The sequence below is a fragment of the Pseudomonas sp. TYF_14 genome (genome assembly GCF_043105275.1).
GTDB lineage: Bacteria > Pseudomonadota > Gammaproteobacteria > Pseudomonadales > Pseudomonadaceae > Aquipseudomonas > Aquipseudomonas alloputida.
The window spans coordinates 57,129-282,501 of sequence record NZ_JBICLK010000061.1; the positions used below are offsets into that span (position 1 = coordinate 57,129).

At 59.2% G+C, this 225,373-nt stretch carries 211 protein-coding genes, 8 pseudogenes and 1 riboswitch (2 of these 220 only partly in view); of the genes and pseudogenes, 97 read left to right on the plus strand and 122 right to left on the minus strand.

The window, feature by feature from the left end:
- Window positions 1-438, plus strand: partial view of an AAA family ATPase gene (locus tag ACF8O8_RS16440; protein ID WP_049587821.1) — the 3' end only. The gene continues 1,473 nt to the left of window position 1, outside the view; 438 of the gene's 1,911 nt are visible here — the last part of the coding sequence; its start codon lies beyond the left edge, outside the window; its stop codon occupies window positions 436-438.
- A gap of 37 nt (window positions 439-475) precedes the next feature.
- Here the strand turns inward: ACF8O8_RS16440 and ACF8O8_RS16445 are convergent, their stop codons facing one another.
- A complete protein-coding gene (locus ACF8O8_RS16445; protein WP_392509998.1) occupies window positions 476-1,861 on the minus strand; it encodes an aldehyde dehydrogenase family protein in 1,386 nt (461 codons plus the stop codon).
- Window positions 1,862-1,968: 107 nt separating this feature from the next.
- Between ACF8O8_RS16445 and ACF8O8_RS16450 the strand changes: the two genes are divergently transcribed.
- The 3 genes from ACF8O8_RS16450 (at window position 1,969) to ACF8O8_RS16460 (ending at window position 4,180) form a co-directional block, all read left to right on the plus strand.
- Window positions 1,969-2,835: a LysR family transcriptional regulator gene (locus ACF8O8_RS16450; protein ID WP_004374302.1), complete on the plus strand. Its 867-nt coding sequence runs from the start codon at window positions 1,969-1,971 to the stop codon at window positions 2,833-2,835.
- Between the two features lie 126 nt (window positions 2,836-2,961).
- Entirely contained in the window at window positions 2,962-3,405 is a 444-nt protein-coding gene (locus ACF8O8_RS16455) for a hypothetical protein (protein WP_010954041.1), read from the plus strand.
- A 253-nt stretch (window positions 3,406-3,658) separates the two neighbouring features.
- Window positions 3,659-4,180, plus strand: a complete 522-nt coding sequence (locus ACF8O8_RS16460) for an acyloxyacyl hydrolase (RefSeq protein WP_020193020.1) — start codon at window positions 3,659-3,661, stop codon at window positions 4,178-4,180.
- A 31-nt stretch (window positions 4,181-4,211) separates the two neighbouring features.
- On the opposite strand, the gene ACF8O8_RS16465 is transcribed toward ACF8O8_RS16460, so the two are convergent.
- Together ACF8O8_RS16465 and ACF8O8_RS16470 are read right to left on the minus strand one after the other, a co-directional pair.
- The gene (locus ACF8O8_RS16465) at window positions 4,212-6,341 is read right to left on the minus strand and encodes a TonB-dependent siderophore receptor (protein ID WP_392509999.1); all 2,130 of its coding nucleotides are present in this window, start codon (window positions 6,339-6,341) and stop codon (window positions 4,212-4,214) included.
- A 254-nt stretch (window positions 6,342-6,595) separates the two neighbouring features.
- A complete protein-coding gene (locus ACF8O8_RS16470) occupies window positions 6,596-7,486 on the minus strand; it encodes a universal stress protein (RefSeq protein WP_010954044.1) in 891 nt (296 codons plus the stop codon).
- A gap of 125 nt (window positions 7,487-7,611) precedes the next feature.
- Here ACF8O8_RS16470 and hisN point away from each other — a divergent pair, with 125 nt between their 5' ends.
- From hisN to ACF8O8_RS16545, 15 genes are all read left to right on the plus strand, one after another.
- Window positions 7,612-8,403 (plus strand): histidinol-phosphatase, encoded by a 792-nt coding sequence (hisN, locus tag ACF8O8_RS16475; protein WP_392510000.1) that lies wholly within the window; start codon window positions 7,612-7,614, stop codon window positions 8,401-8,403.
- A 185-nt stretch (window positions 8,404-8,588) separates the two neighbouring features.
- Window positions 8,589-9,320, plus strand: coding sequence for a hypothetical protein (locus ACF8O8_RS16480; protein WP_019751653.1), 732 nt, complete (start codon window positions 8,589-8,591; stop codon window positions 9,318-9,320).
- 300 nt (window positions 9,321-9,620) lie between these two features.
- Entirely contained in the window at window positions 9,621-10,577 is a 957-nt protein-coding gene (gene benR, locus ACF8O8_RS16485; RefSeq protein WP_392510001.1) for a benABC operon transcriptional activator BenR, read from the plus strand.
- A gap of 94 nt (window positions 10,578-10,671) precedes the next feature.
- Complete coding sequence (locus tag ACF8O8_RS16490) at window positions 10,672-11,601, plus strand: RHS repeat-associated core domain-containing protein (RefSeq protein WP_110771845.1); 930 nt, start codon at window positions 10,672-10,674, stop codon at window positions 11,599-11,601.
- Window positions 11,602-11,684: 83 nt separating this feature from the next.
- The gene (gene benA / locus ACF8O8_RS16495) at window positions 11,685-13,043 is read left to right on the plus strand and encodes a benzoate 1,2-dioxygenase large subunit (protein WP_004374325.1); all 1,359 of its coding nucleotides are present in this window, start codon (window positions 11,685-11,687) and stop codon (window positions 13,041-13,043) included.
- Window positions 13,040-13,525, plus strand: coding sequence for a benzoate 1,2-dioxygenase small subunit (benB, locus tag ACF8O8_RS16500; RefSeq protein ID WP_010954049.1), 486 nt, complete (start codon window positions 13,040-13,042; stop codon window positions 13,523-13,525). The genes benA and benB overlap by 4 nt, the downstream gene beginning before the upstream one ends.
- A 72-nt stretch (window positions 13,526-13,597) precedes the next feature.
- Entirely contained in the window at window positions 13,598-14,608 is a 1,011-nt protein-coding gene (gene benC, locus ACF8O8_RS16505; protein ID WP_392510002.1) for a benzoate 1,2-dioxygenase electron transfer component BenC, read from the plus strand.
- A 134-nt stretch (window positions 14,609-14,742) separates the two neighbouring features.
- Entirely contained in the window at window positions 14,743-15,504 is a 762-nt protein-coding gene (locus ACF8O8_RS16510; protein ID WP_010954051.1) for a 1,6-dihydroxycyclohexa-2,4-diene-1-carboxylate dehydrogenase, read from the plus strand.
- 57 nt (window positions 15,505-15,561) lie between these two features.
- On the plus strand, window positions 15,562-16,890 hold the full coding sequence (locus ACF8O8_RS16515; protein WP_064491966.1) for an aromatic acid/H+ symport family MFS transporter: 1,329 nt from the start codon (window positions 15,562-15,564) through the stop codon (window positions 16,888-16,890).
- Window positions 16,891-16,924: 34 nt separating this feature from the next.
- A complete protein-coding gene (gene catA, locus ACF8O8_RS16520) occupies window positions 16,925-17,839 on the plus strand; it encodes a catechol 1,2-dioxygenase (protein ID WP_010954053.1) in 915 nt (304 codons plus the stop codon).
- A gap of 146 nt (window positions 17,840-17,985) precedes the next feature.
- The gene (locus ACF8O8_RS16525; RefSeq protein WP_392510003.1) at window positions 17,986-19,185 is read left to right on the plus strand and encodes a benzoate/H(+) symporter BenE family transporter; all 1,200 of its coding nucleotides are present in this window, start codon (window positions 17,986-17,988) and stop codon (window positions 19,183-19,185) included.
- A 54-nt stretch (window positions 19,186-19,239) separates the two neighbouring features.
- Window positions 19,240-20,490 (plus strand): OprD family porin, encoded by a 1,251-nt coding sequence (locus tag ACF8O8_RS16530; RefSeq protein WP_010954055.1) that lies wholly within the window; start codon window positions 19,240-19,242, stop codon window positions 20,488-20,490.
- A 74-nt stretch (window positions 20,491-20,564) separates the two neighbouring features.
- Window positions 20,565-21,644: a metal-dependent hydrolase gene (locus ACF8O8_RS16535; RefSeq protein ID WP_392510004.1), complete on the plus strand. Its 1,080-nt coding sequence runs from the start codon at window positions 20,565-20,567 to the stop codon at window positions 21,642-21,644.
- Window positions 21,645-21,712: 68 nt separating this feature from the next.
- Window positions 21,713-22,624, plus strand: coding sequence for a LysR family transcriptional regulator (locus ACF8O8_RS16540; protein WP_010954057.1), 912 nt, complete (start codon window positions 21,713-21,715; stop codon window positions 22,622-22,624).
- Between the two features lie 100 nt (window positions 22,625-22,724).
- Window positions 22,725-23,705 carry an LLM class flavin-dependent oxidoreductase gene (locus ACF8O8_RS16545; RefSeq protein WP_392510005.1) on the plus strand — a complete coding sequence of 327 codons (981 nt, stop codon included), beginning with the start codon at window positions 22,725-22,727 and terminating at the stop codon, window positions 23,703-23,705.
- Window positions 23,706-23,747: 42 nt separating this feature from the next.
- Here the strand turns inward: ACF8O8_RS16545 and ACF8O8_RS16550 are convergent, their stop codons facing one another.
- The 4 genes from ACF8O8_RS16550 to ACF8O8_RS16565 form a co-directional block, all read right to left on the minus strand.
- Window positions 23,748-24,845, minus strand: a complete 1,098-nt coding sequence (locus tag ACF8O8_RS16550) for an alkene reductase (protein WP_392510006.1) — start codon at window positions 24,843-24,845, stop codon at window positions 23,748-23,750.
- Window positions 24,846-24,940: 95 nt separating this feature from the next.
- Window positions 24,941-25,951: an aldo/keto reductase gene (locus tag ACF8O8_RS16555; RefSeq protein ID WP_350297851.1), complete on the minus strand. Its 1,011-nt coding sequence runs from the start codon at window positions 25,949-25,951 to the stop codon at window positions 24,941-24,943.
- A 72-nt stretch (window positions 25,952-26,023) separates the two neighbouring features.
- Entirely contained in the window at window positions 26,024-27,544 is a 1,521-nt protein-coding gene (locus ACF8O8_RS16560) for an FAD-dependent oxidoreductase (protein WP_392510007.1), read from the minus strand.
- A 165-nt stretch (window positions 27,545-27,709) separates the two neighbouring features.
- Window positions 27,710-29,038 (minus strand): MFS transporter, encoded by a 1,329-nt coding sequence (locus ACF8O8_RS16565; RefSeq protein ID WP_350297853.1) that lies wholly within the window; start codon window positions 29,036-29,038, stop codon window positions 27,710-27,712.
- 163 nt (window positions 29,039-29,201) lie between these two features.
- Here ACF8O8_RS16565 and ACF8O8_RS16570 point away from each other — a divergent pair, with 163 nt between their 5' ends.
- Both ACF8O8_RS16570 and ACF8O8_RS16575 read left to right on the plus strand, forming a co-directional pair.
- Window positions 29,202-30,299, plus strand: coding sequence for a sugar diacid recognition domain-containing protein (locus ACF8O8_RS16570; RefSeq protein WP_019438637.1), 1,098 nt, complete (start codon window positions 29,202-29,204; stop codon window positions 30,297-30,299).
- 141 nt (window positions 30,300-30,440) lie between these two features.
- Window positions 30,441-31,580 carry a glycerate kinase gene (locus ACF8O8_RS16575; protein WP_392510008.1) on the plus strand — a complete coding sequence of 380 codons (1,140 nt, stop codon included), beginning with the start codon at window positions 30,441-30,443 and terminating at the stop codon, window positions 31,578-31,580.
- 19 nt (window positions 31,581-31,599) lie between these two features.
- On the opposite strand, the gene ACF8O8_RS16580 is transcribed toward ACF8O8_RS16575, so the two are convergent.
- Window positions 31,600-32,499 carry a LysR substrate-binding domain-containing protein gene (locus tag ACF8O8_RS16580; protein WP_392510009.1) on the minus strand — a complete coding sequence of 300 codons (900 nt, stop codon included), beginning with the start codon at window positions 32,497-32,499 and terminating at the stop codon, window positions 31,600-31,602.
- A gap of 127 nt (window positions 32,500-32,626) precedes the next feature.
- Between ACF8O8_RS16580 and ACF8O8_RS16585 the strand changes: the two genes are divergently transcribed.
- Complete coding sequence (locus ACF8O8_RS16585) at window positions 32,627-33,667, plus strand: SMP-30/gluconolactonase/LRE family protein (protein ID WP_392510010.1); 1,041 nt, start codon at window positions 32,627-32,629, stop codon at window positions 33,665-33,667.
- Here the strand turns inward: ACF8O8_RS16585 and ACF8O8_RS16590 are convergent.
- From ACF8O8_RS16590 to ACF8O8_RS16605, 4 genes are all read right to left on the minus strand, one after another.
- A complete protein-coding gene (locus ACF8O8_RS16590; protein WP_079732525.1) occupies window positions 33,657-34,637 on the minus strand; it encodes a site-specific integrase in 981 nt (326 codons plus the stop codon). The two genes, ACF8O8_RS16585 and ACF8O8_RS16590, sit on opposite strands and share 11 nt — an antisense overlap.
- 60 nt (window positions 34,638-34,697) lie before the next feature.
- Window positions 34,698-37,013 (minus strand): putative bifunctional diguanylate cyclase/phosphodiesterase, encoded by a 2,316-nt coding sequence (locus ACF8O8_RS16595; protein ID WP_392510011.1) that lies wholly within the window; start codon window positions 37,011-37,013, stop codon window positions 34,698-34,700.
- Window positions 37,014-37,094: 81 nt separating this feature from the next.
- Window positions 37,095-38,078: an SCO family protein gene (locus tag ACF8O8_RS16600; protein WP_392510012.1), complete on the minus strand. Its 984-nt coding sequence runs from the start codon at window positions 38,076-38,078 to the stop codon at window positions 37,095-37,097.
- Between the two features lie 55 nt (window positions 38,079-38,133).
- Window positions 38,134-41,529 carry an Ig-like domain-containing protein gene (locus ACF8O8_RS16605; RefSeq protein WP_392510013.1) on the minus strand — a complete coding sequence of 1,132 codons (3,396 nt, stop codon included), beginning with the start codon at window positions 41,527-41,529 and terminating at the stop codon, window positions 38,134-38,136.
- Between the two features lie 251 nt (window positions 41,530-41,780).
- Window positions 41,781-41,895, plus strand: a riboswitch (TPP riboswitch).
- 78 nt (window positions 41,896-41,973) lie between these two features.
- On the opposite strand from ACF8O8_RS16605, the gene ACF8O8_RS16610 reads away from it, so the two are divergent.
- The 5 genes from ACF8O8_RS16610 to codA all read left to right on the plus strand — a co-directional run bounded on the left by ACF8O8_RS16610 (window position 41,974) and on the right by codA (window position 47,237).
- Window positions 41,974-42,621, plus strand: a complete 648-nt coding sequence (locus ACF8O8_RS16610; RefSeq protein ID WP_010954070.1) for a TenA family protein — start codon at window positions 41,974-41,976, stop codon at window positions 42,619-42,621.
- Entirely contained in the window at window positions 42,618-43,283 is a 666-nt protein-coding gene (gene tenA, locus ACF8O8_RS16615; RefSeq protein WP_049587920.1) for a thiaminase II, read from the plus strand. The genes ACF8O8_RS16610 and tenA overlap by 4 nt, the downstream gene beginning before the upstream one ends.
- Window positions 43,284-43,511: 228 nt before the next feature.
- The gene (gene codB, locus ACF8O8_RS16620) at window positions 43,512-44,777 is read left to right on the plus strand and encodes a cytosine permease (protein WP_392510014.1); all 1,266 of its coding nucleotides are present in this window, start codon (window positions 43,512-43,514) and stop codon (window positions 44,775-44,777) included.
- Window positions 44,774-45,991, plus strand: a complete 1,218-nt coding sequence (locus tag ACF8O8_RS16625; protein WP_392510015.1) for a PucR family transcriptional regulator — start codon at window positions 44,774-44,776, stop codon at window positions 45,989-45,991. The genes codB and ACF8O8_RS16625 overlap by 4 nt, the downstream gene beginning before the upstream one ends.
- Window positions 45,992-45,995: 4 nt before the next feature.
- Window positions 45,996-47,237 (plus strand): cytosine deaminase, encoded by a 1,242-nt coding sequence (gene codA, locus ACF8O8_RS16630; RefSeq protein WP_392510016.1) that lies wholly within the window; start codon window positions 45,996-45,998, stop codon window positions 47,235-47,237.
- A gap of 13 nt (window positions 47,238-47,250) precedes the next feature.
- On the opposite strand, the gene ACF8O8_RS16635 is transcribed toward codA, so the two are convergent.
- The 9 genes from ACF8O8_RS16635 to ACF8O8_RS16675 all read right to left on the minus strand — a co-directional run bounded on the left by ACF8O8_RS16635 (window position 47,251) and on the right by ACF8O8_RS16675 (window position 56,304).
- Window positions 47,251-48,198: an ornithine cyclodeaminase family protein gene (locus ACF8O8_RS16635; protein WP_392510017.1), complete on the minus strand. Its 948-nt coding sequence runs from the start codon at window positions 48,196-48,198 to the stop codon at window positions 47,251-47,253.
- On the minus strand, window positions 48,195-49,184 hold the full coding sequence (locus ACF8O8_RS16640; RefSeq protein ID WP_121783515.1) for a threonine/serine dehydratase: 990 nt from the start codon (window positions 49,182-49,184) through the stop codon (window positions 48,195-48,197). The genes ACF8O8_RS16635 and ACF8O8_RS16640 overlap by 4 nt, the downstream gene beginning before the upstream one ends.
- A 93-nt stretch (window positions 49,185-49,277) precedes the next feature.
- Complete coding sequence (locus tag ACF8O8_RS16645; protein WP_104887618.1) at window positions 49,278-49,883, minus strand: transcriptional regulator; 606 nt, start codon at window positions 49,881-49,883, stop codon at window positions 49,278-49,280.
- Between the two features lie 190 nt (window positions 49,884-50,073).
- On the minus strand, window positions 50,074-51,018 hold the full coding sequence (locus ACF8O8_RS16650) for a PDR/VanB family oxidoreductase (protein ID WP_392510018.1): 945 nt from the start codon (window positions 51,016-51,018) through the stop codon (window positions 50,074-50,076).
- On the minus strand, window positions 51,015-52,445 hold the full coding sequence (locus tag ACF8O8_RS16655; protein ID WP_392510019.1) for an amidohydrolase family protein: 1,431 nt from the start codon (window positions 52,443-52,445) through the stop codon (window positions 51,015-51,017). Before ACF8O8_RS16655 ends, ACF8O8_RS16650 begins: the two co-directional genes overlap by 4 nt.
- A gap of 38 nt (window positions 52,446-52,483) precedes the next feature.
- The gene (locus ACF8O8_RS16660; protein ID WP_014862030.1) at window positions 52,484-53,212 is read right to left on the minus strand and encodes an ABC transporter permease; all 729 of its coding nucleotides are present in this window, start codon (window positions 53,210-53,212) and stop codon (window positions 52,484-52,486) included.
- Window positions 53,213-53,297: 85 nt separating this feature from the next.
- Window positions 53,298-54,146: an ABC transporter ATP-binding protein gene (locus ACF8O8_RS16665; RefSeq protein ID WP_020192293.1), complete on the minus strand. Its 849-nt coding sequence runs from the start codon at window positions 54,144-54,146 to the stop codon at window positions 53,298-53,300.
- 65 nt (window positions 54,147-54,211) lie between these two features.
- Window positions 54,212-55,237: an aromatic ring-hydroxylating dioxygenase subunit alpha gene (locus ACF8O8_RS16670; protein ID WP_010954097.1), complete on the minus strand. Its 1,026-nt coding sequence runs from the start codon at window positions 55,235-55,237 to the stop codon at window positions 54,212-54,214.
- Window positions 55,238-55,275: 38 nt separating this feature from the next.
- Complete coding sequence (locus ACF8O8_RS16675; protein ID WP_392510020.1) at window positions 55,276-56,304, minus strand: ABC transporter substrate-binding protein; 1,029 nt, start codon at window positions 56,302-56,304, stop codon at window positions 55,276-55,278.
- 653 nt (window positions 56,305-56,957) lie between these two features.
- Here ACF8O8_RS16675 and ACF8O8_RS16680 point away from each other — a divergent pair.
- On the plus strand, window positions 56,958-57,764 hold the full coding sequence (locus ACF8O8_RS16680) for a membrane protein (RefSeq protein ID WP_010954099.1): 807 nt from the start codon (window positions 56,958-56,960) through the stop codon (window positions 57,762-57,764).
- 192 nt (window positions 57,765-57,956) lie between these two features.
- Here ACF8O8_RS16680 and ACF8O8_RS16685 read toward each other — a convergent pair whose 3' ends face one another.
- On the minus strand, window positions 57,957-59,540 hold the full coding sequence (locus tag ACF8O8_RS16685) for a rhodanese-related sulfurtransferase (protein ID WP_060489562.1): 1,584 nt from the start codon (window positions 59,538-59,540) through the stop codon (window positions 57,957-57,959).
- Window positions 59,537-60,145 carry a cysteine dioxygenase gene (locus tag ACF8O8_RS16690; protein WP_392510021.1) on the minus strand — a complete coding sequence of 203 codons (609 nt, stop codon included), beginning with the start codon at window positions 60,143-60,145 and terminating at the stop codon, window positions 59,537-59,539. Before ACF8O8_RS16690 ends, ACF8O8_RS16685 begins: the two co-directional genes overlap by 4 nt.
- Before the next feature lie 296 nt (window positions 60,146-60,441).
- On the opposite strand from ACF8O8_RS16690, the gene ACF8O8_RS16695 reads away from it, so the two are divergent.
- Together ACF8O8_RS16695 and ACF8O8_RS16700 are read left to right on the plus strand one after the other, a co-directional pair.
- Window positions 60,442-61,380, plus strand: coding sequence for an ABC transporter substrate-binding protein (locus ACF8O8_RS16695; RefSeq protein WP_010954101.1), 939 nt, complete (start codon window positions 60,442-60,444; stop codon window positions 61,378-61,380).
- 57 nt (window positions 61,381-61,437) lie between these two features.
- A complete protein-coding gene (locus tag ACF8O8_RS16700; protein ID WP_392510022.1) occupies window positions 61,438-62,757 on the plus strand; it encodes an LLM class flavin-dependent oxidoreductase in 1,320 nt (439 codons plus the stop codon).
- A 97-nt stretch (window positions 62,758-62,854) separates the two neighbouring features.
- Here the strand turns inward: ACF8O8_RS16700 and ACF8O8_RS16705 are convergent, their stop codons facing one another.
- From ACF8O8_RS16705 to ACF8O8_RS16745, 9 genes are all read right to left on the minus strand, one after another.
- Window positions 62,855-63,955 carry an LLM class flavin-dependent oxidoreductase gene (locus tag ACF8O8_RS16705; protein ID WP_010954103.1) on the minus strand — a complete coding sequence of 367 codons (1,101 nt, stop codon included), beginning with the start codon at window positions 63,953-63,955 and terminating at the stop codon, window positions 62,855-62,857.
- Window positions 63,956-64,095: 140 nt separating this feature from the next.
- A complete protein-coding gene (locus tag ACF8O8_RS16710; RefSeq protein WP_392510023.1) occupies window positions 64,096-65,715 on the minus strand; it encodes a dipeptide ABC transporter ATP-binding protein in 1,620 nt (539 codons plus the stop codon).
- A complete protein-coding gene (locus tag ACF8O8_RS16715; protein WP_010954105.1) occupies window positions 65,712-66,620 on the minus strand; it encodes an ABC transporter permease in 909 nt (302 codons plus the stop codon). The genes ACF8O8_RS16710 and ACF8O8_RS16715 overlap by 4 nt, the downstream gene beginning before the upstream one ends.
- 1 nt (window position 66,621) lies before the next feature.
- On the minus strand, window positions 66,622-67,572 hold the full coding sequence (locus ACF8O8_RS16720; protein WP_010954106.1) for an ABC transporter permease: 951 nt from the start codon (window positions 67,570-67,572) through the stop codon (window positions 66,622-66,624).
- Window positions 67,569-69,188 carry an ABC transporter substrate-binding protein gene (locus tag ACF8O8_RS16725; protein WP_350297870.1) on the minus strand — a complete coding sequence of 540 codons (1,620 nt, stop codon included), beginning with the start codon at window positions 69,186-69,188 and terminating at the stop codon, window positions 67,569-67,571. The genes ACF8O8_RS16720 and ACF8O8_RS16725 overlap by 4 nt, the downstream gene beginning before the upstream one ends.
- A gap of 74 nt (window positions 69,189-69,262) precedes the next feature.
- Window positions 69,263-70,057 (minus strand): class II aldolase/adducin family protein, encoded by a 795-nt coding sequence (locus ACF8O8_RS16730; protein WP_392510024.1) that lies wholly within the window; start codon window positions 70,055-70,057, stop codon window positions 69,263-69,265.
- Between the two features lie 15 nt (window positions 70,058-70,072).
- Window positions 70,073-71,017, minus strand: a complete 945-nt coding sequence (locus ACF8O8_RS16735) for a D-isomer specific 2-hydroxyacid dehydrogenase family protein (RefSeq protein WP_010954109.1) — start codon at window positions 71,015-71,017, stop codon at window positions 70,073-70,075.
- Complete coding sequence (locus ACF8O8_RS16740) at window positions 71,014-72,147, minus strand: acyl-CoA dehydrogenase family protein (RefSeq protein ID WP_350297872.1); 1,134 nt, start codon at window positions 72,145-72,147, stop codon at window positions 71,014-71,016. Before ACF8O8_RS16740 ends, ACF8O8_RS16735 begins: the two co-directional genes overlap by 4 nt.
- Window positions 72,148-72,341: 194 nt before the next feature.
- The gene (locus ACF8O8_RS16745; protein ID WP_010954111.1) at window positions 72,342-73,232 is read right to left on the minus strand and encodes a LysR family transcriptional regulator; all 891 of its coding nucleotides are present in this window, start codon (window positions 73,230-73,232) and stop codon (window positions 72,342-72,344) included.
- A 201-nt stretch (window positions 73,233-73,433) separates the two neighbouring features.
- Between ACF8O8_RS16745 and ACF8O8_RS16750 the strand changes: the two genes are divergently transcribed.
- The 3 genes from ACF8O8_RS16750 to ACF8O8_RS16760 all read left to right on the plus strand — a co-directional run bounded on the left by ACF8O8_RS16750 (window position 73,434) and on the right by ACF8O8_RS16760 (window position 76,379).
- A complete protein-coding gene (locus tag ACF8O8_RS16750; RefSeq protein ID WP_010954112.1) occupies window positions 73,434-74,399 on the plus strand; it encodes an ABC transporter substrate-binding protein in 966 nt (321 codons plus the stop codon).
- 16 nt (window positions 74,400-74,415) lie between these two features.
- Window positions 74,416-75,372 carry an aliphatic sulfonate ABC transporter substrate-binding protein gene (locus ACF8O8_RS16755; protein WP_010954113.1) on the plus strand — a complete coding sequence of 319 codons (957 nt, stop codon included), beginning with the start codon at window positions 74,416-74,418 and terminating at the stop codon, window positions 75,370-75,372.
- Window positions 75,373-75,686: 314 nt separating this feature from the next.
- Complete coding sequence (locus ACF8O8_RS16760) at window positions 75,687-76,379, plus strand: phosphoribosyltransferase (RefSeq protein ID WP_392510025.1); 693 nt, start codon at window positions 75,687-75,689, stop codon at window positions 76,377-76,379.
- Window positions 76,380-76,640: 261 nt separating this feature from the next.
- Here ACF8O8_RS16760 and ACF8O8_RS16765 read toward each other — a convergent pair whose 3' ends face one another.
- Both ACF8O8_RS16765 and ACF8O8_RS16770 read right to left on the minus strand, forming a co-directional pair.
- Entirely contained in the window at window positions 76,641-78,008 is a 1,368-nt protein-coding gene (locus ACF8O8_RS16765) for an erythromycin esterase family protein (protein WP_392510026.1), read from the minus strand.
- Between the two features lie 61 nt (window positions 78,009-78,069).
- Window positions 78,070-78,639: a GNAT family N-acetyltransferase gene (locus tag ACF8O8_RS16770; protein ID WP_010954116.1), complete on the minus strand. Its 570-nt coding sequence runs from the start codon at window positions 78,637-78,639 to the stop codon at window positions 78,070-78,072.
- A gap of 391 nt (window positions 78,640-79,030) precedes the next feature.
- Here ACF8O8_RS16770 and fnrB point away from each other — a divergent pair, with 391 nt between their 5' ends.
- Entirely contained in the window at window positions 79,031-79,762 is a 732-nt protein-coding gene (gene fnrB, locus ACF8O8_RS16775; protein ID WP_010954117.1) for a Crp/Fnr family transcriptional regulator FnrB, read from the plus strand.
- Here the strand turns inward: fnrB and ACF8O8_RS16780 are convergent.
- Window positions 79,731-80,456: a hypothetical protein gene (locus ACF8O8_RS16780; protein WP_060494848.1), complete on the minus strand. Its 726-nt coding sequence runs from the start codon at window positions 80,454-80,456 to the stop codon at window positions 79,731-79,733. The two genes, fnrB and ACF8O8_RS16780, sit on opposite strands and share 32 nt — an antisense overlap.
- A 198-nt stretch (window positions 80,457-80,654) precedes the next feature.
- Here ACF8O8_RS16780 and ACF8O8_RS16785 point away from each other — a divergent pair, with 198 nt between their 5' ends.
- Window positions 80,655-81,215 carry an Hsp20/alpha crystallin family protein gene (locus ACF8O8_RS16785; RefSeq protein WP_049587895.1) on the plus strand — a complete coding sequence of 187 codons (561 nt, stop codon included), beginning with the start codon at window positions 80,655-80,657 and terminating at the stop codon, window positions 81,213-81,215.
- Window positions 81,216-81,273: 58 nt separating this feature from the next.
- A pseudogene (locus ACF8O8_RS16790) lies at window positions 81,274-81,441 on the plus strand (CBS domain-containing protein); the annotation flags it as partial.
- 141 nt (window positions 81,442-81,582) lie between these two features.
- Here the strand turns inward: ACF8O8_RS16790 and ACF8O8_RS16795 are convergent.
- Window positions 81,583-81,681: pseudogene (locus ACF8O8_RS16795) on the minus strand (hypothetical protein); the annotation flags it as partial.
- On the opposite strand from ACF8O8_RS16795, the gene ACF8O8_RS16800 reads away from it, so the two are divergent.
- From ACF8O8_RS16800 to ACF8O8_RS16810, 3 genes are all read left to right on the plus strand, one after another.
- Window positions 81,673-81,795, plus strand: coding sequence for a hypothetical protein (locus ACF8O8_RS16800; protein WP_079732527.1), 123 nt, complete (start codon window positions 81,673-81,675; stop codon window positions 81,793-81,795). The pseudogene ACF8O8_RS16795 and the gene ACF8O8_RS16800 overlap by 9 nt on opposite strands.
- Before the next feature lie 69 nt (window positions 81,796-81,864).
- Window positions 81,865-82,116 (plus strand): hypothetical protein, encoded by a 252-nt coding sequence (locus tag ACF8O8_RS16805; protein ID WP_010954120.1) that lies wholly within the window; start codon window positions 81,865-81,867, stop codon window positions 82,114-82,116.
- A gap of 160 nt (window positions 82,117-82,276) precedes the next feature.
- The gene (locus ACF8O8_RS16810) at window positions 82,277-83,167 is read left to right on the plus strand and encodes a universal stress protein (protein WP_010954121.1); all 891 of its coding nucleotides are present in this window, start codon (window positions 82,277-82,279) and stop codon (window positions 83,165-83,167) included.
- 139 nt (window positions 83,168-83,306) lie between these two features.
- Here the strand turns inward: ACF8O8_RS16810 and ACF8O8_RS16815 are convergent, their stop codons facing one another.
- The gene (locus ACF8O8_RS16815) at window positions 83,307-83,879 is read right to left on the minus strand and encodes a bifunctional pyr operon transcriptional regulator/uracil phosphoribosyltransferase (RefSeq protein WP_010954122.1); all 573 of its coding nucleotides are present in this window, start codon (window positions 83,877-83,879) and stop codon (window positions 83,307-83,309) included.
- A 231-nt stretch (window positions 83,880-84,110) separates the two neighbouring features.
- Between ACF8O8_RS16815 and ACF8O8_RS16820 the strand changes: the two genes are divergently transcribed.
- Entirely contained in the window at window positions 84,111-85,097 is a 987-nt protein-coding gene (locus ACF8O8_RS16820) for a DNA-binding protein (RefSeq protein WP_010954123.1), read from the plus strand.
- Between the two features lie 55 nt (window positions 85,098-85,152).
- A complete protein-coding gene (locus tag ACF8O8_RS16825; RefSeq protein WP_010954124.1) occupies window positions 85,153-85,317 on the plus strand; it encodes a DUF6021 family protein in 165 nt (54 codons plus the stop codon).
- A 91-nt stretch (window positions 85,318-85,408) separates the two neighbouring features.
- On the opposite strand, the gene ACF8O8_RS16830 is transcribed toward ACF8O8_RS16825, so the two are convergent.
- Window positions 85,409-85,660 carry a hypothetical protein gene (locus ACF8O8_RS16830; RefSeq protein ID WP_049587893.1) on the minus strand — a complete coding sequence of 84 codons (252 nt, stop codon included), beginning with the start codon at window positions 85,658-85,660 and terminating at the stop codon, window positions 85,409-85,411.
- An 8-nt stretch (window positions 85,661-85,668) separates the two neighbouring features.
- Window positions 85,669-86,169 carry a DUF4142 domain-containing protein gene (locus ACF8O8_RS16835; protein WP_010954125.1) on the minus strand — a complete coding sequence of 167 codons (501 nt, stop codon included), beginning with the start codon at window positions 86,167-86,169 and terminating at the stop codon, window positions 85,669-85,671.
- 152 nt (window positions 86,170-86,321) lie between these two features.
- Between ACF8O8_RS16835 and ACF8O8_RS16840 the strand changes: the two genes are divergently transcribed.
- Window positions 86,322-87,890 (plus strand): sensor domain-containing diguanylate cyclase, encoded by a 1,569-nt coding sequence (locus ACF8O8_RS16840; RefSeq protein ID WP_350297875.1) that lies wholly within the window; start codon window positions 86,322-86,324, stop codon window positions 87,888-87,890.
- 42 nt (window positions 87,891-87,932) lie between these two features.
- Here the strand turns inward: ACF8O8_RS16840 and ACF8O8_RS16845 are convergent, their stop codons facing one another.
- Both ACF8O8_RS16845 and ACF8O8_RS16850 read right to left on the minus strand, forming a co-directional pair.
- Entirely contained in the window at window positions 87,933-88,442 is a 510-nt protein-coding gene (locus ACF8O8_RS16845) for a GNAT family N-acetyltransferase (RefSeq protein WP_010954127.1), read from the minus strand.
- A gap of 17 nt (window positions 88,443-88,459) precedes the next feature.
- A complete protein-coding gene (locus tag ACF8O8_RS16850) occupies window positions 88,460-89,173 on the minus strand; it encodes an MgtC/SapB family protein (protein ID WP_004374444.1) in 714 nt (237 codons plus the stop codon).
- A gap of 397 nt (window positions 89,174-89,570) precedes the next feature.
- Between ACF8O8_RS16850 and ACF8O8_RS16855 the strand changes: the two genes are divergently transcribed.
- On the plus strand, window positions 89,571-90,038 hold the full coding sequence (locus tag ACF8O8_RS16855; protein ID WP_004374446.1) for a sterol desaturase family protein: 468 nt from the start codon (window positions 89,571-89,573) through the stop codon (window positions 90,036-90,038).
- A 43-nt stretch (window positions 90,039-90,081) separates the two neighbouring features.
- Here ACF8O8_RS16855 and ACF8O8_RS16860 read toward each other — a convergent pair whose 3' ends face one another.
- Complete coding sequence (locus ACF8O8_RS16860) at window positions 90,082-90,975, minus strand: bile acid:sodium symporter family protein (RefSeq protein WP_012052327.1); 894 nt, start codon at window positions 90,973-90,975, stop codon at window positions 90,082-90,084.
- A gap of 184 nt (window positions 90,976-91,159) precedes the next feature.
- On the opposite strand from ACF8O8_RS16860, the gene ACF8O8_RS16865 reads away from it, so the two are divergent.
- From ACF8O8_RS16865 to ACF8O8_RS16910, 10 genes and pseudogenes are all read left to right on the plus strand, one after another.
- Complete coding sequence (locus ACF8O8_RS16865; protein ID WP_010954130.1) at window positions 91,160-92,023, plus strand: Dyp-type peroxidase; 864 nt, start codon at window positions 91,160-91,162, stop codon at window positions 92,021-92,023.
- Between the two features lie 89 nt (window positions 92,024-92,112).
- Complete coding sequence (locus tag ACF8O8_RS16870; RefSeq protein ID WP_392510027.1) at window positions 92,113-93,024, plus strand: aldo/keto reductase; 912 nt, start codon at window positions 92,113-92,115, stop codon at window positions 93,022-93,024.
- A 4-nt stretch (window positions 93,025-93,028) separates the two neighbouring features.
- Window positions 93,029-94,312, plus strand: coding sequence for an NTP/NDP exchange transporter (locus ACF8O8_RS16875; RefSeq protein WP_392510176.1), 1,284 nt, complete (start codon window positions 93,029-93,031; stop codon window positions 94,310-94,312).
- A gap of 204 nt (window positions 94,313-94,516) precedes the next feature.
- Window positions 94,517-94,642 (plus strand): annotated as a pseudogene (locus tag ACF8O8_RS16880) (general stress protein); the annotation flags it as partial.
- 58 nt (window positions 94,643-94,700) lie between these two features.
- Complete coding sequence (locus tag ACF8O8_RS16885) at window positions 94,701-94,898, plus strand: hypothetical protein (protein ID WP_049587889.1); 198 nt, start codon at window positions 94,701-94,703, stop codon at window positions 94,896-94,898.
- Between the two features lie 18 nt (window positions 94,899-94,916).
- Window positions 94,917-96,248 (plus strand): iron-containing redox enzyme family protein, encoded by a 1,332-nt coding sequence (locus tag ACF8O8_RS16890; RefSeq protein WP_010954133.1) that lies wholly within the window; start codon window positions 94,917-94,919, stop codon window positions 96,246-96,248.
- A complete protein-coding gene (locus ACF8O8_RS16895) occupies window positions 96,248-97,201 on the plus strand; it encodes a methyltransferase (RefSeq protein WP_392510028.1) in 954 nt (317 codons plus the stop codon). Before ACF8O8_RS16890 ends, ACF8O8_RS16895 begins: the two co-directional genes overlap by 1 nt.
- 6 nt (window positions 97,202-97,207) lie before the next feature.
- A complete protein-coding gene (locus tag ACF8O8_RS16900; RefSeq protein ID WP_392510029.1) occupies window positions 97,208-98,314 on the plus strand; it encodes a carboxylate-amine ligase in 1,107 nt (368 codons plus the stop codon).
- Between the two features lie 56 nt (window positions 98,315-98,370).
- Window positions 98,371-98,958, plus strand: coding sequence for a nucleosidase (locus tag ACF8O8_RS16905; RefSeq protein ID WP_012052320.1), 588 nt, complete (start codon window positions 98,371-98,373; stop codon window positions 98,956-98,958).
- An 85-nt stretch (window positions 98,959-99,043) separates the two neighbouring features.
- The gene (locus tag ACF8O8_RS16910; protein WP_392510030.1) at window positions 99,044-99,865 is read left to right on the plus strand and encodes a Ku protein; all 822 of its coding nucleotides are present in this window, start codon (window positions 99,044-99,046) and stop codon (window positions 99,863-99,865) included.
- A 21-nt stretch (window positions 99,866-99,886) separates the two neighbouring features.
- On the opposite strand, the gene ACF8O8_RS16915 is transcribed toward ACF8O8_RS16910, so the two are convergent.
- From ACF8O8_RS16915 to ligD, 5 genes are read right to left on the minus strand one after another with little or no spacing between them, the layout of a single operon-like run.
- A complete protein-coding gene (locus tag ACF8O8_RS16915; RefSeq protein WP_010954138.1) occupies window positions 99,887-100,546 on the minus strand; it encodes a glycosyltransferase family 2 protein in 660 nt (219 codons plus the stop codon).
- Complete coding sequence (locus ACF8O8_RS16920; protein ID WP_392510031.1) at window positions 100,543-101,142, minus strand: class I SAM-dependent methyltransferase; 600 nt, start codon at window positions 101,140-101,142, stop codon at window positions 100,543-100,545. Before ACF8O8_RS16920 ends, ACF8O8_RS16915 begins: the two co-directional genes overlap by 4 nt.
- Window positions 101,143-101,153: 11 nt before the next feature.
- Window positions 101,154-101,909 carry a PIG-L deacetylase family protein gene (locus ACF8O8_RS16925; RefSeq protein WP_010954140.1) on the minus strand — a complete coding sequence of 252 codons (756 nt, stop codon included), beginning with the start codon at window positions 101,907-101,909 and terminating at the stop codon, window positions 101,154-101,156.
- Window positions 101,906-102,949: an acyl-CoA dehydrogenase gene (locus ACF8O8_RS16930; RefSeq protein WP_392510032.1), complete on the minus strand. Its 1,044-nt coding sequence runs from the start codon at window positions 102,947-102,949 to the stop codon at window positions 101,906-101,908. The genes ACF8O8_RS16925 and ACF8O8_RS16930 overlap by 4 nt, the downstream gene beginning before the upstream one ends.
- Window positions 102,950-102,989: 40 nt before the next feature.
- Entirely contained in the window at window positions 102,990-105,491 is a 2,502-nt protein-coding gene (gene ligD / locus ACF8O8_RS16935; RefSeq protein ID WP_392510033.1) for a DNA ligase D, read from the minus strand.
- Window positions 105,492-105,618: 127 nt separating this feature from the next.
- Here ligD and ACF8O8_RS16940 point away from each other — a divergent pair, with 127 nt between their 5' ends.
- Both ACF8O8_RS16940 and ACF8O8_RS16945 read left to right on the plus strand, forming a co-directional pair.
- The gene (locus ACF8O8_RS16940; protein ID WP_049587885.1) at window positions 105,619-106,083 is read left to right on the plus strand and encodes a hypothetical protein; all 465 of its coding nucleotides are present in this window, start codon (window positions 105,619-105,621) and stop codon (window positions 106,081-106,083) included.
- Window positions 106,080-106,304 (plus strand): metallothionein, encoded by a 225-nt coding sequence (locus ACF8O8_RS16945; RefSeq protein WP_004576227.1) that lies wholly within the window; start codon window positions 106,080-106,082, stop codon window positions 106,302-106,304. The genes ACF8O8_RS16940 and ACF8O8_RS16945 overlap by 4 nt, the downstream gene beginning before the upstream one ends.
- 91 nt (window positions 106,305-106,395) lie before the next feature.
- Here the strand turns inward: ACF8O8_RS16945 and ACF8O8_RS16950 are convergent, their stop codons facing one another.
- From ACF8O8_RS16950 to ACF8O8_RS16970, 5 genes and pseudogenes are all read right to left on the minus strand, one after another.
- Complete coding sequence (locus tag ACF8O8_RS16950) at window positions 106,396-106,812, minus strand: hypothetical protein (RefSeq protein ID WP_049587883.1); 417 nt, start codon at window positions 106,810-106,812, stop codon at window positions 106,396-106,398.
- A gap of 28 nt (window positions 106,813-106,840) precedes the next feature.
- Window positions 106,841-107,794, minus strand: a complete 954-nt coding sequence (locus ACF8O8_RS16955) for a lysylphosphatidylglycerol synthase domain-containing protein (protein WP_392510034.1) — start codon at window positions 107,792-107,794, stop codon at window positions 106,841-106,843.
- A complete protein-coding gene (gene clsB, locus ACF8O8_RS16960; protein WP_010954145.1) occupies window positions 107,794-108,996 on the minus strand; it encodes a cardiolipin synthase ClsB in 1,203 nt (400 codons plus the stop codon). The genes ACF8O8_RS16955 and clsB overlap by 1 nt, the downstream gene beginning before the upstream one ends.
- Window positions 108,993-109,766 (minus strand): endonuclease/exonuclease/phosphatase family protein, encoded by a 774-nt coding sequence (locus tag ACF8O8_RS16965; protein ID WP_350297883.1) that lies wholly within the window; start codon window positions 109,764-109,766, stop codon window positions 108,993-108,995. The genes clsB and ACF8O8_RS16965 overlap by 4 nt, the downstream gene beginning before the upstream one ends.
- Window positions 109,763-110,814, minus strand: a pseudogene (locus ACF8O8_RS16970) (DUF72 domain-containing protein). The gene ACF8O8_RS16965 and the pseudogene ACF8O8_RS16970 overlap by 4 nt, the downstream one beginning before the upstream one ends.
- A 124-nt stretch (window positions 110,815-110,938) precedes the next feature.
- On the opposite strand from ACF8O8_RS16970, the gene ACF8O8_RS16975 reads away from it, so the two are divergent.
- Window positions 110,939-111,490 (plus strand): ATP-dependent Clp protease proteolytic subunit, encoded by a 552-nt coding sequence (locus ACF8O8_RS16975; protein ID WP_049587879.1) that lies wholly within the window; start codon window positions 110,939-110,941, stop codon window positions 111,488-111,490.
- 1 nt (window position 111,491) lies between these two features.
- On the opposite strand, the gene ACF8O8_RS16980 is transcribed toward ACF8O8_RS16975, so the two are convergent.
- Window positions 111,492-111,890: an NUDIX hydrolase gene (locus ACF8O8_RS16980; RefSeq protein WP_010954149.1), complete on the minus strand. Its 399-nt coding sequence runs from the start codon at window positions 111,888-111,890 to the stop codon at window positions 111,492-111,494.
- A gap of 262 nt (window positions 111,891-112,152) precedes the next feature.
- Here ACF8O8_RS16980 and ACF8O8_RS16985 point away from each other — a divergent pair, with 262 nt between their 5' ends.
- Both ACF8O8_RS16985 and ACF8O8_RS16990 read left to right on the plus strand, forming a co-directional pair.
- Entirely contained in the window at window positions 112,153-112,362 is a 210-nt protein-coding gene (locus tag ACF8O8_RS16985) for a general stress protein (RefSeq protein WP_392510035.1), read from the plus strand.
- A 167-nt stretch (window positions 112,363-112,529) separates the two neighbouring features.
- Window positions 112,530-112,799, plus strand: coding sequence for a DUF6555 family protein (locus ACF8O8_RS16990; protein WP_004374494.1), 270 nt, complete (start codon window positions 112,530-112,532; stop codon window positions 112,797-112,799).
- 78 nt (window positions 112,800-112,877) lie between these two features.
- Here ACF8O8_RS16990 and ACF8O8_RS16995 read toward each other — a convergent pair whose 3' ends face one another.
- The 16 genes and pseudogenes from ACF8O8_RS16995 to paaF all read right to left on the minus strand — a co-directional run bounded on the left by ACF8O8_RS16995 (window position 112,878) and on the right by paaF (window position 128,764).
- The gene (locus tag ACF8O8_RS16995) at window positions 112,878-113,048 is read right to left on the minus strand and encodes a hypothetical protein (protein ID WP_061405658.1); all 171 of its coding nucleotides are present in this window, start codon (window positions 113,046-113,048) and stop codon (window positions 112,878-112,880) included.
- 251 nt (window positions 113,049-113,299) lie between these two features.
- On the minus strand, window positions 113,300-115,354 hold the full coding sequence (gene paaZ, locus ACF8O8_RS17000; RefSeq protein ID WP_010954151.1) for a phenylacetic acid degradation bifunctional protein PaaZ: 2,055 nt from the start codon (window positions 115,352-115,354) through the stop codon (window positions 113,300-113,302).
- 37 nt (window positions 115,355-115,391) lie between these two features.
- Window positions 115,392-116,624 carry an OprD family porin gene (locus tag ACF8O8_RS17005; protein ID WP_392510036.1) on the minus strand — a complete coding sequence of 411 codons (1,233 nt, stop codon included), beginning with the start codon at window positions 116,622-116,624 and terminating at the stop codon, window positions 115,392-115,394.
- Window positions 116,625-116,663: 39 nt separating this feature from the next.
- Window positions 116,664-118,232 (minus strand): annotated as a pseudogene (locus ACF8O8_RS17010) (cation acetate symporter); the annotation flags it as partial.
- A complete protein-coding gene (locus ACF8O8_RS17015) occupies window positions 118,223-118,531 on the minus strand; it encodes a DUF485 domain-containing protein (RefSeq protein WP_004374508.1) in 309 nt (102 codons plus the stop codon). The pseudogene ACF8O8_RS17010 and the gene ACF8O8_RS17015, both read right to left, overlap by 10 nt.
- A gap of 152 nt (window positions 118,532-118,683) precedes the next feature.
- Window positions 118,684-119,760, minus strand: a complete 1,077-nt coding sequence (gene paaE / locus ACF8O8_RS17020) for a 1,2-phenylacetyl-CoA epoxidase subunit PaaE (protein WP_010954154.1) — start codon at window positions 119,758-119,760, stop codon at window positions 118,684-118,686.
- Window positions 119,761-119,775: 15 nt separating this feature from the next.
- The gene (gene paaD, locus ACF8O8_RS17025; RefSeq protein ID WP_350297886.1) at window positions 119,776-120,309 is read right to left on the minus strand and encodes a 1,2-phenylacetyl-CoA epoxidase subunit PaaD; all 534 of its coding nucleotides are present in this window, start codon (window positions 120,307-120,309) and stop codon (window positions 119,776-119,778) included.
- Window positions 120,296-121,054, minus strand: coding sequence for a 1,2-phenylacetyl-CoA epoxidase subunit PaaC (paaC, locus tag ACF8O8_RS17030; RefSeq protein ID WP_010954156.1), 759 nt, complete (start codon window positions 121,052-121,054; stop codon window positions 120,296-120,298). The genes paaD and paaC overlap by 14 nt, the downstream gene beginning before the upstream one ends.
- An 8-nt stretch (window positions 121,055-121,062) precedes the next feature.
- Window positions 121,063-121,344, minus strand: coding sequence for a 1,2-phenylacetyl-CoA epoxidase subunit PaaB (gene paaB, locus ACF8O8_RS17035; RefSeq protein ID WP_004374528.1), 282 nt, complete (start codon window positions 121,342-121,344; stop codon window positions 121,063-121,065).
- A gap of 25 nt (window positions 121,345-121,369) precedes the next feature.
- A complete protein-coding gene (gene paaA, locus ACF8O8_RS17040) occupies window positions 121,370-122,359 on the minus strand; it encodes a 1,2-phenylacetyl-CoA epoxidase subunit PaaA (RefSeq protein WP_010954157.1) in 990 nt (329 codons plus the stop codon).
- A gap of 198 nt (window positions 122,360-122,557) precedes the next feature.
- On the minus strand, window positions 122,558-123,877 hold the full coding sequence (gene paaK, locus ACF8O8_RS17045) for a phenylacetate--CoA ligase PaaK (RefSeq protein ID WP_010954158.1): 1,320 nt from the start codon (window positions 123,875-123,877) through the stop codon (window positions 122,558-122,560).
- Window positions 123,878-123,998: 121 nt separating this feature from the next.
- Window positions 123,999-125,219 (minus strand): 3-oxoadipyl-CoA thiolase, encoded by a 1,221-nt coding sequence (gene pcaF, locus ACF8O8_RS17050; protein WP_392510037.1) that lies wholly within the window; start codon window positions 125,217-125,219, stop codon window positions 123,999-124,001.
- Entirely contained in the window at window positions 125,212-125,652 is a 441-nt protein-coding gene (paaI, locus tag ACF8O8_RS17055) for a hydroxyphenylacetyl-CoA thioesterase PaaI (RefSeq protein WP_010954160.1), read from the minus strand. The genes pcaF and paaI overlap by 8 nt, the downstream gene beginning before the upstream one ends.
- Complete coding sequence (gene paaH, locus ACF8O8_RS17060; protein ID WP_392510038.1) at window positions 125,645-127,162, minus strand: 3-hydroxyacyl-CoA dehydrogenase PaaH; 1,518 nt, start codon at window positions 127,160-127,162, stop codon at window positions 125,645-125,647. The genes paaI and paaH overlap by 8 nt, the downstream gene beginning before the upstream one ends.
- Window positions 127,163-127,164: 2 nt before the next feature.
- Complete coding sequence (paaG, locus tag ACF8O8_RS17065) at window positions 127,165-127,956, minus strand: 2-(1,2-epoxy-1,2-dihydrophenyl)acetyl-CoA isomerase PaaG (protein ID WP_392510039.1); 792 nt, start codon at window positions 127,954-127,956, stop codon at window positions 127,165-127,167.
- 34 nt (window positions 127,957-127,990) lie between these two features.
- Entirely contained in the window at window positions 127,991-128,764 is a 774-nt protein-coding gene (gene paaF, locus ACF8O8_RS17070) for a 2,3-dehydroadipyl-CoA hydratase PaaF (RefSeq protein WP_010954163.1), read from the minus strand.
- Between the two features lie 346 nt (window positions 128,765-129,110).
- Here paaF and paaY point away from each other — a divergent pair, with 346 nt between their 5' ends.
- Together paaY and paaX are read left to right on the plus strand one after the other, a co-directional pair.
- Window positions 129,111-129,710, plus strand: coding sequence for a phenylacetic acid degradation protein PaaY (paaY, locus tag ACF8O8_RS17075; RefSeq protein ID WP_274146211.1), 600 nt, complete (start codon window positions 129,111-129,113; stop codon window positions 129,708-129,710).
- 77 nt (window positions 129,711-129,787) lie between these two features.
- A complete protein-coding gene (paaX, locus tag ACF8O8_RS17080; protein WP_177410047.1) occupies window positions 129,788-130,711 on the plus strand; it encodes a phenylacetic acid degradation operon negative regulatory protein PaaX in 924 nt (307 codons plus the stop codon).
- A 58-nt stretch (window positions 130,712-130,769) separates the two neighbouring features.
- Here paaX and fnrC read toward each other — a convergent pair whose 3' ends face one another.
- Together fnrC and ACF8O8_RS17090 are read right to left on the minus strand one after the other, a co-directional pair.
- Window positions 130,770-131,567: a Crp/Fnr family transcriptional regulator FnrC gene (fnrC, locus tag ACF8O8_RS17085; protein WP_010954166.1), complete on the minus strand. Its 798-nt coding sequence runs from the start codon at window positions 131,565-131,567 to the stop codon at window positions 130,770-130,772.
- A gap of 2 nt (window positions 131,568-131,569) precedes the next feature.
- Entirely contained in the window at window positions 131,570-131,803 is a 234-nt protein-coding gene (locus tag ACF8O8_RS17090; protein ID WP_266021695.1) for a hypothetical protein, read from the minus strand.
- A gap of 289 nt (window positions 131,804-132,092) precedes the next feature.
- On the opposite strand from ACF8O8_RS17090, the gene ACF8O8_RS17095 reads away from it, so the two are divergent.
- Entirely contained in the window at window positions 132,093-133,019 is a 927-nt protein-coding gene (locus ACF8O8_RS17095; RefSeq protein WP_350297891.1) for a universal stress protein, read from the plus strand.
- 29 nt (window positions 133,020-133,048) lie between these two features.
- On the opposite strand, the gene ACF8O8_RS17100 is transcribed toward ACF8O8_RS17095, so the two are convergent.
- Entirely contained in the window at window positions 133,049-133,597 is a 549-nt protein-coding gene (locus ACF8O8_RS17100; protein ID WP_010954168.1) for a GNAT family N-acetyltransferase, read from the minus strand.
- Between the two features lie 182 nt (window positions 133,598-133,779).
- Between ACF8O8_RS17100 and ACF8O8_RS17105 the strand changes: the two genes are divergently transcribed.
- The 3 genes from ACF8O8_RS17105 (at window position 133,780) to ACF8O8_RS17115 (ending at window position 136,781) form a co-directional block, all read left to right on the plus strand.
- Window positions 133,780-134,706: a universal stress protein gene (locus tag ACF8O8_RS17105; protein WP_392510040.1), complete on the plus strand. Its 927-nt coding sequence runs from the start codon at window positions 133,780-133,782 to the stop codon at window positions 134,704-134,706.
- Window positions 134,697-136,064, plus strand: a complete 1,368-nt coding sequence (locus ACF8O8_RS17110) for an MBL fold metallo-hydrolase RNA specificity domain-containing protein (protein WP_010954170.1) — start codon at window positions 134,697-134,699, stop codon at window positions 136,062-136,064. The genes ACF8O8_RS17105 and ACF8O8_RS17110 overlap by 10 nt, the downstream gene beginning before the upstream one ends.
- A 72-nt stretch (window positions 136,065-136,136) precedes the next feature.
- Complete coding sequence (locus ACF8O8_RS17115) at window positions 136,137-136,781, plus strand: hypothetical protein (protein WP_350297893.1); 645 nt, start codon at window positions 136,137-136,139, stop codon at window positions 136,779-136,781.
- A gap of 59 nt (window positions 136,782-136,840) precedes the next feature.
- On the opposite strand, the gene ACF8O8_RS17120 is transcribed toward ACF8O8_RS17115, so the two are convergent.
- Window positions 136,841-137,266 (minus strand): potassium channel family protein, encoded by a 426-nt coding sequence (locus ACF8O8_RS17120; protein ID WP_010954172.1) that lies wholly within the window; start codon window positions 137,264-137,266, stop codon window positions 136,841-136,843.
- A 212-nt stretch (window positions 137,267-137,478) separates the two neighbouring features.
- On the opposite strand from ACF8O8_RS17120, the gene ACF8O8_RS17125 reads away from it, so the two are divergent.
- From ACF8O8_RS17125 to ACF8O8_RS17145, 5 genes are all read left to right on the plus strand, one after another.
- On the plus strand, window positions 137,479-138,369 hold the full coding sequence (locus ACF8O8_RS17125) for a universal stress protein (protein WP_010954173.1): 891 nt from the start codon (window positions 137,479-137,481) through the stop codon (window positions 138,367-138,369).
- A 52-nt stretch (window positions 138,370-138,421) separates the two neighbouring features.
- Window positions 138,422-138,859, plus strand: coding sequence for a YeeE/YedE family protein (locus ACF8O8_RS17130; RefSeq protein WP_350297894.1), 438 nt, complete (start codon window positions 138,422-138,424; stop codon window positions 138,857-138,859).
- Between the two features lies 1 nt (window position 138,860).
- Window positions 138,861-139,295: a DUF6691 family protein gene (locus tag ACF8O8_RS17135; protein ID WP_064492068.1), complete on the plus strand. Its 435-nt coding sequence runs from the start codon at window positions 138,861-138,863 to the stop codon at window positions 139,293-139,295.
- 205 nt (window positions 139,296-139,500) lie between these two features.
- Window positions 139,501-140,031 carry a hypothetical protein gene (locus ACF8O8_RS17140; protein ID WP_392510041.1) on the plus strand — a complete coding sequence of 177 codons (531 nt, stop codon included), beginning with the start codon at window positions 139,501-139,503 and terminating at the stop codon, window positions 140,029-140,031.
- A 316-nt stretch (window positions 140,032-140,347) separates the two neighbouring features.
- The gene (locus ACF8O8_RS17145; RefSeq protein ID WP_392510042.1) at window positions 140,348-141,406 is read left to right on the plus strand and encodes a hypothetical protein; all 1,059 of its coding nucleotides are present in this window, start codon (window positions 140,348-140,350) and stop codon (window positions 141,404-141,406) included.
- A gap of 110 nt (window positions 141,407-141,516) precedes the next feature.
- On the opposite strand, the gene ACF8O8_RS17150 is transcribed toward ACF8O8_RS17145, so the two are convergent.
- Complete coding sequence (locus ACF8O8_RS17150) at window positions 141,517-142,608, minus strand: hypothetical protein (RefSeq protein ID WP_213883151.1); 1,092 nt, start codon at window positions 142,606-142,608, stop codon at window positions 141,517-141,519.
- Window positions 142,609-142,888: 280 nt separating this feature from the next.
- Between ACF8O8_RS17150 and ACF8O8_RS17155 the strand changes: the two genes are divergently transcribed.
- Window positions 142,889-143,134 carry a hypothetical protein gene (locus tag ACF8O8_RS17155; RefSeq protein WP_213883150.1) on the plus strand — a complete coding sequence of 82 codons (246 nt, stop codon included), beginning with the start codon at window positions 142,889-142,891 and terminating at the stop codon, window positions 143,132-143,134.
- Window positions 143,135-143,608: 474 nt separating this feature from the next.
- Entirely contained in the window at window positions 143,609-144,217 is a 609-nt protein-coding gene (locus ACF8O8_RS17160) for a DUF262 domain-containing protein (protein ID WP_213883149.1), read from the plus strand.
- A 61-nt stretch (window positions 144,218-144,278) separates the two neighbouring features.
- Here ACF8O8_RS17160 and ACF8O8_RS17165 read toward each other — a convergent pair whose 3' ends face one another.
- Both ACF8O8_RS17165 and ACF8O8_RS17170 read right to left on the minus strand, forming a co-directional pair.
- Entirely contained in the window at window positions 144,279-145,346 is a 1,068-nt protein-coding gene (locus tag ACF8O8_RS17165) for a UvrD-helicase domain-containing protein (protein ID WP_213883148.1), read from the minus strand.
- Window positions 145,339-146,943, minus strand: a complete 1,605-nt coding sequence (locus ACF8O8_RS17170; RefSeq protein WP_392510043.1) for an ATP-dependent endonuclease — start codon at window positions 146,941-146,943, stop codon at window positions 145,339-145,341. Before ACF8O8_RS17170 ends, ACF8O8_RS17165 begins: the two co-directional genes overlap by 8 nt.
- A 146-nt stretch (window positions 146,944-147,089) precedes the next feature.
- Here ACF8O8_RS17170 and ACF8O8_RS17175 point away from each other — a divergent pair, with 146 nt between their 5' ends.
- Window positions 147,090-147,884 carry an HNH endonuclease gene (locus ACF8O8_RS17175; RefSeq protein WP_138217800.1) on the plus strand — a complete coding sequence of 265 codons (795 nt, stop codon included), beginning with the start codon at window positions 147,090-147,092 and terminating at the stop codon, window positions 147,882-147,884.
- A 674-nt stretch (window positions 147,885-148,558) separates the two neighbouring features.
- Here ACF8O8_RS17175 and ACF8O8_RS17180 read toward each other — a convergent pair.
- Window positions 148,559-148,768 (minus strand): hypothetical protein, encoded by a 210-nt coding sequence (locus tag ACF8O8_RS17180; protein ID WP_138217798.1) that lies wholly within the window; start codon window positions 148,766-148,768, stop codon window positions 148,559-148,561.
- A gap of 144 nt (window positions 148,769-148,912) precedes the next feature.
- On the opposite strand from ACF8O8_RS17180, the gene ACF8O8_RS17185 reads away from it, so the two are divergent.
- On the plus strand, window positions 148,913-149,323 hold the full coding sequence (locus ACF8O8_RS17185; protein WP_213883146.1) for a helix-turn-helix domain-containing protein: 411 nt from the start codon (window positions 148,913-148,915) through the stop codon (window positions 149,321-149,323).
- A gap of 86 nt (window positions 149,324-149,409) precedes the next feature.
- Window positions 149,410-150,156 carry a hypothetical protein gene (locus tag ACF8O8_RS17190; protein ID WP_213883145.1) on the plus strand — a complete coding sequence of 249 codons (747 nt, stop codon included), beginning with the start codon at window positions 149,410-149,412 and terminating at the stop codon, window positions 150,154-150,156.
- A gap of 382 nt (window positions 150,157-150,538) precedes the next feature.
- On the opposite strand, the gene ACF8O8_RS17195 is transcribed toward ACF8O8_RS17190, so the two are convergent.
- The 3 genes from ACF8O8_RS17195 to ACF8O8_RS17205 form a co-directional block, all read right to left on the minus strand.
- Complete coding sequence (locus ACF8O8_RS17195; protein ID WP_213883144.1) at window positions 150,539-151,675, minus strand: hypothetical protein; 1,137 nt, start codon at window positions 151,673-151,675, stop codon at window positions 150,539-150,541.
- A 231-nt stretch (window positions 151,676-151,906) separates the two neighbouring features.
- Entirely contained in the window at window positions 151,907-152,221 is a 315-nt protein-coding gene (locus ACF8O8_RS17200) for a hypothetical protein (protein WP_308280948.1), read from the minus strand.
- Window positions 152,222-152,325: 104 nt separating this feature from the next.
- Complete coding sequence (locus tag ACF8O8_RS17205) at window positions 152,326-153,252, minus strand: LysR family transcriptional regulator (protein ID WP_213883172.1); 927 nt, start codon at window positions 153,250-153,252, stop codon at window positions 152,326-152,328.
- Window positions 153,253-153,480: 228 nt separating this feature from the next.
- Between ACF8O8_RS17205 and ACF8O8_RS17210 the strand changes: the two genes are divergently transcribed.
- From ACF8O8_RS17210 to ACF8O8_RS17225, 4 genes are all read left to right on the plus strand, one after another.
- The gene (locus ACF8O8_RS17210; RefSeq protein ID WP_213883143.1) at window positions 153,481-154,917 is read left to right on the plus strand and encodes an NAD-dependent succinate-semialdehyde dehydrogenase; all 1,437 of its coding nucleotides are present in this window, start codon (window positions 153,481-153,483) and stop codon (window positions 154,915-154,917) included.
- A 12-nt stretch (window positions 154,918-154,929) separates the two neighbouring features.
- Entirely contained in the window at window positions 154,930-155,268 is a 339-nt protein-coding gene (locus tag ACF8O8_RS17215; RefSeq protein WP_213883142.1) for a carboxymuconolactone decarboxylase family protein, read from the plus strand.
- On the plus strand, window positions 155,265-156,260 hold the full coding sequence (locus tag ACF8O8_RS17220; protein WP_213883141.1) for an NAD(P)H-quinone oxidoreductase: 996 nt from the start codon (window positions 155,265-155,267) through the stop codon (window positions 156,258-156,260). The genes ACF8O8_RS17215 and ACF8O8_RS17220 overlap by 4 nt, the downstream gene beginning before the upstream one ends.
- 603 nt (window positions 156,261-156,863) lie before the next feature.
- Entirely contained in the window at window positions 156,864-157,481 is a 618-nt protein-coding gene (locus ACF8O8_RS17225; protein ID WP_213883140.1) for a histidine phosphatase family protein, read from the plus strand.
- A 5-nt stretch (window positions 157,482-157,486) separates the two neighbouring features.
- Here ACF8O8_RS17225 and ACF8O8_RS17230 read toward each other — a convergent pair whose 3' ends face one another.
- Window positions 157,487-157,672, minus strand: coding sequence for a hypothetical protein (locus ACF8O8_RS17230; RefSeq protein ID WP_213883139.1), 186 nt, complete (start codon window positions 157,670-157,672; stop codon window positions 157,487-157,489).
- 334 nt (window positions 157,673-158,006) lie between these two features.
- On the opposite strand from ACF8O8_RS17230, the gene ACF8O8_RS17235 reads away from it, so the two are divergent.
- The 3 genes from ACF8O8_RS17235 to ACF8O8_RS17245 all read left to right on the plus strand — a co-directional run bounded on the left by ACF8O8_RS17235 (window position 158,007) and on the right by ACF8O8_RS17245 (window position 160,921).
- Window positions 158,007-159,008 carry a metallophosphoesterase gene (locus ACF8O8_RS17235; protein ID WP_213883138.1) on the plus strand — a complete coding sequence of 334 codons (1,002 nt, stop codon included), beginning with the start codon at window positions 158,007-158,009 and terminating at the stop codon, window positions 159,006-159,008.
- Between the two features lie 22 nt (window positions 159,009-159,030).
- The gene (locus tag ACF8O8_RS17240; protein WP_162911999.1) at window positions 159,031-159,150 is read left to right on the plus strand and encodes a type II toxin-antitoxin system Phd/YefM family antitoxin; all 120 of its coding nucleotides are present in this window, start codon (window positions 159,031-159,033) and stop codon (window positions 159,148-159,150) included.
- 1,021 nt (window positions 159,151-160,171) lie between these two features.
- The gene (locus ACF8O8_RS17245) at window positions 160,172-160,921 is read left to right on the plus strand and encodes an NAD-dependent deacylase (RefSeq protein WP_213883171.1); all 750 of its coding nucleotides are present in this window, start codon (window positions 160,172-160,174) and stop codon (window positions 160,919-160,921) included.
- A gap of 201 nt (window positions 160,922-161,122) precedes the next feature.
- Here ACF8O8_RS17245 and ACF8O8_RS17250 read toward each other — a convergent pair whose 3' ends face one another.
- Window positions 161,123-161,437, minus strand: coding sequence for a nucleotidyltransferase family protein (locus ACF8O8_RS17250; RefSeq protein ID WP_213883137.1), 315 nt, complete (start codon window positions 161,435-161,437; stop codon window positions 161,123-161,125).
- 110 nt (window positions 161,438-161,547) lie between these two features.
- Complete coding sequence (locus ACF8O8_RS17255; RefSeq protein WP_213883136.1) at window positions 161,548-161,967, minus strand: hypothetical protein; 420 nt, start codon at window positions 161,965-161,967, stop codon at window positions 161,548-161,550.
- Window positions 161,968-162,236: 269 nt separating this feature from the next.
- On the opposite strand from ACF8O8_RS17255, the gene ACF8O8_RS17260 reads away from it, so the two are divergent.
- Entirely contained in the window at window positions 162,237-165,203 is a 2,967-nt protein-coding gene (locus tag ACF8O8_RS17260) for a TrlF family AAA-like ATPase (protein WP_213883170.1), read from the plus strand.
- 301 nt (window positions 165,204-165,504) lie between these two features.
- On the opposite strand, the gene ACF8O8_RS17265 is transcribed toward ACF8O8_RS17260, so the two are convergent.
- The 4 genes from ACF8O8_RS17265 to ACF8O8_RS17280 are packed head-to-tail and all read right to left on the minus strand — an operon-like array spanning window position 165,505 to window position 171,960.
- Complete coding sequence (locus ACF8O8_RS17265) at window positions 165,505-166,353, minus strand: hypothetical protein (RefSeq protein ID WP_213883135.1); 849 nt, start codon at window positions 166,351-166,353, stop codon at window positions 165,505-165,507.
- Window positions 166,350-167,591, minus strand: coding sequence for a hypothetical protein (locus ACF8O8_RS17270; RefSeq protein ID WP_213883134.1), 1,242 nt, complete (start codon window positions 167,589-167,591; stop codon window positions 166,350-166,352). Before ACF8O8_RS17270 ends, ACF8O8_RS17265 begins: the two co-directional genes overlap by 4 nt.
- Window positions 167,588-168,235 (minus strand): hypothetical protein, encoded by a 648-nt coding sequence (locus ACF8O8_RS17275; protein ID WP_174141220.1) that lies wholly within the window; start codon window positions 168,233-168,235, stop codon window positions 167,588-167,590. Before ACF8O8_RS17275 ends, ACF8O8_RS17270 begins: the two co-directional genes overlap by 4 nt.
- The gene (locus ACF8O8_RS17280; protein WP_213883133.1) at window positions 168,232-171,960 is read right to left on the minus strand and encodes an ATP-binding protein; all 3,729 of its coding nucleotides are present in this window, start codon (window positions 171,958-171,960) and stop codon (window positions 168,232-168,234) included. The genes ACF8O8_RS17275 and ACF8O8_RS17280 overlap by 4 nt, the downstream gene beginning before the upstream one ends.
- An 87-nt stretch (window positions 171,961-172,047) precedes the next feature.
- Between ACF8O8_RS17280 and ACF8O8_RS17285 the strand changes: the two genes are divergently transcribed.
- Window positions 172,048-172,989: a YafY family protein gene (locus ACF8O8_RS17285; RefSeq protein WP_250159262.1), complete on the plus strand. Its 942-nt coding sequence runs from the start codon at window positions 172,048-172,050 to the stop codon at window positions 172,987-172,989.
- A gap of 231 nt (window positions 172,990-173,220) precedes the next feature.
- Here the strand turns inward: ACF8O8_RS17285 and ACF8O8_RS17290 are convergent, their stop codons facing one another.
- Entirely contained in the window at window positions 173,221-174,213 is a 993-nt protein-coding gene (locus ACF8O8_RS17290; RefSeq protein ID WP_349738902.1) for a DNA-binding protein, read from the minus strand.
- Between the two features lie 205 nt (window positions 174,214-174,418).
- Between ACF8O8_RS17290 and ACF8O8_RS17295 the strand changes: the two genes are divergently transcribed.
- From ACF8O8_RS17295 to ACF8O8_RS17305, 3 genes are all read left to right on the plus strand, one after another.
- Window positions 174,419-175,360 carry a tyrosine-type recombinase/integrase gene (locus ACF8O8_RS17295; protein ID WP_349738903.1) on the plus strand — a complete coding sequence of 314 codons (942 nt, stop codon included), beginning with the start codon at window positions 174,419-174,421 and terminating at the stop codon, window positions 175,358-175,360.
- A 265-nt stretch (window positions 175,361-175,625) separates the two neighbouring features.
- Complete coding sequence (locus ACF8O8_RS17300; RefSeq protein ID WP_392510044.1) at window positions 175,626-177,950, plus strand: AAA family ATPase; 2,325 nt, start codon at window positions 175,626-175,628, stop codon at window positions 177,948-177,950.
- A gap of 2 nt (window positions 177,951-177,952) precedes the next feature.
- Window positions 177,953-178,750 (plus strand): hypothetical protein, encoded by a 798-nt coding sequence (locus ACF8O8_RS17305; RefSeq protein ID WP_349738905.1) that lies wholly within the window; start codon window positions 177,953-177,955, stop codon window positions 178,748-178,750.
- Between the two features lie 119 nt (window positions 178,751-178,869).
- On the opposite strand, the gene ACF8O8_RS17310 is transcribed toward ACF8O8_RS17305, so the two are convergent.
- From ACF8O8_RS17310 to ACF8O8_RS17325, 4 genes are all read right to left on the minus strand, one after another.
- Window positions 178,870-179,241 carry a histone-like nucleoid-structuring protein, MvaT/MvaU family gene (locus tag ACF8O8_RS17310; protein WP_349738906.1) on the minus strand — a complete coding sequence of 124 codons (372 nt, stop codon included), beginning with the start codon at window positions 179,239-179,241 and terminating at the stop codon, window positions 178,870-178,872.
- Between the two features lie 189 nt (window positions 179,242-179,430).
- A complete protein-coding gene (locus tag ACF8O8_RS17315; protein WP_349738908.1) occupies window positions 179,431-180,435 on the minus strand; it encodes a hypothetical protein in 1,005 nt (334 codons plus the stop codon).
- A complete protein-coding gene (locus ACF8O8_RS17320) occupies window positions 180,428-181,105 on the minus strand; it encodes a TauD/TfdA family dioxygenase (RefSeq protein WP_349738909.1) in 678 nt (225 codons plus the stop codon). The genes ACF8O8_RS17315 and ACF8O8_RS17320 overlap by 8 nt, the downstream gene beginning before the upstream one ends.
- Before the next feature lie 269 nt (window positions 181,106-181,374).
- Window positions 181,375-182,046 (minus strand): GntR family transcriptional regulator, encoded by a 672-nt coding sequence (locus ACF8O8_RS17325; RefSeq protein WP_349738910.1) that lies wholly within the window; start codon window positions 182,044-182,046, stop codon window positions 181,375-181,377.
- Window positions 182,047-182,253: 207 nt separating this feature from the next.
- Here ACF8O8_RS17325 and ACF8O8_RS17330 point away from each other — a divergent pair, with 207 nt between their 5' ends.
- The 4 genes and pseudogenes from ACF8O8_RS17330 to ACF8O8_RS17345 all read left to right on the plus strand — a co-directional run bounded on the left by ACF8O8_RS17330 (window position 182,254) and on the right by ACF8O8_RS17345 (window position 185,635).
- A complete protein-coding gene (locus tag ACF8O8_RS17330; RefSeq protein WP_349738933.1) occupies window positions 182,254-183,315 on the plus strand; it encodes an aromatic ring-hydroxylating dioxygenase subunit alpha in 1,062 nt (353 codons plus the stop codon).
- Window positions 183,312-183,743: pseudogene (locus ACF8O8_RS17335) on the plus strand (ferredoxin reductase); the annotation flags it as partial. The gene ACF8O8_RS17330 and the pseudogene ACF8O8_RS17335, both read left to right, overlap by 4 nt.
- A 288-nt stretch (window positions 183,744-184,031) precedes the next feature.
- Window positions 184,032-184,700: an alpha/beta hydrolase gene (locus tag ACF8O8_RS17340; protein ID WP_392510045.1), complete on the plus strand. Its 669-nt coding sequence runs from the start codon at window positions 184,032-184,034 to the stop codon at window positions 184,698-184,700.
- A 137-nt stretch (window positions 184,701-184,837) separates the two neighbouring features.
- Window positions 184,838-185,635, plus strand: coding sequence for a hypothetical protein (locus ACF8O8_RS17345; protein ID WP_349738912.1), 798 nt, complete (start codon window positions 184,838-184,840; stop codon window positions 185,633-185,635).
- Between the two features lie 321 nt (window positions 185,636-185,956).
- On the opposite strand, the gene ACF8O8_RS17350 is transcribed toward ACF8O8_RS17345, so the two are convergent.
- The 6 genes from ACF8O8_RS17350 to ACF8O8_RS17375 form a co-directional block, all read right to left on the minus strand.
- Complete coding sequence (locus ACF8O8_RS17350; RefSeq protein ID WP_349738913.1) at window positions 185,957-188,788, minus strand: DEAD/DEAH box helicase; 2,832 nt, start codon at window positions 188,786-188,788, stop codon at window positions 185,957-185,959.
- A 105-nt stretch (window positions 188,789-188,893) separates the two neighbouring features.
- Window positions 188,894-190,060: a hypothetical protein gene (locus tag ACF8O8_RS17355; RefSeq protein ID WP_349738914.1), complete on the minus strand. Its 1,167-nt coding sequence runs from the start codon at window positions 190,058-190,060 to the stop codon at window positions 188,894-188,896.
- Between the two features lie 1,349 nt (window positions 190,061-191,409).
- Entirely contained in the window at window positions 191,410-192,384 is a 975-nt protein-coding gene (locus tag ACF8O8_RS17360) for a hypothetical protein (protein ID WP_349738915.1), read from the minus strand.
- Window positions 192,385-192,664: 280 nt separating this feature from the next.
- The gene (locus tag ACF8O8_RS17365; RefSeq protein ID WP_392510046.1) at window positions 192,665-193,345 is read right to left on the minus strand and encodes a hypothetical protein; all 681 of its coding nucleotides are present in this window, start codon (window positions 193,343-193,345) and stop codon (window positions 192,665-192,667) included.
- The gene (locus ACF8O8_RS17370; RefSeq protein WP_349738917.1) at window positions 193,332-194,291 is read right to left on the minus strand and encodes a hypothetical protein; all 960 of its coding nucleotides are present in this window, start codon (window positions 194,289-194,291) and stop codon (window positions 193,332-193,334) included. The genes ACF8O8_RS17365 and ACF8O8_RS17370 overlap by 14 nt, the downstream gene beginning before the upstream one ends.
- A 14-nt stretch (window positions 194,292-194,305) precedes the next feature.
- The gene (locus ACF8O8_RS17375) at window positions 194,306-194,701 is read right to left on the minus strand and encodes a hypothetical protein (RefSeq protein WP_349738918.1); all 396 of its coding nucleotides are present in this window, start codon (window positions 194,699-194,701) and stop codon (window positions 194,306-194,308) included.
- Between the two features lie 299 nt (window positions 194,702-195,000).
- On the opposite strand from ACF8O8_RS17375, the gene ACF8O8_RS17380 reads away from it, so the two are divergent.
- On the plus strand, window positions 195,001-195,696 hold the full coding sequence (locus ACF8O8_RS17380; RefSeq protein ID WP_349738919.1) for a DUF4145 domain-containing protein: 696 nt from the start codon (window positions 195,001-195,003) through the stop codon (window positions 195,694-195,696).
- Window positions 195,697-195,745: 49 nt separating this feature from the next.
- On the opposite strand, the gene ACF8O8_RS17385 is transcribed toward ACF8O8_RS17380, so the two are convergent.
- Window positions 195,746-197,581, minus strand: coding sequence for a DUF4209 domain-containing protein (locus ACF8O8_RS17385; RefSeq protein WP_349738920.1), 1,836 nt, complete (start codon window positions 197,579-197,581; stop codon window positions 195,746-195,748).
- 499 nt (window positions 197,582-198,080) lie between these two features.
- Here ACF8O8_RS17385 and dapA point away from each other — a divergent pair, with 499 nt between their 5' ends.
- The gene (gene dapA, locus ACF8O8_RS17390) at window positions 198,081-198,956 is read left to right on the plus strand and encodes a 4-hydroxy-tetrahydrodipicolinate synthase (protein ID WP_349738921.1); all 876 of its coding nucleotides are present in this window, start codon (window positions 198,081-198,083) and stop codon (window positions 198,954-198,956) included.
- A 572-nt stretch (window positions 198,957-199,528) separates the two neighbouring features.
- Window positions 199,529-199,771 carry a hypothetical protein gene (locus tag ACF8O8_RS17395; RefSeq protein WP_392510047.1) on the plus strand — a complete coding sequence of 81 codons (243 nt, stop codon included), beginning with the start codon at window positions 199,529-199,531 and terminating at the stop codon, window positions 199,769-199,771.
- Window positions 199,772-199,980: 209 nt separating this feature from the next.
- Here the strand turns inward: ACF8O8_RS17395 and ACF8O8_RS17400 are convergent, their stop codons facing one another.
- The 4 genes from ACF8O8_RS17400 to ACF8O8_RS17415 form a co-directional block, all read right to left on the minus strand.
- Window positions 199,981-200,535, minus strand: a complete 555-nt coding sequence (locus tag ACF8O8_RS17400; RefSeq protein WP_349738923.1) for a hypothetical protein — start codon at window positions 200,533-200,535, stop codon at window positions 199,981-199,983.
- A 566-nt stretch (window positions 200,536-201,101) separates the two neighbouring features.
- Window positions 201,102-201,458, minus strand: a complete 357-nt coding sequence (locus tag ACF8O8_RS17405; protein ID WP_349738925.1) for a hypothetical protein — start codon at window positions 201,456-201,458, stop codon at window positions 201,102-201,104.
- A 72-nt stretch (window positions 201,459-201,530) separates the two neighbouring features.
- Window positions 201,531-201,941 (minus strand): DUF6957 family protein, encoded by a 411-nt coding sequence (locus ACF8O8_RS17410; RefSeq protein WP_349738926.1) that lies wholly within the window; start codon window positions 201,939-201,941, stop codon window positions 201,531-201,533.
- Window positions 201,938-202,390: a hypothetical protein gene (locus ACF8O8_RS17415; RefSeq protein WP_349738927.1), complete on the minus strand. Its 453-nt coding sequence runs from the start codon at window positions 202,388-202,390 to the stop codon at window positions 201,938-201,940. The genes ACF8O8_RS17410 and ACF8O8_RS17415 overlap by 4 nt, the downstream gene beginning before the upstream one ends.
- Before the next feature lie 359 nt (window positions 202,391-202,749).
- On the opposite strand from ACF8O8_RS17415, the gene ACF8O8_RS17420 reads away from it, so the two are divergent.
- Window positions 202,750-203,226, plus strand: a complete 477-nt coding sequence (locus tag ACF8O8_RS17420; RefSeq protein WP_349738928.1) for a helix-turn-helix transcriptional regulator — start codon at window positions 202,750-202,752, stop codon at window positions 203,224-203,226.
- Between the two features lie 57 nt (window positions 203,227-203,283).
- Here the strand turns inward: ACF8O8_RS17420 and ACF8O8_RS17425 are convergent, their stop codons facing one another.
- The 16 genes and pseudogenes from ACF8O8_RS17425 to ACF8O8_RS17500 all read right to left on the minus strand — a co-directional run bounded on the left by ACF8O8_RS17425 (window position 203,284) and on the right by ACF8O8_RS17500 (window position 219,350).
- Entirely contained in the window at window positions 203,284-203,523 is a 240-nt protein-coding gene (locus tag ACF8O8_RS17425; protein WP_235199860.1) for a hypothetical protein, read from the minus strand.
- 18 nt (window positions 203,524-203,541) lie between these two features.
- The gene (locus ACF8O8_RS17430; protein WP_235199861.1) at window positions 203,542-203,913 is read right to left on the minus strand and encodes a hypothetical protein; all 372 of its coding nucleotides are present in this window, start codon (window positions 203,911-203,913) and stop codon (window positions 203,542-203,544) included.
- Window positions 203,914-204,410: 497 nt separating this feature from the next.
- Window positions 204,411-206,213 (minus strand): TniQ family protein, encoded by a 1,803-nt coding sequence (locus ACF8O8_RS17435; RefSeq protein ID WP_349738930.1) that lies wholly within the window; start codon window positions 206,211-206,213, stop codon window positions 204,411-204,413.
- Between the two features lie 26 nt (window positions 206,214-206,239).
- Window positions 206,240-207,181: a TniB family NTP-binding protein gene (locus ACF8O8_RS17440; protein ID WP_349738931.1), complete on the minus strand. Its 942-nt coding sequence runs from the start codon at window positions 207,179-207,181 to the stop codon at window positions 206,240-206,242.
- Entirely contained in the window at window positions 207,178-209,070 is a 1,893-nt protein-coding gene (locus ACF8O8_RS17445) for a hypothetical protein (protein WP_392510048.1), read from the minus strand. Before ACF8O8_RS17445 ends, ACF8O8_RS17440 begins: the two co-directional genes overlap by 4 nt.
- Window positions 209,071-209,854: 784 nt before the next feature.
- Window positions 209,855-210,328: pseudogene (locus ACF8O8_RS17450) on the minus strand (LysR family transcriptional regulator); the annotation flags it as partial.
- A gap of 144 nt (window positions 210,329-210,472) precedes the next feature.
- Complete coding sequence (locus ACF8O8_RS17455; protein WP_392510049.1) at window positions 210,473-210,826, minus strand: hypothetical protein; 354 nt, start codon at window positions 210,824-210,826, stop codon at window positions 210,473-210,475.
- A 59-nt stretch (window positions 210,827-210,885) separates the two neighbouring features.
- Window positions 210,886-211,215, minus strand: coding sequence for a DUF202 domain-containing protein (locus tag ACF8O8_RS17460; RefSeq protein WP_392510050.1), 330 nt, complete (start codon window positions 211,213-211,215; stop codon window positions 210,886-210,888).
- Between the two features lie 2 nt (window positions 211,216-211,217).
- Window positions 211,218-211,592: a YidH family protein gene (locus ACF8O8_RS17465; RefSeq protein ID WP_392510051.1), complete on the minus strand. Its 375-nt coding sequence runs from the start codon at window positions 211,590-211,592 to the stop codon at window positions 211,218-211,220.
- Between the two features lie 142 nt (window positions 211,593-211,734).
- Window positions 211,735-212,234, minus strand: a pseudogene (locus tag ACF8O8_RS17470) (shikimate dehydrogenase); the annotation flags it as partial.
- Between the two features lie 107 nt (window positions 212,235-212,341).
- A complete protein-coding gene (locus ACF8O8_RS17475; protein WP_392510052.1) occupies window positions 212,342-213,649 on the minus strand; it encodes an OprD family porin in 1,308 nt (435 codons plus the stop codon).
- A gap of 104 nt (window positions 213,650-213,753) precedes the next feature.
- Complete coding sequence (locus ACF8O8_RS17480; RefSeq protein ID WP_392510053.1) at window positions 213,754-215,031, minus strand: nitrate/nitrite transporter; 1,278 nt, start codon at window positions 215,029-215,031, stop codon at window positions 213,754-213,756.
- Window positions 215,032-215,087: 56 nt separating this feature from the next.
- Complete coding sequence (locus ACF8O8_RS17485; protein ID WP_392510054.1) at window positions 215,088-216,602, minus strand: sulfatase; 1,515 nt, start codon at window positions 216,600-216,602, stop codon at window positions 215,088-215,090.
- A 157-nt stretch (window positions 216,603-216,759) separates the two neighbouring features.
- A complete protein-coding gene (locus tag ACF8O8_RS17490) occupies window positions 216,760-217,668 on the minus strand; it encodes a LysR family transcriptional regulator (RefSeq protein WP_392510177.1) in 909 nt (302 codons plus the stop codon).
- 251 nt (window positions 217,669-217,919) lie between these two features.
- Window positions 217,920-218,753 carry an oxidoreductase gene (locus tag ACF8O8_RS17495; RefSeq protein ID WP_392510055.1) on the minus strand — a complete coding sequence of 278 codons (834 nt, stop codon included), beginning with the start codon at window positions 218,751-218,753 and terminating at the stop codon, window positions 217,920-217,922.
- Window positions 218,754-218,792: 39 nt separating this feature from the next.
- Window positions 218,793-219,350 carry a nuclear transport factor 2 family protein gene (locus tag ACF8O8_RS17500; RefSeq protein ID WP_392510056.1) on the minus strand — a complete coding sequence of 186 codons (558 nt, stop codon included), beginning with the start codon at window positions 219,348-219,350 and terminating at the stop codon, window positions 218,793-218,795.
- Between the two features lie 225 nt (window positions 219,351-219,575).
- Between ACF8O8_RS17500 and ACF8O8_RS17505 the strand changes: the two genes are divergently transcribed.
- Both ACF8O8_RS17505 and ACF8O8_RS17510 read left to right on the plus strand, forming a co-directional pair.
- Window positions 219,576-220,508, plus strand: a complete 933-nt coding sequence (locus tag ACF8O8_RS17505) for an NADP-dependent oxidoreductase (RefSeq protein WP_392510057.1) — start codon at window positions 219,576-219,578, stop codon at window positions 220,506-220,508.
- Window positions 220,509-220,555: 47 nt separating this feature from the next.
- Complete coding sequence (locus tag ACF8O8_RS17510) at window positions 220,556-221,524, plus strand: SDR family NAD(P)-dependent oxidoreductase (protein ID WP_392510058.1); 969 nt, start codon at window positions 220,556-220,558, stop codon at window positions 221,522-221,524.
- A 97-nt stretch (window positions 221,525-221,621) separates the two neighbouring features.
- Here the strand turns inward: ACF8O8_RS17510 and ACF8O8_RS17515 are convergent, their stop codons facing one another.
- The gene (locus ACF8O8_RS17515; RefSeq protein ID WP_392510059.1) at window positions 221,622-222,761 is read right to left on the minus strand and encodes a hypothetical protein; all 1,140 of its coding nucleotides are present in this window, start codon (window positions 222,759-222,761) and stop codon (window positions 221,622-221,624) included.
- Window positions 222,762-222,933: 172 nt separating this feature from the next.
- Here ACF8O8_RS17515 and ACF8O8_RS17520 point away from each other — a divergent pair, with 172 nt between their 5' ends.
- On the plus strand, window positions 222,934-223,629 hold the full coding sequence (locus tag ACF8O8_RS17520; RefSeq protein ID WP_392510060.1) for a TetR/AcrR family transcriptional regulator: 696 nt from the start codon (window positions 222,934-222,936) through the stop codon (window positions 223,627-223,629).
- A gap of 37 nt (window positions 223,630-223,666) precedes the next feature.
- Here the strand turns inward: ACF8O8_RS17520 and ACF8O8_RS17525 are convergent, their stop codons facing one another.
- Both ACF8O8_RS17525 and ACF8O8_RS17530 read right to left on the minus strand, forming a co-directional pair.
- A complete protein-coding gene (locus ACF8O8_RS17525; RefSeq protein ID WP_392510061.1) occupies window positions 223,667-224,746 on the minus strand; it encodes an aldo/keto reductase in 1,080 nt (359 codons plus the stop codon).
- A gap of 18 nt (window positions 224,747-224,764) precedes the next feature.
- Window positions 224,765-225,373 carry the final stretch of an acyl-CoA reductase gene (locus tag ACF8O8_RS17530; RefSeq protein ID WP_392510062.1) on the minus strand. The gene runs 798 nt beyond the window's last position, so only the last 609 of its 1,407 coding nucleotides appear in the window; its start codon lies beyond the right edge, outside the window; it ends in the stop codon at window positions 224,765-224,767.

A 225,373-nucleotide genomic window follows, 5' to 3' on the forward strand; every position in this document is an offset into this window, starting at 1 on the left:
CGCAAGGACTTTGAACTGTTCGTCGAGGACTGCATCGAGCTGTACCGCTACGGCACCCGGCCGCGCCACCCGATGCTGTTCCGCTATGCCAGCTGGCAGGCGCTGGAACAGGACAAGGGCGATGACAAAGCGTTCGTCGCCGTGGCCAACATGCTGCGCAAAGGCTACACGCCGGAGCACTTTGCCAAAGCCAAGAGCCGTTACCGCTGGGACAAGGCGCCGAAGCTGTTCCTGGGGCGAGTACGGGATGTGAAGAACATGGAGTTTGCCCGGGTGATGGTGTCGCCGGAGCTGATGGTGGCGCCACAGGTGGCGGGTAACCGCAATGAACGGGCGCGTATGCTGGCGGGGTTGTATACCGCCTGTTCGCGGGCGCGGCATGAATTGATCGTGCCGGGGGGGATGCTGGACTGGGTCAAGGACCAGGTTCGGGATTGAAGCAGCTGGGGCCGCAAAGCAGCCCCAGGGTCATGAATCAGTTACGGTCCAGCCACACGGTCTGGGCATTGGTGAACTCGCGCACACCAAAGTGCGACAGCTCACGGCCGAAACCGCTCTTCTTCACGCCACCAAACGCCACGCGGGGGTCCGAAGCGCAGTAGCCGTTGATGAACACGCCACCGGTATCCAGTGCGGCGGTCATGCGTTCGGCCAGCGCATAGTCGGCTGTGTAGATGGTCGAGGCCAGGCCAAACTCGCTGTCGTTGGCCAGTTCCACGGCATGGTCGGCATCGCGTGCAGTGATGATCGCCGCTACCGGGCCGAACAGCTCCTGCTTGAACGCGGTCATGTCCGGGGTGACATTGGCGAACACGGTCGGCGCGTAGAAGTTGGCCACGCCTTCGACCTTGTTGCCGCCCAGCAGCAACGTGGCGCCTTCGGCCAACGTCGCCTGAACCTGGCCATCCAACTCGTCGCGCAGGTCATAGCGGGCCATCGGGCCGATATAGGTGTCGTCCTCCAGCGGGTTGCCGACTTTCAACTGGCGAGTGGCTTCAACGAACTTGCGGGTGAACGCGTCGACGATGCTGGCTTCCACGATCAGGCGCTTGGCGGCGGCGCACACCTGGCCGGTGTTCTGGTAGCGGCCTATCACCGCGGCCTGGACGGCGGCATCCAGGTCGGCATCGGCCAGCACGATGAAGGGATCGGAGCCTCCCAGCTCCAACACGCACTTCTTCAGCGCGGCGCCGGCCTGTGCACCAATCGCCATGCCGGCACGCACGCTGCCGGTCAGGGTCACGGCGGCGATGCGCGGATCGTTGATGGCGCGGGTGACGCCATCCGGGGTCACGTTCAGCACTTCGAACACGCCTTCCGGCAGGCCGGCATCCTTGAACAGCTCAGCCATCAGGTAGGCGCTGCCCATCACGTTCGGTGCGTGCTTGAGCACGTAGGTGTTACCCGCCAGAATCGCCGGCACGGCGCCGCGCAGCACCTGCCAGACCGGGAAGTTCCACGGCATCACGGCCAGGATCGGGCCCAGCGGGCGGTATTCGATACGGGCTTTTTCGACCTGGGTCGGCTCGGCGGCGAGCATGGCCGGGCCGTGCTCGGCGTACCAGCGGCAAAGGCCTACACACTTGCTGACTTCACCGCGAGCCTGGGCGATCGGCTTGCCAATTTCGCGGCTGATCATGTGCGCGAAAGCTTCAGCCTTGGCTTCGAGGGTGTCGGCCAGGGCCAGCAGGTACTCGCTGCGCTGACCCAGCGACACCTGGCGCCACTGGCGGTAGCCAACCTTGGCGCGTTGCAGCGCCGCTTCCAGTGCGGCGTCGGTGTCGAACGGGTAGGCGCCGATCTGCTCGCCGCTGTACGGGTCGAGGGAGATGGCGTGGGTCAGGCTGCTGATCGCGCTCATGGCGGGACACTCTCGATGTTGTTAATCAGTGAGGCCAGACTAGTGGGCTATGGCTTTAATGAAAACTGAATAATAATGAGCGAAACATTCACGTTTGGAGAATGGCTGTGGACCTGGTGCAACTGGAGATCTTCAAGGCTGTGGCAGAGCAGGGCAGCATCAGCGCCGCCGCGCAGCACATCCATCGGGTGCCGTCGAACCTGACCACGCGCATCAAGCAACTGGAGGAGGACCTGGGTGTAGAGCTGTTCATTCGCGAGAAGAGCCGCCTGCGCCTGTCGCCTGCGGGTTGGAACTTCCTCGAATACACCCGGCGCATCCTCGACCTGGTCCATGAGGCGCGGCTGACCGTGGCGGGTGAAGACCCGCAGGGCACCTTTGCCCTCGGATCGCTGGAAAGCACGGCGGCGGTGCGCATCCCGGCGCTGCTGGCCGCCTACAACCAGCGCTACCCCAAGGTTGACCTTGACCTGTCCACCGGGCCCTCCGGGACCATGCTCGAAGGCGTGTTGTCTGGCCGCCTGGTGGCCGCGTTCGTCGACGGCCCGGTGCTGCACCCGACGCTGGAGGGCATACCGGTGTTCGAGGAAGAGATGATGGTCATTGCGCCGCTCAACCATACACCGGTGACCCGCGCGCAGGACGTGAACGGTGAAAGCATCTACGCCTTCCGCGCCAACTGTTCATACCGCCATCACTTCGAAAACTGGTTCGTGCAGGACCAGGCGGTACCGGGCAAGATTCACGAAATGGAGTCGTACCACGGCATGTTGGCCTGCGTCAGTGCGGGTGCCGGCCTGGCCATGCTGCCGCGCAGCATGCTCGACAATATGCCCGGGTGCAGCACCGTTAGCGCCTGGCCAATGTCGGAGGACTTCCGCTATCTGAAAACCTGGCTGGTCTGGCGACGAGGTACGGTCTCACGCAGTTTGAGCATGTTCGTGAAGTTGCTTGAAGAAGGCCGCGCAAGCTGATGTTTTCACTCGATAACCTGATTATCTGAAGTGCATTTCACCGACATGACCAGGCATCAGCACGAACACCCTTTCGCTGGGAGGATCAGATAATAGGTAAGCCATCCTCGAAAGGAGGGTCGTACCATGCGTAACCATCACTATGCGCTCGGCGCTGCCTTGCTGATCACCCTGGCCCTGCCATGGACCCTGGCCGCCGCTGCCGACCTCAATGCCCCCATCGACATGCAGGCCGTGCAGTTGCAACCGCAGGAGCAGAATGGCGTGCGCTACCTGCAGGGCGGTATCGGCCAGGACGAGGCCAATGCCCTGCGCAAGACCACGGGTTATGACCTGCACGTAGAGCTTTCGACCGGCCCGGAAGGCAAGTTCCAGAGCGGGGCCACCGTCGATATCCAGAATGCCCAGGGCCAGCCCGTACTCAGTGTCAGCGATGCCGGGCCGCTGCTGTATGTGCAATTGCCTCCCGGCAAATACAAGGTCATTGGCAATGCCCAAGGCCAGGCGGTGCAGCAGTGGGCGACCGTCACGGGCAAGGCGCCCACGACCGTTAACCTTAACTGGCGTTGATGAAAAGTCGGGCAGGAGTACGCCTGTACTCCTGCCTGGGGTCAGGTCACGCCTCGCGAATTCCTGTGCCCGGCAGGCACATCTTTACCAAGTGATTTAGCCAATAGTGGCAATACACTTCCAACTTTCTGATTATCTGGACAATAATCAGAAAAGTATTACTTCGTATGACCGGTCTGGATGCACCGGTCAGCGCAAAACATCGAGGGGCCCAAGCCCCCGCTTGCCGTGTAGACCATCAGGAGAGTCGTTGATGAAAACCCGTCTAGCAGCTTCGCTGGCCGTAGCAGTGCTGGCCTTTGCCGGGGCCGATCTGGTCCAGGCTGCGCAGATATCAGGTGCCGTGGGTGCCACCGGCCAAGGTGACATGACTTACCGTATCGGCATGTCGTTCGACTGGGACAAGAAATGGCTGGAAAGCAGCACCGGCCATGTGAGCGGTTACTGGGATGCGGCCTACACCTATTGGGAAGGTGGCGATGCCAGTGGTGCGCATTCGCTGTCGTTCAGCCCGGTGTTCACGTATGAGTTCAGCGGCTTTACCTACACGCCTTACATCGAGGCAGGTATTGGCCTGGCAGCGTTTTCAAAGACCGACGTGGGCGACCAGCGACTGGGGTCGGCGGTCAACTTTGAAGACCGTATCGGCTTTGGCCTGAAGTTGCCGGGAGAACAGAAGGTAGGCATCCGTGCCATGCACTACTCCAACGCCGGGATAAAGCAGCCAAACGACGGCATAGAGTCGTACTCGCTGTTCTACAGCACAGCGTTCTGACATTACGGGGCCACTGCGCGGCCCCGGCAATTCAGAAGGTATAGGAAACGCCGGCCTGCACCGTGCGCGGTGCGCCGGGGTATACGTAGCTGTTGAACGCGCCCTCGTCATACCCCTTGTTGAACACGTTCTTCACGTCCAGGTTCAACCGCACGTGTTCGTTGACCTTGTAGAAGCTCAACAGGTCGACCACGCTGTAGCGTTCCATCGTGTAGGTGGCTGCCGATGTCTGCCCTGCACGGTCGTCTACATACTTCACGCCTACGCCCAGGCCAAGGCCTTTGGCCAGGCCATCCTGGAACTCGTAGGTGTTCAGCAGGCTGAAGGTGTTGCGCGGGATATTGGCCAGGTGCGTTCCCTTGGGCAGGGTGGTGTCCTTGGTGACTTCGGCGTCGACGTAGGCATAGCCACCGATCATGCGCCATTCGGGGGTGAGGTTGCCGGCGACGTTGATGTCCAGGCCACGGCTGCGCACTTCGCCGGCGGCAATGCTGTAGGTATTGGTCGAGTCGTTCGGGTCGCGAGTCAGGACGTTTTCCTTGGTGATCTGATAGATCGCCGCGTCGACGCTCAACTGCCGGTCCAACGCTTCCCATTTCACACCCAGCTCGTACGACTTGCCCTTTTCCGGGTCGAAGCCACCGCCGCTGGCAGGCGTGCCTGTGTTGGGCTTGAACGAGCGCGCAGTATTGGCATAGACCGCCACGGTGTCAGTCAGGTCGTAGATCAGGCCAAAGCGTGGCGTGACGCCGTTTTCGCCCTTGCTGAAGTCCCGATTGGCAGGTCGCTTATCGTCGTAATCGTGCTCGAAGCGCTCGAAGCGTACACCAGCCAACGCCTTCAGACGCTCGGTCAGCGCCACCTGATCCTGGATGAAGAAGGCCCAGGTCTGCAGGTTCTCACTGTCCCAGGTCGTTGGGACCGCAGCCAGCGCCGGTCTCGGTTGGCCGAGTACCGGGTCGTAGATGTCGATCGGGTAGGACGCGCTGGAACGTCGGATGATGGAGCTGTAGTGATAGTTCTCGTACTCGATGCCTGTCAGCAGGGTGTGGCTGAGCGTACCGGTATCGAAATGCCCGGTCAGGTTCAATTGCCAGTCACGGTCGGTCCATTCCAGCTTGCGGTAGTTGAAGTTCCGCTGCAGGGTGCGGCCGTCTGCCAGTAAATTGCTCCCCTCGACCGCATTACCCTTGAGCGAGCCATCGAGGTACTGGAATCCACCGCCCAGCGTCCAGTTGTCGTTGAGCAGGTGCTCGAAGCGCACCTGGGCCATGTTGTTGTCGTTGTGCAGCAGGTTGTCGCTGCCTTTCTCCCAGATGTAGGTATCGCGCGAGGCGCTGCCAGTCTGGGTGGGGTAGCGGGTCAGGCCGCGATCGAGGGGGTGGTTGTTGCGCATGAAGTCGCCTTCGAAGGTGATCTTCGTGGCGTCGTTGACCTGCCAGCTGATAACAGGGGCGACATCGTAGCGTTCGCTTTCGACATCGTCGCGGAAGCTGTCGCCGCCTTCACCCAGTACGTTCAGGCGGTAGGCCAGCGAGCCGTCCTGGCTCAGCGGCCCGGTGGCATCGAGGGTGGCACGGTGCATGCCCTGGTCGTCGAACTGGCTGCCAAGGGTGACCTTGGACTCCGGCAACGGCTGCTTGCTGACCACGTTGAACGTACCGCCGGGGTCGCCACGGCCGTACAGGCTGCTGGCCGGGCCACGGATGACCTCCAGTCGTTCGACGGTGTTGGCATCCGGGGCGTTGGGGTAGCCGCGGTTGATCGGAAAGCCGTTGCGATAGAACTCGCCGGTCGTGAAGCCACGCACAGTGAAGGTTGTCAGGCCCTGGCCACCGAAGTTGTTGGCGCGGCCGACACCACCGGCGTAGTCCAGGCCTTCCTGCAGGCGCGTGGCGCCCGTGTCTACCAGCACATCGTTGGGCACCACGCTGACCGATTGCGGGGTTTCGTGCAGCGCCGTGTCGGTGCGGGTGGCACTGGCCGAGCGGGTGGCCTTGTAGCCTTCGACCGGGCCGTCGGCGCGTTCGCTGTCGGCAGTACTGGTGATGCTCAGGGCCTGGAGTTCGATCTGGTTAGGGTCGCTGAGCGTTTCAGGCTCGGCAAAGGCCAGCGGGGAGACAGCATGAAGCACACAAAGCGAAACGAACGTGCGGCGCATCGACGGTACGGTCCTTGAATAGGGCGCTAAGGGCTGGGTCGGGAAATGCCGCGAACATACTACGAATCATTATCAAATGCATTAATTTTGAGTGGCACTGGTGTACCAGAAACCAAGAAAGATGAAGCGTCAGTGACAACAGTGCCTGCAGGCACTGCGAAGGGGCCGACAGGTTAGAAACTGCTCTGTGGCTGGAAGTGCCTCTTCGCAGTACAAGGTTATTCCTGCCTGGCCCCTGGGCAGCCTGCTGAAGCTCAGCGAACAGCCTTGATCGCCAACACATTGCACAGCGGGTGTTCCAGCACATGCGCCGTTGTCCCGCCGAGGAATGTCTGCATGGCGTCATGCCGGTGGCTGCCCATGACGATCACGTCCACCCGGTTGTGGCCGACGAACTGGGCAATGGCCCTGATCGCGGCCCCTTCGAGGAAGTGCCGGCGCTCCAGCGGGATCTGGTGATGGTCGCCCAGGCGGTTGAACGCAGCCCGCTGCGCGGTTCGCACACTGCTGTCGAAGCCGGGCATGGTGACCGTACCGGCGCCGAAGTCGGCGATGTGGGTCTTGGCCGCGTCGCACACATGCAGCAGGTGCAGTTCGGCGTTGCACTGCAGGGCCAGGTCATGGGCGCAGTGGATGACCTGCTCGTCCAGGTGCTCGCCAGCGCCATGGCTGTTCAGGTCCACCGTGGCGGCGATCTGCCGTGGCAGGGGCAGGCGAATGTCGCTGACCAGATGCACGGCGACCGGGCTGTCCTTGAGCAACTGCCAGTCCAGCGGCGTGACCAGCAGGCGTTTGAGTACGGGCTCGTGCTGTACGTCCTTGACCAACAGATCGCAGCCCAGCCGTTCGACCCGTTCCAGTACGCTGCCCAGCGGGTCGCGGGTCAACAACAGCTCGGTGGATACGTCCACACCGGCATCGCTCAGCTGTTCGGCCTCATCCGCCAGCCATTGGCGGTTGTCGCTGAGCAGCCGTTCACGCTCACGACCATCGCTCATCAAGCCAAAGGTGTCGACGTCGTCGACGAACACATTGATATCCAGCAGGGCACCGCTGGACTCTGCCAACGCCGCCGCGCGTTGCAGCGCAGGCGTATGACGCATTTGCGGGCCGAGCATGACGAACAGACGTTTGAACTGGCTCATCGCACACCTCCACGTGTGGCAGCCCCCCGGTGACCTGATCATGTTCAGTCTAGACTGCCGCAGCGTACAGCGGGGCGATGTGTCGGGTATGATGCGTGCCCCATCATTGTCACGAGGCCCGTCCCATGTCCCTGAGTGCTGAACAGATCGTTGAGTATCGCGCCTTTGCCGAGCAATTGGCCGATGCTGCCGCTGCAGCGATCGCGCCGTACTTCCGCGCCAGCCTGGATGTCGAGGACAAGGGCGGGCGTCTGTACGACCCGGTGACCGTGGCCGACAAGGCCGCTGAAGACGCCATGCGTGAGTTGATCCAGGCGCGTTACCCCGAACACGGCATTCTTGGCGAAGAGGCCGGCGTTGCGGTGGGCAGCAGCCCGTTGACCTGGGTGCTGGACCCGATCGATGGCACCCGCGCCTTCATTACCGGCTTGCCGCTGTGGGGCACCTTGATTGCCCTGAATGACGGCACCCGCCCCGTGCTGGGGGTGATGAACCAGCCGTTCACCGGCGAACGTTTCGTGGGTACCCCGGCAGGCGCCTGGCGCAGTGGCACGCCCCTGAAGACGCGTGCCTGCGCCGACCTGTCTGCCGCCACGCTGATGTGCACCACACCGGACATGTTCGACACCGCCGAGCGCAAGGCGGCATTCGAAGCGGTCGCCGGCAAGGCGCGGTTGATGCGTTATGGCGGTGATTGCTATGCCTACTGCATGCTGGCCTCGGGCTTTGTCGACGTGATCGTCGAAGCGAGCCTTCAGCCGTATGACGTACAGGCGCTGATGCCAATTATCGAAGGGGCGGGTGGCGTGATCACCGCGTGGGATGGCAGTTCGGCGCAGGATGGCGGGTGTGTGGTGGCCTGTGGTGACCCTGTGCTGCATGCGCAGGTGCTGGAGATGTTGCGCCACGCCATGTGATCCGGGTTCTTCGCTCCTGGCCTCTTCGCGGGCGAGTCCCTTCTTGTGGGAGCGGGTTACCCGCGAAGAGGCCGCCACAGGTTTGCATTCTCTCCAGCCACCGCACTTTTTCCCATTTTCGGGCTCTATGCTTGGCCAGGCCGCGCTGACTCCCGGCGCAGCCGCCGAATATCGACCCGGTGCCGATGGTTGCAAGCTACGCGAATTTCCTCCCCCGCCTGCTACTGACAGGTGCCCTGGCATGCCTGTGCGCCTGTACGCAGCAGCAGGGCCGTGACATGGTCAACCAGCTCGGCAACGGCAAACCCAGCGAGCTGTTCCAGACCAGCGTCGACCGCCTGGCCACGCTGTCGATGCGCGACAACCTGCAAAGCCTGTACCTGCTGATGAACAAGCTGTACCTGCGCAACCCCAGCCAGTGGAAGATGTCTGGCTACCTTGACGCCGCCACTGCCGAGCGACAGATCCGCATCGCCATCGAACAGCGCCGGCCGCTGCCGCAACTGGGCAACCGCCGTGACCTGGCGGCATTGAGCTACGCCCTTAGCCCGGAGTTTCGCGGGGATCGGGTCGGCGCCTTCATCTACGCCATCGGCAGCATGCTGATCACCGCGCATGGCGGGCGTACCGAGTTCTACATGACCGATACCATCGACCCCCTGTTCGTCAACAACGCCGCGCGCAATATCGAGAAGGCAACATGGATGCTCAGCCAGCGGCAAGATGCCAATGGGGTGTTGCTGCTGTTCTCTAACGAAATCTCGGAGGAGGGCAGCAACCTGAGTTTTGCCGTTGAGTTCGGCAAGATCGTCGCGCGGCTGGACTTGTTGGCCGAGTTGCTGGATGAGCGTTATCGGCGCATTGGCTTGAATTACGCGCAAAGCCTGTTGCTGATGAACTTCCTACCGGTGCAGTGAATGACGGTCGTTGCGGGAGCGCCTGGTCCGCCGTCACGTGCAGGCCCCGCAAGTACCGGAAGATACTGTTCGATAAACGAACACACATGACTCCGCAGCTGTCCGCTATCCGCCCAGCCAATCCCATCGTTGCATTGCCCAACCCCCGCCTTTTTGCTGTAGTGTCCCCTATCCGCCGGCTGTCGCCTGCCCCTGCGACGCGCTGCCAGCCCGATAGAATGACCGTGATGACCGCAACCACCGCTCACAAGGCGGTAGGGCGCGGCGACCAGAACAATAACGAGACCGAGTGCCTTGCCTATGGAAAGCCGCCTGCTGAGCGAGCGCAGTAGCGTGTTTCACCACGCCGACCCTTACGCTGTGTCCGATTATGTGAACCAGCATGTAGGCCAGCATTGCATCGGTCTGTCCCGCACCACCCACCCCCAGGCCAGCCTCAGCCATCGCAAGTTCGCCGAGCTCGACCTGTGCCGTATCAGCTATGGCGGCAGTGTTCGCGTGACGTCGCCCGCGCTGGAAACCATCTACCACCTGCAAGTCTTGCTTAATGGCAACTGCCTGTGGCGCGGGCACAAGCGCGAGCAGCACCTGGTGCCGGGCGAGCTGCTGCTGATCAACCCGGACGACCCGGTTGACCTGACTTACTCGGAAGACTGCGAGAAGTTCATCCTCAAGGTGCCGACCCGGCTGCTGGACTCGATCTGCGATGAACAGCGCTGGCAGCGGCCTGATGGGGGCGTGCGGTTCTTGCGCAATCATTACCGGCTGGATGAGCTGGATGGCTTCGTGAACCTGCTGGCCATGGTTTGTCATGAGGCGGAAGTGAGCGATTCGCTGCCCAGGGTGCAGGGCCATTACAGCCAGATTGTCGCCAGCAAGCTGCTGACTCTGATGAGCACCAATATCCGCCGCGAGAGCCTCAGTGCCCCGGAGGCCGGGCTAGAGCGCATTCTTGATTACATCGAACGCAACCTGAAACTGGAATTGTCGGCTGAAGTGCTGGCGGAGCAGGCTTGCATGAGTTTGCGTTCGCTGTATGCGTTGTTCGACCAGCACTTGGGCATCACGCCCAAGCATTACGTGCGCCAGCGGAAACTGGAACGGGTGCATGCCTGCCTGAGCGACCCTACTTGTGGCGTGCGCAGTGTGACGGAATTGGCCCTGGATTACGGTTTCCTTCATCTGGGGCGGTTTTCCGAGATTTATCGGCAGCAGTTTGGCGAGTTGCCTTCACAGACATTCAAGCGGCGCGCGTGACGGCGTTTGGCTTGTAGACCTGGCATTTATGCCAGTTGCGAGCGCTTTGCTGTTAAACCACCATTAGTTCTATGCCGGACGAATGGTCACAGCCATGCAGCAGTCGCAGAAACAAATTTATTTCTACGCTCCCGAAGGACTTTCGCTGGTCAAATATGTTGGCGCAGAAGCTTCGGCTTTGGTGCGCGCAGCAGGCCGGACGCTGGCGCAGCGTGATGATGTCCAGGCAGCGCTTTACGCAGCGGATCTACAAGGCTCGGTTCAGGGATGCATTGGGCGAAATGCAACGAACCTGATGCACTACACGGCGTATGGCTGGGACAGCCAAAATACTGATGCATCAGCGTTGTTGCGATTCACCGGCCAGCGGAAAGACACTCTCACGGGGCACTATTTGCTGGGCGATGGATATCGCGCATTCAGCCCGGTGCTGATGCGGTTCAATGCGCCAGACAGCTTGAGCCCGTTCGGTGATGGGGGGGCCAATGCGTATTGTTATTGCAAGGGTGATCCAGTGAACAAAGTGGATCCGAGTGGTCACGTTCCAACTGGTCACGTTGACTATCCGCCCAGCAGCTTCATTGCGGGCGGTTTATTTACCAAGCGATGGGGACTCCGCTCGGCGGCATCATATCAGTGGGGTCAAAAAGCTCCGGCCTTGAAAACCCTCGGTGTGCAGAAGGCAGTGGATGAATTCGACAGTACCCTCCCAGCCAGGATAAAACACGCCAAAAGAAACCAATCGTGGCACCCAAATGACGTACAGCGACTAAAGCGAGCTGCTGGCTGGTTCCAAAGCAGAGCGAATCGTTTTAACCTGGCTGTAAAGCACTTTGAGAAGGAACGTCTCCCGGTGGATGCCCAAGCAGCCCGGGAGACATTGCAGGAGGTGTTAAGTATCAAACAATGGGTTGATCGACACCTGGTAGCTGCAAAAGGATTTTTAGAAAAGCGTGAGTTGTTCGAAGCATTGCCATTTTCTGAAGTTACCGAAAAAGTACCGAACATCCGTAAATCTGGATAACGTTCTGCACAATCCGGATAGCCCCCCGCCAGCCGTCTCCCTAACCTGACCAGGTCTAAACAATAACAAGGGAGACCCTGGCCATGTCCCTGGGATTCGACTACCTCAATGCCATGCTCGAGGACGACCGTGAAAAGGGCATCTACCGCTGCAAGCGGGAGATGTTCACCGACCCACGGCTGTTCGACCTGGAGATGAAACACATCTTCGAGGGCAACTGGATCTACCTGGCCCACGAAAGCCAGATCCCCGAGAAGAATGACTTCCTCACCCTGACCATGGGGCGCCAGCCGATTTTCATCGCGCGCAACAAGGACGGTGAGCTCAATGCCTTCCTCAACGCCTGCAGCCACCGCGGTGCCATGCTGTGCCGGCACAAGCGCGGCAACCGTTCCAGCTATACCTGCCCGTTCCACGGCTGGACGTTCAACAACAGCGGCAAACTGCTGAAAGTGAAAGACCCCAGCAACGCCGGCTACCCCGACAGCTTCAACTGCGACGGCTCCCACGACCTGACCAAGGTGGCACGCTTCGAGTCGTACCGGGGCTTCTTGTTCGGCAGCCTGAACGCCGATGTGAAGCCGCTGGTCGAGCACCTGGGCGAGTCGGCGAAGATCATCGACATGATCGTCGATCAGTCGCCTGAAGGCCTGGAAGTGCTGCGCGGTGCCAGCTCGTACATCTACGAAGGCAACTGGAAGCTCACCGCCGAAAACGGCGCTGACGGCTACCACGTAAGCTCCGTGCACTGGAACTACGCCGCCACCCAGAACCAGCGCAAGCAGCGCGAGGCGGGTGACGAGATCAAGACCATGAGTGCTGGCGCCTGGGCCAAGCAGGGCGGCGGTTTCTATTCCTTCGACCACGGCCACCTGCTGCTGTGGACCCGTTGGGCCAACCCGGAAGACCGCCCGGCCTATGAGCGCCGCGACCAACTGGCCGCCGATTTCGGCCAGGCACGTGCCGACTGGATGATCGAAAACTCGCGCAACCTGTGCCTGTACCCCAACGTGTACCTGATGGACCAGTTCAGCTCGCAGATCCGCGTTGCCCGGCCGATTTCGGTGAACAAGACCGAAATCACCATCTACTGCATCGCGCCGAAAGGCGAGAGCGCCGATGCTCGTGCCAAGCGTATTCGCCAGTACGAAGACTTCTTCAACGTCAGCGGCATGGCCACCCCGGACGACCTGGAAGAATTCCGCTCGTGCCAGACCGGCTATGGCGGCGGCACTGGCTGGAACGACATGTCCCGTGGCGCGAAACACTGGGTCGAAGGCGCCGATGAGGCGGCCAAGGAGATTGAACTCGAACCCCTGCTGTCGGGCGTGCGCACCGAGGACGAAGGCCTGTTCGTGCTGCAGCACAAGTACTGGCAGGACACCATGATCCAGGCCCTCAAGGACGAACAGCAGCTGATCCCCGTGGAGGCCGTGCAATGAGCCTGTATGACACCGTGCGCGACTTCCTGTACCGCGAAGCGCGCTACCTGGACGATGCCCAGTGGGACCAGTGGCTGGAACTGTACGCCAGCGATGCCAGCTTCTGGATGCCGAGCTGGGACGATGACGACACCCTCACCGAAGACCCACAAAGCGAAATCTCGCTGATCTGGTACGGCAACCGTGGCGGCCTGGAAGACCGTGTGTTCCGCATCAAGACCGAGCGCTCCAGTGCGACCGTGCCCGACACCCGCACCTCGCACAACATCAGCAACATCGAGATCGTCGAGCAGGGCGAGGACAACTGCCAGGTGCGCTTCAACTGGCACACCCTGAGCTTCCGCTACAAGACCACCGACAGTTACTTCGGCACCAGCTTCTACACCCTCGACCTGCGCGGCGAGCAGCCGCTGATCAAGGCCAAGAAGGTGGTGCTGAAGAACGACTACGTCCGCCAGGTCATCGACATCTACCACATCTGATATAGGGTTTTTCGAGCATTGCCCGGTGCGTCTTGTGACGCGCCGTGGCCTGGCTCGCCCGCGAGGTGCAACATGAGCTACCAGATCGCACTGAATTTCGAAGACGGGGTTACCCGTTTCATTGAGGCCACCGGTCAGGAAACCGTGGCCGACGCCGCTTACCGCCAAGGCATGAACATTCCGCTGGACTGCCGCGACGGCGCTTGCGGGACCTGCAAGTGCAAGGCTGAGTCCGGTCGTTATGACCTTGGCGACAACTTCATCGAAGACGCCTTGAGCGAAGACGAAATCGCCGAAGGTTACGTGCTGACGTGCCAGATGCGCGCCGAAAGCGACTGCGTCATCCGCATCCCGGCTTCGTCGCAGCTGTGCAAGACCGAGCAGGCCACTTTCGAGGCCGCCATCAGCGATGTGCGCCAACTGTCGGTCAGCACCATTGCCCTGTCGATCAAGGGTGAGGCCCTGAACCGTCTGGCCTTCCTCCCGGGGCAGTACGTCAACCTGAAGGTTCCGGGTAGCGAGCAGAGCCGGGCCTACTCGTTCAGCTCGCTGCAGAAGGACGGCGAAGTCAGCTTCCTGATCCGCAACGTACCGGGTGGGCTGATGAGCAGCTTCCTGACCAACCTTGCCAAAGCTGGCGACAGCCTGAGCCTGGCCGGGCCGTTGGGCAGCTTCTACCTGCGGCCGATCCAGCGCCCGCTGTTGCTGCTGGCCGGTGGTACCGGGCTGGCACCGTTCACCGCGATGCTGGAGAAGATCGCCGAGCAGGGCAGCGAGCACCCGCTGCACCTGATCTACGGCGTGACCAACGACTTTGACCTGGTCGAACTCGACCGCCTGCAAGCGCTGGCGGCACGCATCCCCAACTTCACCTACAGCGCCTGCGTCGCCAACCCGGACAGCCAGTACCCGCAGAAGGGCTATGTCACCCAGCACATCGAGCCACGCCACCTCAATGACGGCGATGTGGATGTGTACCTGTGCGGCCCGCCACCCATGGTGGAAGCGGTCAGCCAGTACGTGCGTGAGCAGGGCATTACCCCGGCCAACTTCTACTACGAGAAGTTTGCGGCTGCGGCCTGACGCTCCCTGATTCAAAGCAATACGCCGACCCTGTGGGAGCGGGCGAGCCCGCTCCCACAGTGATCGCGCAGCCTTTCAGGCTTTGAGCAAGAGAGTTGCTGCCACAGGGTCTCTCGCGAACTGGAGATTTACATATGAACAACAGATTCCAAGGCAAGGTTGCCCTGGTCACCGGTGCCGCCCAAGGCATCGGCCGGGGCGTGTGCTGGCGGCTGAAGGCTGAAGGCGCGCAAGTGGTGGCGGTAGACCGTTCCGAGCTGGTCCACGAACTGGCTGGCGAGGGCATGCTCACCCTCACCGCCGACCTGGAACAACACGCCGATTGCGCCCGGGTCATGGCCAGCGCGGTGGAAACCCATGGCCGCCTGGACATCCTGGTCAACAACGTGGGCGGCACCATCTGGGCCAAGCCCTTCGAGCACTACGAAGTCGAGCAGATCGAGGCCGAGGTGCGCCGCTCGCTGTTCCCCACCCTGTGGTGCTGCCACGCCGCGCTGCCGTACATGCTCGAACGTGGCAGTGGCGCCATCGTCAATGTCTCGTCCATCGCTACCCGCGGCGTCAACCGTGTGCCTTACGGCGCAGCCAAGGGTGGCGTCAACGCGCTCACTGCCTGCCTGGCCTTCGAAACCGCCGGCCGGGGCATCCGCGTCAACGCCACTGCGCCCGGCGGCACCGAAGCACCGCCCCGGCGCGTACCGCGCAACAGTGCAGAGCAAACCGAGCAGGAAAAGCGCTGGTACCAGCAGATCGTCGACCAGACCCTCGACAGCAGCCTGATGCACCGCTACGGCAGCATCGACGAGCAGGTGGGGGCCATTCTGTTCCTCGCGTCCGACGAAGCCTCGTACATCACCGGCGTGACCCTGCCGGTAGGGGGCGGCGACCTGGGCTGAACCGCAACCTCAAGGCAAAAGTTTTCTTCCACAACAAAAACAAGAGCGACAGATGCCATGCGAACCCTTGATGTACACCCGATCATCGACAATGCGCGCTTTACCCCGTTTCACTGGATGGTCATGGCCTGGTGCGGCCTGCTGCTGATTTTCGACGGCTATGACCTGTTCATCTACGGTGTGGTACTGCCGGTCATCATGAAAGAGTGGGGCCTGACCCCGTTGCAGGCTGGTGCACTGGGCAGCTATGCGCTGTTCGGCATGATGTTCGGCGCCCTGGCCTTCGGCAGCCTGGCCGACCGCATCGGGCGCAAGAAGGGCATTGCCATCTGTTTCGCCTTGTTCTCTGGGGCGACCATCCTCAATGGCTTTGCCAGCAGCCCGAGCGAGTTTGGCATCTACCGCTTCATCGCCGGCCTGGGCTGTGGCGGCCTGATGCCCAACGCCGTGGCACTGATGAACGAATACGCGCCCAAGCGCCTGCGCAGCACGCTGGTGGCGATCATGTTCAGTGGCTATTCGCTGGGCGGCATGCTGTCGGCAGGTGTCGGCATCTTCATGCTGCCGCGTTTTGGCTGGGAGTCGATGTTCTTCGCCGCAGCGGTGCCACTGCTGCTGTTACCGGTGATTCTCTACTACCTGCCTGAATCCATCGGCTTCCTGGTACGCCAAGGCCGTATCGAGGAAGCACGCACATTGCTCAAACGGCTGGACCCGGACTGCGATGTCCAGGCCGATGATGTGCTTCAGGCGGCCGACCGCAAAGGCAGCGGCGCTTCGGTGCTGGAACTGTTCCGCAATGGCCTGGCGATTCGCACCCTGGCGCTGTGGGTTGCGTTCTTCTGCTGCCTGCTGATGGTCTACGCCCTGAGCTCCTGGCTGCCAAAGCTGATGGCCAACGCCGGCTACAGCCTGGGCTCAAGCCTGTCATTCCTGCTGGCACTGAACTTTGGCGGCATGGCCGGGGCGATCCTCGGCGGCTGGCTGGGTGACCGCTACAACCTGGTCAAGGTGAAGGTGGCGTTCTTCATTGCCGCCGCACTGTCGATCAGCCTGCTGGGGGTAAACAGCCCGATGCCGGTGCTGTACCTGCTGATCTTCATTGCCGGCGCCACCACCATTGGTACACAGATTCTGCTGTACGCCGGCGCTGCACAGATGTACGGCCTGTCGGTGCGCTCTACCGGCCTGGGCTGGGCCTCGGGCATCGGCCGTAATGGCGCCATCGTCGGCCCGCTGCTGGGCGGTGCGCTGATGGGCATCAACCTGCCACTGCAACTCAATTTCATCGCCTTTGCCATCCCTGGCGCCATCGCTGCGCTGGCCATGGCCGTGCACCTGGCCAGTGGTCGGCGCCACGCCCAGACCCTGGCGGCGCAGGCCTGAACCGAACAGAACAGAACAAGACGAGGTAACCCCCATGACCGTGAACATTTCCCATACTGCCGAGGTACAGCAGTTCTTCGAGCAGGCCGCAGGCTTTTGTAATGCGGCCGGCAACCCACGCCTCAAACGCATCGTGCAGCGCCTGCTGCAGGATACCGCGCGGCTGATCGAAGACCTGGACATCAGCGAAGACGAGTTCTGGCACGCCGTCGATTACCTCAACCGCCTGGGCGGTCGCGGCGAAGCCGGGTTGCTGGTGGCGGGGCTGGGCATCGAACACTTCCTCGACCTGCTGCAGGATGCCAAGGACCAGGAGGCAGGGCGCGTTGGCGGCACCCCACGCACCATCGAAGGCCCGTTGTACGTGGCTGGCGCACCGATTGCCCAAGGTGAAGTGCGCATGGACGACGGCAGCGAGGAGGGCGTGGCCACGGTGATGTTCCTGGAAGGCCAGGTGCTGGACCCGCACGGACGCCCGCTGCCGGGTGCCACGGTCGACCTGTGGCATGCCAATACCCGTGGTACCTACTCGTTCTTCGACCAAAGCCAGTCGGCGTACAACCTGCGTCGGCGCATCGTTACCGATGCCCAGGGGCGCTACCGCGCGCGCTCCATCGTGCCATCGGGCTATGGCTGCGACCCGCAGGGGCCAACCCAGGAATGCCTGGACCTGCTGGGCCGTCATGGCCAGCGCCCGGCGCACGTGCACTTCTTTATCTCGGCCCCAGGGTACCGGCACCTGACCACGCAGATAAACCTGTCGGGGGACAAGTACCTGTGGGATGACTTTGCCTATGCCACACGGGATGGGCTGGTCGGGGAGGTGGTGTTCGTCGAAGGGCCGGATGGTCGGCATGCCGAGCTGAAGTTCGACTTCCAGTTGCAGCAGGCCCAGGGCGGTGCCGATGAGCAGCGCAGCGGGCGGCCGCGAGCTTTGCAGGAGGCCTGATCCACCGAGTGGGCTGTTTCGCGGGCATGCCCGCTCCCACAGGTGAAGCCTGTGCAGTCGTTGTTGGAGCGGGCATGCCCGCGAAGCAGCCAACACCCAAACAAGAGCCCGCCACAAAGGCCGGCCGCTGCCTTGCGAGAAGCTTCATGAAAACGCTGATCAAGGACTGCTCTGTGTCGGCCATCGTCGCCGGCAGCATTGCCACGACGATCTCCTACGCCGGCCCGTTGGTGATCATTTTCCACGCCGCCGAAGCGGCCGGCCTGTCGCACCAGCAGTTGTCATCCTGGGTCTGGGCCGTGTCCATGGGCAGTGCGTTGCTCGGTGCGCTGCTCAGCCTGCGCTACCGCGTGCCGGTAGTAATCGCCTGGTCCATCCCAGGGTCGGCCCTGTTGGTCACCGCCTTGCCGCAACTGGGCCTGGAGCAGGCCGTGGGCGCCTACCTGGTGGCCAACCTGGTCCTGCTGCTGATCGGCATCAGCGGGGCTTTCGACCGCATCATCGCGCGACTGCCGGGGTCTATCGCTGCCGGTATGCAGGCCGGGATCCTGTTCAGCTTTGGCATCGAGGTGTTCCGCGCCTTGCCGGTGCAACCGCTGCTGGTACTGGCGATGTTCGTCACCTACGTGCTGATGCGTCGGGTGCAGCCGCGCTATGCAGTGGCTGCGGTACTGGGCGTGGGCATGCTGGTGACCGTGGCCAGCGGTACGTTGCGCAGCGAGGCACTGGTGCTGGAACTGGCCTCACCCCAGTGGATCACCCCCCAGTTCAGCCTGTCGGCGGTATTCAGCCTGGCGCTGCCGATGGTGCTGGTGGCGCTGACCGGGCAATTCATGCCGGGTATGGCGGTACTGCGCAACGCTGGCTACCCCACGCCGGCCTGCCCGCTGATCAGCGCCAGTGCCCTGATCGGAGCGCTACTGGCGCCGTTCGGTTGCCACGGGCTGAACCTGGCGGCGGTTACCGCCAGCCTGTGCACCGGCCATGAAGCCCATGAAAACCCGCAACGGCGTTATGTGGCGGCGGTGGCTGGCAGTGTGTTGTACCTGCTACTGGGCATTGCCGGGGCCACCTTGATGTCGCTGTTCGCCGCCTTTCCCGCCGTACTGATCGCTGCCCTGGCCGGCTTGGCCCTGTATGGCGCCATCAGCGAAGCCCTGGTCCGCAGCCTGGCAGAACCGGCCGAGCGCGACGCCGGGCTGTTCACCTTCCTGGTCACCGCTTCGGGGGTGGCTTTCCTGGGCCTGTCGGCAGCGTTCTGGGGGTTGCTGTTCGGCCTGCTGGCGCACGCGCTGCTGAGGCTGCGCCAGCCACGTGCCCGGGAGGTGCTGCGCCGTACCCCATGAACTGCCGTGTTCCCAACGCTTTACCCATAAAAACAAGATCAAGAGAGCTTCGGAATGAACCACACCCCTTGCGTTGCCCTGGGCCTGACACTGCTCAGCCAGCCACTGCTGGCTGCCGAAGGCGGCTTCTTCGAGGACTCGAAGGCCACCCTGAGTGCCCGTAACTACTACTTCAGCCGCGATTTTTCCGACATTGTCGGGGCCAACAAACAGTCCAAGGCCGAGGAGTGGGCCCAGGGTTTCATCCTCGACTTCAAAAGTGGCTACACCCCAGGCCCGGTCGGCTTTGGCGTGGACGCCCTGGGCTTGCTGGGGATCAAGCTGGACAGCAGTCCAGACCGCACCAACACCGGCCTGTTGCCGGTGCATGGCGACGGCCGTGCTGCCGATGAGTACAGCCGCCTGGCGCCGACCTTCAAGGCTCGGTTATCAAAAACCGAACTGCGTGCAGGTGAACTGCAACCGAACCTGCCGGTGCTGACCTTCAGTGATATTCGCCTGTTGCCACCCACCTATCAGGGCGTGAGTTTGAGCTCGTCGGAAATCGACGGGCTGACTATGCAGGCCGGGCACTTGAAAAGCACCCACCTGCGTAACGAAGGTGGCGATGGCAAGATGAACGCGATGCTCGGCCATGTGCCGATGCGACAGGCCGAAAGCGACGCGTTCAACTATGTGGGTGGGGACTATGCGTTCAATGCCAACCAAAGCAGCGTCAGCCTTTGGTACGGTCAGCTGGAGGACATCTACCAACAAGGCTTTGTTGGCCTGAAGCACAGCAAACCCGTCGGCGACTGGGTACTCAGTGCCAACCTGGGTTATTTCACCGCGCGTGAGCAAGGCGATGCCCTGCTGGGCAACATCGACAACCAGGCGTTCTTCTCGCTGTTCACTGCCCGGCATGGCGGGCACAGCTTCCATGCCGGCTACCAGGGCATTTATGGCGATAGCCCGTTCCCACGGGTATTTGCCAACATCTCGCCGTTGGGCAACGAGGTGCCGACCTATGAGTTTGCCTACACCGACGAACGCTCGTACCAGGTACGTTACGACTACAACTTCGCCGCCATGGGCGTGCCGGGCCTGACAGCGACCGTGCGCTACATAACCGGTAACAATGTCGATACCGGGCTGGGTTACGAGGGGCGTGATCGAGAGCGTGATCTGGATATCGGCTATGCGGTGCAGAGCGGGGCACTGAAAGGGTTGGGGATACGGGTGAGGAACGCCATGGCGCGCTCCAACTACCGCAGTGATATCGACGAGAACCGCCTGACGCTGGTGTACACCTGGCAGCTGTTCTGAGCCATCCAGGAGAATTGCGCATCGGGGGTGTATGGGGGTAGCGTGCGGAAACGACTCTTTCAGGAATCCCCACCTTGGACTCCATCACCCAAGCCGTACTTGGCGCGGCGCTGCAAGGGACCGTGCTCGGGCGCATCCAGGGCCGACGCTCGCTGCTGTATGGTGCAGCACTGGGCACGCTGCCGGACCTGGATGTGATCATTCGCTATGCCGACCCGGTGTCGCAGATGACTTATCATCGCGGCTTCTCCCACTCGTTGTTCGTGCTCACCGGCCTGGCCTTGCTGTTGGCCTGGCTGGTCAACAGGCGCTGGCCCGGCAAGGGGTATACCTTGCCCAGGCTTTTTTTGGCGTTCTGGCTGGTATTGGTAACCCATCCGGTGCTCGACGCCTTCACGGTTTACGGCACGCAGTTGTTCTGGCCTTTGCACACCACCCCGGAAAGCTGGGCGGCGGTGTTCATTATCGACCCGGTCTACACCGTGCCGCTGCTGGCTGCGGTGGTCTTCACCCTCATGAAGGGCGTGACCCGCAGGGCTACCCGCCTGCTGACCATGGCCCTGGTGTTCAGTACCTGCTACCTGGGTTTCGGCCTGGCGGGGCGCATGGCTGCCGAACAGCGCTTCCAGTCGGCACTGGACCAGCAAGGTGTCGTCGTGAGCGAGGTACGTGCCGTGCCGATGGCATTCAACAGCCTGGTCTGGCGGGTGCTGGCCAAGACCCCGGATGGCGATTACTACGAAGGCATCAGCAGCGTGCTCGACCAGCAACCACCCGAAATGCAACGCTTGTCGCGCAACCTGGAACTGGCGCAAGCACTGAACGATGACCCGTTGCACCAGCGCTTGCGCTGGTTCACCGATGACTGGCTGCGTTATGACCAGATTGGCGACGCACTGGTGGTCACCGACCTGCGCATGGGGATCCCGGGGAATTACACCTTTCGCTTCAACATGGCTCAGCGCGATCATCAAGGGCAGTGGATCGTCGGTGTGCCTTCGGCGTGGCGAGGCAGCGGGCCTGGCTCGCTGTTCAACGCTCAAGAGCTGATGCTTATCTGGCGACGCATTGTCGACCAGCAGCCGCCATTGCCGCTGGCGAACTGGACAGATCGCTACCTTGGGCAAACGGAAGCTGCAAGGCAGCCCCACTAGATCAGGAACCTTGCATTGCCTGAAATTGCACCCATCTATGGCGGTTCGATCAGCGTCAGGAAAACACCATGGAACCCAACCGCTTCGGCGACATCGCCGCCTTCGTCAGCGCCGCGAAGGCCGGCAGCTTCACCGCTGCTGCTGCCAGCCTGGGCCTGACGCGTTCGGCGGTGGGCAAGAGCATCGCCCGCCTGGAAGCCCGCATGGCGGTGCGTCTGCTCAACCGCACTACGCGCAAGCTGAGCCTGACGGATGAAGGCCTGGTGGCGTTCGAGCGCTGGCGGCAGATTCTGGATGACCTGGACGAGGTCGAAAGCACCATGGCCCTGCGCCGGGGCAAGCCCACTGGCACCCTGCGCCTGACCGCGCCGTTGTCGCTCGGGCAGCGCCATGTCCTGCCGGTCCTCGACCAGTACCTCAAGCAATGGCCCGAACTGCGGGCGGATATCCGCTTCACCGACCGTTTCGTTGATCTGGTCGAAGAGGGCGTGGACGTCGCCGTGCGCATCGGTGCCCCCAAGGAAGATTCGCAATTGCTGACGCGCACCGTCGCCTGGCAGCAGTTCGTGACCTGTGCATCGCCTGCGTACCTGGAAAAGCGTGGTGTACCGCAGATTCCCGGCGACCTCTATGGCCACGACAAGATCACCTTCCTGGCGGGCGAGAAGGCCATGCCCTGGCGCTTTCACACAGAAGCGGGGCTGCACCTGTGCGAAGATCCCGGGCGGCTGAACATCGACAGTTCCGAGGCCATGCTTGACGGCGCCCGGGCCGGTTTCGGCCTGATTCACCTGCCTACCTATATCACCGGTGACGACCTGCGCGCTGGCAATCTGGTGGAAGTACTGCACGCCTACCGCCCCCCGGCAGACCCCATTCGCATCGTCTACCCAAGCAAGCGCCACCTGTCCCCTCGGGTACGCGGCTTCATCGACTTGTTGGTGGCCACCTGGGAGCCAGGCGTGCCTTGGGAATACTGATTGGGGAATGCCAGGCCCCTATGCCGGGCCTGAAATTGGGTTTATCGCTGGCGGCGCAGCATGGAAACTGGCAGCCACTGATAATCCCTCTGGAGACCCCATGACTGCACTGTCCGTACTGGATCTGGTCATGATCGGCGAAGGCAAGACCTTCGCCGACGCGATCGAAGAATCCCGCCAGCTGGCGCGGCATGTCGAGCAACAGCACTACGGCCGCTACTGGATCGCCGAGCACCATGACATGCCGGGCATTGGCTCGGCTGCCACTTCGCTGGTGATCAACGAAATCGCCAACGCCACCCGACACATTCGTGTTGGGGCTGGCGGCATCATGCTGCCCAACCATGCGCCGTTGGTGGTGGCCGAACAGTTTGGCACCCTCGATACATTGCACCCAGGTCGTATCGACCTGGGCCTGGGCCGTGCGCCAGGCACGTCCGGGCCGACCGTTCGGGCATTGCGCGGCGCCGCGCCAGAGCGGGATTTCGGCCAGGACATCGCCGAGCTGCGTGATTACCTGGCCGACAACGGCAAACGCCGGGTGCGCGGCGTACCGGGTGCGCACGATGTGCCGGTGTGGATCCTCGGTTCCAGCCTGTTCGGTGCTGACCTGGCGGCGAAGCTGGGCCTGCCTTATGCCTTCGCCTCGCACTTTGCCCCGCGTTACCTGCTGCAGGCCATTGCCCATTACCGCGCCAACTTCCAGCCTTCCGCGCAACTGGCCAAACCCTATGTGATGGTTGGCATGAACCTGTTCGCCGCTGCCAGCGATGCTGAGGCGGACTACCTGGCCAGCTCCCACCGCAAGTGGATGCTGGACCTGCATGTCGGGCGCTTTGGCTTGCTGCCCAAGCCGCAAGAGGGTTACCTCGAACGCTTGCCGGACCACGAGCGCGCCGTGCTCGATCAGGTGATGGCCTGCACCGTAGCCGGAGGGCCCGAACGGGTGAGGGAAGGGCTGCGCTCGCTGATCAAGCAGACCGGGGCGGACGAGCTGATGATCGACTGCCGCATCCATGACCCGCTGGCGCGGCAGCGGTCACATGCCTATGCCGCGCAGGCGCTGGCTGAACTGGGCTGACACGACAAAAAACGGGCGCCTGCAAGAGCGCCCGTTTTTGCATCAAGCCTGCTTCAGGAACGGATAATCCGTATACCCTTCAGGCCCATTGGCGTAATCGAACTTCGCCCGGTGCTCATTCAGCGGCGCTTGCAGCCGCAGACGCTCCACCAGGTCAGGGTTGGCAATGTAGGCGCGCCCGAACGCCACGGCATCGATCAAACCCCGCCCGATGAGGTCTTCGCCTTTCTCGGCGGTATAGGCACCGGCCGCGATGATCACCCCGGGGTAGGCGGCGCGAATGGCCTGGCGGAACTCGTCACGCAGTGGCTTGCCACCGGCCCAGTCCGGCTCGGACAGGTGCAGGTAGGCGAGGTTGCGCTTGGCCAGTTCGCGGATCAGGTACAGGCCGGCGGCCTCCTGGTCTTCGCCATTGTCCACACCATTGAAACCACCCAACGGGAACACGCGAATACCGACCCGGTCGGCGCTCCAGTTGGCAATGGCCGCATCCACCGCCTCCAGCACAATGCGCGCACGGTTTTCAACGCTGCCGCCGTAGCGGTCTTCGCGCTGGTTGGCACTGGGGGTGAGGAACTGGTGCAGCAGGTAACCGTGGGCGGCGTGCAACTCGATGAAGTCGAAGCCGGCTTCACAGGCATTGATCGCGGCCTGGCCAAAGTCGGCGACGATGCCAGCGATCTCCGCTTCGCTGAGCGCCCGGGGGGCGGAGGTTTCCACGCGTGTCAGGTTGCCTTGCGCGTCACGCAGGGTGGTGCGTGCATCTGCCGGCAGTGCCGAAGGGGCCACGGGTGCCTTGCCGCCAGGTTGCAGGGAGGTATGCGACACACGCCCGGTGTGCCACACCTGCACGGCGCTGTGGCCGCCCTCGGCATGGATGCCTTCGTTGATGTGCTTCCAGGCAGCGATCTGTTCGGCGCTGTGAATGCCGGGCGAGCCCGAATAGCCCTTGGCCTGGAAGGAGATTTGTGTGGCTTCAGTGATGATCAGGCCAGCACTGGCACGCTGACGGTAGTACTCGGCCATCAGCGCGGTGGGTACATCACCCGGCTCCAGGCTGCGCAGGCGGGTGAGGGGGGCCATGAATACGCGGTTGGACAGGGTGAGTGGGCCGATTTGCAGCGGTTGCAAGAGTTTCATTGCAGCTCCAGAGGTGGAAAACCAATGGTGCGCACGATACCGGGGTGATTGGGGAAAGGGGGGACCGGGAGCCCGGCTCAGGGCTCCCCAATGCGTCAGCTGCGTGCCAGCCGCCCACTCACATAATGCGCGACGTCATTGAAGCCCGGCGTGGACGCATGCCCTGGCGTTACCAACGAATCGATGAATGCCTCATCCTCCGCGGTAATCTTCACCGCCAATGCGCCGCCATAGGTATCCCACTGCTCCTCGGTCCGCGGCCCGACAATCGCGGAACTGACCCATTGGTTATTCAACACCCAGGCAATGGCGAATTCGACAATGCCCACCCCCTTGGCCTCTGCATACGTCTGAATCTGCCGGGCAATGGTCAGCGACTCCTGGCGCCACTCCACTTCCATGATGCGTTTGTCCTGCCGCCCTGCTCGGCTACCGGCTTCCGGCACCGCGCCCGGCGCATACTTGCCACTGAGCACGCCCCGGGCCAGCGGGCTGAAGGGTACGACGCCCAGACCATGGGCGGCGGCGGCCGTGAGCTGTTCGGGCTCGGCCTGGCGGTTGACGATGTTGTACAGCGGCTGGCTGACTATCGGCCTGGGCACACCGAGGCGCTCGGCAACATGGCAGACCTCGGCAATGCGCCAACCACGGAAATTGGACACCCCCCAGTAGCGGATCTTGCCCTGGCGCAACAAGTCGCCAATGGCCTGCACGGTCTCTTCCAGCGGTACCTTGTGGTCTTCGCGGTGCAGGTAGTAGATGTCCAGGTAGTCCATGCCCATGCGGGTCAGCGTGGCATCCACGGCATTGAAGATGTGCTTGCGCGACAACCCGCTGCGGTTAGGCAGGCCGTCGGCCGGGCCGAAGCCGACCTTGCTGGCGACGATCCAGTCATGGCGATGGCGCGCCACGGCTTCACCGACGATTTCTTCCGAGCGCCCGGCGTTGTACACGTCGGCGGTGTCGATGAAGTTGATGCCTTGGTCCCAGGCCTTGTCGATGATGCGCAGGGCATCCTCGGTACTGGTCTGCTCGCCGAACATCATGCTGCCCAGGGTAAGGGCGGAAACCTGCAGGCCACTGTGGCCGAGGGGGCGGTAGATCATGCGCGTGGGTCCTTATGCAGTCGGCTGACCTACCTGTTTTACACACAACCGGGAAGCATTGAAAGGCACCCCTCAGCCAATGAGCGCCAAAGCCTCCTGCAGGCTCAAGGGGCGCTTCAGGCGTTGCGACAGCGTCGCCATGGCATCGGAGTAACCCTTGGCGATAACGGCCTCGACGCGTTCATCCACACACTGCAGGGCAACGAAATCGCCTTTTTCCGGCTCACCGACGAATTCGATGCGGTTCCAGTCCCTGGCATGGCCTAGTACTTCATAGGTACGGCCATGCTGGTAGGTCCAGAAAAACGGTACATCGGCATAACGGCGTTGTTCGCCAAGCATGTTGGCGGCGGCGATCACCCCGTGTTGCTGGGCCAGGCGCCAGTGCTCGATGCGCACCGGGCGCCCCGTGAGCGGGAACGTGGCGATATCGCCGGCGGCCCACAAACCGTCAGCTGCGCGCATTTCTGCGTCGACCCTCACCGATTTGTCTTCGCCAAGCGGCACGCCTTGAAGGAACGCGGTGGCGGGCCTTACCCCGGTGCCGAGCAGGACCAAGGGGGTCTGCAGCCGTTCACCATTGGTCAGTTGCACCGCTTCGACCTTGTCCAGGCCTTCGATCCGCTCGACCTCGGTGGGGCCGTGGAAGGTGATGCCTTTTCGTTCATGCAGCGCGCGAATGCAGCGCCCGATCCGCTCGCCCAACTGTCGGGCCAGAGGGACTTCATGGCGCGAGACCACATGCACCTGCACGCCATACTTGCGCAATGCCGAGGCTGCCTCCAGGCCGATGAAACCGTCGCCGACGATGACCACTGGTTGGCCAGGCTCGGCTGCGTCGAGCAACCGTGCAGCATCTTCCAGTGAGCGGAGGGTGAACACCCCGGGCAGGTCGGCACCGGGAATGTCAGGGCGCAGTGCTTTACCACCGGTTGCCAGCAGGCAGGCGTCGTAATCGATCTGCTGACCGTCGGCGAGGGTGACCTGGCGCTTCTGGCTGTTCAGGGTGCGTACCTTGCCGTACTTGCGCTCCAGCTGGCCCTTGCGCAGGGCGTCGGCTTCGAGCAGCGCGGGGACCTCATCGGGCGGCATCTGCCCGGCAATCACGAATTTGCTCAGAGCTGTGCGATCGTAGGCCGGCTGGCGCTCCTGATCGATCCATACCAGCCGCCCAGCGAAGCCATGAGCCAGCAGGGTGGCGACGGCGGCGCTGCCGGCGGCACCGGCGCCGACCACTACGAAGCAGCGGGCATCGCTGTGCCTGGGCGGTTCGGTTGCCGGCAGGGGCTGGTCATCGACCCAGACTTCATCGCCCTTGATCCACGCCTTGTAGCGGCGCAGGTCGGCGAGTGCAGGCGGCTCACAAACCACACCGTCGTCAACGGCGAACGCAGCTTTGTGCCAAGGGCAAACCAGCAAACCGCCGCAGACTACACCTTCGTCGAGTGGGGCCCCGGCATGGGGGCAGTTGCCTTGATAAGCGTGTACCTGCTCCCCTTGGCGGACGAGGATGAGTTCTTCGCTACCGGCCTGCACGCGCAGGGGGCGGTGTTCGTCGAGCTGGGCCAAGCGGGCCACGGCGTACTGGGTCATGGGGCTTCTCCAAAGGGGCCTTTGGAACCATTTGACGCCTGGGGCGGGAAGGGGATGCGTTGAGCTGACGATCGGTGGAGGGTGTGGATTGGGTGGGCTTCATTGCAGGCTTGCCCGCGCCCATAGGCTTGAAAACCTGTGGGAGTGGGCAATCCGGCGAATGCCTCAACTCGCCCGGGCAGTACTCAGCGAACCCGCTCGTGTTACACGCAAGGCCACCAGGCTACCCAATACGATCAACGCCGCGAGCGAATACAGTGCGGCATCGGTTGAGCCGGTCTGGTCCTTGATGAACCCGACCAGGTACGGGCTGAGAAAACCCGCCATCTGGCCTACCGAGTTGATGATCGCCAGACCTGCCACGGCGGCTCCGGCACTGAGCAGCGCAGTCGGCATTGGCCAGAACATCGGCAAACCGGTAAGCGCGCCCATGGTGGCGATCGACAAGCCAAGAATGGCAATGGTCGGGTTGCCGGCGAAGTTCACCGCAATCAGCAGGCCGACGGCGCCCATCAGCATTGGCACCACCAGGTGCCAGCGGCGCTCGTTGCGCAGGTCGGCCGAGCGCCCGCAAAGGATCATGAATACACCCGCCAGCAGGTACGGGATGGCGCTGAGCCAGCCGATCAGCAGCGGGTTGTCGAAGCCCATGCTCTTGATGATCGAGGGTAGCCAGAAGTTGATCGCGTACACGCCGCTCTGGATGCAGAAGTAGACGAAGCCGAAGGTCCAGATCAGCGGGTTGGTCAACACCGCCAGCACGCTGTCGCTGGTGGTGCTCGGTTTGCTTGCAGCATCGGCCTGCAGGTCGGCAGCGATCAGCTGACGTTCAGCCGGGCTCAGCCAGGCGGCTTTCTGGTAGCCGTCACTGAGCAGGAACACCGCCAGTACGCCCAAGGCCACGGTCGGCAGGCCCTGGATCAGGAACATCCACTGCCAGCCGGCCAGGCCGTGCTGGCCGGCGGCGAAATGTTCGAGGATCCAGCCGGAGAACGGCCCGCCAAGCAGGCCCGATACCGGGATCGCCGACATGAAAAGGGCCATGATGCGGCCGCGCCGGGCCGCCGGGAACCAGCGCGAGAGGTACAGCACCACACCCGGGAAGAAGCCGGCTTCGGCAGCGCCGGTGAGCAGGCGCAGGGTGTAGAACTCGGTAGGGGTGGTGACGAACAGCAGGCAGGTGGACAGGCTGCCCCAGGCGATCATCATCAGCGCGATCCAGCGCCGTGGGCCGAAGCGATTGAGGGCCAGGTTGCTTGGCAGGCCACACAGTACATAGCCGATGAAGAAGATGCCGGCGCCAAGGCCGTACACCGTTTCGCTGAATTTAAGGGCGTCGAGCATCTGCAGCTTGGCAAAGCCGACGTTGACGCGGTCCAGGTAGTTGAACAGGTAGCAGATGAAAATGAACGGAATCAGCCGCAAGGTGATGCGCCGGTACAGCGCGTTGCGGGTGGTGTCCGTGCCTTGGTCAGGGGCGGGGCTGTGTGCCATGATCGGGTTCTCTGTTGTTATGGTTTTCGCCGCGTCGCCTGTTCCGGCGCTCGCCCTGACGAGTCTCGGGGACTGCGGCTAGCCTGTCTTTGTGCTTTTGCACAGCGCTTGGCCCAGGCTGCTGTGCCCGAGCCCAAAAGCCAAACACCTAAAGGACCACGCAATGTTCGAACTCGACCATGACCTGGCGCAGGATATCGTTGACCGGGCAATGGCCATCTTGCCTTGCAACGTCAATGTCATGGACAGCCAGGGGTTGATCCTGGGCAGCGGTGAGCCGGAGCGTATCAACACCCGTCACGAGGGCGCGCAGCTGGTCTTGGCCAATGGCCGGATCGTCGAACTGGATACCGACGCGGCCAAGTGCCTGAAGGGCGTGCAGCCCGGCGTGAACCTGCCATTGATGCTCGATGGGCGGCTGATGGGCGTGTTGGGCCTGACTGGCGACCCGCAGCAGGTGCGCACCTATGGCGAGCTGGTGCGCATGACCGCCGAAATGCTGCTGGCCCAACGCAATTTACAGGCTGACCAGCAATGGCGAAGGCAGCGCTGTGACGACCTGCTGGCGCTACTGCTCGGCGGCAGCGGTAACTCGCCGCGCTTGCTGGACGAAGCCCGTCAGTTGGGCCTGAAACCTCAGCTACCGCGGATACCGTGCCTGTTCGAGATTACTTCCGGGCCACCTGCCGAGGCGCTGGCCGCATGGTTGATGAGCCGTTATCCGGATAGCTGGTGCGTCAGCCCGGCTCGCCAGTCGTTGCTGTGGTGCCGCCCGGCAGGCGTGGCACTGGATGAACTGCGCCTGCTGGAACGCCTGCAACGCCACGGCTGGGACATTGAGCGACTGGCCCTTGGTAGTGCAGCGCAGAGCCTGGAGCAGTTACGCCGTGGTTACCGCCGGGTGCGTGACTTGCTGGCCTACGGCCGTGAGGTATTGCCCAGCGAACGATTGCTCAGCCTGCAGCGCTACCGGCTGCCGGCGCTGCTGTGGCGCCACCGTAACGACGACGCGCTGGACGAGCTGCTGGAGCCGTTGCAGCGCATCCGCGCCAAGGACAGCAGTGGCCAGTTACTCGCCACCCTGCGCGCCTGGTGTGCCCATGACGGCCAGAGCCAGTCCTGTGCCGATGCCCTGGGCATCCACCGCAACAGCCTGCGCTATCGACTGGAGCGCATAGCCGAGCTGGGTGAGGTCGACCCGCTACGCCTGGAGGGGATGCTCAGTTTGTATCTGGGGTTGCAGCTGTTGCCAGCTGACTGAAGTGTTCACTTGCCGACGATTGGGCCAGACCAGGCAAAAAGGCATCTGCCCAAACAACCCGGCCGGCGTTTTGTGCATTTGACCGAGGTCACCTTGGCTGCCACCTGTCAGCATGCCGCTCATCAGGACAGGAGAAACCCCATGAAGATCGTCATTGCCCCCGACTCGTTCAAGGACAGCCTCGACGCTGCCGGTGTCGCCCGCGCCATCGCTGCGGGCCTGAGCGAAGCGTGGCCGGAGGCTGAACTGGTCGAGTGCCCAATGGCCGACGGTGGCGAAGGCACCATGGAGGTGATCCTGGCCGCCAGCCGCGGTGAATTGCGCCGCCAGACCGTGCGCGGGCCACTGGGGCAGTACGTCGAGGCTGGCTGGGGCTGGTTGCCGCAAAGTCGCACCGCAATCATCGAAATGGCCCAGGCCAGTGGCCTGCAACAGGTGCCAACAGGCCAACGCGATGCTTGCCGCAGCAGCACCTGGGGTACCGGTGAACTGATTGCCGCAGCTCTCGACGCCGGCGCCCGGCGTGTGGTGCTGGCCATCGGCGGCAGCGCCACCAACGATGCCGGCAGTGGCATGTTGCGAGCACTTGGCCTGCGCCTGCTGGATGCTGACGGGCAAGCGCTGGAAGAGGGCGGCCTGGCCTTGGCCAAGCTGGCCCATATCGACGCCAGCGGCCTCGACCCGCGCCTGGCCGGGGTGCAGTTTGAAGTCGCGGCGGATGTCGACAACCCCTTGTGTGGCGCCAACGGCGCATCGGCGATCTTCGGCCCGCAGAAAGGTGCCAACCCGCAGCAAGTGGAGGCGCTGGACCACGCGCTGAATCATTTTGCCGACCATTGTGCGCTGCTGTTGGGCGAGGATGTGCGCGATTACCCTGGTTGTGGCGCGGCCGGTGGCATGGGCTTCGCTGCCCGGGCATTCATGGACGCGCAGTTTCGCCCTGGGGTGGAAGTCGTGGCTGAGCTGGCTGGCCTTGACGCCCTGGCACAAGGGGCAGATCTGGTGGTGACGGGCGAGGGGCGTTTCGATGCCCAGACACTGCGCGGCAAGACGCCGATGGGGGTGGCGCGGGTTGCCAAGCGCCATGGCGTGCCGGTGGTGGTACTGGCCGGGACCTTGGGGGAGGGGTATCAGCAGTTGTATGCCCATGGGGTCGACGCTGTATTTGCACTGGCCAGCGGACCGATGAGCCTGGAGCAGGCGTGTGCAAATGCTGCCGCGCTGTTGCAGGCCAGGGCCTGTGATATCGGTCGGCTGTGGCGCTGCGCGAAGCGAGGCTGAACACCCTGTAGAAATGGCCTTATTGCTGAGTCTCGAACATGGCAATGAAGTTGGCCAGCGCTGGCGAAGCATTCTGGGCGCTCCATTTCATGTACAGCCCAAGCCCTGGGGCGGGCTGGCCATCGATAGGGCGTATTGGGCAAAACCGCACGCGTTCGCGCGGGGTCGAGCGGACGAACGACTCCGGCACCAGGGCCACGCCAAAGCCGCAAGCCACCAGACCCAGCAGGGTGTGGATCTGCGCCGCCTCCTGCACGACCTTGGGGTAGAACCCGGCCGACTCGCACAGCGCAACCAACTGTGCGTGGTAGCCCCCGCCCAGCGCTTGCGGGGTGAACACGAAGTCCTCATCGGCAAACTCGCGCAAGTCGACGGCCTCGAAACGCGCCATGGGATGGCTGGCGGGCAGCGCCATGACGATCTGCTCGTCAAGCAGCAAGCGAGCCTCCAGGGTGCCGACCGGCAGCGGTAGCCTGCGCATGAAGCCGATGTCCGCCTCGCCGGCCAGCAAGGCCTTGGCCTGAGAGGCAGATGGCATCTCGCGGATGGTCAGCTGTACGTTTGGATAAGTCTCCCGAAAGCGGCGCAAGCGGATGAGCAGCGAATCGTAATAAGCGATGGAAATGGCCGTGATGGTCAGTTTGCCGCTGACCCCCGCAGACACGTTGCGCGCGTACTCGATCCCTTGTTCCAGTTCAGCAAGCGTGCGGTAGGCGGTGTCGAGAAACGCTGCACCCGCTGCGGTCAGGCGCACCCCGCGCTTGTTGCGCAGAAGAAGGCCGAAACCGAGCTTTTCCTCGAGCCGGTTGATCGCCTGGCTCAGCGGCGGTTGCGCCATGTGCAGGCGCTGTGCGGCCTTGTGAAAGTGCAGCTCTTCGGCCACGGCGATGAACTGCCTGAGCAAGCGTGTTTCGATCATCCAGCATTCCTGCAGCGTGGCGACTCGGCGGTGATATCCATGGGATATCAAAGTTGCATGCTTTTAATATTAAGTCATTGATTTTTTTGTTGATATCGTAAGAAAGGAGAATTGAAGGTAGCCAGAAATGCCCGTTACTCACCTGGCCGGTGCGCTGTGCCATCCCACTGATTGCACCTTGCGCGCCAGCAATAGCCAGCACATCGCCACCCGCTTCAACGAACACAGCAGTGTCAGCCACACTCGGGACCTTGACCGTGTGCAGGTGGCCGAGCGCTGGAGCCGCATCAAGGAATGCAGTTACGTGCCGGTCAAAGTGGCCAACACGCGCGCGGACCTTGGTGAAAGCCTGGTCTGGGATGAACGCAGCGGCGTGCTGTACTTTGTCGATATCTCTGGCGGGCGCATCAACGGCCTGACACCCGATGGCGAAGTCGAGTGCCTTTACGAGTCTGCCGCGCGCATTGGCGCCCTGGCGCTGACCGACCGGGGCAACCTGATTTTCACCGAGGATGCCAGCGTAGCCCTCTTCGATGTGCCAACACGCAAGGTGAGCCAGCATTCGGCATCGGTCCATCCGCGCTCGACTTACCGCTTCAACGATGGCGCCTGCGACCCACAGGGACGCTTCGTCACCGGCCTGATGGACGAGGCCCTCAGTGACAATACCGGGGCGCTTTTTCGCTTTGACTGGCAGTTGAGCGACCAGGTGATTCACGATGACATGGGCTTGCCCACCGGCCTTGCCTGGTCGCAGGACGGCCATACGGTGTACTTCGTCGATTCGGCGGCGCGTGCGATCTACCGCGCCGAGTACCTCATCGAAGGCCGGCTGGGCGCTGTCAAGCTGTTTGCCGAAACCCCCGCCGAACTGGGGCGGCCGGATGGTCTGGCGCTGGACCGCGAAGGCGGGCTGTGGGTGTGCCAGTACCATGGCAGCTGCCTGCTGCGCTACGACCGCCACGGGTACCTGACCGACCAGGTGTTGATGCCAGTACCGTGCCCCACCAGCTGCTGCTTTGGCGGGCCCGGGATGAACACCTTGTACATCAGCACCGCGCGTTACGACATGACGCCAGAAGACCTGCACCATTATCCGGACGCTGGCGACCTGTATGCCATCCGCCCGGAAACGGGCGGCGTCGCCAGGCACAGCTTCAAGGAATAAGCGGTTGCACCTGACTGGCCGGTAGCACGGCCAGATCGCCAAAACGCTGCGCCGAGTCGATGTAGCGCAGCGCCGACTTGGCGTCTTTCCAGCCCACATAGCTCATCAGCGACTTCAGTTCCCAACCATTGGCCGTGGCCCAGGTGGCGAAGCCACGCCGTAGCGAGTGGCCGGTATACAGCGCCGCCGGCACCCCGGCGCGTTCCAGCATGCGCCGCAGCAGGCCCACCAGGCTGTTGCTGTTGAGCGCGTTGTCGCCAAGGTTGCCCCAGCGGTCGAGTTTGCGGAACACCGGCCCATGGGCAATACCGGCGACTTCAAGCCATTGCAGGTAGGCAGTGACAGGGCACAAGGCCTTGAGCGCAGGGGTGCGGTGCTGGACGCCCAAGGCTTCGCGGTCGCCCTTGCTGCGTGGCAGGAAAAGCGTAATGCCGACACCGGCTTGTGCCTGGATGTGTTCGATGCGCAGGCGTGCCAACTCATCGCCGCGAAAACCACGCCAGAAACCCAGCAACAGCAAGGCGCTGTCACGGCGAGCCCGGCGCAGGGCTGCCAAATCATGGTGCTCGCGGGCTTGTCGGGCTTCTTCTTCGAAACACGTCACAGCGGTTTGCAGGTGTTGCAGCAACAGCGGGGCGGCCTGTTTGGGTGGCGTCGGGTGCAGGGTGCGGATGCCGCGTAGCACCTGACGCACCAATGGCGCCTTGGTCGGATCGGGGAAGCCTTGGGCGACGTGCCATTGGCTGAGCGCGGCCAGGCGTTGGCGCAGGGTACTGACTGCATGCTGGTCGGCGTGATCGGCCAGGTAGCGGGCGATACTCTCGGCGGTGGCCGGGAGAAAGCCGCCCCAATGGCTCTCGAAGTGCTCGATGGCGGCCTGGTAGCTGCGCCGGGTGTTGTCACGGGTGGCGGCGCGAAGGTAGCGCTCGATATCGGTCATGGTGCGGGTGTCGGTGTGTGATCGGTACACGATAAACCGAAATGCGTTGCCTGTCCTTGCCCAACGCCCTCGGCAAGCCTGCCGTTGCGCTCAGTACACGCATGCCTTGTCCTCGATACCGTTGAAGGGCGGGTAAGCCCACAGCTGCGGCAGCGACAGTGGCCGGCTGAAGTGGTAGCCCTGGGCGATATCGCAGCCGGCAAGCTTCAGGTACACCACCTGTTCACGGGTTTCCACCCCCTCGGCCACCACTTCCAGGCCCAGGCGCTTGGCCAGGATGATGGTGGAGGACACGATTGGGCTGTCGTCATGGCTGTTGGACAGCGCCGCGATCAGCGATCGATCGATCTTCAGCTTGCTCAGGGGCAGTGAATGCAGGTGGGCAAAGCCGGCGTAGCCACGGCCAAAATCGTCCAGACTGATACCCAGACCTGCGCCGCGCAACGTATGCAGGTGCGCCACCGCCGTGCCTTCGGGGTCGAGGATGGTGGTTTCGGTAATTTCCAGCTCCAGCTGCTGAGGCGCGATGCCATGATGCTGCAACTTGCTCAGCAGCCGGTCAGCGAAGTCGGCTTGACGCAGTTGCAGGGCGGAGACATTGACGGCCAGCCGTGTCTTGCGGCCTTGGGCATCCCAGCTCGACAAGGCTTCACAGGCCAGCTGCAGTACTTCCCAACCCAGCTCGACTATAAAGCCACTGCGCTCGGCCAGGTCGATGAAGCGGTCCGGGTACAGCAGGCCGAACTCGGGGTGGTCCCAGCGCACCAGCGCCTCGTAACCCTGCACCTGGTGGGTGTCGAGGCGCATCTGCGGCTGGTAGTGCAGCACGAACTGGCGTTCGGCCAAGGCACTGCTGAAGGCCTGTTCAAGGGTGAACGCCTGGATATCGGCCAGGTTCAGCGAGGGGTCGAAAAAGCGATACTGCGCGCGCCCTGCCTGCTTGGCCGAGTACATTGCCGCATCGGCACTGCGTATCAGGCTGTCGATGTCCTGGCCATCACGCGGGCAGATGCTCACCCCTACACTGGGGCTGGTGTTGACCTCTTGGCCATCCAGGGCGTAGGTGGCCGACAGTTTCTGCACCAGTTCGTGGACCCAGGCGTTGATCTGCTCCTCGCTGCGCTCACCGGCCAGCAACACCACGAATTCGTCGCCGCCAAACCGCGAAGCCTCGTCGCCGGGCTCCAGCAGGCGCTGGATACGCCCGGCCACAGCCTGTAGCAGCAGGTCACCAATCTTGTGGCCGAGCGAGTCGTTGATCGACTTGAAACGGTCCATGTCGATGAACAGGATCGCCATCAGTCGGCGCTTGCCACGCTGCCGAGTCAGCACCTGGCTGGCCACTTCGACGAACTGGCGGCGGTTGTGCAGGCCACTGAGGTGGTCGGTGGCGGCGGCGTGGCTGCTGCGCCGATGTTCGTCCTCCAGGCGCACGATCAGCTGCTGATTGACCTGCTGGGCATGTTCCAGCGCGTCGAACGCCTCCTGGCGCTTGCGCAGCAGGCGCAAGGTCCATAGCAGGCTGGCCAGGATCATCAGGGTCATGCTCAGGTTCAACCAGAACTGCCGGGAATAGGCCAGCGTCGAGGGTGCGAGGATTTCTGCCTGGCGCTGGCTGACCACCACGCTGAAGCCTTGCTCGGGTACACGGCGGTACACGCTTTGGTAGGCATCACCCGCTACGTACTGGGTCAGCATGCCCGCTTCGGTGTTTAGCGCCGGCAGCGGGGGCTGCAATAGGTCGCCGGCAGTCACCACGCCGCTGTTGTCGATGCGCAGCCGCTCCAGGCCGTCATCCTGCAGCAGACGCACCAGGCCACTGTTGCCCAGGTCGATAGACTGGAACAGCACCGCCAGGTAGCCGACGTCCAGATGCACCAGCAAAATGTTGTCGATTTCCCGGCCGGTCGAATTGGTCAACGGCAGCAGGAAGGGCAGGCGCCAAGTGGGCAGGGCAGCGGTTTGGCTGACAGGTTTAATGCTTGGCAGGAAAGGTTTGAAACCGTAGCGATCAATGTGCCGCTGCAGTTGGCGCAACCAGTCTGCCGGCAACTCGGCGGCCTCATCGGTATGGCTGGCCGCTAGCAGCCGGCCTTGTCGGTCGTACAGGCTCAAGCGCTTGAACACAGGGTCTGCTGCCAGGCTGAGGTTGCCTTGGCGCCGCGCTTTCATGTCGTCCTGGGTAACACGACCCATCGCCTGGGCGCGGTCGACAAGCTGTCGGAGGTTTTCGCCCACGATGCTGGCCAGGTTCAGGTGCTCGATGGCCTTGGCCGACAGTGCATTCTGTCGGGCGGCGGCTTTCTGGGTGACGTGCAGCCCCCAGAGAAAGGCCAGGGTCGCTGCACAGAGCATCAGGATAAGCAGTCGCAGAAGGCTGGTGGAGGAAAGCGAACGGCGAATCACTGCTGATAGTTCCCGACCCTGGGTGATGCTCGGAAAATACGACAATAAGATGACAGCCTGATGACTGGTGGCCAATAGCCTTTAGGGGATTCCCCTATTTTTCACGGGCGTCTGCAGGCGAGCCGTTTCCTCCTCGAGGTAGCTTATCAATGCGCTGACTTCGGCATCGCCCAAGCGCATGTTGGGCATGGCCAGGCGGTTGTATTGTTCGAACAGCAGCATGGCCAAGGGGTCTTTTTCGGCCAGCATCTGGTCGGGCACCTTCAGCCAGCGGACCAGCCAGTTGGCGTCACGCTGACGGGTCACGCCCAGCAGGTCGGGGCCGATGCCTGGCTGGCCTGGCTCGGTGTTGCCCACGGTATGGCAGGACGAGCAACGGGTACGGAATATCTGCTCGCCGCTGCTGGGTGAGCGGATTTGCGGAGCCTGAGCGTAGTCATTGCTCTTGGCGCTGGCCTGCTTCCAGTTGTGCAGGCTGTTGCCCAGGCGGTCGGCGAGGATGTACGGGCTTTCGAAAGGCGAGGCTTTCATCCAGCGGCCGGTGGCCTGGTTGCCGATGATGAGGCTCAGGTTGTGGTCTTTGGAGCGGCCGTTTTCCAGGCCATCGATCCACAGCCCCAGGCTGCGGCGTAGTTGCTCGATGTCGTCGGGTTCGCCGGTCAGCAAGGTCCAGCCTGGGCCGATGCCGAACTTTTCGGCATAGCGTTTGAGGGTGGCGGGGGTGTCGTTATAGGGATCGATGCTGATGGAGTAGAGGAAGATGTCTTTGCCGACCCGGTCACCGAGGATTTTCTGTACCTGGCGCAGGCGCGCGGTTTCCACTGGGCAGGAATCGGAGCAGCCGGTAAAGATGAAGTTGATGGCGACCACCTTGTCCTTGATCAGGTCGTCGAAGAAATGCACTTTTTCGCCATCCTGGGTGAGCAGGGGGATGTTGGGGAAATAGCTGGCCCCCCAGGGAGAAGCCGCTGCTTCGGCCACCGTTCGTTGGGGTTGCAACGGCCAGAACGGAATGCTGGTGGCGAACAACGCCAGTACCAGCAGGAATCGCCATGAGCCGGGCATGATGCGGTCCTCGTGGGTTGGCTGATGGGGGCCGCATGGCGGCCCCGCTTTGCACTCACTTGTATGTGACTGGCGCTGTCACCGTCTGGCCCAGCGTTGATTTCACCGTGACCGTCGCTGGCGTGGCCGGGCCAAAGCCGGTGGTGGTCACCGATACTCGCCAACGGGCCCCCGTAGCCGTGGCAGTCAGCGTCGCGTTCCCCAGGCTTACCGGACCACCGGTGGTTGCTGCAGTCACGCTGATGCTGTTGCCCGTGGCCACCGTGGTTGTCCCCTGCACATCCCAGGTGAACCGGTTCCCGCTACGCAGTTGCACTGTGGCACTGGTGACCTTGAGCTCGTCGGCCGCCACTGCTGGGGTGACGGCGATGCTGACCGTGGCCGGGGTCACCGAGTCGGCCCCCTTGGTATCACGCGCCGTGTAATTGAAGCTGGCCGTGAACGGCGTGGCGACCGTAGCGGGTGGGGTGTACGTCACTGTGCTGCCGTCCGTGCTCACGGTACCCTGGCCGGAGTCCGGCTGGCTGAGGCCGGTGACCGTGAGCGGTACGTTGCCGTCCGGGTCGCTGTCGTTGGCCAGCACGTTCAGGGTGATCGGCTTGCCTGCAGTCGTTGCGGCACTGTCGTTGGCCACGACAGGTGGTTTGTTGGCCGGGTCGTCATCGTCGTCATCGGTTTTGGTGCGGAACGTTGGCAGGCCTACCGAGGCCATGTAACGCACGCCATCCCATCCTGGCAGCGGGGTGGGCATTACCTGGAACTGCCCCGGGTGTTCAAGGTCCCAGCGCAGCAGCATCGAAGAGTCCTCGTGCTGGGTGTTGTGGCAGTGCTCCATGTAGGTGCCTGCGAACTCGCGGAAGCGGATGGCCATTTCCACCTCTTCGGACGAATCAGGTTCCGACCCGATACGGTACACATCCTTGCGCGCCCATTTTTCCCATTCTGGCGGGGCCTTGCCGTCGCGGCTAAGAATCACGCCTTCCTCGAAGTGCACGTGTACCGGGTGGCTCCAGCCATTGCCGCCGTTGACGATTTTCCACACTTCCAGGGTGCCGTCGCCGCTGAAACCACCGTCGGTGGACTGGTTGGCCAGTTGCGGTGCGGCACTGATACGGCGTGGGTCCATGCTGTAGCCAAAGCCGCCGTCGGTCTTGATGGTCCACGGGGTGGTGTCCGTGCCGTCAGAGCGGCCAAAGATGAACTCGCGGTGGCGGGCATCCTTGAGTTTGGCCTGGTCGGCTGCGGCGTCGCGGTCAATGGGCAGGGGCAGCATTTTCAGGCCAGCAGCCTTGCCTGGCTTGGCCGGCTCATAGGCTACCGGGTCCATGCTCAGGTCCTGGCCGGTGTACGGCTGCACCCACAGTTGCAGAAACTTGCCGACAGCCGGGTCGCCGTTGTCCCACTGCGGGCCTTTGCTGGTCTGCTTGATTACCGCCTTGTATTTTTCCGACAGCACGTCGGCCAACGGGATAGCTTGCTTCGGACCTTTGCCGGAGTCGTGCTCCATCAGGTTGACGAAGTACAGCTTGTCGCCTGCCTTGATGCCGTTCTTGGCGAAGTTGATGATGATGTCGTAGCGCTCGGCAATGGCCTGCAACGGCAAGACGCCGTTGTTGTCCTGCAGGTTGCCGTCACCATTGAGGTCCATCGTGCCGTCGAATGGCACCGCGTGTTCCATGATATTGCCGTCGTTGGCGATCATGTGGAACGGCACCCGCGCATACGACAGGTTGGAGCCGGACGGGCCTTTGAACTCACCGCTGTTACCGGCAATCTCCCGCACCACGGCGAACTTGAAGTAGCGCGACACCGAGCCGTTGAGGAGACGGAAACGGTAACTGCGCGCACGCACCTTGAGCCTGGGCTTGTACTGCCAGTTGACCAGAATCTGGTCAGCGAGGAAGCCGTCCGTGTTGAACGGGTTGAACCACAGCTGGCCATTGGCATCCCAGGCTTTGTCGGCAATCACCAGGTTGACGTCATAGTCACGGTTACCCCAAGGCATGGCTGAACCGCTTGGGAAGCGCAGGTTGACGCCGTCCTGCAGGGCCTCGTTGCCGCGGTCCAGGGCGCTGTAGTAGTTCATCATCACGGCGTTGCCTTTGTAGACGTTCTGCGCCGTGAAATCCATCATGTGGTCGTGGAACCAGTGGGTACTCATGGTTTCGCGCCAGTCGCCACGAATCTTGATGCTGCCGTTCTCGCAGGTTTTCAGGCCCGGTGAACCATCGTTGACGAACAAGGTTTCACCCGGCGAGCAGGGGAAAGCGGCACGCGGGTCCTGGGCACGGGTGTTGATGGTGTCGTAGCCGGCCAGCTGCACCGGCCAGCGGTAGTCGTAGTACTGGCCGGGGAAGAAGTACGCGTTGGCAAAGCCGTCGCTTTCGGCCGGGGAGTGGCCGTTGTGCTCGTGGGTCGAAATGGTATGCAGGCCAAAGCCACCGTTGGCCGAGGGGTCAATTGGCAGGGCGTTGTAATGGCGCATCAGGATCGGCTGGCCGTAGCGCACCATCAGCAGTTTGGGCGGGAAGGTGCCGTCGAAGGTCCACAGCGATTTGTGGTTTTGCAGCGGCATGTTCGGATGGAAGCGTGTGTCGATGCCCTTGGTGGTGCCCAGCGTGGTCGGAATGTCGGAGGTCTGGTAGTACAGGCCTCCCGGGGCGAATTCACCGACGGCATAGTTGTGCAGTTGCTTGCGGTCGCGCAGGCCGAGGTTGATGCGCGCACCGGCCTGGGCGGTCTTGAACGCTGCCTGCGGGTAGAACTCGTTCCAGCGCTGGTGCGACCAGCCTTTTCCTGGTGGCCGGCCTTCAGCGGGCGAGCCGACCGGCTGGCGGTTGAGGAACATCTCGATCTGCGCCTTCCATGGGTTGCGGTCCAGCACGTTGGCGTACTGGGTCGGGAACGGGTACAGGCCGGGTTGCTTGAGGAACGCTTCCAAAGCGCTGCCACTGGGTCCGCTGCGTGCCACCACGTTGGGGTCTTGCGCGGGGGCCGCGCCGAGGGTCGGTACCGGGAAGGTCAGATCGGGCACCGGCGTGGTCGGGTCGAGCTTCTCTGACCCGAATTCTTCGAACAGTAACAGTTGCTGGGTGAATGGTTGCGCACCGAACAACGGGCTGGGTTTGCCGTTGGTAGGATACTTGTCCGACGTTTGCAGGGCAGGTGGCAGCACGTTGTCGGTGCGGACTGTGTTGCGGTCGCCATACACGCCATCGGTCAACTCCAGCGAGCCTTCGTTGGCCTCTGGCATGGTGTTCAGCTCAAGCAAGGCAGACGTCGGGTCGTCCGGCTGGTCGGTGTAGGCCGACGGGTCGGTTGGCGGGGGCATGCTGTTGTCGTCGAGGGGAGAGGCCATGGCCGTGATCAACCCGAGGCTGATCATCAGTGCAGTGACAGAGGTCAGTTGGAACGCGCGTCTGGACGCGTGGCTCACAGCAGGTGTTTTCATTGGCTTAAGCCTCTTTTTGCGGCCTGAGGGCCTTAGGCCATCAATGGCGTTTTGCCCGTTAAATGGCCATCAGCAACAGCTATGCCAACAGATATTTCAGTAATCCTTTGACATACAAAACCTTGCGGCGTCTGGCGTGCACTCAAAGATGGCGCGTCAAGAATGGGGACAGATACCCATTAGCGGGTCACCATTGCCCACAGTTTGGGGAGTTGGACTAGTGACAGGCGCGGCGCCCTCGGGTATACCTGAGCGCCACCAAGGGGAGCCCGGCAATGGGCTGAGAAACCGCTGAACGCTACAGCGCGGTGACCCTTCGAACCTGATCCGGATCATGCCGGCGAAGGGATGGGGCTTGTAACCTGCCTTTTTGCCGGCCTCACTGCGAGGCCAGTCCATGTCAATTGCCAAGGTCTCGCTGTCACCCTCATCAAGGACAGCAACATGACCGAACGTTTCAGCCAGTCCCTGCGCCGCCAGAGCGAGCCGACCTGGTCGGCGGCCGTTGGCCACCGTTTCGTGACCCGATTGTGCGACGGCAGCCTGCCTGACCCGATCATGGTCGACTACCTGGTCCAGGACCACCGTTTCCTCGACAGCTTCCTGACCCTGCTGGGCGCGGCCATCGCCACCGCTGACACGTTTGAAGCCCGCCTGCGCTTCGGCCGCTTTGCCGGGATGATCTCCAGTGACGAGAACACCTATTTCCTGCGTGCCTTCGAGGCCTTGGGTGTCCGCCCGGCGCAACGCAGTGAACCGGCCGATACCGCGCCTACCGCAGGTTTCAAGGCGATCATGCGCGAAGCGGCAGCCACCCGTTCCTACGCAGCGGCACTGGCGGTGCTGAACGTTGCCGAAGGCCTGTACCTGGACTGGGCGCTCAAGGCGCCGAAACCGATGCCGGACAACTTCGTCCATGCCGAGTGGATTACCCTGCATGACAACCCGGCATTCCAGGCATTCGTCGCTTTCCTGCAGGCCGAACTCGACCGCGTCGGCCCGCAGGAGGCCGCATTGGCAAGTGACTTCTACCAGCGCACCGTGGCGCTGGAGCTGGCTTTCTTCGATGCTGTGTACCCGGAGGGCAAATGAGCATGGATATCTTCGAGCGCCTCAAGGCCGCTGCCACGCCACAATGGAACCGCTACGTAGACCATGACTTCGTGCGGCAGATGGGCGCAGGCACGCTGAGCGAGGAAGCGTTCCGTACCTACCTTGTGCAGGATTACCTGTTCCTGATCCAGTTCGCCCGCGCCTGGGCGTTGGCCGCCTACAAAAGCCGCCGCCCGGCCGACATTCGTGCGGCGCAGGCCGGGCTGTCGGCGATCCTGGATGAAACCGAGCTGCACTTGCGACTGTGCGCGCGCTGGGGCTTGACCCAGGCAGACATCGAGGCCGCGCCAGAGCATCAGGCCACGGTGGCATACACCCGTTATGTGCTGGACTGCGGCGCAGCGGGCGATCTGCTGGAGCTGCATGTGGCACTGGCACCTTGCGTGATCGGCTATGCCGAAATCGGCCGGACCCTGGCCGAGCGCATTGGCGACTTGAGCAATCACCCCTACCGCGAGTGGATTGGCGAGTATGCCGGGGAGGGCTACCAAGGGGTGGCCGCAGCAGCGCGCAAGCACCTGGATGAACTGGCCGCGCGCAGCATGACCGAGCAGCGGTTCGCCGAACTGGCAGGGATTTTTGGCCAGGCCTCCAGCCTGGAGGCGGATTTCTGGCAAATGGGGTTGGACGGGACCGTGTAAACCGCCGTGGGCTGGGTGATTACTACCCAGCCCAGGACCGCTTTGGTGCATGGGCGCCTCAAAATAAGTCGTCCCGCACACTCCAGATCGTCAGATCGCAGCTTTAATGTGCACAGTGCATATGGATTTCTGGGCGAACAGCCCGATTTCTTCCGGGTGGCGGCGCAGGAAAAAGCGGCCCGCATATTGCTCTTTCTGCTCCCAACTACAAACCCGGAGCCCCGTGCAATGAGCTCACCCAGCGAATTTCCCCTCAGCGAAGCCCCCCAGTCCGCCCGCAAGGGCCTGCTGCCGATCGCGATGGTCTTGTTCAGCTTCACCTTCTTTACCGGCACGATGTTCGCCGGCGGCAAGCTGGGCATGGCATTCAGTTTTGTCGACATGCTGTGGGTGGCTACCCTCGGCAACAGCCTGCTGGCCTTGTATGCCGCAGCGTTGGCCTTCATTGCCTCGCGCAGCGGGCTGAATACCGTGTTGATGGGGCGCTTCTGTTTCGGTGAAGCGGGGAGCCGGCTCTCGGACTTTCTGCTGGGTTTTGCCGAACTGGGCTGGTATGCCTGGGGTGCGGCCACGGTGGCGATCGTGCTGGTCAAGCTGCTGGGGCTGGCGGATGGCTTCGGTATGCCGTTGATGGTGCTTTTCGGGCTGGGTTTCAGCATTACGGCCATTATCGGTTTCAAGGGGCTGGACCTGCTGTCGCGGGTGTCGGTGCCATTGATGTTCGTGCTGCTGTTGGTGTCCATGTACATCGCCACCCGCGATGCCGGTGGCTTTGCCGGCCTGGCTGCAGTCGTCCCGCATGAAACCATGACCTTTTCGGCGGCAGTGACCATGGTCTTCGGCACCTTCGCCAGTGGCGCCACCCAGGCCACCAACTGGACACGGCTGGCACGCAGTGGCCGGGTAGCGGTGATCGCCAGCGGGGTGGCATTCCTCCTTGGCAACGGCCTGATGGTGGTGGCCGGGGCGTGGTGCGCGATGGTTTACCAGCAGGCCGATATCGTCGACGTGATGATGCTGCAGGGCCTGTCGTTCGCGGCCGTGGTGATGCTGTGCCTAAACCTGTGGACCATTCAGGGGCCGACCATCTACAACGTGTCGGCCGCCGCCTGCCACTTGTTGCGCAGCGAGCGCCGGCGCACGGCAACGCTGGTGGCGGCCGGGGTTGGCATTGTGCTGGCGATGGGTGGCATGTACGAAATGCTGATCCCGTTCCTGGTGCTGCTGGGGTCGATCATTCCGCCGGTGGGTGGGGTGATCATGGCTGACTTCTGGTATCGCCACCGCGGCAAATACCCGCCACTGTGTACGGCAAACCTGCCTCGCTACAACCTCACCGGGCTGTTTGCCTATGCCGTGGGCGCTGTACTGGCCTATGCCTCACCGTGGGTCGCGCCGCTGGTGGGCATCGCCGCCTCGGCAGTGTGCTACATCGTCATTCTGGAGCTGGGCGCACGCCGCCGCGCGCCGGGCCAGGCGGGCGTCGAGCCGTGAGCCTGGCGCTGGACGAGATACTGCATTTGCCCGGTCTGCACGAAATGCAGGTGCGGGCCGGAGCGCGCAACCTGCAGCGGCGGGTACGCTGGCCTTACGTGGCGGAGAACGAGGGTATCGCCGAATGGGTGATGGGCGGTGAACTGGTATTCGTCACCGGCATCAACCACCCGCGCGGCGAAGCCAACCTGCTGAGCCTGGTGGAGGATGGCGACGCCGTGGGCATTGCCGGCATGGTGATTCTCACCGGCGGCAGTTTCATCCAGAGCATCCCGGCGCCCGTTGTCGCGCGCGCCGAGCAGTTGGGCTTGCCACTGATCGAACAGCCCTACGCGCTGAAGATGGTGGTGGTCACCCACCTGATCGGCACTGCACTTGTGCAGATGAGCCAGGTACGCCGCTCGCGCAACGACATCCTTGGCCAACTGCTCACAGGCGACTACCCGAGCCTGGCAATTGCCCGGCAACGGGCAGCACACCTGCAACTGGCGCTGGATAAACCGCGGCGCCTGCTGGCGTTGCGCCTGACGGGCGTGAACGGCTTGTTCGAGCGCCACGGCCTGGCGTACGGCGAGCGTACCTGGCAAGCCACCCGCCAGGCCCTGGAAGACCAGCTCGAAGCCTGGTGCCGCCAGCGCCCCGGCAGTGTGACGGCGCAGTTGCCGGGCGACCTGTTCGTGGTGCTGCTGGCCGATACACAGGACTTACCCGAGACGTTGGGCGCGCTGTACCGGCAGCTGCAAGCCGCGACAGGTGAACTGGGCCTCTACATGGGCCTGTCGAGCCTCGCTGACGATTGCGCGCTCTATCGCCAGGCCCTCAACGAGGCACGCCAGGCGCTGGATGTGGCGCAGCATCTGCGCCCGGCCAACGGCTATTGCAACTTCAGCGAGCTCGGCGTATTGCGCCTGCTGCAAGGTATTGTCGACCGTTCGCTGGTCGACGATTTCGTCAGCCGCACCCTCGGCCCGCTGATCGCCCCTGGGCGCAAACACGCCCATGCTTTGGTGCATACCCTCGACGCCTTGCTCATGGAAAATGGCAACGGGCTCAAGGCCGCACAGCGTCTGGGGCTGCACCGCAACACGATCAATCAGCGCATCCAGCGCATCGAACAACTGAGCGGGCAGTCGCTGGACGACCCGCTTTTTCGCATGAATGCTTCGGTCGCCATGCTGGTATGGCGCATGAGCGAAGCCCACGGCAAGGAGTAACTGCATGAACATCATCAACGCACGCCTGCGCGGCAAGCCTGGCCTGTTCCGCGTCGAACTGAACGGCGAGCGCATTGCCGCCATCGTGCCCCAGACCGACGTCGTGGCGCCTGTTACGGCCAATGACCTGGACGCCGGGCAAAACCTGGTGGTCGCGCCCTTTGTCGAGCCGCACATTCATCTTGATGCCACGCTGACCGCGGGTGAGCCGAAGTGGAACATGAGCGGCACGTTGTTCGAAGGCATTGAACGCTGGTCGGAGCGCAAGGAAATCACCACTCACGACGACATCAAGACCCGTGCGAAAAAAACCATCGGCATGCTGGTGGACCACGGTATCCAGCATGTGCGCACCCATGTCGATGTGACCGACCCGAAACTCACCGCGCTCAAGGCCATGGTCGAGGTGCGTGACGAGGTGCGTGAGCTGATCGACCTGCAGATTGTCGCCTTTCCGCAGGAGGGCATCGAGTCGTACGCCAACGGCCGGGCGCTGATGACTGAAGCCGTGGCGATTGGCGCCGATGTCGTCGGCGGCATTCCGCATTTCGAAAATACCCGCGACCAGGGGGTATCGTCGGTGAAGTTCCTGATGGACCTGGCCGAGCGCACCGGCTGCCTGGTGGATGTGCACTGCGACGAGACCGACGACCCGCAATCACGCTTCCTCGAAGTGTTGGCCGAAGAAGCACGGGTACGCGGCATGGGGCCCCGGGTTACGGCCAGCCACACCGTGGCCATGGGCTCGTATGACAATGCGTATTGCTACAAGCTGTTCCGCCTGCTCAAGCTGTCGGGCATCAACTTCGTGTCATGCCCGACCGAGAGCATTCACCTGCAAGGGCGCTTTGACAACTACCCGAAACGTCGTGGCGTGACCCGCGTGGCCGAGATCGACCGCGCCGGCATGAACGTGTGCTTCGGCCAGGACTCCATCGTCGACCCGTGGTACCCACTGGGCAATGGCAATATCCTGCGCATTCTCGAAGCCGGCCTGCACATCTGCCAAATGCTTGGGTATGAAGACCTGCAGCGCTGCCTGGACCTGATTACCGACAACAGCGCCCGCACCCTGAACCTGGGCGAGCGCTATGGCATCGAGGTGGGGCGGCCGGCGAACCTGTTGCTGCTGTCGGCGCCGGATGATTACGAGATGGTGCGCAGCCAGGGACACGCGTTGGTGTCGGTACGCAATGGCAAGGTGCTGATGCAGCGCACGCCAGCACAGGTGCAACGTTTGCGCTGACGCTGTTGTAGCCTCAGGTGCACAGGGCTGCCAGGGCGTGGCTTGCGACTTGTGCATCCTGCACTGCAACACCGGTCAGGTCCGCCAAGGTAATCTGGCTGTCGTGCTCACGCCCCTTGGCACGGCCAGCCAGCAGCGTACCCAGCTCGATCAGCTGGTTAGCGTCGATGCGGCCACTGCCGAGGGCATGGGCCACTTCGCCGTACTGGCTGCACTGGGCGATGGCGTCGACGATGATGCGGTCCGCCCTTGCCACCAGTGCCGGGTCCAGTTCCTGCTTGCCGGGCGCATCGGCACCGACGGCGGTGATATGCGTACCCGGCTGGACCCAATCGCTGTGCAACAGCGCCTGGCGAGAAGGCGTGGTGCAGACGATCAGGTTTGCCGCGCCCGCAACCTCGGCAGCATCCTGCGTGCTGTGCACTGCGAAGCCCAGCTCGCGGGCAAATGCCGTATAGGCCGCAAGCCCGCGTTCATGCCGACCCCAGACAATCACCTGGCGACAATCAGTAACAGCGCGAAGCTGCTCAAGCTGCATCTGCGCCTGCATGCCGGTGCCGAGGATGCCAATGGCCTTGACCTGGGATGGCGCCAGCAGCCGGGCGGCGATACGCCCGGCCAATGCGGTGCGCATGGCAGTCAGCCAGCCTTGGTCCTGCAGCAGTGCCAACGGCTGACCGGTGTGTGCAGACAACACAAGCATCAAGCCATCATTGCTCGGCAGACCCTTGGACGGGTTGTCGTAGAAGCCTGTCGAAAGCTTGACGGTGAAGGTCGGGCTGCCTTCGATGTAGGCCGACTTCACGCAACAGTCACCGTTCGCGCCCTTGAATGCGAAGCCCTGTACGGGCGGTACCTGCACCTTGCCTTCGGAGTAGGCGATAAAGCCTTCCTCCAATTGGCTGACCGCGAGCTCCGGGTTGAAGCGGGCGATGATCTGCGCCTTGCTGAAGACCTTCATTGAACGGCCTCGAGGAACTTCTCCAGCAGGATGTTACGGCCACACAGGATCACCGCGACACGCTTGCCCTGATAGCGTTCGGCGAGCTTCTGCATGCCGGCGACCGCAACCGCTGCAGCGCCTTCGATGATCCAGCGCTCACTGCTGGCGATGTCGCGCATGGCGCAGCGGATTTCATCCTCGCTGACCAGCACGGTATCGGTGAGCAGCGCCTGGCAAAGCGGGAAGGTGATGGAGCCTGGCTCGACGCCGCCAGCTGTGCCATCCGACAGCGTTTCGCAGGCATCCAATTCGATGATTTCACCGGCCTTGAGTGATTGCTGCAGGGTTGGGTCATTTGCCGGCCAGCAGCCGATGATCTCAGTGCCCGGCTTGAGTACCCGCAGGGCGGCGCCGATGCCGGAAATCATCCCGCCACCGCCCACGGCGACGAACACCGCGTCCAGGTCTGGCGCCTGCTCGAACAACTCCACGCCTATGGTGCCCTGGCCGGCAATGACTTGCAGGTCGTTGTAAGGTGACACGAAAGGAACGCCCTGGGCCTTGGCTTGCCTGGCTGCTTCCAGCTCTGCACTCAGCGGGTCGGTGGGCAGGCAGACCACTTCGGCGCCCAGCGCGCGCATTGCCTCTGTTTTGTATGCCGATGCGCCCGTGGTGGTGTAGACCTTCACTGGCACGCCAGCCATCTTGCCGGCCAGAGCCAGGGCCTGCCCATGGTTACCGGATGAGGCGGCTATCACCCCCTGCTTGCGTGCCTCGGCCGGCAACAGGCGCATCTTGTTGCTGGCACCGCGAAACTTGAACGAACCGGTGTGCTGCAGGTGTTCGCATTTGAGCAGCACTTCACAGCCGGTCAGTGCCGACAAACGAGGGCTGTGCAAGAGCGGGGTAATGCTGACGGCAGGGCGGAGCGCCGCATGGGCGTCCTGAATGTTTTGGTGCAATGTATCAAGGAACTGGGCATCAACGGACGGGGTGGCTGGCATGACGGGTCCTTGCAGGTATGTGGATAATTTGTCCACAATAGAATTATATTCCACCAATAGCAAGAGCGTGTGCCTACAGCCAGGCAATACCGCCTAGGCCCTGACTTCCTTCAGGTATTTGTACACGGTGGCCCGCCCCATGCTGAGGACGTTGGCAACGTAATCGGCGCCGCTGCGCCCCTCGAATGCCCCCTCGGCATGCAAGGCCAGTACGAGGTTGCGCTTGTCTTTCATCTTCAAGGTCTGCAGCGACAGGTTATGCGCTTGCAGCCACGCTTGCAGGAAGGTGTTGATGCGCTCCTGCCAATCGTTGCGGAACAACGCATCCGGTTGCGGCTCCAGCCGACTCATCTGGAAGAACGCATCCAATGCCACACGCGCCTGTTCCAGCACCGACACGTTCAGATTGATGCACATCAGATACTCGGCTTCGCCTTGCGGATTGTGCAGCACAGTGCTGATCGAGCGGACCTTCTGACCGTTCCAGTTGAGCTTCTCGTAGGGACCAAGGTTGGTACCCTTCAAAAGGTCACCCAGTTCTGAACCGAGTGCCGAATCATCGCCGAGCTTGCGATGTGAGAAATTATTGGCGATATGAACGATTGTCTGGCCGCGTATCTCATGAATGACGACTTCCGCGTGGGGGTACAGCAGCAGGGCAATGCTTTCAGCGATTGCCTGGTAATTTTCCAGTGTCATGCATTAGCCAATGGTCTGTTGAAGAATGCCTATGGTGGCCCTGGAGAATACTGGGCACAAGACGGATCTTTTTACCGGGTCGGGATCAAGGCCTGTCTGCGAGCCGCTCGCCTTGGCCATTGACTGCGTCAGCGGTTTTGCGTGCGCAGCTGCCGTCAGCCGTTGGCCGTCGGGCAGCTGCGGGCGATGGTCAAACGTCCAGCACCAACCGGGCGCTGCGGCAGCCCGATACGCAGGGCGTTATCCATTCTCCGCTGTTGCGCTGGGCATCGCTGAGGTACTCGTCGCGGTGATCAGGCGCCCCCTCGATGACCCGGCTGACACAGGCGCCGCAGATTCCCATTCCACATGACACGGGTAGCTCCACGCCCGCCCGCGATGCCGCCTGTACCAAACTTTCGCCCGGTTGCACCTCGACCTGAAGACGACTGCGCTGTAGCACCAGCGTGCAGTGACGCTCGACGTGCAAGGTGGGCTCTGCGGCCTGGAAATGTTCGCGATGAAGCGCCGTGGTTGGCCAGCCGCTTGCCAGCGCGACGTGCTCAACACAATCCATGAAACCTGCAGGGCCACAGCAATAGAGGCTTGCGCTGCCGTCCCAGGCCGGCAGGTGTTCCTCCAGGTACCCGGCGATCATCGGGGCGCGCAAGCCTCCATGAACCTCGGTATCCGCATCGAGGTACTGGACAAAGGGCACCTGTTTGGCATCGCGGGTGAAAAACAGCAAGCGCACCGACCGACCTTGCGCTTGGCATTGCCGGTACATGGCGAGCAGTGGCGTGATTCCTATGCCTGCGGCCACCAAGACGACCTGTCCTGTGCCAGGTTGCAGGCTAAAGAGGTTGCGCGGCAGGCCCACTTCCACCCGGGCACCCAGCCGCAGGTGCTCGTGCAGCCATTGCGAGCCGCCGCGGGAGGCTTTTTCGCGCTTGATGCCCAGGTAGACATGACCGTCCTCGGGCAGGCTGACCACTGAGTATTGGCGTACCACGCCATTGCCCAGGCGCAGGTCCACATGAGCGCCGGGTGCCCAGTCGAAGGGCAGGGGAGCAGGCCCCGGCGGGGCCAGTTCCACACCCAGCACGTCGTCGGCTTCGAGGCGCAGGGCCCGCACCTGCAGAGGCGTCCAGCTCATGCGCGTACCCCCGCGGCCTGTTGCAGACGAAGTACAGCTTGGCGTGCCTGGCTGCCCAGTTCGGCGAGGTCCAAGCCAGGAAGCGCATCGTTTTCCACGCTCAGGCGGCCGCCCACCAGCAATGCCCGCAGTGTCGGACGGCCACCGCCTACCACTGGCGCGATGCCCAGATCATGCAGACCGAAGTAGCGGGGTTGATCGAGGCGATAGATCGCCAAGTCCGCCGCCATGCCGACCTGCAGCGTGCCGATGGCGTCCAGGCCCAGCACCTGGGCGCCACCTGCCGTGCCCCAGCGCACAACGTCCTCCACGCTGGCGACATGGGCACCGCCCTCCAGATCGCCGCCAGCATGGCGGGCCATGGCGCGTTCGCCAGCCTTGGCCCTTTGCATTAGCCAGGCGGCGTGGGTTTCGCTGATCATGTCGCAGGCTTCGTTGGAGGCAGCGCCATCCACGCCGATCGAGACCGACATGCCTGCGGCCTCCATGGCAACGATATCTGCGATACCACTGCCAAGCCGGCCATTGCTTTGTGGGCAGTGGGCGATGCCGGTGCCGGTGGCGCCCAGCAGCTGGATTTCTTCGGCGCTCAGCTTGACCAGGTGCGCGAACCACACGTCCGGCCCGAGCCATTCCTGCTCCGCGCAGAACACCACGGGCGAGAGGCCGTGGCGATCATGGACTTCGTTCTGGTACTCCACGGTTTCGCTCAAATGGCTGTGCAGGCGGATGCCCAGCCGGCGCGCGGCGCGGGCGGTCTCGCGCAGGTGCTCGGGCGGCATGGAGTAGGGCGGACTGGTCGGCGCCATTACCACACGGCGCCAGGCATCGTCGGCGGGATCATGGTAGACCTGTACCAAGCGCTGAACATCGTCCAGGTACTGCGTGAGGGTCTCAGGTCCGGCTGTCGCGGGGCCTTCCGCCTGACGTACCTGGGTTGCGCCGCCCCGGCAAAGGATGAAGCGCAGCCCCAGGCGCTCGGCTTCTTCGAAGAGGATCTGTGCGCTGTCGAAGGCCATGCCTGGCAAGTACAGGTAATGATGGTCGGCCACCGTGCTGCAGCCGGAGCGGGCCAGCTCCACCAGCCCGACCCGGGCGGCCAAGCGGAAACTGTGCTCATCGAACAGCCCGCGATAGCGATAGGGCACGGCCCCCAACCAGGCACCGAGGCTCTGGTCGATGCCAGCGGGAATGCCCTTGAGCAAGGACTGGAACAGATGGTGATGGGTGTTCACCCAGCCTGGATACACCACGCAATCGGTGGCATCGAGCACTTGCTCACCTGGTAACGGTTGCAGCGAGCCCAGGGCGGCGATACGCCCCTGGGTGATACGGATGTCCGGCCCGACATGGCGCGCGGCGCCGCCGCGTAGGCCAGTGAGGATGGCGCTGGCGTTACGGATCAGCCAGCTGTTGGTGTGATTCATGTTCGTCTCCATAGCCAGTACGGCGTTTCGCATGGAAGTCAGCCCAGTTCGCTTTCGTGCCAGTGGCGCAGGCTCAACCGAGCCAGCAAAGCCATCAGGCTGAACAGCGCCACGCCAGTCAGGGCGATCAACACCAGGGCGGCGAATAGGCGGGGAATGTTGAGCTGGAATCCCGCTTGCAGGATCTGATACGCCAGGCCCGCACCCGTGCCGCCCGTACCGGCGACGAACTCGGCCACCACCGCGCCGATCAATGCCAAGCCGCTGGCGATGCGCAGGCCAGCGAAAAAGCACGGTAAGGCGCTGGGAATGCGCAGGCGCAACAGCACTTGCCAGCGGCTGGCGCGGTTCAGGTGGAACAGGTTGAGCAGGCCAGGGTTGACGCTGCGCAGGCCCAGGACGGTGTTGGCGATGATCGGGAAGATCGCCACCAGCGTGGCGCAGATCACCAACGCCAAGGTCGTGTCGCTGCACCAGATGATGATCAGCGGCGCGATGGCCACCACCGGCGTGACCTGCAGCAGGATCGCGTAGGGAAACAGACTGGCCTCCACGACGCGGCTCTGCACGAACACGAACGCCGCCAGCGTGCCGATGACCACGGCGAGGGCGAATGACAGGAAGGTGATCTTCAGGGTCATCCACAGTGCCCCCAGCAGCATCGGGCCATCGGCGACCAGGGTGCGGCCGATATCGGCTGGTGACGGTACCAGGTACACCGGGACTTTCCAGGCGATGCATGCCAGTTGCCAGACGCCGAGCAGCAAGGCGCCAACCAGTAGTGGTGAAACGATGCGTAGTACAGAAGGATTGCGTAGCCAGGGAGTAGAGGGTCGGCTCATGATGATGCTCTCAGGAAGGGTCGCCATTGGCCTGGGCCAGGAGTCGGGACAGGTGCGCGCATTGCTCGATGAACGCCGGTGAAGTGCGGTACGCCTCGTCGCGTTCCAGTGGGCCGTCGATGATTACATCGGCGATCACTCGACCGGGACGCGCGCCCATCACGATCACCCGCGAAGACAGGTAAACCGCCTCGAAGATGCTGTGGGTCACGAATACCACCGTCAGGTCGCGCTTGAGCCAGAGCTGGCGCAGGTCGCTATCGAGCTTGTTGCGGGTGAACTCGTCCAGGGCGCCGAAGGGTTCGTCCATCAGCAGCAGATTGGGTTCGGTGGCTAATGCCCGGGCAATGGAGGCGCGCATCTGCATACCGCCGGAGAGCTCCCGCGGGTAAACGTCGCCGAACTTGCCCAGCCCCACCAGTTCCAGGGCGGCTTGCACCTTGGGCTGGCTCTGGGCCTTGGGGGCGCCGGCCAAGTCCAGGGGCAAGCGCACGTTGTCGTGCACTTTGGCCCATGGCATCAGGGTGGCTTCCTGGAACACCATGGCCAGGCTGCGCCCCGGTGTGCCTGCGTGGTGGTCCGTACCCGGGGCATCCTTGCCCCACCAGCGCACATGGCCGGCGGAGGGCTGTTCGAGCCCGGCGAACATTTTCAGCAGGGTGCTTTTGCCACACCCCGACGGGCCCAAGAGCGAGACGAACTCGCCGCGTTCGATCGCCAGTTTCACGCGGCTCAAGGCATGGGTGCCATTGCTGTAGGTTTTTTCCACCTGATTGGCGAACAAAGGGGTGTCCACACCGATGGTGTTCGGCAGGGCCTGCGGCTGGACGTCGGCCTTGGATAGGGTCTGCATCAACATAGCGCTCTCCCCGTGGGTCATGAGCGGTGGTGTATGCCCCGGCGCACCGGGGCGTTGGGCAAGTGTCAGTGGCTGAGGAACACTTCGCTCTCGCCATGGGCTTCAAGCAGACCCAGTAGTTGCCGACGGATAACCAACCCGGGCTTGTCCGATGGCATGTGCAGTTCCACCCTGCGGCGGGTGTCGACACAGGCGTCAGGATCGGTAGCCTCGAGGATGTCGCGGTCTTCGGCTGTGATCGCTGCGTCCCAGTCGATCAGTTCCTGGGTCGAGCATTGCTCTTCGCTGTCGTTGCGATACAACCACTGCACGAGCATCAGTCGGTTGTCGTCGATGGGCGTGGCGCAGTTGTAGATGATGTGATGGATGCCGCTGTCCGGATACATGCAGCCAAAGCGCCGGGAGAAGGGCAGGTAGTAGCGGTTGAGCAGGTGCCGCTGGGTAATCGGCTCGGTCGTACCGGTGATACGGAAGCTTGCCTCGGGGTTGCGGATCGGCACGCGGGTCTCGGCTTCGAAGCCATAATCGGTTTCGCGAAACTCGTAACTGGCCGGTTGCGGCTGGTCGAACAAGCCGAAATTGGCCTTGTGCACGAAGGAAAAGTGCGAGTTGTCGAAGGAGTTCTCCATGACCCGCAGCGGGCTGGTCTTCCACTCTTCGTAAAACTGGAAGATGCGTCGGTAACCGGGGGCGCCGTCTTCCGGGAACTCAGGGATCGGTTGTAGCGGGTCGTCCAGGCTGACCCAGGCATAGCCGTACTTTTCCTGGCAGTGATAAGCCTTCACCGCGGCCCCCGGAGGAATAGCGCCGGTGGGACTCTGCGGGATCTTCACGCACGTGCCGGTGCAGTCGTATTCCCAGCCGTGATACCCGCAGGCGATATTGCCCTCAGCACTGACGAAGCCTTTGGACAGTTTGGCGGTGCGGTGGCAGCAGCGGTCCCGCATTGCCACCGGGGTACCATCGGGACGCTTCCACAACACCAGCGCTTCACCCAGCAGGGTGAATGGCTTGGGGCCGTCTTCGAGGGCTGTCATAGGGAGCAGGGCATACCAGAAACGGCGCAATACAGGTTGTTTGGTAACCAACATAATCAGGATTCCTCACAGCGTTGAGCTTGTTATGGTGTTCAGCGGCTGCCGACCTGCTCGGCCTCAGGGAGTACCTTCAGGTCTTGCACAAAGCGCGTGGTGTAGGCGTTGCGCCAAGGTGCGTCGGGACCGAGCAGACCCGCCTCGACCATGAAGTCGCGGGTTGCTTGCCAGCGGCTGTCAGTCATGGTGCCGATCCCCTGGGTTGCAGCCTCTCCACCGGTGACCAGGCGGTACTGCTTGAGGGTCGAGACGCCCCAGGCCAGCAGTTCATCGGTCATGTTGGGGTTGTCGCGCTTGATCAGTGCATTGCCGGCGCTGGGGTCATCCAGATAGCGCTTCCAACCCTCCATGGATGCGCGCACGAAACCTGCTACCCGCTCTGGGTGCTCAGCGATGATGTCTTGACGGGTGACCACGGTGGATCCGTAGGGTGGATAACCGGCATCTGCGAAGAGGAAAAAGTTAGGGGTCACGCCTGCCTTTATCGCCTGGAACAGTTCCGAGCTGGCATACGCCTGTTGTGTGGTTTGCGGGTCGGCTAGAAAGGGTTGCAGGTTGAAGGTGTAAGGCCGCGCCTGGTTGTCAGCCAATTGATATTTACCCTTCAGCCAGGGCCACCAGGTTTGCTGGCCCGAAGTGGACACCAGCACAGGCTTGCTGCCGAGAGCATCAAGTCCGCTGACGTCCGCGTGGGTCATCAACCCTTGCGGGTCTCCTTGGAAGGGCGCAGCCACTGCGACCACTGGCAGGCCTTGCTCGACACTTTTTAGAATCTGCAGGTCATAGTTGACGATGAAATCAGCTTGCTTGCTGACCAGCAGTTGCATGCCATTGACCTGTGGTCCCCCCATGCGGATGGACACATCCAGGCCTTCCTTTTCGTACAACCCATCGGCCAGTGCCTGGTAGAAGCCGCCCTGTTCGGCCTGAGCATACCAGGAGGTCAGCAACACGACTTTGTCGCCAGCGATCGCCAGCGGAGCGATCGTCAGCGTGGTGGGGAGCAACGCTGCTGCCAACAGCGAGCGTAACGGGCGAGCCAAGGCAAAACGCGTTTTCTTCATGTGTTCTTCACCCCGATTCAAAAAACCACCGTGCGCCGGATAGCGCGACAGCGAAGGAGCCGGGCGGAGAGAACGTGGGAAGAGAATGGCGTCGCGAAGCAAAAGGGCGTGAACTGGAAACTGACATTGCTCTCTTGCCCGGGGCTGCCATAGCCTCGTTCAAACATCCGCTCGGATGTACGCCCCGAAGGACGCAAGAGCAATGCCCCATGCCATGCCTGGCACTGACCGCTTCTACTCGCTGATACAAGAAGCCAGAAGCATGCCAATTTCATGAAGCCGCTGACTTTGCGGTGTAGCGACCCGCACCCGAGGGGGACGGCACTGACGCGTGAGTTGAGAAGGTGCAGAACGTACCGATTGAGCACTAATAGAGTGCGCAATGTTCTGAGTGGATGGTGTTCATTGATGATTAGGATTGCTCACAATAAGCAATTTACGTGTATCCGATTAGTTGGCACGCGCCCTGCTTTGCGCTAACTCGAGTAGAAGCGGTCAGTGCCCAAAGATGGCATGGGACATTGCTCTGGCGGCCTTGCGCCGCTCCCCCGGCAAGGGTGGCGCCTCGGCATGAGCCGGGGCCAGAGGAGAGGTCGTCCGCTGCTGCATACCCTTGCTGGCGAAAACCAACAATCACGACCCAAGGGATGCAAATGAAACCGAACGCTCTTTCCTGGCTGCTTCACAGCGTCGTCCCACTCTGCGCGTTGGCCACCGGCAGTGCCCAGGCGAATCCGCTGATGTGGAGCAACAACAGCCTCAGCTACCTCTACGGGCATGGTTATAAAGTCGATGGCACCGGCAACGATATCCAGCAAACCATCACCTTCGAGCACGCCAGTGGCTGGACGTGGGGCGACATGTTCCTGTTCGTCGATAACAAGTGGTCCAACGGCTTGTCCGGCAACGATGGCTACACCTATTACGGCGAGTTTTCACCGCGACTGTCGCTCGGCAAGATCAGTGGCCACCGTCTCAGCTATGGCATCGTCAAGGATGTGTTGATCGCTGCCACCTATGAGCGTGGAGAAGGGCGCAATCGAAAGTACCTGCTTGGGCCCGCTGTTGACCTGAACCTGCCTGGATTTGATCGTTTTTCACTGAACACTTACTACCGCAAGCCCGATGGGATCACCGGTAAAGCGTCTGGACAGTGGCAGATCAACCCGACCTGGGCCATGACGATACCGCTCGGGCGCTCCGACATTTTGCTCGACGGTTATCTGGAGTGGTACGTCAATGATGTGGGGACGAAGGGTACCTCGAACTATGTAGCCAAGAGTTTCCACTTCAACCCCCAGATCAAGTACGACGTCGGTAAGGCGATGGGGCAAGCGCCGGCGCGTTTCTATGCCGGGATCGAGTGGGACTATTGGTCCGACAAATATGGCATCGAAGACAGCCACGGCTTTCCGACCGATCAGAACGCGTTGAGTGCATTGATCAAGGTGCATTTCTAATGTGATGTTTCAGACGTACCACTGAGTATCTGGTACAGGCTCCGTTGATCATCACTCATCAAGCGTTGTGTATCGACGAGAGCCGACCCGCAACGGTTATTACCCTTGTAACGCGTCTGGTTCGAAAGCTTTCGGCCGTCCAGGCCCGCTTTCGATCCAGCGCGTCGTTTCAAATACCACCGTGGATACGGTTCAAAGCACCCTGAAACCATGAGTGCCATCGCGCTCAAGCTGCGCAATCAGGCCAAATTCCCAGTCCAGGTAGCCCTGCATCGCCTCGTGTGGGTTGTCTGTGCCTTCATAGGGACGCCGGTAGCGATCGCTGCGTGGTACGGCAAGGCGGGCCTCACCGCCTTCCAATGGAAGACCGGCGGCGATCCAGCGTGCGGTGCCTCCTGCGAGCACGTAAACCGGCGTGCGGGTCAGCGTCTGCAGGTCGCGCGCGGCAAAACGCGCCAGCAGGCTGCTGCCACAGGTCAACACATAACGGCGGGCCTCGGGCGGCCGTTCCAGGGCGTCGGCCAGCTGGGTACGGATCGCCCAGTACGCGCCCGGGATATGGCGCTTGACGTAATTGGCACTGGCGGTGAAGTCCAGCACTACTGTGCCGTCTTCCTGCAGCCAGCTGGCCAGTTGCTCGACGGTTATTTCGCTGGCATCCGGCAATTCGGGCAGCGGCGGTTGCCATTCGCCCCGGTCGCTGAAGTCCGCTGCAGTCAGCCCGTCGACCACAGCGACCTGCCAGCCCATCTGTGCCAGCCACGAGGCGCTCATGTTGGCGCGCACGCCATCGTCGTCCACCAGCGCGATGCGCGCCCCGCGCACACTGGCGACGTGGTCGGTCTCTTGAACCAGTTGCCCGCCGGGCACCGGGCGGCTGCCCGGCAGATGACCGGCGCTGTATTCCTCGGTCGTACGCACATCGAACAGGTAGAGGGTGCGCTGCGTGTCGGCCTGCCACTGGCCCAGCCCGGCGCGGTCCAGGCGCAGCACGCCGGCGCGGTCTGCTACCGCCCGGGCCTGGCCGGCGGCGTTGGCGCGGGTAACCGCGGTGACCTCGGCAAAGCGGCGGTCCTGACCATGAGCCAGTTGCTGCCCCGCCAGGGTCCAGCCGATGGTGCCATTGCGCAGGGCCGCCACCGGATTGGGAATGCCGGCATTGATCAGCGACTGGGTGCCGATGATGCTACGGGTGCGCCCGGCACAGTTGACGATCACCTGGGTCGCCGGGTCAGGCGCCAGTTCGGCCACGCGCAGCACCAGTTCGGCGCCGGGCACGCTGATGCCGCCGGGGATGCTCATGGTCTGGTATTCGTCGAAACGGCGGGCATCGAGGACCACCACATTGGCCTGTCCATCAAGCAGCGCCTTGACCTGTTCGGCAGCCAGCGAAGGCGTGTGGCGCACGCTCTCCACCAGTTCGCCGAAAGCTTTGCTTGGCACGTTGACATCACGAAACAACTCGCCGCCCGCAGCGCGCCAGCCGGCAAGGCCGCCATCAAGCAAGGCAACATTGACGTAGCCCAAGGCCAGTAAACGCTGCGCGGCGACTGCGGCGAGCCCCTCACCGTCATCGTAGACGGTGAGTGCGGTGTCCCGCCGGGGAACGCGGGCGAAGATTTCCAGCTCCAGTTTCGACAGGGGTATGTTGGCCGCGAACAGCGGATGGGCCTGGGCGAAAGGGTCTTCTTCGCGTACGTCGATCAGGGCCAGCTCCTCCTTGGCCAGTAAAGCACGGCGGATGTCGTGGTAACGGCGGGTGGTGACGGTGCTCATGGGGCAGGGTTCTCTTTGGACAGGTCCCAGATGTTTGGCAGGCGGGTATTGGAATAGCCGGAGACAAACGGTTTTTCGCTGCCATCCAAGGCGTACACCGCGCGCTTGACACCGCCGATGTTGCCGCCATAGACGTGAATGCTGATCGATACCTGGTCGGCGAACGCATTGCTCACCTGATGAATGTCGCCGATGCGCGGCGACACCGCTTCCACCTGGCCGGGCACCAGACGGATGGGGGCCCCCTCTTGCAACAAAGCGCCTCTGGCGTCACGCACGAATCCCTGAGCGTGCTCGGCACCGCGCAGCATGCCGATCAGCCCCCAGACCCGGTGGTCGTGGATCGGTGTTTGCTGCCCCGGGCCCCAGACGAAGCTCACCACCGAGAAACGTTGGCGCGAGTCGCAGTGCAGCAGGTATTGCTGATAGCGCTGCGGGTCGGGCTGGGCGAGGTCGTTCGGCAGCCAGTCGTCATGGGCGACCAGATCGGCCAGCAGGCCTTGGCCTGCGTCGAGAAGGGTGGCTTCGTCAGGCTGTCGGTCAAGCAGCGTGGCGAGGTGGTCGATGAAGTGGCGCAAGCGCTGCGGGTGCAGGGGTTCGGTCATGGTTCAGGCTCTGCTCTCAGGTTTCAGTTAACCCTAGCAAACCTTTTTTCTATTCTCAAAATGCAAAATAAACATAAGCTAATATGCAAAATATGCATTTACAGGATGGACCGTTTGTTTTGAAATTGCCGCAGTGAAAAGCATGAGGATATACCCAACGTGCATTTCACAGGATGAGTAACACTGATTAGATTATAAAGAATACTCCGTTAATACCTCGGAGCTATAAACAATAACAGACGAGACCGCACGCGCGGATCGCCTCGCATGCCCCAAGCGGGTATCTGGAGACGAACGTGCGTTACTTCAAACAGCTGGCCGCCACCGTGTTGGCCACCACTTTCAGCCTTGCCGCCGCCGCCCAGACCCTGGTGGTCGGTGACCAGAGTTACAACGCTCGTGCCGTGATGGAAGCCGCCGGCGTGCTAGAACAACTGCCTTACACCCTGGAGTGGAAGCAGTTCACCGCAGGCTCCCCGGTGGCCGAAGCGCTCAACGTCGGCAGTCTCGATATTGGCCTGCTGGGCGACGCGCCGCCCCTGTTCCTCGGTGCCTTGGGGGCGCCGATCAAGGTGATTGCGGTCAGCCGGCAGAACCTCGAAGGCGTGGCCATCCTGGCGCGCAAGGATTCTCCGATCCACAGCCTGCAGGACCTGCGCGGCAAACGCGCGGCCATCTGGAAAGGCTCGTGGAGCCAGCAATTGCTGTTCAGTGCCCTGGACAAGGCCGGGGTGCCGCGTGATGCCGTGGAGCTGCGTTACCTCAGTGCGCTGGATGCATCCCACGCCTTGGACGGTGGTTCGGTGGATGTGATCGCCACCTGGGAGCCTTACGTCACTCAGCAGGAGCGGCAAGGCGCCCGGGTGCTGGCCACCGCCGATGGGGTGATCCCGGCGCAGAGCTTCGTGGTCGCCAACAGCAAGGCGGTGGAACTCAAGCGAGCGCAGATCGCCGATTTCCTCCAGCGCCTGAAAAAGGCCCGTGACTGGACCTTGAGCGCCCCCGCCAATACCGAGGCCTACGCCGACGCGTGGGCCAAGCTCACCCGTGCTGATCGCGACATCGCCCGTGCCTGGTTCGCCCGTGCACGCACCGACCTCGCGCCGCTGGACCCGCAGGTGATCGCCGATGCGCAGAAAACCGTGGATTTCTTCTCCGGGCTCGGGCTGATCAAGGCATACCCGGCGCAAAGCCTGTTCGATACCTCGTTCAACGCAGCATTCGGCAATAACTAGGCCGCTGCGCAAGGACCGCGGCGGCATTCAGATATGGACCATCCAACAGGAACTCCCATGAGCAAACGACAGATCAAACTTGGCGCCCTGACCATGGGCAGTGGCGGCCCGGGCCGGCACAACCTGTGGCTCGACCCCGAACTGCCCGCCGACGCCAGCGTGAACATCGACTGGTACATCGCCATCGCCCGGCAGGCGGAAGCCGCGTTGTTCGACCTGATGTTCATCGTCGACAGCCAGTTCATCACCCCCGGCTCGCCTTCGCACTATCTCAATCGGCTGGAGCCGTTGACCCTGCTCTCGGCTCTGGCGGTCAGCACCCGCCATATCGGCCTGGTGGGTACCCTTACCACTTCTTACAACGCGCCCTTCAACGTCGCCCGCCGCCTGGCTTCGCTGGACCTGATCAGCAAGGGCCGTGCAGGGTGGAACGTGGTCACCAGCGGCGATGCCGGCACTGCCGGTAACTACGGGCTCGACGAGCATTATGACTACGACACCCGTTACGCCCGTGCCGAGGAGCATGTGCAAGTCGTGCAGGGGCTGTGGCAGTCGTATGAAGACGATGCTTTCCCCCGTGATCGGGCCAGTGGCCGGTTCCTCGACCCGACCAAGCTGCATGCGCTCAACCACAAGGGTAAGCATTTCTCGGTCGTCGGCCCGCTCAACATCCAGCGCTCGCCCCAGGGGCAGCCGGTGATCTTCCAGGCGGGCGATTCCGAACAAGGCCGAGCGCTCGGGGCCGCTACGGCTGATGTGGTGTTCACCCACGCCGCCAGCATCGAGCAGGGCCAGGCCTTCTACCGCGACATCAAGCGCCGCGCCGCGCGCCTGGGTCGCGACCCGGAGCAGTTGCTGGTATTGCCCGGCGCGGAGATCTACGTGGGTGACAACGACGCCCACGCCCGTGAGATCGAGCGCCATTACCATCAGGCCGACCACAGTTTCGAACTGGCGTTGAAGGAATTCGGGCGCAACTTCGGCTGGCATGATTTCAGCCAGTACGACCTGGATGCCCCGTTCCCGCAAGAGAGCCTGGAGTTTGCACGGAGCAGCTTTTTCACGAATGCCAAGCGTATTGCCGACCAGGCGCGGGACAAGGCCTTCAGTCTGCGTCAGGCTGTTGAGTTTGGCCGTCAGTTACGGCCAGGGGCCTTCGTTGGTTCGGCCGAAACCGTGGCGGCGAAGATGGCCGAGTGGTTCGAAGCGCGGGCGCTGGATGGGTTCAATATCTACATTGGTCATCCTGGCCAGTTCCGGCGGTTTACCGAAGAAGTGGTACCGTTGCTGCAGGCACGTGGGGTGTATCGCACGGCGTATGAGGGCACGACCCTTCGGGAAAGCTTGGGATTGGCGTTACCGCGGTCTGGCCGCTAGATCGCCTGGGCCGGCCTCTTCGCGGCTAACAACCGTTCCTACAGGAATCTTCAATCACCTGTAGGAACGTCCTTCGTCGCGAAGAGGCCGGTGCAGATCAGGCGCTGCGGGTGCTGCGACCGGCTTCCTGGTCTGCTACCAGCGCCCGAATCCGCGGAATCAACGCCTGCCCATACTCCACGGCATCACGCAACTGATCGAAGCCACGGAACAGGAACGTGCTCACGCCCAGGTCGTAGTACGCCAGCGTCGCTTCGGCGACCTGTTCGGCGGTACCGACCAGCGAGGTGGAATTACCGGCCCCGCCACCCAGTGCGGCAATCTCTGTCCACAGCCGAGTGTCGTGGACCTTGCGCTGACTGGCCAGTTGCACCAGGCGTTCGGACCCCACGTTGCTCTTGCCGAAATTCTTCTCGCGGCGGTTGCCCTGGCGGATGCCAATACGCTGCTGTGCATCGGCCAGGATGCGTTCAGCGCGGGCCCAGGCTTCCTCCTCGGTGGCCCCCAGGATCGGCCGCAGCGACAGGCTGAAGCGAATGTGCTGCTCACGCCCATGGCGAGCGGCGGCCTTGCGCACCTGGGCGATGCGTTCGCGCACCTGCTCCAGCGGCTCGCCCCACATCATGTAGACGTCGGCATGCTTGGCCGCGACTTCTACCGCCGCGTCCGAGGCGCCGGAGAAGTACACCGGCAGCTTGCCCACGGGTTTGACCAAGGTCAGGTTGTCCTCTACCCGGTAGTGGTCGCCGTGGTGGTCGAAGGGCGACGTCTGGGTCCAGGTGTTACGCAGCACATCGAGGTATTCGTCGGTACGTGCGTAGCGGGCATCTTTGTCGAGAAAGTCGCCGTCGCGCTGCAGGTCGCCGCTGTCGCCACCGGTTATCACGTTGATCGAAGCACGGCCGCGGCTGAGCTGGTCGAGGGTGGCGAATTGGCGGGCAGCGAAGGTCGGTGCCTGGAAGCCGGGGCGGTGTGCCACCAGCAGGCCGATGCGCTCGGTGAGCGCGGCCACGTAGCTGGCGAGAATCATCGAGTCTGGCGCGCTGGTATTCACCGCCAGCAGGGCCTTGTCGAAGCCGGCGTACTCCTGGGCCTGGGCGAAGGCCTTGATGAAGCCCAGGTCAACCTGCGGTCCGCGCGGCGCCTGTGATTCGCTGCTTTCATGGGGGCCGATCAGGCCAATGAATTCGAGGCTCATGCAATGGAACTCCTTTTGTGGCCGACGCCGTGGTTCATGGCGCCGAGATGGAACTGCCGTTTACTCATGGTCAATACCTCTTTTCAGATGTGCACCAAGGGTCGATCCGTGCGACACGTCAGTGCCGCACGGCACAACCGTTAAATCGCCACGGGCAACACGCTGCGTGAATGCCCTGGTATCGCGTCGATCAGCGCCCGTGTGTAGGCGCTGGCCGACTTGCTGAGCACCTGCAGCGCCGGCCCTTGCTCGACCACCTGCCCGCGCCGTAGCACCAGCACCTGGTCTGCCATGCTCGCCACCACCGCCAGGTCATGGGAGACCAGCACATAGGCCATGCCGAGCTCGCGCTGCAATTCGTCCAGCAGGGCGAGGATCTGCGCCTGCACAGACACGTCCAGTGCACTGACTGGCTCATCGAGCAGCAGCACCTCTGGCTCCAGTGCCAACGCCCGTGCAATCGCCACGCGTTGGCGCTGGCCACCTGACAATTCCCTGGGCAGGCGATCGAGGAACTGCACTGGCAATTGCACCCGTGTGATCAGCTCGCGGGCCTTGCGCTCTAGTGCCTCGCCCCGGAGCAGGCCGAAAGAGACCAGCGGCTCGACGACGCTGTCGAACACGGTGAAGCGCGGGTCGAGCGCGGCGAACGGGTTTTGCTGCACCAGCTGGATACGCCGGCGCAAGGGGCGGAACTGGCTCCAGGTGTAACCGGTGACGTCCTCGCCGGCGAACACCACCTGCCCTTGACTGGGCTTCTCCAGGCCCAGGGCGATGCGCAGGGCGGTGCTCTTGCCCGAGCCGGATTCGCCGACAATCGCCAGGGTCTGCCCGGCATGCAGTTCAAGGCTCAGGTCGTGCAGGGCAGTGTAATGCTCGTTTTTGCCGGGCAGCTCGAACCGTTTGCCGACATGGCTCAGGCGCAGCAGTGGCGTCTGGCCCCGCGGTGCGGCTGGCCTGCGCCGTGGCACGAAGGCCGGCGCGGCATCGAGCAGGGCGCGGGTGTAGGGTTGCCGGGCGCCCCAGAGGATCTGCCGGGGCGAGCCGTGTTCGACCTGCTCACCCTGCTTCATCACCAGCAGGCGGTCGGCGCGGTCACAGGCCATGCCCAGATCATGGGTGATGATCAGCAGCGAGATGCCGCGCTCGGCGACCAGCAGTTGCAGGTGATCGAGAATACGCCGCTGCACAGTCACGTCCAGCGCACTGGTGGGCTCGTCGGCGATGATCAACCGTGGCTCGCCGGCCAGGGCGATGGCAATCAGCACCCGCTGGCGCATGCCGCCGGACAGCTCATGGGGGTACTGCCGCGCACGCAGCGCCGGCTCGTCGAGGCCGGCCTGGTCCAGCAGCGCCAGCACCTTGGCCTCTTGGCCTGGATAGCGTCGTCCACGCGCCAGCTGCAGCGCCTCGGCGATTTGCTGGCCGATCCGTTGGGTGGGGTTGAGGCTGACCATTGGGTCTTGCGGCACCAGGCCGATGGTGCGCCCGCGCAACTGGCGCCTGGCGCGTTCGCTGGCTTGCGCCATATCGACACCATCGACCCATAACTGGCCTTGGTCGATGCGTGCATTGCCCGGCAACAGACCAAGCAGGGCGTTGGCCAGGGTCGATTTGCCCGAGCCTGACTCGCCCACCACCGCCAGGGTCTCGCCCTGGACCAGGCTGAACGACAGCTGGCGCAGGGCCTGGCTGCGTTGCCCGGCGAAGCTGTAGCTGACGCTTAGGTCGCGGACCTCGATCAGGGGTGACTGGCTCATCGGGCATGCTCCTCGGCGCTGCGCGCCAGGTGGTTGAGGCTGAACACCACGGCCACCACGAACAGCCCCGGTAGCAGGGATAGCCAAGGGGCGGTGATGAGGAAGTGACGGCCGTTGGCGATCAGCGTGCCCCATTCCGCGGCGGGTGGCGCCGCGCCAAAGCCGAGGAAACTCAGCCCGGCCGTGGCCAGGATGGCAGCGCCGAAGTCCAGGGTGGCGAGCACCGCTACCGGGCTCCAGGCATTGGGCAGTACATGGCGCAGCAGGGTGCGTGCCCAGCTGGCACCGCACAGGCGTGCGGCTTCCACAAAGGGCAGGGTCTTGATGCGCAGCACTTCGGCTCGGGTGGTGCGGGCAAAACCGGGCAGGATGCCGACGCCCACGGCGACGGCCACCGGCACGGTGCCGAAGCCAATGGCGGTGACGATGGCCAGGGCCAACAGCAGGCCGGGCAGGGCCAGCAATACGTCGATCAGGCGCATCAGCGCGGCGTCGACGTGCCCGCCGGCAAAACCGGCCAGCACGCCCAGGCCCAAGCCGCCCAGCAAGGCGATGGCCACCGCCAGCAGGGCGGCGAGCACCGACAGGCGCGCGCCATACACCACCCGGGTGTAGAGGTCGCGGCCCAGTTCGTCGGTGCCGAACCAGTGCGCCAGGCTGGGTGGACTGAGCTTGTCGGCGGGTGCGGTGGCGTAGGGATCGAAGCTGCTGAGCCAGTGCGGGGCCAGCGCGCAAAGCAGGGCGAACAGTACGATCAGCAGCGCCAGGCTGAAACCGGGTCGGCGCAGCAGCGGGGCCAACATCTGGTATGCGCGCTGCCAACGTGTGCGACGCCTCCAGGTGGCGGCAGGGCGGGGCTCGGAGGGCGCGGTGTCGAGGGGTGACAGGGGTATGTCGAGGGTCATCTCAGTTCACCTTCGCGGTGTGGGTGATACGCGGGTCGAGGTAGGGATAGAACAGATCGACGAGCAGGTTCACCACCACGAAGGCCGCAGCCGACGCCCCGACGATCGCCAGCACCACGGGTATGTCCTGGCGCAGCACGGCCTCCTGGGCCAGACGGCCGACGCCGTTGCGCGAGAAGATGGTTTCCACCAATACAGCCCCGGACACGGTATTGCCGACTTGCAGGCCGACCAGCGTCAATAGCGGCAGCGCCGCGTTGCGCAGGCCATGGCGTGCCTGAACCTGGGCCCGGCTAAGGCCCTTGGCGAAGGCGGTGGTGATGTACGGCTCCTGCCACACGCCCTGAAAGCCGCGTTGCAGCACCTGGGCGTACACCGCAGCGCTGGGGATCGCCAGGGTGATGGCCGGCAGCACCAGGCTGGCCAGGCCTTGGCTGCCCGTGGCCGGAAACCAGCCCAACGCGAAGGCGAACACCTGGATCAGCAGCAGGCCCATCCAGAACACCGGCACCGAGAAGCCCAGCGAGGGCAGGCGCGCCAGTGCAGTCTTCAGTGGACGCCATTGCAGGTAGGCGGTCAGACAGGCAAGGCCGACACCCGCCAACAGCGACAGGGCAATGGCGGCACCGGCCAGGGCCAGGGTCTGCGGCAGGCGCTCGGCCAACAGTGCCGTGACCGGTCGGCCCAGCGACAGCGATTGGCCAAGGTCGCCGTGCAGGGCCCGCCACAGCAGGTCGAAATACTGTTCGAACAAGCCTTTGTCCAGCCCATAGTAAGTGCGTGCTTTGGCCAGGTCCTCGGGCGACAGGCCGTCGGCTTCCATGCCGGAGGCGCTCAGCATGATCGCCAAGGTGTCGCCGGGCAGCAGGTAGAGGATGAAGTAGGTGATGGTATAAGCCCCCCACAACACCAGCAGGGCCTGGCCGACGCGGCCGATCAGGTAGCGTCTCATGGCTGGCCGACCTGGATGTCACTGAGCAGGGCGAAGCCTTCGGCGGTCCAGTGGAAGTGCTTGACCCGCGGCGCGGTGGCGGCCTGCCAGACGCGCTCGTACAGCGGGAACGCCGACGCTTCGTCGACCAGCAGGTCCTGCAGTTGGCCGTAGGCCTGGGCCCGTTGCGTGTCGGCAGTGGCGGTGATACCGCTGTCGAACAGCGCCTGAGCTTTGGCCAGGGTGTCGGGCTCGTAGGTGTTGGTGGCGAGCGTGGCGCTGTTGGCGGCGCGCGGGTCGAGGATGGTCTGCAGGATGATCGGGTCGGCGCGGGTCATGTAGGTGGAGGTGAGGTCGTAGGCGCCTGTCGAATTGCCGGTCACCCATTCGGCGCGGGTCAGTACGTTCAGTTTGAGGTCGATGCCCACTTTGCGCAGTTGGTCCTGTACCAGCACGTCACCGGCGCTTTCGGCGGGTGTGAGGTTGTAGCGCAGCGTCAGGCGCTGGCCGTTCTTGTGCCGGTAGCCGTCGTCGCCTTTGTGCCAGCCAGCGGCGTCGAGCAGTTGCTCGGCACCTTTGGGGTCGTAGGCGAGCTTGTCGGTTTGGGCTTTGAAGAACGGTGTGGTGACGTCGTATACGCCACTCACCACCGGGAACGCAGTGTTGTAGACGGTGTGCGCGTAGCTGGTGCGGTCGATGGCCTTCTGCAGCGCCAGGCGCACTTGGCGGTCACCGAGCAGGCGGTCGTTGCGGGTATTGGGGTAGAGGTTCAGCGCCGGGCCTGGCAGCGAACGGCTCTGGATGGTCGCGCCCTTGGACTGAAACAGCTGCAGGTCAACTTCCGAGAACGGGTTGCGTGGCCACAGGATGTCGACCTTGCCTTGCAGGAACAGGCCGTTGCGCACACTCTCTTCGGGGATGTAGCTGATGTCCACGGCATCCAGGTACGCCGCGCCCTGGTTGCGCACGTTGGCCGAGGGCCAGGCGTAATCGGCACGCTTGAGCAGGCGTGCGCCGACCTCCGGGGTGTAGTGATCGAGGGTGAATGGCCCGGTACCGATGATCTTGCCCAGCGAGCGTTGCTGCGCGCTCAACCGGTACGAGGCCGGGGCGAGAATGGCCAGGTTGGTGGTGGACGTGGCCTGAAGGAAACCCGCGTTGGGTTTTGCCAGGACCAGGCGCACGGTGAAGTCGTCGATCACCTCGGCGTGGTCGTAGCCGGCCAGGTAGGTGGCACCGAAGGTGGCCGGCAACTGGCTGGCGAACGCTTTGTTGCTGTCGAAGGCAGTTTTCACGGCGTGAGCATCGAAGCGTTCGCCGTTGCTGAAGGTGACGTCCTCGCGCAGGTGGAAGGTATAGCTCAGGGCATCGGCACCGACCTCCCAGGTTTTCGCCAGCCACGGGATGATGCGACCGGTCTGCGGGTCTTGGTCAGTGAGCGACTCGACGACGTTGCGCAGCAGCACGCGGTGTTCGAGCCAGTAGACCTGAAAGGGGTCGACGCTGACCAGCGTGGTGTTGTCACCCCAGAAGGCGATGTTGAGGGTCTTGCTGGTTGAGGTGTTGTCGGCCGGCGAGCAAGCGGTGAGGCCCAGGGCCAGGGTGCCGATCGCGAGCAGTTGGTGCAGTGGGGGCATGGGATTGATCCTTCAATGAATGGGGCTCTCCTGTTCCGGCCAGTTCGCCGGAACAGGCAAAAGGTGCCTTGGAGTCAGTCCTGGTAATCGAGGCCCTCGCGATCCAACTGCCGAATCAGCGCATCCCAATGCCGTTGGATACCTTCCCCCTGGCCATCGGAAAACCGCTTGGACTGCTCATGCACCTTGGCAATCGCCGCCTTTGAGGCATGTAACAGTTGGTCGTTGCCCCCGGCCTGGGCGGCGATCTGGATGTTGCAGGCCCGCTCCAGCCCGTGCAGCTCACGGAACGCGTGTTCCACGCTGACACCTCCGGTCAGCAGCCCGTGGTTGCGCAAAATAAGAATGTTGCTGTCGCCCAGATTGGCCACCAGCCGTGCTTGCTCGTCCAGGTCCAGGGCGACGCCTTCGTAGTCGTGGTAAACCACGCGGCTGTAGTAGGCCAAGGCGTGCTGCGAGATCGGCAGCAACCCGTCGCGCTGGGCGGACACCGCGGCGCCGTCGCGAGTATGGGTGTGCAGCACAGCCTTGAGATCAGGCCGTGTGCGGTGGATGGCGCTGTGAATGACGTACCCGGCCTGGTTGATGCCCAGCCCCAGCGGGTCGTCGATGATCGCGCCGTCGACGTCGACCTTGACCAGGTTGGAGGCGGTAATTTCGTCGAACAGCAGCCCGAAGGCGTTTATCAGAAAATGCTCATGCGGCCCCGGCACGCGGACCGAGAAGTGCGTGTAGATGTGGTCTGTCCAGCGCAGCAGCGCAGCCAGACGGTAAGCGGCGGCCAGCTTGACCCGCACCTCCCACTCTTCGGCGCTGACCCGGTCGCGTACGTTGCAGGTGCTGGTGGTGAAGGCAGACAGTGAACTCATGGGACTCTCCGGTAATCAATAGCCGCGCGCCGTGTCGACCAGGTTGGCCAGGGGCGCCTGCTCGCGGTAGCGGTGGAAGTTGGCGATGAAGGCATCGAGAAAGGCCGGGTAACCGTCCTCGGAAATGGCCGAGGTGTGCGGTGACAGGAACACCCGTGGGTGGTGGTACAACGGGTGGCCTGCCGGCAGTGGCTCGGGTTCGGTGACATCCAGGCTGGCCCGGCCGATCAAGCCGCTGTCCAGGGCGTCGAGCAGGGCCTGTTGGTCGAGCAAGCCGCCGCGGGCAATGTTGATCAGGTGCAGGCCGGGGCGGGCATAGGCCAGGACCTGGCGGTCGATCAGGCCACGGGTGGCCGCAGTGAGCGGGGCGGCCAGCACCAGATGGTCGCTGCCGGCGAACAGCTGTCGCAGGTCGGCCACAGGTTCTACGCCAGGGATGTCTGCGATGCCCTGGCCGGGGCGGCTCAGGGCCAGAACCCGAAGCCCCAGGGCCACGGCCTTGCGCGCCAGGCTCTGGCCGATACTGCCGAAGCCGAGGATGCCCAGGGTGCGACCACGCAACGGGGCCAGCGGGGTCAGGCGCCAGTCGGCGTCCTTGACCCATAGACCGGGCAGTTGCTTGGCAGCGGCGAACACCAAAGCCAGGGCAAACTCGGCCACTTGTTCGGCGTTGGCGCCTTTGCCGCTGGTTACCGTCGCCCCCTGGAACACCCAGTCGGGGTAGAAGTCGATGCCCGAAGACACCAGTTGCACCCACTTCAGGCCCCAGGGCCACCCGGGTGGCGGGGTGCCTACGCGTCGCCCACGCACATTGATCGGGCGCAGGATTAACACATCGGCGGGGGCTTCGACAGCCAGCTGGTCGGGTGCGATATCAATGACTTCATGGCCTGGCAAGTGTTCGCGCAGGTGCTGGTTGGCCTGGTCGTCGAGCTGGCTGGCGATGATCGAGTGGTTCATGCCTGTACCTCCGTCAGCGCGGCACGGCCGACCTGGCCGAACACCACATCGTCCTGTGGGGTGTGGATCCGGCTGCAAAGTACATCGCGGTAGTGGCGCTCCAGCGGGTTGCGCCGCGACAGCCCGGGATTGCCGGCGGCCTCGATGGCCAGTTCCACGGCCTGGATGGCGTTGGCGCTGACCAGATGCTTGAGCTGCCCGGCATGCTGGGGTGAGATGTGCCCGGCGGCGGCACCGTCGAGCAGGCTCTGGTTGGCGAACAGCAGGGTGTCGATGCGGCCGAGTACATGCTGGAAGCGTGGCAGGCTGGCCAGCGGCGCTCCCAGGTTGGAAGGTGTGCGCTGCTTGAGAAAGCCCGCCAGCCAGTCGCGCGCGGCGCGGGCCACGCCGTCGTATACGGCCGGCAGTAACACCGCCATCCACAGTAGGCTCTCGCCGTCGAGTTCGGCCTTCGGGGCACTGGCGGGGCTGACGCTGACGGCGTGGTCGAGGGGAATCAGCACATCGTCGAAGCGCACTTCGTGGCTGCAAGTGGCGCGCATGCCCAAGTGGTCCCAGTCATCGATGATCGTGATGCCAGGCGTGTCGCAGTGCACAAGGAAGCCGCCGACCAACGGGTCGTTGTCGTCGCTGCGGCCCCACACCAGGTACCAGGTCAGGCCGTGGCTGCCGGTGGAGTAGATCTTTCGCCCGCTCAAGCGCCAGCCTTCGGCCGTGCGTCGCGCCACGGTGGCGGGCAGGCCACCACGGGCCGGAGTACCCAGTTCAGGTTCGACGCGCAGTGCGTTGATCAGCGCGCCGTGCCGCACGGCATCGTAAGCCACGCGCTGGCGCAGGGGCTCGGGCCAGCGCGCTTCGTCCTGCAGGCGAAAATGCTGCAGGTATTGCATCACCAGGATCAGCGCGGTGGCCGGGTCACCTTTGCCGACCGCGCCGATCACCCGGCGGGCGCTGGCAAGGTCCGCGCCGCCTCCGCCGAAGGCACGGGGTACAGTGAGGGCGAGCAGCCCGTGGCGGTGCAGCAAGTGGAAGTTGTCCTGGGGGAACTGGGCGCTGCGGTCGTAGCGCTCGGCGTTTGCCGCGAGGGCCAGCGTCAGCTCGGCGAGAGCGCTGTCGGACGGTTGACTCATGAGGCTCATCCCTGAATGACGGTGCGTTGCCTAAGACCGTATTCGCATGGATGAAGGCTGTAAAAGGCTTTTTAGCTATATGCTAATTATGAGTTTTAATGATTTAGAGTTTTGCTTGTTATGCGTAATTTGCATTTATAGCTTGGGCTGCGTTGCAGCCCTTTCGCCACGCAAGGCGCCACAGGCCAGTGAGCTCAACCCAACAACCGATGTCCCGCGACCTCACCAAAAAGCTCCACCGGCTCCTGTAAATTACCCAGGTAGCGCGGATGGAACAGCCACAGATCCACCTGCGGCTTGAAATCGCTGATATTCAGTACATCCAGCGCACTGCGGTGGCGGCTGGTCTGTAACAGCGGCTCGGGAACCAGTCCCAGGCCCTGGCCGTTGGCGACCAGCCCCAGTTGCAACTCGGTGCCGAAGGTTTCGAGGTTGATCGACAGGCTCAGCCCTTGCTCACTCAGTGCCCGTTGCAGCCCAGCGCGGAAGCCACAGCCATCCGGGTTCAGCACCCAGCCGCGGGTGTAGCAGTCCTTGAGCTTGTAGCTGCGCTTGCCGGCGCTGCCCTTGGCCGTGACCACCCTCAGCGGCATGCGCGCGATCGACTGGCTGGCGATCCCTTCGGGGAAAATCTTGCCAGGCGGGAACAGGGCCGCGGCAGCGTCCAGCTCACCGTTTTCCATGCGCGCTATCAGGCTGCTGCCCCAGCCGCTGGTGACCTGGGTGCGCAGTTGGGGGTAGGCCTCACGGATCTGTGCCAGGGCGTCGAGCAGCACAACGTCGCCCAATGTCTGCGGCACACCCAGGCGCAAGGTGCCCGACGGCGCGCCGTCGTTGGCTACCAGTTCACGCAGCGAGTCTATCTCGCGCAGGATCGCCTTGCACTGCTCATAGACCCGCAAGCCCATGGGGGTGGGCTTGAGCGGCTTGGTGTTGCGGTCGAGGAGGGTGGCGCCGAGGTCTTCCTCGAAATTCTGCACCCGGCGGGTAATGGCCGGCTGCGTCAGTTGCAGGGCCTCGGCGGCAAGGTTGGTGGACTGGCAACGAATGACGGCGACGAAGGCGTCCATATCATCGATTTTCATAATCGGCGCTCTCTGGGTCGAACGGGAAAAAATCAGGCATCAGCATCATCGCACTGGAGGGTAGTGCCATCGGGACGATTCTAGAAGATAAAAACGCATATTAGGTTATTCCTAAAATCAATTTAATTTATTTAAAAGATCTCGCTAGAGTCGCTTGAGCCGGGCCGCACGATGCTGCCCGCCAAGACACCGAGGAACATCATGTCCATCCGAACGAAGCTGCTGACCGTTGCCGTTGCCCTGCTGCTGGCCGGTCATGCCAGCGCCAGCGAGCGCCTGACCCTGCGCATCGGCGACCAGAAGGGTAACATGCGCGCCCAGCTGGAGGCCGCCGACGCCCTGCGCGACCTGCCCTACGACATCCGCTGGGCCGAGTTCCCTGCCGCCGCGCCGCTGGCCGAGGCGCTCAACGCTGGGGCGATCGATGCCGGCATCATCGGCGATGCGCCACTGCTGTTCGTGCTGGCCTCCGGAGCACCGGTCAAGGCCATCGCAGTGGACAAGTCCGACCCTTACGGCACGGCGTTGCTGGTGCGGCCGGAGGCGCCGCTGCGCAGTGCGGCCGAACTCAAGGGCAAGCGCATCGCGACCGGGCGAGGGTCGATCGGGCACCATCTGGCGCTCAAGGCGCTGGCCCAGGCAGGGCTGACCGAGAAGGATGTGGAGTTCCGTTTCCTTGGGCCGGTGGACGCCAAGATCGCCCTGGCCAACGGCTCGGTGGATGCCTGGTCGACCTGGGAGCCTTACACAGCGCTGGCCGAGTTGAGTGGGCAAGGCCGTGTGTTGGTCAACGGTCGTGGCCTGTCCACCGGCAACAGTTTCCTTGCCGCCACCGACAAGGCGTTGGAGGAGCCTGGGCGTCGTGCAGCGCTGCAGGACTATCTCAACCGCCTGGCCGCAGCGCAGGTGTGGGCCAACCAACACCTGGATACCTACTCGAAAACCTTGGCCGCGATCATTGGCTTCCCGGTAGAGGCGGCCCGCCTGCAATTCGAGCGTCGGCAGCTGCGCTGGCAGGTGATCGACACGCAAACCGTGACCGAGCAGCAGGACACCGCCGACTTCTACCACACCCACGGCCTGATGACCGAGCGCCTTGATGTGGCCCCGACCTTTGCCACCGGCTTCACCCTTCCTGCCGCCGCCAAGCTTGCAGCGCAACCCTGACCTCGGAGACGTATTCATGACCTTTAAACCCCTGCGCCAGCTGGGCCTGGCGCTGCTCGCCAGCGCCTTGCTGCCAAGCCTTGCCAGCGCCGAGCAGACCCTGCGCATCGGCTACCAGAAATCCTCGACCCTGCTGACCCTGCTGAAGGCCAGGGGCACTCTCGAACAGCGCCTGCAGGCCGAGGGCATTCGCGTGACCTGGCACGAGTTCCCCAGCGGCCTGCCGCTGCTGGAGGCCCTGAACCTTGGCAATGTCGACCTCTCGGCGGACGTTGCCGACACCGTGCCGGTGTTCACTCAGGCGGCAGGCGCCAAGTTGACCTATTTCGCCCGGGAAGCACCTTCGCCGACCGCCCAGGCGATCCTGGTGCCGGCGGACTCACCGCTCAAGACCCTGGCCGACCTCAAAGGCAAGCGTGTGGCGGTGACCAAAGCCGCTGGCAGCCACTATCTGTTGATCCAGGCCCTGGCCAAGGCTGGGCTGACCTTCAAGGACATCACGCCGGCTTACCTGATCCCCGCCGACGGCCGCGCTGCCTTCGAGAACCACAAGGTCGATGCCTGGGTGACCTGGGACCCTTACGTGGCCAGCGCCCAGCGTCAGCAGAACGCACGGATCCTGGTCGACGGCAGCGAACTGGCCAGTTACCAGCGCTATTACCTCGCCGGCAGCGATTATGCCAAGGCGCATCCTGAGGTATTGCAGCAGGTGTACCTGGCATTGCGTGAAGCCGGTGCCTGGACCAAGGCCAACCCCGAGGCCGCTGCCCGCATCCTTGGCCCGCTGTGGGGTAATCTGGACAGCGCCACGGTGCAGCAGGCCAACGCCCGGCGCAGTTACGATGTGCAGCCGGTGAAGCTGGACAACCTGGCCGAGCAGCAACGGATTGCCGACGCGTTCTATCGCGAGGGGTTGCTACCCAAGGCGGTGGATACCAGCGCGGTGGACGTGTATCAGCCGCCTAGCAACTAATATCTGGGTGCTCACATGCGATAAGCGGTTTTCTGATCTGCATCAAATGCCGATGCGGGTGTGCGCGGATTATCGACCGCATCGCACCCCAGCGGCCTTTCTGAAGCGCAATGGGGTGTTCCGCCTGGCCCTGTTCGAAACGCCCATGCAGGAAGTGAGCGGCCTGAGGGCGCTGCCCCCTGCAGATGAGCAGCGTTGCCTCGCGCAGTTCGACCTGTTGCCCGAGGAGGGGCGTGCAGTCACGGCTTGAAGCAACCAACGGCCCCCATCGGAAACCGCAGTGACAGGCGCCCGTAGCGGCGCGGGAGATGTTCATGTCCCATGACCTTGCGTTGCCAACCTTGTTTGCCGACCGTACCCAGGCAGGACGATGCCTGATCGAGCCACTGGCCCGCTACGCTGGCAGGCCCGACGTGATCGTGCTCGCACTGCCGCGTGGTGGCGTTCCTGTGGCCTACGAAGTCGCGACCGCCCTCAACGTCCGCCTGGACCTGCTGGTGGTGCGTAAGCTCGGCATGCCGTTTCACCCCGAGTTCGCCATGGGGGCGATAGCCAGCGGCGGAGTCACTTTCCTCAATGACGACACGCTACGGGCCTATCCGGTAGAACCCGCGTTGTTCGACGCCGTGGTTGCCAGGGAAACCGAGGAGCTGGCCCGGCGCGAACGGGGCTACCGGGGAGGGCGGCCACCCCTGCAACTCAAGGATCAGGTGGTGATTCTCATCGATGACGGCCTGGCGACCGGCGCCACGATGCGGGCGGCTATCCAGGCCGTGCGAGCCCAATCACCGGCGCGGATCGTGGTCGCCGTCCCGGTCGCACCGCCAGAAACGCTCGAAGCGCTGTACGGTGAAGTGGATGAGCTGGTGTGCCCGCTGGTGCCTGAGCGGATGGTTTCGGTTGGCTATTGGTATCAGGACTTCCCGCAGACATCAGACGAGAAAGTGATGACGCTCATGGGGCAGGCCGATCAGCAAGCGCTTTGCCGGAGGGCGCCCCATGACTGAGCACAGGGTTGAAGTTCGCACACAGACGATGAAGCTGGCAGGCGTCGAACTCGTGGCGGGCGTCTGATCGCCCGCAATCAATACGTAGCAGACGCTCTCGCGGCACGTGGCCTAAGGTCACTACTCTTCGACCTGCTGAGCTCAATCGTCAGGTGGACCGCTCGAAGAGCCTGGCACCTTGGCGAAGGCCGCGGCGCTCGCCGGTGACTGGTTCGTGAAGTACCTGCAGCGCATATCCGTCTGATGGGGCTTGGCCGAGGCTCATACACCAAATGGATAGGTTTCGTCCTCTGGCTCAAGATGCTGTTGTTTCGGCAAGGGCAGGGCAGTCACCGGCCGGGTCTGCTCGAACCAGAGCAGCGCATCGAACTGCTCGGCCAGCACCGCCTCGAAGTAATGGCTCAGCCGTTCACTCTCTGGGCGATAGATGACGCCGATGGCGCGTTCGAGTAGCACCGTGGACAACACATGGCGCAGCTCCTTGCGCTGTGGGTCGCGCCAGTCGCTCAGGCAGGCTGGCACGCCTGCGAGGCGGAACTGATGCTCCCAGCTGTCGCTGCGCGAAGGTCGGATTTCCTTGATCTGCATGTCGCCGTCCCAGTCATCGGCGGCGGCCACCTGGCCGCGGTCGGTGGCCATGCCGATCAACACCGCGTCGTGCCCGAAAGCGCTGCGGCAAAGCTGGCCGATGTTGAACTGGCCTTTCCAGCCCATTTCCGTGGCTGCGGCATTGCCGATATGGGAGTTGTGAGCCCAGACCACCGCCTTGGCGTGGGGGCCACGGTGTTCCAGCAGCGCGAGCAAGGTATCGAACATGTGCCGGTCGCGCAGGTTCCAGGACGCCGTCGAACCTCGGTAAATGGCGCGGTAGTACTGCTCTGCGGCGATGATTACACGGGCATTCTGCGTGGCGTTGAAAAAAGCTTCATCATTGCGGACAAGCCCTGACAATTGCTCGGCGAGCATGGCATTCAGTTGCTGGATCACCGGTTGCTCGCATGGCATGACGCCACTGTGCTCGACAAAGTGCCCGTACAGCGCGGGGTCGTCCTGCCAAGGCGTCAGGCAACCGTAGCGGCGACGGGCTTCATGGGCCAGATGCGGGTCGACCCGGTCCAGATACGCCAGGACTTCATGGATGGAATTGCGCAGGCTGTACACATCCAGGCCGCGGAATTCCACGCGGTGGTCGGTGGGCAGCAGGCGGTTGTGCCCGTGCAGCCATTGGGCGAAGGCTTTGACTTCGCTATTGCGCCACATCCAGGTTGGAAAACGGCTGAAAATATGGCGTTTCCACGCCGAGTGCGCCAAGCCTCGGACGTACTGATCGACATGCCCGGCATCCGGCCAGTCGGCCTCGACGGCGACGATGTTGAAGCCATGCTGTTCGATCAGGCGCCGGGTGATCGCCACTCGGGCGCGATAGAACTCGCTGCTGCCGTGGCTTGCCTCGCCCAGCAGGATGACGCGCGCGTCAGCGTAGCGGTCGAACAGCGCTGCGAATGCCGGCGTATCCAGGTTCGGCAAAGGTTCGGCGTACTGATGAAGCACCGGGGCAATATCGGCAGTATCGACCTGATACCGCTTGCCGTAGAGTTTTTCCATCAATTTCTTCGAAGAGCCGTTCATGGGGAGCCTCCCGTAATCGGGCCGCCGCGCATTGACCCGTCAGTGCGCGGCGGCCCAGAGTTCAGATCAGGGAGAGCCGGTGGATGACCTGGCTGGGATCATCCGGGTCAGCGGCGGTGGTGAATCCTGCCGCTTTGGCCAGCTCGCGCATCGCTTGGTTGGCTGCTGCGTCGACCGAATACATCTGCCGCAAGCCCTTGGCCCGGGCATGGTCGATCAGGTGCTTGAGCAGCAGGCGACCCAAGCCATGGTGCTGCCAGCTGTCCATGACGGTAACGGCACATTCGCACTCGTCCTTGCCGCTGGCGGTGGCGTAGCGGGAAATGCCCACTTCCTGCAATTCGCCATCCACGTGGGCGAGGGCGACGTAGGCCGCCTGGCGATCCTGGTCGACCTTCATCAGTTGGTCGAGCATGGCCTCACCGGGCTCCCTGAGCTGGCACAGGAAGCGGAAATGCCGCGATTCGGGCGACAGCCGTTCGATGAAGGCTTTTTCGCGTTCTCGGTCCTGGGCTTGCAAGGGCCTGATCAACACGTGAACGCCGTTTTCGAGGGCTTCGATCCAGTGTTCACCGGAAGGCTTGGGAAACGAAGGCGTTGTATGTACTCGGGAAGTTTCGGCGGGTGCCATGGCAATGTCCTCTGTGTCGAATGAACAAGGAAGTTCAGTTTCGGCAGCGGACCTTGCCCTGACTTGACAGTTGTCAAATGCTTCCCACATGACCTGTCGAGCCGATAGAAAAAAGCGGGTATAGCCGGATCGTATCGATCTTCTTCGGACACAATTACAAGCAAGCTACTGATTTTCATGATCTATCACTTTTTGGCGGATAGCGCCCAGGCAAACGATCAGGCTTTAACGAAGCGTTCGACGCTTGAGCACGCGCGCGCGGGCAAGGGGCGGTTTGATCTTCATCAGGTCGCCTCGCGTGGCATCCAACCCTTGGTCGGACAGCCCGCGAACGTTTTGTGGGGCCGCTAACTTGATTAGATGCCTGCCTGAAAAAAGCGGAGGCATCGTCATGTCAGGCTCTGCAGAAATGGGGGCAAGGCCCCATGTGAAGTGCCTTGCGTGCTCGTTGAGCCGGCTATGCCTGCCCGCCAGCCTCAGCGCCGACGAAGTGGACAAACTGGAGCGAATTGTCCGCCGTAACCGGCCATTGAAGCGGGGTGAGTACCTGTTCAAGGCCAATGAACCCATGGAGCACGTGTTTGCCTTGCGCTCTGGGGCGATCAAGAATTTTCTGCTCGATGCCGAGGGCACCGAGCGGGTGACCGGCTTCCTCCTGCCGGGTGAAATGCTCGGGCTGGACGCTATTGGTGCCAGTCATTACCGAAGCTTTGCCGTTGCCCTGGAACTCTCGCTGGTCTGCTCCATCAGGCTGGATCAGCTGGTGGACCTGTCCGGCCAGATTCCGGGGTTGCGTTATCAGTTGCTGCACATGCTCAGCCTGGGGATCCAGGGCAAGGACGAGCACCTGCGCTGCTGCCATGGGCGTGCCGAGCAGCGGCTGGCGATCTTCCTGCTGGGCATGTCGGCGCGTTACCAGGCGCGGGGGTTGCGGGCGGATGTGTTCAACCTGCCCATGTCCCGTGGTGATATCGCCAACTACCTGGACCTTACGCTGGAAACGGTCAGCCGACTGTTCAGCCGCTTCGTCCATGCAGGTCTCGTGCTGTGCGCCGGGCGTGAGGTCAGGCTCATCGACATGCAAGGCCTGGTCAACCTGACCCGCCTGGAGGAGCCCACTTGAGCGCGGCAAGCACCCGGTCATAGCGTTGCACAGGCCAGCTTTCGGCGGAGTGCCCCCCCCAGATCGGACGTGCCACATGATCCGTGCGTATCCAGATGCGCTGGGGTGCTACGCCTGTTTGCCAGCACAGCTGGGCTACCTGGCGCGCCACCTGTGACGGTGCGCAGCAGTACACCGTGTCCGGGTGAAAGGTGATCAGCAAGCGCCTGGTTTGCCACCAGCCACTGCTGCTGTCACGCGGCAGTAGCGACAGCCAGGTTCGACAATCGTCTGGCAGCAGTTCAGCTGCAATGCCGTCATGTGACAGCTGCAATTGTATCCAGGGCAGCCAACAGCGAATCTCATCCAGCGCACCCAGCAAGGGCAGCAGGCCATCGGCGCGACTGATGGCCAGCAACCTTGTACTTTGCATGGGCAACGGCCAAGCGCTGCCAAGCGGCCCGGAATAGTCGAACAGTTCCCCCGCCCGTCCCAAGGGCTGCGCACTCTGGGTGCTGACGATAAATTGCCCGGCCACGCCAGGCAGGGTCACGTAACTGCATGGCCAGCACTCGGTTCGACCGCTGAGCACACAGTACTGGCCAGCCATTGCCTCGCTGCATGACGGGCTGCAAAGGGCCAGGCGCACGAATTGCTGGATGCCCAGGCCGGGCAATGTCTGGAGCAAGCGGACGCTGGCACCCTCCCGGTCCATGACTGCCTCGCACGGTAATGATGACTTGCTGTAATCAGCCTAGACCGTGGCCAACCCGGCACTTTGACCAGGATCAAACCAGCGGGCGGCAGGGACTTCACCTTGTTGATAAAGATCAAATGGGGTGCTGCTCCACGGCGCATGATCGAGGCGTCTCCCTGGGAGGCATCACTCATTCACTCATTCGAGGAGGGCGCCATGTCAGACGTTGCCAAGAAAGTGCCTGTTACCCCCGTCGCCAGCCAGCCAACCGAAGGTTCGCCACCCAGCGTCGAACCTTCAGAGCTGTGGCGGCCCTTCCAGCAATTGCGCCGCCAGATCGACAGCCTGTTCGAGGATTTTGGACGGCGGCCGATGCGCATGCCGTTCAGCCACACACCGTTCGATGTCGAACCGTTCTGGCGGCGTGACCTGTTCACCCACGGCATGCCGGCCATGGACATCAGCGAGCTGGCCGAGGAATACCGCATCAGCGCCGAGTTGCCTGGCGTGGATGCCAAGGATATCGAGATCAAGCTCGTCAATGGCAACCTGTTGATCCGGGGCGAGAAAAAGGAGGAAGTGGACGAAAAACGCAAGGAATATCACCTGTCCGAGCGCCATTACGGCAGCTTCGAACGGGTTTTCCAGCTGCCCCGTGGGGTCGACGCCGAGAAAATCGACGCCCAGTTCGACAAGGGCGTGCTGCTGGTGCACCTGCCCAAGCGTGCCGAAGCCATCCATCCGGAAAAGGTGATTCCGATCAAGAGCGGTAAATGATCACCCACCCTCACTGCATCGAGGAGCAAGGAGGCTCCGCCCGTGGAGGTAGAACATGATGTCCATTGGCAAATACTGCAACCGGGACGTGGTCACCGCACCACCCGGTATCTCCATCTATGCCGCGGCGCGCATGATGAATCAGTACCATGTCGGCGATCTTGTGCTGGCCGAACATGTCGACGGCGAGCGTTGTCGGCCCATCGGCCTGATCACCGATCGCGACCTGGCGTTGCGGATCATTGCGCGCAACCCACCGGATCAGGAGGACCTGCAGGCGGTCGATGTACTGCCCCGGCCTCTGATCACCGCGAACCAGAACGAGGACCTGTTCGATGTCTTCCTCAATATGCGGCGCGCCAATATCCGTCGGCACATCGCTCGCACAGGCAAGCACCACCTCGGGCATCTCGTCATCATGGCAGGCCCAGCCCCAGCGCCCGATACCTGATTGGCAATGCAGGCTCCAGACGTGCGTGTGAGGGTGGTGAATGTCGTTGACCTCATGGTACTGCAACAGTCGCAACAGCATCCCCGATTGATAAAGGTCAACCCCGGTGAAAAGGCCGCTCGCGGTTGACAAATGTCAGGCTGCAGCGCACGCCGCCAGCGATACTCAGCGTGTCCTGGCATGCAAGAGGGTACGGACATGCGACGTTATGTGCTTTGCGGGTGGGCAAGCCTGTTGCTGGTTACCGCGTCAGGCTGCACGGCGTGGCGCGCCGAGGAATACGATGCGCGCCTGGAGTCGGCGGAGAACAACGCCGCCACCGCAAGGTTGCGCGCCGATCAAGTGTGTTACCGCATCGATCTGGTCGAGCAGACCGCCAACGAGGCCCTAAGGCGGGCAACCCAGGCTCAGGACGAGGTGCGGCAACTGCGCCAACAGGCCAGACATTGAGCCACGCTGCAGGCGTTCGCACGCTTGATAAAAACCAAGCGCCAAGGGCGGCATGAACTGGATGCTGGCAGCAGCAGTCAATCACTGCCCGCCGAAAGCCCCCTCTCGATGCAACCCGAGCGACCTGAGTGATCAGGCCGGCCCACCGTTGGAGGTAATCATGAGCCACTATCAACGCCTGTTGCTGATCATGCGCCCAATGCTGCACCAGGCGGTCGCCCTGGAGCAGGCCGGTGCACTGGCCCGATCAGCATCGGCCAGCTTGCACATTGTCGCCTTGCTCGAAGCACTGGACAAACTCTGGCTACTGGAGTCCGGTAAGCACCAAACGGAGCGGGAGGCTTACCGGCACACTCAGCAGCAACAGCTGGAAACCCAGGCGAACGCGCTGCGTGCCTCCGGCGTGCAGGTGACGACCGAGGTGGCGTGGAGCAATGACCTGCAGGATGACATCCTGGAACACGTCATGGAGATGCGACCGGACCTGCTGCTCAAGCAGGTCGAGCATGAGCCCGCGCTCAAGCGCGCCTTCTTCACCCCGCTTGACTGGAAACTGTTGCGCCACTGCCCGGTCCCGGTCTACCTGCTCGGGGCCAACCGGCCGACGTTGCCGCGCCAGGTCGTGGCGGCGGTGGACGTGGCCGACACCTCGGAAGAGGGGCAAGCCCGAAATGACAGCATCGTCCAGCAGGCCAGTGCCTTGGCCTTGCAGACAGGGGCGCAACTGGACCTGCTGCACGCCTGCGATCTGTCGATGGCCTACATGGGCGACATGGGCTATGCCGCCTGGGCCATCGGTGACATTGCCGAGCCCATGCGCCAAGCGCTGGAGGATGATTTCAGGAAACTGGCCGAACGCTTCGGCGCACCGCCGGAACGCTGCCACTTCGTGCTCGGCCGCCCGGTCCCGGTGCTCAGCGAATACGTTGAATCACAGCCGGTGGACGCACTGGTCATGGGGCGACCAATTGCACGGGGGCTGGACCGTCTGTTCGGCAGTACCACCGAGCATGTGTTGTACCAGGTGCCTTGCAATATTCTGGTGGTGTAGGGCTGTGCGGCTGACGACTGCAAGAACGACGAACGGGTGGCGACGGGTAGTCAGTGGCTCAGCACCACCCGGTGCAAGGTAGCGCCTGGAGGCCTTGATTCTCAATCCTGACGAGAAGGCCCCGCACCCGGCCGTTGAATCAGGCGGTATCGCCTGTTCGGCCGTGGCGCACCACCTCCACGCAGAATTGCCCTTCGTAGGGGGGCACATGGCATTCGACGATATCCTGCGCCGCGACCTGCAGATGAATGCCGACGATATCGGCATGCACCGGTTGGCGGCAGACGTGGCGGTCGACGAGCACCGCGCTGATGAGGTGGCGCGCACCCAGTTCGGCGAGGTAGGCGCAGGTGCGTAGCAGAGAGTGCCCTTCGTAGAGCACGTCATCGACCACCAGCAAGGTGGTTCCGGCAAGGTCGAGCTTGGCGAGTTCCGGGTTTTCGGTGAGTTGAGTATGCGCATGCAAGAGGCTCAGGTCGTCTGCATAGCGCTTGACCTTGATCGGGTAGAGCGGCAATGGCGCAGCACCGTTCAGTGCTTGCAGGTGCAGTTGCAGGCGCTGCGCCAGCGGCTCACCACGCCGCTGAATGCCTACCAGCGCGACTTCAGACGTAGGCAAGCAGGCCATGGCCTGGCGGGCCATCGAGCGCAGCACACTGTCCAGATCGTCTTCGTCATACAGGCGAACCCTCGATGGAGCGGGGCGATTCATGGTGTTTTTCCTTTATTGGATATCACTCTGTTCGGGAGCCTACCCGGGCACCTTGAGGTGGGCTTGATAAAAGCCAAGTGATCGAATCGAAAACAAGCCCGTTTTGTGCATTACATGCGATAAGCCGTGATTATTCCACCTGAGGAAATGTTTGCAGTAGGGGTTTGCTATCGTCATAATTGGTACGTAATTACATGTTACATAACACAGTACAAAATCGTAGGAGCAAGCATGGCCCGTGGCGGTATCAACAAGGTGGTAGTGCAGCAGGCGCGTCAGGCACTGATCGCCCGGGGTGAGAACCCCAGCATCGATGCCATACGTATCGAGTTGGGCAACACCGGCTCCAAAACCACGATTCACCGCTACCTGAAGGAACTGAACGGCCAGCAGCCGGTGGCGTCCGAAGGCGGGGTCGCGCTGAGCGATGTGCTGAGCCGCCTGGTCGGGCAACTGGCAACGCAGCTGCAGGACGAGGCCGACCTGAAGATCGAGCAGGCCGAGAGCACGTTCACTCAACAGCGCGAGCAGCTTGAGGCGCAGCTGGAAATTGCCCGGCAGGCACTGGCCGCAGCGCATCAGCAACACAAGATCGATGCAGCGGCATTGGCCGCGGAAACCGAAAAACTGCTGTCCACGCAAAGCACGCTGCAGGCCGAACAGCTGCGCAGTGCCAGCCTCAACCAGTCGCTGGGTGAGTTGCAGGTGCGCCTGGCTGACAAGGACGAGCAGGTCAAATCGTTGGAAGACAAGCACCGCCATGCCCGCGACGCCTTGGAGCACTACCGCAATGCCAGCCGTGAACAGCGCGAGCAGGAACAGCGCCGCCACGAAGCGCAGTTGCAGCAGATGCAGGTGGAATTACGTCAGTTGCAGCAGGGCATGATCGTCAAGCAGGACGAACTTACCCGTTTGCACCGTGACAATGAGCGTCTGCTGGGAGAGCATCGTCAGGCGGCCAGCGAATGCCGGGCGCAGGATGAGTTGCTGGAACAACGCGATGCGCAGATCCAGGGCCTGCGCACCATCCTGGCCCAGGCACAAGGCGCCAGCGAAGAGATGCGTCGGCAGCTGGATGTGCAAGCCCAGAGCCTTGAAGCCAGGCGCGACGTGTGCGCCGAGCAGGCGCGGCAGTTGCAGTGGCTTGAGGAGCAGTTGAAGGCGCGTGATGAGGCGCTGGCGCAGTGTCGGGCGCAATTGGCCTCGGTTGCAGATTAATCAAACTTTTCCTGGCGGGTGGTTTCTTCCTTAGACACTCACCGGAGACAACGCCATGCCTGGATCTCAACCACCACACAAAGAGGGGCCTCACTCGGCCGAGCAGGCCGATAAAAAGGCCGACCTTGGTTTCGACCCCGACTCCCCGGATGCCGAAGACCCTCAAGTCGACCCTCAGGGGCCGGCCAAGCCGCCTAGAGACATTGAGAAAAAGGAGTAGACCACGGCCTTGATTACTGGTCTCGTCGCCGGCAAACCATGTGCGATCCCTTGGGAACCAGCTTGCCGGCGACGGTCACCACAGACGACTGTCAGCCTTCAGCGCGCCTGGCGGCCTCTACGCCCGCCGCCGACAGCTTGATCGGGTAGTGCACGCTGATCTGGTGATCATTGCTTACCGCCACGCTACCGTCATGAATCAAACCGGCTTCCTGCAACGTCTTGAGCATGCCGGCCACCGCCTTTTCACCGCGGTAGTTGTCCAGCACTTCCTTGCCTAGGCCTTCGGGGTGGGCATGCAGCAGGCGGGTAAGTACTTCGGTCTTCAATGCATCGTTACTCATGTGCGGCCTCACTTGCCGTGCTTGGACTGAAGGGCTTTGGCCTGTTCCAGGTGCTGTTCGAGTTTGGGCAGCGTTTCGCTGGCAAAGGCCTTCAGCTCGGCCTTGTCGGACGATGCAGCCTCTTTCTTGAACAGCTCCACCGCTTTTTCGTGAGCGTCGACCTGGTTGTTGAGGTACGACTTGTCGAAGGACTCATCGCGCCACTCCAGGATCACTTTCTTGATCTTGTCGGTCATCGCGGCCTCATCCGGAACCGAAATGTCCAGTTTGCGGGCAATGTCGCCGAGTTTCTGGTTGGCCTGGGTGTGGTCAGTGACCATTTGCTGGGCGAATGACTTGATCTCGGCGTTCTGGCTTTTCTCCTGAGCCAGCTTGCCGGTCACCACTTCGGCAATGCCGGCCTCGGTGGCTGCATCGACGAAATCATCGGAAGTCGCGGCCATTGCGTGCACCGATGCCAGGCCCAACACCATGGAAAAACCAACGCGTCTGATGAAGAGACTATTCATGCTTCACTCCTTTAAACCGTGGCGCGACCTCAATGTCGCGTACGGTTGAGGGTGAAGGCGGGGAAAAGGTTTAATCTTTTTTGCCGCCGGTTCCGGCCGTGCGACGCTGAACTATAGTGAAGACGGCGAACGCCGTAGGGCCAGGGATTCCAATGTGCGCAGCCAGGAAACAGGACGACGATGGGCTTTTCGCCATCAGTGGCGAGGGCCGCGCCGTGGCGCTGTTCCGCCTGGTACTGGCATTCATGCTGGTGGTGATGCTGGCATTTGTACTGGTGGAAGGTTGGCGCATCTGGCGCGACTACCGCTTTGCCTATAACAATGCCGAGAACATGGTCAGCAACCTGGCCCGGGCCACGGCGCAGCACGCCGAGGACGCTATCCGCCAGGTCGACGCCATTACCGGTGCCTTGGCCGAGCGCCTGGAAGGCGATGGTTTCGATCACATCGACCGGCCCCGCCTGCATGCCTTGCTGGCCCAGCAAAAACGCATCATGCCGCAGTTGCACGGGCTTTTCGTTTACGGCCCGGACGGCAGCTGGATCGTCACTGATCAGGCGGCCATCCCGCCCAAGGCCAATAACGCCGACCGGGACTACTTCGCCTATCACCGCAGCCATAACGACCCTGGTGTACATATCGGTTCGGTGGTGCGCAGCCGTTCCACCGGCGACCTGATCATTCCTATTTCCAGGCGCCTGGAGCATGCCGACGGCAGCTTCGCCGGCGTATTGCTTGGCACCATCAAAGTGGCGTGGTTCGTGCGTTACTACGGCGACTTCAAGATCGACGAGCGCGGCGCGCTGGTGCTCGCCAAGCGCGACGGCACCCTCCTGGTACGGCGCCCGTTCGTGGAACAGGTGATAGGCCGAAGTCTTGCCAACAGTGAGATCTTCCGCAACCACTTGCCGTATGCCACAGAAGGGGTAGCCGAGGCGGTAGCGGTCGTCGACGGTACCCCTCGGCTGTATGGCTATCGCGCGTTGTCCAGCTACCCGTTGGTCGTGGAAGCGGGGCTGTCGCGTGAATCCATTGTCGCGCCCTGGCGGTACGATGCGATCAAGTCGGTGGCGGTCTTGCTGCTGTTGTTGGTGGGGCTGGCAGCGTTTGGCGGTGTGGTGCTGCGCCAACTGCGCGAGCGGATCGTGATCGAGCGGGCGCTGCTCCAGGCTCACCAGACGCTGAAAGCGTTGGCCTTGACCGACAGCCTTACAGGGCTGGGTAACCGTCGGCGGCTGGATGGCGTGTTCGAACCTGAACTGCGCCGTGCACGGCGCCAAGGCTATCCCCTGGCACTGGTGATGCTGGACCTGGACTACTTCAAGGCCTACAACGACCACTACGGTCACCCGGCTGGCGACCAGTGCTTGCGACGCTTTGCCGAGGTGCTGCAACAGGCCTTGAAACGGCCGGCCGATCTGGCGGTGCGCTATGGTGGGGAGGAATTCACGCTGTTGCTGCCAGATACCGATGGCCGTGGCGCGGAACTGCTGGTGCAGGAGTTACAGCAGCTCTTGCGCCGTCAGGCGCTGGAACATGCCGCCAGCCCATTGGGAAGGGTGTCGTTCAGTGCCGGGATCGCGGTGGTCGACCTGGCGCGGGAGGGAGGCACTGTCGAGGCGCTGGTCGCGGCGGCTGATGGGGCGTTGTACCAGGCCAAACAGCAGGGGCGAGATGGGTATTGCGTGGCCGGAAGTGTGGCGGCAGGGCAGAATTGCTGACCTGGCTGGAGATCGCGGGGGCGCCATGCGGCGCGATGAAAACTAGAGCCCCACGTTCAGACGCATTGCACAACGCCCGAGAAGACCGTGAGCATGCTCGCTGGCCAGGATGCCACGGAGTCGTTCGCAAAGCCGGCTTTCCTGAAGCATCTCAAACCCGAAACGGGCATAAAACGGCGCATTCCAAGGCACATCCACAAAGGTGGTCAGCGTCAGCTCGCGTACACCGGCGCAGCGCCCTGCATCGACCACTTGCTGCAGCAACCGGCGCCCGACACCTTGCCCTTGGGCCTCCTGGCGCACCGATATTTCATGAAGGTGCAATGCCTGATCCGCCAGCCGGGCGCAGGCAAAACCCACAATGCGCCCAGTCGCGTCCTGCGCCACCCAACTACCCCCTGCCTCGACGAAAGCCCTGTGCGCCGCGCAATCCATGACGTCGCCTTGCGCCAGCCAGGCCAGTGCCGGCCAACTGACAAAAGCCTGGGCTGCCGAGCGCTCGACGTCCGGCAGCCACGTGATGTCTGGTTCAAGGGTAGGGCGGATAAGCATGAATCACTCCTGTCGTTCTAATCCGTCGCCAGCACCTGCGGCTGTAATTGCCAGCGCACCGAGCTTACACCTTTCTCCAGGCTGACCCTGCTGACCAGGCGCTCCAGTTGCGCCGGCGCCTGCGCGGTGCCCAATAGCTCAGCGCGCACTTCCAGGCGCGCAGGGTTGTCCAGGTCTTGGCTCTGCAACGACTGCAGGCGCAGCTGTGGATCGCCCAGGCTGTGCAGCATCAGGCTACGCACCTGGATCTCGTCCTCGCCGCGGCAGACGATACGGACTTCGAAGTGCTGTTCCACCTCGCTGGCCGGCACCACGTCCTGACGGTCCAGGCGCTGGGCGATATCACGCAACAGGATGTTGGCGCAGAGCACCACCAGGCTACCCAGTGCCGCCTCCATCATCAGCCCAAGGCTGCACAGCACGCCGACCGCAGCCGTGCACCACAAGGTGGCCGCGGTGTTCAGGCCACGTACATTGAAACCATCGCGCATGATGACGCCACCGCCGAGAAAGCCGATGCCCGACACCACATAGGCTGCGACCCGCGACGCATCGGCAGGCGCCATGCCTGGCACCGCCTGGGTCATCAATACGAACAGGCAGGCACCGGTACTGACCAGCGCATTGGTGCGCAGCCCGGTCAGGCGTTGGCGCAATTGCCGTTCGGCACCGATCAGCGCCCCCAGCACCAGGGCAATGCTGACGCGCAGCAGAAATACTTTCCAATCCATAGCAAACCTCTTCCGCAGGCACACGCCCGCATGAACGCCATCAGTTGGCGCGGTTGAAATAACCAGAAATTGCGCAGTACCACGCGGAGGGAAGGAGAAGCGGGGGTTACAGGAAACCACCGTCTTGCCAGAGCGGCCAGACAGTGCAGAACACTGCCGGGCTAGCGCGCCACGCGGGCCTGTCGCAAGCGACTGGGGCTACTGTCCAAGGCAGGTCTCCTGTTGAGGAAGGCAAAATTGCGTCGCGGACCATACGCCGCAGGGCAGAGCAGGTCAAGGGCAAAAACATGACAATGGCTTCATCCGGGAACGGCCTGCTGCCGGTCACGCCCACATGGAAAAAACCCTGGGCAGCCGGTAACCTTGCGCCTTCCTTTGCCATCACCCGGACCGTTCCATGCTGTTCAATCTCGCCATATTGTTCGGCACCCTGGTGGCCATGGAGGGCGTTGGTACGCTGGCTCACAAGTACATCATGCATGGCTGGGGCTGGTGGCTGCACCGATCGCACCATGAGCCACACCTGGGCATGCTCGAAACCAACGACCTGTACCTGGTGGCCCTGGGGCTGATCGCCACGGCGCTGGTGGCGCTGGGCAAAAGTGGTTATGCGCCTTTGCAGTGGGTGGGCGGTGGTGTGGCAGGCTATGGAGCACTGTATGTACTGGCCCACGACGGTTTCTTTCACCGGCACTGGCCGCGCAAGCCGCGGCCGGTCAACCGCTACCTGAAACGCTTGCACCGCGCGCACCGCCTGCACCATGCGGTGAAGGGGCGCACGGGGAGCGTGTCGTTCGGGTTCTTCTATGCGCCGCCGCTGAAGGTGTTGAAGCAGCAATTGCGCAGCAGGCGCAGCCAATCGTGACGCATCCCTGGCCCGCCCGGCACCTGCCGGGCATTGGGTGACATCAGTTCACGGTTTCACCCTTGGGCTCAGCCGCCACATGCCCGCGGCTCACCCACCAGCCAAACCCGGCCGCGGTAAAGAACATGATCAAGCTGTACAACGCAGCCGGCACCGCCATGGTCGCGTTGTTCAGCAGCGAAGGGCTCAACGCCAGGGCAATCGCCAGGGTCCCGTTATGGATGCCAATTTCCATACCAATGGCAATCGCCTGGCGCTTGGGAATGTTCAACAGCCGCGGCACCCAATAGCCCACCGTCAGGCTCAGCAGGTTGAACAGCAGCGCCGCCAGGCCCACCACCGGTGCGTACTCGACCACTGTCTGCCAGTCCTTGGCCAATGCCAGGACGATGGTGAAGGCCAGGAACAGCGCAGCCACCAGCTTCATCGGTTTTTCCATGCGCGCAGCGAACGCCGGGGCGAAATGGCGAATCAGCATGCCCAGCGCCACCGGCAGCAAGACGATGGCGAACACCTGCATGACCTTGGCGAACTGCAGTGGAATAGCCTGGTCCGAGGCCATGAACCAGCTCAGCGACAGGTTCACCAGCAACGGCATGGTCAGGATCGCGATCAGTGAGTTGACCGCCGTCAGGGTGATGTTCAATGCCACGTCACCGTGGGCCAGATGGCTGAACAGGTTGGCCGTGGTACCGCCCGGCGAAGCAGCCAGCAGCATCAACCCCACTGCCAGGGCAGATTCCAGGCCAAAGCCGTTGGCGATCAGGAAGCACACCAGCGGCAACAGCAGGATCTGGCACACCAGGCCCACCACCACGGGCTTTGGATACTTCACCACGCGCGCGAAGTCAGCCAGGGTCAACGACAACCCAAGGCCAAGCATGATGATGCCCAGGGCAAGCGGCAGAAACGCAGTGAGCAGGGGCGAGGCGGTCATGAGGGGTCTCTCGGGCGAAGGATCTGAAGCAGTGTAGGTCGGCCTTGATTGATAGCTAATTGCAAAGGGCCAGCTCTTGGTAACCGTTTGTTACCACGTGCAGCGGCTGGCGAGGCTGCATGCCGCATTGCAGCAGGCATGCAGGCGAAGTAGCATTCCGTTTTTACCTTAGGATTAGCCTGATATGCCGTTCCAGCAAGGTCTGCTTGCCACCCCGGTGCCGGCCCACGCCCGTCACCTGTTCTTCACCCTGCAGTCGCCCGAGGCGTTGCCTGCCGCGCTGGATGCCTTGCTGCCGCAGGTCGATGGCAAACAGTTGCTGCTGGGCGTAGGCGCCCCCTTGGCCAAGGCCCTGGGCCGGGAAATACCAGGCCTGCGCCCGTTCCCGCTACTGGATGCCGCGGTTGAGAACCCCAGCACCCAACACGCCCTGTGGCTGTGGCTGCGTGGCGACGAACGTGGCGACCTGCTGCTGCGCACCCAGGCCCTGGAGCAGGCGCTGGCACCCGCCCTGAGCCTGGCCGACAGCGTTGATGGCTTCCTGCACCGGGGCGGCCATGACCTTACCGGTTATGAAGACGGCACCGAAAACCCGACAGACGAAGAGGCGGTGCAAGCGGCCATTGCCGCAGATGGCTCCAGCTTTGCCGCGTTCCAGCTGTGGAAGCACGACCTGCAATACTTCAAGTCGCTGCCCCAGGCAGACCAGGACAACATCATCGGCCGTCGCTTGAGCGATAACGAAGAACTCGACGACGCCCCCGCGTCCGCGCACGTCAAGCGCACCGCCCAGGAAAGCTTTGAACCCGAGGCGTTCATGGTCCGTCGCTCGGTATCCTGGGCCGACCAACGCGGCGCCGGCCTGGCTTTCGTCGCCCTGGGCAAGAGTTTCGAGGCATTCGAGGTGCAGCTGCGGCGCATGAGTGGCCTGGAAGACGGCATCATCGACGGACTTTACCGCTTCAGCCGCCCGCTGACGGGGGGCTACTACTGGTGCCCGCCAATGAGCGAGACGGGTGTCGATCTGAGCCCCTTGCTGCGGGCCTGATCTCTAAACATCCAGATACAGAAACACCCGCAGGCGAGGGACAGAGCGGCTAGCCTTGAAAGTTTCCGATTCATGACGGGAGATTTTCCATGTACGCACGTCGTGAAGTCCTACGCGCAGGTGCAACATTGGGATTGCTGGCCGCCGCCAGCCCTTGGCTGCACGCTGCCGCGCCGGCGGGTTTGCTTGCGCGCAAAGTCCCGTCCACCGGTGAAGCGTTGCCGGTGATCGGTGCCGGTACTTCGGGCAGTTTCGAGGTAGAAAACGGTTCGCCCCAGTACCTTCAGCTCAAAACGGTGCTCAAGGCATTTTTCGAAGGCGGCGGCCGGGTGATCGACACCTCGCCCAACTACGGGGGCGCCGACAGCATTCTCGGCCAGTTGCTGGAAGAGGGCGGCTGGCACCGCCAGTGCTTCCTTGCCACCAAGATCGCCGCCAATAGCCGGGCTGAAGCCCAAGCGCAGTGGGCCGGCAGCCTCAAGAGCCTGCGCACCGACAAGGTCGACTTGCTGCAGATTCACAACCTGCGTGACTGGCAGACGCAGCTGCCTTATGCCCGCGAGCTGAAGCAGCAGGGCGGGACACGTTATGTCGGCATCACCCATTACCTGAACAGTGGCCACGACGACGTCGCCCGTATCGTGCGCAGCGAGCCGCTGGACTTCATCCAGATCAACTACTCGGTCAACGCGCCGGACGCTGCCCGGGAACTGCTGCCGCTGTGCCAGGACAAGGGCGTTGCGGTGTTGATCAATCGGGCCTTCGACGATGGCCGGCTGTTCGCCCGGGTCAAAGGCCAGGCCTTGCCGGGCTGGGCCGCCGAAGCAGGCATCGGCAGCTGGGCACAGCTGTTTCTCAAGTTCGCCATCAGCCACCCGGCAGTGACCACGGTCATACCCGCTACCAGTCGGCCTGACCGCCAGCTCGATCAGCTCAAGGCCGGGCATGAGCCAATGCTCACCCAAGCGCAGCAACAGGCGCTGATCACACAGTTTGCCTGACATCATGCAAGCCTGGCGGCGGCGCCTGGACCAAGGGCTGAACATTCAGCCTGGTGAGGGGCCGGCGGTCATCGCCGGCTTGTTGCTGTTCTACCTGCTGTTCACTGGTTACTTCATGCTGCGCCCGGTACGCGAAACCATGGGCGTTGCCGGTGGCGTGGAAAACCTGCAGTGGCTGTTCACCGGCACCTTCCTTGCCACGTTGGCGTGCCTGCCGCTGTTTGGCTGCCTGGCCTCCAGGGTGCAGCGCAGGCATATCCTGCCTTGGACCTATGGTTTTTTCGCCAGCAACCTGTTGCTGTTCGCGGCACTGTTGGCCGGTAACCCTGACGATCTCTGGACCGCCCGGGCGTTCTATATCTGGCTGTCGGTGTTCAATTTGCTGACGATCTCGCTGGCCTGGAGCGTGCTCGCCGATCTGTTTTCCACCGCCCAGGGCAAGCGGCTGTTCGGTCTGCTGGCAGCCGGGGCCAGCCTGGGCGGCCTCAGTGGCCCCCTGCTTGGCACTCTGCTGGTGGCGCCGCTCGGCCATGCCGGGTTACTGGTGCTGGCGGCGGTATTTCTGCTGGGCAGTATCGGCGCAACCCTGTTCCTGCAACGCTGGCGAGCCCGTCAACCCATTGCGATTCAAACCAAACATCAGGACGCGCGGCCACTGGGTGGCAACCCGTTTACCGGCGCCAGCGCCGTACTGCGCTCGCCCTATCTGCTAGGCATCGCTTTGTTCGTGGTATTGCTGGCCAGCGTCAGCACGTTCCTGTACTTCGAGCAGGCGCGTATTGTCAGCGAAACCTTCACTGACCGCACCCGGCAGACACAGGTGTTCGGCCTGATCGACACGGTTGTGCAGGCCCTGGCCATCCTCACCCAGGTCTTTCTTACCGGGCGTCTGGCCCGTCGGCTGGGTGTCGGTGTGTTGCTGGTTGCAGTGCCGCTGATAATGGCTGCCGGCTTCTTGTGGCTGGCACTGGCCCCGGTGTTCGCCCTGTTTGTGGTGGTGATGGTGGTGCGGCGGGCAGGTGAATACGCATTGGTGCGGCCAGGGCGGGAGATGCTGTTCACTGTGCTGTCCGCCGAGGACAAGTACAAAGCCAAGAACTTCATCGACACCGTGGTCTACCGTGGCGGCGATGCGCTGAGCGGCTGGGTCAAGCGTGCGCTGGACGTGATGGGCGAACACCCGCAATTGGCGATGCTCATCGGCGCGTTGCTTGCCGTGGGCTGGGGCGCGACAGGCGCTTGGCTGGGCCGCCGGCAGGCGCGCATGGATAGCCCGCCGCACCACTGACACGCGCACCAAATATGGCGATGCCGCTTATTTAACGCCACCGGTCCGAACCTCTCGTAATAAAGCGAATCTGCCGATATCGCCGAACTCCGAATCTGTGTACGGCATCTTGCCGTGCATTCCGAAGTCATATGAGGTTTGAACACCATGGCCACTAAAGACAACAGCCGCACCGGCAATCAACAAGGCAGCCAAGGCGGTAACAAGAACCCGGGCAATTTCGCCAATGACCGTGAAAAAGCCTCCGAAGCCGGTCGCAAAGGCGGCCAGTCCTCGGGCGGCAACATGCCCCACGACCGCGAGTCGGGCCACAAGGGCGGCCGTTCGTAACTGACCGAGGCGCAGTGCCGGGGCGACCTGGCACTGCAATTATCCAAGGGGGTACTCCATGCGCCTGACTCCACTGATCATCCTGATGGGTTCGCTGAGCTTGGTCGGCGGCTGTTTCGACCGCGACAATGACCACCCTGGTAAAGATTCCGACCCCAGTAAACCTTCGCTGCAGATGCAGCAACCTGATGCCAAGCCTGCACCGCAGCCTGCGCCCGACCCCGAGCCGATGCCGGGGCAGAAGCCGAGCCAGTAAGAAGACAAGGAGCACGGTATGACGGTGATGAACCGCAATACTGCAAGCGCTGCGCAAGTGGTCACCGAATCGACCAGCCTGCGACAACGCTACCAAGCGCTGCTCGCAGGCCAGGATGCTGGCAGCGGCTCATGGCTGGAGGAACAACTGGCGGGTGCCGCGAGCATGCCGGACGACTTGCCCGACACACCGGCCGAGTTGCCGGCCTGGAGCAAGAAGCATACCGCCGAGGTCGCCAAGGCCTACACCGTTTACCGGGCACAACGCCGTCAAGGTATGCCCCGGCGTTACTTTTCCAACCGCGCCCACGCATTGTGGTTCCTGCAACAGGTTGCGCCTACCAAGGCCGTGGATGGCGCCTGGCTACAGGGCACCCTGCATCACTGGCGCGATCCGCGTTACCACGGGCTGATTCGCACCTATCTGGAAGAGCTCGGCAACGGTGATCCACGCTGCAACCATGTGCTGATCTATCAGCGCCTGCTTGCTCGCCTGGGTTGCGTAGAGGCCATGCCCCTGGATGACACGCGGTATCTGCAAGGGGCCCTGCAACTTGCCCTGGGGCAGCACTGCGACACTCACCTGCCAGAGGTGGTTGGCTACAACCTCGGTTATGAGCAGCCACCGCTGCATCTGCTGATCACCACGTACGAGCTGGCCGAACTGGGCATCGACGGGCAGTATTTTCAGCTGCATGTGACCATCGACAATGCCGCCAGCGGCCACGCCCGCCTGGCAATTCAGGCGCTGAACCAGCTAAGCCCCGCGCATGATCCGCAGGCGTTCTACGCCAGGGCGCGCTTAGGCTACCGCCTGAATGACCGGGGTATCGCCACGCCAGACCTCATCCGCCAGTTCGACCTGCAAGGCGAACTGTTTGCAGCCCTTGAACGCAAGCGGGTCTATGGCCAATTGATGCATGCCGACCATTGCCGCCTGCAGCAGCGCACGATCAATCAATGGCTGGCCGAACCCGGCGCCATGCCCGCATTCGTTGCCGCATTACAGTCTCATGGCTGGATCCGCAGAGGGCAGCCGCCAGCGAACAGCCGCTGGTGGACGCTGATCGACGGGCCGACGGCGGCGATGTTCGGAGTTTTCAACGCCTATGAAAAACAGCTATGGCATGACTGGATCGCCGACGATTGGCAGCCGTCCATCCGCCGCGTATCACCTGGCAGTTGGGGGCTGCCTGAGGAGCCTGAAGATATACCCTATGACGCCTTGAATATGGACCCCAAGGCCTTGATCCAGAGGATGGCCGGCAACCGCCACGCCACCCCAGACGGATTGTGTGCCACGCGCGCCTACATGCGCGTAACCGGGCTGCGCCAGGAGGAACCGCGTTGATGATGCTCACTCACAGGCAAATCGAGGCAGACCAGGCGTTGCTACAACTGGGACAGCGCCTGCGCGCCGATGGATACCGCTTTACCTGCGTGACACCCGCCACCCACGCGCGCGTCAATGCCCGCGAGGGCTGCGGGCAGGCCAGCACCCTGCGCGATATATTCGGCTGGAGCCGACCTTTCGAGCCAGGTTTGCTGTCGGCAGATCAGTTACTGTTGCTCGAACGTGCGCAGGCGTTGGGTGCCCAGGGTGAACGGCTGATCAGCACGGTACGCTGGTCCAGCCTGGATGAATTTCTGTTGCTGCATTCGGCGTTTCCAACCGACGCCAGCGATGCCGTGTTCTTCGGCCCGGACAGTTACCGCTTTGCCCAAGTCATTCACGAGCACCTTCAGCACTGCCCCGCGCGGGTCGAGCATGCAGTGGATATCGGCTGTGGCAGCGGGGTGGGCGCCTTGCTGATTGCTCGCGCCGCCCAGCACGCTCAGGTCAGCGCCGTTGACATCAACCCCCTGGCGTTGCGCTATACGGCAATCAATGCAGCCTTGGCGGGTGTGAGTAACCTGTCGGTCGAGCCCAGCGACTTGCTGGACGGTATCAGCGGTACGTTCGACCTGATCGTTGCCAACCCGCCCTACATGCTTGACCCCAACGCCCGCATCTACCGTCACGGTGGCGGCGCGCTAGGCGTCGACCTGTCGCTACGTATCGTGGAGCAGGCTCGCGATCGGCTGAGCCGCCACGGTACGTTGCTGCTATACACAGGGGTGGCCATTGTCGAAGGCCGCGATGCCTTGCTCGAAGCCATCCGCCTGCGTCTGGCCGGTCCGGATTGGGCTTGGGTGTATCGGGAAATCGACCCCGACGTATTTGGCGAGCAACTGGCTGAACCAGGCTACGAACAGGTCGAGCGCATCGCCGCCGTGGCGCTCACCGTTACCCGCAGCCGCTGAGGCAGCATGATCCGGCCCTGTACGTTCGGCATCGAGGAAGAGTACCTACTGGTGAACCTGGGCTCGGGTCAGGTTCCGGCCACACCGTCACCCGCGGTGATGGGGCGCTGCCGTGAAGCGCTGGGCCGCTATTTCGCCCAGGAAATGTTCCGCAGCCAGATCGAGCTGGCGTCGCCGGTGTTCACCAACCTGTATGAAGCACGTGAGTTTCTCCAGCGCAACCGTCAGCGGCTGCGCGTGGCATTGGCCGAAGAGGGGATGGGGCCATACGGTGCGGCAAGCCACCCCTGCGCCGCGTGGCTGCTGCAGAAGCCCGCGGCACAAGGGCACTATAAGCAGCTGTTCGACGACTACCGCCATGTGGCAAGGCGTAGCCTGCTCAATGGCCTGCATGTGCACGTTGGCGTGCCGCCAGCTTGTGACCGCATGCAACTGATCAACCGCCTTCTGCCCTGGTTACCGTTGTTACTGGCGTTGAGCACTTCGTCGCCCCTGTGGGCTGGCCAGCCTACCGGGTACTTGAGCTATCGCCGAGTGATCTGCGGTGAGTGGCCACACATGGGCTTGCCCGAAGCATTGCCCGACTGGGCCGCCTATGAGCGCTACCGTGCCCTGTTGCAGCGAACCGGTGCACTGGCTCCCGATGGCGACCTTTGGTGGGCACTCCGGCCTTCGCGGCGCTATCCGACAGTGGAGTTGCGCATCTGCGATGGCTGCCCGAATCTGGAAGACGTTCTGTGCATTGCAGCACTGTTTCGCCACCTGGTTGAACACAGCATTGCCTACCGCCATGACCCGCTACCCTGCAGCCGCGAATTGCGCTGGATCGCCCAGGAGAACTACTGGCGTGCCATGCGCCATGGGCGCCACGCACAATTCATAGGTTGTCACGAGCAGCAGCCGGTCACGGCGCAAGGCTGGCTCGCCCAACTGCAGGCCCAGCTACCCATAGACAGCGCGGACGCCGAGCGCGCCTGCCAGCACGCCCTGCACGTGCTGCGCCATGGTACCCATGCCGATCAGCAATTGCGCTGCCTGGCACAGGCTAGGGCAGACGGGCTTGGCAAAGGGCAGGCGCTACGCGCCGTGGTGGCTGCCGGGACTTGCATTTAGCCCGGGTTGACCGACAATGGCCGCGCCCTTTGCAGCCACTCGGAAACACCTGCTCCATGATGCTTATCAAGCAATTCCCCGACATTTCCCTGAATGACACGCTGTTCGTCTTTGCGCTTGAGGCCGAGGCTGGCGATGTCTTTACCGAGGTGAACACCGTGTTCACCGGCATTGGCAAGGTCAATGCCGCAATCGCCCTGACCAAGGCGATCGCCACGCGCAGGCCCAAGCTTATCGTCAACCTGGGCTCGGCTGGCAGCCAGCGTCATGGCAAGGGCGAAGTCGTGTGCTGTAACCGCTTCGTACAACGCGACATGGATGTGACCGCGCTGGGCTTTGCCCGTTATGAAACACCCTTGTCCGACACCCCGGTGGTACTCGAACACGGGGCGGCAATACCCGGCCTGGCTGTGGAAACCTGTGGCAGCGGTGACAGCTTCGAGATCAACCATGGCGACGCGCCTTACGACGTGGTCGACATGGAAGCCTACGTGCTGGCATTGATCGCGCGGGGTGAAGGTATCCCGTTCGTGTGCCTTAAATACATTTCCGATGATGCCGGCAGCGAAGCCGCGGGGGATTGGGCGGTACAAGTGCACCTGGCGGCCGAAGCGTTCAAGCGGGTGCTGTTCAGCCAGGCGTGACGGTTGCCGCAGGGCAGGGCAGCTAAACCTTTGTCGCCCGACGCAGTCACTTCTGGTATCAGCAGGCAACCCTGGGAGCACCCTCATGGCTCGGGCAATCTGGAAAGGCGCCATCAGTTTTGGCCTTGTGCACATCCCCGTGGCACTCAATACCGCCGTGCGCACCGAGCGCGTGGACTTCGACTGGCTGGACAAGCGCAGCATGGAGCCGGTCGGCTACAAGCGGGTGAACAAGGTGACCGGCAAGGAAATCGACAAGGACAATATCGTCAAGGGCGTAGAGTTCGAGAAGGGCCGCTATGTGGTGATCAGTGAGGAGGAAATCCGCAAGGCCCGGCCCGAAGCGACCCAGACGATCGACATCTTTTCCTTTGTGGAAGCGGGCGATATTCCGCTGCAGCATTTCGATACGCCGTACTACCTGACCCCGGACCGCCGTGGCGGCAAGGTGTATGCCTTGCTGCGCGAGACGCTGGAAAAGACCGGCAAGGTGGCACTGGCCACCGTGGTATTGCATACCCGGCAGCACTTGGCGCTGCTGCGGCCTCTGGACCATGCGCTGGTGATGATCACCTTGCGCTGGCCTGAAGAGGTGCGCGGGCTGGAAACGCTGGAGCTGGATGCCAGCGTGACCGACAGCAAGGTGGAGAAGCGTGAGCTGGAGATGGCCAAGCGCCTGGTAGAGGACATGAGCGGGCCCTGGAAGCCTGAGGATTATCATGACGCCTTCCGCCAGACGATCATGGACCTGGTGGAAGAGAAGGCCAGCAAGGGCAAGATCGAGGCGGTGGAGAAGGGCGACACAGGGGCGGCCGAGAAAGGTGCGGACATCCTCGACCTGACCGAACTGCTCAAGCGCAGCCTGGGTGGCAAGAAACCGGTGAAGAAGACGCGAAAGGCTTCATGAACACGGCCAATGCCATTGAGTTCAAGACTGCGCCTGCAACCCAGCCAGGTAATCACCAAACCCCTCGCGGGCGCGGCTGTCACGTCGACTGCTGGTGGCCACACTATGCCTGGCGGTCCAGACGATCTGGGCGCCGCTGGCCTGTAGGTCGCTGACCAGCTGCACATCTTCATGCGCCGCGAGGGGCTGAAAGCCACCCACACGCTCATAGGCATCGGCACAAACCCCCAGGTTTGCGCCGTGCACATGCCGATGCCCTTCACACGCCTGGTAGCGGCTCTGGTACAGCTTGCGCAGCGCGGCTGTCTGCCAGGGTTGCCAGTACTCGACATGCACGGTGCCGCAAACCACCTCGGCGCTACAGGCCAGCTGCGACAGCAGCCAGTGCGCCGGGACCCGGCTGTCCGCATCGGTGCACGCCAGCCATGTGGCGCCACGCTCGACCATGTGCGCGGCCCCCACACGACGTGCCATGCCGACATTACCGGCATCCACCTCCAGCGTGTGTACACCGAAACGCCGCGCCACGGCGGCGCTGCCGTCGCTGCAGCGGTCCAGTACCACCAGCACTTCTACGTGCAGTCCCGCTTGCTGCGCCTGCCGGGCAGCCACCAGCACCGCCCGCAGGCATCGCCCAAGGCGGCGGGCTTCGTTATGTGCAGGGATGACAACGGCAATCATGGGCACGTCTCGTCGAGATCGACGACGCTTGGCTGGCATGACCAGTATTCCAGCAAAAAGTCCGCCTCTTCATGCCGAAACTGCTGATGCAACGGCAAATGTCGGGTCAATAGGCGGTGCACTTCGCGACCGTCCTGCGGGCAACCCGCGATAGGGTGCTTCCAGTGGCAGGCCAGCAGCGCACCGTCGTAGCTGAGGCTGGCCACCGATTGTTCGATCACCTGCAGCCAGTCGGTGGGATCAAGGTAGTAACCCACCTCGCTGAGCACGATCAGGTCAAAGCGGCCGCCGGGCCAGTTCCCCGGTAACCGGGCCCGTTCGACCGAGGCATTGTGCACGTGAGCCAGGCGTTCACGGGCCAGGCCTACGGCCGTCGGGTCCAGGTCCTGGCACAGCAGTTCGGCACAACGCTCGGCCAGCAGCGCGCTGAGCTCGCCATTTGCGCAAGCAGGCTCGAACACGCGCTGATAGCACTGGCGTGGCAGGCTGGCCATCACCAGCTCGCGTTTGCGCCTCTCGTACCAGCGGGTGCGAAAGGCCCAAGGGTCTTCATTGGTGGCGTATAGCTCGGCAAAATACTGTGGATCGAGGCTCATGACAGCTCCATTCAAAGGAACACCAGTTCGAAAGGTTGCAGAAGGCAATCCAGCAGGTGCGGCGGTAGCACCGGCGGCTGCTCGCCGTCCGGCTGCAGCTGGCTGGCGTGGGCGGCCAAGGCCTTGCGCTTGCGTGCCAGACGGCTTTCATCAAGCTGCACGCGGTGCGCACGGGGCCATGGCAGGCGCGGGTCGTCAGGCTCAGCCCAGTGCCAGGCCCAGACCGGTACCTCAGCCAAGTGCACCCCACGGGTTGCCGCCGCCTGCGCAGCGGCGCGGCCGACGGCCTCGTGATCGCAATGGCCGTCACTGCGCCAGGTGGCCATCAGCAGGTCATCGGCGCGCAGTAACTGGGTGAGGTGACGGGTCAGAAACGCTTCTTCGCGCGGCAACTGGCCGTCCTTCAGGTGGAGCCTGCGCCAGTCCAGGCGTTCAAGGTCCAGGTCGAGCTGTTGCAGGGCCAGTCGGCTTTCCTGGGGGCGCTGGCGGCGCAATCGATGTTCGGTCCAGTGACTGGAGCCGGGGTGGCTGCCTTCGCCGTCGGTGGCGGAGATCAGCACCAGCTCATCCTCACGCCCCTTGAAGCCCGCCAGCAGGCCGCCAGCCATGAGAATTTCGTCATCCGGATGCGGCGCGATCAATACCAGCCGGCGCCCCGGCGGGCACAGTTGGCGTGAGTCGAGCCAGGTCGCACGCGCCAGGTGCGCGCTTTGCTGCCAGGCTGCCCAAGGCGTGCCGCCCGCGGACTGGATCAGGTTCTGGCTCATAGTTGCCACACCCCGGCTGGCAACTGGGCCAGTTGCTGGCCCAGCATCGCCAGATCACGCTCGGCGTGGCTCTGACGCAGGAACACCGGCAGGTCGGCGCTCAGCCGGGCAAAATGACTGCTGCGACAGAACGGCGTGGCCCCCAAGGCACGTCCGACGTGGCTTATGACCTGCTCTACGGCCTGTTCTACCTGGGCGCGGGTGCGGCGAACTTCGAAACTGGCATCCACACCGGGCTGTTGATCGATCCAGGCAGCACATTCACGCAGTGACGCACGGGCGCCATGCAACGCAGCGTCCACAGCGCCCAGATGCGCATCGGCATGCGGGTCTGGGCGAGGTTTGCGGCAATGTTCACGCAGGTAATCCGCCAGCGCCTCGGCTGCGCCGTACCAGCAGGCGGCGATACCCGCACCGCCTTGCCAGAAGCCAGGGCGCGAGAGGTATTGGCCTGGCGTGCCGATGAGCGTGCCTGGGGTATCGTTGAACGCCACCTCGACACTGGCGGTAGTGGCCATGCCAACAGCCTGCCAGTGCTCGATGTTCAGGCCCTGGCTTGGCTGTGACAGCTCGATTGCCACCAATTGCGGCTGCTCGGCCTCATCCCAGGCAGTAATCAGCGCGCGATCGATCTGCAAGGCACCGGAACACCAGGCCTTGGTGCCGTTGAGGCGCACCTGGTCGCCGTCGCGCGCTGTGATGTGGACCCGCGCATCGGGTGGCTCTGCCGCCCACACGCCCCAGATGCCGTCGTTGGCGTGGTGCGCTGCGCCGCATTCCGCCAGGATCGCCAAGGCATCGGTATGGCCCTCATAGAGCTTGGCCAGTGCCAGGTCACAGCCGGCCACCCGTGCCAAGGTCTGCCAGCGACGCAAGGTGTTGCCTTGCCCCGGCAACGGTAGCAGGTCGAGGTGATCAGCTTGCAGCGCCTGGATCAGTTGCGGCAATTGAGTATCGAGGTTGAGCGGTAGCTGGCGTTCGCCAAAGGCGCGTAAAAGGCGGTCAAGGGTGGTCAGGTTGAAGTCCTGAACGATGCTCATGGGCGGGCCTCCCGGGTCGTGTCCAATCGCTTTGGCGTCATCATTCGAGCCCTAGCTGCTTGCGCATGCGCGCGGTGATCGACTGGCGTACCTTGCCCATGTCGGCCCAAGGGTCGTCGACCTCCGCCAGACGCTCGTGCAGGTTTGTGATGTTCCATTGGTTGGCGGCCTTGATTTGCGCCAGTTCCTCACGCCAGATAGGTACCGATACTGGCAGCCCGTCACGAGCTCGCAGTGAATAGGCGCACGCCGTGGTAGCGCCCTTGCCGTTGCGCAGGTAGTCGATGAAAATGCGTCCCACGCGATTTTTCGGCCCCGACACCGCGCTCAGGCGCTCCGGAAACAGCTTGGCCAGGTAATTGACGATGGCGTGGCTGAAGTCCTTGACCTCGTCCCACCCGGCTCGCCGGGTCAAGGGCACAACCACGTGAATACCCTTGCCACCACTGGTTTTCAGGAACACCTTCAGGCCCAGTTCGTCCAGCAGGGTGAGGGTCAGTTGGGTCGCCTCCACCATGGCCTTCCAGGGCAGCGCAGGGTCAGGGTCCAGGTCGAGGACAAAACGGTCCGGTTTATCGAAATCCTTGTCTGTGGCGTTCCAGGTGTGCAGCTCCAGCATGTTCATCTGCACCGCACCCAGCAGCGTATCGGCGCGATTGATGACCATCGCTGCCTGGCCGGCCTCGGCCTTTTCGTAGCTGAGTACGTTGGGTATGTACAGTTGGCCCGCGTTTTTCTGGAAGAACAGCTCGCCGCCCAGGCCGTCCGGGGCGCGCACCAATGCCACCGGGCGGTGCTTGAGCTGTGGCAGGATCCACTGGCTGATGCCAGCGTAATACTCGGCGACTTCGCGCTTGGTCACACCCGTGGTGGGGTCGATGACCCGGTCGGGGTGGGTCAGCCGCAGTTCACCCAGGTTCTCAGACGCCTTGGCCTGCTTGTTGCGGTTGGATACAGTTTTTGCGGGCATGGCGCGCTCCAGGTCAATGGCGGTTGCCGCCTTATCATCGCGCAGGCCGTGGAACACCGAATGGCGCACGATGCCGTCACGGGTCATCTGGGCAAAGGCGACTTCCGCCAACAACTGCGGTCGCAGCCAGTGCACACCACGCGCTTCGGCTCCGGCAGGCGGCGAGGGCAGGGCTGGCCTGGCGATTTCCAGGGGCTTGAGCCGCGCGTGGATGCTGGCCAGTGTCGTGGCATTGAAGCCGGTACCGACCTTACCGGCATAGCGCAGCTCGCCACTGTCGTTGTCGTGCAGGGCCAGCAGCAGGGCACCGAAGCCGCTGCGGCTGCCTTTGGGGTCGGTGTAGCCGACGATCACGAATTCCTGGCGTTGCTTGCACTTGAGCTTGATCCAGTCCGGGCTACGGCGGCCGCTGTAGACACTGTCAACTCGCTTGCCGATCAGGCCTTCCAGCTTCAGCCGGCAGGCACTGTCGAGCAGTGACTGGACAGGTTCGTCGAAGTCGGCGGAATACTTGATGACGTCGCAATGGTTGTGCTCAAGCAGTTGGCGCAATGTATCGCGGCGGTTCTGCAGCGGTAGCTGTCGCATGTCCTGACCGCCCAGAAATGGCAGGTCGAACAGGTAATAGGTGATGCGTTCGTCGTGCTCGGTATCGAAGGCGTTCTGCAACGCCTGGAAGTCAGCCATGCCATTCTCATCAGCCACCACCATTTCGCCATCGAGCCAGGCCGAGTCGATGCCCAGCGCGCGCAGGGCGGCAACCTGCCGGGGCATCTTGCTGCTCCAGTCATGGCCGTTGCGGGTGAACAGGCGGATGTCCTGGCCCTCGATGCGGGCCAGAATACGGTAGCCATCGAACTTGACTTCGTAGCGCCAGTCGCCGCTGGGGGGAGAGTCCACCAACGTTGCCAGCTGTGGCTGTAACTGTGCTGGCAAGGGTGCAGCCTGAACTTTGTCGGCGCGTTTACGGCTGCTGCGCGGGGCAGTGGCTTTTTTTGCAGCGGATTTGCGTGGCACCAGCGTGCGCTCGCTGAGCACGCTGTCGGGCAGGGCCTCGACAATGCTGTACTCGGTTTCGCTGCACGCCTGGGCGTCGTGCGACTTGACCAGCATCCATTGTTCTTTCTTGCCGGCCAGGTGGGTGCGAAACAGGTTCCACACGCCGCCTAGCTTCTCACCCAGCAGGCGGAATCGCAGCTTGCCTTTGGCGTAGGCTTCATGCGCGTCGCCTTCAGGCTCCCAGATACCGCGGTCCCAGACGATCACGTCCCCTGCACCATAGTGGCCTTCCGGGATATGGCCCTCGAAATCGGCGTAGTCCAGCGGGTGATCCTCCACATGCACCGCCAGGCGGCGCACCTTGGGGTCCAACGACGGGCCTTTGGGGATCGCCCAGCTTTTCAGGGTGCCATCGAGCTCCAGGCGGAAGTCGTAGTGCAAATGACTGGCGTCGTGTTTCTGGATGCAGAACTGCAGCGCATGGGCCCGTTTGCCACGTTTGCGTTTGCCGCTGGGCTCGGGTGTGGCGTTGAAGTCGCGCTTGCGCGCGTATTCCTGCAGGGGCTTGGCCATGGCGGGCTCCGGGCAGATCAAGGTCTCTAAGGTGGGAGGCGCCGGCCGAGGCGGTAGTTCAAAAAACTCTGAATCTTCCGTGAGCTGGTGTAGTCGACCGAATGAAGCCACCTGATGGAGAACGCACATGACCCGACCCGATGCACCTAAGCCATACACTCCCACCGAAATCGATGACATCGAAGACCGCATGGGCAGCGTGCATGAGCTGGATTTCGATGAACGCCTGGAAGAGCGCGAAGGGCGTGTGGGCGACGAGCGACCGGCCGCCGAGGTCGACCGTGAGTTTCCCCCCCGGCGCGTGGCGCAAAGTGGCATGACCGGCGGCGAGGCGCTGAGTGACAGCCTGCATGAGGACAATGTCACCTACGACGATTTGAGCCCGGACACCCTGCTGGACGAAACCGGTGCCCGCGACCCCCACGAACCGGGCGGCAGTGGCGGCCCGGCAGACCAGCGTCTGCGCGAGGTGGATGCCGATGAGATCGGTGGCGGCATTGGCCTGGACGAGGCCGAACTGGCCCGATCCGCGCCGCTGGACGGGGTGCCCTGGACCGATGAAGTGATTGACGACGAGGAGAGCAAGCCATGAACGATCAACGCTGCGCGTGTACGCACTGTTCCTGCACTGTGGATGCCAATGCCTTGCAGCGCGACGGCAAGGCCTATTGCTGCGAGGCCTGCGCCAGCGGCCACCGCAAGGGTGAGCCCTGCCGGATGCAGGACTGCCATTGTGGTGAGAAGCCGGGCGAGAGCGCGGTGGACAATGCGTTGGATGAAACCTTCCCAGCGAGTGATCCGATCTCGCCCTGAAGCAGAATAGGCGGGCTGCCCTTGCAGGCGATCGCCCCGCCCTTTGATCTAATTCTGGGAGCGGGCTTGCGCTGGCTCCCAGCCTTTTGCCCTAGTGGGTCTGCCAGACCCCGTTATTTCGCTCACAGTCACTACGGGCCTGGCCGAGGCTCGGGGTATCGTAATAGTAAGTGATCACCCGCGCATCCTTGGGCAACGCCGGCTTCTCGCCACCTATTGCCTTGGGATTGGCCAATGCCTCGGGGGTCAGTGGAGCGATGCAGCTGCCGACACTCCCATCGGCGCACCGCGCTATTTTGCTCTTTTCGCTATTGAGCATGTCCTTGCTTTCGTTGCTGCATGACCAGTTGATCGCTTCGGCGGGTATGTTGCTGTAGCTGTAACAGGTGTGCCGCTCCACCGGCGTCACGGCGTCGCTGGAGGAGCGAGTCAGCACATTGCAAGCTTCGGCCCAGACCTGGCCGCTGGCCAGGCTGGCAACCATCATCATCAAGGCAGGAACACGCATTTTCCACCTCCAGGGCACAAGGCCCTCGTCAGGTCTGAGCAGGCTTGTCGCGCCGGCGCATGGCTTTGGCGCGTTTTTCCAGGATCAGGTAGGTCACCACTGCCAACAGCAGCGGAATCAGGTAGTACAACGTGCGGTAGCCGAGCAGGGCAGCCACCAGCGTGCCCTGGGCCATCTGACCATGCAGCAGGGCCAGAAACACCGCTTCCAGCACGCCCAGCCCCGCAGGGATATGCGCCACCACACCGGCCACACAACTGATCAGCAGGATGCCGAGAATCGACGGGTAGAACGCTTCGCCCGGCAGCAGCCAGAAGATCAGCAGCGCCATCAGTGCCCAGTTGCTGGCACCCAGCGCCACCTGGCACAGCGCCAGACGCAGCGAGGGCAGCGTCACTTCGTGGTCGCGCCAGCACCAGGTGCGCTTCTTGGCAAAACCACAGGCCAGCAGGTAGCCGCCCGCAATCGCCAGCAACAGCAGGCCGATCAGGCGCAGGCCTGTAGTGCCCACCGCCCAGTTGCCGGGCATCTCGACCAGGCCCAGGGCAAATACGGTGCCGGCCAGCAGCATATAGCCCATCCAGTTGGTCAACAGCCCCAAGGTGAGGATTCGTGTAATGGTCGCGGTATCCAGGCCCAGCCGCCCATAAAGGCGGTAGCGCAAGGCAACCCCGCCTACCCAGGTAGTGAAATTGAGGTTAAAGGCGTAGCACACGAACGCGACGGGCAATACCTGGCGGGCAGGTAGCGTATGGCCGGTGTAAGCCCGGGCCAACAGGTCGTAACTGGCAAACGTGAAGTAGCTGCACAACGCGATCGCCAAGCCGATGGCAAGGGTGCCAGGCTTGTAGGCGAGCAAAGACTGACGTACTTCGTTCCAGTCCAGATTGCGCGCCAGCAGGTACAGCAGCACAGGGATCAGGATCAGAAACGCGAGTGTGAACAGGCGTTTGCCCCACGTTTTCCAGCTTTTGCGCGCCATCAGGAGTTGCCCTCGTGCAAGTTGCCCTGGGGTTCGGCTTCCGGCTGCACCGAGCGCAAACGCTGCCGGTGCGCAGGGAACCAGCCCGCAATGCGCGGGAAGTGGCGGATCACGTGGAAGCACACGAAGATCAACGGTGCTCTCCACCAGTAGCCGCGAATCATGCGCTCCAGGGTGACCGGTTTGCATTGCTCGCTGGCCAGTGTCTGCAGATGCTGGTGCAGTTGCTGGTTGAAGGCCCGGTCACGAATGAACAGGTTGGCCTCCAGGTTGAACGACAGGCTCAGGGGGTCGAGGTTGCTGGAGCCGACGGTGGCCCATTGGTCGTCCACCAGTGCCACCTTGCCGTGCAACGGCCGCTGGCAGTACTCATGAATCTTCACGCCGTCGCGCAGCAGGTAGTTGTACAGCAGGCGCGACAGTGCGCGTACCCAGCGCATGTCGGGCTGGCCCTGCAAAATCAACCGAACCTCCACGCCACGCCGGGCCGCGTTGCGCAGCTCACGCATCAGCCGGTAGCCTGGAAAGAAATACGCATTGGCGACCACAATGCGTTGCCGGGCTTTACGAAACGCCTGAAGGTAGTGTGCCTCGATATCGGTGCTGCGCATGCCGTTGTCACGCTCGATCAACACAGCACTGCTGCTACCGGCGGGCTCGGTAACGGGGCGTACCGCACTGGGTGGCTGCAGCACGGGAGACATCAGGCGCTTACTGGCTGAATGTACCTGCGCCACTACCGGCCCAGTGACCTCCACGGCATAGTCCTGCTTGGCCATCGCACCAAAGTCGCCTAAATGGTCGGCGCTGTAGTTGATACCGCCGATGAAGGCCTGCTCACCATCGACCACCACGATCTTGCGGTGCAAACGGCGAAACAGGTTGGTGCGCATGCCCAACAAGCGGGGTTGTGGATCGAAGGCATGAAAGCTGACACCCGCGTCGGTCATCGCTGAAATGAATTCAGCCGGCAGCTCGGCTGTGCCGTAGCCATCCGCGACCACTTCCACGCGTACTCCGCGCCGGGCAGCCTCGATCAACACCTGCTGCAATTGCTTGCCCACTTTGTCGTCGAAGATGATGAAGGTTTCCAGCAATATTTCTTCCCGCGCCTGGGCCATGGCCTCGAACACGCGGGGGTAATACTGCTCGCCATTGATCAGCAACTGCACGCTGTTGCCGTCTACCCAAGGTCGGTTCACAGGTTGATCTCCGCAGCCAGTGGTACGTGGTCGGACAGATGCGACCACGGGTATTTGGACAGCACCTGGGCTGCGCCCGGCACCGCGTTTCGCAGGTAGATGCGGTCCAGGCGCAACAACGGCAGGCGCGCGGGGAAACTGCGCGCCGGGGTGCCGAAGGCCTCTGTCAGGTGTTCGCTCAGCACCGCGTCCGCCTTCAGCCGCCAGTCGTTGAAATCGCCGGCGATGATGACCGGCGCGTTGGGCGGCAGGCTGGCCAGCAGGTCGAGCATCAGCTTCACCTGGCGCTGCCGGTGGGCTTCCCGCAGGCCCAGGTGCACGCATACCGCATGCACCTCGTCATGGCCCGGCACCTCCAGCTGGCAATGCAGCAGGCCACGCTGTTCATTGCCCTGCACCGAAACATCCAGGTTGTTGAAGCATCTGATGGGGAATTTCGACAACAGCGCGTTGCCGTGGTCGCCATGGGGATACACCGCATTGCGGCCATAGGCGAACTGCGGCCACATGCTGTCGGCCAGAAACTCGTACTGCGGCGTTTCGGGCCAGGCAGGGTGGCGCAAGGCGTGCTGCTGGTGACTGCCGTGCACCTCTTGCAAGAACACCAGGTCGGCGCCGGTGGCCCGTACAGCCTCACGCAACTCGGGCAAGATGAAGCGCCGGTTGAAGAAGGTGAAGCCCTTGTGCACATTCAGCGTCAGCACATTGAGCCGGCGTACAGCGGTCACCTTGTCGATGATGCAGCGTGGGGCGGGCAGGGTCCGGTTCACAAGGCCACCTCCGGCACCACGCCTGGCTCGGTCATCAGCTCATGGTCCAACGACAGCTTTTGCAGCAAGCGCCTGGCGTCGTAGGGTGCGTGAACCTTCTGGTCGTTGTCGAAGTAGCAGTACACATCGCGTGTCGCACGCCGAGGCGGCGGCCCAGGCACGATCAGGCGAGCATCGTCGGCCTGGCGGCCTTCACTCCATTGCTGGATACGCTCCTTCCAGCGGCGCAGCGCGCGTGCGGTATAGCCGCTGCTGTACAGCTCTACATCGCCGTGCAGACGCATGTAGACGAAGTCGGCAGTAACGTCTTCGACATAGGGCCATTTGCCGGCGCTGTCGGCAACCACCAAGGCCACGCGGTGCTTGCGTAACAGCTTGACAAACGCTTCGCAAAGGAAGCTCTCGTGGCGGATTTCCACGGCGTGACGCAAGCGAGCATTGCCCTTGATGGCAAGGCTGCCATTACCCTTCAGGCGCTCGGCGCAGCCTTGGGCGCGTTCACGGGCCGCTTCGCGTGTGTGTGGCAGCAGCTCCAGGAACCGGGCAAAACGGTCTTCATCGAACTTCATGCTAGGGGGGAACTGCCACAGGAACGGCCCGAGTTTTTCGCCCAACAGCAGCGGGCCGGAAGCGAAAAATTGGCCACGGGCTCTTCGATTTCCTTCAACCGCCGGACATGGGTGATATAGCGCGGCCCCTTGACTGCGAACACGAAGCCTTCCGGCGTTGCTTCACGCCAGCCCAGATAGCGCTCGGGCGTCTGCAGGCTGTAGAACGAGCCATTGATCTCGATGCTGTTCACCGCCCGTGAAGCGAATGCCAGTTCATCGTCCTGTTTCAGGCCTTTGGGGTAGAAGTCCTTGCGCCAGGGGCCATAGCGCCACCCGGAGATACCGATGCGAATATCGCTCACGCTGCCGTCCTCACTGCCGGTTCCTTGTTCGGTCGCTCTGAAAGTGCGACCGGCAAAGGCCGGCGAGGGTTCACAACGCTTGACCAACGGAAATGCTGACGCCGAGTTGAACTTTGCGGCAGTTGGCGTCTCCACCGCATACCCGTTTCATGGAAGGGTGCCAGGATGACATTCGAGCGTTTCGCCCACCGCCAGAGGGCCGGGTTGGGCGACGATGGGCAAAAGATCAAGCAATGACCTGCCACCCGTGGAGGCAAGCATGGCCAGACATATCATCCACTTCACCGGACCGATCAATTCGTCAACCTGCGGCAACCTGATCACGACCTGCTCGCGGGCATTGCAACAGGGTGCCGAGCTTCTGCAACTGAACATCGCCACCATGGGCGGCGAATGCAGCTATGGGTTTACCCTGTACAACTTTCTGCGGGCATTACCCGTGGAGGTGCATACCCACAACCTGGGCACGGTGGAATCCATGGGCAATATCCTCTTCCTTGCCGGAGAGCGACGCACGGCTTGCAGTTTCAGCAAGTTTCTTTTCCACCCGTTTCATTGGACCTTGCATGGTTCGGTGGACCATTCGCGGATGTCCGAGTATGCGATGAGCCTGGATTACGACCTGCGCCTGTATGCGCAGATCGTGGCGGAGCGCACGAAAGGCGCGGCCGAGGTTTTGGATGTACCGCGTTATCTAATGGCCTATCCAAGGATACTGGCGCCGCGGGAGGCGCTGGAAAACGGGATGATCCATGAAATCGACGAGATGCCGATCGCGTCAGACGCAACGCAGTGGAGTGTGCACGCCTAGCTTACCGAACGGACGCCGCAGTGCTCGCGTCACAAGCCAGCAAGGAGCGGATCAGGGCCTTGATCTCGCCCTTCACCACAGCCACCTGGTCCAGGTGGGCAAAGCGGCAGTCGGAGATCTCATGCCGGGCCTTGGGCTGCGGTGCGTCGGCAAACTCCGCTGCGAACACGTAATGCATCCGCTCTGGCGTTTCGTGGCGCATCAACAAAATCAGCGATTCAGCCTTTAGCCCAGTCTCTTCAAGCAACTCCCGCTCGGCGGCCTGCATAGGTGTCTCGCCGGGCTCGATCTTGCCGCCTGGAAGGGTCCAGGGCGCGTTGGGCTTTCTTACCCACAACCATTTGTGGCGCTGCTTGCCATGCCGGCAAATGATTGTGGCGCGATGCTTGACTGGCTTCATTCAGGCTCCTGGGCAATTCCTTCATTGCATGAAGTTTCGGCCCTGGCTGGCAATAAACGTTGCGTTGAAGCTGACGAACGGTCACTTCCAGCACGCAAAGAGCCTGCCTGCCTGTTTTTAGTGCCACCGGTCAGCTGATTGTAAAACCATTGAGCACAGCGACCGATCGGGGGCTCGGAAGCTAGTGTGGTGTTTTGCAAATACGGCCAATAACTCGCGAGCGATTTTTGCGCTCAGCCAATCCATCGCAAGGAGAAACGACATGGCGCAGGACCAAGAGCGAACCCGCCAGCGCGGCGGCACCAAGGAAACCAACCCAGGTAATTTTGCCAATGACCGCGAGAGGGCATCGCGCGCTGGCCGCAAGGGTGGCCAGGCATCTGGCGGCAACTTTGCCAACGACCGCCAACGGGCATCGGAAGCCGGACGCAAGGGAGGGCGCAACAGCCACGGCGCAGGCCGCAGCCAGTGAGTGGGGGCTTTCGCTGAACGACAGCTGCCCATAGGTGCCCAGCAGCGATTTCGGGGTAGCCGCCCCGCAATCGCGCCATGAGATTTTGTTAGACAAAAATTTTGAATCTTCTGGCCACCGCCCGATCAATCAAAATGTCATCCATGGAGAAGAGGAGGCCCCCTGCGATGCCTAGCCCACAGCTGTACATAATCGATTACAAACTGCATGACCAACCGCGCAGTTTCATCATCCGCCTGGAACGCCTGGACAATGCCGAGGCCTGGCATTGGGCAAGTTGTGATGCGGGCATTGGCATCATTCCCAAGTTCGGTCGCGAGAAAATCAGGAAGGTCAGTCGGCCGATGGCCGAGCGTTACGGCATTACCGCCGTGAGCTGGCGGATTTCGGGGAGCAAGCCCAACCAGTCGGTGGGCGATCCGGCGGCGATGGTTTAACAGCTCGCCTGCAACCGGTAAAAGAAACTGCAGGAACGGACGTGCCCGCTCCTGCAGTGTACGCTGACACTCCTAGTGTCAGGCGCCAGACTCAGGGTCGCTGGCCGGGACGCCGGGACGATTTTCCTCATCATCAGTCACATTAGGGTCGGTATCCGGGTCGTCTGCCCGATCATTGCGTCGATCCGGCTCCAGCTCCGGCCAGTCATCTTCAACATTGCCGCCACCCATTCGCAGTAGGGAATTCATGGTGCAGTCCTCGTTCATGATCCTTATGAATTAAGAGCGACAGGTGCACGCCAGAGGTCCACTGAGCATTGGCAGTCGCTGACCAACGGTTTCAGATGCCTGAATTCTTCACTGCAGCCAGGTACGTGCATCGATCCCAAGTGCCTTGAGCACCTACCGGCCTCTTCGCGGGTGAACCCGCTCCTACGGGGGAGCTGTGCAGTGCCGGTCAGAGACGGCTTGCCCGAGAAGAGGCCAGTGGCTTCTACACATCATGCTGGTTTTTTCAGCACCAAGGTCAGGATGTCATAGCTGGCCACCAATTCACCCAGCTGATTGGTTACTTCCACATCCCACGCCACCACCCCCTGCGGCTGCCCCAGCGGGCTGGTCTTGCCCTGGTCGATCTTGCGCTTGCAGGTCAGGCGCGCCTGGATGGTATCGCCAATGCCCACCGGGTTGATGAAGCGCAGGGTGTCCAGCCCATAGTTGGCCAATACCGGTCCGGCGCCGGGCGACACGAACAGCCCGGCCGCTGCCGACAGTACGAAGTAACCGTGGGCAATGCGTTTACCGAACTGCGAGGCCTTGGCGGCGATTTCGTCGAAGTGCATGTAGAAATGGTCGCCTGACAGGCAGCCGAAATTGACCAAGTCAGCTTCTGTCACGGTGCGGCGATGGGTGAGCAGCGACTCGCCGACACGCAGCTGCTCGAAGTAGCGACGGAACGGGTGTACTTCGGTTTCGATCACTTCGCCGCCGCGCACGTACTCGCCGGTGACCGCCGTGAGCATGCTCGGCGAGCCTTGTACTGCAGCGCGCTGCAGGTAGTGCTTCACCGCACGCAGGCCTCCCAGCTCTTCACCACCGCCGGCGCGGCCCGGGCCACCGTGCTTGAGCTGCGGCAGCGGCGAGCCGTGACCGGTGGACTCCTTGGCAGCCTGGCTATCGAGCACCAGCAGCCGGCCATGCCAGGCAGCAGCCACCGGGATAGCCTTGGCGGCCACGCTGCGGTCGGCGGTGACCAGGGTCGCCACCAGGCTGCCTTTGCCACGGGCAGCCAGTGCCAAGGCTTCGTCGAGGTCGTCATAGGCCATCAGCGTACTGACCGGGCCGAACGCTTCGATATCGTGGGCGCCGCCCTCGGCATGCGGATCGCGGGCCTGCAACAAGGTTGGCGCAAAGAACGCGCCTTCAGCCACGCCTTCGCCCCGCGGGGCAAAGCCATCGCTGGCGCCGAACAGCTGGTCACAACTCTGCAGCAGGCTGCGCACCCGCTCGCCGACATCGCGCTGCTGGTCATGGGAGGCCAGGGCGCCCATGCGCACACCTTCAAGCGACGGGTCGCCAACCACGACCTTGCTCAGGCGCTCGCGCAGGCGGGTGGCAACGGCATCCAGGTGCCTGGCCGGGACGATCGCACGGCGTATGGCGGTGCACTTCTGCCCGGCTTTAGTGGTCATTTCACGCACCACTTCCTTGATGTACAGGTCAAACTCTTCGCTGTCCGGACTCACGTCCGGGCCGAGGATGGCGCAGTTGAGCGAGTCGGCCTCGGCGGTGAACGGCACCGAGTTGCGAATCAGGTTGGGCGTCACGCGCAGTTTCGCGGCAGTGTCGGCGGAGCCGGTGAAGGTCACCACGTCCTGCCCCTGCAGGCGGTCGAGCAGGTCGCCGGTGCTGCCGATAACCAGCTGCAGGCTGCCTTCGGGTAGCAGGCCAGAGGCATTCATCAGGCGTACCACGGCCTCGGTCAAATAGCTGGTCGAGGTCGCCGGCTTGACGATGCAGGGCATACCGGCGAGGAACGTCGGGGCAAACTTTTCCAGCATGCCCCAGATGGGGAAGTTGAACGCGTTGATGTGCACCGCAACGCCTGCCCGTGGCACCAGGATATGACTACCGGCGAAATGGCCTTGCTTGCCCAACGGTATGGCTGGGCCCTCGTGCACCAGGTTACCCGACGGCAGCTCGCGGCTGCCGATACCGGCATAGGAGAACAGCGTGGCGTTGCCGCCTTCGATGTCGATCCAGCTGTCAGCCCGGGTGGCGCCGCTGTGGTGCGACAGGGCGTAGAGCTGCTCCTTGCATTCGGCCAGGTACAGGGCCAGGGCTTTGAGGCGTTGGGCACGTTGTTGGAAATCCATGCCCATCAGCGAAGCAAGGCCGCGTGCACGCGCGTAGTCCACAGCTTCGGCGAAGTCCGGGCGCTCTTCATGGCTGTAGGCCAGTACGTGGCCGTCGAGGGCGCTGCGCAAGGCCTGGGCGCCGTGCTGGCCTAGCCAACGGCCGGCGATGAAACTTTGCAGAGTAGGGGCGGCAGACATGCTGTTCTCCATGCTGTTCAAAATGTGAGAGGCGCTGTTACCACAGCGCCAGGGTGTAGCCGATGATCAGGCGGTTTTCGTCCACGGCGTTGGTCAGGCCGTTGCCGGAGCGGAAGGTGACATTGCGCCAGCGCAGGCTGACGTCCTTGAACGGGCCACTCTGGATGACATACGTGATGTCGGTGTCGCGCTCGCGCTCGCGGCCATTGGTCACGGTGGCAGTTTCCGCGTGGCGACCGTCGGTATAGCGGGTCATGAAACTCAGGCCGGGGATGCCCATGGCAACGAAGTCGTAGTCGTAGCGCACTTGCCAAGAGTCCAGCCCGGCGCGGGTGAAGGTGTTGTAGGTGACCAGGTTGACGGTGAACGGGTCGCCGCCGTTGACGAACGGGAAGGCGCTGTCACCGGACATCTGCTGCCAGGTGGCGGTGAACTTGTGCGCCCGCACGCCCAGGGTGAACATGGCGTTGAAGTTACGGTTGTCGATGTTGCCGGCACGCTCGGCACCGTCATTGCGGCTGTCGAAGTAGCGCAGGTCACTGCGCAGGCTCACACCTTCTGCCAGTGGGCGGGTGTCGATCAGCCCGACGAACTGCTGACGGTAGATGTCCTGGAGCTTGGCGTAGTAATAGCTGACCGTGGTTTGCGGGGTGATGGCGTAGCTGCCACCACCAAAGTCCAGGTGGTCACTGCTGGCAGCGCCATAGCCGATGTCGTCGCGGCCAGAGGAGTCACGCAGGTTGGCCTTGGTCAGGCGTCCGGCATTGAAGGTGAGGCCATCGAGGTCCTGACTGGTGAGCAGGCCACCCTGGAAGGTGGACGCCAGCAGGCGGGTGTCGTTGTACACCACCACCGGCAGGATCGGCTGCAAGGTGCCCAGCCGCAAGGTGCTCTTGGACACACGTACCTTGCCGGTCAGGCCCAGCTCGCTGTAGTCGTCGACCGGTTCGTGACTGTTCGGGCCAAAAGGCAGCAGGCCGGTGTTGCGACGGTCGCGGCTGGAGTCGAGCTTGATGCCCAACTGGCCCAGGGCGTCCACGCCAAAGCCGACCGGGCCTTCGGTGAAGCCCGATTCCAGCTTGGCGGTAAAGCCCTGGCCCCATTCTTCGGCCTTGGCCTGCGGGGCGTTGCTCTGGCGAAAATCACGGTTGATGTAGTGATTGCGCAGCTCCAGGCGTGCATGGCTGTCGCCGATGAAGTCGGCCAGCGCGGGCATCGGCAGGGCGAGGGTGGCCAGCCAGGCGGCTGACAGGAAGTGTGTGCGGTTCATTGTTGTTGTTTTACCCGACATGTCTGTTCGTCCTTGCAGTCAGTGTTTGCTGGCGCCAGCCGCACCGATACCGGTCATGGAGCGGATGAACTGGCCCAGGTAGCGACCACGCTCTTCAACGGCACGTTCGGAGCTGTCGGTAACCGAGAACACCCAGGCACTGAGGAAGGCCAGGCTCATGGAGAACAGCGCAGGGTTGCTGTAGGGGAACAGCGCCGTTTCGTTGTGCAGCACGTTGACCCACACCGCCGGGCCCAGCACCACCAACAGCACCGCCGAGACCAGCCCGGCCATGCTGCCGCACACCGCGCCGCGGGTGGTCAGGCCTTTCCAGAACATGGAAAGGAGCAGCACCGGGAAGTTGACCGAAGCGGCCACCGCCAGCACCAGGCCGGAGAGGAAGGCAATGTTCTGCGACTCGAACATCAGGCCCAGGATCACCGCCAGCAGGCCGATGACCAGCGTGGCAATGCGTGACACGCGCATTTCCTCTTGCTCGGTAGCCTTGCCTTTGCGCATCACGCAGGCATACAGGTCGTGGGACACCGCCGATGCCCCGGACAGCGCAAGGCCAGCGACCACAGCCAGAATGGTGGCGAAGGCGACGGCTGAGATGAAGCCGAGGAACAGGTTGCCACCCACGGCCTGGGCCAGGTGCACGGCGACCATGTTGCCGCCACCGATGATGGCGCCAGTGGCGTCGCGGTAGGACGGCTCGGTGCCGACCATGACAATGGCGCCAAAGCCGACAACGATCAGCAACAGGTAGAAGTAACCAATGAAACCGGTGGCGTAGAACACGCTCTTGCGTGCTTCCTTGGCATCACTGACTGTGAAGAAGCGCATCAGGATATGCGGCAGGCCAGCGGTACCGAACATCATGCCCAAACCAAGGGAAATAGCGTCCACCGGGTTGGACAACAAGCCGCCTGGGGCCATGATCGCCTGGCCCTTGGCATGCACGGCCACGGCGCTGGCAAACATGGCCTCGGTGCTGAAGCCGAAGTGCTTGAGCACCATGAAGGCCATGAAACTGGTGCCCGACAGCAGCATTACCGCCTTGATGATCTGCACCCAGGTGGTGGCGAGCATGCCACCGAAGGTGACATAGGCAACCATCAGCACACCGACCAGCATCACGGCGTACAGGTAGCTGATGCCGAACAGCAGCTCGATCAGCTTGCCGGCGCCGACCATTTGCGCCACCAGGTACATCAGCGCCACCACCAGGGTGCCGAAAGCCGAGGTCAAGCGCACCGGGGTTTGCGCCAGCCGGTAGCTGACCACGTCGGCGAAGGTGTACTTGCCCAGGTTGCGCAGGCGCTCGGCAATCAGGAACAGGATGATCGGCCAGCCCGCCAGGACACCGAGGGCATACAACAGGCCGTCGTAGCCGTTCATGAACATCATCGCGGAAATGCCCAGGAACGAAGCGGCACTGATCATGTCGCCCGCGATCGCCAGGCCGTTCTGCATGCCGCTCAAGCCGCCGCCGGCGGTGTAGAAGTCGCTGGCCGAGCGGGTGCGCAGGGCAGCCCAGCGGGTGACCAGCAGGGTGAAGCAGACAAACACCATGAACATCGAAATGGCGGTCCAGTTCATTGTGCGCACTCCTGCTTGACCTTGTCGTTGAGCGGGTCGAGCACGTTGTTGGCGCGGTGTACGTAGATGCCGGTCAGGGCAAAGGACAGCAGCACCATCAGCACGCCCACCAGCATGCCGACCGTGGTCACGCCGCCGCTGAGGGACTGGCCGAGGGTGCTGGGCGAAAACGCAACCAGCAGGACGAAGCCGTAGTAGACCACCAGCATGGCCAGGGTCAGGCTGCCGTTAAGGCGGCGTTTGCGCCGCACCAGGTGCTGGAAGTCGGGGTGGTTGGCGATGCTTTCTATGCGTTCGGGTGTCATGGCAAGCGATCTCTTGGTTTTGTAATTGTTGTGTTGAGGTCACGCGGGGTATTGCGTTGCTGCTCAGGCCCTCTTCGCAGGTAAGGATGCCGCCCTAAGGCCCTGCGCAGGCCCTGTAGGAGCGGGTTTACCCGCGAAGCAGTCGCCTCGGTCTACAGCTGGTCGAAATCAAGCACCACCTTGTCACTCACCGGGTAGGTCTGGCACGACAGCACATACCCGGCCGCCACTTCGTAGTCTTCGAGGGCATGGTTGCTGTCCATCTCCACTTCGCCCTCGATCACTCGGCACTTGCAGGTGGAGCACACGCCGGCCTTGCACGAGTAGGGCAGCTCGGCGCCGATGGCATTGCCGGCGTCCAGCACGTTCTGGGTGTTGCGCGGCAGGTCGAAGCTCAGTGCCCGGCCGTCGCTGATCACGGTGATATGGCTAAGCGCCGAATCCACCTGGCGTGCCGCCTCACGGGCTTCGCGGCGGGCCTCGCTGCCGGCGGCGGCGAACAGCTCGAAGTGAATGCGTTCCTTGGCCATGCCGTTGGCCTGCAGGCTGTCACGCACGGTCTCGGTCATCGCCTGCGGGCCGCAGATGAACGCCGCGTCCAGGCCGGCAACGTCCAGCCAGCGCGAAAACAGCTGGCCGCATTTGTCGGCGTCGATGCGGCCGTTGTACAGGTCGACATCCTGCTGTTCGCGGCTGAACACGAAAATCAGGTTCAAGCGGTCGAGGTAACGGTTTTTCAGGTCTTCGAGCTTGTCGCGGAACAGCGCCCCCGAACTGGAGCGGTTGCCGTACAGCAAGGTGAAACGGCTGTGCGGCTCGCTGGCCAGCGTAGTGGCGATGATCGACAGTATCGGGGTGATGCCGCTGCCGGCAGCTACCCCCAGATAGTTGCCCTGGCGAGCCGGGTCCAAAGGCACGAAGAAGCTACCCGATGGCGGCATCACTTCCAGCTGCTGACCGGCCTTGAGCACTTCATTGGCAAACGCCGAGAAGCGCCCGCCCGGCACGCGCTTGACGGCCACGCGCAGCTCGCCGTCCTGCACGGCGCTGCAGATGGAGTAGGAGCGGCGGACTTCTTCGTTGTCCAGCTGGGTACGCATGACCAGGTACTGGCCCTGAGTGAAGCGGAACTGGCCCTGCAGGTGCTCGGGCACATCGAAGGCAATCGATACCGCATCACGGGTCTCATTGCGCACTTGCTTGATGGTCAGGCTGTGAAACTGGCTCATGGTGGTCTCCACGGCTCAAATGCATTTGAAATAGTCGAATGGCTCCAGGCACTCGCGGCAGCGGTACAGCGCCTTGCAGGCCGTGGAGCCGAACTGGCTGAGCAATTCGGTATGGGCGTTGCCGCATTGCGGGCAGCACACCTGGGGGGCTTCGCCGAGCAGGCTGCGCTTGCTGGCGCTGCCTTGCGGCGGCGCAATGCCATAAGCGCGCAGGCGCTCGCGGCCCAGTTCGGTGATCCAGTCGGTGCTCCAGGCCGGGGTCAGCCGGCGCTCCAGCTCTGGCGCGCTGAAGCCGGCCTGTTCCAGCGCCTGGCGGATATCCCCTTCGATGACTTCGGTGGCCGGGCAGCCAGAGTAGGTCGGGGTAACCACCAGGTGCAGGTGGCCGGCGCGCCAATCGACATCGCGCACGATCCCCAGGTCGACCACGCTGACCACCGGCACTTCAGGGTCCATGACCTGGCCCAATACCGCCCAGGCACGGGCCACGTCGTCGCCTTGCTGTGCCCGTGCGCCGCGGTCGCCGGCAATCAGTTCACCAGGTTGCATCGGGGTAGGCCCTTGGCAGGAACTGCATTTCGGCCAGCAGCAGGCCCAGATGCTCGGTGTGCAGGCCTTTGCGGCCATCCAGGTAGAAGTGGCTGGCGGCCTTGGGCAGCGGCAGTTCGACCGAAGCAAACGTCGCGGCGACCTGCTTCAGCCAGGTGGCGCCGACGGTCGCTGGGTCGGCGGCGATACCGCATTCCGCCAGACGGACTTCGTTGTCGCTGCCAGCAGCGAGTTCGACGGTGAAGCGCCACAGTGCCGGGACGGCGGCGAGCATGCGCTGGCGGCTGGCATCGGTACCACCGCCCAGCCGTTGTACCCACTCGCTGGACCGGCGCAGGTGGTAGGTGACTTCCTTCAGGGCCTTGGCGGCAATCCCCGCGATTCGCGCATCGCTGGACTCGACCAACCCCTGCAGCACGGCGAAGTGCCACGCGTCGTAGAGGAACTGCTTGGTCATGGTCACGGCAAAATCACCGTTGGGTTGCTCGACCAGCAGCAGGTTGCGGTAGGCGCGCTCGTCACGGCGGAACGCCAGGGCATCGGCATCTCGGCCATCGTCGAGCAGCTCGGCGGCATACTCCAGCCAGTTGCGGGCCTGGCCGACCAGATCGAGGCCGACGTTCATCAGGGCCAGCTCTTCCTCGATGGCCGGGGCACGGCCACACCATTCGCAGAGGCGCTGGCCCTGGACCAGGGCGCTGTCGCCGAGCAACAGCAGGTAGGGGATAAGGGCTTCTTTATGCATGGCCCACCTCACATGTGTCCGACTTCGTCGGGCAGCTCGTAGAAGCTGGCATGGCGATAGACCTTGTCGTCCGAGGGGGCGAACAGCGGGTCTTTCTCGTCGGGAGAGGAGGCGGTGATCAGCGCCGAAGGCACCACCCACAGACTCACACCTTCGCTACGGCGGGTGTAGAGCTCGCGGGCGTTCTCGATGGCCATGGCGGCATCGGCGGCGTGCACGCTGCCGACATGTTTGTGGTTAAGGCCGTGCTTGCTGCGCACGAACACTTCGTAGAGGGTCCAGACAGACATTTTCGATCTCCGCATCTATCGCCGCTCAGGCGGCGTTCTTGTTCTGTTGCTTGCGCGCATAGGCCACTGCGGCCTCGCGTACCCAGGCGCCGTCCTCGATGGCCTTGCGCCGGGTGGCGACACGCTCCAGGTTGCATGGGCCATTGCCCTTGATCACTTCGTAGAACTCGTCCCACTGGATTTCGCCAAAGTCGTAGTGGCCGCGCTCGGCGTTCCACTTCAGCTCAGGGTCAGGCGCAGTGCAGCCAAGCAGTTCCAGCTGCGGCACGGTCTGGTCGATGAAGCGCTGGCGCAGTTCGTCGTTGGTCTGGCGTTTGATCTTCCAGGCCATCGACTGGGCGCTGTTGGGCGAGTGTTCATCGCTCGGGCCGAACATCATCAGCGCCGGCCACCACAGGCGGTTGATGGCGTCCTGAACCATGTCGCGCTGGGCTTGGGTGCCCTGGCGCATCATGGTCAGGAGCATTTCGTAGCCCTGGCGCTGGTGGAAGCTCTCTTCCTTGCAGATACGGATCATCGCGCGGGAGTAGGGGCCGTAAGAGGTGCGCTGCAGTACCACCTGGTTGACGATGGCGGCGCCGTCCACCAGCCAGCCCACAGCGCCCATGTCGGCCCAGCTGAGGGTGGGGTAGTTGAAGATGCTCGAGTACTTGGCCTTGCCGCTGTGCAGTTTGGCGATTTCTTCGTCGCGGTCAGCCCCCAGGGTTTCCATGGCGCTGTACAGGTAAAGGCCGTGGCCGGCTTCGTCCTGAATCTTGGCCATCAGCTGCAGTTTGCGCTTGAGGCTGGGGGCACGGGTGACCCAGTTGCCTTCGGGCAGCATGCCGACGATTTCAGAGTGGGCGTGCTGGGAGATCTGCCGGATGAGGGTCTGGCGGTAGGCCTCGGGCATCCAGTTCTTGGCTTCGATCTTGATTTCGGCGTCGATCTTTTCCTGGAAGTTGCGTTCCTCGGGGGACATCTCTTCCAGCGACTTGATGCGCTTGACTCCGGTTTCCACTAGCTGTGCGTACATGTGCTGCGACTCCTGCTAAGGCATGAGTCATTTGTAAGCGATACAAAACATAACGTCAAACACATTTATGTGTATCAAGTAAGATTTGTGTATCACGTTTACAGCCAAGAGGGCTGTCGGGCTGCAGCGTATGCCCGGCAGAACGCAGGCAAAAAAAAGCCCCGGACAATGCCGGGGCCGAAATGGCAGCCGAATGGGTCAGCTGGCCAACCGTCTGTCGAACACGTGGCACGCCTTGCCCTCGGAGCGCTTGAGCGTGCCGCAGGGCTGCAGGTGCACCTGGGTGCTGATACCGATGTAAGTCTTGATCTGCTTGCTCAACTCCCCGACAACCAGCTTGCGCTGGCCCTCGTCAAGGTGCTGGCACTCTGCACGCAGCTCCACGTGCACCTGGACACTGTCCAGATTTCCATTGCGATACAGATGAATCTCATAAAGCTCAGAAAGCTGTTTTATTTTTAGCACCTGTTCCTCGATCTGAGTCGGGAACACATTGACCCCGCGAATGATCAGCATGTCGTCACTGCGGCCGGTGATCTTGCCGATCCGCCGCATCGGCCGAGCGGTGCCTGGCAGCAGCCGGGTGAGGTCGCGGGTGCGGTAGCGCACCATCGGCAATGCCTCCTTGCTCAGCGAGGTGAATACCAGCTCGCCCAGTTGGCCATCCGGCAGCACTTCGCCGGTGGCAGGGTCGATGATTTCGGGATAGAAGTGGTCTTCCCAGATGGTCGGGCCGTCCTTGGTCTCTATGCACTCCATTGCCACCCCGGGCCCCATGATTTCCGAAAGGCCGTAGATATCGAGGGCATTGATGCCCATACGCTGCTCAATCGAGCGGCGCAGCTCATCGGTCCACGGCTCGGCACCAAAAATGCCCAGGCGCAGCTTGAGGTCGTGCGGGTCGATGCCCTGGCGCTCGATTTCATCAGCCAGGTTGAGCATGTAGGATGGGGTGACCATGATGATGTCGGGGTGGAAGTCGCGAATCAGCTGCACCTGCTTTTCGGTCTGGCCACCGGACATGGGGATCACGGTGCAGCCCAGGCGTTCGGCACCGTAGTGCGCGCCGAGCCCGCCGGTGAACAGCCCGTAGCCGTAGGACACATGCACCTTGTCACCTTTGCGCCCGCCGGCCGCACGAATCGAACGGGCAACCACATTGGCCCAGGTGTCGATATCGTTCTGGGTGTAGCCGACCACCGTCGGCTTTCCGGTGGTGCCACTGGAGGCATGCAGGCGCACCACTTCTTCCTGGGGCACGGCAAACATGCCGTAGGGGTAGTTGTCGCGCAGGTCGTTCTTGCCGGTGAAGGGGAACTTCGCCAGGTCTTCCAGGCACTTGAGGTCATCAGGGTGGATGCCGTACTCGGCAAAGCGCTGGCGGTACAATGGCACATTGTCGTAGGCGTGCTTCAGGCTCCAGCGCAGACGCTCCAGCTGGTGCTGGCGCAGGGCATCGACGCTGGCGGTTTCCATCGGGTCCAGCAGGGCACGATCGGCATCATGGTACATGTTCATGGCTTCACTCGAATTGTTCTTGTACGCCGCGCGCCAGCGGTTGCAGGCCACGCGGTGAGTGTCATGGAGGCAGCATATACGGCTGCGTTCAGTTCGGTAACAAGCGCAGGGTCTGAACCGCTCAGAGGCGCTCGATGATCATGGCAATGCCTTGGCCTACGCCGATGCACATGGTGCACAGGGCGTAGCGGCCGGCCGTTTCTTCAAGCTCGTGCAAGGCAGTGGTCACCAACCGGGCACCGCTCATGCCCAGGGGATGGCCCAGGGCGATGGCGCCGCCGTTGCGGTTGACTCGCGGGTCGTCGTCGGCCAGGCCCAGCTCGCGCAACACGGCCAGCCCCTGGGCGGCAAAGGCCTCGTTGAGTTCGATGACATCCATGTCAGCCAGTGCCAGGCCGGTGAGCGCCAGCACCTTACGGGTCGCAGGCACCGGTCCGATGCCCATCAGCCTGGGCTCAACCCCGGCCACAGCCATGCCGACGATGCGCCCGCGCGCCTTCAGGCCGTGGCGGCGGGCCGCGGCGCTGCTGGCCAGCAGCAGGGCGCAAGCGCCGTCATTCACGCCGGAGGCATTACCGGCCGTTACGCTGCCGCCTTCACGAAACGGCGTGCCGAGCCGAGCCAACTGCTCCAGCGTGGTGTCGCCGCGCGGGTGCTCGTCATGCTCGACCACTTTGGACGGACCTTTACGCTGCGGGATTTCGACCGGCACGATTTCCCGCGCCAGGCGGCCGCGGGCCTGAGCGGCTGCAGCCTTGTGCTGGCTGCGCAGGGCAAAGGCATCCTGATCGGCGCGCGAGATGCCGAACTGTTCAGCCACGTTTTCGGCCGTTTCCGGCATCGAATCAATGCCGTAGGCGGCCATCATCAGCGGGTTGACGAAACGCCAGCCGATCGTGGTGTCGAACAGCTCGGCCGCACGCCCGAATGCCTGCTCCGACTTACCCATCACAAACGGCGCACGCGACATGGATTCCACACCGCCGGCCAGCATGAGCCCCGCTTCACCACAGCGCAGGGCACGTGCCGCATTGCCGATGGCATCCAGGCCGGAACCGCACAGGCGGTTGATCGTGGTCCCTGGTACTTCGAGTGGCAGCCCGGCCAGCAGGCTCGCCATGTGGGCCACGTTGCGGTTGTCTTCGCCGGCCTGGTTGGCACAGCCGAAGATAACGTCATCAATGGCTTTCCAGTCCAGTTCGGGGTGACGCTGGATCAAGGCTTTGAGCGGGATGGCCGCCAGGTCGTCGGCGCGCACGCTGCTCAGGGCCCCGGCATAGCGGCCAATGGGGGTGCGCACGGCGTCGATGATCAAGGCATCGGCGTGGGTCGGTTCATTCATCTTGCGTCTCCTGCGCCAGCACGGTGCCGCGCACTTTGTAGGATTTGCCATGGAACATCGCCACCAGCTCACCGCGCTGGTTGTCGATGCGCACGTCGTACAGGCCGGTGCGGCCTTTGCGGCTGACTTCGCTGGCGTGGGCGGTGAGCACGTCATCGCGCAGCGCCGGGGCCAGGTAGTCGATGGTGCAGCCCAGCGCCACCGTGGCCTGGTCGTAGCTATTGCAGGCGAAGGCGAACGCCGAATCGGCCAACGCGAACAGGAAACCGCCATGGCAGGTGCCATGCCCCTGGATCATGTCGGCACGTACCGCCATGCGCAGGCTGGCCCGGCCCGGGCCGGCATCCAGCAGGCTGATACCCAGGCCCTGGGTGGCCGGGTCGCGGGCGTACATGGCGTCGGCACAGGCTTGTGCCAGTTGCTCTTCAGTCATGTAGGGTGCCTCCTTTGGCTTCACAGCGGCGTAACAACAGGGAAGGGCGGTAGCGGCTCTCGCCATAGCTGCACTGCAGGTTGTCGAGCACGCGCAGGGTATGGGCAATACCGATGTTCGCCGCCCAGGCCAGCGGGCCGCAGGGGTAATTGACGCCGGCGCGCATGGCCAGGTCGATGTCGGCGGCGCTGCCGACGCCCTGAAGCACCGCATCGGCGGCCTCGTTGGCAAGCATTGCCACGGTGCGCAGTACCACCAGGCCGGGCAGGTCGGCGACACCGGTCACTTTCAGGCCGGCACGCTGCAGCAGGGCTACGGCCTGGTCACGGGCGCTGTCGCTGGTATCCGCTGACCAGCTGATGGCAATGCGCGTGGCGCTGCTGTAGTCCAGCGCAAGGTCGAGCAGCACCAGGTTGCGCAGCCCGTCCTCACGGGCACGTTGGCTGGCCAGGCGGCCGTCGGACAGGGCCAGGGTGGCGTCGCCCACCTGGATCAGGCCACTACCGGCGCGCTGGGTCACGGCAATGCCGCTTTGGCAAAGGCGCTCGACCAGCGGCTGCATCACCCCCAGGTTGCCCTCGACAACGCAGGCCTCTGCGCAGGCGGAGCTGTGCAGTTCGGCCGGCTGCGGGCGCTCGACGCCTTCGGCATAGCGATAGAAGCCTTGGCCGGTCTTGCGCCCCAGGTGACCGGCGTCTACCAGTTCCTTCTGCACCAGCGAAGGCTGGAAGCGGAAATCGCCATAGAAAGCATCGAATACGGAACAGGTGACAGCGTAATTGACGTCATGGCCAATCAGGTCGGTCAGCTCGAACGCCCCCATGCGGAAGCCACCCGAGTCACGCATCAGCGCATCCAGGCTGGCGCAATCGGCGGCACCTTCCTGCAGCAGGCGCAGGCTTTCGGCATAGAACGGCCGCGCTACCCGGTTGACGATGAAGCCCGGTGTAGAGCGCGCATGGACCGGCTGCTTGCCCCAGGCCTGGGCAGTGGCGTAGATGCATGCGGCGACTGCAGGGTCGGTTGCCAGGCCCGACACCACCTCGACAAGCGCCATCAGCGGTGCCGGGTTGAAGAAGTGCATACCGACCACGTGCTGCGGGCGTTCAAGGCCAGCGGCGAGGCTGGTGATGGACAGTGACGAAGTATTGCTGGCAAGGATACAGTCGGCCGCGCACAGGGTTTCGAGCTGACTGAACAGCGCCTGCTTCACCTGCAGGTTTTCGACGATGGCTTCAATCACCAGGCCGGCATCTGCCAAGGCTTCGAGTGTATCGACCGGGCACAGGCGGGCATTGATCGTTTCGCGTTCAGCGGCCAGTAACTTTCCTTTGTCCACCAGCCGGGCGAGTTGGCGATCGATACCCGTCACCGCCTGGGCGGCAGCACCCGGGCGGTTGTCGTAGAGCTTGACGGAGTGGCCGGCCTGGGCCGCGACCTGGGCGATACCGGCGCCCATGGCGCCGGCACCGATCACCGCCACCTGCACATTGCTTGCGAGTGCGCCCATGTTCAGCGCCCCTTGAAGGCTGGCGTGCGTTTGTTCATGAAGGCGTTCACGCCTTCGCGGTAGTCCTCGCTGCGCCCTGCCAGGCGCTGCAGGTCGCGCTCCAGCTCCAGCTGCGCCTCAAAACCGTTGTCGAAACTGGCATTGAGGCTGCGCTTGATCAGTGTCAGACCGTAGGTGGGCTGGGCGGCGAGGTGGCGGGCGAGGGTGAGGGCTTCATCACGCAGCGCGGTATCATCCACCACGCGGTAGATCAGCCCCCATTGCTCGGCCTGTTCGGCGCCAAGGCGCTCGCCCAGCATGGCCAGCGCCTTGGCCCGGGCCATGCCGACCAAGCGCGGCAGCAGCCAGGTACCGCCGGAGTCCGGCACCAGGCCGATCTTGCAGAAGGCCTGGATGAAACTGGCCGAGCGGGCGGCCAGCACCAGGTCGCAGGCCAAGGGAATGTTGGCACCGGCACCGGCCGCCACGCCGTTGACCGCACAGATCACCGGCAAAGGCAGGTCGCGCAGGGTGCGCACCAGCGGGTTGTAGAACTTGTCGATCGACTGGCCCAGGTCTGGCATCTCGGCGCCTGGGGCAACGTTGCGGTCAGACAGGTCCTGGCCGGCGCAGAAGCCGCGGCCTTCAGCCGTCAGCAGCAGCACCCGCGCGACACTGCTCTGGCGCACTTGTCTGAGCGCTTCGCGCACCTCCAGGTGCATGGCCGTATTGAAGCTGTTCAGCTGCTCGGGGCGGTTCAATGAAAGGAAGGCAACGCCGTCCTCGATGGAAAACAGGATGTGCTGGAAAGTCATGACAGACTCGCTCCGTCAGTCGAGAGAATGAAGTTCAGCGCCCTTGGAAGCGGGCCTGGCGCTTTTCCTGGAAGGCGCGGATGCCTTCATCGCGGTCGGCGGTGCCCGCCAGCAGGGTGAAGGCATGGCGCTCGAAGCGCAGGCCGCTGGCCAGGTCGGTATCACCGGCCTTCAGTAACGCCTCCTTGGCCAGGCGCACAGCCAGCGGCGCTTTGGCGGCGATGCTGCGGGCAACCTGCATGGCGCGTTCTACGGTGAGTTCGGGCTGGGTGATTTCGCTGACCAGGCCGGCCTGCTGGGCGCGGAGGGCAGTGATGGCTTCCCCCGTCAGCACCATCTGCATGGCCAACGGCTTACCGACGGCACGTAACAGGCGCTGGGTGCCGCCAGCACCGGGGATGATGCCAAGGTTGATTTCCGGCTGGCCGAAACGGGCGTCGGTACTGGCGATGACGATGTCGGCGCACATTGCCAGTTCGCAACCGCCACCCAGGGCATAGCCGTTGACTGCAGCAATCAGCGGTTTGGCGAATGCGGCGATGCTTTGCCAATGCGCTACGCGCGGGTCATTGAGGATGCCGACCAGGTCGCGATCGGCCATCTCGCGGATGTCGGCGCCTGCGGCGAATGCCTTGGCGCTGCCGGTAATCACTGTGGCACGGACATGCTCGTCGTTCCCGGCAGCCTGCAGCGCAGCGGCCAGTTCTGCCAGTAGCTCGGTGCACAGGGCATTCAAGGCCTCGGGCCGTTGCAGGGTAATGAGCTGAACGCCATGTTCGGGCGCCTGCACATCGATATATCGCGGCATCTCGGGTTCCTCTGGCTGCACGCACGGCACATCGCTTGGCCGGCATTTTTTGGAATTGTTTGCAGGGACGTAATGCGGGATCACGACCAGGTGTGGTCAGTATATGCTCTATGCGATACAACAATGCAAGGCGCAAAATGTTTTCGCGTATCTCTTTTTTACTTTTCTATGATCACAGCTCCAGTGCAATGCTTGCTGAAGAATCGTTTAACCTTTGCATTTTCTAGTACTTACAGCGGGTTTTTGCCTTGCAGCATTAATTCAACACAAGTGATACACGATTGACGACCAAACAGCATCTGATACAAGATCGACTGACATTCCAAATCATTTCGAGAGTGTTGCCATGCCTTGCTATCGACTGGACGGCCTGACGCCTGTGGTTCACCCGACAGCCTACGTGCACCCCAGCGCAGTCCTGATCGGTGACGTCATCGTCGGCCCCCGCTGCTACATTGGCCCGCTGGCATCGCTCAGGGGCGATTTCGGCCGCATCGTGCTGGAGGAGGGCGCCAACGTGCAGGACACCTGCGTAATGCATGGTTTCCCGGGGGGCGACACCGTAGTGGAACGTAACGGGCATGTCGGCCATGGCGCCGTGCTGCACGGCTGTCGCGTCGGCGAAGATTCATTGATCGGCATGAACGCCGTGGTGATGGATGGCGCCCATGTAGCACCTCGCTGCATCGTCGCGGCCACCGCCTTCGTCAAAGCTGGCTTCGAATGTGCGGCGCAGAGCCTGGTGATGGGGTCGCCAGCCCAGGTCAAACGCCCACTGAGCGAGCAGGAGCTGGCCTGGAAACAGCGCGGGACGGCGGAGTACCAGCACCTGGCGCAGCGCTGCATGAACAGCATGGTCGAATGCCCACCGCTGGCCGAGGCAGAGCCGGGGCGCCCGCGCATGGAAGACACCGGGGTCAGGCCCAAGGGCCAGGCAAGCGCATGAGCCTGGCAGCGACACGCAATGGCCAGGCGGCCCGCCGCACAGGTATAGTCGGTGCTTTATCCGCGCACAGTTCGCCCATGAGCAATCTCGCACCACTGAACCACTTGATCACCCGCTTTCAGGAGCAGACGCCAATCCGCGCCAGTTCCCTGATCATCACGTTGTACGGCGATGCCATCGAGCCGCACGGCGGTACAGTCTGGCTCGGTAGCCTGATCAACCTGCTGGAGCCGATCGGCATCAATGAACGGCTGATACGCACGTCGATCTTTCGCCTGACCAAAGAAGGTTGGCTCACTGCAGAAAAGGTGGGCCGACGCAGTTATTACAGCCTGACAGGCACTGGCCGTCGGCGTTTCGAAAAAGCCTTCAAGCGCGTCTATAGCCCGAGCCAGCCAGCCTGGGACGGGGCCTGGACACTGGTGTTGCTGTCGCAACTCGAGGCGGGTAAACGCAAGGCCGTGCGTGAAGAGCTGGAGTGGCAGGGGTTTGGTGTCATGGCGCCGAACCTGCTGGGTTGCCCACGGGCAGACCGTGCCGACCTGGTGGCCACGTTGCGTGATCTTGAGGCGGGCGACGACAGTATCGTCTTCGAAACCCACACCCAAGAGGTACTCGCGTCCAAGGCGATGCGCGCCCAGGTGCGGGAAAGCTGGCGTATCGACGAACTGGGGCAGCAATACAGCGAGTTTATCCAGCTGTTCAGGCCGCTGTGGCAAGGTTTGAAAGAGCAGCCGTTGCTGGATGCCCAAGATTGCTTCCTGGCGCGCACGCTGCTGATTCACGAGTACCGCCGCCTGCTGCTGCGCGACCCGCAACTACCCGATGAGCTGCTGCCAGGGGACTGGGAGGGAAGGGCTGCGCGACAGTTGTGCCGTAACCTCTACCGACTGGTGTTTGCCAAAGCCGAAGAATGGTTGAATGCAGCGCTGGAAACAGCAGATGGCCCATTGCCGGACGTGAGCGAGAGTTTTTACAAGCGTTTTGGCGGGTTGGCTTGAGGGGAGTGCTCGCCTCACAGCGCCGCGGCCAACATTCACGGCGTCGAGCAGGGTGCCTTCAGGGGCCCTTGGCCTCACATTCACCGCCACCTTGTTCGAGCGCCATGAGTGCAGGCATATCAAGAATTTCTACCAACCTGCCATGCAGGTCGACGATACCCAGCGCGCGCAGACGGGCGACGGATCGGCACACGGTTTCCAGGCGTAAACCCAGGTACGAAGCCATGTCTTCACGAGACATCCGCAACATGAAGCCATGGGCAGAGTAACCGCGGCTGACGAAGCGCCTGGAGAGCCCCACCAGGAAGCTGGCCAGCCGCTGTTCTGCAGTCAGGTTGCACAGCATCAGCACACGCCCGTGCTCACGCACGATCTCCCGGCTCATCAGGCGATTCAGGCTTTGCTGCAGGTCCGGAAACTCACGCGCCAGGGTTTGCAAGCGGCGATAGGGGACAGGGCAGACTTCGCTGTCTTCCAGGGCAATGGCGTCACAGACATGGTGCTCTGTGGCGATGGCATCGAGGCCGATTACATCGCCCGGCATCCAGAAGTTGATCACCACGCCTTGCCCCTCGGCGGTGTTCAGGCTGGTCTTGAAACTGCCGCAGCGTAAGGCATAGAGCATGGTCAGCGGATCGTTGGCATTGAACAGCGCGGCGCCCTTGCGAATGCGCATGCGTGGGCCTATCAACGCGCCCAGGCAGCTGTTTTCGTCAACCGGCAGGCCAGTGGGGAGGCACAGGCCGCTTACCCGGCAATCCATGCAGTGGTTCACCAGCGGTTTCAGGTGAATAGGGTTTGCCTTGGACAAAGGGTTGGGGGAGTCGAGCAGGGTGACCTTCAGCTGGCCAGGCATTTTCAGGCCTCCTTCGCATTTTGGAGGCCGCTTTGGGCCCCCGCCCCATTACGCGCACCGAGCCCGACGGGCGACCAATCAGCAAGCATGTCCCGCGAGTGGGGGGCATTGAGGCGGCTTGTAAGCCGTTCGACAAACCGCTCGGCTTCGGCAGCCGTACTGAAACCCACCCGCCAGTCATCCATGCGCACCCAACAGCGTCCCTGCTCAGTATTCTTCTCGACGTAAACGTTCATCAGGGCCTCCAAAGCATGTATCGGTAGACAATGCAGAATGAAGGCGTCCCTGCCGGCAGCGCAGGTGAAGCTCAGGGCGTTAACGCCATGGCACGCCTGCGGCGCCTGAGGTGAATGTTGATATGGCTACAGGGTGCGCCAGCGCAGTGTCGAGACATTGATCGGCGTCAAGTTCTTGCGCCATGGGCAATGCCATTGGTCGGTAGGTGCCTTGAGTTGATAAACATCAAGTTCGCAACGTGTAGCTGGCAGATGCTCTACCTACGTATCGCAACCTCAGAGGTGTGCCATGGAAACTCCGCAAAGACTGCTGCTGATCGCCTCCCCCCTGATGCGCCGAACCCCGGTCTATGACCGGGCTGCTGCGCTGGCCAAGGCCAAGGGAATGGCGCTGCACATCGTCGCTTTCGACTACGTGGAAGGGCTTGCCACGGCGGGCCTGGTGAATGACCAGGCGCTGGCAGTCATGCGCGAGGGTTACGTGCAGCAGCACCGTGAATGGCTGGAAACCCAGGCGTTGCCGATGCGGCGCAATGGTGTCACCGTCACAACCGAGGTGGTGTGGGTGCAGCAGCCCTTGAATGAGATCCTGATACACTTGCGTGAGCAACCGTTTGCCATGCTGATCAAAGAGCTCGAGCATGAGCCTTGGTGGATGCGCGCAATGTTCACCTCGCTGGATATCCAGTTGCTGCGCGAAACGCGAATACCCTTGCACCTGGTACACAAGGCCAGCCATGCGTTGCCACGCAGGGTTCTGGCGGCGGTGGACCTGTCCAGGCCGGAGGATCAGTTTGAAGGCTTCAACGACCAGATCATCAGCGAAGCGCTGAAGCTGACATTGCAGTGCAATGCCCAGATCGAGTTGCTGTACGCCTACGATTTGGGTTCCATGTACCTGGACGCCGGCGGCAGCCGGGAACATTCGTTCCTGTTCGATTCAAACGATGCCCAGACCTTGCATGACGCTCAAAGCGCTGCCTTCCAGGAGCTTGCCGAACGCAACGGCATCGCCGTCGAACACCGCCATATGCGCATAGGCGACCCGGCAAAGGCCCTGGCGATGTTCATGGATAACAATGATATCGACGTACTGGTCATGGGCAGTTATAACCACCGTGGCATCGGCTGGTTCATCGGCAGTACTGCCGAGCGCGTTATGCATCGGTTGTCCAGCAGTGTGCTGGTGATTTCTCCAGAGCGCTCCCAAGGCTGAAGCACAAGGCCCGCAAGGGCCTTGTCTTTTCAAGGCCGCAGGTCAAGTTCGTGCAGAATCTCGCTCACATCGCCGCCGGGGTAGCGGGAGGTGAAGCCCAGTGCCTTGACCAGCCGGTGCATCGCGTAGTTGCTGGCCAGGTCCCTGGAGACCATGCACTGAAAGCCATTGCGTCGTGCGGCTGCAATCAGGTGTTGCATCAGGCGCTTGCCCAACCCCTTGCGCTGCCAGTCTTCGCTGACCGCCACTGCACATTCGCAACGTTGACTGCCTGGTATGCCCGCATAGCGGCTGACGCCGATCTGTTGCAATTGACCGTCTACATGAACCAAGGCGACATAGGCCATGCGTTGGTGGTAGTCCACGGGCATGTCTTGCGTGTCCAAGCTAGGCAAGCCGCCGCTGAGTCCGGCAATGAAGCGAAAGCGCCGTGATTCATATGCGATTGTGCTCAGAAAACGCTTGTCCCGTTCGCGGTCCTCCTCGCGCAGTGGGCGGATCAGCACCGCCGAACCGTCCTTTAGGTTTTCGACCCAGTGTTCGCAGGTCTGTGGCTGTGCTGTCTGCTGCCCGTTCATGACGCCTCCCGTTGCCTGATCAGTGTCTGGTGCAGCTGTTTTAACGTGGCGGGCCGGTTCGGTTCTGACAATCATCAAGTTCAGGCTGGGTAGCGGTTTTCTGATCTGCATCAAGCAGCAGCGATCCTGCGCGCGGAATATCGTCAGCATCACACCCACTGACGAAAGCGCGGAGGTTCACCATGGGGCAATATCGACAATTGCTGGTGCTGCTGACCGAGGTCGATCCGCATTCCGCCGCTTTGCGCCGAGCCCTTGCCTTGGCGCAAGTCAGCGGCGCCAGCGTGCATGTGCTGGGCTTGTTCGAGCCAAGCGAGGAGCACCTTCTGCGCGAAGAGCGGCTGAACGAGGCCGATATCAAGCGCCAGTACCAGCATTATCGCGCTCAGTTGACGGGACTGGTCGAGCGGCATCGCGGCAGCGGTACAACGCTGACGGTCGACAGCCTGAATGCGGAGGATATCCGCAGCCAGGCGATCGATTACATCAGCGAACTGCAGCCCGATATGGTCATCAAGGACAGCGAAGCTGCGTCGGCCCTGGTGCGCATGTTCGGCACCCCACTGGATTGTGCGCTGATGCGAGGTTTCAAAGGCGTCAGCCATTTCGTGCCGGCGGCGGCCGTTTCATTGCCGCGGCGTGTGCTGGTCGCCGTGGATACTGCGTTCAGCGAGACCCCTGCCGTCCAGGCGTGCTTCAATCGTGGACTGATTCGTGCTGGCCAGGCGCTGGCGTTACAGTGTGACGCGCACCTGCATCTGCTATCGGCCTACAACCTGGCAGGGGTATTTGCCTCGGACATGAATGTCACCCAGGCGTGGATCGACGAGATGCGCGAGGCACTGCAGGAGCCTTTCGAAGCGCTGGCCGATGCCGAAGGCGTCGCGCCGGACCGCCGACATTTCATGGAAGGAGGCCCGGTACAGGTGATCCGGGAACAGGTCGCGTCCCTGGACATCGACGCGGTGGTGATGGGCGTGGTGCAGCCCAAAGGCCTGGACAAACTATTGGGAGACACCACCGAGCGTATCGTCAGCCGCCCACCGTGCAGCGTGCTCGCCGTTCATCCCCAAATAGCCGAAAGTTGGGAGCCTTGGCCATGCAACTGACATTTCTTGGCGGCACCGGCACCGTGACCGGCAGCAAATTCCTGTTGACCCGTGACAGCACGCGGGTATTGGTCGACTGCGGGCTCTTCCAGGGTTTCAAGCAACTGCGCCTGCGCAACTGGCAGCCGCTGCCCCCGGCGTTGCGGGCGCTTGATGCGGTGGTGCTGACCCACGCCCACCTTGACCACAGTGGTTATTTACCTGTGCTGGTTCGGGAAGGCTACCGCGGGCCGATCTACGCCACGCCGGCGACTTGCGCCTTGGCGGAAATCCTCTTGCTCGACAGTGCGCGGCTGCAGGAAGAGCAGGCCGAACATGCCAATCGCCACGGTTACTCCAAGCATGCGCCGGCGCAACCGCTCTATACCGAGCAGGATGCCAAACGTGCCCTGGCACTGTTTCGGCCCGTAGCGTTACACCAGGTGACCATGATCGCCGAGGGCATGGAGTTGCTGTTGCGTACCGCCGGACATATTCTGGGGGCGGCCACGGTCCAGATCAGCGCCGAAGGGCAGACCGTGCTGTTTTCGGGTGACCTCGGCCGCCCTCAGGATCCGATCATGCGTGCGCCTGAGCTGGTCAGGACGGCGGACGTGCTGTTGATCGAATCTACCTATGGCGATCGCCAGCATCCCGCCGAATCGACCGAGCAGTACCTTGCCAAGGTCATCAACGAAACGCTCCTGCGTCATGGCATTACCCTCGTACCCTCGTTCGCCGTTGGCCGCGCCCAACTGCTCATGTATTACCTGTACACGCTCAAGCGCGACCGGCTGATCCCTGATATCCCGATCTACCTGAACAGTCCGATGGCCACCGACGCCACCGCCCTGTACCAGCAGTACCGCAGTGAGCATCGGCTGACCGCAGCCGAGTGCGCCGCCATGTGCAGAGGCACGCACATCGTCCGGACGGTCGATGAGTCCAGGCACCTGGACCAGCTGCGCGAGCCCGCAGTGATCATCGCCGCCAGCGGCATGGCGACCGGCGGACGGGTGCTTCACCACCTGAAGGCACTGGCCCCAAACCCGCGCAACAGCATTCTGTTCTCCGGCTTTCAAGCCGGGGGGACGCGGGGTGCCGATATCGTCGCGGGCGCCCACAGTGTGCGGTTGCACGGCGAGGATGTGCCTATCCGTGCACAGGTGCATGCGATGGAGAATCTTTCTGCGCACGCCGATGCTGATGAAATCATGGAATGGTTGCGCGGGTTCACCCGGCCACCCCGTCAGACCTATGTGATTCATGGCGAGCCACACGCTGCCGACACCTTGCGGCGGCGGATCAGCCTCGAACTCGGCTGGCAAGTGTGCGTGCCTGAATATCAGGAAACGGTTGCCATTGACCCTGTTCGCTAGAGGCTGTTTTCCACGCAACATCACCGAGTATCAAGGCTTTTCATACAGCCCAGGCTGGCACGGGAGGTATTCATGAACACACAAGCTAGGGCGAAACTCAGAGCGTGGTTGCATCGCCCCAAGGGCAGCCTGGGTTGGATCGTAGCGATCCTTGTGTTACTGCTCGCCGCATCGGCCTACCGCGGGCTGAGCCCGACCTGGCGCCTGCCCCTGCACAATCCGGTCGTGATGCTGGCCTTGCTGACCTTGAGCGTGGCGCTAGGCTGGGCGGTGCAGCGGGGCGTGAAGCGCACCGTTGGCAAAGCCATTTTCAACGGCCAGGAGACAGGCTGGCAGGCCAGACTGGCGTTCCTTCGCTCAGTGGCTCGGGAATCGAACATCCTGCTGGTGGTGCTGTTGTGCCTGGCCCTGCTGGGCACAGGCACCTTGTGGCTGGCAGGGCGCTCAGTGACGCAGATCGTGGCGAACTGCGAGGCCAACCTGCAGGCTCAAGTGGATATACCCGAAGATGAAAAACTCACCGCGCTTCTCGGCAAACCGGTGTGCACGTGCCTGGCGCAGACCTTCATGGAGCGCAACGGGGTGCTGCGCATGGCCTTGTTCGAAACCCCCATGCAGGAAGTGAGCGGCTTGAAGGTGCTCACCGCGGATGATGAGCAGCGCTGTCTTGAACAGTTCGACCTGCTGCCCGAGGAGCCCCAGGCAACCGCGCCTTGAGCCGGCCCGCCTGTGGGTGCCCTGGTGCTGGACGCCGCAGCCGGACGACTGAACCGCCGCTATTTGGCTTTCCAGTACTTCTGCATTTCCAGGAAGAGAAACGAAGCGGTCCAGGTGATCAGCACCAGGCCGGTCAATGCCTGCAGGCCGGTCAGGTATTTCAGGTGCCCGCTCGGGGTGATGTCGCCGAAACCGATGGTGGTATAGGTGGTGAAGGAAAAGTACACGCAGTCCAGGAAACTCCCGTCGAAATTGCCGCTGAGTGTGCCCCAGCCGTCGGCATGGGCCATCAGGTAATACACCAGGGCAAAGCACCAGACCTCAATGGCATGGGCCAGCAGTGCGCCGAACACACCCGCCACGATGCGAAACCGGCTCCAGAGCTTCAGGCGGGGTAGCCAGTCATTCAGGCGCAACAAGCATTCGTAGTGAATGATCACCACCAGGATCACGACCAGCATGTTGATCAGCGTGACAGTGAGCATCGCCTGCACTCTTGCCCTGATGGGCGGTTCATTTCAAGTTGTCGACCAACGCATGGATGGTAGCTCATTGGCCTGCGGCAGCAACGGTAGGATTTCTTCACTAGCAGGTGCAAAGTGGCACCTGGGGGGCATTGATATTTATCAAGAACGAACCAGCACCTGCTTCGATAATGACATCGCATGCAACCCAGGCAACGCGCCGGGAGGTACCCATGACGCCGTATCGCCGGATTCTGCTTATCATGACCGAGGCCCAAGCCAATGCCGCGCTGTCCCGGGCCATGGCCTTGTCTGCGGCGTCCGGTGCGAGTTTGCATGTACTGGGCATCCATGAATCTGGTGTACTGCGCCTGCCTCACGAATTGCAGGAAGCCCCACTTCATTCGGCCTCGTTCATGCATTTCAGTACCGAACTCAAAGCACTGCTGGATGAGCAGTCATTCGTTGGGGCTCGGCCAGGTTTCGAGGCAGTTGAAACCTCCAATCCGCGTGATCAGCTGCCAGCGTGCATTGCCCGCTACGCACCTGATTTGGTGATCAAGGGCTGCCCGGGTCACTCCCTGCTCGAGCAGATCGCTCGGACCTCGCTCGACCAGGCGCTGCTGCATGGGAGTGAGACGCCATTGTTGTTCGTACCGGCGGATGCCCCAGCCATCCCCCAGAACATTCTGGTCGCAGTGGATGTCGCCAACCCGTCGCCACACAACGACGCCCTCAACCATGCCCTGGTCGCGGCAGGTCAGCAACTGGCGACTCAATGCAAGGGGCAGTTGCACCTGCTCTCGGCTTACGACCTGCCCATCGCCATGCTGGCCAACCCTGACCTTGCCGGCCCTTGGGTAAACCAATTACGCGAGTCACTGCAGCTGCCTTTCGATGCGTTGGCCGATGCACATGGCATCGCCCACACGCACCGGCATTTCAGCGAAGGTGCGCCCCTGCGCGTGATCAAGTCCTACATCGCCACGCTGAAAATTGATGCAGTGGTGGTCGGCACCGTGCAGCCCAGGCATTGGGCCAAGGTGATCGGCGATACCACCGAGCGGCTTGTCAGCCATGCACCGTGCAGCATCCTGACGATCAGGTCTGCGCCCGCCAGCTGACTTCATTAAGATGGCATCTTTTTTGTCTCTGATTCGACAATGGAGCGCTGAGATGTTTGTTGATATGGCTGCCTTCACGCCGTGGTCGGCATTGGCAGGCGGGGCATTGATCGGTTTGGCCGCTGGGCTGTTCGCCGTTGCGAACGGGCGCATCGCGGGCATCAGCGGTTTGCTCGGTTCGATGCTGCAAAGTGGCGGGGAAGGGCGGGGCGAAAAAGTGTGCTTTTTGCTGGGACTCCTTGCCGCGCCACTTTCCTGGCAACTGTTCTCAGAAATGCCTCCCGTTCATTTCAGTGTGGCGCCTTGGCTGCTTATGGTCTCGGGAATTCTGGTAGGCCTCGGTACCCGCTATGGCAGTGGCTGCACCAGTGGCCATGGCGTTTGTGGCTTGTCACGCCTGTCGCCTCGCTCTGCAGTGGCGACGCTGTGCTTCATGGCAGCAGGTTTTGCCACGGTCTTCGTGGTCAGGCATATACTTTCAGGAGCATGAAATGAAGCGGATCAGTGGCTTTATCGCAGGGTTGCTGTTCGGCATGGGAATATTGCTATCCGGCATGGCAAACCCCGCCAAGGTGCTGGGGTTTCTCGACATTGCCGGGCAGTGGGACCCGTCGCTGGGACTGGTCATGGTGGGTGCGATAGGTGCCGCACTGTTGCCGATGACTTGGGCGCGACGTCATACCACGGCCTTGCTGGGAGGTAAGATACAGCTGCCTGCCAGGCGCGACATCGACCGTCGACTCGTCGGGGGGAGCCTGGTTTTCGGCATAGGCTGGGGGCTTGCCGGCGTATGTCCGGGGCCGGTGCTGGTGTTACTCGCCGGGGGGTACTGGCAAGCCTGGCTATTCGTGCTCGCGATGCTTGCCGGTATGGGAGTGTTTAATGTTGCGGAAGCGTTTCGCAGCCGTCATCAGGGCAGGGTTTGACGGTACACAACTTAGTTCTGGTCGACATCAGAATAAGGCACTTATTGAGTGTAACTCTACTAAATGAATATTTAGCGTAGTTATTTCTTGTGTTCATATTATAAGGGCAGGGTAGCTCATGCGTTATCGCTAACGCCACGTTTGCACGCTAGCGTTCAAGAATGAGCTACCTCCGGCGGCAGTCACCACCAACGACCACCATTTAATGACTTACTTTCCGGGCTGGATGCTTGAAAGCGCCCGTTACTACCTCAACGCCGCTGAGCTTTTAGACGCCCAAAACCTCCTGCATGTCGCCATGGTCAATGCAGCGATCGGTATGGAAATCCTGCTGAAAAGCTTTATTTCCGTGCCAAATCAGCACGAAGGTACGTCCGGCGAAACCTATAAGCTTGATGTCGAAGCACTCAAAACGGCTCACCAATACCTGCAGTCAATCGGCAAGATTCCACCCAAACAAAAGCGTGACGCTCACGATCTGCTGACACTGTTTCACGCGATGCCTGCAGCTATTCGCGAGAGCCTGGCCCTGAACAGCCAGGAACACTCATTCGAGCGGTATCGCGATGTGTTCACCAACAGCCGGTATCAGTACGAGTCGGCCAGCTGGAAATTTGCCGATCCAGTGCTGATGGGGTTGCTGCGGTGGACGTTGGCCAACGTGGTTGGTTACTACAAGGAACGAGGCTCGCAGGATCCGTTCGTGCTGTGTTACATCGCTGAGGTCCAAGCTTGATCTGCGGCCCAGTAATCGAGGCCCGTGGCCTGGCTTTAAATCTGCCCACCCACGGCCCCGGTAGCTCCATACCAAGGTGCTCATAATGCATATTATGTTAAATATCGTGCTATGTCATAGATGTTCGTGTGTTCATTTTCACGATCCTGTGAGCTTTCTTCCAAAAACCTGTGTTCCCTTCAGATTCATAGGCCTGCGGTGCACCTCTCTCGTATAGTCTAGATCCACAAATCGCAAACCTGTGTGGGCTAAGGAGACGCGTCTTACCGGCTACAATCTCTAGTAACTGCACAATTTTACGATGCTGGTGCCCCGCATGGTGTCGCCGTTTGTCCCTTTTCCCATCTTCTGCCCGTACGACCAATGGCGTCCAATTGGGCTCAGTCAATTTCCTGAAAATGCCGATGTGACGGCCAAGCTCGAGGATGTGGTGTCATCTAGCCTCCCATTCATCAGCGTCTGGTACTGTCAGCGTTACCTTGCCTGGCTTGCACATAGCTGGAGACCAGAGCAAGCTACTGAGGCGTATTACTTTGAAACCATTCACCTTGAGCGCCTGTTGAACTGGTGCTTCTCTCAAGGGCTATCGCTGCTGGATCTGAAGCCTCTCGAGATCGAGCGTTATGTGGCATTTTTTTGCAATCCACCTGCTAGCTGGTGTTTGCCGAGTTCCAGTTTAAAGTTCGTACCAAATCCACTGCTGAATTACGGAGCCTGGCCAATAAACCAATACTGGCGCCCATTCTTATCAGCGTCTCGTGATGTTTCACGCCAACTGGGCTTCGCTCAGATCGTGATCAACCGGTTTTATAAATTCTACTATCAAGACGTTTCAGTTCTTGAATTTGAGCCTGCGCTTGCAGGCTTGTTTGCTAAGCATAAGCCGAATTTCATAAAAATGACTGAGTTTGAAATGGATTGGTATATGAATAGCCTCGCGCATCTCCCATATGGTGAAAAATACAAGCTAATCACTATGGTGTATTTCGCACTTGCTAGGTATTCACGAAATTCAAGAAGGCGCTTAATGGGAAGCACTAGAAGCCCTGGGCTACTAAACCAATTTTATAGAAATTCCGCAGGCGAATGGATCGAGACACTGCCTGGCGGCTCATCTCGAGCTTTAGGAGGTCAATTTAAGCAAATTTTTGAGCAGTATCTCATGCATTTGGAGCTGGATCCCGAAAAACCCTTACCTCCTGCCAGGCTTTTCGCAACCTCTCCAGAAGGGAAATTTGCAAGAAAATGCCGCGTAAATTTAGTAGAGTTTGCTATGGGAACTGGCGACCCAAGGGTTAGAAAAGCAGTCGAAAAATACCAGAGTCTTTCTTTTTCGACTTTGCGTAAGTCGTCAATAACAACTCCAAGGGGGTGACCCCGGAGGGTGGCTATACTGAATGGCGTCAGACGAGCTCTGCGCTTTTCATATTCAACAGGCACAAAGAGGAAGGCGTGCGCCCTCCTCTTTGCTAAGGTCGTGAGCCTTCAGCTCTTTTTGAAGAGCTGCTCGAACTCTTCAGTCGACATTATTTCCTCATCCGAAATAGGTTTCAGGGCGTGTAGGCTTGGCTGCTTCATGATCATTGACTCCGAGATCTTGTGAAAAATAGCTTCTATTGTTCCGCCCATTTGCTTAGGGCGATTGGAGCGGTGAATGATCTCAATCCCCGCCTCTAGGGCCATTTGCTTAAGCCGTGCAGACGTAAAGGCGTGATCCACATCAAGCTGGAAGATGTGGTAACCGTTGGTTTGATTTGCTCCATCATTATCACCATGCACAGCCGAATCGAGCGCGTCGGTCAAAGCGTCGACCTCTGCATCTTCTGGATTATCAGCGAATGAAACAGCGCTTCCAAGGACGGCACCAGAGGTGGTACGGACAACAACAGCTACCCAAGGACGCCCAATTGAACCGTCATCCCTTCGAACCAACTGATCCACTTGCGTACTGTCAAGAACTGCAGTGATGTCCTCGACCGGATTGACTCCCTTCAAGACCAGTCCAGAGCGGCCCGCTTTCGCATGAGTGAGCAGCACATTGATTTTCCGCTGCTTCGCGTCAGATGCAATGCTTTGCAAAGAGATTTCTGCATGCACGTGCCATGAGCGACGCGCTTCCCAGATTGGCTCATGAAATGAAAAGCGTTGGTCAGCGCTCAGCTTGTACCCCGAGCTCCAATCCGGCCCAAGGTGCAATCTCTGTGGCGGATTGTTTGTCAAAGCTGCGATTACCGCGCTCACTCCATGACGCTCAAGGTACGCGTCCACGCTTGGGAGAATCTGAGCTGGCAGGCATTCCTCCAGCGCCGCTATGCACTTGAGCAACACCTCGCCTGGGAGCTCGAACAGCTCAGCAGCACGGCATTCTCCAAGCTCCTGGTTGAGAACGATGAACTCTGCATCGGACAGATGATGCTCAAGCTCTTGGTCATCCTCTTCATGCTTGAGTGCGCGATAGGTGTGGTAGCCAAGGAGCGCAGCCAAGACTTCCTGAAGGTTCGCGTGTCCCACTTCAATGCCGGCAGCGTGGAGTTCCGCTTTAGCATGTCGAGCAGCATGGGTGAGTATGTTGGCCATCTCATGATCCTCAATCGCTGTCTTTGCTGCTGGTCGCTTTATCTGTCGCAAGACAGCTGAGTCACAAGATGCAGGAAGGAAGTGATGGGTGAAGAACCTCTTTGAGTCGACCAGAGCTGAGGTGAGGCAACCTTGATTAACCGTAGTACACAGGTTGGTCTAAGTACACAGTCGCCGACGGGCGGAATGAGGTTTAGCAGTTTACTCAACAGTTGGCTTCAGGCTTTTTCATAATCTAAGATCAGTCACCGCTCAACTCAGCCACGAGGCAACCTGCGTCATGAATTTCATGTTTCGTATCTGGGACTTCTTCTTTCCGGATCGTAGGCCAGAAGTCGAGATGAGGCGTGAGCGAGAGTTCATCGAAGCACTCAATCAGCTCAAAACCTTGAGGGCCACTGACCGTGGTGGGATGTCGATTGATCCCGAGGAAATCCGTGAGCAGGTTTTACGCAGCCGTGAAGCTGTGAAAGATCTGGTGGATCCGGCTCACAGAAAACGCTCTAACACAGGGGCTGATGATTGATTTGGCTCTGACTGTCATCTGCCCTGCCCTTCATTTCCAAGCACATTTTCTAGCGTGCCCCTGCGGGTACGGCTGTTGTGAACCAAGCCACCGCTATGCGGCTGTCTTGGCCCTACGGGCTGCCATCCTCACGCCTTCGGCCAGAGGCCTGCGCGCTCCGCTTTCGAGTGTTGCAAATACCAACCTATCACTGACTTCTCTTTGATATATGGTTAGTAATTTTTGGGCTCGAAAATAAATTTTGATCTTATGCCCGCATGCTTAATGTTCTTTATGCGGTACGTGAAGGGTGGTCGCGTACCGTATAAAGAACATTTTTATCAATGCACCTCTTTGGGGAGGATTCAAACTAGCTGCCTTTGGGTTTTCCTCTGCTGGAACCATGCTATCTTGTTTGGCCTTAATAAAAGCGCGTCAGTGTCAAGAGGCACGCTACACGCGATCCTATATTCATTTAAGGTTTTTTGAGATCAAATGTCTTCTCATTACGTAGCATTCCAAATTTTCAGCAGCGTCGACGATCCCACCTGCATTCGTATGCCGCAAAAGCAGCTCGAAACCACGATCTACATGCACCAAGTGCACACACTCGCTTCCAACCTCGAGAAATTCTCTGCTGACCCGTCAGGTGCGCGCGCTCAATACCCATGGGCCACAAGATTCGCTATGGGCCATCCCCTCGCCCCCTGGCAGCGACCGGCTGTATGGACGGACGAGCAGAAGGTCAGGTTCATTACGTCGATTTGGATGGGGGCAGACCTTGGGTCGTACCTGATCAATGACTGGTACGAATACGCCGATCAAGGTGGAGCGTTTGCGATCAATAGCGAGGTGTTGCTGGACGGCCAGCAGCGTCTGACAGCCCTGGAGGGCTTCCTACTTGGCGCATTTGGTGTTCCAGATGAGTCGGGCCAGGTGAGGTATTGGTCAGAGCTCGGAAACGACGAACGCCGGCGTTTTCTGAACATGCCTTTCGCTCAGGCTCGGGTGCACTCGAGCGATGAAACTGCTCTGCGACAGGCCTACGATCTTAGAGCGTTTGGCGGCACGCCACATACTGAGGATCAGCGGGCTTCAAGGTAGCCCGTCTATAAAGGATGGCGCCGATATGGGCGTCACCCTTTCCATTTGTCTCTTGAAGTAGTCAGGGCTCCCAGACTGGCAGCGTCGACTTGCCCGGCTTATCGATCACGATCGCCAAGCTCTGTTTTGCACGCGTTGCTGCTACATAGAACGCGGCCGCGGACGTAGCTTCAAGACAGGTCTCCTTCTGGATAAACGCCTCTATCGGCCCAGTAGGTACGACTAGCACACGCTCGAACGTCGCACCTTTGGAGACCTTGAAGTTCATGTAGTCGAGGGAGAACTGTTTGCCTGAACCAGCCATCGCGCGAAGGCACTGAGGGCGATACCGCTCAACGTACTGGACAATGTGCTTCGAGTGCACCAAGAACACACCGTCATGGTCTGAGACCTCGTGATTTTCTGAGGTGGTTCCAGGAAAACCCCAAGACTCATCAAAAATGGTGTCAGAGAACGTTGCGATCTCCGTCCGACACCGATAGGTAACCGTCGCGTAGTTGATACTCAACAGCCCACCCTGCTCTCGCTCCTGAAACCATTCGAGAGCGCCGGCATAGCCATACTGCTTATTCTTCTGCCCCCTCGGGTTGGTCGACAGCACGGCCTGGCGTACATCACCGACCATGCGAACGTCGATTCGGGACTGCAGCAGATCATGGATGATCTCCCAGTCGTACCCACTCAGATCCTGAACCTCGTCGATCAGAATTTCGTCGTAGAGGTGCTCTAGGCGACGAAGCAACGCAGGTGTTGCGGCCATTAGCTCGCGCGCCAGGCGGCCAAGCTCGCAGCCGTAGACCTGGTTGCTTCCGTCCATGAACCTTTGCTTGCCCTTGGCGAACCTGTAAGGGCGCCCTTCGAAATTGAAGCCCCCTACCCGTTCACCGGGGAATTTCACCGGCAGGAACGGCTTTGCAAAGTGGCGAAGCAAAAACGTGTACCAACCCAGCACCTCGATGTTGTGGAGATCACCAGCCTGTGCTCGAAGACGTTGGGAAAGCTCTTGCTGATTTGTCTGGGTAAACGTGGCGACAAGGACGCGGCGATCACTGGGCAGTCCTTTGCAGTGATCTACGAGGCCCTGGGTTTTTCTCCCGCCGGCGACCGCGAGTGTCAGATGGTTAGGCATCGTGAATGAACTCCGCCGCGGCCTTCATATAGGGAGGTGGGCTGAGGGCTTCATCAGACTCGGCGATTCGAATTGCCCCCTCTGTTTTCTCACGAGTCATCCACGTCGCCAGGTTAGCCGCAGCGGTGATGCCGAGGGTCTTGCGCAGTTGAGGTTCGCCATTGGCAGTTATGAGTTGAGGCTCAAGAGTCGCGCCGTCGGCTACCGCCCCAATGAAGAGATCTCTGCGCTTCGCTTCCAGCCACTGCTCAACTGGTTTACGGAGCTCAGTCGGGTCAATGCCATCGTTGTCGCGCATGACGGCGACAGGCTTGTTGATCGCAGCGCAAAGCTCAAGGCATCGTGCTAGTGCAAGTCCACGCATGCTGATGACATCAATTCCATGGGCCATTGGTCGAGCCCCAAAACAGTCTTCGTAGATACGTTCAAAAATGATCTCGTCAGATGGCCCCTCTACCAGGACGACCTTTTTCGCGAGCACGAGCCGGAGGGTGTCGTAACCTGGAAGCTTTTGAAAGTAGCTCACCGTTGTCGGGTCGAGCTCCGTGAGCTTGGCCGCGCTGTTGCGGTGGAGTAGTAGCAACGCGTTGAGGCCGAGTCGATTCAACACGTAGGTGCTGTGAGTTGAAATGAAAAGCTGCTGCTCCTCCGTGGCCAGGTCTTCGATACGGTTGAGAAGTGTCGTTAGGCTGGTGTGTGAGAGGTGGTTTTCAGGCTCCTCGATCATCACGATTTTCACGCTTGAAGAGTGCCGCTTCATCGCGAGGGAGATCTTGATTGCGGCTTGCTGCCCCTGGCCAGCCATTGCGAACGGAAGGCCATCGACGTGAGGAGTGACCACGCTATCCCATGATGTCCTGGACGTTTGATCCATTGCCAGCGCCATAGGCTCAGACTGCAGCGCAGCGCCAAGCCCCTCGAGCCGCTTGTTCACCGGCGCCAGCGCTCCTTCAGTCATGGATGCTTTCACGCCTCGATAGTCCAGCGAGATTTGCGCCTTCTCGGCTGACTCCAGGTGATCGCTCAGGATTTGTCGAAGGTGGTAGTCAACCCCAGCAGCGGACTTGACCGTCCGAGAATCGATCGTGGCCACCGACAGCGCCCGCGGGCGCCGAGTGAGCTCGTTGTCAGCAAACGACCGCCATTCATAGGTGTAATACTCAACGGGCAGCAGGAGTGAAGGATCCTTGAGCCACTGATCCAGCTCGTCCTGGTATTCCTCGTTCGGGAAAATGGAGAGGAATACCCCCGGGCACACGTTGGTCGGCACGTCCGCATTCACCGCGCCGAATAGCATCTGCAAATCAGCTACATCTTGCAGATAAAGCTCAATCAGGATCTCCGGAAGCTTAGGCGTCTTCCCTGCTTTCCGAAGTGCGAGAAACTCAGCCACCATTTCAGTGTTGAACCAGTGTGGATTCAGTTCTTCGAGGATCCCCCGTCCACCTATACGGGCGTTCAGCGCCAGCGAAATGGCCTCCATCAATGTGGACTTCCCGGCGTCATTGTCACCGACCAGGATGTTTACGCCGGGATTGGGCTTGAGCTCGAAATCTTTGTAGATGCGGTACCCACGGATACGGATTTTTGTGATCACAGTCGACGTTCCTTGGCGAAGTGCTTTTGCATGGCGCTTTGATGGCCGTGTGGCCTGATGCTATAAGCGAAGCGCTAACGTTGTCGACTCCGTCACGTTCCGCACGTCCCTCACCACCCTTACGGTTCTCACGCCAGGATCTGCGCATGACCACTCCGTACTACCCAAACCGCAAAGCGTTCATCCTATCCTTGGGAGCGACATGCAGAAATTGGAATTGGAGCTGGTCGTTTGTGAATCACCAAGAGCGCAAGATCATTTTTGGCGCATGGGATATCCACATAAGTGGCGGTCGTACACTGATCCTCAGCGAGGATTGGGAAATCGAGAATGGGCGTCGTAACCATGGTTATCCGCAGAGCGTGGAGCATCTCAGGCTGGTTGGAGAGGAAGGATACGAACTCTATACGTTCAAGATTACACACTCAGATGAGCGCCAGGATGAGGACGGTGCGGGCCCTGCAAAGATCAAAGACTTTGAGCGCTCCATCCTTCGTAAGTGGCTACTGAAGCAGGATGGCGAGTGGTTTGCGTGCGACGAGCCACCGATGCCAGCACTCCCTGAAGAGGTCAGTAAGCCCGAGTTGTATCTCGAGGGCGCCGTCCGAGAGGTCAAGGTTAATGCCTATGAGCGTAGCGCTCAGGCTAGGGCCGCATGTATTGATCACTACAAAGCGGTTTGCTATGCGTGCGAATTTGATTTCGGACTGGTTTATGGCGAGGTTGCCGAGGGACTCATCCATGTCCACCACATCGTTCCTCTGAGCACGATCGGCGCCGAGTACAAGCTTGATCCGATAAAGGATCTGATCCCGCTGTGCCCGAACTGCCATGCGGTGGTGCATCGTGGATCCGAGGTCATGAGCATTGAAAAGCTCAAAGAGCACTTAGCTGAAGCAAAGCGACGCTCTGCCCTAACGGCCAGACTTCAAGGTTTGTAACACGGTTTTTGGAATGTAACGTGACCGATGTTACATTCCAAAAACTACGTTACACACCCGGGCCTGTGAGCTCGTCATCAGGTGGCTGCTGCAGCAATAGGTGTGGAAGCTCAGTCTGAACGGGCCGCATCCCGATGCGCCTGAAGATGGGTCATCTCCCTCCCCCATTCCTCGACGAACTTCTCAAAGTCATCCAAGTACGGGCCCGCGGCAACTCGGGTAGACCCGATGCTTGCTTGGGCGAATCGCTCCCGCCAAGGAGTCGGGATCGTATGCTCGTCAACGACCAAGCGGCCTGAGGGTCGAGGAGATTTAGTGACCAGGTCGAGGAGATGTTTGCAGGTCAAAGACACGTCGCAAAGGTCGCGCTCGACCAGATTCAGCTCTCGGAGGACAGCTACCGCTTTAGGGTCGCCAGGGCGGAGATCGGAGAGAGCCCAAAGCAGCCGTCTGAGTCGACGCTCCGCTTCGATTGAATTAGCCACGGTTAGTCCACCTCACTTTGGTCGGCCTTCGCCTGCTTGGCTTTGACGGCTTTGACTGCTGTCGTCCGTCAGCGCTTACCTGAAACGCACCTCTCACCGGAGTTTCAACCCTACAGGCAATCCACGCAACGAAGATTTAGGTACCTTGCACCCTGCGATAAGCGGGCAATGATTCTTTGTCGATCAGTCCTAATGTCGTGTCGGCGACGGGCCTCCGAGCGCTTCAAGCTGGTAGTCGGTGACTGACTGAAATGCGTACTCGGCCTCTAAACGCAGGCGTTCCACCTCAGCTTCTGGCTTCCCATCCGCTTTGGCTTGATCGTAGCGTTTCATGGCCTCTATGGCCTGCTGATACAAAGGATCATCGGGCAGGACTGGTTGCCGTTTGTTTCGCTGCATATGTACAACCTCACATTCTTTCTGCGCTGCGAATTAGCGGTGCGGTGCTACCTCTACATTCGAGTGCTCCTATCCAGCCATGATAGGCTACAGGCAGGATACGTAGCCCCCTATCAAAATGGCCAAAAATGCAGAGAACGAAGCATGACGCTCAAAGCCTCCTTCGCCAACGTGCTTCGTGCACTGCGCAGCAAGCGTAATATCACACAGCGGGACTTTGCTGACACGACCAGCCGCACCTACCTATCAAAGCTTGAATTAGGGAAATCAAGCATCACTCTGGACAAGCTTGAACAGATCAGCAGTCGGCTCGAGCTGAGCCCGTTGACGCTTCTCACGCTGACACTGAGCGAGGACACTGGAAGGTCGGCATCGGACTTGATGTCAAAAATGCGAGTCGAGCTTGATGAGCTTCTGCACGATGGAGGCTTGTCTAGCCTGAGCATCCAGCTGAACGATTCAAGCACCATTCAATTGTCTGGTCGTTGCCCGCCTCGTGCAGCTAAACCCGGAGAGCAACGCTCAATGCAGACCGAGCTAGCTTTCACGAACTAGCAAGCTCACGGCTAGACGAACGATAGTCCAGGGCCCATGCGGAGATGTGCTTTTGCTATCATCTGCGTCATTTTTACGGCGGGCAGATGATGGAAAAAGCTGTAGCGGAATTCTTGCGGGAGAAAAAAGATGATCTGCCGTCTCTTTACGATTGGGCATTCGATGATCACTTGGCGACCACAGAGTTTGGTATCGCTTTTACAGGCAAAACCTCATTCGATCGAACTCTTGAGCTGAAGGCAGGACTTCGAGATCTTGTTCTCTCAACCCGTTGTGAGGCTGAGCATGGCAGAATAGCCACCTATTTCATCAAGGTATGGGGTGGTATCAAGCGTTTCTCAAAAGTCCGCGAAACGCTTGAACTCTTCTCCTCTCACAAGGGTTCCCCAGCAGTGCCGACGGGGTTCAAGCCTTCCTTCAAGCTCATCAGCAGCTGGTCGAAGTGGGCGTCTATCGTCTGCCCTGACTGGGCATGCATCTATGATGCACGCGTGGCGTACTCTCTGAATGCCATCAATTACCTTACCGGTGCTGCCCACCCTATATTTCCGATGCCTGAAGGTCGTAATACGCGGCTGAAGATGCTGGATGTCACCACATTGTTGTTGGGTGAACGATTACTTCAAGGTGAAAGCAGTGACCCGAAAAGTATGAGGAAAAAGTATTTTGTGCCAGAGCAGGATGCCTACCTTCGGTACCTATCCATCGTGCGCAAGGTGAGCAAGGATCTGTGGGGCGATGAAAAGCATATTCATGAGGTAGAGATGCTGCTCTTCGCTCTGGCTGACGGGGATATCTACCAAGAGGTATTCGATCGTCTCGCAAAGGCTTGAGGTCGGTACCCAAAACTGCTTTATCCCTTGAATTGCTGCTAAGCGTCCGGGCGCATCGAACGTCTGACCGACAACAGTCACGTTGAAGCTCACTTCAGCTTGGCTCAGTTCGCCAAGTTGCCTGTCGATCGACCAAATAGGCCACCTATCGCAGCCCGACGCTCGTCTTCGCTGGCACGATTGCCGAACACCAACCATGGATGATCCATAATGTAAGCCCCAACATTTGCTCAGAAAAAGCCGAAAGGTCACTGCCGTATCGCAATACGTCGATCCGCCAACATGCTATGCGGGCAGCTCCCGTCTGCAGTTAGCCATAAACCCACCGACGCTCTGATACTCACCCCCTGGTGCGCCACACCCCAGCGGCCATACTCAGAGATCAGTCTGGAATAATACGCGATATAAATTTCAAACCAAATGTGGGGCAGTCATATTTCGTAGTACCCCCATCAGACTTATACTCCTCCAAAAGCGCTTCCTCATGAAGATCTGCCATCACCCCCCACGCCCTGAAGGAAATAAGCTCGCTATCGGCAAGCATAAACTTCCTTAGCGTACGCCAAGGCGATGGAGCTTCAGGTACAGGGCCAGCTATACTCTTGAGAAAATAGTCACCTTTTGAAATTGCATTGATCGTCGAATAGGTGACTCCGGAGCTCTCCCATTCAGTAATAACGTCATGCAGGGATTCAGATATTTTGTTCGGAATACTGACTTCGTAGCGCTGAAACTTCTCACACGGATTGATATCAAGATACGTAATGCTGTATCTGGCCACGGTACGCTCTCTCAAATCTCGCCACAGGAAAGCGAATCCATGTGAATTTATTTCATTGGACTTCCTAATAATTCGTTCAAATGCAGACTTTATTTGTTCAAGATGTTTATCCAGATCCTCAATAGCACCTCCGCTGTATATGTTATTTGCATATATGCAATTCTGGAGGCCTGAAAAGGTATTCTTATTGAATTTCAATGGCGTATTATCATTGAGAAGCTTTTCAGGCGGGAGATGCTCAAGTCGTAGTGGCGAGGTAGATTTTGGTTGCAGACATAAAATATTTCGCTTATGCCAAAATATCTCACTAAACAAATAGTTTTTTAGAAGAGTTGGCCAATAATTTGAGATTATCACGCAAATTACATCACCATTTGAAATGAGTGGGAAATGCGCTTTAATGGCGTTTGTATATGCACCCAGCTCCGTTCCAGCTTCTCTTGTAGGATTTGAAGAGTTCTTGAGTTCGACCACTACAAATGTTTCCATTCCGGGGTCGTACAGCAGAAAGTCAGGCTTTATTATTTCCGACGCGAATAGAGAGATATTTTTATCTTCACTAACGAGTACCGTCTCGCGCGAGCACATCAAGCAATATTCATACGACTCGATAATGCGATTGCGCCGTACATCACCATCTTTTTCGTATTTGCATGGAATAATTATATCGCCTAGGCCGCTAAACTCCCGAAGATGCACCCCTATCGCTTCCTGCATTTCTTTTTCGTTATTAAACATTAGTCATCCTAGAAATCATTGTCTGTATGTTTGTTAGACGTTTACTGAGTGCGGCCCATTGACTGAGTGCAAAATCTACTCACTGTCTATGATAGCCATCAATCAGGCTAATGGTACGCTGAAAGGTGTATTCGTTGGTGCTGCCTGCCCCTCTTCGTTGAGCTCAGCTAGTCCACTGGCCTCAATCCTCCTGAAGCTGCCATCGTGCTGGCGTACCCGGTATTCGCACCGCTAAGCACCGCCGCGCTTCATCGCCTCCTGGATGTCGGCGGACGCGATCACGGTCACCGGGGTGAATTGATGAAAATGCTTCCTCGATCGGAATGGCTGCAAGCACCTGCCCGACGGCAGTCCGAATGATCTTGAAAAACGCTCATCGGCGGTGACCCGGTTTTCCGGAATGGCCCACTCCCATGTTCCGATGATGGCGCCAGCATCGAGCGCCAATTGCAGGCTTTCTGAAACGGTCGTCGGTAACGCGTGTTCATGATTGGGTGATGCCGGAGCATCAAAGGTGTCAGAACTCCCAAGGCATTCGCGATCCATAAATTGCCCCTTCTCTTGCGCGTATGAGCGAGGAGCCACTGGATGCGATACTCGAGCGTGATGATTGAGCTTGGGCGAGTCAGACGCTCATTGCTTCCGCTTTGCTAATGAATGAGTTCCTCGGCAATCACCGCCAGCTGGCCACCGACCCTGTCCTTCAAGACATCAATGAATCGGGTGATCTTGGCATCGATGAACTGCCGCGATGAGTACACCGCGTACACGTTTCGTTCTTCGGTGAAGTAATCAGGAAGCACACGGATCAGTTTTCCCGCTCGCAGATCGTCGATGGCTGCGAATCCCGCCAGCAAGCCGACACCCGCACCGCTTCTAACGGCAACAGACATGGCCTCCATGTCATTCACACTGAAACCTGGCCCGCTGGGGATGAACGTTGCATCATCCATTCGACTCTTGAGCTGCCACTCATCTCGCGCGTAGTCCACAGTGCCCAGCAAGAGACATTGATGATCAACCAGGTCTGCAGGTGCTTTGGGCGCTCCATGGTTCGCCAGGTAATCGGGCGATGCCACCAATACGCAATGGCTGACTCCAATTTTCTGGCTCACATAGCTTGAGTCTGGCAGCACCCTGGCGATCTGAATCGATACGTCCAGCTGGTCTTCAAGCAGGTTTGGCATGCGCTGCGAGAGCATCAAGTCGATCGTTACGTCACCAAACGCCTTGCGGTACTCCAGCGCGGCCTCAGTAACAAGGTGTCGAGCAAGGCCAGGCACACAATGGACGCGGAGAATGCCTCGAGGTTGGAGCAATGCGTTGCTCGCTTCTGCCTCAGCGTTTTCAAGGTCGGCCAGGATAACGGTACAGCGCTCGTAGAATCGTCTGCCCGCATCGGTGACCGACAAGCGCCGGGTGGAGCGCTGAAGCAGGCGCGTATCGAGCATCTGCTCGAGCGCCGACACCGCCCTCGACACGTTTCCCACCGTGGAGTCGAGGTGATTGGCCACTGCCGTGAAGCTACCCATCTCAACGACCTTCACGAACACCGACATATTAGAAAACTTGTCCATCGACCTCTTCCCCTGAGCCTGCTCATTCACCTGCCACTGTGTGCAAATCAGTGCGCATTTGAAAGCGATTTTGCCTTTCTGCACAACAATCATTCCCTTCAGCTGGGCTAAATCCATCCCGGCGACCTCCATAGACTCAATTCCACGGGCCGGCGCCAGCCACCGTCTTCCAAGCCCTGCGTAGCTTCCAGTGCAGGCCAACCAGAGAACCCTATGAAGGTCACAGCCATGAACACACCCTATGACTCGCTCTACCTTTTCATCGGCGGCAAATGGATCGACGCAGACGACCGTAAAACGGCGACCGTCAGAAACCCCGCAACTGAAGAAATCATCGGTCAGGTGCCGCTGGCTACTGCTTACGAGCTTGATCTGGCCCTCGAGACGGCGAAGCTCGCGTTTGAACAATGGCGCAACACGGTTCCAGCTGAGCGTGCCCGGGTTCTCAAACGCGCTGCCGACCTGATCCTGGAACGTGCAGCACACATCGCCGCGCAGATGACGCTGGAAGAAGGCAAGCCGATTGGCGAGGCCATGGACGAGGTTACCCGGGCGGCGGAGTATTTCGAGTGGTTCGCCGAAAGCGCTCGGCGCATCGATGGTCGTGTGGTGTCGGCCAACCGCCCCGGTGTGCTGCAACTGGTCAAGCGCCAGCCAATAGGCCCCGTTGCCGCGTTCACCCCTTGGAATTTCCCGGCAATCACGCCAGCACGCAAACTGTCTGCAGCGCTGGCGGCCGGCTGCAGCGTCATTCTCAAGCCTGGTGAGGAAAGCCCCTCTACTGCCCTCGCCCTTGCTCGTGCCTTGGATGATGCTGGGTTGCCGAAAGGTGTGCTGCAGGTCGTGTTTGGAGTACCCGATGAGGTCTCAAGCCAGCTGATCGCGTCGCCGATTATTCGCAAAGTGACCTTTACGGGCTCTGTGCCCATTGGCCGCTTGTTATCGAGTCGCGCAGCCGAAGGCGTCAAGCCGATCACGCTCGAACTGGGTGGCCATGGCCCAGTGCTGGTGTTCGACGATGCCGATGTGGAACGCGCCGCTGTGGAGGGCGTCACCAACCGCTTCCGCGGTACCGGCCAAGTCTGCATCTCTTCAACCCGTTTCCTGGTTCAGCGGAGTGTCTACCCGCAATTCGTCGATCAATTCGTGTCCGCGACCAAAGCACTGCGGGTCGGCAACGGTATGCACCCTCATACGCAAGTCGGGCCGCTCGCCAACCTGCGGCAGTTGAACAAGATGGAGGAACTGGTGGCTGATGCTGTCGCCAAGGGAGCCCAGGTGTTGGCCGGTGGCGAAGCCTTGCCTGGGCCAGGTTTCTTCTTTGCACCCACCGTGTTGGCCGATGTGCCGATGGATGCACGCATCATGCACGAGGAGCCATTCGGCCCGATCGCAATCTTGATGCCATTCGAAGGGCTGGCGGATGGATTGGCTGAGGCGAATCGCTTGCCCTATGGCCTGTCGGCGTATGCGTTCACCAGCAATGCGCGGACGGCCATCGATGTTGCCGATGGTTTGGAGGCCGGCATGATCGGGATCAATCAGTACCGCATCGTCGCCACAGAGTTGCCCTTTGGCGGAATCAAGGAGAGCGGGCACGGTTCGGAAGGCGGCATCGAAGGTATCGAGCATTACCTCACCAACAAATTCATCAGCCAGGTTTGAGGAGCTGCCCCCATGACAGGTCTCAACTTTACAAGCCCTCGGGAGGCGGCCAGGGCTTTCACGCCGAAACTCTCGGAATTCATTGACTCGACGCTTTACCCGCAAATCTGGGGCGACGCCTCTTTGTCACCACGCGACCGGAGCCTCATCACCATCGCGGCACTGATTGCTGGTGGTCACTCCGATGAGTTGCCGGCCCATCTGCGGCGTGCTGTAGCCAACGGCATTACGCGTGAGGAGCTTGCTGGAGCCATTACCCACCTCTCCTTCTATGCAGGATTTCCTGCAGCGATCACTGCATCTGCCATCGCCCATTCCACGCTCGTTGACTCGGAGCCATTGAAGCCATGAAAGCGATCACCTTTGAAACCTTTGGCGGCCCTGAAGTGCTCCAGGTGAGTGATGTACCCGTGCCGGAAGTCCGTCCCGCCGACCTGCTGGTACGCGTACACGCTGCCGGCGTGAATCGAGCGGATCTAACCCATCGAACTGGTGGCTATGGGCGTCCCAATTTCGGCGACTCGCTGATCATCGGCCTGGAAATTTCGGGTGAGGTGATCGAAATAGGCAGTGAGGTGTCAGGTTATCAAATCGGCGATCGCGTGATGGGGGTTGTGGGTGGCGGCGCCTATGCTGAAATTGCGCGTATTGATTACCGCATGGCAATGCCGATTCCTGCTGAGCTCGACTACGTGCACGCTGCGGCGATCCCGGAAGTCTTTGTGACCGCTCACGAAGCAATGATCCACCTGGCGAAGCTGAAACCAGGCGAGTCGGTACTCATCCATGCCGCTGCGGGTGGCGTTGGTTCAGCAGCTGTGCAGCTCGCTTACGCCATGGGCGCCAAAGTCTTCGCCACCGCAGAGGCTGGAAAACTGTCCCGGGTCGAGAATCTGGGTGCCGATGTCACTATCGATTACAAAGCGCAGGACTTTGCCCAGGTCGTCGCGCAGCACACGGAAGGGCAAGGTGTCGATGTCATCATCGATTTTGTAGGTGAGCCCTACTTCACCAGGAATATCAAGTCGCTCGCCAAGGGTGGCCGCCTGGTACAGGTAGGAATTCTGGGTGGAGGTGGTGAAGTAAGTCTCAAGCTGGAAGACGTCCTTTACCGCCACTTGCAGATCATCGGCACTGTGATGAAGTCGCGCACACAGTCTGAAAAGCATGCGATGGTCAGACGCTTCCGCGAACATTGGCTCGATCGCTTTGAGGGTGGAGGCAGTCTCGAGCCAGTGGTTGATAGCACCTTCCCATTGGCGCGAGCCGCGGATGCACACCGGAAAATGGAGGCTTCACTCAATGTCGGAAAGATCATCCTGACAATGTCGGCAGAGACCTGATTCAGTTTCCTTCACTCAGTTTTCAGGGGATTGGGAGACTCTGAAGCCATCCCTACGTGTGATAGACCTTGCCCGCCTAGCAGCGGGCTTTCTTTTGCCTGTGGCCGCGACCGGCTGGCCAAGCAGGAACACTTCGTAGAATCGGACTACTCGGATCCGTCAGGACGGGCAAGCATTTGGAGCAGCTGATCAATCAGCCCTCGCGCATCCTGTTCGTACCCTTCACGCCACCGGTGCGACCAATCTTGAGGAGATCCCTCCTCCTCCCACTCGGCTAATGCGAGGCCATTGACTATCTCCATCTCAAACCAAAGGGTCTTCCACCCTTCAGCGTCTGACACTAGGTTGGAGTTTTGCCAGGCGAATTCCGTCTGAGCCACGAGACGTGACCAGCTCATCAGAGCTTGAGGTGCTACTTGGGCCAGTACCCTTAGCGCCGAAACTGTCAGCACGAGTTTCCTTCAGAGTTTACGAACACACTGCTCTGCATTCTGCCAGAGAGAGCTCTCTTTTCACGATCTCTCCCTTTCGCCATGGCTATCCCACACGTTGCCATGCCAGCATGGCGCAATCCAAGCAACGTGAGCCAGGGAAGGATAGTCAATGAAGAACGTCAGGCTGATACGCCACGGCGAGAGCGCCGCCAACGCTGGCGAGCCAACTAGGGATCACGCAAGCATTCCTTTGACGGCAAAAGGCCTGGAGCAAGCCCGTATCGTCGCTCAGTCGATCGCTAGCGCCCCTGGCCTCATTCTGGCCTCACCGTTCCTTCGCGCCCAAGCAACCGCACTTGCTACCACGGCACTTTATCCTGGTGCTGCTTTCGAAACTTGGCCGATTCACGAATTCACCTACCTTGCGCCGACGCGCTGTGTAGATACGACGCTCGTACAAAGGCGGGGCTGGGTCGATGCTTACTGGCAGAGATCAGATCCTGCTTTTTCTGACGGCGAAGGAGCGGAGTCCTTCCGTGATCTCGTGGCCAGGGCTCTGCATTTCCTTGACCGAATCGCAGAACACTCGGCCAATGAGATCGTGGTGTTTTCACATGGTCAGTACCTCAACACAGTTCGCTGGCTCCTCGAGAAACAGCCGCAGGAGATCGACGGTGATGCAATGCTGGATTGGCGTAAATACGAGATAGCGAACCATATCCCGAATTGTCAGGGGTTCTCGCTCAGCAGGCATACGGACGGAAGGAGCTGGGCTCTCGGTCGCTGAAAACGTCAGAGCGCTACATCAACAGTCGCAGTCAATACACTCAGCATGGCGGCGCCGAAGGAGTTCTTTAGCCCGGCATGGATTTCTTCGGGTGAGTGCAGCAACACCTGATTTAGGACAGTGCTGAGGGCCGCAGTGGCGTCGATCCCCCCGTCCAAAAGGGCTTTAGCCGCGTCTAGGGACAAGCTCATGAACGTTAACCGTCCGTGAAATGTTGGATATCGCTAGACACGGGAGCAGCGCTTTTTTCAATCTTCGATCACGCCCTGCCAAGCCATTCAACATGGTGAGTAATGAACCCCATGGCGGCGACGAAATTTTTTCGTCTCGGCGCCAGCTAAGCGCTCTCCATAGTGATCCCATTTTGGGACATTAGCCCATAAAAACGCGCTTAATGTTCCCATTTGGGATCATTACGGGAGGCGTGTCTGAAGGGGCAGCATTCCTCGACGTATGGGTTGGATAAGCGGAAAATAGGTGGGTTATCGACATGCCGGCAACGGCACCGGAGACGTGCCCTACCCCATGAATTCCAAGGTTCTTCAGCTCCCGAAAAATCTCCACGGCCGAGATTTTGTTGTGGGAGACATCCACTTCAAAACCACAGATCTACACCGCGGTCTGCGCGCATTGGGCTTCGATAAAGCTAAGGATCGGCTTATTGCCGTGGGTGATTTGATTGACCGTGGGCCTGGCGTATTGGATGGGCTAAAGCTGCTCGGCGAGCCTTGGTTCTTCAGTGTCCAGGGCAACCACGAGCGGATGCTAATCGACGCTTATGACGCTAATCCCGAGGCTCGCTATTCTGCGCATGGCGCGGGCTGGTGGATGACGATCGCTGATGAGTCAAAAGCGATGATCATCGAGAAGCTTCGGAGTCTTCCGGTCGCGATCGAGGTTGCGTCGAATCGGGGCGTCGTCGGCGTTGTGCACGCAGACGTGCCGGCGGGCGTGGCCTGGCCGACCTTCCTGGAGCAACTCGACAATCCCGCGATGGCGGAAATCGCCTTGTGGGGGCGAGATCGGATCGTTAAGCACCATCGTGAAGGCGTCCCGGGAGTGTGGCGAGTCTGTACCGGGCATACTTGGATTCCGCGGCCTTTGAGGTTAGGCAATGTGCTGGCACTGGATGTCACCGGTGGTGCCGACGGTTCGCTGGCCATCTACAGCATTCAGGAAGACAAGATCTTCATTGATGGTGTTGCTACGTCGGTCGACCAGGCGGAGACCTTGAGTGAGCAGCTTCAGGAGCTTGAGCGGCGTGCCGGAGCTCTCAAGACTACGGTGAACAGTAACAAGCTCATCGAGACACAGGTAATGGCTGCGGAGCTTGAGTCGGTGGTGAAGATGGTCAATTCGATGTGGCAAGACGTTCGCGAAGGCGTTGAGGAGCAGCAACGGCTGTTTAACGCGCTGCATGGGCTGAGCCTTGCGACTGGTGAGCGTCGGGGCGCCAAGCTCGACGAGATATGTGCCAGGCATGAGAACACACAGGTCGAAGGGCTCCTTCGTCGACTATTAGGTTAATAGGGGGTTTATGGAGTACGTGATGAGCATCAGCCAGGCGCGTCGACGTTTTCGTCGCGTGCTCAAGCTCGCAGAGAAAGGTCATACGTTCATTTTGACCCGATGTGGTAAGCCAGTATGTCGGCTGGAGCTCGACGAGTAGGCGTACAGAGCTTTCTAGGGCGTGCCCGTTGGGTCGGCTCTCATGAACCAAGCCGCCCGCTTCGCATTCGTCTTGGCCCTCCGGGCTTCGATCCTCACGCCTTGCGCGCTCCGCTTGCACGCGGTACCCGTACCAGATTCGGGTCGATTTGTTTCGTAGATCATTCAGTGGCGACAAGGCTACAGGCGCCAGCGATTGATCAAGGGGGGCTGATTCTTGCCTCATCGCCAGCAGGCCGCTCAAGAGCTCGGACAGTTCTTCCCTAGAAAATTGGTACGTAAGCCATGCTCGGCAAAGTCATCTGCCCTGCTGTACACGCGGGTTCGACCCCGCACTCTGCTGTGTCCTGAACGCGGCTCCAAAAATAGCTCTCAGTCGTTCAATGATTCCAGGTTGCCCAGAGTGACGAGCTGCCTCGAGTTTCTGGATCTTTGCGATCATTCTGACGATGCTTTCCCTAGCGCGCTGGCGACTTCCTGTCCTTTTCATTGGTGCCTCGGAGATGGTGTGGATGGCGTCTCGCGAGCTTCACCCTAGCATTCTGGAAAACGGCGCGCCTACCCCATCAGACACAGCGATTTGTCATAGCACAGAAAAACTGTACATACATACAGTTATTTTCTCCCTGCCGGGAGATTTGATACTCAGAGCTCGCTGCCGTCTCAAAACTGTCCAGAAAAGGCAGGTCAGTTAGCCCGGAAGGCCCGTGGTTTGGGGCTTACGATAAATTATGGGGCTTTGACGGCATGTCCGGTTCCGTGCCGATCTACCAGCGCCAGCGATGCAAAAAATGCTCGATCGGTATGCGTTTCTCCGTAGCTGATAGATTGACTGTATATAAATACAGTTATCTTGACAGGAACCGCCCCTACACGATCTTCCCTGCGCCTTAGCGCCAGCTTGGTTTTCTGGACACTTATGCGACTTACACAAGCGCTGCTGCTCGATCATTCAGCATCGCGCGATGACCAAGCAGGTAGGCTCGGGTAACCTCAAGGGAACGAATATCCAGGACATCTCAATGCCGCTCACTACTATCGCTAAGCTGTTGCGGGAGGCAAGGCACGTTGTCGTTTTCACCGGCGCCGGCGTATCCGCCGAGAGTGGGATCCCAACATTCAGAGATGCATTGACCGGTCTCTGGTCTCGATTCGACCCTGCTCAATTAGCGACCGCCGAAGCGTTCCGCGCGGATCCTGGGCTGTGCTGGGGTTGGTATGAGTGGCGTAGGTTGAAAGTGCTCCAAGCGCAGCCGAATGCAGCTCATCTCGCGATTGCAGAACTCGCTCAGCACGTTCCTAAGCTGACAGTCGTGACCCAGAACGTGGATGACCTGCATGAGCGGGCTGGTAGCCAGGAAGTGATTCATCTCCACGGTAGCCTTCATTCACCCAGGTGCATTGACTGTGGCAATGCATATCTGACGGCCCTTCCCTCTGATGACTTGCCTGTGGACGGATGCAGACTTGAGCCTCCGCGGTGCACTGGGTGTAACGGGTACATCAGACCTGGCGTTGTCTGGTTCGGGGAGATGCTTCCGGAAGCAGCCTGGAGCGCTGGCCTTACGGCTGCAGGTGACTGTGACCTGTTCTTCTCGGTCGGTACGTCTGGGGTCGTTTATCCAGCCGCGGAACTGCCCTTGCGTGCCCTAGGGGGTGGTGCCACGGTCGTGCATGTCAACCCGGTACGGTTTGAGGTCAGTGGCCGAGAACGATTCCTGGAGGGGCCCGCGTCTTCCATGCAAGCGCTGGTCACGGAGGCTTTCGGATGAGCCCTACTTTGCAGGCACAGGTTGATAGCGTTTGTGCACTCATTCGACTGCATGATCACGCTAGTGACTGATGCCCCAGAGTACGACTGGGAGCTGTTCTGCGAACTCGCGTACAACGAAGGTAAGTGGCCGCACAACGTGTATCGGCGCCCACCAACGCGCTTACCCGCTAGCCCCCCAAAAAGGATCACATCTGCCACGTCAGGAGTCTGGTCGCAGGGGAATTGCAGAGTGCTCCACCTCGGATTTGAGGTGATCAGGGATGTTGTTCGCGACGTTTATATCAACCAGTACCCCCAGCATCGCCTCCAGGGTCGACTCAAGATCCAAGATGTCGAAGAGGGAGATCTTCCCTTCCCGCTCTGCTGGTATGGTGACGAGGAGGTCGACATCACTGCCCTCGATGTCTTCACCGCGACTAACTGAGCCGAAAATTCGGACGTTGACGAAACCGTAGGCCTCGACCGCCTTACAGATCATGCCGCTTTTGCCTCGAATAGCCTGGGATGGTTTCATGGCGTGCGCTCTGGTTGACTAGCTTCCACTGGAGCCCAGTTACGTGGACTGGGATGTGGGGGATGAGTGATCGGGGACAGATCACCCACTACGGCCACTGGATATGAGGATCAGTCGCCGAACAGCGTCTTCAGTACCGAAGACGCGAAGGGAATTGCGGCCAGGCCTAAGAGTGCGGTCTTGAACTCTCCCAGTTGCTGCCAGGTGATTTTCCCTGCAACGAGCCCACCGATAATAACGAAAGCTACAAATGCCGGCCACGCTCTGATAAACAGCCTCAGAAGACCCGCCTTCGTAAGGGAGGCGCTGATACGTGGAAAGGCCCGGCGATAGTCCGTACCGATGTAGGCAACGTACAGGCCTGCAGCCGCAAGGATACCTACGAGCACTGACGCGCTCACGTTGACGGTCGACAGTCCCCAGAAAAGCGCCAGCAGCTTGCTACCCAGCCAGCCGAGCCGCTTGATGTACTTGTTGGCGGTTTTCATCTCAGGGATGGGAAATCGAGGGTCGTATGATGATCCGAACATCTGTGCTCCTTTTTATTCCGGCGAGCCCCGTGCCCGCATTACGCCCATCGTAAGGGTGTAGAACTCTTTCACCTAGCCGAAACGAGCCATTGAAACTCAGCTGTTTGGTACGGAGCACTTCTCTCACGAGGATGCTCTTCATCGGCTTCGGATTGACAGGACTGAAGGCATGAAAAATAGTGGCAAAGTGACAGTCTCACGCCTCTTTCGCTTGCCGCTCTCAGAATCGGGACTGCCCTCACCCTTCCTCTGCTTACTAGGACGTAATGATGCAGACCGAGCCAAAACCCCTTACTTCCGGATCTCGTTGGCTTCGGTGGGATCCTCACGTACATGCCCCAGGTACGCTGTTCAACGATAATTTCAGAGGTGATTGGGACGGATACCTGAAGGCCCTTGAGGAATCATCCCCCCAGATCAGCGCGATCGCAGTAACTGACTACTACCTGCTCGACACATACAAGCAGCTGGTTGAGCATAAGCAGGCAGGCAGGCTCCCAAACTGCGAGCTCCTTTTTCCTAACGTAGAGATCCGCTTTGATGTTGGGACGGCGAAATCATGGATCAATGCCCACTTATTGGTGTGTCCGGATGAACCGGATCATCTGGACGAGCTGGAGCGGTTTCTCGCCTCGCTGTCCTTCAAAGCCTTCGAAGACGAGTTCCGATGCACACCCAGTGATCTGAGGCGGCTAGGGAAAAAAGCCAAGCCTGAGATAGTCGACGATCGTGCTGCATTGCGACATGGCGCTGAGCGATTCAAGGTGTCGTTCCAGGAGCTTAGGGACAAGTACAAGCAAAGCCAGTGGGCGCGAGACAATTTGATCATCGCTGTAGCGGCCAAGCAGAACGACGGAACCGCAGCTTTGCAGGACGGCGCCGATGAAGTTCTCAGGCAAGAAATCGAGCGCTTTGCACATGTGATTTTCGCTTCGAATCCCAATCAACGTGAGTTTTGGTTGGGCCGCAAAGGGCTGTCAGCAGCAAGCTTGGTAGAGCGGTACAACGGTCTGAAACCTTGCCTTCACGGCAGTGATGCTCACCAAACTTCCAAAGCCGGTGCGCCCGACGAGAAGAGATACAGCTGGCTAAAAGGTAGTCCTACCTTCGATACGCTTCGACAAGCGTGTATTGACCCTGGTGGGCGAGCCTTCATTGGAGAAGAACCGCCTCCATATGGTAACTCCTCTGAAGTGATTGCTCAGGTCGACATAACCAACGCGCCGTGGCTCACCACACCTTCTCTCGAACTCAATCCCGGCCTGATAGCCGTGATTGGCGCCAGGGGCTCTGGAAAAACAGCGCTAGCCGACATCCTCGCTGCGGGATGTGAAGCGCGAGGCAACGCTATCACTGGACATTCATTTTTGGTGAGGGCGCGTGAACACCTACAGGATGCTGAGGTAAACATCACCTGGTGCAATGGTGAGGCCGAATCCAGCCCGCTCAGCCAAACAACCGACGACGATTTCGTGTATCCCAGGGCTCGATACCTATCGCAACAGTTTGTTGAGGAGCTCTGCTCTGCTGATGGGATGACTGATGGATTGCTGACTGAGGTTGAGCGAGTCATCTACGAGTCCCACTCCTCAACAGAGCGTGAGGGTGCAATCAACTTCAATGACCTGAGAGAAATCAAGTCCGAACGCTATCGCGAGGCCCGGCGCCGGGAAGAGGAATCCTTGGGTGGCTTGTCAGAACGTATCAACATTGAGTTCGAGAAGCGCAGCTTAGTACCGCAGTTGAAAGCTCAGGTACAAGAAAAGGACGCCCTGGTTGCCAGGTTGACCGAAGACAGAAGCAAGCTCGTCGCAAAAGGGTCAGAGAGTAGGCTGGCAAGGTTGCAAGCTCTGACAACTGCCTCAGAAAAGATCGCCGGTTATGTCAGACACTTCAAAGCCCAGGAGCAGCAGGTTCTGCTGATGCAAGATGAGGTGGGTAACATCCGCCGTATTGTTGCCCCCAGCGATCTTCGTGAAATCCAGGCTCGCCATGCGGCCAGCGGCTTGGGTAGTGATGAATGGGGTGCATTCTTCCGGGATTACAAAGGCGATGTCGACGCCATTCTGTCCGGCATGCTGCTCAATGCACGGAGAAACAGGGATGGTTGGCTTGGTGTGCCTCCTGCGAAACAGGAAGACGTTGAGACCCCGTACATTGATGACGCCACCGACCTTGACCAATGCAGCTTGGCTCAACTGCAGGCAGAAATTGCTCGATTACAGCAATTGGTGAGCATTGATCAGGAAACCACGAAGCGCTTCAAGGAGCTTTCGACCAAAATCACGACAGAGTCGGAGCTCTTGCGGGCTAGCAAAGAGAAGCTGGCCGACCACGAGGGGGCAGCCGAGCGCCTTCAGAGCTTGCTCAACGAACGCAATGATTCCTACAAGCGCGTGTTTTCAGCCTTGGTGGCTGAGGAGCGTGTACTGCAAGAGCTGTACTCACCGATCAAAGCGCTTCTGGAGAGCGCTCAAGGCACGCTGAACAAGCTGTCGTTCTCTGTTGCGCGCACGGTGGACATCGACGCCTGGGCTGAAGAAGGAGAGTCACTACTCAACCTCTCAAAGAAAGGCCCATTCAGAGGTCGAGGCACATTACGCGAGAAGGTACTTGAGTCACTCAATACACCGTGGCTACAGGGTGACGAAGACACCGCGCTGGCGGCGTTGAAGGAGTTCATCAAAACCTATCAGGAGCAGCTGCTTGAGCACTCCCCAGTAGCTGCATCCGACCTTGCCGAGTACCGCCGATGGACAAAGCGGCTTGCCCAGTGGCTCTATGGCACCGACCACATCTCCGTCCGATACGCTGTCAATTACGATGGCATTGAGATTCAGAAGCTCTCCCCTGGGACGCGAGGGATTGTACTGTTGTTGCTCTACCTTTCCCTTGATGGGAATGACAGTCGACCGCTGATTATTGATCAGCCTGAAGAGAACCTTGACCCAAAATCCATTTATAACGACCTCGTCCCATTGTTTATGGCTGCGAAGGCTACTCGTCAAGTCATCATGGTGACTCACAACGCCAATTTGGTCGTGAACACAGACGCAGATCAGATCATCATCGCCGAATGTGGCCCGCATGTGCATGGTCAATTACCACCGATTACCTACCATTCGGGCGGGCTGGAAGATCGAACGATTAGAGAGCGTGTATGTGAAATTTTGGAGGGTGGCGAGACCGCTTTCAAGGAGCGAGCTCGCAGGCTGAGGGTTCGGCTCTCGCGATAGATTTGCAGCCTGCTTAGCGGAGTAAAAACAGCTAAGCAGGCAGTCCCTCGGGCAGTCTCACTTGGCTTAATCTCGCCTCTACGTGCACATCTGCTGAGCGTCCACTGCAACGAGGCTCGATTTACGAAAACAGGTGGCCTAATCCGCCATATTCAAATCCGCAGAAATCATCCGGTTTAATTACGCTAGCCTACGTACTTAAAGGGATTGAACGGCTAAACAAATCCGCAACGACCATGGTTGAGGCCATCCAGCTAGAGGGCTAACGTCCTCTGGTACCCAATTGGGTGCAAGGCCTGCGCTAAGCCCTGGATTCGTCAGACCAGACTTTCAACTCCCGCCCAGCCATTGATTCCTGGCTGAACCCGGTGCGAAGATCCTTGAGTAGGGACGCCAAGGGATGTCCTGACTTAAGCAAGCCATCCATCATGTGCGCCTGGGTCATGTAGTCATGAGGCTTATCCAGCTCCTTTGCTTTCAGCTCATGTAGCCCGTCAAGCGTGCAGCTTACAATCCCACAGCAACTGGCAGCGTTTAAGCTGTTGGCCAACCCCTGAGGATCGGTGTCTGGGAAGTAGTACACGTTCGGAGTCGCTTTAGCCAAGGCTGCAGCTGACGCGATTGAAAATTGTGGTGACCCTCTAAATACCCAGGGTGCACCCACCAGTTCTGCCGGCACTTGGTAGAGGTGTGCTTGCAAGAGAACCTCAAGGTTTTCGATCATGACGAAACAATCGAGCCCAGCTACGAGATCTGCAGGGATAGCCAGTGAGCCGCCTTCAGGAATCTCATACTGGCGCTCAGCCAACACCACCTTACCCTCTGGGCTGCTAATCAGTACCAGGTTTCGGCTGATGACCTCGTTTGATGCTTTTTCTACGCGAGAGCGGCTAGCTAATTCGATCCTAGAGCCTTCAACCCTCCTCGACTCCACTGGATCCCAGCTCACCTTATCGATGAGAAGGTTTCTAAGTGCTTGGCGGTCAAGGGGGCTGAGCAGCAGCTTGCTGCCGCTGATCTCACCGATCCCGTAGCTCTGGTGAATTATCTTCCAGAGTTTGCCCAATCCCGTACTCTCATGACCCAAGCGTACTGCGGTGCTGATCATCTCAATGCTTCGCTTGCTGCGTAAAACGCTGTGGTCACTCATTCGCCGCGTCTCTTTATGCGTAGGGTTAGGTCAGTCACTACCTGGTTCGCGATACCTCTCGGCATGGGCTCAGCTACAGGTTCGAGCACGTACCTCAACGGTATTTCAGTTTTTTCCGCCACAACCAAAAGGTTTCGATAGTAGGCGTCAAGTGCATACAGCCACACGTTAACGCCATACTCCCGTTCGGCATTGTCGGCCCAATAACGGCTAGCACTCTGCGGTGTCCGGCTCTCCTTTAAGGCCTCCAGCATCGCCTCCAGGTGCGGCTGGGCAAAAGGAATTGGAGCTTCTACGACCTCCACCACAGTGGGTATGACGCGTGCCGGCGGCCTGGCCCTAGGATCTTCACTCGCCTTCCTTACCTTGGGAGCGGGCAGCGACTGAATAAGAAGCGCCATGTCGTCAATTGCTTGTGAGTCTTCCACTGGAGGATGGAGGTGGCCTCCAAGAGCTAACGGTGAAGCACTGACCCACTCCGCGGCGTCCGCCCGATCCAGAATGTCATCCAGATCTGGTACGTTCCCAGCTTGGAGCCAGCTCTCGACGGCGAGCACGACCTGGCGCATGCGATTGCGTTTTCTGACAGTCACTCCCAACTGGTCGAGCCTTTTGATCAGATCAACAAGGCGAGTTCGCTCCCTCATAACTGCATTGTGAAGAGTAGTGATCAGCAGTCGACGTAATGTCCTATCGCTGAAGCACCAGCTTGAAAGCTTGTTGTACTCAAACGAATCGAGCTTGTTAGCCAAGCGCTCCAGTCGTTCGACAGCCTGCCGAATGTCACGCAGACGGTCTTCGAATCTAGGAGAAAAACCGTACCTACCCTCAATAAACTCAGTCGCTGCCCGATGCTCATCGCGCAGATGAGTGACCACCTGTCGAACGGCAAGCCAAATCGACCTTTGCTCCCTTTCAGCGTCTGCGTGAGAGAAATCCTTAGCTGATTGGAAGCGCTCACAAGCCTGCTCAATCTTGACCAGCAACTCTTCAAGGTCTGGAGCCGAAAGCTCAAAGCGCTGCGAGCTGATCCTTACGCCCAAGTCGATCAAGAGCGATGAAGGATGAAGACTGCCCTCAAACTCGTCGACAAGGTGCTGTCTGATCAGCCACATAATGCCGTTGGTCATGATCTCTGGCTTGCTTGCGCCTTCTTCGTCTGCCTGGACAATCAATTCAAGTGTTGAGGCGTTGGCAATCAGGTGTTTTCCGAGTGTTGCCCAATCTTCTGCTCTCACAGGATGAACTCACTCTGCGCGTCACCGGCTGGCTCAATCTCGACTTCGGGCAGCAATTTCTGGTGCTCAACGATCCAGGACATGGCTCTGTAGAGATAAGCCATTTTTCCAGTAGCTATGTAGATAGAGGATGCCGTCCCCTTTCTGATCAGATAGCCCTCCTCCTCCATCGTTTTGAGCACCACGGAGAGCTTGTCACTGTGGCTCTCGCCGCGCTTGGATTTACGGAAAAAGGTATGCCCAGCAAGATCACGCAGCAGATCAGCACAGATTGTGCTGCTCTCTACCTGGCTCAGTAACTCTGCAGTGAATACTTCCTCTCCGGGCGCTAGGCAGGCGTCACCACGTCCGGCACGCGCGCATAGCTGAATAAACTCTACAACCGGCCAGATTGCATCTCGGATTCGCTTGAAATCTTCTGAGGCTGCAGCGCGGTCTTTTGGGTGGGACAGATTTACGAAGCGAGAGAAGAACGCACTTGGTTGCTCAAGGTCTCCCAAGCAACCGAGAGTCCTCCCCAGTGGCTGCAGAGCTTGCTCAATGGAGCGAGCATATGTCGCGTTGCATAGCTGGTTGTAGAGTTCTGGAGCAGAGTACCGGCAGATAAAGCGTCCTGCCAACAGGCTTTCGAGGGCGTCTCTCATGCGATGATCTCCTGCTCTTCATCAAGCTCCAGCTCTTCATTCAGAGCAGCCAGCCTATCAGTCTCAGGTGCTTGGTACTGTTTGACGTAAACTGCGCCGGAAGGACGGCGATCAAGCGCATAGAGGTGGGTGAAGTGCCGGATAAGCTCAGGCGCACCGCCTGGGAAACCCAGCATGAGCTGAGAGTTACGAGCGTTGAAATACTTGAGCAACGTATATGCGTTGTTCACATCCAGCTCCAGGGCTTCATCGATCGGCAGCAGCAAATCGAAGTCAGCATCTCGTCGAATGAGTTCAAAAAGGGCCTGATAGATCATCCCTACGATGATTTTGAGCTGCCCCGTGCTAAGCCCATCTCCCAAGTCTGCCGTGTTGAAGGCAACCTTTTGCACGCCGTTGACCATCCAGCTCAAAGAAACGTCGAAACAGTCAGCAAGTTTTGTTGAAAGCCAGCCCCCAGCCTTCATCCGTCGTTGCATGGAGATCAGGCGTTCATTGAGGGCGTCTGTGGGAATTTCACCAGCTGGCTTAACCCGCCAGCGGTTGTACTGATCGACGAGAGCATCAATATCATCCCATGCACTGATATCGTGGATCCTGGAAACCACTCGGAACTCAAAATTCGTGAACTGCGGAAACGCCGCAAGTACCTCGTTCACCTTCTTCGTTGCCTTGCGGCCTAGCTCCATGATCGACCGATGCAGGCCATTGAGCACGGACTGATTTTCGGCCACCTGGGTGCAAAGCGCTCGGGTACGAGTAATCAGCTTGCTACGCTGCACGTCATGGCCTTCTGCGAGATAAATCAGCAGTTCAGGCGTGGCGTGGAACCACGCTCGCTCGCCAGTTGCGTCAGCGTGGCGTGATCGAGTAGCGATGTCTTGAATCGCATCGTACTCAGCAGTGTCACGCGGGCCGCCCATGGCCTCCAATTCGATTTTTCGGAAGAGATTGCGGCCTTCAGTCCGCTGGCTCTGGGCATCTCGCTGGAGGCGCCCCACCTCGCTCTCTATGTCGGCCGCTGTAAGTTTCCGCAAGCTGTCCAAATCAGAGTTCACGAAAGGGGTGAACTCCAAGCGCTTCAGGACGGAAGAGAGGATCAGCAAGCCCACTTCGATCTGTGAAAGCTGTTCGTTGAGCGCCGACTGGGCGGCCCTAAATGCACTTACTTGCTCGTTACGGGCTTGTACCAGCTCGCGAACCTCATCAAGAATGCGGCTCGTCATTTCGGCTGCCTGAAGGCGAGCTGCCTCAAGGGCCGGCAGTTTAGGAAGGTCATCCTTGAGCCAGAGCTGATAGTTGCGAAGCTCGGACTGATACTGGCTGAGTAAGGTGAGCTTCGCATTTATAGCTGCTATCTCTTCCTCAAGCTTTGAGATGATTGCGGCATCTACCCCAGCTTCGGTGAGCTCATTCAATCGCGCTTGATGGTAAGACTTGAGCTTTTCCTCCTTCTCCTGGTCGAGCTCGTCGCAGGCAGCTTTTTTTAAGCGATCGATCTCTCCCAGCTGAGCCGCTGTCTCCGCCTTAATCCTCTCCACGATAGCTTTAAGGTTCTCAACGTACTCTCGCTGAGTGTCCTTGAGCTCCTGGCGTTGGGTGCCGTGAAGGTTAAGTTGCTGCAAAGCCTCAGCTACGGCGCTGGAACACAGTGACCGCTCGTGCGCAATTTGTTCAGCCCCATCCTGCTCTAACGTAGAGATCAGCCCTTGCAGGGCCTTAATGTTTTCAAGATGCTTGTTTTGGCGCCCAACAATCTCGGCCTGCCCTGCCTGATGAAGCCTCCGTTGCTCCGAAAGACCAGCAGCTTTGCGACTGAGATGTTGCTGTTCCTCCTCAATCTCCACCAGGTGCTGGTTCGCCAGTGCTAGGCTCGACTCGATGGCATCGCTGTTGGCCTGCGCTACAGGCTGAAGCCGATCCAGATCTAACTGAATTCCGTAAAAGCCTGATGTATCTAGCGTTCCAGTCGGCGACAGGTCAGACCGCAGTAGAATTTCAGGATTGATAACGCGAGCAATGGATTGCTCCCATGCAGGGCACTCAGCACGGAGAAACGCCAGCAACGTGTCATCACTCGGATTGAGCTGGCGACTCAACAAGTTCACTTCAGCACGCAGTTGTTCCCGGCGACTTACTAGGTGTTGCTGATCATCCGCTACGGCCTGTTGATCTTTAGCGAAGCGGCGTTGCTCTGCTTCATGCTCGGTGAGCTCAACCGCTATCTTGTCCAGCTCGTCACGGATAGCCTGCACAGCTTTTTGCTCATTTTGGATTGCTTCCGCAGCCTCCGGAAGCAACCGTATTGATTCCAGGAACGCAGCCTGCTTCCTGTGCTCAGCAAGGGCAGTGGCCAGAATTGTATTTTTGCCATCATGGGCTTCGAGTTCAGCAGCGTGCTTTTCACGAACCGATTCGGTCTGTTGCTCAAGCTGTTCCAGTTGCGCGTGCGATTGTGTCCTGAGATCTGCCTGCTTGGAATCGGCCTCTTGAGTACGCTTCGCCTTGCGCTCAAGAACCGAGCGAATGAGATCTCCCTCCAGCCTTTCATAACGGTGTTGGATTCCCTGGCCCTGATCAACGAGCACGGTGTGCTCCTCGTTCAAGACGCGGAGGCCTTCCTCGATCGCAGTTCTTGAGATGTAATCATTCATCAGAGATGGGATGATACTTTTCTCAAAATCAGCGCGTTGAGCGGTCAGCTTCTCAACATCAGCTACTGCTTCTCTCTCTGCCCGACGCGCGCTCCCTAGGCGCTCCTGGACAGCTTCATTTTTGTCGTTGTAAACATCCGTTGCAGTGCTTTCGCGCTTACGAGCCTCTTCGATCTGCTCCTGAAGGCTCACCTTTCCAGCCAAAGCCTTTTCGTGCTGGTCTGACGCAATCCGTTTCAACCGACCTTGCTGCCCCTCATTGGTTACTAAGCGCGGATGCAGCTCTGAGAGACGATTGATTAGCGGCCGGATGCGAGACTCCATGATCAGGTAGCTGGCACGGCTATCAACCGCGCCGGTGAATGCAGCTAAATCCATCCCCGAGAGATCTACGCTCTCCACTCCAGTCTCTTGCTGAAGGATCTCCTTCATAGCCGATTTCATGGAGTCAAACGTGCCTTTAGACTCCAAAAGAGAGAACATCAGGTTATCGATACCACCAAAATGGTGCCTAAATGGTGCAAGCGAATAGGTACGTCGAAGGGCTGCAATCAAGCGTTTGCGGTCTGAAGAATTGATGCCTTCAAGGTCAGCTACACCTGTGTTGTACTGGATGACCCTAAGGTAGTCGCGTGGAGTGAGCTCCGGAGTGCAGTCGATTCGCATATTCGCAGCACGACGCTGTAGACTGCTCGGCTCGACTAAAAGACCAATGGTTTGATCCACATACAAGAGCTCCGCATCCCATGGGCTGCTTATCAGGCGATACGCGTACCCTGAGGAGGAGCGATGAAGCACTGCACATCGCGGCACATTCTCATGATTCAGGTACTCAAAAACGATGTAGCTAGTGAAGCTAGGCAGATAGTGATCGGCAAAGCTGGATGTGTTTGTCCCCGCCTTGACCATCCTGCCGGCACTGGCTCCGTAGAAAAGTGGGATGAGCTTCAGAAAGGTCGATTTACCAATGCCATTGGTACCTGTCAGGCAGGTATTGGCATCAACAAGCACTTCGGCCTTGTCGCCGGCACAAAGAGAGTCAATCAGAACGATGCGGAGCAAACGTGACATAGCAAACCTCTGAGGAAGGAGTCACATGGCGCACCTACAAGCCACCAGCTAAAATGAGCGCCACAAGAGATCATAATGATCTTGTGCTTGGACGATAACGATCCCGGCGCAAGCTTGCAACTGAGGTTTTATACAGTGAGTTCGACCGAAGAACTTCCGCAGCTGTCGCAGAAGCAGCGCGATCGACTGGCTTTCATCGAGCTCCACGCCTGGTTTTGTGGGGCAGTCTCACGCCAAGACATTGTTCAGCGTTTCGAGCTACAGACAGCTGCAGCCACTCGTGACTTGGCGCTTTATCGGCGATTAGCTCCAGAGAATCTGACTTTTGATACTCGTACGAAGGCCTATACGCCGGCCGACGATTTCAAGCCGATTTTTGAGTTCACCTCAGAGCAGGTACTCACCTGGGTTAGTCGAGGGTTTGGTGATGCAGAGCCATCCACTTGGACTCCAGGTATCCCCTGCATGGCTCAACCACAGCTTGCGAAGCCGCGGTTAGAGACTCTTGCGTCTATTTGCCGAGGGATTAAGCGTGGGCACGCAGTGAGGATCGAATACGAGTCCCTGCGTGAGAAAAGCGATCGGGAGTTTGTTCCGTATGCGCTGTTCGATAATGGCCAGAGGTGGCATGTGCGCGGATTTGATCGGAAGAGCGGTCAATTCAGGGATTTTGCGATCACTCGAATTACGGGTGTGCGCGCGGTTGAGGGGGATGTACACCCTCACGAGCAAATGAACGAAGATGATCAATGGAATCATCGAGTAGAGCTGGAGCTTGTGCCTCACCCTCAGCTCGGGAGGCCAGAGACCGCGCTGCTCGACTATGGTATGGATGAAAGCGCTACGCTGAAGGTTCGGCTCCGCTCTGCCGTGGTCGGTTATGCCCTCCGCCAGTGGTCAGTTGACTGCAGTCCTGATCACTCTCTCAATCCACTTGAATATCGTCTCTGGTTGAAAAATCCATTGGCACTTTATGGAGTTCATAACCTCGAGTTGGCTCCTGGCTATCCACGTAACGATGGGAAGTAATGCTAGGGCAGCGCAGTCTCATGATTGCCCTGCGCGTTGAGCTGCTGACCTGATTTGGGGTCGTCCACCATCGATGAGCTGAAGGCAATGTCAGCAGCGTTGCCTTGCAGCCCTATAGCCAGCCGGCCTAGCGCCGAGTGCTCATACAGACGCAAGCGCCTTCTCGGCCTCTCCGTTGGCGCATCACTCCAAGCAATCCCGGCATGGGATCAATTTTTACTGCTGAAGGCGCTAGCGGCCGGGGTCGTCAACTTTATTGGCGGTACGGTAGGTGCTGAGCGCCGCTTCAGCTTCTTCAAGCCTTTTGACCAGTTCGCTTTCTCGCTGCTGGCCTACTGTAGCATCCGATCGTACTTCGACTACTTCCTTGGCTTTCGCCTCCAATTGCTGGGTCAAAAGCTCCTTGGCGCCTTCGCCTCGAGCAATTGCTGCGTTGGCGATGCCGAGATCTCCTTTCAAGCGCTCGATAGCATCTCGCTGCTGCGAAACCTCTTTGGTCTGCTGGCGGCTCTCGCCAATCAATCGCTCATTGTCACGAATGAGTCGACTGATCTCCTCTTGCTTAACCATTAGCGTCTGCTGGATGACTGTCAGCTCTTGCTGCATCTGGTAGACCTGGGACTCATGGCGGCTAAGATCTTGCTCTCGCTGTTCCTTGACCGAAGCACGATAGTGTTCGAGGGCCTCCCGGGCATGCGCATGCTTTTGCTCCAAGGACTGGATCTGCCCGTCCTTCTCTTGAACCCGCACCTCAAGATCAGTGCAGCTCTGGCTGAGTCTGGCGTTACGGGTGAGCTCGGCCTGCAGTGAGGAATGAGTCGTTTTGAGCTCTTCATCCTGAGTTTGCAGGGCGGACTGCAGCTTGGCGACCTCGTCATTAGCTTGATTCAGCTGACTTTGAAGTGTACCGACCTCCTGCTTCATTGCCTTGCGCTCAAGATCAAAGGAGGCCCGTTCATGCGCCAGCGCCTCGTTACCTTCCTCCAGCAAGCGCTCCAGCATTTTGCCCACCAGCTCAGTCAGCTCATCACTTAGCCTGGAAGGAGAAGCCGATGGGCGAGGATCATGAGCTTCTATTTCCTTCAAATAGCGCTGAATTGTCGTCTTTGAGCCGGTATTTCCAAGTTCGATACGAATCGCGTCAATGCTTGGATTCTGGCCTCGGGCAACCAGCGCTTCACGAGCTCTGCGCACAAGCGCCAGGTTAATACCGCCTCTAGCCATGATCCCTCCTACGATTTCATACTGTTTTACGTTTCATGTAATTACGTGCCACTTTATCACGTTAAAAATCGTTTCGTACCTGGAATTTTGGCAAGAGATAATCACGAATTATGGCTTGCCAGCCAATAGAACGGGGGTAAAATGGCCTGGAAGGCGATACAAATGGCCAAGGCTAGCCACCGAAGGCTGAAAACGGGGAAATGACATGGTGGAGAAGGTCAGCAAGGCAGATAGGTACTTGGAGGCAAGCGTTCGTCAGAACACTTCGAAGAGCTATGCGGCCGCCCTCTCCCACTACGAAGTCTCCTGGGGCGGCTTCCTGCCTACCACCACTGAGTCCGTTGTGCGCTATATCGCGGAGTACGCCGACCAGCTGGCGTTGAGCACGCTAAAGCAACGCCTGGCTGCGCTCGCTAACTGGCACCAAAGCAATGGCTTCCCCGACCCCACCAAAGCCCCCAAGGTCAGGCAGTTGCTGAAGGGCATCCGGGCGATACACCCCGTGCAGCAGAAGCAAGCGGCTCCTCTGGCGTTGTTGCACCTCGAAAAAGCAGTGGCGCACCTGGAGGATGAGGCCGTTCAGGCAAGAGCCGCCGGCAACATGGCGGCTCTTCTCAAGGCGACCCGCGACATCGCTTTGCTCACAATTGGCTTTTGGAGGGGATTCCGCGGGGACGAACTGGCTAGGCTCACGATCGAGAATACGCATGCAGAGCGATACATCGGGATCAGGTTCTACCTGGGGTCTTCCAAAGGAGACCGGCACAACACTGGCCGTGAGTACAAGACACCATCACTGAGCAAGCTGTGCCCGGTCGAGGCATACCTGAACTGGATCGAAGCTGCTGGCCTCACTCGTGGCGGTGTGTTCAGGGGGATTGATCGCTGGGGCAACATCAGCGATCGCCCGATCGCGGCCCACAGCCTTATTCCTCTCCTCCGCGACATCTTGAATAGGTGTGGCTTGCCCTCCGAGATCTACAGTGCTCATTCGATCCGACGAGGATTTGCTACCTGGGCAGCCAGCTCTGGCTGGGACATCAAGACGCTCATGGAGTATGTGGGCTGGAGTGACGTGAAGTCAGCACTGCGGTATGTGGAGCCGGCGCAACAGTTCGGCGGACTTATCCGAAAGCTGGAAAAGTGACCTCTGGTTCAGTGCAGGCCGGAGCCATCATGACCCAACCCTCCTGCACCCAAACAGCCTGAGATCAAACTTGTAGACCAGGATCGTCCATGTGCGATGCTTCGCTGGGGTTGATCCTCCCTTCAAAGAGTCGCAGGCGCCCCCTGCAGAATGCGCATTCACTCCCTCTTGTTCATGGCACAATAGTGGCCATCGCTGGCTGCCTAGCTCCATGCCATAGCATCTGAGCCTAGGCGATATAAAACTCGTGATGGCTGAAACGATAATGGAACTGATTGCGCAAGATGTTGACTGGACTCAAGTTCGCCGAAAACTTGTTTCCAAGTTGTCTTCACTTAGATTAAACGGAGCTGACGCTGACTGGGTGATACTCGTATTCGCAGTTGCTGATTTGAATAGCGACAACGACCTAGAGCTAGAGCTAGATCGCCTATCCGCTCCGGAAGATTTACGGAGCAAGGTTGAAAGACATTTTCGATCGGATAGCTACGCCATCAAAATAGCGCTTCACGGGCTAAATGATGAGGCGTTCTCAAGTTGCTATTATGTAGTGCGAAACCATTTGCTTGCCATCAATGATGATGGCGTTCGCAATTTCATAATATTCATAATCAACCATATCCTATCATCAGGCTATGGAGTAACAGCCAGCTACCCACGGATTTCAGGATTTTTAGCGGCTGGGATAGTTGAATGCCTCGATTGCACTTCAATTATTGATGTGCAGCCGATCACTGGTCAAATTGCCATCGACTCAAAATTCAAGTCTTACCACATGATTGGGAATAACCGAAGTGGTGAGGACGAGCTGATACGGCTTAAGCTCGAAATGCATGATGTTAGATACACCGAATTTGGGCTCGATGGAATACTCGACTACCCTGCACAAAGTCCTGTCTACGTGCTTGACCTAAATCGCAGAGATGCGCAGGTATCGTCGAGCCTTAGAGTACCAAAAATTACGCCGTTGCTAGACCTTCTCGCCATGGGGGTGACTGGCGAATTTGTAGTGATAACACCTCAGTTTAAAAACAAAAGTCACAAGTACGCCCTTAAGGTGTTAAATGTATTGGCTCAACACTGCTCTATTAATGCAGTCATAAGTTTTTCAGCACCAGCAGCAAGGTCATCCTCATGCGGCATGCTGATTGTCGCTAGCTCGGATACCAGCCGAGAAGATGGTAGGGTACTTGAAATTGATGTGACTCGTCATAATCCCTCAACTAAAGACCTTAGCTACCTAGATGCAGCGAACCTTGCAAGCTCGATTTTTGGCATTTGGGCGCAGAGCGGAGTCAGTCCTAATAATGTATTGCCAACCGTGCAACGCATCATCAATGCTCAATTCTCAGGCGGTTATATCGATATACCATCTCTCTGCAGGGTAATGAATCGCAAGAGGAATAGTCCATTCCAACCCGGCGATTTCATGGATGTGAGTGATCATAATAAAGACAGCTATCAACCTAGCCTTCTGATTAACGGGGCTCCCATCCTGAAGAGCCTCACTGAATCCCAGGTCAACAAATGCCTTTATATCATCGGCAATAATGGTGTGGGCAAGAGCTTTTTACTATGCGACCTCATCCACCAGCTGGCGGAGAGAAGTATGGAATGCACAGCACTCTCGATATCTCGGGCTGATAGGTTTCCGAAGGCAACGGGAGAGCTGAGACGCTATTACAAACAGGTTGGCGAGTCTGAGTCTCTCGCAAAAAGGAGTGAGGCGTTAACAAAGTCCTTTATTTCTATACTGGAAAGCTCTAGGCGTTTTAACATTTTCGCTACGATTCTGATCGAACTGGGTTTCAACCAGGAAGTCTACTTGCTTCGAAAAGGAAAGGCGGAAAAGCGGAGAGATGACGACGACGGTTTGATTTCATTGAACCTTACCACTTCTCTCGACCAGGAGGCCATCGACACAGCGAGACAAGTCGACCCCGCTAAATATGAGATAGGTATCGTCCCGCGGCAGGAACACGAAGCACATTCGCCTAATCATGATATCATCATCCGGTTCTCAGATCTGAGTTCTGGCGAGAGGAACATCATACAGTTGATTGTGCTTCTTGTTAGCGCAGCAGACCACAATGCAACTTACTTAATTGATGAACCAGAAATCAGCCTTCACGTACGATGGCAGCAGGTGCTGCCGAGGGCCTTCTCAATTCTCGCAGAAGCATTTGAAATGTCCGTAGTCGTGGCCACACATTCCCCCGTAATGATTGCTAACGCCAAAGGCAGTAACTCGTATTGCTGGAATGTCAACGAAGGTGTTCTTGATCTTTTAGACCTTGAAGACAGGCATTCGGTTGAGACTATCCTGCTGCAGGGCTTCCATACTTACACGCCCCACAACAGAGAGGTTCATGAAAAATGTGCCAGACTCGTCTCCGGTGTAATTGAGCTCGTCAACACCGATGCGCGTGAAGCTAGTAGTTTCGGATCCTCGGCAATCGAGGATCTCTCTGCCATCAGCGATATAATTGATAAAACCGCAAAGCATGATGACGGCGCGCAGAAACATGGCGATCTTGACCTAATTCACAAAGCCATAACAGCGATTCGCTCAGTTATTCAGGTGGGCTAGCAATGACACACTTTAACTTCAAGAGCCCAGCCGAAATTGCAGCGTTCGAGGCTAGGTATAGTGACGAATGCCATGGGGTAAAAAAACACAAGCCGGGCACGCTTCGTCTCCTGAAGGAATTTGCGGGTCGTGCTGCGACTGAGTTCGACAGCCGACAAGCGGGAAACCCTGAAAGCCCGAATGATTTGTGGGTTGATCTTTACGAGCATAATAAAATTAAAAAGTCAGGGGTCACTGGCAAACTTCTTCGCAAGCACCTTCGAGATTTTCTCGAAGCGGAGCAAGGTCGTAAATGCTGCTACTGCCAGCGCCCCCTGGTGAATATTTCTCACGCAAAACCAATTGAGCATATTTTACCAAGGCAGCCCTTCGTACAGCATTCTTTTCATCTCTGGAATCTGGCGGTTGCTTGTTTTGATTGCAATCACGCTAAAAGCAATGATTGCTGGGTTGACCCAGCTTTAGCTTCAGTGGCATCCTACCCAAAGCCGCAAGATTTTGTTGACTCTTACCACCCGCGCTTTCACTTGTACGACGAGCATGTCAAGTTTGTACGAGTTCAGACAAACACTGTAAACATATCGCTATATATAGGGCGCACCCTCCAAGGAAAAAATCTTTGTAAAAGCCTGCTTAAAAAAGTCTCTGCGAAAGATATTTTGCTGAGCAGTAACCTGCTCCTGAAGGAAAGCATCCAAAAGCTCCACGACAACATGCCTAGCCTTGACGGTAGAGCTGCTATAGCAGTTGACGAGTTCAATGAGGCTCTGGCAGGCATAACACTTAAATTGATCCGCTGATCATTTTAAGCAAGATTGTGGATCTATTCAGATTCGAATTTCATTCTGTCATTGCTGAAGCATCCACCTCAAAGCTTCGAGGGAAGTAGTCATCGCTACTCCCCTCAGGTTGCTGCGTGTCAGCCTTGAACAGAAACCCAAGACTCAACAACGTCTGCACCAAACTCGGCTTTCCACTCCTTCAGCAGCTTGTGATTACCGCCTTTGGTTTCGATGATTTCGCCGTTGTTCGGGTTCTTGTAAACCTTTACGCCACGAGGTTTGCGGAGAGTTTTCTGTGGTGCCGCTACTGATGCGCGACGGCCCGCTTCAGGATCGAGAATGTTGATTACGTCACGCAGACTGAAGCCATATTTAGCCAACAACTCGCGGAGTTTGGTTTCAAATTCAATTTCTTTTTGAAGCTCGGAGCTTCCTTTCAACTCTTCCAATTCAGCGAGCTGAGCGGCTAGAGCTTGCTCAAGTTTCCGAAATTCGGCCAAGCGCGACATAGAATTCTTCCTTCGGTAGTGAATCCACTGTGTAAGGTGCCATTCTAAACGATACTGACGAGTACGTCCCTATCGCTGCAGGTTATGGCTGCGTGTCTTGGGTACCCGCCGTCCCTTCCTTGCTCTCGCGCCAGTGACTTTATGGCCCCGGGAGCTTAGAGCTCTCCTTCTTCATGAGTGGTCTAGGGCCTAGTCGTTTCCATAGTCTGGCTCGTACTCAATCTCTCGCTCATCCTGCTCTACGTATTCTTCATCGAAGCCTGCCGCCTTCATAGCCTCAGCACCCTCCAGGTGCAAATCACACGTTGGGCAGTAGAACTCGACGGGTGTGGAGTACCGCTCAACCGTTTCGTACCCACTTTCATGATCCTGCTCGATGACCTCTTCATGGATGCGATCGCCCCCTAAGAAGGCTTTGCTTTCACATGCAGGGCACGGAATGTCCCAATGGCTATCCAAGAGGTATCTGAAAGCATCCTGATACGTCCACCACCTGAGGCTCTGGGACTGCTCTCGCAGCGCCTTGATCTCTTTAGGAGAACGCTTTTTCGGCTTCTGCTGTGATGAGCCAGATGCCTCATCGGGCTTTTCAAAGGTTGCTCGGGCGTTCGCGATGCGCTGTTTGGCCGCCTGCACTTTGATCGTGTGAAAATCCTTTGCAAGGGCAGCAGGGATTTTTGACTCACTGCCCACCCAATCCTCCAGCTCGAGCTCCATGGATGCAAGGATGAGTTCTGAGGTTGTCCAGAACTCCCCCTCCCAGTCGCTATCCATGACGCCGGCGTATGCTGCCTGGCCCGAATGGAGTTCGGCATTTCTACGTGAAGAGATCAATTCGCATGCCTTAGCATGCGGTGTGCCGAATTTTGCCACCGTGTGTTTCAGTCGTGCGAAAACCACGTGAGCACTGATGGTCTTCACCTTGGTGTCAGTTTCGACACCACAAGCCTCCAAAAGGCTATTCGGATTGTCGGTTTCCACGACCAGGCAAGGATGAATCGCCGCCAGTTGAGCTTTACCCAGGAGCTCAAGGGCCAAAGCAGCCCAGATCTGATAGACCTCGGAATCCTTCGAGGCCTTGGCCTGCAACGCTCGCGAGGCGTAAAGCCGAGACTTCCCTAACAGCGCCTCCGCCGAGATCGCTGATGGCACTTCCTTGCGCGGCTTTTGGGCGGTACTTCCTGTGTTAGCCATGGTTGCTTCTCTCCATTACGGTGACCCTCAGGAGCTTCCGCTCAGTGCTACCCTGTGCTGCTCCACGCCGATGTAGAAATCGCCAGTTATCAAGCAGCAGCAACATCCCGGCCTGCCAGGTGATTGCATGTTCGTCTGCGGGCTCAAAGAGATCGATCGCGCGCAAGATTTCGTGAGCGCCGGCGTCCATTGGCGTCATGCAGCCAGGGTCGTACCTGTAGTAACGATCGGAACTGCCCCGAGCCGTGGTGTAAAAACTGTTGCCGCCATTGGTAACCCTGAAGGTCGACGAGCGAGCGGCCTCCGCGTTCAATGGCTTGAATGCGCTTCCTTCAGAGAAGATAGTTTGAGCAGCGTCGGGGGCGGCCTCTATGCAACCCATAACGAGATAACGGGGCGGTGTAGCCCAGTGAGCCCCGTCGGTGTGCCATGGAAATGGTCTCAGACCATAGCGGGCGCTGAGAGAGCGCAGATTCGCAAATTGCGTGTCAGTCGGAATCAGCACGTCAATCAAAGGCCCTCCACGGCGTGATGTCCTGGGCTGCCCAATGGAAAAAGCAATTTCGAGCGCAGCTTGCTGAATCACAGAGGCGGTATCGTCTGGCAACTGGAGGCTCGCCCATCCATTAGAGTGCAAATCTGATAGCGCGTTCTTGATCAAGTGTGGCATTTCGCATCCTTGCAGCGGGGCCAGAATGAACGATTGTAGAACCCCGCAAACGATTCGAAGCGCGCGAATTCACTCTTCGTAGTGTCAGCGTGGCCGGCCGTAGCATGTGCTGCTTAAAGGTAGCTAATCTCAAGGCCCAAGGGCTAGCGAAGGTGGAACAGGGGTGGGATAGCGGCTATGCCCTAGACAAGCTACACGTCTGAATGCAAATCCCCCTACCGCCTCATGAGAAAACGAGCAGCTCGCCCGCGCCCCCTTACCGAGGTTCATTAGACGCTCATTAGTCTTGCATACCGTAAAGTGACGTTCGCATGCTCCCGCATGATCGCCTCTGCCCTGCCTCCTTGACCCAGCAGCATGGCTTCCACGACATCATGGTGCTGCATATGGGCGAAATTGAATCGTCGATACTCCTGGCCCAAGTTCTCGCGATCGACAGCTAACGCGTCTACTGAGGCGAAAGGCATCTGTGCGTTCCTTACGAGAGCCATCGCTACCACCTCGTTACCACTCGCCTCAATGATTGCCTGATGGAATCTCCTATTGATGTCGTGATACTCGGCAAGATCCTCTTCTGTCACGTAGCCCTTCTCAAACAAACGATCACCTTGCTCAAGGCACTTCATGAGCTTTGCCTTGGTATCCGAAGTAACACCTCGCTCCGCGGCCTGCCGTGCAGCCAGCCCCTCTAAAACACCGCGCACTTCCACAGCCCCTACTAGGTTTTCCAAGGTCATGGGGCGTACGTTGAATCCACGTATTCCCTGACGCACCAGCAAGCCTTCCTGCTCCAAAACCCGGAATGCCATTCGCACAGGCATCCGTGAGACGCCTAGGAGCTCAGAGGTAGGGATTTCCAACACCCTTTGCCCCGCAGCCAACTCACCGTCCATGATCATCTTTCTCAGTAAGCTCAATACCCGCTGTCCAGGCCCGCTCATGTGCTACCCACTGGATCCATTGGAGATGATCCAGACTTTAAACCGGGTAGCGCAGGGCTCCACCTATCTTTGGATTAGGTATGGGCGAGGCAGAGGAAATCTCGATGCACGGCCCGATGAATGACCATTCTGCTATCGAAAGATAGTGTTTTTGCGCCTTTCATCCCTCCATCGTTGGATCCAGAGAACAACAACAGGAGCCCGATGATGTTTCCTAAAAATGCATGGTACGTAGCCTGCACCCCGGACGAGATTGCGGCAAAACCGCTGGGCCGGCGCGTCTGTAACGAGAAGATCGTGTTTTATCGCGGCCCTGAAGGTCGTGTTGCCGCCCTAGAGGACTTCTGTCCCCATCGTGGGGCCCCGCTGTCCTTGGGTACGGTAGAAGATGGCAAGCTTGTCTGTGGTTACCACGGATTGGTGATGGGGTGCGACGGAAAGACGGAGTCTATGCCCAATCAGCGGGTGCAAGGCTTCCCGTGCATTAAGAGCTTCCCGGTTGAGGAGCGCTATGGGTTCATTTGGGTTTGGCCTGGCGATCCAGAAAAAGCCGACCCGGCGCTCATCCACCACCTTGAATGGGCTGAAAGCCCTGACTGGGCTTATGGTGGTGGCCTCTACCATATAGCCTGCGACTACCGCCTAATGATCGACAATCTCATGGATCTGACCCATGAGACCTACGTGCACGCGTCCAGCATTGGTCAGAAGGAAATTGACGAGGCGCCTGTACACACTCGCGTTGAGGGTGAAGAAGTCGTCACTAGCCGCTTCATGGAAGGCGTAATGGCTCCACCGTTCTGGAGAGCTGCTTTGCGTGGGAACGGACTCGCCGATGACGTGCCCGTCGATCGATGGCAGATCTGCAGATTCTCCCCTCCGAGTCATGTCCTGATTGAGGTGGGTGTTGCCCATGCTGGCAAGGGTGGCTACGACGCAGATGCTGCTCATAAAGCTGGCAGCATCGTAGTCGACTTCATCACCCCAGAGACAGATACCTCTATCTGGTACTTCTGGGGAATGGCACGAAACTTCAAGCCTGAAGACCAAGAACTGACCGACACGATCCGCGTGGGGCAAGGTAAAATTTTCTCCGAAGACCTGGAGATGCTCGAACAACAGCAGCAGAACCTCCTCGCTTACCCTGAGCGAGCACTACTCAAGCTGAACATTGACGCAGGAGGTGTTCAATCTAGGCGAATCATTGATCGCATCATCGCCGCTGAACGCCAACCCTCTGCTCAACTCATCAAAGGAGCAGCGTCATGATGAACGTGGTGATTTCGGCTATCCGCCTTGAGGCTGAAGACATCATCAGCATTGAGCTTGTCCCTGCTAACGGAGGGCCCATGCCCGTCTTCGATGCGGGATCGCACATCGACATTCATCTCCCTGAGGGAATTGTTCGTCAGTATTCTATTTGGAACCACCCTGACGAAACCCATCGTTACTGCATCGGCGTTCTGAAGGATCCTGCTTCCCGGGGCGGTTCCAGAGCAGTCCACGAGCAGTTGCGCGTCGGGCAAATCGTTCAGATCAGCGAGCCTCGGAACCTTTTTCCCCTGGACTTGAGCGCGAAACGCAGCGTGCTTTTCGCTGGAGGGATTGGTATTACCCCAATCCTGAGCATGGCTCAGAGACTGGCCGCCAATGACCAGGATTTTGAGATGCACTACTGTGCCCGTGCAGAGGAGAAACCAGACCGTTGCGGGCACGGGCCACGTTCGTGCGTAGCTGGCTGGAGAGACGTCGAACTATCTTTCGGAAGGTGCACTTCAAGGGATGAGTACCCATCCTTCCAAACTGCAATTACTTCTGAAATTTCCGAGGGAAACACGGAGCGTCCGCATGCAACGATGCCCGTTACCATCAGAAGCCTTTAACAACATTCCGTATCTTGGCAGCCTCACACATTCACAGCCCCGGCTATCCAGAACTGGCTCATAGACTGTGGGCATGGGTTGATCCTTTAGAAGAACGACACTATGGCTCATGAAACCTGCCACCCCCATCCTGTCCAGACCTCCGGCCCTGCTCCTGAGGCCTGTGGTTCGGCCATCATCCTTATACATGGCCCTGATCAAAGCCCAGCCGATATGTTTGTAATCGCGGGGCGAATTAATCTGCCAGCCGCTTGCTACATCGCCATTGAGGCCCCTAAGCAATGGTTGAGTCTCAAGGACTCGACGGGGGAAATCCCAACGATTTATGAGCCAACGCTGCAGAGCTTGGATTTGCAAATCTGCGACCTGCAGCGCCGAGGTGTAGATCGTTCCCGCATCGTACTCCTAGGCTTCTCACAAGGTGCCTGCCTGGCTTGCGAATACATCTATCGAAATCCGGCGCGCTGGGGAGGTCTAATTGCGTTCACCGGGGGACTGGCGATAGAGACAGGCCTCACCTGGAAAGCCTCCGGCCAGCTTCACGGCACCCCCATACAGTTGAGCAACGGCGATAGAGACCCATGGATCTCGCTTCAGCGTACAGAGGCAACACTAGAGCTCTTCAGAGAAATGGGCGGTGATGCTGCACTAGATGTCTATCCAGGTCGGGATCATCTGGTAGACGACGAAGAAATCTTGGAGAGCCGAGCTATCATTGAGCGAGTCTTGAGCTCAGTGCAGCAAACAATGGGCACAATGCTTAGCCCATGAGCTTAGGGTTCTTGGTTCCTGAGCGTAACGCCCTTCCCCGTCCAGGTCATTGACGTGTTAGCTAGCGCTGCAGGTTGAACGCGACTCCGGGCTTCAGCGATGATAATCGCAGACCGTTATCATGGAAGGTGCCGTCAATGATCTGCGCATACTGCAAACAGGAAGCCTCAGCTACTAGGGAGCACGTGATTCCAGCCTTCATCTACCGTTTCCAGAAGCAGTTCGAAGCCAGCGTCATCGGCTGGAACGAGGTCGCGAAAAAGATGGTCGGCGGCGAGCACCAAGTGAAGGATGTCTGTGAAACCTGCAACAGTGGCGTCTTATCCTCTCTGGACGCTTACGGAAAAGAGCTCCTCAATTCCAATGGGTTCTTGACTCAGAATTACACCAAGCTCAGCGCAGTCCTCACTTACGACTACGACCAACTCGCACGATGGCTGTTGAAAATTTCCTTCAACTCTACCCGCACTGATCGTGGCCACAGCCACCTGTTTGAGAGATTCATCCCCTTCATTCTTAACGGCGCCCCTGCCCCCTCGAAGGCTGATTTCGCAATCGTTGCAACATTAGCGGCGCCAGTGTCCATCGGCGAGCTGAATGGCGACTATGAGGTTCTACAGAGCCTGGCAGGTCAGACGGGGCGTGTTAATCCATTCTTCATGCGAATAGCCTACGGGCCCGAGACGTACAATACGTTCACCCTTCGGGTAGTAATGTTCGGCCCTCTGATCTTCTTCCTGCTGATGTACCGGCCGGGCCTCTCTGCGGGATCCATTGCCAATGAAACCAAGCGTCTTTTCAAGGACGTTGCAGGTTTGACGCTGCTGCAGCCAGGTAGAACAAAAGCATTTCTGAACGCTGGCCCTACATCCTGGCTGGAATATTACGCACCACAGGTCATGAGGGTAAAAAAGCTCCGCGCCTACAACCCGTGAGCTATTCAAGAGCTCGTTAGCTTCATCCAAGCCTGGCACCAAAGGAGTTAGGTCGAGATTTACGACCGAGCACCACCTGACAGCGAGGTGCAAACGTAGGCTGAGGCTGAGATGTGGTGATCAGCGGTCGTGCCCAAATGAGCCTCATCCGATATGGGTAATAAGCTCCTCAAGTCGGTGACGTTCAATCCAATCGGATGCATTCACGTAACCTTAGCGTCAGTGCAGGTTTGAGAGCTGATTGCGACCCGCAACGGGGGGCCGGCACGTTAAAGCGCCGGCACCCAGCTCACAGAACTGAGTGGGGCTTGGGCCCTGCCATCAATGAGGAAACGTCCAAGCTGCTCCTGCCCAATCGAGATTTTCGGGTATCAGAAACTGATTGCTTAGCTCGGCCAGCCTCTTGTTGGCCACCTCATGGGCCGCTTGGAAAAGAGCCTTGGACGCAGGCACCGAAGCCATTTGTGAGCTGAAATGCGCGGGCGTCATCAGCCAGTTACTAGCCTCTGGAGCGTTCACCTTGACTCCCCCCTGCCCGGCCAGAATGGTCACAAACTCCTGACGCACACGATTCCCCTGCGGGCCTTGCCAGCGCAGCATCGCGCCCAGCAATGCGCCATCTTCCTTACCTAGGCCCGGAGCGCAAACAGATCCTGCCAGGCCATCAAAGTCATACAGACATGCTTTGGCAAGCAGGTACTGCATCAATTGCGAGGTCAAATCCAACATCTGGATTTCTGGGCGACGCGCAGCAAGCTCCCTGTCAACGGTGACATCCATGCGCGACGAAGTTTTTCTGCTGCGTCCAAGCTCCTGCATGACCAGGTCAGGCAAGCGAATTCGCAAGAGGCGCGGTTCGTTGCTAGGAACAGAAATTTCAATACCGAGCTGGCCGAACATGCCTGTGACGAAGCTTTGGAGATGATCGATGGTGATTGCCACCTGATCACCCAGTTCGTTGATGTCATTCGTCGCAGCGTGGGCGAAGATTTCTCTCTGCTTCTCCGCAGCTCGCTTGGCTTCCTCCAGAGCCGCGTCAATGCGCTCACTGGTGCGTTCGATGCCCAGCTTCGTTGCTTGCTGAAGGATGTCGTCGACATCAATGAGATCCACCAGTTCGCCGAGAATTTCATCCTTCAGGCCCTCGTTGAATTCATGATGCTGAACCTCGGCCAAATCATGAACAACGCTATCGATACGCTCGTACATCAGGTCAACGATTTCCTGATCAAGGCTATCGGACTGCTGGATGTTGAACACCACGACCTTCATCTTCTGCCCGTAGCGATACAACCTACCAATCCGCTGGACTAGACGCATGGGGTTCCAGGGCAGGTCATAGTTCACCATCATGTGGCACTGTCTCTGCAGGTTGATACCCTCACCACCCGCCTCGGTGGAAATGAGGAACCGACCCTGCGTCTCGAATTGTGCAATCGCCTCTCGACGCTCAACGTGCTGCATGGAGCCATTGATGAGCGCTACTTTGTCATCACCAAACCGGGCCGCCAATGCATCCCTGAGATAGCGCTGTGTGGTTCGGTACTCGGTGAAAATCAGCACCTTCTCTTCAGGGTTTTTCTTATTGATTGGCCCGATGACCTTGTCGAGAAACTCCGTGAGCTTCAAATCATTCGTCATGAGCACCGCAGCGTCATCGATGAGCTGCTTGAGGAGCTGAATCTCCCCTGCGAAGAACTCTTCTGCCTCACCACTGACCTGCTCTTCCCACTCACCCACATAGCGCTGATCATCCGGTGTACTGGGTAACGTGTCGCCGCCAAAATTGTCCAGCAATCGCTGAAGTCGATTCCGAAGAGCCTGGTGGATCGCGGCAGCACTAGACACGGCGAGTTTGCGGTACACCGTCATCACAAAACCAATGGCGTTACCTGTCTGACCTAAAGCCTCGCCTGCGGCATACCCCTTGCGCAGGTAATGCTGCAGGGTCTGGTCGAAGTCAATCGATTCCTGGCTGCTGGACACCTGCAGCGCAGAGGTAATTTTGCCTTCAAAAATGAAGCGTCCCTCTGCATCGGTAACGTCTGCCTTGTGATTGCGGTAAACCATGTCACGCAGAATTTCGGGCTTGAGGCTGAGCATTTGAAGTTCTTCCCGCCGTTCCGGGCGCAGCAACTCAAGCAATGCTACGAACTTGTCCTGCATGCCCTGGTGAGGAGTAGCGCTGAGAAGCAACATGTGCTCTGTGCGGCTCCGAAGGGCTTTTGCAAGATCGTAGCGCTCAGAGCTATCGAACTTTAGGCCGTACTGCCGGCGACTGAGTCGGTGACCTTCATCGAAGATGACCAAATCCCAAGGCTCTGCCTGGAGCAGACTTTCGAGGTGATCAGGCTGCTTGAGGCGATCCAACGACCCGATCACACAATCGTGCATCTTCCACTGGCGTGGCTCATTGACGAAGAAATCCTCATGATAGATCTCAAAGTCTTCGAGCTTGAATTTGTAGTACAGCTCATCTTGCCATTGCTTGGTTAACCCCGCGGGCGTGATCAGGAGGATGCGCTTCACACGTTTTCGCTGGATCAGCGCGTGAAGCAACATGCCCGTTTCAATCGTTTTGCCCAGACCTACGTCATCCGCGATCAACCAACTCAGGTTGTTCGACGCCAGGATGTGGTGCACCAAGTTGATTTGATGAGGCAGCGGGTCAATTTCCAGGTGAGACAGGGATCCCGTGTTCTCATTCCATACCTTGATCGCGTGAGCGAGCAATCTTAGTCTCACACGCTCAGCATCCGGCTCCACGCCCATCTGAGCGGTCACAAACCGGTGTTTAACGCCCTTAACTTGTCGTAGGTATTGATACGGCAGCCAGTGTCGCTCTCCCTTTTCAGGGAAATCCACGAGCGCTTGCTCGCTGCCAGCCAGGTCTCTGAGCTGCATGATCGCTCCCTGGCCTAGCGAACGAACACCTGTCCCGGGCGTCGCGTCGAGAACGTCTTGGCCATTCACAAATCCCGACTGCAGGACATCAGAATCAACGATGCTCGCACTACCTGCTCGAATCCAATGAACCTGGGTCTTGCCAGTCTCAGGGATTGCCATCCTGACAACGCCAATCTCTTCTTGGCCACTGGGGCTAAAGCGCTTAACCCAACAACCCTGTACATGAGTAAGTCTAAGCGGCTTCATGAAGTACTCCCTGTGAGTCCAATTTACAAGTGGTTTGGCATTGGCCAACTGTGGACAAGCCTGTATCGCCTTTTTAAATAGCAGCGTTGACCATCACTGTATTGGTCATCCGCGAGTCGCTTGCTCTGCAAGCTCCGAGGTAGGAGTGTCTGCCTGGACATCGGAGCGAGCATCACTGCCATCCAGTTCTGCTGGCAGATCGCTTTGTTTTTGAGTCGACACGACGTCTTCACCTTCCTCCGCTTTAAGGGGGAGATCGCTGAAGTAGCAGCTCGGTTCTTGCGGATCTTTGATCTGCGGTACGCCATATGCCTGAAGCTTCCGGATACCTCCCATCCCCAGATCATTAGGAATACCGAGATCGCTGTACTCTTCGTCGGGGCGTTGATATGGCGAGTCAAAATTCCCCAACTGACGTGCGGGAAGGACGCCATCGATATCACCAAACCGGTACCACAAGTACCTTGCGAAGGCTTTGAATACTCGTCTCAGCGTAGCGTTTTCGTACCAGTACTCAAAAAGCTGTTCCAGGAGTACATCGATCTCTTCCACCTGTGGTATCGACTCGAATGAACGGACAACCATCAGCGCCGTACGCCAAGACAACGCGTGGTAGGAAAGGCGTGTGCTGCCGGTATTGTCGAATGCGATCCAGTAAAGATCGTTGTCAGCCCATATGACCTTGATGTGCGCAGCGAGCACGAGCTCCTCAGGAGTCAGCCCTTCATCGATTGCTCGCTCCAATGCCACCCGGGTTGCGCCCCACCCGCTCATGACGTAAATCTGTTGAATTAGGGGAAGCGTTCCATGCGGCCAATCGTATTTGTATACGAGCTCTACGGCCTTTTGCTTCGCACGCTCCTCACGCGTTATCCGATCCTCTAATTCGCCCCCTGCAAACTCGACCTGGTACCTGTCGTTATCGAACACGGTGTCTGGGTCGAATTCATAGAAAGCGAACTCGTCCTCGGAATCCTGCAGGTAGTCACTGTCCCTGTGGGATTTGTCATCCCGTCCTTTCGTGGTGCCATACAGTTCTAGCTCGGCCAATTCCGCTGCGAGGTTTGGGTCAAAGTCGGTATCATCCGAGTACGGTTCGGCCCCCATTCCAACAGAGTCATCCTCCCCATCAATCTGGTCTAGGCAGAACGCGTCAAGGTCGCGGGAATCAGACTGCTCACCAGAGAAAGGTATATCGGTGAAGAAACGGCCGAATGGTTCTGCTGAGGCATCTACCTCGACTTCGGGGGCGGGCTCCGCAAGGAGCTCCATGGGGGCTTTTTCGTTACTGTCGACTGGTGAAGTCGACCATGGGGTAGGATCTGGCCTGTGGATGCTGTGATCTTGTGTACAGCGATCGCTATCGGGCGTGCTAACCCACGCTCGGTTCAAACTCAGTCTACGTTTCGGTTCCTTCGTGCCAGCCCCTTGATATGGCTGCTCCCCGTTGCAGACGCCACCCACACCACGACCACTCGGTCTAATGGCAGGATCGACCCGGATGCTGGCGTTGTTAGTTTGTGTACTGCCATCGCTATCAGGCGTCTTAACCCTCGTTGGCTTCAAGCTGAGTCGCCGCTTGGGTTCCTCCGTGCCCGTCGTTCGATGCGGCTGTACCGCGTTGCCGGCGTCACCCACATCACTACCATTCCGTCTAATGGTCGGATCCACCCGGACACTCGCGTAGCCAGTTTGAAAATGCCGTGACTCAACGGTCTCGTCTTCCAGAGGGGCAAATTGACGCGCATTCTCCTGGATGAAATCCAAATCGGCTGCGCTTGGATGGTGATTGTCTGGACTCACGGTGCGATCAAGGACGAACGCGCCTTGCTGACGCCGAATAGCGTCAGCTGATTGCATAGCTCTAGCCCCTTCTAAGGGGCGGTGCTGGAGTGTGTAGACCCGCCCCAACAGTGTCAGGTAGTCAGGGTCTTGGCCCTCCTCCAGCGCATCCAGGAGCAAACGCTCAGCAGCTTTAAGGTCAGAGGTGGCTACTAGGCCAGTGAGCTCTCTCAAGAGCGAGCCCTTGTTCCTGACCCGTGCCGCTGATCCCCCGCTGCTAAGTCGCCCTTTAAGCAGCGTACGAAGCCGCTCCTGAAGTTGGTGGAGTACGCCCTGTCGTGTAGCGATTCCGCTGATCACAGATTTCAAGGCCGCATGCTCGGACAACTGCAGGTGCGAGCTAAGCGCCACCAGTTCACTGTCTCTTGCTAGCCCTTTGAACAGCGACTGGATTGCAGCCTCCGGAGCCCCTGGCACAGAAGCCATGTAGTCCCGTAGGTCGTCCAGCAGTTGATCGCAATCCATTGCTCAATTCCCACTCTATCGCAGTACAAAACTGTGACCCATGACTCACTTTAGCCGATCTTCGAGGTTCAAGTTAAGCGAATGTTGCAGCGTTGGAGCCTGCTGAGCACAAAGGGGCGCTCTGCTCGCCCTTTTCTTAGCTTTCGATACTTCCAACACCAATAAATCTGCGAATTGCATTTTTGGTCTCGGGCTTGCGATCACTATCGGCGTACAAGCAAGAACTCTTGAGTACGATTTCATGAGCGAGCCCGAACCCAAACAACAGCTTGCTCGATGCATAATAAAATGAGAAGAGGCATCACGCCTTGCAATTATCCAAAAATCTCTTCCACATCATCGGAGTGTCGAACCCCTAAAACAATAACAGACTCTAGATTTGTAAATTTGCAAATTTCCCCGGCTAAAAGCTCAGCGTACCGCTGAAATTTATTATTTCCTAGCGCTTTAGGAACGGCTCCAAAAATATCTTTGCAAACATCTACAAACTCACGGGATTTTGATATGAAATCTTCATCCAAATGAGTGACCTCAATATGATTAATCGGCGAGCCACCCTCACCACCCATGAAAACATTGTAGTTATGAGCGGAAACATTACGCGCAAGTCGTAGTTTGTTCAGCGCATCACATATACTTTGAGGAAGAATTTTAATTTCCTCTAGGTGGTCGATATGTGTAGAAAAATTCGGTGTAATTTTTCCGCGTTTGCCATTTCTTTTTATAGGCCTCACGCGCTCTTGCCAAGCCTTGCTATGTTCAGGTGTCGATAAACTTTTTTCGCTAACAATTGTCACCATGGCTTCAATATATGTCGAAGCTGCGATTACCTGCGCCCTCTTATCAAAGGTCTTAAGATCCATACTGTGAAGAGTCAGTTTTTCTTGAGTTTCGAGCTCTTGGTCGCTCAAGTCAAACAAATTTGCCTCGAGCCGCAAAAAGTGCGGAACACTATCCTTACTGCCGGCCAGCTCGAACATCAGGTGAAATAACTCCAAGCCAGTACTCTCGTCGCGCGAGAAGTTCACAGTTATAAGCGGATTCCCAAAAGCCTTAAGTAGCCCTTCAGTTATTGGAATATCAATTTTGACCTTGTCAGAATCGTAGTAGCCTTCAAGTTCTGTGGTGCAGTTTAAAGTACATATAAAAGCAATAAGCCCTCTAAGGGCATTCGCATCCAGCTCTCTCGTCTCAATCAGATTTAACGCGCCAAGTCTTTTGATCTCAAAAGACGATAGGCTTGCCCCACGATCAATGTCTATTTTTGTTCTGAGTGCATTTATAGTCATTTGCTTCCGCATCAAGTTGTGTTTAAAACAAGTTGCAACCCAACTTTTGGTATCAAGCTGAGATTCGAGTATGCGAAATAGTCAGCGGCGATGAAATCTGTTGCCCAAAGAGCCCCGCTCTCTGGTTAGTTTCTTCACTGCAAATCGCCCATTCATGCCTGGCAATTATGGTCGACAATAACATCCTGCTCCCTTCGGCCAATAAAAAAGCTAGATTAAACATCATAGAAAGACTGAGCTGACACGGCAACTCAGGGATAAATCCTCCTGATTTGTAACGTCACGAATAGCACATGATCAATGGAGCCGGATCTGGAGTGCCCATAAGCTTGGTGCCTTCCTCAACGACCCAAGCGCCAACTGGCCATACTACTTGGAGCACCAAGAGAATCGTGAAAGTCAGGAAGGCACGAAGCAGGTACTCATGGGTCATCTTGATACGGGTCACCTTCTCATTGACCAGTGTGTAGTTGTGTAGAACGGCGCGGGCGAGCTGTTTGGCTAGGCCTGCTTTAGGCGAACTCTCTTTCCAGGTATTCGCTAGCTCACCTGGGCCAAGCTGAGCGAACCCGGCGACTTTGAGCGTTCTGAAGGCCCAAGCCCCTGCGCGCAGAAGGAAGGCAACGGCCAGTCCGAATAAGAGGAGGCTGATGCAACCTAGCCATTTGCTCGACTTGTCGCTCCAAAGAGTTGGCAGCAGTGAGACAAGTACGGGAATCAGCGCCGTGATAGCGGCCAGGTAAATACCTGCTTTCGCATCAGCTCCCTTCCGACGGTCAACTTCTGCATCAAAAAGACGCCGCGATTCTTCCAGCACCACGTCGCTGTCCGTCGACCAATCACCCTCTCGAACAGATGCAGCAATCCCCTGCTTCCATTCCGTATCCTCGGCCTTCTCGGTAGACGACAATGGGATGAGGGTCGGCCAGAGCCAATGGAGCCAGTCTTTAGGCTGAAGCAATTGCGCTCACCGTTAACTCGTCTACGATCGCGGCAGCAATAGGGTAACCCGTTAGATTTTCAATCCAAGCCCACTGCCCGTTCGGATTGATCTCTAAGAACCACAGTTTGCCTGAACGATCGCAAACCAAATCAATTGCGCCGTAACGAAGGCCTAGGCGCTGGACGAGCTTCACGCACTGACGTTGAACCCGCCGCTCAAGTACAATCTTTTCATGGCGAAGATCAGGACGACTACCTTTGCGCCAGTCAGTTTCCGTTTCCTCGCTATCTTGCGACCAGATCGCCGTCGCAAAAACCCGCTCACCCACAACAGTCACTCGCACATCGTATTGCTTTAGGATCTCTGATTGCACAATGAAAGGGCTCAGCCTCATCGCTTCCGCTTGATCATCCTCAATCTCAGCGAGTCGCGATGTGAACATGACGCGCTCTGTCTCGCCTTCAAGCACCGCTTGACGTAGAGGCTTGCCAATGGCCTGGCCCAGAGCAGAGATGGCCCTAGCGCATGAGATGTCGTTCGTGATGAATGCTTGTGGTACATGGAAGCCAATCTCCTCCGCGAGGAGGAGCTGCATCGGCTTGTCTTCAGCCATGAAGATCTTTGTTGGTGAGTTAAGCCATCGCCCTTCCAATCTGGAGTAAAGACTTTTGAGAAAGCTGCTCCACTCCGCCTCGATGTAAGCCCGCTCCCCAGGATCCGCTACCGTGTCCGGTACGACTGGAGCTCCCGGTCTACGGAAATAGGCCCCTGTTATCTGCGAGCCACGAACAACCACACCGTCCAGTGAGATAGACCAAGCGTCGCGGGGAAATCCCGCCATCGAGCACAACGCTTCGGGCAATTGTTCGGTATTGAGTCGGACAAAAGGCTGACCGCGCCGGCGGAGCTCAGCAACCACGTAGTCCATCGTGATATCGCGACGATTTGTCACCAACAACAGCATGAGGCGCTTCCAGATCAGTCCGAGTAATAACGGGTGTCCAAGCCGAAGGTAGGATCACCATTATCATCACGCTCCAACTCAACGTTGGTCTTTGTGATCAGCTCAAGGATGTGGTTGGCATTGCACCGATCGTCGCGCTCAGTGATCGCATCGGTTTTGGTCACGAGTTGCAGCAGATGGTTGCTCGAGTCGAGTCGATGCAGTTGGCCTGAATCATTCGATTGACCTCGATAAGGACTGGGATCGTCGTCATCGCTTTCGACCTTCTGGTAGGTCTTGGTCAAGAGCTCTATCTGCCAGGAAGCCTCGTCATCTTGCTCCGCATTGACCTTGGTCTTGGTCATCAGCTCATTTAGCGCCCCATCGGCGATGATTGGGACTTCGCCATCCGAGGCATCGATTACCCACATCTGGAGCTCCGGAGAATAAAAGCCCGGGATACTGTCCTCTCCTGTTCTAGGCGTCGCAAACCTAGATAGAAACGGCGACGATTTTTGAAGGGCTCCCAAGCTGGCGTCTCCTGTGCCGGCGAGTCGCGAAAGGCGACAATCCCTGGACAATACCATTTCGCCAGCATGACGGTAAACGACAGCGGATAGTATGGAGAACAAAGCACAAAGCTCAGTTGGTGGTCTCGATACGCTCACAATCCTAGCCCTCCGGTGGAAGGCAGGATATGTTTTGCACAATTCCCTAGGAAATGGGCACGATGAAGACATCGACCAAATACACGCAACACGCCAGTGAGGGCCATGAACTCGAACTGCCTTGCGGTAAATGTTGTGCAAGGACGTTTCACCGCGTGGTGTGCTCAGCAGGTGTAGAGTCCTCTCGTGAAGACCAGCATAATCTCCATGAGTGGTGGGTCGAAAACCAGATAATCCAATGCCAAGGCTGTAAGACGTTTTCGTTTCGCATGGTGTCTGGCGACTCTGAAGACCGTGATTACGATGATGATGGCCAACTGCAGCCTTTCGTGACTGAAAAACTGTACCCACCGCGGATGGAGGGAGTTGGCAAGCTAGGCCTTGACCTATGGTGGCTGCCCTCTTCTCTCAAGGCTATCTATGACGAATCTCTGAAAGCTCTCTCTGGGGGGCTGCCCGTACTAGCCGCGATCGGGATGCGCGCGCTACTGGAAGGGGTATGCAAGGAGAAACAGGCCAAGGGGAAAACGCTCCACCTTCAAATTGAAGACTTGGCATCCCGAGGCATTCTTAACCCACAGAACGCGAAAATCCTGCACAAGGTAAGAGCACTGGGAAACGAGGCTGCACACGAGCTGACGGCACAAAAAGCTTCGCAGCTAGGCTTGGCCATGAACATTCTTGAGCATCTCCTCAAAGATGTTTACATCAACCCAAGGCTTTACGAGCAGGAGTTCCCCGCCACTCCTTCACCGTGACCACTGCCTCAACGCTCCACCAGATTTAAGCCTGGCGAGACGATCAGGGCTACGTCCTCGGTACCGTCTCCCAGAATGGCCCCGAGACATACTTGAGCATGAACCACCAGGCGTAAACGGTCGACTCTGCATAGATTTGGTCGTCATCAAGCAGCCCATGAGCAAAGGTGTTTCTGAGGTTTGGGCCATATGGGCTGCAGAACACCGCTCGGATTTCGAAAGCTACGTCATCACCCAGCAGCTCTGATACGCCTTCGACATCCATGAGGGTGCTCAATCCATTTTCGGTAACGATACCGTCAGCGCTGGACGTCGAGGTATTGAGACCCGCCTCCTTCATTCGATGTCGAATCAGTGCCTCCATCTGTGGAATGAGGAAATGTGCGGCCATACCAAACTCCCCTACGAACCCCCAGTACAACCCTTTCCCGACCATGTGTACCCGATTTGGAGGCACAAGTGACGACGCTTTGGCCAGCTCAACCATGTCGACCTCTTTGACGCAGTGTGCTTCCGAGATGATCGCAAGCGCCGGCAAAACCCCACCTCTTACCGTAAGCTTGATGGTGTGCAAGTGTTCGCTGACCATCTTGGCCTGGACTGTGTACTCGTCCTCTTCAGTCAGTTCGGCGCCGAAGGACAGTGGAGGTCGCTTCGCAATCACTCTGCCAGTCTCATCAAAGAAAACTACCTCAGTCAGGGAGCTGACTATCCCTGTACGTAGTGACTTTAGTGCTCCCTGACGGGATTCAGCGGGCGAGCAAAACGGGTACATATTGGCGAGATTATAGAGGGCAGTACCAAAGGACTGACCTTCGATTAAGCGCTTGGTACGCTTTACCAGTTTCGTGATGTCTGTCTGAGTTGAGATCAGACTCATCTGCTCAACCACCCGTGCACCTGCCTCAGCAATTCTCTTACGCAGTGCAGGCAGAACCGTGTCGACACCTAGTTCGGCGCGATATGCCCCCGGAACTGCTCGGTAGGTCTGAAGAGCATTTTCCAAGGCATTTTGCGCCACAATCGGGTGCGTCTGCTCCCCTCTCACCTCGGCCTCTGATACCCATGTCTCAGCAATGGCCACTGTCATTTTTGCAGCCTGTAGGTGACGCTTAAACAAGGCAAAACCTTTACACGCAGTGTCGAAACACTGTCGGGCCCTAAAGATATCCTGCTTGCTCACGAAGCAACGACCGAGCTCAGCCACCTTTTCTGGTAACGCGGAGACTTCGGGATGTTCAAGCTGATAGTCCATGACCGTCTCGACCAACCCAACGGCAAATGGAAGTTCCTGGTGAATCGCCTGCTCGATTGCATCCATGATTGCCTGGGTAAGGTTCGAGAGCCGCCCCTCATCTCCTCGGCCAATCATCTTGGTCAGGGACAACGCTCTCTGGAAGCACTCTCTACCTTCTTGGTACCAAATCTCATCATTCAGTGGCACCGTCGCATAGCCATCAATGGCGGCTCGGGCGTGCCGAATGTGCTTGAGGCCAGGAGTAATCCAGAGGAGATCGGAGACCCTCGCCTTCAATAGGCCGTTCGGGAGGCTGTCAACCAAGTCGTTAAAGAACACATACTCTTCGTCGACCATGCTTGCCGGTGACATTGAATGCCGGTCGCCGATGAGTAGGTAGGGCCTGAAGGGCTCATTTCTGTTGGTAGTGTCCAGCATCATCATGCAGAGATCAGCCAACAGCCACCAGACCCTCGCTGCTTCATATTTCTGGGCCTCCGAGGCGGCTTTTGCCAATCCCGTCAGCGCGCCAGAAAGGGCGGTATAGGTTGGCTCAATGCCGGATGTGGCCTGGTTGAAGTCGGACTTGCAAAACGCACCAACACTTAAAGGTGTGTCTTCAGGATAACGGGGGTTATGCTCCGACATGACGCTCTCTCATGGAACAAAAGGAGCGAGCTTTTTACGATGAACTACCCACAAAAGCAAAACTGTGAGATTACCCCTACATGTCGACGCTAGAGGGGGCCGCGCCCCGTCGGCTGACGGAGAGTGTGTAGAGGCCCGGCAGAGCCTAGGCATTCTGTGGCTCGGTTTACGACAGCCGTCCGCCACGCGGCAAGTTCAGCACCAAAAGAAATTGCTAGTTGACGAAACGTCGCTGCGTTGCGCACTATCCCGTTGCACCTCTTCGCAACGGATCACCCATGATTCCTGACATTGACAACATGCTGACTGCCAAGGGCCCATCCGCCCAGGCATGCGCATGCGTGTCCGTTGCTAAGAAATCCAAGAAACAGCCGCTCATTTGACCGGGGCGCTGTCCCGTCAGATGAGCTGACAGGACAGATAGCGCTAGGTCTCCTCCCCGCTTGATTCCCATCCCCTCCTCTGACGTCGACTAATCGGTCTGCCTGAGGAGTAATGCATGTCTAATTTTCGCGGTATCTGGGTTGCACTGGTCACACCATTCCGTTCGGGGCAGGTCGATATCCAGGCCCTTCAAGACTTGGCCAAGAAGCTCCTCGCTGACGGTGTGAGAGGCCTCGTGGTATGCGGTACCACGGGCGAAGCCGCTGCCATGAACAAGGATGAACAACTTGAGGTACTGGATGCAGTTCTGCAGATCGCCCTGCCTGGCCAAGTGATCATGGGACTGTCGGGCAATAACCTGTCGGAAGTCCTGGCATTCCAGCAAAAGATGCAGAGCCGTGACATCGCCGGCGTCCTGGTTCCAGCTCCCTACTACATCCGACCTTCGCAGCAAGGCATCGAGTCTTTCTTCCAAGCGGTTGCCGATGCCTCCTCTGTCTCAGTGGTGCTCTACGACATCCCCTACCGAACAGGTGTAAGGATTGAGCGAGAGACGCTGAGAAGGATCGTGCATCACCCTAGAATCGCTGCTGTGAAGGACTGCAGTGGTGATATCGAAACCACCATGGCCCTGATCGCCGACGGAAACGCAGAAATACTGACTGGCGAAGATATCCAGATCTTCAACAACCTTGCCTTGGGCGGCGCCGGCGCAATCTCGGCTTCAGCACACATTAGTCCCAAGCTATACGTTCAGATGATGCAGGAAATGGATAGCGGCGACCTCATCTCTGCCAGAGCCACGCTCTATCGACTCCTACCCTGGATAAGAATTGCATTCATCGAACCCAACCCCGCTGTCATCAAGGCAGCTCTGAGCGTCCAGGGCATAATCACCAACGAACTTCGCGAGCCCATGCAACCTTGCTCATCAATGACAATTGAACGTCTCGGGTCTGTGCTTTCAGATTTGGTCTGCCAGAGCGCATAGGCCGCCTTGTGGCCCGCAGGGTGTGGTGATCCAACCAAGAATCACCACACCCAAGGCCCTCGGATAGCTGCTTCGGAGAGTAATGTCGCAATACGGGCAACGACTGCAGATACGATGCCATCAAGCAGCTCCGGTTAGGCCAGAAAAATCCGAAAATTTCTCTCTTCTGAAGAGCACTCAAATCAGATGAAACCCAGGTAAATAGGGGCATTCACCGCGTCCTGAAATGCGCAAAAAAATCCGCAGCTTTTCTGGGATGGAGGTGAATGAGACGCGCGACACGAACCCGAATGACAATGCCCGAACCTTGCTCCTTCGCGGGGACATCTCTACTCGCGTTGTGTGAAGTCTGATCACAACAGCGTGCGAAGCACTCCCCATCGTGAGATGGCTCATATCCAGGTCAGAGATCAAACCATGCATAACGAATGACACTGGAAGTTTACTCGCGTAACCTCCAGAGAAGCACAGTTGCACTACAAAAAAACAAACTTATCGCTAAAGTTTTTTCCGCTACAACCGTTTTAATAGTTAATACACTTTTTAGGAGCTCGTATCACACGAGAACCCCCTTGAATGAATTTCTAGAACTTCATCATCCGAACCACAAACTCGACATCGCATTCTTTTCAAATCCAGACTTGCCCGAGGCAGCTTGCTCGACTAGCTCAGAGAACTATCTCGTAATGGTCAACCGTGAGAATGCCAAAACGATACTGCTTAACATGGAAGGCACAACTTTCAGACTCACCAATGCGCAGGCCAGCGTGCTGGGATCAAAACTATTCGAGATGGCGAGCCCTGATGCCTCATAGCAAAAGCGTGAACGCTACCGAGTATCAAAACAAACATGAAGCCTCGCGAAACCCGTAACCCGGATGCAAGCGGAGCGCGCAGGCCGAACCGGCCGAAGGCGTGCGGGATGGAAGCCCGAAGGGCCGAGACCCGTGAAATGCGGGGCTCGGTTCACGACAGCCTGGCCGCGCAGCGGCACTCCCAAGCTACCCTTCTCAGGCAAGATCGCTTACTTATGGAGCTTACTGAAACGCTCAATCACGACGCTTGGAGCAACGCTCGGCCAGGCTTCCAGATTTGCTGATTTACGCCAAAAATCAATTGCGCACCACAGGAAGAACAATCCAGGAATAGCCCCACCCATCATCGAATAGCTGTGCAGAATTGGTAAAGCTCCTGTCCGCGGATGGTCTGCGAGCACTGGCAGAAGCGCAAGAAGAAACACAGCTACATACGCGACAGCGAACCAGATCGCCCCGTAGAACATCATATACACTGGAGTCGCCAGACGAAGCTTAGTGAGACTACGAATTCGTCCGCCGTCCTCTTTGAACGCATAGACCACGCCAGTATTTTTTAACTTGTTCCTAGATTTTTTGTACACACAATAAAAATCGTAGTGTTTGCCCGCCTCGATCTCTTCGTAGAGCTTGATCGGGATGTCAGTATTTGGAATGAGAACACCATCCATCTTCATGATTACCCGAACGCTTCCTTCCTTATGCTCAAAAACTCGAATGTCCTCGAGCTTTCCCGAAACCTTGATGTAATCAGCGATTGCCACGATATAACTCCTGTCAAGAAAACACCCAGAACCTGGCGATAGGCAAAGGGACACCGCAAGCAGCTCCAACCGGAAGCCACTTTCTGAAAAATATGGATTTAGTGGGCATTTCCGCGAAGCGGCATGCACAAAAACGATTTGCGAGCCTACACCACTGTTTTCGACCCACTTCTATCGTGTACTGAACACAAGGTACGAACCCACCTACCAGGCACTTGCTTGCCCGGCGCTCCACAATCCTCACAGGTTCGCAGAGACAGCTGAGCAGCAACACTCACTGCACCATGGCAGTAGTCATCGCCCCCGTCGTAGAAGAAATGGAGCTCGCCGAATTTGGACTTGATCTGCGCAACCGTCACCGGCACCACGCCTGGATGCCGATCCGAGTGCTCCTGCAGCGTGTCGCACAGCGCCAAGAGGATCCCTCTCCATCCTGGACTGCAGTAGATATCGCCCACCTCAGGATCAGCAAACAGCCGCGGATACCGGGCCCTGAACTCATCAATCGAAATCGCTGGTAGCGCAGCGGCTGACAACACCATGATTCTCACCTAGCAAGAAGAGTCTTAAGCCACAGCCATCTGCAGGAAATCCCGAAGAGAATTTCGACCGCCCTCACGACGAAACGCAGCCATCACATAGCGGCTACCCTCCACCGTGGTCAGCACCCAAAACCGCCCTTCCTTCTCAAGCCGATCGACCTTTGCCGTCTGAACAACACGACCATCGGCATAACGGCCAGCAGGGTCATCACCTTCAAACCCAAACACCACGCCTCCACCTGCGCGAGACATGATGAAAGCATCCGTTAGGTAGGCAGTAACAGGCTCATCGAACCCTTGCTCCATCGCCCGGGCGATTCGCCGCAAATCGAAGTCAGTGTGCCGCTTGCTGAGAAATTGGAGCTTGATGGATTTGGCCATTGAGTGTCCCTACAACCTGAATGCTTTGCACGTCGCTGCGTGAGGAGCACTCCAGACGCAGTGCCGCGATGCTTAAAAGAAAGAGAAGATGGTTTTTAGGCTGGCCTTCTGACGACGGCCAGGGCCAAGCAGTACGTAGACAGTGTTCCTCGTCGCGGCGAAAACCCCATCCACGAATGAGGCACACATCGTCGACCGAACCCAGCCACCAGGTGGGAAACGTCCCTCACTGTCGTCAACAACACAGTGGGCGAATACGATCAGAGGCACCAGGCCCACTGCCTTTACCTTGGCCAACTCATCCTCGGTCAGGTCAGGCTCGAACAGCGTCCAGTCTTCGACGATGCAGTACGACCTACGTGGGAAACGCTCGACAACCAGAGCACGAGCAGCTTCAACAGAGAGCTCAAGGCCGGCAGCCGGGACATGGTTATCTGATAGGAGCTCGCTGTCGACAGAGCTTTCGAGCTTACCTTCGCTCATTGCAAGCTCCTTTTCGCGCTCAGGGCGTCGTACAAAACCCGCATCTTGGTGAGCGACGCTACATCCAGATTCGTACGGTACGAATCGTGGTAAACAGAACCACCGTCAACCGTAACGACGCAGACACTGTCACCATTCTGGTCATCTCCGATCGCCAGGCCCTTCACCTTCTCCATCCGCCATGCACCGCTACCATTCATGCTCGCTGGGGTGACAACCTGAATCTCTTTGACGAAAACCTCCTCGTCCTGGGACTGGAGGACTTGCTGCAATTTCAGCTCGTCATTGACCATGAGCTCAAACTCATGGCCTTTGCCCTGCCCGACCATCACTACCGAGAGATGGAACCAGTGCTTTCGGAGCATTCGGGTCACGGCATGCCAATGAGCAAGCCCCTCACCAAACATCCCTGGGAGGCCTGCCATATCATTGTCGTCTGTTCTGAACATCGATCATCTCGGTGAAGCTATCGCCAAGGCGATGCATTGAAAATTTCGGGTTATTGCCCTAACGCAGCTCTGCGTGGCGGCTCCGACTATTCCGTATCAGAGGTGAACGTGCACGGACACGATGGCGATGCAGCGAGCCATGACCCGGAGAGCCTTAACCCTGGGCGATTTGGTGCATACAGGGCCGCATGAGCCTGTCGTAAAGGTTTTCCATAAATTGGCGGCTGGGCACTGAGCTCGAGATCAGACGTCCGGCCCCGCCTTGCTCGACCAATCAGGCAAAACGTGCAGAACAGGGAATATATTCCATGGATTGAATTTAATCAATGTGGCTCTATCCTCAGCTTTGGGGAGCCGTCATGCCACTGAGAGAGTCATTAGCCGCAGTCCTCCGGCTCGTGAGGGCTTCGCGAGGCCTCAGCAAGGATGACTTCCAAGGGCTCGTCGATCCCAAGCACGTATACAACCTCGAAACCGCCAAGAGCGGCGTAACACTCGATACGCTGGAAGCAATCGCTTCGGTGCTTCAGGTCGATGCCCTCACCCTCCTCACCGTCGCAGCGAGCCTTGAGCGTGGCCAATCGCACAAGGATTTGCTCGTGCACCTCGAAGACGATGGTCAGCAACTGGCTGAACTTGGTGTGTTAGCGAGATGGAACGGGGAGTTCGAAGACGGATTACTGGTCACCACCAAGCCTGGACGCAGGACACCTCCGGAGACAGTAGAGGCTATCTTGGCTTGTCGGGGCCTAGGACTGAGCCGAAAAGAGACGGCAGATAAAGTGGGAGTATCTACTACCACCGTGGGGAGGATTTGGAATCGAAAAGCAGAGTAAATACTCTCGACATTATAAGACGTTGGTATCTTGTTACTAAGTTTTCTCTTGACACCTTTACGACCTCGAACTTTTAGCCATTGTACTGGCGATAGCCTGAATTTCTTCTGCACGGCCTGGATCTATAAGCCGCACAATATCAATGGCCGTAAACTCGTATTGCTCGGAGAGAGAATCCAGTTCAGTCAAAAAAGAGACCGCTTTCGATACTTCGGGATCGCGCAGTAGAGGCAGTAAAGACTCATACTCCTTTGTAATCCGATTCGTGATAGAGAGTAGCTCTTCAATACGATCCATTTCTTTCACCCTTAAAAATCAAGACTCAATGTGCTCGACAGCAGAACACATTGAATGCTGGTCGGATTTTGGCTTCAGCGTCGTATCACCCGAACCGCAATCTTCATCAGGTTGAGTGTAAATATCAACCAATTCCTTGACCGCCCTGGTATTGACTGCAGCAACACCACTCAACAGCATGTCAATTGATCCTGCATATCGCCTCAAAAGCAGGTCAGCAACCTCGACGTAAGAATAGCCATATTTAACCCTAAGATCCTCCAGCCTTTTAAAAAACTCAATATCCTGGGCATACTCAGGTTCCTTCCTTCGCTCCTCAAGCCCACGAAAGACCTTTTCAAACTCGTACTCTAACCGCCGGGCCTCGATGAGGGGATGGGAGCGTGCCATAATAAAACCTTTCCCGTTCGACTATACCTCTGACCAGTGTAGTCCAAAAACCATACTGAATCAGAACCGCTGGGGCGCCTGTCAAATAAAATTTACGAAAGATAAATTCAGACAAATCAATATGTTAAGCAGAAAATTGAGCGTAAACCCAGGGAAGGATCCTACCGCCAGTCCGATTTTATGAAGGTGCTAGCAGGGGCAATTCACTGGTGAAATCTACTCATAAAGCGATGAGAGCGGTCTCGAATTTTTACCGCATCTGTAACGATCAGCCATCCATAGCTGTAGCTCACCCGCCGTTGCACCTGTCAATAAATCGCAAATTTTAGATGCATCGAAAATGCCATGCACAGCATGTCAATTTTCAATTGATATTCAACATTCGCACAGTCAGCATATGTACGAAAGCTTTACCTGGGTTTCTATTTAGCTGAAAATATTAAAAGCGGGCAATATCAGTAGATAGCATTAGGAGGGCCAGAATACACTCATTCTTACTATCTCAATGCCCAAATAACCTGCTCGAATTCTTCTGCACAGAGAGTTCGATATGCCAATGCTATCATTTCCTCCCTCACTCGCCGAGCGTGTACACCAAGCCCTACCCTCCTAATCTCATTACGATCTACTGGAAACGGAAGAGAATACGGTCGGCATACGTCACGGATCGTCAGAGCTTCATCGAAAGAGATCACATTGAAAGCTACTCCGAGCATCCAGTAAGCAACAGCTATCTGACGTGGAGTCGCCCATGAGTAATGAGGAGGGGCATCAGCAAAGGACGTATCAGGAGTGAGGTTAGCGCTATTACCCTTACGCTGAGGAAAGAAGAAGGAACAGGCAAATCCCGGAGCCGTTCGCCAAGCAGGATCACAGAGCCAGACGCCAAGCAAAAACTCCAGAACTGCCTTGGTAGGCTTTTGAGTCTGGATGATTTGGGTATCTCCTAGCACCCAACTCTGTACCCTAGCAGTGATCCTCAACAGCATTTGATTATCCGCGATGGCCTGCTCGCCGTTGCTGATGAGAGGAAAGCTGACTAGCAACCGAGAGCTTGGGCTACTTACATACTCAGTGTACGCACGCCAGGCCTTGTCCAGCGGTGAATAATGAGGCGTAGAAAGGCTAAGCAACATCACTGGAGACGCATGATCGCAGCAGATACACATACCGAGTTGGCGCCAAGCAGACCGCCAAGCTGGCAGATCAACCTTCCTAATATCCGCTTTCAGACACTCTGGGCAGTAGCTAGTGCTCTGACGAAATGGGAGATAGCCATCTGTGGGCAATCTAAAGCTCTGAAAAACACCCTCATAACGATCGTTAAAGCAGCTCCGTATAGCCGGAAACTCATATAGTGAGTCCGGGTCTACCGACAATTGAGCGCATTGGTGTGAGAAAACATCAAAAGCATTGAGCTCTGCGACGCTCATGTTCTCGACGGACATTCTTCCCATCCACGAAGAAAACGACTCACCATTAATAGGGAATAGCTGCTCAGCCTCAAAATTATCAGCTTCATTAAAACGTAACGCACCAGCGTCTGCCAAAGACAAATGCACCAGCCTGGATGCATAACCAATAAGGCCCTTAGATTTGGAATGAATCGATTTTATCTCTTCTTGTGATATCTCCGCACCTTGATCAGAAGCTGCTAGTAATTTGCGACGAATATCGCGGATGAACATTTCAAAGTCGCGATCATTCTCCATCGGGGATAACTCAAATGAGCGCACCCCCGTATTAGTCAGCGAAACGGCATGATCAATTTCCCGAGCAGCGCCTGGCTCCGCAAATACGACAATTGGAATGCATGGGCAGCGAGCAACAAGCTCCTGCATTGCCAATAAAGATTGAGATGAAGAAATAAGACTAGGCAAGACCCATTCGTGTGCGTCACGAATAATTATTAAATCGTAATTTCTTTCTAAAAGCAAATGCCAGTAGGCCTCATCAAGGGCTGACTTCCCTTTATGCTTTCTTATCTCTTCAGAAACCTCTGCAGGAAGTTTCAGTGAATATACAAGATCCGAAGAAAACAAGGTAACCGATTTCTGAGGGTGACGCTCAATTGATAAAACCCTTAGTTGCTGAGACCTAAAGTGGTGCTCTAGTTGATAAGAGAGCGCAGATAAACCTGAGCCCAGAGCCCCACCAATCAAGTATAAGTTAGTGCGGTCATCATCACTCCCCACTGCTACACCATTGCAAATGGAGCTAACCAGTGCAGTGAGAACAATTTCGTTTCCCGACAAGTTAGACCATTGAGCTTCAGTAAATGCACCTAACCTATTCAGCATAATGAAACACCACACCATAAACCAGACTATTGAATCACAGTATAGCGATCCAAGTAGGACTGCGTATCCATTCGGTTTTTCAGGACGACATCGACCATGTACAGACTCTGAATATTTATGTACTCAAGGCCGGACTCGATTGCCATCCGCGATGCTTCCTTGAGGATGGTGACAACAGACCTCAGCGGTGAATACTTCTCCTCAACACCATCCCTATATACTTTGAGAACTGATAACTCCAAAAGCTTTTTACAGAAGTCAAAATCAATGATCGACTTTTGCCGGAGTGGCATTTTCGCTACAAATCCTTTCACAAAAGCGATGAATGACTTATCGCACTTCAATTCCGGAAGATGAGCTGAGCGCAAACTAAAACGACTAGAAATTGTATCATCTGCTTTTAGAAGTGTTTCGAGATTCTCCTTGTCCGCAAGCAAGCAGAAATTTAACGCCCAGTATGGGCCAGCAAATCCTTTGACCGCGGAAAGATTAAGCTCGCGACCTCGATCAGTAAACCCCTTAAGCAGTAGTTGCGCTTCATCCAGCACAACTCCGCCCACATTATTTTCCCGAATCAACCTCTGTCCTCTCGCAATATCATTGTAGCTCAGCGTGAGCGGTTTCTTGCGCTCGCCGAACTGAATCCCTATCTCCATTTGTAGCAACTTAGTCAAGTTCAAATTAGCAGTGTTGCGAACTAAATCTATATAAACAACCTTTCTTGCCCAGTCTGAGTTCGGCGCACAGCTTTGTTGCGCCATTACTGCTCCAATCGTACTCTTACCTTGACCAGACTTAGCTGTTATAGACATACACGGATTATCAATTAGCCTGGGAAGAGCAACGAGCCTTTTATAGCTACCCATTGCGATCATAGCCTCCGGACGCATAATGAAAACATCCCTCATGCAGGAGATCATGCGTTCTTCTGCGGTTTGTTCCAGGAGGCGTTCATGATCAGCTTTCATAGATCAAACCCTTCTAGCGGTTCAACATCCGCTGCGTCGAAAATAGGCTCGGCCTTCGATTGCGTTTTTGACTTCTTGGGAGTAGCCTTGGCAAAAGGCCCAACCATCTCACTTTGTGTAGCGTTTGCTGCATTACGACCTTGTTCCAGAGCTTCCCTTTGAAGCGCTTTTTTGATGTCCTGTTGACTAAGATGGATCCGCTCACCTGCCGGGGTTAATTCCCCAGCCTTAAGCTGCTTATATTGCTTTGCCTTCCATGCAAGCATTGATATGGGGCCAAATCTACAGGGCGGATCAACACTTTCGAATGGTCTAAGGTCGTCCAAATCTGGCCCAAGGCGCTCAATGGGTACCCATCTGTCATTATGTAGAACCCATGCGCGATCAATATCTGAATTATCAACTTTAACCCTGACGTGCGATCCGGAATGCCCGTAGTAAGGCCCAGGGTCATAACGCAAGATTCCATGAATAATTATAGCATCCTTGCGAACTCTTACCCGGTGCTCATGATACATACCAATAATAAAATCTAACGGATCTTCAAATCTCGGAGGTGTCAGAATTTCACCGTTGTGTTCACCAAATCGACTAAGCCAGAGATCGTTAGAGGTCATCCCATCATAGCCACCCTTTTCATGCCTTCGACAAATTTCAGTCACCACCATCTTAAATATTTCGTCAAGGTAATAAATTGCGGTTTCTTCAATTTTTTTTCCACGCCGTTTTTTCCCAGAAGATGGCACAGCTCCTTCTAAGGTCTGTATAAAATAACGATTTATTATACCGAGCCCCCTCTCGATCGAGCCACCACTCTGCTTGCGTTTTCTTCTCATATGCTTAACGTTGTGGATCTCACAAGCAACCTTGACCGTTTTGGCATTGAGGTCTGGCCCTCCATCAACCATCAGGGCAGAAAAGCGACCATACTGGATCCATTTATAAACATTCTCATCGAGCCCTAAGGCTCTGATTAGATCTTCTTTTGGCTTTATCGCCATGTCTAAGGCTTGTGCTAACGTCCACCTACTGGGCGCCCCGAAATACAAAGCGAAACCGAGAAAAGATCGACTCCATTTATCTTTTATAAGCATGAGATACGGTCGACCGAGCACTATTCCCGTTTGTCTGCACCTCGCATGCATATCCAGCGGACTACCGTCAGCCTCGACCACTTCAAGAGGCCCAGATACTTTCAGACCAAACGGGTAACTTCCACATTTGTCCTGCGCCGCCTCCTCCCCTTCTTTAGCTTTGATTCGTTCACGCTCTTTGAGAATTGTGCGCAAGCGCCTGCGCAAGGTGGCTCTTGACGGAGCATTTGCCTTTCCTAGCGCTGAGATAATAGAGTCAATAACCCGCTCTTCATTCGCCCCTGGGCCTGTGTAATCTGCCTCGGCGGTGGATATTATATACTCCTCCACGTAAGGAGAAAATTTCGTGCTACCCTTCTTGCGACCTGGCTTCCCTGGGACAAAGGCAGTCCAGTCACCGATAATAATGTACCTATCTCTCAACCTTCCAATCATGGTGGCTTCGATTTTAAGTTGCTTCTTGACATACTCTATGCCTTGCTTTCCAGACATCCACTCATCAAATACTGCCTGACGCTCCAGCGCTAACGACTTTTCGTCTTCAGTATAAGGCAACTCAATAACCACGCTATCCTCAACAACGGGGGCAGCAGCCAAAGTTTCATCCCTGAATTTACTCAAGGACTCATCAGAGGCCACCGCAATATTTCCCTCAGATGTCTCAACATTTTCTCCCGTTATTGAGTTTACGACGACCAGAAAATTCTTCATTGCATCAAAGCTTTTGACGATAAATATTCCCGGCCTATCTCGCAAGGCAACAAGGCTCTCAGGTCTATACTTCATCGTTGACATCTCCCGCACCCGGGCTAGCAAAGGACTCATTCCTAATACTTTGCAGCCGACTCTTTACAAGAGAGTCTGATGGACTATCCATGCCTAGCTGATAGCAAAACCAGCTCACATCCTGATAGAAAACGTTAAACGATCGCCCATAATCCCCGTTATCTTGCTCATTAAGCACGATAATCAAGAAATTTACGACCGCCTCGATAATATACTGAGAGTCACTTTTGACTGCGCGACTAACGTACTCAGTCAAATACTCAGCGAAATTCGAAAACATTGGCTCCGAATCGGAGTCAGGAGACTTGTCTTGATTAATAAACTCTCGAACATGCTCTCGAAAACGATCTGCAGGACGCGCCTCAGCAATGACATGCTTTGATGGTAAGCAGCACGCTTTTCCGTCCAGTAGCCGGCAGATTCGCAGTTCGTCTTTTTGGGAGTCGGTTCTAAGGACGTAGCACAGATCCGCGCTACGGGTGGTGTGGACAAAGGAGCCGATGCTTAACATGACGCCTACCCTCGAGAGTCTCCATCCCTTAAGCCTAGGCATGATGCATGAGCCGACCAGCGCCACTTGTCTAAAAAAACACAGATTTGTAAGCTATTGATTTTATTGAGATGCATTTCAAAAATCTGTGATGTTTTGATGCCAAAAAAAACACAGAATTTTGTTTTTCCATAAAAAAATGTATTAAATACAAATAGTTAGTGCTGACTCACTGGTTAGTAAAAATGAACATCGTGCGCTCCCTAGGCTGCAGATTCGTGTGACCGGCATCTATGGATGCCGGTCACAGTTCAGGCGGCTGAGCGGTTGCTGAGAGGTGATGGCAAAGTCCAGGCTGCCATCGCGAAGGCGCTGCAGGATGTGACTGGGGCGCAGGTCGGTGATGGTGATCTTCACCCGTGGGTATTTGCGCCGGAAGGCCAGGATGCTCTCATCGACCCCATTGAGCATGGCTGTCAGCGAGGTGACCCCGATCGACACAGAGCCCAGTGCGGCGTCCTGGATGGTCGCCGCTTCGATTTGCAAGCGACGGATGCTTTCGACTACTAGGCTGGCATGACGGATCACCCGCTGGCCCTCCTCGGTCAGGGCCATGCCCCTATGCGAGCGCTGCAGCAGCTCGAACCCCAGCTCCCGCTCCAGTTCCTTGATCGAACGGCTCAGCGCAGGTTGGGTGATGTGCAGAATCTTGGACGCTTCAAGAATGCTGCCTGCGTGATGGATGGCGACTAATGCCTTTATTTGATGAAGTTTCAACCGACTGTACCTTGCTGTTAGCGGACGGCTTGGTGTCACGATGCATATTTAAATGCAAAAAGTCGACCTGAAGTCCACCTCAGGAATGTCGAAAGACTGCGAGAGTTTGCAGTGGCGACGACCATACTGGCACCGCCGCTCCACTCATAGGGGGATAGCCTTTGCAGACTTGCGGTCCTGTAAAAGTGAAAACCAGAAGCTGACCTGTGCCGAAGCCACAGCTCCCAGTAGCACCGCCACAGAGGAAATAGCAGGGTCGGAACCTACCGAGGCCAAGGATGTACTGATAGCGCCCGCGGCCATCTGCAGGAAACCATACACACCAGCGGCCGCTCCAGTCAGTCTCGGGTTCACGTTCAAACACTTGGTCAATGCCAATGGTCCAGTCACCCCCAGCACGCAATTGAGCAGGAACACCAGCGCAAGTGCCTGGGCAAGCGTCAAGCGGCCTTGATAGGCTACCAACAGCAGCAATAAAGCAGCGCTGATGATACACATGGTGTTTCCGTATCTCCGGCAGTAGCGACCGTTTATCAGTCCTCATTACCCCTTGAGTTTTATCCAATCATGTACAGCAGAAAAAAACCGAACGAGACCAGTACGGCCACACTGCCCCCCAGCACGATTACCTCACACAGCGGTGCCCGGATTGAATCATGAGCGATGCCGACTACTCCCTGCTGATAGCGCCGTTGGCTTCCGAATAGCACCCATAAAAGCACTGCCGATGCAAATATAATAGGGGGTAACACTAACCAGCCGAAATCAGGAATCCATTTAAGAAACATGACAGCAATTGCCATCATAGATGCCAGAGTACGAACCCACGCTAAAGCGGTTCGCTCGGGTTGCAAGCCGAGATCCTCGTGCCTTCGCAATACCTGCATTGTTAGACTCCACGAAGTAGCGAGAAACCGAGGAACACGGCAACCATAAGAGAGCAACCAAGCGATAGCAGGGGTAACAGAAGAGGCAATGGCAGAGGCGCTTTTTGTCGCATCGCGCGTTCTACGTTGAGCCACCGAAGACAGGCGCTGAGGCTTACCAAAAGGCTTAGTGTGAGCATAGAAGAGGCAAGGCCTTTGCGGACTTCCGAATAAAAGATGTCGATTGTGAATGCCTCCACTGCGATACCGCTGGCTAGAAGAGCTAGTGAGGTGCGAATCCAGGCCAGAAAGGTTCGCTCATTCGCAAGGGTGAATCGGGGATCAGGCTCAGTGCCTCCAGCTAGAAGGCGCTGTTCAATCTTCGTTCTTTCGACCATGGCGGCACAGCTACCTATGTAAATGATGGGTTCTAGATTAAGCGGAGCTACTCGCTCCATAGAGAGATTGGATTCGCCGCATACCGTCGCAATGGCACTCGCGACAGCAGTGCGACTACAACAGGCCTATCCTTGCCCTATTTCATATCAACGCCGAGAAATGTCGACTCATCCGATCCGCATCTGGTGTGATACCGGTGAACAACTCAAAGGCCTTGACCGCTTGGAATACGGCCATGGCGCCACCTCCAAGTGTTTGGCAGCCCAATTCCCTCGCTGCCTGCAATAGCTCCGTTTCGAGCGGGAAGTAAACGACATCAGCAACCCACAACTCAGGACGGAGCAAACGGCGCGGCACTGGCATACCCGGGAACTTTGCCATGCCCATGGGGGTGGTGTTCACCAGCCCATCGGCGCTGTTGAGCGCAATGTCGAGATCACCACCGGTGGTCGCCCGCCCGCCAGGAATATGCTTGTTGAGGTTGTCGACCAACTGCTCAGCGCGGCTGGCATCAACGTCGAAAATCGTCAAGTTATCCACGCCTTCCAGCAGCAGTGCTCTGGCCACAGCAGCCCCAGTCCCCCCCAGCAACCCCCTGCCCCCATCTGCACCACTCGATCACGCTTGACGTCCACTGCCCCTCCTGCTCGTGCATGGCGGGCGTCTTGGAAAGCTGGATACCTGCTCCAATCAGACCAACAAGAACTGTTTTGCTCATTTTAATTTTCCTCACTAAACTTTTTTGCACTCAAAGCAAGTCCACGCGATAGTTGAAGATGAGCCGATTCTCGACTTGATCACGAACGTTTGGAAAATCGCTAGACAGCTGTCCACGGCGCCACTGAACCTCAAGGTTCTTGAGTGCCCCACCCTGGAAAATGTAACTCAATGTTGTATCAATTTCATGCTCTTTAACGTCGCCTATCTTGGTTTTAATATTGCTGCCTGAGACATATATCGCGTTGAAGCTAAGCCCCGGAATACCCGCCTTCGCAAAGTCGTAGCCGTAGCGAGCCTGCCAGGATCGTTCCCCTGCTCGGGTGAACTTGAGCACTTGGATTGACGTCGGGAGATATGCAGACGATCCATCGCCTTGGTTAATGAAGGGGAAGTCACTGTCCCCTTTTAGAACTTGGTAACCCGCACCGAACGCATGCCCATTATTTGACAGCGTAAACAGTAAGCTATAAGCCTGGTTATCCACTTTGCCGACGGTAGCGCCATTAAAATACCCGGAGGATCCGTATCGAGGGTTATGGGTGTTCTCACCTACTCCGTAGCTGTTGAAATAGCGTAAATCTGTCTTGAGCGCGCTGCCACCAACATTGACCGAATGCACTAGCCCGAGAAAATTTTGGGCATAGTAATTTTCAAGTTTACCGTAGTAATACTTGGAGGTCAGTGAGTCGCTCAGTTTGTAGCTGATGCCGGCGTACTCAAAATCCTCACTTCGCTCAGTACCACCTGCGATCCGCATGCCCTCAAGGTTTGTCGAACCAGGTGCTTTAACCTTGTTCAACCGGCCAGCCACGAGCTCGGCATTGCTGAGATCCTTCGAGTCGATCTGCCAGCCATTGAACCACATTGGTAATAGACGCCCGTCATTGTTCACGAGCACCGGAAGCACAGGCTGTAGCGTGCCGTAGCGAAACACGGTTTTCGAGAATTTTACCTTCGGCGTCAGGCCCAAGGTTGAGAACTCATCTTCAGCCGAGTGGTCCGTTCTTTGAGGAAACATTATGCCTGGCTGACGCGTCGATTTTGCGTGCCCGGCTCGGCCACCCGAGTCCAGCTTGATGCCCAGCATGGCTGAGGCATCAAGACCGACTCCGACCGGTCCGGCGGTGTAACCTGACTCCATGTTCAGAATAAAGCCCTGACCCCACTCTTCAATTTTTGAAGGATTAGCAGAGCCGGATCTGTAGTCATTGTTGTAATAGTAATTACGCGCACCAAAATCAACTCTGGCGTCATCAATAAAACCATTCGCCGCACACAGACTCACCTTGAGGAGTGCTCCTAAAAGAACACTCACCCACAAAACTATTTTCTTCATGACGAAGAGGCCTATATAGTTATTATTTTGCCAAAGCTTATTGCAGCTGCTTTACTCATTTCGCATGGAGCGCTACTGATTGAACAGCGAGCACTTCTATAGAACTACTTCGATTCCAGCGAAACGGTATTGCAGTTAGTATGCGGCACGGCTGCCGACGCCATGGCTGGAGTTCGCAACATTAGAATCAGGAAGAAGCCCAGGGTAGGCCCTGCTGCCAGAACAGTAAAGGCCACGGTAAACGAGTTGGTCTGAGCAAACGCATACGCCACAGCGGACGGTGCTATAACACTGCCAACTTGCCAGAGTCCATTCATCATTCCGATTGCCGACGCTGTGTTCTCGATACCAACGATGCGCGTCGTCAAGGCATTCATTAATGGGGAATAGTTGAACGCGGCACAGCCTAGGAATGGTGCGATTATCAAGAACTGAGTCTTGGTCTGTGCTTGGCCGAAGAGCATCATCAAGACTGCAAGGCTACCAATGCAGATCGTGATGAGCAGCTTATGGCGCCCGCCGATGGCATCTGACAGCCAGCCAATCAGAGGCTTGGTGACCACGGCCCCCACGGCGAAGGCCACAGAGACAAGCCCAGCATCGGCGGCAGACATGCCGTGCGCTTTGATCATCAGAGTGTTAGCCCAGAAGGCGAAACCCCAAGTTGCCCAAATCGCTCCGAAGCCAGCCACACCAAGAATCCGGATCTCGCGGTTCTTGAGCATGGCCCACATGTTTGCGGACGGCTTCTCTAACTGTGCGCCGGCGTCTGCAGGCTGATTCCTGATCATGGCGAACGTGATAAGTGCCACGGCGACTGTCCATCCACCCAGGGCGATGTATAGAGTCCGCCAGTCAATTAAAGTAAGTGCATAAGGGTACACCGCATTGGTGATTCCGATACCCAAAGAGGGGGCCGTCGCGAACAGACCAAGGGCTAAGCCCAGATTTTTCTTGCGGAACCAGGTAGCGACCAGCTTGGTGCAAGCAGCATTGTCGACTCCGGCAAAAAATCCCATCGCCAGTTGCATTGCGAGTCCAGCGGCCTGGCTCTTGATCATGCCAAAGCCAGCGCAGGCGAGCCCCAGCGGAACCAGAGCCAGCAGCAACGAAAGCCGCGCACCAATCCTGTCAGTCACGAACCCCATGAAGAAATTCGACACCATGTAGCCGATGTAGAACGTGGTGATGAATGTACCGATGCTGGCCGTTGTGAGGCCCAGGCTGTCGACGACCGAGGAGCCGGCATTACTCCACGCCAAACGCACGAAGAATGTCGTTATCCACGCACTGAAGGCCATCATCAGAATCAGCCACCGATACTTTGGCTGAGCGCTCTGAATCCCGCTGTCCTGCTCAAGAATCTTGTTATTAATATTCATGCTTGGCACGCCTGCTGTGATGCTTATTGTTATTGGTGTTGTGCTGCGGTCAACCCCTACGCGGGCAAGCCAAAACGCTCGTACAACTCTGGCGGTGCGTCAGCGGTCTTCATTAGATCCACCATCTGCTCCACCATTTTTGCCTCAACCGCAGCATCCGATACCTTCGCGAGTTGGCAAGGATCATTCTCGATATCAAAGAGCCGCGTACCGACATCGATCTGTGCACCCGCGCCTTGGCGGTTGTAGACCGGCGACAACGGGGTGGACGGCATTTTCAGAACACCGATACCCTTTGTGAAAGGCAGAGGTTTGACGAACTCGGCTTGGCGCAACTCTTCCACGCTGAAGAACGACTGGATGTGGGTTGGCATAAGCGTGTACTGGTAGAGGTCGCCTCCATTGATGTCAGCCGGGTAGCGGAAGTACGTGTGCTTGGTGTCGGTGACGTTGATCGCGCAGCCATGCTGGCCATACAGCGCGGCCTTACGGATCGGCATGTCTTCAGCAAGCATTGGTAGCAGTGATTTGCCTTGCACTTCGGCAGGAGCCTTGACCCCAAAGATGTCCAGGAAGGTAGGCATCAAGTCAATGGTTTGAGTCAGCGACTGTCGCCGCTCACCAGCACGATGAAGATGATCTGGGTGAGAGATCATTAATGGGATGTGCGCGACCTCGTTGTACACCGGCATGATCAGCTTGCCCCACATGTCCTGCTCTCCAAGCAGAAAGCCATGGTCAGTACCCAGGATCAGGGCTGTCGTTTCCCAGAGGTTGTGTTCATCAAAGAAGTCGAGTACACGACCCAACTGCAGATCGCAATGTGCAAGAGTCGCTGAGTAGTTGGCGCGAAGCTCGGCCACTTCCTCTGGCGTTTCGTTCACGTTGCCATAAGGTGGCCAGTCCAAGATCGGGCCACGGTATTCAGTCGGATAGTCCTTACGGAAAGACTCCGGCACCTGGAAGGGCTCGTGCGGATCGAACGTCTCGATCTGCAGAAACCAGTTGTCCGCCTTATGGTTTGTCTGGAGGAACTCCAGACCACCGTCGAAGGTTCGAACGGCTGGATATTCTTCGTAGGACTTGTACAACTCTCGGTTCACGATGTTGCGACGGTGCTTGTGCCGGCGTGCCATGCTGTATTGCTTGGCGTGATATTTTTCTTTCCACTCAGGCATGGGTTCGACGATGCCTTTCCATGGATCGGTCTCCTGGCCACGGATCATGTCCGCGCTGTCATAACGGGTGTGATACGTGGCGCCGCCGTCTTCCCAGTAGTGGGCATGATCGGTGACTAGGTGAGCGTACACGCCACGTTCCTGCCCCAGGATTTCTGGGAAAGAGTTGTCGAATGGCTCCAGCGGGCCCCACGAACGGTGAAGGAAGTTGTGCCGACCGGTCATGATTTCCCGGCGTGCAGGCATACAAGGCAGGCTACCCACATAGTGGTTATCGAATACGATGGATTGCTTGGCCAGGCGGTTGAAGTTCGGCGTCTTCGTGGTCGTGCCTCCATAGCACTCCAGCGAACGACGATTCAATGTGTCGAATAGCATGAATAAGCATTTCATCGGTAAAGCCCCTTTCTTGTTAGTAGGCTTTTTGTACCGGAATAGCGCCTTCACGATGAAATGACGATTTCTTTGAAGGGTGATGTTCTGCGCTTATACCCCTTAACGCAAGCTGTCTAGACCGGGTGTTCGGAGCTATTAGAACGATCAGGAATCCTTAGCTTGGTCGCCAAATCTGTTCGGTGATCAATGCTCTGAAGCGTTCAATCGGCCTACGCTTCAGCCCCTTGTCCCGATAAACCATTCCCCCGGCGTATGACCAAATCGGTTTCGCCATGGGAATCGGATAAATACCCATCGCCGCCAATGCCACTGAAAGGGTGTCGGGCAGCATCATCAGAAAGTCGTCTTTCGCCAAGAAGATAAACGCGGCGTGCAGCGAGGAAGTCTCTATGTTCATGTCCGGCGGATGGATACCCAGTGACCTGAAGAATTGGATAGTCCTTTCACGGCCAAGGGTTGATCCAGAAAAGCCGACCCATGGAAAGGAGGTAAGCTCATTTCCCGAAATGAAGCCTTGAGCAAGCGGGTGCTCTGCACGAGCAAATATTTTGATCGAGACTTCGGTAATGAAGTCGTATGCCAGATCACTTCCCACCGGGGCCAGCTCGGGCTGTAAGGTACCTACCACCACATCGAGCTTTTCCTGATCGAGTAGCGGCAGGGTCTTGGTGTTGAGCTCTGCAATGAGCGATATATTCAGCTTTGGAAATTCGACACTGAGGTTAGCCAACGCAGTTGGAACGATGACATCGCTCCATGCAGGCCCGGCGCCGACGCGAAAGGGGCCGGAAGTTCCATTCGACTGCTCATCTAAGGCATAGCGCGTGTCATTACAGATGGCTTCGATCCGCTTGGCCGAGGCGTAAAGCGTCTTGCCTGCATCCGTCAGCACGATGCCTTGAGCTGACCTCTTGAACAGTGAGCTTCCAAGCTCCGCTTCCAGCATCTGAATTCGACGGCTCACTGCTGGCTGAGTGATACAGAGCTGCTCGGCAGCCTTACGAATACTCGTCGTCTCGCTGACCGTGAGAAACGCTCGTAGGGAATCGATGGTTCTAAAAATAGTCGCACTCTCTCTAAAAGGTTACTGTAGGCGCTTGGACGTAAGGATGAAGCAGAAACCTACACTAACATAAGTATCCCTTCAGACGAGTCCGTCCTATGCTGCTTTACTCCGCAGTCGATGCTGCTCCAGTGAGCAACGTGAGACTTGGTCTTGGCTGCCGCTGGTATCTGGGCCGCGGTAGCGGCTCAGATAGCGCAAACGCCCTACGTCACAATGCAATCAGATTAGAACCGGCGTTTGTCCAGGTATCAGTCATACAAGATGTTCTCGCTGACTTCGCGCCATTTATCCAACTGTTCGTCTGTAGCCTTCAAGATCGATTTGTAGGTGCTAAAGGCAGTCGGATGAACCGGAAGATGCAGGGGCGGGTTTTCTGCGTCGACTGCAGCAAGAATCGCCAAGGCCGCTTTTGCCGGATCGCCATCCTGGTGGCCATCCATCTTCTCCAGTCCGCTACGGACGGCACCTGCCGTACGCTGGTAATCCTCGATTACCCGTTGCGAGCGAACGATGGCATTACCTGAGGCCCATCGCGTGCGCAGGGCTCCAGGCTCGACATTGGTGACTCGGATCCCCAGCGGCCCTGCTTCGGCTGCCAAGGCCGCGCCGAGCCCCTCCAGGGCAAATTTCGAGGCACTGTAAATCGGCATGCCTGGGATGCCCATGAAGCCGGCCATTGACGTGATGTTCACCACATGCCCCCGGCCCTTGGCGCGCATCAATGGCAACACAGCCTGGGTGGCCGCAAGCGCCCCGAAGAAGTTTGTTTCCATCTGCTCACGGGCTTCGCGCTCGCTAACCTCCTCCAGCGCACCGGCAAGGCCATAGCCAGCGTTGTTCACCAACACATCGACCCCGCCGAGCTGTTGCTGGATTTCGGTGACACGCTCCAACACCTGCGAAAAATTGCGCAGGTCCAACTCCAGCGCATGGGCACGCCCAGGTGCCAGGGCCTCGAATGCCGCCATTTGTCCAGGCTGGCGCAAGGTGCCAATAACGACCTCGCCGCGCGCCAACACAGCATTGGCCAGTGCTTCGCCCAGTCCGCTTGAAACACCCGTAATCAACCAGTTGCGCTTCAAAGACATCTTATAACCCCTATTGTTGGACGAGATGGACCTTCAGAATGGCAAGACTGTGCTGGAGCGCGTCACACATAGCGGACGCTCGTAGGACGGATCGTTTTTATCTCGAGAAGCGATGCCCGTTGCAGCGAATGCGTCAAGTGCTTCCTGAGGCATGGGAAATTCGCCTAGTGCTCCGTTCCATTCAATGACGCATTTACGCGCAGCGATTGCCCAGCGACCATCGCGCTTCTCGAAACGGTCGATGTACCGACCGCCGCTCAGGGTCAGCCCTGGCCCTATATGGTTCTTGCCCGCAAATATCCAATAGGTCTCGGTATGTGCCGTATCCCCGTCGAGCTCGCAACGGTGGTTGAGGACGTAGTGTTTGTGAGTGTGTTGGTATTTCGCGTGGTATGCGAAAGCCCAATCAATGAACGCCTCGACTGGCCCGACAAAGGCGCCGTGGTCATCCATGGCATCAAAATGGTAAACGCCTCTCACCATCTCCCGGTCAAACCGGTCAACACCGCTGCAATACCGAACGATGCAGTCATGGATTTTCTGTTGGTCAATCAGTTCCTGCAGTTCGGCGGCAATGGCTGTGCTGTTCATGGCTCTTCCTTATTTTTGTTGATGAAAATTCGCTTCACCAATGAATCTGATCGTGCGAATATCGGAACAAAGGGCGCATATCGGAATTAAAACACAATAGCACCCTCGTCCCGCGTTCGCCTCTGCTTTCTGCTGGCCAACGCAATTGGACGCGTCCGCAGTGGGACGGGATGACAATTATCTACCGGCCGGTCGTTGACCCCGGGCCTAATGAGGGGACATGGAATGAAAGTCATCCGCTTCCACCACTACGGTGGCACTGACCTCCTGGTGCTGGATGAGGTACCAGTTCCGGATGTTTGTGCAGGCGAAGTCCTTGTGCGGATCCACGCCGCAGGCGTCAATCCAGCCGACTACAAGTTCCGCGCCGGCTGGTTCAAGGATTTCGTAAGCTTGTCCCTGCCCTTCATACCCGGAGCGGATTTTTCCGGAGCGGTCGAGCAGGTCGGTCCAGGTGTCCATGGCTTCAAACCAGGTGATGAAGTATTCGGCATGCGCGACGTCCAGGTGGGCGGAAGCTATGCCCAGTACATTGCCGTGCGCAGTGATGCAATTGCCTTGAAGCCAAAGCGGTTGAGCCACGTGCAGGCAGCCGCCGTGCCGCTGGCCGCGTTGACGGCCTGGAGCGCCTTGTTCGACCACGCCGAGCTCAAGCGGGGCCAGCGAGTACTCATTCATGCAGCATCCGGAGGCGTAGGCGTGTTTGCGGTTCAGTTGGCCAAGATCGCCGGCACTGAAGTCATAGCAACCACCTCTAAAGGCAACGTCGAACTCGTACGTTCATTGGGTGCTGACCAGGTAATCGATTACCGAATGACTGACTTCGCCAGCACCGTGAAAGACATCGACATTGTTCTCGATGCTTTGGGCGGCGAAACCCAAGTCAAATCGATGGGAGTCCTGCGCGCCGATGGCCTGATGGTGACCCTGCAACCTCCAGGAATCGACACTGTGCTTGCAAAACAGATGAAGGTGCGCACGGCATTGGTCGAGGTCGCGGCAAATGGCAAACGTATCGCTAGGCTTGCCTCGCTGCTGGACGACGGTGTGCTCACGCCGATCATTGACCAGGTTCTTCCCCTTGCCCAAGCAAGTCAGGCGCATTTACGGAGTGAGTCCGGCAGGGCAAGAGGCAAAATCGTGCTGACTGTAGATTGACTGCTCGGCAAACACATTTCCGTCCGCAATCAACTGAGGAAAAAACGATGTTGAGATTCGATGGACAAGTCGCGCTCATTACCGGCGCAGGGCGCGGCATAGGCCGACAGCATGCCATTTCACTCGCTGAGCGCGGGGCTTTCGTCGTGGTGAATGACTACGGCGTGGATGGGCGCGGCGAACACGGTGGCAATACGGGCCCGGCCGATTCAGTGGTGGCAGAAATTCGCGCCGCAGGCGGCCAAGCCATGGTGGCTTGCTGCGACATCGGTGACAGTGCCCAAGTTGAACAGATGGTGGATGCGGTTATCGCGCAATGGGGCAGGATTGACATGCTGATCCATAACGCCAGCACCTACGCCGACCTTGGCCCATTCGAATCAACCCGTGTGGCTGACCTTGAACGCATCATGCGCGTGAATGTTACCGGGGGCTGGAACGTCACCCATGCTGTCTGGCCGCATATGCAGCGTCATGGACACGGCCGCATCGTCATGACGGGGTCAGGCGCCGGGATGTTTGGTCGTCGCCGCGATCAAGCCTACAGCGTGGCCAAAAGCGCACTCATCGGCATGACCAAGGTGCTTGCGACCGAAGGTGACCGGCAAGGTATCAAGGTCAATTTGGTAGGCCCTGTAGCGTTCACCGACCAGTCCAAAGCTCAGGGTATACCTTCGCTCATGGAACGCTTCGCGCCCCCGGTAATGGTCAGCCATCTGGTGCTGTTGCTTGCGCATACCGATTGCCCTGTCAATGGCGAAATGTTTCATTGCGGCGGCGGGTTCGTTGCGCGCGTATTTGTAGGTGAGACTGCCGGCGCATCTTTCACACTCGATACGATGTCGCCGGAGGGCTTGCTCGAGGCGTTGCCGCGTATTCTCGATGAGTCGGGTTACGCAGTGCCAAAGAGCTCCGATCAATCGGGCGCGAAACTATCGGCCGGTATCGCCTCGGTCAACCCCGAATTTGCCGAAGCATTGGCGGCTGCTAAACGCGATCGCGCTGTAGGTCGCTAACGCTGTCGCTTACTCTGGCCTCGCCCCTGGTTGTTAATCATGTAAACGCTCAAAAGGCGATCGACTCACCGAGTCAATCGCCTTTTGATTTTCTCGATCAGACAGGCTTCTTGGCAGCAGCTCCTGAGATAGACTCAGTAGCCGTCAGGACCGTGCGGCAGAATGAATTTACAGTCAGGTGCTGGTGCAACTCAATCGTTCGGCCGTCAGGCAATTCGACTGTGCCGCTCATGGTCGACAACAAGTAGCAGTACATGCGTGTCCCATGCGCAGTCGGCCAGTGGCTGTACGCTCGACCATGAGCAGCGATATCAACGGCAACCTTGCATCCCTCACGCTCCATGTCCAGCCTCCATTTGACCGGCAGGTTCATACCGGTGCGCGGGTCTTCCCATTTCTCTGTCACTTGAAAGCGGATCGAGCCCGCATCACCATGCGATGCAATATTGACCTGTTCATGTTCGCCGTACTTGACGAAACCGAGCTGCATGCCGTCATTGACCTGGAAGAAATTAACCTTCACGTCGCCGTCGATGGTGTAAAGCCACCACATCCAGTTGGGCGCCGGAAGGTTCTTGACCGGGTCGTTCATCTGGCCAGTCAGGATGTGCTCGCGCACGCCGTAAGCGTTGGTAAGCTCCAGCGTCTGTTCAGGTAGCTTGATCGAGCCATTGACGTTCACGAAGGTGTCGTAGCCAGCACGATCCGCTTGAGCGGCGTTGCTGAATGGCCCCCAGTTCCAAAGTGGCGTGCCGTTTTGTTCATAGGCGAGGTCAAACTGGGCGCCGCCCGCCTCCCCTTTCAACGCCCAGAGCGGAGGGGCTGCCTCGAAGCGCAGGCCGTTGAAATCCCACGTGACTTTATCATCGGTGCGGGTCACCTTCAGTTGCTCCATCGACAAGCGCTCTTTCGGCGTCCAGCCCACGCGCAGGAAGTTGTTGTCGCTCATCGTGCCTCGTTGTGCCCGCGGCACTACGATGAGCTGAATCTCCCGTTCTGCGCTCAGGCCTTCGCCCCAGATGCCTTCGCCATTGCCCGACAACGCATAACCCGCGGCCCACAGAAGTACATCATTATCGCCAGCCTGGCCGACCACACCTAACGCCGTTTCTTCCCAGAAGTCGGTCTCGGTAGAGGGTTTGGACAGTGATTCGAAATGGGTTCCCTCATCGTCAAGGGTTATCGCGGCATGGGAATGCTTGATGGACGTGTACTTGGAATTGTATTCATCGCTCATGATCAGTCCTTTTCGCTTATCGTGCATCGGGGTCGGGCTGTCGTCAGTCTCAGGCGACAAGCAGAGGTAGCAGTTGGAAATCTACAGGCTCATCATCGTAAAGTATACTCGTGAGTTCCGTTTAAGCATGAATAGCTTGCCGATCATCGGCGACATTTGAAGGGATACAGGTTTGAAACGAGCAGCTTCAGAAGAGACCCAGCAGGCGACTGGCTTGCTTGAAGGGCGCTCCAGCAAAGGTGGGCGGCCCAGCCGCGAGGTCGCCGCGCAGTTGCGCAATCACCTTCTGGAAGTAGCTCTGCGTGCCTACTGCCAGCACGGGCTTGATGGCGTGACCCTGAGCGAAATTGCCCAGGAGGCACAGGTATCCAAGCGCACGCTCTATACACGCTTCAAGGACCGCGAAATGCTACTCGTGGACGCGATTGAGCATGGCATCGAGCAGTTGATCACCCCGATCTCGACTGCAATACCCGATGGGTCACTTCGGGATCAGCTGCTTTTTCTAGGAGGCGAGATGATGCAAATTTCGCTACGCCCTGAGGTGATCGGCCTGGAACGACTGATAGCCTTGGTCCAATACCGCATACCCGATGTCTATCAGCGGGTATCCGGTACCATTCAGAAAGGGCGACTGTCGTTGATCGAATCTGTACTGCGCGCGGCTGCCGATAGAGGTGAGATCGAGGAGGAATCAATTCAGATCGCCGCCTCGATCGTCTTCGACATTCTCGTCACTCAGCCTAGGCGGGAGTTACTGACGAACCCGATTGCCAAAGGTGATGCGCCGATGAACGCCTACCTGCAAAAGGCCATAGATTTGATGCTGTACGGCATTTATCTGCGACCCCAGCAGGATTCGGTGTAGGCCCACAGAGCCGCTGGGCGGCCCCTTTTTACCATTGCTACGGTTTGATCTTCCCCTCAAAGCCACCAAGGACAATGCCCTGGGTGCGCTTGATGAAGTCATGGGGGTACCCCAGTTCGACGGCGCTGAGTGTGTCGAGTGACGCCACCTGCTCCGCATCAAGCTGAAAATCCAGGCATGCGAGGTTATCGCTTAGTTGCTCCAGGGTTCTGGCGCCCAATAGCGGTACCACGCCTGTCTTGGCCCGGAGCCAGTTCAATGCCACGTGGACCGGATGCCTTTCCAATCGAGCGGCAAGCGCACTTACCCCTCGGGCGATGGCAAGGCTTCGTTCATCCAGAGGTTTGAGCTGGAAAGCGTCTAGACGCTTGCTTTGCGTGTCGAGTGGATCGCCGTACTTGCCGCTGAGAATGCCACTGGCCAGTGGTGACCAGGCGCATACGGACAAGCCTAGAGCAGCAGCCATGGGCAGTAACTCACGTTCAGCGGCGCGCTCGATCAGGTTGTATTCGATCTGCAGGCCAATAAACGATGTCCAGCCTCGCAGCTCGGCCAAAGTGTTGGATTGCGCGACGACCCACGCTGGAGTATTGGAAACACCGACATGCAGGATCTTGCCATCGCGCACCAGGTCGTCGAGTGCACGCATCACTTCCTCGACGGGCGTAATGCCGTCCCAGCAGTGCGTCCAGAGGACATCGATGTAGTCAGAGTCCAACCGGCGCAGGCTTGCCTCGACTGAGCGTTTCAGGCTTTTGCGATGGTTGCCGGCAATGTTGGGGTTGCGTGTCCCAGGCACATGAAAGCTGTATTTGCTGGCGATAACCGCTTCATCTCGGTGCCCTTTGACCAGTCGGCCTAGAATCTCCTCCGAGCGCCCTTCTGAATAAATTTCGTTTGCCGTGTCGAAAAAATTACCGCCCGCATCACGGAACATTTTGTAAATTGGGCCAGCATCCTGCTCCGAAGTGCCCCATTGCCTGGCGCCAAAGGTCATTGTCCCTAGGCAGAGTTCCGACACCCTTAAACCAGAGCAACCTAGTCGTTGATAATGCATACCTACCCTCACTGAGCTGAGTCGTGTGTAATGGAGTGACGCCGCGCGCAGCGGCGTCATGGCTGCGCATGCAGCTGCTCAGCCCTCGTCGTTCACCCAGCGGACAAAGCGCTGCAGGGGATTGAAACCGTCATGAGGCAACCCGGCCTCAATGCCAGCAGAGCCGCCGATATTCACCACCCGCTGCGCCCCCGCCCCTGCCAACCGGTCGCGCAGCAGTGCTTTTCGTTCCGGTGGATAGACACCCACCGTCTGGGTGGCGATGTTCACGTGCCGTATCGCATCTTGCAGGTCCTGGACCTGCACGACATTGACGATCTTGCCATCAGGGTGGAAGTCAACAGGATCGTGTGAACGGATAACCACGCCCTCCCCGCCGTACCCACCCCACACCCGGTAGGCGGGCTCGAGCATCCGCAAACCGTCGATCTCGTCACGCAGCCCTGCTGGCACTCGCGGCCCAATAGCCGAAGCCATAGGTCGGTCGACATTCATGCGCTGCTGCAACAGTGCGCAGTACCGGTCGACTTGCTCGGTCGTGCCTTCGACAAACTGAAAGCGGCTGGAGGCGCAAGCCTGCTGGTTCATGAGGGTGACATCAAACGCTGCCTTGTCGGCAACTGCAGCCAGCGTTTCTGGCGAATCGAACACCTCCCGGCCAATCATCGAAATCGAGGTTTTGGGATC

Excerpts from the sequence above, each read along its gene's own strand:
- ACF8O8_RS17310 (WP_349738906.1), bottom strand. The coding sequence starts at position 179,241 with ATGTCGCGCTTGGCCGAATTTCGGAAACTTGAGCAAGCTCTAGCCGCT.
- ACF8O8_RS16900 (WP_392510029.1), top strand. The coding sequence starts at position 97,208 with ATGATCCGGCCCTGTACGTTCGGCATCGAGGAAGAGTACCTACTGGTG.
- ACF8O8_RS16710 (WP_392510023.1), bottom strand. The coding sequence starts at position 65,715 with ATGAGCCAGTCACCCCTGATCGAGGTCCGCGACCTAAGCGTCAGCTAC.
- ACF8O8_RS16915 (WP_010954138.1), bottom strand. The coding sequence starts at position 100,546 with ATGATTGCCGTTGTCATCCCTGCACATAACGAAGCCCGCCGCCTTGGG.
- paaG (WP_392510039.1), bottom strand. The coding sequence starts at position 127,956 with ATGACTTTCCAGCACATCCTGTTTTCCATCGAGGACGGCGTTGCCTTC.
- ACF8O8_RS16865 (WP_010954130.1), top strand. The coding sequence starts at position 91,160 with ATGCCGTTCCAGCAAGGTCTGCTTGCCACCCCGGTGCCGGCCCACGCC.
- ACF8O8_RS16530 (WP_010954055.1), top strand. The coding sequence starts at position 19,240 with ATGAACCACACCCCTTGCGTTGCCCTGGGCCTGACACTGCTCAGCCAG.
- ACF8O8_RS17320 (WP_349738909.1), bottom strand. The coding sequence starts at position 181,105 with ATGCCACACTTGATCAAGAACGCGCTATCAGATTTGCACTCTAATGGA.
- ACF8O8_RS17120 (WP_010954172.1), bottom strand. The coding sequence starts at position 137,266 with ATGCTCACTGTCACGCTGATCAACATGCTGGTCGTGATCCTGGTGGTG.
- dapA (WP_349738921.1), top strand. The coding sequence starts at position 198,081 with ATGTCTAATTTTCGCGGTATCTGGGTTGCACTGGTCACACCATTCCGT.
- paaK (WP_010954158.1), bottom strand. The coding sequence starts at position 123,877 with ATGAACATGTACCATGATGCCGATCGTGCCCTGCTGGACCCGATGGAA.
- ACF8O8_RS17300 (WP_392510044.1), top strand. The coding sequence starts at position 175,626 with ATGGAACTGATTGCGCAAGATGTTGACTGGACTCAAGTTCGCCGAAAA.
- ACF8O8_RS17325 (WP_349738910.1), bottom strand. The coding sequence starts at position 182,046 with ATGAGCGGGCCTGGACAGCGGGTATTGAGCTTACTGAGAAAGATGATC.
- ACF8O8_RS16760 (WP_392510025.1), top strand. The coding sequence starts at position 75,687 with ATGTCCCATGACCTTGCGTTGCCAACCTTGTTTGCCGACCGTACCCAG.
- ACF8O8_RS16605 (WP_392510013.1), bottom strand. The coding sequence starts at position 41,529 with ATGAAAACACCTGCTGTGAGCCACGCGTCCAGACGCGCGTTCCAACTG.
- ACF8O8_RS17360 (WP_349738915.1), bottom strand. The coding sequence starts at position 192,384 with ATGACTATAAATGCACTCAGAACAAAAATAGACATTGATCGTGGGGCA.
- pcaF (WP_392510037.1), bottom strand. The coding sequence starts at position 125,219 with ATGAATGAACCGACCCACGCCGATGCCTTGATCATCGACGCCGTGCGC.
- ACF8O8_RS17205 (WP_213883172.1), bottom strand. The coding sequence starts at position 153,252 with ATGGACAAGTTTTCTAATATGTCGGTGTTCGTGAAGGTCGTTGAGATG.
- ACF8O8_RS16785 (WP_049587895.1), top strand. The coding sequence starts at position 80,655 with ATGTCAGACGTTGCCAAGAAAGTGCCTGTTACCCCCGTCGCCAGCCAG.
- ACF8O8_RS17105 (WP_392510040.1), top strand. The coding sequence starts at position 133,780 with ATGGGGCAATATCGACAATTGCTGGTGCTGCTGACCGAGGTCGATCCG.
- ACF8O8_RS16840 (WP_350297875.1), top strand. The coding sequence starts at position 86,322 with ATGTGCGCAGCCAGGAAACAGGACGACGATGGGCTTTTCGCCATCAGT.
- ACF8O8_RS16815 (WP_010954122.1), bottom strand. The coding sequence starts at position 83,879 with ATGAATCGCCCCGCTCCATCGAGGGTTCGCCTGTATGACGAAGACGAT.
- ACF8O8_RS16750 (WP_010954112.1), top strand. The coding sequence starts at position 73,434 with ATGTCCATCCGAACGAAGCTGCTGACCGTTGCCGTTGCCCTGCTGCTG.
- ACF8O8_RS16510 (WP_010954051.1), top strand. The coding sequence starts at position 14,743 with ATGAACAACAGATTCCAAGGCAAGGTTGCCCTGGTCACCGGTGCCGCC.
- ACF8O8_RS17430 (WP_235199861.1), bottom strand. The coding sequence starts at position 203,913 with ATGGCACGCTCCCATCCCCTCATCGAGGCCCGGCGGTTAGAGTACGAG.
- ACF8O8_RS16805 (WP_010954120.1), top strand. The coding sequence starts at position 81,865 with ATGCGACGTTATGTGCTTTGCGGGTGGGCAAGCCTGTTGCTGGTTACC.
- ACF8O8_RS17410 (WP_349738926.1), bottom strand. The coding sequence starts at position 201,941 with ATGAGCGAAGGTAAGCTCGAAAGCTCTGTCGACAGCGAGCTCCTATCA.
- ACF8O8_RS17485 (WP_392510054.1), bottom strand. The coding sequence starts at position 216,602 with ATGAAATGCTTATTCATGCTATTCGACACATTGAATCGTCGTTCGCTG.
- ACF8O8_RS17315 (WP_349738908.1), bottom strand. The coding sequence starts at position 180,435 with ATGGCTAACACAGGAAGTACCGCCCAAAAGCCGCGCAAGGAAGTGCCA.
- ACF8O8_RS16680 (WP_010954099.1), top strand. The coding sequence starts at position 56,958 with ATGAAACCGAACGCTCTTTCCTGGCTGCTTCACAGCGTCGTCCCACTC.
- ACF8O8_RS16645 (WP_104887618.1), bottom strand. The coding sequence starts at position 49,883 with ATGACACTGGAAAATTACCAGGCAATCGCTGAAAGCATTGCCCTGCTG.
- ACF8O8_RS16465 (WP_392509999.1), bottom strand. The coding sequence starts at position 6,341 with ATGCGCCGCACGTTCGTTTCGCTTTGTGTGCTTCATGCTGTCTCCCCG.
- ACF8O8_RS17525 (WP_392510061.1), bottom strand. The coding sequence starts at position 224,746 with ATGACGCCGCTGCGCGCGGCGTCACTCCATTACACACGACTCAGCTCA.
- ACF8O8_RS16860 (WP_012052327.1), bottom strand. The coding sequence starts at position 90,975 with ATGACCGCCTCGCCCCTGCTCACTGCGTTTCTGCCGCTTGCCCTGGGC.
- ACF8O8_RS16580 (WP_392510009.1), bottom strand. The coding sequence starts at position 32,499 with ATGATCGAAACACGCTTGCTCAGGCAGTTCATCGCCGTGGCCGAAGAG.
- ACF8O8_RS17090 (WP_266021695.1), bottom strand. The coding sequence starts at position 131,803 with ATGAACGTTTACGTCGAGAAGAATACTGAGCAGGGACGCTGTTGGGTG.
- ACF8O8_RS17230 (WP_213883139.1), bottom strand. The coding sequence starts at position 157,672 with ATGAGCTTGTCCCTAGACGCGGCTAAAGCCCTTTTGGACGGGGGGATC.
- ACF8O8_RS17100 (WP_010954168.1), bottom strand. The coding sequence starts at position 133,597 with ATGAACGGGCAGCAGACAGCACAGCCACAGACCTGCGAACACTGGGTC.
- ACF8O8_RS17405 (WP_349738925.1), bottom strand. The coding sequence starts at position 201,458 with ATGGCCAAATCCATCAAGCTCCAATTTCTCAGCAAGCGGCACACTGAC.
- ACF8O8_RS17130 (WP_350297894.1), top strand. The coding sequence starts at position 138,422 with ATGTTTGTTGATATGGCTGCCTTCACGCCGTGGTCGGCATTGGCAGGC.
- ACF8O8_RS17305 (WP_349738905.1), top strand. The coding sequence starts at position 177,953 with ATGACACACTTTAACTTCAAGAGCCCAGCCGAAATTGCAGCGTTCGAG.
- ACF8O8_RS17005 (WP_392510036.1), bottom strand. The coding sequence starts at position 116,624 with ATGAACCGCACACACTTCCTGTCAGCCGCCTGGCTGGCCACCCTCGCC.
- ACF8O8_RS16610 (WP_010954070.1), top strand. The coding sequence starts at position 41,974 with ATGACCGAACGTTTCAGCCAGTCCCTGCGCCGCCAGAGCGAGCCGACC.
- codA (WP_392510016.1), top strand. The coding sequence starts at position 45,996 with ATGAACATCATCAACGCACGCCTGCGCGGCAAGCCTGGCCTGTTCCGC.
- ACF8O8_RS17140 (WP_392510041.1), top strand. The coding sequence starts at position 139,501 with ATGACTTACTTTCCGGGCTGGATGCTTGAAAGCGCCCGTTACTACCTC.
- ACF8O8_RS16655 (WP_392510019.1), bottom strand. The coding sequence starts at position 52,445 with ATGAATCACACCAACAGCTGGCTGATCCGTAACGCCAGCGCCATCCTC.
- ACF8O8_RS17340 (WP_392510045.1), top strand. The coding sequence starts at position 184,032 with ATGGCTCATGAAACCTGCCACCCCCATCCTGTCCAGACCTCCGGCCCT.
- ACF8O8_RS17240 (WP_162911999.1), top strand. The coding sequence starts at position 159,031 with ATGAGCATCAGCCAGGCGCGTCGACGTTTTCGTCGCGTGCTCAAGCTC.
- ACF8O8_RS17145 (WP_392510042.1), top strand. The coding sequence starts at position 140,348 with ATGGTGTCGCCGTTTGTCCCTTTTCCCATCTTCTGCCCGTACGACCAA.
- ACF8O8_RS16650 (WP_392510018.1), bottom strand. The coding sequence starts at position 51,018 with ATGAGCTGGACGCCTCTGCAGGTGCGGGCCCTGCGCCTCGAAGCCGAC.
- ACF8O8_RS17210 (WP_213883143.1), top strand. The coding sequence starts at position 153,481 with ATGAACACACCCTATGACTCGCTCTACCTTTTCATCGGCGGCAAATGG.
- ACF8O8_RS16670 (WP_010954097.1), bottom strand. The coding sequence starts at position 55,237 with ATGTTGGTTACCAAACAACCTGTATTGCGCCGTTTCTGGTATGCCCTG.
- ACF8O8_RS17385 (WP_349738920.1), bottom strand. The coding sequence starts at position 197,581 with ATGTCGGAGCATAACCCCCGTTATCCTGAAGACACACCTTTAAGTGTT.
- ACF8O8_RS16890 (WP_010954133.1), top strand. The coding sequence starts at position 94,917 with ATGACGGTGATGAACCGCAATACTGCAAGCGCTGCGCAAGTGGTCACC.
- ACF8O8_RS16700 (WP_392510022.1), top strand. The coding sequence starts at position 61,438 with ATGAGCAAACGACAGATCAAACTTGGCGCCCTGACCATGGGCAGTGGC.
- ACF8O8_RS17415 (WP_349738927.1), bottom strand. The coding sequence starts at position 202,390 with ATGTTCAGAACAGACGACAATGATATGGCAGGCCTCCCAGGGATGTTT.
- codB (WP_392510014.1), top strand. The coding sequence starts at position 43,512 with ATGAGCTCACCCAGCGAATTTCCCCTCAGCGAAGCCCCCCAGTCCGCC.
- ACF8O8_RS16910 (WP_392510030.1), top strand. The coding sequence starts at position 99,044 with ATGGCTCGGGCAATCTGGAAAGGCGCCATCAGTTTTGGCCTTGTGCAC.
- ACF8O8_RS17295 (WP_349738903.1), top strand. The coding sequence starts at position 174,419 with ATGGTGGAGAAGGTCAGCAAGGCAGATAGGTACTTGGAGGCAAGCGTT.
- ACF8O8_RS16850 (WP_004374444.1), bottom strand. The coding sequence starts at position 89,173 with ATGGATTGGAAAGTATTTCTGCTGCGCGTCAGCATTGCCCTGGTGCTG.
- ACF8O8_RS16870 (WP_392510027.1), top strand. The coding sequence starts at position 92,113 with ATGTACGCACGTCGTGAAGTCCTACGCGCAGGTGCAACATTGGGATTG.
- ACF8O8_RS16975 (WP_049587879.1), top strand. The coding sequence starts at position 110,939 with ATGGCCAGACATATCATCCACTTCACCGGACCGATCAATTCGTCAACC.
- ACF8O8_RS16740 (WP_350297872.1), bottom strand. The coding sequence starts at position 72,147 with ATGAGTCAACCGTCCGACAGCGCTCTCGCCGAGCTGACGCTGGCCCTC.
- ACF8O8_RS16875 (WP_392510176.1), top strand. The coding sequence starts at position 93,029 with ATGCAAGCCTGGCGGCGGCGCCTGGACCAAGGGCTGAACATTCAGCCT.
- ACF8O8_RS17190 (WP_213883145.1), top strand. The coding sequence starts at position 149,410 with ATGATGGAAAAAGCTGTAGCGGAATTCTTGCGGGAGAAAAAAGATGAT.
- paaA (WP_010954157.1), bottom strand. The coding sequence starts at position 122,359 with ATGTACGCACAGCTAGTGGAAACCGGAGTCAAGCGCATCAAGTCGCTG.
- benR (WP_392510001.1), top strand. The coding sequence starts at position 9,621 with ATGGAAAGCCGCCTGCTGAGCGAGCGCAGTAGCGTGTTTCACCACGCC.
- ACF8O8_RS17435 (WP_349738930.1), bottom strand. The coding sequence starts at position 206,213 with ATGCTGAATAGGTTAGGTGCATTTACTGAAGCTCAATGGTCTAACTTG.
- ACF8O8_RS17345 (WP_349738912.1), top strand. The coding sequence starts at position 184,838 with ATGATCTGCGCATACTGCAAACAGGAAGCCTCAGCTACTAGGGAGCAC.
- ACF8O8_RS16470 (WP_010954044.1), bottom strand. The coding sequence starts at position 7,486 with ATGAGCCAGTTCAAACGTCTGTTCGTCATGCTCGGCCCGCAAATGCGT.
- ACF8O8_RS16560 (WP_392510007.1), bottom strand. The coding sequence starts at position 27,544 with ATGACCCAGTACGCCGTGGCCCGCTTGGCCCAGCTCGACGAACACCGC.
- ACF8O8_RS17265 (WP_213883135.1), bottom strand. The coding sequence starts at position 166,353 with ATGAGTGACCACAGCGTTTTACGCAGCAAGCGAAGCATTGAGATGATC.
- ACF8O8_RS16635 (WP_392510017.1), bottom strand. The coding sequence starts at position 48,198 with ATGAAGGTCTTCAGCAAGGCGCAGATCATCGCCCGCTTCAACCCGGAG.
- ACF8O8_RS17475 (WP_392510052.1), bottom strand. The coding sequence starts at position 213,649 with ATGAAGAAAATAGTTTTGTGGGTGAGTGTTCTTTTAGGAGCACTCCTC.
- ACF8O8_RS17160 (WP_213883149.1), top strand. The coding sequence starts at position 143,609 with ATGTCTTCTCATTACGTAGCATTCCAAATTTTCAGCAGCGTCGACGAT.
- benA (WP_004374325.1), top strand. The coding sequence starts at position 11,685 with ATGTCCCTGGGATTCGACTACCTCAATGCCATGCTCGAGGACGACCGT.
- ACF8O8_RS16995 (WP_061405658.1), bottom strand. The coding sequence starts at position 113,048 with ATGAATTCCCTACTGCGAATGGGTGGCGGCAATGTTGAAGATGACTGG.
- ACF8O8_RS17260 (WP_213883170.1), top strand. The coding sequence starts at position 162,237 with ATGCAGACCGAGCCAAAACCCCTTACTTCCGGATCTCGTTGGCTTCGG.
- ACF8O8_RS17180 (WP_138217798.1), bottom strand. The coding sequence starts at position 148,768 with ATGCAGCGAAACAAACGGCAACCAGTCCTGCCCGATGATCCTTTGTAT.
- ACF8O8_RS16820 (WP_010954123.1), top strand. The coding sequence starts at position 84,111 with ATGGCCCGTGGCGGTATCAACAAGGTGGTAGTGCAGCAGGCGCGTCAG.
- ACF8O8_RS17150 (WP_213883151.1), bottom strand. The coding sequence starts at position 142,608 with ATGGCCAACATACTCACCCATGCTGCTCGACATGCTAAAGCGGAACTC.
- ACF8O8_RS17215 (WP_213883142.1), top strand. The coding sequence starts at position 154,930 with ATGACAGGTCTCAACTTTACAAGCCCTCGGGAGGCGGCCAGGGCTTTC.
- ACF8O8_RS17095 (WP_350297891.1), top strand. The coding sequence starts at position 132,093 with ATGGAAACTCCGCAAAGACTGCTGCTGATCGCCTCCCCCCTGATGCGC.
- ACF8O8_RS16600 (WP_392510012.1), bottom strand. The coding sequence starts at position 38,078 with ATGCCCGGCTCATGGCGATTCCTGCTGGTACTGGCGTTGTTCGCCACC.
- ACF8O8_RS17500 (WP_392510056.1), bottom strand. The coding sequence starts at position 219,350 with ATGAACAGCACAGCCATTGCCGCCGAACTGCAGGAACTGATTGACCAA.
- ACF8O8_RS16545 (WP_392510005.1), top strand. The coding sequence starts at position 22,725 with ATGACTGCACTGTCCGTACTGGATCTGGTCATGATCGGCGAAGGCAAG.
- ACF8O8_RS17510 (WP_392510058.1), top strand. The coding sequence starts at position 220,556 with ATGTTGAGATTCGATGGACAAGTCGCGCTCATTACCGGCGCAGGGCGC.
- paaY (WP_274146211.1), top strand. The coding sequence starts at position 129,111 with ATGCCTTGCTATCGACTGGACGGCCTGACGCCTGTGGTTCACCCGACA.
- catA (WP_010954053.1), top strand. The coding sequence starts at position 16,925 with ATGACCGTGAACATTTCCCATACTGCCGAGGTACAGCAGTTCTTCGAG.
- ACF8O8_RS16810 (WP_010954121.1), top strand. The coding sequence starts at position 82,277 with ATGAGCCACTATCAACGCCTGTTGCTGATCATGCGCCCAATGCTGCAC.
- ACF8O8_RS16550 (WP_392510006.1), bottom strand. The coding sequence starts at position 24,845 with ATGAAACTCTTGCAACCGCTGCAAATCGGCCCACTCACCCTGTCCAAC.
- ACF8O8_RS16945 (WP_004576227.1), top strand. The coding sequence starts at position 106,080 with ATGAACGATCAACGCTGCGCGTGTACGCACTGTTCCTGCACTGTGGAT.
- ACF8O8_RS16570 (WP_019438637.1), top strand. The coding sequence starts at position 29,202 with ATGTTCGAACTCGACCATGACCTGGCGCAGGATATCGTTGACCGGGCA.
- paaX (WP_177410047.1), top strand. The coding sequence starts at position 129,788 with ATGAGCAATCTCGCACCACTGAACCACTTGATCACCCGCTTTCAGGAG.
- ACF8O8_RS17200 (WP_308280948.1), bottom strand. The coding sequence starts at position 152,221 with ATGGATCGCGAATGCCTTGGGAGTTCTGACACCTTTGATGCTCCGGCA.
- ACF8O8_RS16955 (WP_392510034.1), bottom strand. The coding sequence starts at position 107,794 with ATGGCGCGCAAAAGCTGGAAAACGTGGGGCAAACGCCTGTTCACACTC.
- ACF8O8_RS17460 (WP_392510050.1), bottom strand. The coding sequence starts at position 211,215 with ATGCAGGTATTGCGAAGGCACGAGGATCTCGGCTTGCAACCCGAGCGA.
- ACF8O8_RS17290 (WP_349738902.1), bottom strand. The coding sequence starts at position 174,213 with ATGGCTAGAGGCGGTATTAACCTGGCGCTTGTGCGCAGAGCTCGTGAA.
- ACF8O8_RS16845 (WP_010954127.1), bottom strand. The coding sequence starts at position 88,442 with ATGCTTATCCGCCCTACCCTTGAACCAGACATCACGTGGCTGCCGGAC.
- ACF8O8_RS16835 (WP_010954125.1), bottom strand. The coding sequence starts at position 86,169 with ATGAATAGTCTCTTCATCAGACGCGTTGGTTTTTCCATGGTGTTGGGC.
- ACF8O8_RS16830 (WP_049587893.1), bottom strand. The coding sequence starts at position 85,660 with ATGAGTAACGATGCATTGAAGACCGAAGTACTTACCCGCCTGCTGCAT.
- fnrB (WP_010954117.1), top strand. The coding sequence starts at position 79,031 with ATGTCAGGCTCTGCAGAAATGGGGGCAAGGCCCCATGTGAAGTGCCTT.
- ACF8O8_RS16555 (WP_350297851.1), bottom strand. The coding sequence starts at position 25,951 with ATGATCTACCGCCCCCTCGGCCACAGTGGCCTGCAGGTTTCCGCCCTT.
- ACF8O8_RS17250 (WP_213883137.1), bottom strand. The coding sequence starts at position 161,437 with ATGAAACCATCCCAGGCTATTCGAGGCAAAAGCGGCATGATCTGTAAG.
- ACF8O8_RS16925 (WP_010954140.1), bottom strand. The coding sequence starts at position 101,909 with ATGAGCCAGAACCTGATCCAGTCCGCGGGCGGCACGCCTTGGGCAGCC.
- ACF8O8_RS16920 (WP_392510031.1), bottom strand. The coding sequence starts at position 101,142 with ATGAGCCTCGATCCACAGTATTTTGCCGAGCTATACGCCACCAATGAA.
- ACF8O8_RS17440 (WP_349738931.1), bottom strand. The coding sequence starts at position 207,181 with ATGAAAGCTGATCATGAACGCCTCCTGGAACAAACCGCAGAAGAACGC.
- ACF8O8_RS16480 (WP_019751653.1), top strand. The coding sequence starts at position 8,589 with ATGGTTGCAAGCTACGCGAATTTCCTCCCCCGCCTGCTACTGACAGGT.
- ACF8O8_RS16675 (WP_392510020.1), bottom strand. The coding sequence starts at position 56,304 with ATGAAGAAAACGCGTTTTGCCTTGGCTCGCCCGTTACGCTCGCTGTTG.
- ACF8O8_RS17465 (WP_392510051.1), bottom strand. The coding sequence starts at position 211,592 with ATGGTCGAAAGAACGAAGATTGAACAGCGCCTTCTAGCTGGAGGCACT.
- ACF8O8_RS17175 (WP_138217800.1), top strand. The coding sequence starts at position 147,090 with ATGACCACTCCGTACTACCCAAACCGCAAAGCGTTCATCCTATCCTTG.
- ACF8O8_RS17445 (WP_392510048.1), bottom strand. The coding sequence starts at position 209,070 with ATGTCAACGATGAAGTATAGACCTGAGAGCCTTGTTGCCTTGCGAGAT.
- ACF8O8_RS17125 (WP_010954173.1), top strand. The coding sequence starts at position 137,479 with ATGACGCCGTATCGCCGGATTCTGCTTATCATGACCGAGGCCCAAGCC.
- ACF8O8_RS16940 (WP_049587885.1), top strand. The coding sequence starts at position 105,619 with ATGACCCGACCCGATGCACCTAAGCCATACACTCCCACCGAAATCGAT.
- ACF8O8_RS16800 (WP_079732527.1), top strand. The coding sequence starts at position 81,673 with ATGCAGGCTCCAGACGTGCGTGTGAGGGTGGTGAATGTCGTTGACCTC.
- paaI (WP_010954160.1), bottom strand. The coding sequence starts at position 125,652 with ATGACTGAAGAGCAACTGGCACAAGCCTGTGCCGACGCCATGTACGCC.
- ligD (WP_392510033.1), bottom strand. The coding sequence starts at position 105,491 with ATGGCCAAGCCCCTGCAGGAATACGCGCGCAAGCGCGACTTCAACGCC.
- ACF8O8_RS17185 (WP_213883146.1), top strand. The coding sequence starts at position 148,913 with ATGACGCTCAAAGCCTCCTTCGCCAACGTGCTTCGTGCACTGCGCAGC.
- ACF8O8_RS17375 (WP_349738918.1), bottom strand. The coding sequence starts at position 194,701 with ATGTGGGTAATCGATGCCTCGGATGGCGAAGTCCCAATCATCGCCGAT.
- ACF8O8_RS16705 (WP_010954103.1), bottom strand. The coding sequence starts at position 63,955 with ATGAGCCTCGAATTCATTGGCCTGATCGGCCCCCATGAAAGCAGCGAA.
- benC (WP_392510002.1), top strand. The coding sequence starts at position 13,598 with ATGAGCTACCAGATCGCACTGAATTTCGAAGACGGGGTTACCCGTTTC.
- ACF8O8_RS16755 (WP_010954113.1), top strand. The coding sequence starts at position 74,416 with ATGACCTTTAAACCCCTGCGCCAGCTGGGCCTGGCGCTGCTCGCCAGC.
- hisN (WP_392510000.1), top strand. The coding sequence starts at position 7,612 with ATGTCCCTGAGTGCTGAACAGATCGTTGAGTATCGCGCCTTTGCCGAG.
- ACF8O8_RS16765 (WP_392510026.1), bottom strand. The coding sequence starts at position 78,008 with ATGAACGGCTCTTCGAAGAAATTGATGGAAAAACTCTACGGCAAGCGG.
- ACF8O8_RS16735 (WP_010954109.1), bottom strand. The coding sequence starts at position 71,017 with ATGAACCACTCGATCATCGCCAGCCAGCTCGACGACCAGGCCAACCAG.
- ACF8O8_RS16585 (WP_392510010.1), top strand. The coding sequence starts at position 32,627 with ATGCCCGTTACTCACCTGGCCGGTGCGCTGTGCCATCCCACTGATTGC.
- ACF8O8_RS16985 (WP_392510035.1), top strand. The coding sequence starts at position 112,153 with ATGGCGCAGGACCAAGAGCGAACCCGCCAGCGCGGCGGCACCAAGGAA.
- ACF8O8_RS17255 (WP_213883136.1), bottom strand. The coding sequence starts at position 161,967 with ATGTTCGGATCATCATACGACCCTCGATTTCCCATCCCTGAGATGAAA.
- paaE (WP_010954154.1), bottom strand. The coding sequence starts at position 119,760 with ATGAGCCAGTTTCACAGCCTGACCATCAAGCAAGTGCGCAATGAGACC.
- ACF8O8_RS16715 (WP_010954105.1), bottom strand. The coding sequence starts at position 66,620 with ATGACCCTCGACATACCCCTGTCACCCCTCGACACCGCGCCCTCCGAG.
- ACF8O8_RS16980 (WP_010954149.1), bottom strand. The coding sequence starts at position 111,890 with ATGAAGCCAGTCAAGCATCGCGCCACAATCATTTGCCGGCATGGCAAG.
- ACF8O8_RS16685 (WP_060489562.1), bottom strand. The coding sequence starts at position 59,540 with ATGAGCACCGTCACCACCCGCCGTTACCACGACATCCGCCGTGCTTTA.
- ACF8O8_RS17515 (WP_392510059.1), bottom strand. The coding sequence starts at position 222,761 with ATGAGCGATGAATACAATTCCAAGTACACGTCCATCAAGCATTCCCAT.
- ACF8O8_RS16930 (WP_392510032.1), bottom strand. The coding sequence starts at position 102,949 with ATGAGCATCGTTCAGGACTTCAACCTGACCACCCTTGACCGCCTTTTA.
- ACF8O8_RS17280 (WP_213883133.1), bottom strand. The coding sequence starts at position 171,960 with ATGTCACGTTTGCTCCGCATCGTTCTGATTGACTCTCTTTGTGCCGGC.
- paaD (WP_350297886.1), bottom strand. The coding sequence starts at position 120,309 with ATGCAACCTGGTGAACTGATTGCCGGCGACCGCGGCGCACGGGCACAG.
- ACF8O8_RS16445 (WP_392509998.1), bottom strand. The coding sequence starts at position 1,861 with ATGAGCGCGATCAGCAGCCTGACCCACGCCATCTCCCTCGACCCGTAC.
- ACF8O8_RS17155 (WP_213883150.1), top strand. The coding sequence starts at position 142,889 with ATGAATTTCATGTTTCGTATCTGGGACTTCTTCTTTCCGGATCGTAGG.
- ACF8O8_RS17225 (WP_213883140.1), top strand. The coding sequence starts at position 156,864 with ATGAAGAACGTCAGGCTGATACGCCACGGCGAGAGCGCCGCCAACGCT.
- ACF8O8_RS17220 (WP_213883141.1), top strand. The coding sequence starts at position 155,265 with ATGAAAGCGATCACCTTTGAAACCTTTGGCGGCCCTGAAGTGCTCCAG.
- fnrC (WP_010954166.1), bottom strand. The coding sequence starts at position 131,567 with ATGCCTGGCCAGCTGAAGGTCACCCTGCTCGACTCCCCCAACCCTTTG.
- ACF8O8_RS17330 (WP_349738933.1), top strand. The coding sequence starts at position 182,254 with ATGTTTCCTAAAAATGCATGGTACGTAGCCTGCACCCCGGACGAGATT.
- ACF8O8_RS17015 (WP_004374508.1), bottom strand. The coding sequence starts at position 118,531 with ATGACACCCGAACGCATAGAAAGCATCGCCAACCACCCCGACTTCCAG.
- ACF8O8_RS17115 (WP_350297893.1), top strand. The coding sequence starts at position 136,137 with ATGAACACACAAGCTAGGGCGAAACTCAGAGCGTGGTTGCATCGCCCC.
- paaF (WP_010954163.1), bottom strand. The coding sequence starts at position 128,764 with ATGCCGCGATATATCGATGTGCAGGCGCCCGAACATGGCGTTCAGCTC.
- ACF8O8_RS16460 (WP_020193020.1), top strand. The coding sequence starts at position 3,659 with ATGAAAACCCGTCTAGCAGCTTCGCTGGCCGTAGCAGTGCTGGCCTTT.
- ACF8O8_RS16490 (WP_110771845.1), top strand. The coding sequence starts at position 10,672 with ATGCAGCAGTCGCAGAAACAAATTTATTTCTACGCTCCCGAAGGACTT.
- ACF8O8_RS16455 (WP_010954041.1), top strand. The coding sequence starts at position 2,962 with ATGCGTAACCATCACTATGCGCTCGGCGCTGCCTTGCTGATCACCCTG.
- tenA (WP_049587920.1), top strand. The coding sequence starts at position 42,618 with ATGAGCATGGATATCTTCGAGCGCCTCAAGGCCGCTGCCACGCCACAA.
- ACF8O8_RS17420 (WP_349738928.1), top strand. The coding sequence starts at position 202,750 with ATGCCACTGAGAGAGTCATTAGCCGCAGTCCTCCGGCTCGTGAGGGCT.
- paaB (WP_004374528.1), bottom strand. The coding sequence starts at position 121,344 with ATGTCTGTCTGGACCCTCTACGAAGTGTTCGTGCGCAGCAAGCACGGC.
- ACF8O8_RS17425 (WP_235199860.1), bottom strand. The coding sequence starts at position 203,523 with ATGGATCGTATTGAAGAGCTACTCTCTATCACGAATCGGATTACAAAG.
- ACF8O8_RS16855 (WP_004374446.1), top strand. The coding sequence starts at position 89,571 with ATGCTGTTCAATCTCGCCATATTGTTCGGCACCCTGGTGGCCATGGAG.
- ACF8O8_RS16515 (WP_064491966.1), top strand. The coding sequence starts at position 15,562 with ATGCGAACCCTTGATGTACACCCGATCATCGACAATGCGCGCTTTACC.
- ACF8O8_RS16745 (WP_010954111.1), bottom strand. The coding sequence starts at position 73,232 with ATGAAAATCGATGATATGGACGCCTTCGTCGCCGTCATTCGTTGCCAG.
- ACF8O8_RS16825 (WP_010954124.1), top strand. The coding sequence starts at position 85,153 with ATGCCTGGATCTCAACCACCACACAAAGAGGGGCCTCACTCGGCCGAG.
- ACF8O8_RS16725 (WP_350297870.1), bottom strand. The coding sequence starts at position 69,188 with ATGCCCCCACTGCACCAACTGCTCGCGATCGGCACCCTGGCCCTGGGC.
- paaZ (WP_010954151.1), bottom strand. The coding sequence starts at position 115,354 with ATGTCTGCCGCCCCTACTCTGCAAAGTTTCATCGCCGGCCGTTGGCTA.
- ACF8O8_RS16770 (WP_010954116.1), bottom strand. The coding sequence starts at position 78,639 with ATGGCACCCGCCGAAACTTCCCGAGTACATACAACGCCTTCGTTTCCC.
- ACF8O8_RS16665 (WP_020192293.1), bottom strand. The coding sequence starts at position 54,146 with ATGTTGATGCAGACCCTATCCAAGGCCGACGTCCAGCCGCAGGCCCTG.
- ACF8O8_RS16575 (WP_392510008.1), top strand. The coding sequence starts at position 30,441 with ATGAAGATCGTCATTGCCCCCGACTCGTTCAAGGACAGCCTCGACGCT.
- ACF8O8_RS17245 (WP_213883171.1), top strand. The coding sequence starts at position 160,172 with ATGCCGCTCACTACTATCGCTAAGCTGTTGCGGGAGGCAAGGCACGTT.
- ACF8O8_RS16885 (WP_049587889.1), top strand. The coding sequence starts at position 94,701 with ATGCGCCTGACTCCACTGATCATCCTGATGGGTTCGCTGAGCTTGGTC.
- ACF8O8_RS16950 (WP_049587883.1), bottom strand. The coding sequence starts at position 106,812 with ATGCGTGTTCCTGCCTTGATGATGATGGTTGCCAGCCTGGCCAGCGGC.
- ACF8O8_RS17380 (WP_349738919.1), top strand. The coding sequence starts at position 195,001 with ATGAAGACATCGACCAAATACACGCAACACGCCAGTGAGGGCCATGAA.
- ACF8O8_RS17480 (WP_392510053.1), bottom strand. The coding sequence starts at position 215,031 with ATGAATATTAATAACAAGATTCTTGAGCAGGACAGCGGGATTCAGAGC.
- ACF8O8_RS17350 (WP_349738913.1), bottom strand. The coding sequence starts at position 188,788 with ATGAAGCCGCTTAGACTTACTCATGTACAGGGTTGTTGGGTTAAGCGC.
- ACF8O8_RS17235 (WP_213883138.1), top strand. The coding sequence starts at position 158,007 with ATGAATTCCAAGGTTCTTCAGCTCCCGAAAAATCTCCACGGCCGAGAT.
- ACF8O8_RS17505 (WP_392510057.1), top strand. The coding sequence starts at position 219,576 with ATGAAAGTCATCCGCTTCCACCACTACGGTGGCACTGACCTCCTGGTG.
- ACF8O8_RS17110 (WP_010954170.1), top strand. The coding sequence starts at position 134,697 with ATGCAACTGACATTTCTTGGCGGCACCGGCACCGTGACCGGCAGCAAA.
- ACF8O8_RS16895 (WP_392510028.1), top strand. The coding sequence starts at position 96,248 with ATGATGCTCACTCACAGGCAAATCGAGGCAGACCAGGCGTTGCTACAA.
- ACF8O8_RS16780 (WP_060494848.1), bottom strand. The coding sequence starts at position 80,456 with ATGGACCGGGAGGGTGCCAGCGTCCGCTTGCTCCAGACATTGCCCGGC.
- paaH (WP_392510038.1), bottom strand. The coding sequence starts at position 127,162 with ATGGGCGCACTCGCAAGCAATGTGCAGGTGGCGGTGATCGGTGCCGGC.
- ACF8O8_RS16905 (WP_012052320.1), top strand. The coding sequence starts at position 98,371 with ATGATGCTTATCAAGCAATTCCCCGACATTTCCCTGAATGACACGCTG.
- benB (WP_010954049.1), top strand. The coding sequence starts at position 13,040 with ATGAGCCTGTATGACACCGTGCGCGACTTCCTGTACCGCGAAGCGCGC.
- ACF8O8_RS16565 (WP_350297853.1), bottom strand. The coding sequence starts at position 29,038 with ATGGCACACAGCCCCGCCCCTGACCAAGGCACGGACACCACCCGCAAC.
- ACF8O8_RS17275 (WP_174141220.1), bottom strand. The coding sequence starts at position 168,235 with ATGAGAGACGCCCTCGAAAGCCTGTTGGCAGGACGCTTTATCTGCCGG.
- ACF8O8_RS17370 (WP_349738917.1), bottom strand. The coding sequence starts at position 194,291 with ATGCTGTTGTTGGTGACAAATCGTCGCGATATCACGATGGACTACGTG.
- ACF8O8_RS16690 (WP_392510021.1), bottom strand. The coding sequence starts at position 60,145 with ATGACCGAACCCCTGCACCCGCAGCGCTTGCGCCACTTCATCGACCAC.
- ACF8O8_RS16540 (WP_010954057.1), top strand. The coding sequence starts at position 21,713 with ATGGAACCCAACCGCTTCGGCGACATCGCCGCCTTCGTCAGCGCCGCG.
- ACF8O8_RS17135 (WP_064492068.1), top strand. The coding sequence starts at position 138,861 with ATGAAGCGGATCAGTGGCTTTATCGCAGGGTTGCTGTTCGGCATGGGA.
- ACF8O8_RS16525 (WP_392510003.1), top strand. The coding sequence starts at position 17,986 with ATGAAAACGCTGATCAAGGACTGCTCTGTGTCGGCCATCGTCGCCGGC.
- ACF8O8_RS16990 (WP_004374494.1), top strand. The coding sequence starts at position 112,530 with ATGCCTAGCCCACAGCTGTACATAATCGATTACAAACTGCATGACCAA.
- ACF8O8_RS17195 (WP_213883144.1), bottom strand. The coding sequence starts at position 151,675 with ATGTTTAATAACGAAAAAGAAATGCAGGAAGCGATAGGGGTGCATCTT.
- ACF8O8_RS17355 (WP_349738914.1), bottom strand. The coding sequence starts at position 190,060 with ATGGAGCTCCTTGCGGAGCCCGCCCCCGAAGTCGAGGTAGATGCCTCA.
- ACF8O8_RS16720 (WP_010954106.1), bottom strand. The coding sequence starts at position 67,572 with ATGAGACGCTACCTGATCGGCCGCGTCGGCCAGGCCCTGCTGGTGTTG.
- ACF8O8_RS16640 (WP_121783515.1), bottom strand. The coding sequence starts at position 49,184 with ATGCCAGCCACCCCGTCCGTTGATGCCCAGTTCCTTGATACATTGCAC.
- paaC (WP_010954156.1), bottom strand. The coding sequence starts at position 121,054 with ATGCATAAAGAAGCCCTTATCCCCTACCTGCTGTTGCTCGGCGACAGC.
- ACF8O8_RS16730 (WP_392510024.1), bottom strand. The coding sequence starts at position 70,057 with ATGAGTTCACTGTCTGCCTTCACCACCAGCACCTGCAACGTACGCGAC.
- ACF8O8_RS17455 (WP_392510049.1), bottom strand. The coding sequence starts at position 210,826 with ATGTGTATCATCAGCGCTGCTTTATTGCTGCTGTTGGTAGCCTATCAA.
- ACF8O8_RS17165 (WP_213883148.1), bottom strand. The coding sequence starts at position 145,346 with ATGCCTAACCATCTGACACTCGCGGTCGCCGGCGGGAGAAAAACCCAG.